This window comes from Ensifer sp. Root954 (assembly GCF_001429005.1).
GTDB lineage: Bacteria > Pseudomonadota > Alphaproteobacteria > Rhizobiales > Rhizobiaceae > Ensifer > Ensifer adhaerens.
This window is the reverse complement of sequence record NZ_LMJM01000022.1, coordinates 120,000-346,266: the sequence shown is the minus strand read 5'-3', so window position 1 is coordinate 346,266 and position 226,267 is coordinate 120,000. Positions and strand designations below refer to the sequence as shown.

General features: G+C 63.3%; 210 protein-coding genes, 2 tRNA genes, 1 pseudogene and 2 riboswitches (1 of these 215 running past the window's edge). Of the genes and pseudogenes, 100 read left to right on the top strand and 113 right to left on the bottom strand.

Annotated features, from left to right (window positions below):
- Nucleotides 1-604: the 3' portion of a fructose-6-phosphate aldolase gene (gene fsa / locus ASE71_RS13690; protein ID WP_034802519.1), read on the top strand. The gene continues 50 nt to the left of window position 1, outside the view; 604 of the gene's 654 nt are visible here — the last part of the coding sequence; its start codon lies beyond the left edge, outside the window; it ends in the stop codon at nt 602-604.
- A 55-nt stretch (nt 605-659) separates the two neighbouring features.
- Here fsa and ASE71_RS13685 read toward each other — a convergent pair whose 3' ends face one another.
- Together ASE71_RS13685 and ASE71_RS13680 are read right to left on the bottom strand one after the other, a co-directional pair.
- Nucleotides 660-1,793, bottom strand: a complete 1,134-nt coding sequence (locus tag ASE71_RS13685; RefSeq protein WP_060521388.1) for an AAA family ATPase — start codon at nt 1,791-1,793, stop codon at nt 660-662.
- 68 nt (nt 1,794-1,861) lie between these two features.
- Nucleotides 1,862-2,785, bottom strand: a complete 924-nt coding sequence (locus ASE71_RS13680) for a GNAT family N-acetyltransferase (protein ID WP_060521389.1) — start codon at nt 2,783-2,785, stop codon at nt 1,862-1,864.
- A gap of 135 nt (nt 2,786-2,920) precedes the next feature.
- Here ASE71_RS13680 and ASE71_RS13675 point away from each other — a divergent pair, with 135 nt between their 5' ends.
- Together ASE71_RS13675 and ASE71_RS13670 are read left to right on the top strand one after the other, a co-directional pair.
- Nucleotides 2,921-3,856, top strand: a complete 936-nt coding sequence (locus ASE71_RS13675) for a tyrosine recombinase XerC (RefSeq protein ID WP_034802532.1) — start codon at nt 2,921-2,923, stop codon at nt 3,854-3,856.
- 99 nt (nt 3,857-3,955) lie between these two features.
- Complete coding sequence (locus tag ASE71_RS13670; protein ID WP_060521390.1) at nt 3,956-5,041, top strand: TraB/GumN family protein; 1,086 nt, start codon at nt 3,956-3,958, stop codon at nt 5,039-5,041.
- Between the two features lie 44 nt (nt 5,042-5,085).
- On the opposite strand, the gene ASE71_RS13665 is transcribed toward ASE71_RS13670, so the two are convergent.
- Nucleotides 5,086-6,324 carry an MFS transporter gene (locus tag ASE71_RS13665; RefSeq protein ID WP_060521391.1) on the bottom strand — a complete coding sequence of 413 codons (1,239 nt, stop codon included), beginning with the start codon at nt 6,322-6,324 and terminating at the stop codon, nt 5,086-5,088.
- Nucleotides 6,325-6,448: 124 nt separating this feature from the next.
- On the opposite strand from ASE71_RS13665, the gene ASE71_RS13660 reads away from it, so the two are divergent.
- Nucleotides 6,449-7,045 (top strand): TetR/AcrR family transcriptional regulator, encoded by a 597-nt coding sequence (locus ASE71_RS13660; protein WP_060521392.1) that lies wholly within the window; start codon nt 6,449-6,451, stop codon nt 7,043-7,045.
- Here the strand turns inward: ASE71_RS13660 and ASE71_RS13655 are convergent.
- A complete protein-coding gene (locus ASE71_RS13655) occupies nt 7,042-7,518 on the bottom strand; it encodes a DUF2867 domain-containing protein (protein ID WP_060521393.1) in 477 nt (158 codons plus the stop codon). The genes ASE71_RS13660 and ASE71_RS13655 overlap by 4 nt on opposite strands.
- Nucleotides 7,519-7,717: 199 nt before the next feature.
- Between ASE71_RS13655 and ASE71_RS13650 the strand changes: the two genes are divergently transcribed.
- On the top strand, nt 7,718-8,212 hold the full coding sequence (locus ASE71_RS13650; RefSeq protein ID WP_060521394.1) for an acyl-CoA thioesterase: 495 nt from the start codon (nt 7,718-7,720) through the stop codon (nt 8,210-8,212).
- A gap of 146 nt (nt 8,213-8,358) precedes the next feature.
- On the opposite strand, the gene lpdA is transcribed toward ASE71_RS13650, so the two are convergent.
- From lpdA to sdhC, 17 genes are all read right to left on the bottom strand, one after another.
- Nucleotides 8,359-9,765, bottom strand: coding sequence for a dihydrolipoyl dehydrogenase (gene lpdA, locus ASE71_RS13645; RefSeq protein WP_060521395.1), 1,407 nt, complete (start codon nt 9,763-9,765; stop codon nt 8,359-8,361).
- A gap of 24 nt (nt 9,766-9,789) precedes the next feature.
- A complete protein-coding gene (locus ASE71_RS13640) occupies nt 9,790-10,542 on the bottom strand; it encodes an SDR family oxidoreductase (protein WP_034803090.1) in 753 nt (250 codons plus the stop codon).
- Nucleotides 10,539-11,039 (bottom strand): hypothetical protein, encoded by a 501-nt coding sequence (locus ASE71_RS13635; RefSeq protein WP_060521396.1) that lies wholly within the window; start codon nt 11,037-11,039, stop codon nt 10,539-10,541. The genes ASE71_RS13640 and ASE71_RS13635 overlap by 4 nt, the downstream gene beginning before the upstream one ends.
- A 2-nt stretch (nt 11,040-11,041) precedes the next feature.
- Complete coding sequence (locus ASE71_RS13630) at nt 11,042-11,683, bottom strand: LysE family translocator (protein WP_060521397.1); 642 nt, start codon at nt 11,681-11,683, stop codon at nt 11,042-11,044.
- Nucleotides 11,680-12,105: a VOC family protein gene (locus ASE71_RS13625; RefSeq protein ID WP_060521398.1), complete on the bottom strand. Its 426-nt coding sequence runs from the start codon at nt 12,103-12,105 to the stop codon at nt 11,680-11,682. Before ASE71_RS13625 ends, ASE71_RS13630 begins: the two co-directional genes overlap by 4 nt.
- Before the next feature lie 31 nt (nt 12,106-12,136).
- Nucleotides 12,137-12,550, bottom strand: a complete 414-nt coding sequence (locus tag ASE71_RS13620) for an MAPEG family protein (RefSeq protein WP_060521399.1) — start codon at nt 12,548-12,550, stop codon at nt 12,137-12,139.
- A gap of 152 nt (nt 12,551-12,702) precedes the next feature.
- On the bottom strand, nt 12,703-13,944 hold the full coding sequence (gene odhB, locus ASE71_RS13615) for a 2-oxoglutarate dehydrogenase complex dihydrolipoyllysine-residue succinyltransferase (protein ID WP_034802554.1): 1,242 nt from the start codon (nt 13,942-13,944) through the stop codon (nt 12,703-12,705).
- Nucleotides 13,945-14,000: 56 nt separating this feature from the next.
- Nucleotides 14,001-16,997 carry a 2-oxoglutarate dehydrogenase E1 component gene (locus tag ASE71_RS13610; RefSeq protein WP_060521400.1) on the bottom strand — a complete coding sequence of 999 codons (2,997 nt, stop codon included), beginning with the start codon at nt 16,995-16,997 and terminating at the stop codon, nt 14,001-14,003.
- 244 nt (nt 16,998-17,241) lie between these two features.
- The gene (gene sucD / locus ASE71_RS13605; RefSeq protein WP_058321727.1) at nt 17,242-18,144 is read right to left on the bottom strand and encodes a succinate--CoA ligase subunit alpha; all 903 of its coding nucleotides are present in this window, start codon (nt 18,142-18,144) and stop codon (nt 17,242-17,244) included.
- A gap of 15 nt (nt 18,145-18,159) precedes the next feature.
- On the bottom strand, nt 18,160-19,353 hold the full coding sequence (sucC, locus tag ASE71_RS13600) for an ADP-forming succinate--CoA ligase subunit beta (RefSeq protein WP_060521401.1): 1,194 nt from the start codon (nt 19,351-19,353) through the stop codon (nt 18,160-18,162).
- A gap of 108 nt (nt 19,354-19,461) precedes the next feature.
- Nucleotides 19,462-20,427, bottom strand: coding sequence for a malate dehydrogenase (gene mdh / locus ASE71_RS13595; RefSeq protein ID WP_034802565.1), 966 nt, complete (start codon nt 20,425-20,427; stop codon nt 19,462-19,464).
- Between the two features lie 183 nt (nt 20,428-20,610).
- Complete coding sequence (gene zapE, locus ASE71_RS13590) at nt 20,611-21,765, bottom strand: cell division protein ZapE (protein ID WP_060521402.1); 1,155 nt, start codon at nt 21,763-21,765, stop codon at nt 20,611-20,613.
- Between the two features lie 59 nt (nt 21,766-21,824).
- On the bottom strand, nt 21,825-22,373 hold the full coding sequence (locus ASE71_RS13585; RefSeq protein ID WP_034802570.1) for a protease inhibitor Inh/omp19 family protein: 549 nt from the start codon (nt 22,371-22,373) through the stop codon (nt 21,825-21,827).
- A 299-nt stretch (nt 22,374-22,672) separates the two neighbouring features.
- Nucleotides 22,673-23,452 carry a succinate dehydrogenase iron-sulfur subunit gene (locus ASE71_RS13580; RefSeq protein ID WP_034802573.1) on the bottom strand — a complete coding sequence of 260 codons (780 nt, stop codon included), beginning with the start codon at nt 23,450-23,452 and terminating at the stop codon, nt 22,673-22,675.
- Between the two features lie 18 nt (nt 23,453-23,470).
- Complete coding sequence (gene sdhA / locus ASE71_RS13575) at nt 23,471-25,312, bottom strand: succinate dehydrogenase flavoprotein subunit (protein ID WP_060521403.1); 1,842 nt, start codon at nt 25,310-25,312, stop codon at nt 23,471-23,473.
- A gap of 7 nt (nt 25,313-25,319) precedes the next feature.
- Nucleotides 25,320-25,700: a succinate dehydrogenase, hydrophobic membrane anchor protein gene (gene sdhD, locus ASE71_RS13570; RefSeq protein WP_034802578.1), complete on the bottom strand. Its 381-nt coding sequence runs from the start codon at nt 25,698-25,700 to the stop codon at nt 25,320-25,322.
- Nucleotides 25,701-25,716: 16 nt separating this feature from the next.
- A complete protein-coding gene (sdhC, locus tag ASE71_RS13565; protein ID WP_034802580.1) occupies nt 25,717-26,109 on the bottom strand; it encodes a succinate dehydrogenase, cytochrome b556 subunit in 393 nt (130 codons plus the stop codon).
- A gap of 305 nt (nt 26,110-26,414) precedes the next feature.
- Here sdhC and ASE71_RS13560 point away from each other — a divergent pair, with 305 nt between their 5' ends.
- On the top strand, nt 26,415-27,236 hold the full coding sequence (locus ASE71_RS13560; protein ID WP_060521404.1) for a hypothetical protein: 822 nt from the start codon (nt 26,415-26,417) through the stop codon (nt 27,234-27,236).
- Between the two features lie 76 nt (nt 27,237-27,312).
- Here ASE71_RS13560 and ASE71_RS13555 read toward each other — a convergent pair whose 3' ends face one another.
- The 5 genes from ASE71_RS13555 to tsaD are packed head-to-tail and all read right to left on the bottom strand — an operon-like array spanning nt 27,313 to nt 30,932.
- On the bottom strand, nt 27,313-27,972 hold the full coding sequence (locus tag ASE71_RS13555; protein WP_034802582.1) for a class I SAM-dependent methyltransferase: 660 nt from the start codon (nt 27,970-27,972) through the stop codon (nt 27,313-27,315).
- A 48-nt stretch (nt 27,973-28,020) separates the two neighbouring features.
- Nucleotides 28,021-28,452, bottom strand: a complete 432-nt coding sequence (locus ASE71_RS13550; protein WP_060521405.1) for an EVE domain-containing protein — start codon at nt 28,450-28,452, stop codon at nt 28,021-28,023.
- 7 nt (nt 28,453-28,459) lie between these two features.
- The gene (locus ASE71_RS13545) at nt 28,460-28,753 is read right to left on the bottom strand and encodes a YciI-like protein (RefSeq protein ID WP_034802587.1); all 294 of its coding nucleotides are present in this window, start codon (nt 28,751-28,753) and stop codon (nt 28,460-28,462) included.
- Between the two features lie 56 nt (nt 28,754-28,809).
- Complete coding sequence (locus ASE71_RS13540) at nt 28,810-29,811, bottom strand: NAD(P)H-dependent glycerol-3-phosphate dehydrogenase (protein WP_060521406.1); 1,002 nt, start codon at nt 29,809-29,811, stop codon at nt 28,810-28,812.
- 26 nt (nt 29,812-29,837) lie between these two features.
- The gene (gene tsaD / locus ASE71_RS13535; RefSeq protein WP_060521407.1) at nt 29,838-30,932 is read right to left on the bottom strand and encodes a tRNA (adenosine(37)-N6)-threonylcarbamoyltransferase complex transferase subunit TsaD; all 1,095 of its coding nucleotides are present in this window, start codon (nt 30,930-30,932) and stop codon (nt 29,838-29,840) included.
- Between the two features lie 74 nt (nt 30,933-31,006).
- Here tsaD and hemC point away from each other — a divergent pair, with 74 nt between their 5' ends.
- The 6 genes from hemC to ASE71_RS13505 all read left to right on the top strand — a co-directional run bounded on the left by hemC (nt 31,007) and on the right by ASE71_RS13505 (nt 36,946).
- On the top strand, nt 31,007-31,936 hold the full coding sequence (gene hemC / locus ASE71_RS13530; RefSeq protein ID WP_060521408.1) for a hydroxymethylbilane synthase: 930 nt from the start codon (nt 31,007-31,009) through the stop codon (nt 31,934-31,936).
- A gap of 4 nt (nt 31,937-31,940) precedes the next feature.
- A complete protein-coding gene (locus tag ASE71_RS13525) occupies nt 31,941-32,654 on the top strand; it encodes a uroporphyrinogen-III synthase (RefSeq protein WP_060521409.1) in 714 nt (237 codons plus the stop codon).
- 102 nt (nt 32,655-32,756) lie between these two features.
- Complete coding sequence (locus ASE71_RS13520; RefSeq protein WP_060521410.1) at nt 32,757-34,037, top strand: COG4223 family protein; 1,281 nt, start codon at nt 32,757-32,759, stop codon at nt 34,035-34,037.
- An 11-nt stretch (nt 34,038-34,048) separates the two neighbouring features.
- Nucleotides 34,049-35,695 carry a heme biosynthesis protein HemY gene (locus ASE71_RS13515; RefSeq protein ID WP_060521411.1) on the top strand — a complete coding sequence of 549 codons (1,647 nt, stop codon included), beginning with the start codon at nt 34,049-34,051 and terminating at the stop codon, nt 35,693-35,695.
- A 26-nt stretch (nt 35,696-35,721) separates the two neighbouring features.
- Nucleotides 35,722-36,204 (top strand): TerB family tellurite resistance protein, encoded by a 483-nt coding sequence (locus ASE71_RS13510; RefSeq protein ID WP_060521412.1) that lies wholly within the window; start codon nt 35,722-35,724, stop codon nt 36,202-36,204.
- Nucleotide 36,205: 1 nt separating this feature from the next.
- Entirely contained in the window at nt 36,206-36,946 is a 741-nt protein-coding gene (locus ASE71_RS13505; RefSeq protein ID WP_370689573.1) for a glutamine amidotransferase, read from the top strand.
- A gap of 21 nt (nt 36,947-36,967) precedes the next feature.
- On the opposite strand, the gene ASE71_RS13500 is transcribed toward ASE71_RS13505, so the two are convergent.
- Complete coding sequence (locus ASE71_RS13500; protein WP_060521413.1) at nt 36,968-38,209, bottom strand: MFS transporter; 1,242 nt, start codon at nt 38,207-38,209, stop codon at nt 36,968-36,970.
- Nucleotides 38,210-38,446: 237 nt separating this feature from the next.
- Here ASE71_RS13500 and ASE71_RS13495 point away from each other — a divergent pair, with 237 nt between their 5' ends.
- Together ASE71_RS13495 and ASE71_RS13490 are read left to right on the top strand one after the other, a co-directional pair.
- Nucleotides 38,447-38,740, top strand: coding sequence for a YggT family protein (locus ASE71_RS13495; protein WP_089044330.1), 294 nt, complete (start codon nt 38,447-38,449; stop codon nt 38,738-38,740).
- A 21-nt stretch (nt 38,741-38,761) separates the two neighbouring features.
- Entirely contained in the window at nt 38,762-39,076 is a 315-nt protein-coding gene (locus ASE71_RS13490; RefSeq protein ID WP_060521414.1) for a DUF167 domain-containing protein, read from the top strand.
- Nucleotides 39,077-39,079: 3 nt separating this feature from the next.
- Here ASE71_RS13490 and ppa read toward each other — a convergent pair whose 3' ends face one another.
- Nucleotides 39,080-39,613: an inorganic diphosphatase gene (ppa, locus tag ASE71_RS13485; protein WP_034802613.1), complete on the bottom strand. Its 534-nt coding sequence runs from the start codon at nt 39,611-39,613 to the stop codon at nt 39,080-39,082.
- Between the two features lie 160 nt (nt 39,614-39,773).
- Here ppa and ASE71_RS13480 point away from each other — a divergent pair, with 160 nt between their 5' ends.
- Nucleotides 39,774-40,373: a hypothetical protein gene (locus tag ASE71_RS13480; RefSeq protein ID WP_060521415.1), complete on the top strand. Its 600-nt coding sequence runs from the start codon at nt 39,774-39,776 to the stop codon at nt 40,371-40,373.
- Between the two features lie 33 nt (nt 40,374-40,406).
- Here the strand turns inward: ASE71_RS13480 and ASE71_RS13475 are convergent, their stop codons facing one another.
- The 3 genes from ASE71_RS13475 to ASE71_RS13465 form a co-directional block, all read right to left on the bottom strand.
- Nucleotides 40,407-40,913, bottom strand: a complete 507-nt coding sequence (locus ASE71_RS13475) for a GNAT family N-acetyltransferase (RefSeq protein WP_034802619.1) — start codon at nt 40,911-40,913, stop codon at nt 40,407-40,409.
- 208 nt (nt 40,914-41,121) lie between these two features.
- On the bottom strand, nt 41,122-42,948 hold the full coding sequence (gene typA / locus ASE71_RS13470) for a translational GTPase TypA (RefSeq protein WP_034802622.1): 1,827 nt from the start codon (nt 42,946-42,948) through the stop codon (nt 41,122-41,124).
- A 201-nt stretch (nt 42,949-43,149) separates the two neighbouring features.
- Complete coding sequence (locus tag ASE71_RS13465; protein ID WP_060521416.1) at nt 43,150-44,715, bottom strand: alkaline phosphatase D family protein; 1,566 nt, start codon at nt 44,713-44,715, stop codon at nt 43,150-43,152.
- Nucleotides 44,716-44,978: 263 nt separating this feature from the next.
- Between ASE71_RS13465 and ASE71_RS13460 the strand changes: the two genes are divergently transcribed.
- Nucleotides 44,979-46,289, top strand: coding sequence for an amidase (locus ASE71_RS13460; protein ID WP_060521567.1), 1,311 nt, complete (start codon nt 44,979-44,981; stop codon nt 46,287-46,289).
- Between the two features lie 488 nt (nt 46,290-46,777).
- Here ASE71_RS13460 and ASE71_RS36415 read toward each other — a convergent pair whose 3' ends face one another.
- A complete protein-coding gene (locus tag ASE71_RS36415) occupies nt 46,778-46,939 on the bottom strand; it encodes a hypothetical protein (protein WP_164475063.1) in 162 nt (53 codons plus the stop codon).
- A gap of 241 nt (nt 46,940-47,180) precedes the next feature.
- On the opposite strand from ASE71_RS36415, the gene ASE71_RS13450 reads away from it, so the two are divergent.
- The 6 genes from ASE71_RS13450 (at nt 47,181) to ASE71_RS13425 (ending at nt 53,450) form a co-directional block, all read left to right on the top strand.
- A complete protein-coding gene (locus ASE71_RS13450) occupies nt 47,181-47,684 on the top strand; it encodes a hypothetical protein (protein WP_060521568.1) in 504 nt (167 codons plus the stop codon).
- 160 nt (nt 47,685-47,844) lie between these two features.
- Nucleotides 47,845-48,978, top strand: coding sequence for a PspA/IM30 family protein (locus ASE71_RS13445; RefSeq protein ID WP_082566524.1), 1,134 nt, complete (start codon nt 47,845-47,847; stop codon nt 48,976-48,978).
- A gap of 5 nt (nt 48,979-48,983) precedes the next feature.
- A complete protein-coding gene (locus ASE71_RS13440; RefSeq protein WP_060521419.1) occupies nt 48,984-49,613 on the top strand; it encodes an OB-fold-containig protein in 630 nt (209 codons plus the stop codon).
- A 33-nt stretch (nt 49,614-49,646) separates the two neighbouring features.
- The gene (locus tag ASE71_RS13435) at nt 49,647-51,323 is read left to right on the top strand and encodes a flotillin family protein (protein WP_060521420.1); all 1,677 of its coding nucleotides are present in this window, start codon (nt 49,647-49,649) and stop codon (nt 51,321-51,323) included.
- A 430-nt stretch (nt 51,324-51,753) separates the two neighbouring features.
- Nucleotides 51,754-52,860 carry a DUF937 domain-containing protein gene (locus tag ASE71_RS13430; RefSeq protein WP_060521421.1) on the top strand — a complete coding sequence of 369 codons (1,107 nt, stop codon included), beginning with the start codon at nt 51,754-51,756 and terminating at the stop codon, nt 52,858-52,860.
- A gap of 92 nt (nt 52,861-52,952) precedes the next feature.
- A complete protein-coding gene (locus ASE71_RS13425) occupies nt 52,953-53,450 on the top strand; it encodes a hypothetical protein (protein ID WP_034802641.1) in 498 nt (165 codons plus the stop codon).
- A gap of 430 nt (nt 53,451-53,880) precedes the next feature.
- On the opposite strand, the gene ASE71_RS13420 is transcribed toward ASE71_RS13425, so the two are convergent.
- A tRNA-Ser gene (locus tag ASE71_RS13420) sits at nt 53,881-53,970 on the bottom strand.
- Nucleotides 53,971-54,265: 295 nt separating this feature from the next.
- Here ASE71_RS13420 and rplU point away from each other — a divergent pair.
- The 4 genes from rplU to ASE71_RS13400 all read left to right on the top strand — a co-directional run bounded on the left by rplU (nt 54,266) and on the right by ASE71_RS13400 (nt 56,283).
- Complete coding sequence (gene rplU / locus ASE71_RS13415; RefSeq protein WP_034802644.1) at nt 54,266-54,640, top strand: 50S ribosomal protein L21; 375 nt, start codon at nt 54,266-54,268, stop codon at nt 54,638-54,640.
- Between the two features lie 33 nt (nt 54,641-54,673).
- Entirely contained in the window at nt 54,674-54,943 is a 270-nt protein-coding gene (rpmA, locus tag ASE71_RS13410) for a 50S ribosomal protein L27 (RefSeq protein ID WP_034802646.1), read from the top strand.
- Between the two features lie 126 nt (nt 54,944-55,069).
- Nucleotides 55,070-55,702, top strand: coding sequence for a GNAT family N-acetyltransferase (locus ASE71_RS13405; protein WP_060521422.1), 633 nt, complete (start codon nt 55,070-55,072; stop codon nt 55,700-55,702).
- On the top strand, nt 55,699-56,283 hold the full coding sequence (locus tag ASE71_RS13400; RefSeq protein WP_060521423.1) for a GNAT family N-acetyltransferase: 585 nt from the start codon (nt 55,699-55,701) through the stop codon (nt 56,281-56,283). The genes ASE71_RS13405 and ASE71_RS13400 overlap by 4 nt, the downstream gene beginning before the upstream one ends.
- Before the next feature lie 42 nt (nt 56,284-56,325).
- Here the strand turns inward: ASE71_RS13400 and ASE71_RS13395 are convergent, their stop codons facing one another.
- Nucleotides 56,326-57,186 carry an endonuclease/exonuclease/phosphatase family protein gene (locus tag ASE71_RS13395; protein ID WP_060521424.1) on the bottom strand — a complete coding sequence of 287 codons (861 nt, stop codon included), beginning with the start codon at nt 57,184-57,186 and terminating at the stop codon, nt 56,326-56,328.
- A 135-nt stretch (nt 57,187-57,321) separates the two neighbouring features.
- Between ASE71_RS13395 and obgE the strand changes: the two genes are divergently transcribed.
- From obgE to ASE71_RS13345, 10 genes are all read left to right on the top strand, one after another.
- On the top strand, nt 57,322-58,344 hold the full coding sequence (gene obgE / locus ASE71_RS13390) for a GTPase ObgE (protein ID WP_060521425.1): 1,023 nt from the start codon (nt 57,322-57,324) through the stop codon (nt 58,342-58,344).
- A gap of 1 nt (nt 58,345) precedes the next feature.
- Nucleotides 58,346-59,515 (top strand): glutamate 5-kinase, encoded by a 1,170-nt coding sequence (proB, locus tag ASE71_RS13385; protein WP_060521426.1) that lies wholly within the window; start codon nt 58,346-58,348, stop codon nt 59,513-59,515.
- Nucleotides 59,508-60,791 carry a glutamate-5-semialdehyde dehydrogenase gene (locus tag ASE71_RS13380; protein ID WP_060521427.1) on the top strand — a complete coding sequence of 428 codons (1,284 nt, stop codon included), beginning with the start codon at nt 59,508-59,510 and terminating at the stop codon, nt 60,789-60,791. Before proB ends, ASE71_RS13380 begins: the two co-directional genes overlap by 8 nt.
- A gap of 16 nt (nt 60,792-60,807) precedes the next feature.
- Nucleotides 60,808-61,416, top strand: a complete 609-nt coding sequence (locus ASE71_RS13375; protein WP_113135856.1) for a nicotinate-nucleotide adenylyltransferase — start codon at nt 60,808-60,810, stop codon at nt 61,414-61,416.
- 102 nt (nt 61,417-61,518) lie between these two features.
- A complete protein-coding gene (gene rsfS / locus ASE71_RS13370; protein WP_034802667.1) occupies nt 61,519-61,950 on the top strand; it encodes a ribosome silencing factor in 432 nt (143 codons plus the stop codon).
- Nucleotides 61,951-62,213: 263 nt separating this feature from the next.
- Nucleotides 62,214-62,696 (top strand): 23S rRNA (pseudouridine(1915)-N(3))-methyltransferase RlmH, encoded by a 483-nt coding sequence (gene rlmH / locus ASE71_RS13365; RefSeq protein WP_060521428.1) that lies wholly within the window; start codon nt 62,214-62,216, stop codon nt 62,694-62,696.
- A 159-nt stretch (nt 62,697-62,855) separates the two neighbouring features.
- The gene (locus ASE71_RS13360) at nt 62,856-64,250 is read left to right on the top strand and encodes a murein hydrolase activator EnvC family protein (RefSeq protein WP_060521429.1); all 1,395 of its coding nucleotides are present in this window, start codon (nt 62,856-62,858) and stop codon (nt 64,248-64,250) included.
- On the top strand, nt 64,240-65,562 hold the full coding sequence (locus ASE71_RS13355; protein ID WP_034802677.1) for a S41 family peptidase: 1,323 nt from the start codon (nt 64,240-64,242) through the stop codon (nt 65,560-65,562). The genes ASE71_RS13360 and ASE71_RS13355 overlap by 11 nt, the downstream gene beginning before the upstream one ends.
- Nucleotides 65,563-65,807: 245 nt before the next feature.
- Nucleotides 65,808-67,022 (top strand): divergent polysaccharide deacetylase family protein, encoded by a 1,215-nt coding sequence (locus ASE71_RS13350; RefSeq protein ID WP_060521430.1) that lies wholly within the window; start codon nt 65,808-65,810, stop codon nt 67,020-67,022.
- A gap of 52 nt (nt 67,023-67,074) precedes the next feature.
- Nucleotides 67,075-67,596 (top strand): RNA pyrophosphohydrolase, encoded by a 522-nt coding sequence (locus tag ASE71_RS13345; protein WP_034802695.1) that lies wholly within the window; start codon nt 67,075-67,077, stop codon nt 67,594-67,596.
- A 76-nt stretch (nt 67,597-67,672) separates the two neighbouring features.
- On the opposite strand, the gene bfr is transcribed toward ASE71_RS13345, so the two are convergent.
- The 5 genes from bfr to ASE71_RS36230 form a co-directional block, all read right to left on the bottom strand.
- Nucleotides 67,673-68,164, bottom strand: a complete 492-nt coding sequence (bfr, locus tag ASE71_RS13340; RefSeq protein WP_034802698.1) for a bacterioferritin — start codon at nt 68,162-68,164, stop codon at nt 67,673-67,675.
- The gene (locus ASE71_RS13335) at nt 68,130-68,441 is read right to left on the bottom strand and encodes a (2Fe-2S)-binding protein (protein ID WP_034803108.1); all 312 of its coding nucleotides are present in this window, start codon (nt 68,439-68,441) and stop codon (nt 68,130-68,132) included. Before ASE71_RS13335 ends, bfr begins: the two co-directional genes overlap by 35 nt.
- Before the next feature lie 360 nt (nt 68,442-68,801).
- Entirely contained in the window at nt 68,802-72,170 is a 3,369-nt protein-coding gene (locus ASE71_RS13330) for an error-prone DNA polymerase (protein WP_060521431.1), read from the bottom strand.
- Nucleotides 72,167-73,720, bottom strand: coding sequence for a DNA polymerase Y family protein (locus tag ASE71_RS13325; protein ID WP_244497367.1), 1,554 nt, complete (start codon nt 73,718-73,720; stop codon nt 72,167-72,169). The genes ASE71_RS13330 and ASE71_RS13325 overlap by 4 nt, the downstream gene beginning before the upstream one ends.
- The gene (locus ASE71_RS36230) at nt 73,635-74,588 is read right to left on the bottom strand and encodes an ImuA family protein (RefSeq protein WP_060521433.1); all 954 of its coding nucleotides are present in this window, start codon (nt 74,586-74,588) and stop codon (nt 73,635-73,637) included. Before ASE71_RS36230 ends, ASE71_RS13325 begins: the two co-directional genes overlap by 86 nt.
- Before the next feature lie 169 nt (nt 74,589-74,757).
- Between ASE71_RS36230 and ASE71_RS13315 the strand changes: the two genes are divergently transcribed.
- Entirely contained in the window at nt 74,758-75,192 is a 435-nt protein-coding gene (locus tag ASE71_RS13315) for a metallopeptidase family protein (RefSeq protein ID WP_034802708.1), read from the top strand.
- A 281-nt stretch (nt 75,193-75,473) separates the two neighbouring features.
- On the opposite strand, the gene ASE71_RS13310 is transcribed toward ASE71_RS13315, so the two are convergent.
- Both ASE71_RS13310 and ASE71_RS13305 read right to left on the bottom strand, forming a co-directional pair.
- On the bottom strand, nt 75,474-75,680 hold the full coding sequence (locus ASE71_RS13310; protein ID WP_034802710.1) for a DUF1737 domain-containing protein: 207 nt from the start codon (nt 75,678-75,680) through the stop codon (nt 75,474-75,476).
- Nucleotides 75,677-76,582 (bottom strand): HpcH/HpaI aldolase/citrate lyase family protein, encoded by a 906-nt coding sequence (locus tag ASE71_RS13305; RefSeq protein ID WP_060521434.1) that lies wholly within the window; start codon nt 76,580-76,582, stop codon nt 75,677-75,679. Before ASE71_RS13305 ends, ASE71_RS13310 begins: the two co-directional genes overlap by 4 nt.
- A gap of 125 nt (nt 76,583-76,707) precedes the next feature.
- Here ASE71_RS13305 and ASE71_RS13300 point away from each other — a divergent pair, with 125 nt between their 5' ends.
- From ASE71_RS13300 to ASE71_RS13260, 9 genes are all read left to right on the top strand, one after another.
- The gene (locus ASE71_RS13300; protein ID WP_060521435.1) at nt 76,708-76,962 is read left to right on the top strand and encodes a hypothetical protein; all 255 of its coding nucleotides are present in this window, start codon (nt 76,708-76,710) and stop codon (nt 76,960-76,962) included.
- 224 nt (nt 76,963-77,186) lie between these two features.
- A complete protein-coding gene (locus tag ASE71_RS13295) occupies nt 77,187-77,603 on the top strand; it encodes a VOC family protein (RefSeq protein ID WP_060521436.1) in 417 nt (138 codons plus the stop codon).
- A 155-nt stretch (nt 77,604-77,758) separates the two neighbouring features.
- A complete protein-coding gene (leuD, locus tag ASE71_RS13290) occupies nt 77,759-78,364 on the top strand; it encodes a 3-isopropylmalate dehydratase small subunit (protein ID WP_034802725.1) in 606 nt (201 codons plus the stop codon).
- Between the two features lie 9 nt (nt 78,365-78,373).
- Complete coding sequence (locus ASE71_RS13285) at nt 78,374-78,754, top strand: RidA family protein (protein WP_034802728.1); 381 nt, start codon at nt 78,374-78,376, stop codon at nt 78,752-78,754.
- A gap of 103 nt (nt 78,755-78,857) precedes the next feature.
- The gene (locus ASE71_RS13280) at nt 78,858-79,697 is read left to right on the top strand and encodes an AAA family ATPase (protein WP_060521437.1); all 840 of its coding nucleotides are present in this window, start codon (nt 78,858-78,860) and stop codon (nt 79,695-79,697) included.
- Entirely contained in the window at nt 79,694-80,137 is a 444-nt protein-coding gene (locus tag ASE71_RS13275; RefSeq protein WP_060521438.1) for an NUDIX hydrolase, read from the top strand. Before ASE71_RS13280 ends, ASE71_RS13275 begins: the two co-directional genes overlap by 4 nt.
- Nucleotides 80,138-80,378: 241 nt before the next feature.
- Nucleotides 80,379-80,456: riboswitch (SAM riboswitch) on the top strand.
- Nucleotides 80,457-80,517: 61 nt separating this feature from the next.
- A complete protein-coding gene (gene metA / locus ASE71_RS13270) occupies nt 80,518-81,444 on the top strand; it encodes a homoserine O-acetyltransferase MetA (protein WP_060521439.1) in 927 nt (308 codons plus the stop codon).
- Between the two features lie 6 nt (nt 81,445-81,450).
- Nucleotides 81,451-82,635, top strand: a complete 1,185-nt coding sequence (locus ASE71_RS13265; protein WP_060521440.1) for a vWA domain-containing protein — start codon at nt 81,451-81,453, stop codon at nt 82,633-82,635.
- A gap of 263 nt (nt 82,636-82,898) precedes the next feature.
- The gene (locus tag ASE71_RS13260) at nt 82,899-83,915 is read left to right on the top strand and encodes an aldose epimerase family protein (protein ID WP_060521441.1); all 1,017 of its coding nucleotides are present in this window, start codon (nt 82,899-82,901) and stop codon (nt 83,913-83,915) included.
- A 166-nt stretch (nt 83,916-84,081) separates the two neighbouring features.
- On the opposite strand, the gene ASE71_RS13255 is transcribed toward ASE71_RS13260, so the two are convergent.
- A tRNA-Gly gene (locus tag ASE71_RS13255) sits at nt 84,082-84,156 on the bottom strand.
- Between the two features lie 251 nt (nt 84,157-84,407).
- On the opposite strand from ASE71_RS13255, the gene ASE71_RS13250 reads away from it, so the two are divergent.
- From ASE71_RS13250 to ASE71_RS13235, 4 genes are all read left to right on the top strand, one after another.
- Nucleotides 84,408-84,917, top strand: a complete 510-nt coding sequence (locus ASE71_RS13250; RefSeq protein ID WP_082566535.1) for a prolyl-tRNA synthetase associated domain-containing protein — start codon at nt 84,408-84,410, stop codon at nt 84,915-84,917.
- 58 nt (nt 84,918-84,975) lie between these two features.
- Nucleotides 84,976-85,950 carry a thioredoxin gene (trxA, locus tag ASE71_RS13245; protein WP_060521443.1) on the top strand — a complete coding sequence of 325 codons (975 nt, stop codon included), beginning with the start codon at nt 84,976-84,978 and terminating at the stop codon, nt 85,948-85,950.
- 192 nt (nt 85,951-86,142) lie between these two features.
- Nucleotides 86,143-86,823 (top strand): LON peptidase substrate-binding domain-containing protein, encoded by a 681-nt coding sequence (locus tag ASE71_RS13240; RefSeq protein ID WP_034802753.1) that lies wholly within the window; start codon nt 86,143-86,145, stop codon nt 86,821-86,823.
- 11 nt (nt 86,824-86,834) lie between these two features.
- The gene (locus ASE71_RS13235) at nt 86,835-87,023 is read left to right on the top strand and encodes a Trm112 family protein (protein WP_060521444.1); all 189 of its coding nucleotides are present in this window, start codon (nt 86,835-86,837) and stop codon (nt 87,021-87,023) included.
- Nucleotides 87,024-87,188: 165 nt separating this feature from the next.
- On the opposite strand, the gene ASE71_RS13230 is transcribed toward ASE71_RS13235, so the two are convergent.
- Nucleotides 87,189-88,403, bottom strand: coding sequence for a ubiquinone biosynthesis hydroxylase (locus ASE71_RS13230; RefSeq protein ID WP_060521445.1), 1,215 nt, complete (start codon nt 88,401-88,403; stop codon nt 87,189-87,191).
- Nucleotides 88,404-88,487: 84 nt separating this feature from the next.
- Here ASE71_RS13230 and tesB point away from each other — a divergent pair, with 84 nt between their 5' ends.
- From tesB to ASE71_RS13195, 7 genes are all read left to right on the top strand, one after another.
- Nucleotides 88,488-89,372, top strand: coding sequence for an acyl-CoA thioesterase II (gene tesB / locus ASE71_RS13225; protein ID WP_060521446.1), 885 nt, complete (start codon nt 88,488-88,490; stop codon nt 89,370-89,372).
- Between the two features lie 234 nt (nt 89,373-89,606).
- Nucleotides 89,607-89,945, top strand: coding sequence for a P-II family nitrogen regulator (locus tag ASE71_RS13220; RefSeq protein ID WP_034802765.1), 339 nt, complete (start codon nt 89,607-89,609; stop codon nt 89,943-89,945).
- A 28-nt stretch (nt 89,946-89,973) separates the two neighbouring features.
- Nucleotides 89,974-91,329 (top strand): ammonium transporter, encoded by a 1,356-nt coding sequence (locus tag ASE71_RS13215; RefSeq protein WP_034802768.1) that lies wholly within the window; start codon nt 89,974-89,976, stop codon nt 91,327-91,329.
- A gap of 236 nt (nt 91,330-91,565) precedes the next feature.
- Complete coding sequence (locus tag ASE71_RS13210) at nt 91,566-94,223, top strand: FtsK/SpoIIIE family DNA translocase (protein WP_034802771.1); 2,658 nt, start codon at nt 91,566-91,568, stop codon at nt 94,221-94,223.
- A gap of 206 nt (nt 94,224-94,429) precedes the next feature.
- Nucleotides 94,430-95,092 carry an outer membrane lipoprotein carrier protein LolA gene (locus tag ASE71_RS13205; RefSeq protein ID WP_034803111.1) on the top strand — a complete coding sequence of 221 codons (663 nt, stop codon included), beginning with the start codon at nt 94,430-94,432 and terminating at the stop codon, nt 95,090-95,092.
- Nucleotides 95,093-95,272: 180 nt separating this feature from the next.
- A complete protein-coding gene (locus ASE71_RS13200) occupies nt 95,273-96,079 on the top strand; it encodes an exodeoxyribonuclease III (protein ID WP_034802774.1) in 807 nt (268 codons plus the stop codon).
- A gap of 234 nt (nt 96,080-96,313) precedes the next feature.
- The gene (locus ASE71_RS13195) at nt 96,314-98,497 is read left to right on the top strand and encodes a TonB-dependent siderophore receptor (RefSeq protein ID WP_060521447.1); all 2,184 of its coding nucleotides are present in this window, start codon (nt 96,314-96,316) and stop codon (nt 98,495-98,497) included.
- Nucleotides 98,498-98,516: 19 nt separating this feature from the next.
- On the opposite strand, the gene ASE71_RS13190 is transcribed toward ASE71_RS13195, so the two are convergent.
- Nucleotides 98,517-98,972, bottom strand: coding sequence for a cyclic nucleotide-binding domain-containing protein (locus ASE71_RS13190; protein ID WP_034802780.1), 456 nt, complete (start codon nt 98,970-98,972; stop codon nt 98,517-98,519).
- Between the two features lie 123 nt (nt 98,973-99,095).
- Nucleotides 99,096-99,779: a response regulator transcription factor gene (locus tag ASE71_RS13185; RefSeq protein ID WP_034802783.1), complete on the bottom strand. Its 684-nt coding sequence runs from the start codon at nt 99,777-99,779 to the stop codon at nt 99,096-99,098.
- Between the two features lie 143 nt (nt 99,780-99,922).
- On the opposite strand from ASE71_RS13185, the gene ASE71_RS13180 reads away from it, so the two are divergent.
- Nucleotides 99,923-100,471 (top strand): L,D-transpeptidase family protein, encoded by a 549-nt coding sequence (locus ASE71_RS13180; RefSeq protein WP_060521570.1) that lies wholly within the window; start codon nt 99,923-99,925, stop codon nt 100,469-100,471.
- 18 nt (nt 100,472-100,489) lie between these two features.
- On the opposite strand, the gene ASE71_RS13175 is transcribed toward ASE71_RS13180, so the two are convergent.
- From ASE71_RS13175 to rplS, 5 genes are all read right to left on the bottom strand, one after another.
- The gene (locus ASE71_RS13175) at nt 100,490-101,026 is read right to left on the bottom strand and encodes a SixA phosphatase family protein (protein WP_060521448.1); all 537 of its coding nucleotides are present in this window, start codon (nt 101,024-101,026) and stop codon (nt 100,490-100,492) included.
- A gap of 131 nt (nt 101,027-101,157) precedes the next feature.
- Nucleotides 101,158-102,567, bottom strand: coding sequence for a 3-isopropylmalate dehydratase large subunit (leuC, locus tag ASE71_RS13170; RefSeq protein WP_060521449.1), 1,410 nt, complete (start codon nt 102,565-102,567; stop codon nt 101,158-101,160).
- 243 nt (nt 102,568-102,810) lie between these two features.
- The gene (locus tag ASE71_RS13165; protein WP_060521450.1) at nt 102,811-103,632 is read right to left on the bottom strand and encodes an amino acid ABC transporter permease; all 822 of its coding nucleotides are present in this window, start codon (nt 103,630-103,632) and stop codon (nt 102,811-102,813) included.
- Between the two features lie 9 nt (nt 103,633-103,641).
- Nucleotides 103,642-104,451, bottom strand: coding sequence for a transporter substrate-binding domain-containing protein (locus ASE71_RS13160; protein WP_060521451.1), 810 nt, complete (start codon nt 104,449-104,451; stop codon nt 103,642-103,644).
- A gap of 126 nt (nt 104,452-104,577) precedes the next feature.
- The gene (rplS, locus tag ASE71_RS13155) at nt 104,578-105,096 is read right to left on the bottom strand and encodes a 50S ribosomal protein L19 (protein ID WP_043625625.1); all 519 of its coding nucleotides are present in this window, start codon (nt 105,094-105,096) and stop codon (nt 104,578-104,580) included.
- Between the two features lie 327 nt (nt 105,097-105,423).
- Here rplS and ASE71_RS13150 point away from each other — a divergent pair, with 327 nt between their 5' ends.
- Nucleotides 105,424-106,170: a sulfite exporter TauE/SafE family protein gene (locus tag ASE71_RS13150; RefSeq protein WP_060521571.1), complete on the top strand. Its 747-nt coding sequence runs from the start codon at nt 105,424-105,426 to the stop codon at nt 106,168-106,170.
- Here the strand turns inward: ASE71_RS13150 and trmD are convergent.
- The 6 genes from trmD to ASE71_RS13120 all read right to left on the bottom strand — a co-directional run bounded on the left by trmD (nt 106,152) and on the right by ASE71_RS13120 (nt 110,618).
- Nucleotides 106,152-106,844: a tRNA (guanosine(37)-N1)-methyltransferase TrmD gene (gene trmD, locus ASE71_RS13145; RefSeq protein WP_060521572.1), complete on the bottom strand. Its 693-nt coding sequence runs from the start codon at nt 106,842-106,844 to the stop codon at nt 106,152-106,154. The two genes, ASE71_RS13150 and trmD, sit on opposite strands and share 19 nt — an antisense overlap.
- A gap of 11 nt (nt 106,845-106,855) precedes the next feature.
- Nucleotides 106,856-107,419, bottom strand: coding sequence for a ribosome maturation factor RimM (gene rimM / locus ASE71_RS13140; protein ID WP_034803120.1), 564 nt, complete (start codon nt 107,417-107,419; stop codon nt 106,856-106,858).
- 145 nt (nt 107,420-107,564) lie between these two features.
- Entirely contained in the window at nt 107,565-107,927 is a 363-nt protein-coding gene (gene rpsP / locus ASE71_RS13135; RefSeq protein WP_060521452.1) for a 30S ribosomal protein S16, read from the bottom strand.
- Between the two features lie 37 nt (nt 107,928-107,964).
- Nucleotides 107,965-108,300, bottom strand: coding sequence for a chorismate mutase (locus ASE71_RS13130; protein ID WP_034802805.1), 336 nt, complete (start codon nt 108,298-108,300; stop codon nt 107,965-107,967).
- A 14-nt stretch (nt 108,301-108,314) separates the two neighbouring features.
- A complete protein-coding gene (gene ffh, locus ASE71_RS13125; protein WP_060521453.1) occupies nt 108,315-109,880 on the bottom strand; it encodes a signal recognition particle protein in 1,566 nt (521 codons plus the stop codon).
- 255 nt (nt 109,881-110,135) lie between these two features.
- Nucleotides 110,136-110,618, bottom strand: coding sequence for a MarR family winged helix-turn-helix transcriptional regulator (locus tag ASE71_RS13120; RefSeq protein ID WP_060521454.1), 483 nt, complete (start codon nt 110,616-110,618; stop codon nt 110,136-110,138).
- Nucleotides 110,619-110,696: 78 nt separating this feature from the next.
- Here ASE71_RS13120 and ASE71_RS13115 point away from each other — a divergent pair, with 78 nt between their 5' ends.
- The 6 genes from ASE71_RS13115 to ASE71_RS13090 all read left to right on the top strand — a co-directional run bounded on the left by ASE71_RS13115 (nt 110,697) and on the right by ASE71_RS13090 (nt 117,150).
- Nucleotides 110,697-111,710 carry an MBL fold metallo-hydrolase gene (locus ASE71_RS13115; RefSeq protein ID WP_034802812.1) on the top strand — a complete coding sequence of 338 codons (1,014 nt, stop codon included), beginning with the start codon at nt 110,697-110,699 and terminating at the stop codon, nt 111,708-111,710.
- A gap of 93 nt (nt 111,711-111,803) precedes the next feature.
- Nucleotides 111,804-112,715 carry a diaminopimelate epimerase gene (dapF, locus tag ASE71_RS13110; protein WP_060521573.1) on the top strand — a complete coding sequence of 304 codons (912 nt, stop codon included), beginning with the start codon at nt 111,804-111,806 and terminating at the stop codon, nt 112,713-112,715.
- Complete coding sequence (gene mtaB, locus ASE71_RS13105; RefSeq protein WP_060521455.1) at nt 112,712-113,986, top strand: tRNA (N(6)-L-threonylcarbamoyladenosine(37)-C(2))-methylthiotransferase MtaB; 1,275 nt, start codon at nt 112,712-112,714, stop codon at nt 113,984-113,986. The genes dapF and mtaB overlap by 4 nt, the downstream gene beginning before the upstream one ends.
- A gap of 18 nt (nt 113,987-114,004) precedes the next feature.
- Nucleotides 114,005-115,819, top strand: coding sequence for a signal recognition particle-docking protein FtsY (gene ftsY / locus ASE71_RS13100; RefSeq protein ID WP_060521456.1), 1,815 nt, complete (start codon nt 114,005-114,007; stop codon nt 115,817-115,819).
- Nucleotides 115,820-115,927: 108 nt separating this feature from the next.
- Nucleotides 115,928-116,560, top strand: coding sequence for a septation protein A (locus tag ASE71_RS13095; protein ID WP_113293123.1), 633 nt, complete (start codon nt 115,928-115,930; stop codon nt 116,558-116,560).
- A 5-nt stretch (nt 116,561-116,565) separates the two neighbouring features.
- On the top strand, nt 116,566-117,150 hold the full coding sequence (locus tag ASE71_RS13090; RefSeq protein ID WP_060521574.1) for a DUF2585 domain-containing protein: 585 nt from the start codon (nt 116,566-116,568) through the stop codon (nt 117,148-117,150).
- A gap of 259 nt (nt 117,151-117,409) precedes the next feature.
- Here the strand turns inward: ASE71_RS13090 and ASE71_RS13085 are convergent, their stop codons facing one another.
- From ASE71_RS13085 to ccmA, 5 genes are all read right to left on the bottom strand, one after another.
- Nucleotides 117,410-118,018, bottom strand: coding sequence for a DsbE family thiol:disulfide interchange protein (locus ASE71_RS13085; RefSeq protein WP_060521458.1), 609 nt, complete (start codon nt 118,016-118,018; stop codon nt 117,410-117,412).
- Nucleotides 118,015-118,191, bottom strand: coding sequence for a heme exporter protein CcmD (gene ccmD, locus ASE71_RS13080; protein WP_082566526.1), 177 nt, complete (start codon nt 118,189-118,191; stop codon nt 118,015-118,017). The genes ASE71_RS13085 and ccmD overlap by 4 nt, the downstream gene beginning before the upstream one ends.
- Nucleotides 118,188-118,958: a heme ABC transporter permease gene (locus ASE71_RS13075; protein ID WP_034802828.1), complete on the bottom strand. Its 771-nt coding sequence runs from the start codon at nt 118,956-118,958 to the stop codon at nt 118,188-118,190. The genes ccmD and ASE71_RS13075 overlap by 4 nt, the downstream gene beginning before the upstream one ends.
- Nucleotides 118,959-119,122: 164 nt before the next feature.
- The gene (gene ccmB / locus ASE71_RS13070; protein ID WP_034802831.1) at nt 119,123-119,782 is read right to left on the bottom strand and encodes a heme exporter protein CcmB; all 660 of its coding nucleotides are present in this window, start codon (nt 119,780-119,782) and stop codon (nt 119,123-119,125) included.
- A gap of 63 nt (nt 119,783-119,845) precedes the next feature.
- Nucleotides 119,846-120,496 carry a heme ABC exporter ATP-binding protein CcmA gene (ccmA, locus tag ASE71_RS13065; protein ID WP_034802834.1) on the bottom strand — a complete coding sequence of 217 codons (651 nt, stop codon included), beginning with the start codon at nt 120,494-120,496 and terminating at the stop codon, nt 119,846-119,848.
- Nucleotides 120,497-120,767: 271 nt separating this feature from the next.
- Between ccmA and acnA the strand changes: the two genes are divergently transcribed.
- The 3 genes from acnA to ASE71_RS13050 all read left to right on the top strand — a co-directional run bounded on the left by acnA (nt 120,768) and on the right by ASE71_RS13050 (nt 125,156).
- A complete protein-coding gene (gene acnA / locus ASE71_RS13060; protein ID WP_060521459.1) occupies nt 120,768-123,458 on the top strand; it encodes an aconitate hydratase AcnA in 2,691 nt (896 codons plus the stop codon).
- Nucleotides 123,459-123,663: 205 nt separating this feature from the next.
- On the top strand, nt 123,664-124,437 hold the full coding sequence (locus tag ASE71_RS13055) for a DUF1223 domain-containing protein (protein ID WP_060521460.1): 774 nt from the start codon (nt 123,664-123,666) through the stop codon (nt 124,435-124,437).
- Between the two features lie 314 nt (nt 124,438-124,751).
- Nucleotides 124,752-125,156: a DUF2794 domain-containing protein gene (locus tag ASE71_RS13050; protein ID WP_034802844.1), complete on the top strand. Its 405-nt coding sequence runs from the start codon at nt 124,752-124,754 to the stop codon at nt 125,154-125,156.
- A 119-nt stretch (nt 125,157-125,275) separates the two neighbouring features.
- Here the strand turns inward: ASE71_RS13050 and ASE71_RS13045 are convergent, their stop codons facing one another.
- From ASE71_RS13045 to ASE71_RS13030, 4 genes are all read right to left on the bottom strand, one after another.
- Nucleotides 125,276-125,830, bottom strand: coding sequence for a GNAT family N-acetyltransferase (locus tag ASE71_RS13045; protein ID WP_034802847.1), 555 nt, complete (start codon nt 125,828-125,830; stop codon nt 125,276-125,278).
- Between the two features lie 123 nt (nt 125,831-125,953).
- On the bottom strand, nt 125,954-126,700 hold the full coding sequence (locus tag ASE71_RS13040) for a Bax inhibitor-1/YccA family protein (protein ID WP_034802850.1): 747 nt from the start codon (nt 126,698-126,700) through the stop codon (nt 125,954-125,956).
- Nucleotides 126,701-126,921: 221 nt separating this feature from the next.
- Nucleotides 126,922-129,474, bottom strand: a complete 2,553-nt coding sequence (locus tag ASE71_RS13035; protein ID WP_060521461.1) for an ABC transporter permease — start codon at nt 129,472-129,474, stop codon at nt 126,922-126,924.
- Complete coding sequence (locus tag ASE71_RS13030) at nt 129,471-130,196, bottom strand: ABC transporter ATP-binding protein (RefSeq protein WP_060521576.1); 726 nt, start codon at nt 130,194-130,196, stop codon at nt 129,471-129,473. The genes ASE71_RS13035 and ASE71_RS13030 overlap by 4 nt, the downstream gene beginning before the upstream one ends.
- A gap of 66 nt (nt 130,197-130,262) precedes the next feature.
- On the opposite strand from ASE71_RS13030, the gene ASE71_RS13025 reads away from it, so the two are divergent.
- Both ASE71_RS13025 and thpR read left to right on the top strand, forming a co-directional pair.
- Nucleotides 130,263-130,904 (top strand): arylesterase, encoded by a 642-nt coding sequence (locus ASE71_RS13025; protein ID WP_060521462.1) that lies wholly within the window; start codon nt 130,263-130,265, stop codon nt 130,902-130,904.
- A 114-nt stretch (nt 130,905-131,018) separates the two neighbouring features.
- Nucleotides 131,019-131,609, top strand: a complete 591-nt coding sequence (thpR, locus tag ASE71_RS13020) for an RNA 2',3'-cyclic phosphodiesterase (RefSeq protein ID WP_060521463.1) — start codon at nt 131,019-131,021, stop codon at nt 131,607-131,609.
- On the opposite strand, the gene ASE71_RS13015 is transcribed toward thpR, so the two are convergent.
- A complete protein-coding gene (locus ASE71_RS13015) occupies nt 131,546-132,022 on the bottom strand; it encodes a low molecular weight protein-tyrosine-phosphatase (RefSeq protein ID WP_060521464.1) in 477 nt (158 codons plus the stop codon). The two genes, thpR and ASE71_RS13015, sit on opposite strands and share 64 nt — an antisense overlap.
- Nucleotides 132,023-132,107: 85 nt before the next feature.
- Between ASE71_RS13015 and ASE71_RS13010 the strand changes: the two genes are divergently transcribed.
- From ASE71_RS13010 to ASE71_RS12980, 7 genes are all read left to right on the top strand, one after another.
- Nucleotides 132,108-132,425, top strand: coding sequence for a 4a-hydroxytetrahydrobiopterin dehydratase (locus ASE71_RS13010; RefSeq protein ID WP_034802855.1), 318 nt, complete (start codon nt 132,108-132,110; stop codon nt 132,423-132,425).
- 86 nt (nt 132,426-132,511) lie between these two features.
- Nucleotides 132,512-132,889, top strand: a complete 378-nt coding sequence (locus ASE71_RS13005) for a YkvA family protein (RefSeq protein WP_060521465.1) — start codon at nt 132,512-132,514, stop codon at nt 132,887-132,889.
- 397 nt (nt 132,890-133,286) lie between these two features.
- A complete protein-coding gene (locus ASE71_RS13000) occupies nt 133,287-133,790 on the top strand; it encodes an invasion associated locus B family protein (protein WP_034803141.1) in 504 nt (167 codons plus the stop codon).
- Nucleotides 133,791-134,022: 232 nt separating this feature from the next.
- Nucleotides 134,023-135,258 (top strand): 23S rRNA (adenine(2503)-C(2))-methyltransferase RlmN, encoded by a 1,236-nt coding sequence (rlmN, locus tag ASE71_RS12995; RefSeq protein ID WP_034803143.1) that lies wholly within the window; start codon nt 134,023-134,025, stop codon nt 135,256-135,258.
- Nucleotides 135,259-135,397: 139 nt separating this feature from the next.
- On the top strand, nt 135,398-136,351 hold the full coding sequence (locus ASE71_RS12990) for an ABC transporter substrate-binding protein (protein ID WP_060521466.1): 954 nt from the start codon (nt 135,398-135,400) through the stop codon (nt 136,349-136,351).
- Nucleotides 136,352-136,560: 209 nt separating this feature from the next.
- Entirely contained in the window at nt 136,561-137,439 is an 879-nt protein-coding gene (locus tag ASE71_RS12985; protein ID WP_043622284.1) for an ABC transporter permease, read from the top strand.
- Nucleotides 137,436-138,230, top strand: coding sequence for an ABC transporter ATP-binding protein (locus ASE71_RS12980; RefSeq protein WP_034802864.1), 795 nt, complete (start codon nt 137,436-137,438; stop codon nt 138,228-138,230). The genes ASE71_RS12985 and ASE71_RS12980 overlap by 4 nt, the downstream gene beginning before the upstream one ends.
- 63 nt (nt 138,231-138,293) lie before the next feature.
- On the opposite strand, the gene ASE71_RS12975 is transcribed toward ASE71_RS12980, so the two are convergent.
- Nucleotides 138,294-138,935: a LysE family translocator gene (locus ASE71_RS12975; protein WP_060521467.1), complete on the bottom strand. Its 642-nt coding sequence runs from the start codon at nt 138,933-138,935 to the stop codon at nt 138,294-138,296.
- A 171-nt stretch (nt 138,936-139,106) separates the two neighbouring features.
- Between ASE71_RS12975 and ASE71_RS12970 the strand changes: the two genes are divergently transcribed.
- Nucleotides 139,107-140,324 carry an argininosuccinate synthase gene (locus tag ASE71_RS12970; RefSeq protein ID WP_034802869.1) on the top strand — a complete coding sequence of 406 codons (1,218 nt, stop codon included), beginning with the start codon at nt 139,107-139,109 and terminating at the stop codon, nt 140,322-140,324.
- 99 nt (nt 140,325-140,423) lie between these two features.
- Here the strand turns inward: ASE71_RS12970 and ASE71_RS12965 are convergent, their stop codons facing one another.
- The 5 genes from ASE71_RS12965 to ASE71_RS12945 form a co-directional block, all read right to left on the bottom strand.
- Nucleotides 140,424-141,656 (bottom strand): multidrug effflux MFS transporter, encoded by a 1,233-nt coding sequence (locus ASE71_RS12965; RefSeq protein WP_060521468.1) that lies wholly within the window; start codon nt 141,654-141,656, stop codon nt 140,424-140,426.
- Nucleotides 141,653-142,156 (bottom strand): MarR family winged helix-turn-helix transcriptional regulator, encoded by a 504-nt coding sequence (locus tag ASE71_RS12960; RefSeq protein WP_034803154.1) that lies wholly within the window; start codon nt 142,154-142,156, stop codon nt 141,653-141,655. Before ASE71_RS12960 ends, ASE71_RS12965 begins: the two co-directional genes overlap by 4 nt.
- Before the next feature lie 159 nt (nt 142,157-142,315).
- On the bottom strand, nt 142,316-144,142 hold the full coding sequence (locus ASE71_RS12955) for an ABC-F family ATP-binding cassette domain-containing protein (RefSeq protein WP_060521469.1): 1,827 nt from the start codon (nt 144,140-144,142) through the stop codon (nt 142,316-142,318).
- A 3-nt stretch (nt 144,143-144,145) separates the two neighbouring features.
- The gene (locus ASE71_RS12950; protein WP_060521577.1) at nt 144,146-144,796 is read right to left on the bottom strand and encodes a thiamine diphosphokinase; all 651 of its coding nucleotides are present in this window, start codon (nt 144,794-144,796) and stop codon (nt 144,146-144,148) included.
- Nucleotides 144,797-144,880: 84 nt separating this feature from the next.
- On the bottom strand, nt 144,881-145,366 hold the full coding sequence (locus tag ASE71_RS12945; RefSeq protein WP_060521470.1) for a GNAT family N-acetyltransferase: 486 nt from the start codon (nt 145,364-145,366) through the stop codon (nt 144,881-144,883).
- A gap of 135 nt (nt 145,367-145,501) precedes the next feature.
- Nucleotides 145,502-145,620, top strand: a riboswitch (TPP riboswitch).
- A gap of 51 nt (nt 145,621-145,671) precedes the next feature.
- On the opposite strand from ASE71_RS12945, the gene thiB reads away from it, so the two are divergent.
- The 4 genes from thiB (at nt 145,672) to ASE71_RS12925 (ending at nt 150,862) form a co-directional block, all read left to right on the top strand.
- Nucleotides 145,672-146,700, top strand: coding sequence for a thiamine ABC transporter substrate binding subunit (thiB, locus tag ASE71_RS12940; protein WP_060521471.1), 1,029 nt, complete (start codon nt 145,672-145,674; stop codon nt 146,698-146,700).
- Nucleotides 146,701-146,707: 7 nt separating this feature from the next.
- Nucleotides 146,708-148,333, top strand: coding sequence for a thiamine/thiamine pyrophosphate ABC transporter permease ThiP (gene thiP / locus ASE71_RS12935; RefSeq protein WP_274533451.1), 1,626 nt, complete (start codon nt 146,708-146,710; stop codon nt 148,331-148,333).
- Entirely contained in the window at nt 148,330-149,049 is a 720-nt protein-coding gene (gene thiQ, locus ASE71_RS12930; RefSeq protein ID WP_060521472.1) for a thiamine ABC transporter ATP-binding protein, read from the top strand. Before thiP ends, thiQ begins: the two co-directional genes overlap by 4 nt.
- A gap of 301 nt (nt 149,050-149,350) precedes the next feature.
- Complete coding sequence (locus tag ASE71_RS12925; RefSeq protein ID WP_034802887.1) at nt 149,351-150,862, top strand: M48 family metalloprotease; 1,512 nt, start codon at nt 149,351-149,353, stop codon at nt 150,860-150,862.
- A 218-nt stretch (nt 150,863-151,080) separates the two neighbouring features.
- On the opposite strand, the gene ASE71_RS12920 is transcribed toward ASE71_RS12925, so the two are convergent.
- From ASE71_RS12920 to ASE71_RS12885, 8 genes are all read right to left on the bottom strand, one after another.
- Nucleotides 151,081-151,947, bottom strand: coding sequence for an RNA polymerase factor sigma-32 (locus ASE71_RS12920; RefSeq protein WP_034802890.1), 867 nt, complete (start codon nt 151,945-151,947; stop codon nt 151,081-151,083).
- 310 nt (nt 151,948-152,257) lie between these two features.
- Nucleotides 152,258-152,827, bottom strand: coding sequence for a CarD family transcriptional regulator (locus tag ASE71_RS12915; protein WP_034802893.1), 570 nt, complete (start codon nt 152,825-152,827; stop codon nt 152,258-152,260).
- Nucleotides 152,828-153,238: 411 nt separating this feature from the next.
- The gene (gene fdxA, locus ASE71_RS12910) at nt 153,239-153,577 is read right to left on the bottom strand and encodes a ferredoxin FdxA (protein ID WP_060521473.1); all 339 of its coding nucleotides are present in this window, start codon (nt 153,575-153,577) and stop codon (nt 153,239-153,241) included.
- A 270-nt stretch (nt 153,578-153,847) separates the two neighbouring features.
- Complete coding sequence (locus tag ASE71_RS12905) at nt 153,848-154,261, bottom strand: RNA-binding S4 domain-containing protein (RefSeq protein ID WP_060521474.1); 414 nt, start codon at nt 154,259-154,261, stop codon at nt 153,848-153,850.
- An 8-nt stretch (nt 154,262-154,269) separates the two neighbouring features.
- On the bottom strand, nt 154,270-157,335 hold the full coding sequence (locus ASE71_RS12900) for a helicase-related protein (RefSeq protein WP_060521579.1): 3,066 nt from the start codon (nt 157,333-157,335) through the stop codon (nt 154,270-154,272).
- 653 nt (nt 157,336-157,988) lie between these two features.
- A complete protein-coding gene (locus ASE71_RS12895) occupies nt 157,989-158,714 on the bottom strand; it encodes a beta-ketoacyl-ACP reductase (RefSeq protein WP_060521475.1) in 726 nt (241 codons plus the stop codon).
- Nucleotides 158,715-158,731: 17 nt separating this feature from the next.
- On the bottom strand, nt 158,732-158,983 hold the full coding sequence (locus ASE71_RS12890; protein WP_156400763.1) for a hypothetical protein: 252 nt from the start codon (nt 158,981-158,983) through the stop codon (nt 158,732-158,734).
- 121 nt (nt 158,984-159,104) lie between these two features.
- Complete coding sequence (locus ASE71_RS12885; RefSeq protein WP_060521477.1) at nt 159,105-160,286, bottom strand: acetyl-CoA C-acetyltransferase; 1,182 nt, start codon at nt 160,284-160,286, stop codon at nt 159,105-159,107.
- A gap of 223 nt (nt 160,287-160,509) precedes the next feature.
- On the opposite strand from ASE71_RS12885, the gene phaR reads away from it, so the two are divergent.
- A complete protein-coding gene (phaR, locus tag ASE71_RS12880) occupies nt 160,510-161,088 on the top strand; it encodes a polyhydroxyalkanoate synthesis repressor PhaR (protein ID WP_034802922.1) in 579 nt (192 codons plus the stop codon).
- Nucleotides 161,089-161,182: 94 nt separating this feature from the next.
- On the opposite strand, the gene ASE71_RS12875 is transcribed toward phaR, so the two are convergent.
- From ASE71_RS12875 to mtgA, 5 genes are all read right to left on the bottom strand, one after another.
- A complete protein-coding gene (locus tag ASE71_RS12875) occupies nt 161,183-161,584 on the bottom strand; it encodes a hypothetical protein (protein WP_060521478.1) in 402 nt (133 codons plus the stop codon).
- Nucleotides 161,585-161,741: 157 nt separating this feature from the next.
- Nucleotides 161,742-161,927, bottom strand: coding sequence for a 50S ribosomal protein L32 (gene rpmF / locus ASE71_RS12870; protein ID WP_034802928.1), 186 nt, complete (start codon nt 161,925-161,927; stop codon nt 161,742-161,744).
- Nucleotides 161,928-162,072: 145 nt separating this feature from the next.
- Nucleotides 162,073-162,720, bottom strand: a complete 648-nt coding sequence (locus ASE71_RS12865) for a glutathione S-transferase family protein (protein ID WP_034802931.1) — start codon at nt 162,718-162,720, stop codon at nt 162,073-162,075.
- Nucleotides 162,717-163,451, bottom strand: coding sequence for a DUF1868 domain-containing protein (locus ASE71_RS12860; RefSeq protein ID WP_060521479.1), 735 nt, complete (start codon nt 163,449-163,451; stop codon nt 162,717-162,719). Before ASE71_RS12860 ends, ASE71_RS12865 begins: the two co-directional genes overlap by 4 nt.
- Before the next feature lie 102 nt (nt 163,452-163,553).
- Nucleotides 163,554-164,327: a monofunctional biosynthetic peptidoglycan transglycosylase gene (gene mtgA / locus ASE71_RS12855; protein WP_060521480.1), complete on the bottom strand. Its 774-nt coding sequence runs from the start codon at nt 164,325-164,327 to the stop codon at nt 163,554-163,556.
- Nucleotides 164,328-164,472: 145 nt separating this feature from the next.
- Here mtgA and ASE71_RS12850 point away from each other — a divergent pair, with 145 nt between their 5' ends.
- The 3 genes from ASE71_RS12850 (at nt 164,473) to ASE71_RS12840 (ending at nt 167,171) form a co-directional block, all read left to right on the top strand.
- A complete protein-coding gene (locus ASE71_RS12850; protein WP_060521481.1) occupies nt 164,473-165,387 on the top strand; it encodes a polyprenyl synthetase family protein in 915 nt (304 codons plus the stop codon).
- A gap of 4 nt (nt 165,388-165,391) precedes the next feature.
- Nucleotides 165,392-166,447: a histidinol-phosphate transaminase gene (gene hisC / locus ASE71_RS12845; protein ID WP_060521482.1), complete on the top strand. Its 1,056-nt coding sequence runs from the start codon at nt 165,392-165,394 to the stop codon at nt 166,445-166,447.
- Nucleotides 166,448-166,529: 82 nt separating this feature from the next.
- Nucleotides 166,530-167,171, top strand: a complete 642-nt coding sequence (locus ASE71_RS12840; protein ID WP_034802945.1) for a LysE family translocator — start codon at nt 166,530-166,532, stop codon at nt 167,169-167,171.
- A 28-nt stretch (nt 167,172-167,199) separates the two neighbouring features.
- Here ASE71_RS12840 and ispG read toward each other — a convergent pair whose 3' ends face one another.
- The 4 genes from ispG to ASE71_RS12820 all read right to left on the bottom strand — a co-directional run bounded on the left by ispG (nt 167,200) and on the right by ASE71_RS12820 (nt 170,996).
- Nucleotides 167,200-168,453 (bottom strand): flavodoxin-dependent (E)-4-hydroxy-3-methylbut-2-enyl-diphosphate synthase, encoded by a 1,254-nt coding sequence (gene ispG, locus ASE71_RS12835; protein WP_060521580.1) that lies wholly within the window; start codon nt 168,451-168,453, stop codon nt 167,200-167,202.
- Between the two features lie 163 nt (nt 168,454-168,616).
- Nucleotides 168,617-169,801, bottom strand: a complete 1,185-nt coding sequence (locus ASE71_RS12830) for an MFS transporter (protein WP_060521483.1) — start codon at nt 169,799-169,801, stop codon at nt 168,617-168,619.
- 29 nt (nt 169,802-169,830) lie between these two features.
- A complete protein-coding gene (locus tag ASE71_RS12825) occupies nt 169,831-170,217 on the bottom strand; it encodes a glyoxalase/bleomycin resistance/extradiol dioxygenase family protein (RefSeq protein WP_034802951.1) in 387 nt (128 codons plus the stop codon).
- A complete protein-coding gene (locus ASE71_RS12820; protein WP_113544721.1) occupies nt 170,214-170,996 on the bottom strand; it encodes a DeoR/GlpR family DNA-binding transcription regulator in 783 nt (260 codons plus the stop codon). Before ASE71_RS12820 ends, ASE71_RS12825 begins: the two co-directional genes overlap by 4 nt.
- Nucleotides 170,997-171,051: 55 nt before the next feature.
- Between ASE71_RS12820 and ASE71_RS35750 the strand changes: the two genes are divergently transcribed.
- From ASE71_RS35750 to ASE71_RS12805, 4 genes are all read left to right on the top strand, one after another.
- Complete coding sequence (locus ASE71_RS35750; protein WP_134885887.1) at nt 171,052-171,273, top strand: hypothetical protein; 222 nt, start codon at nt 171,052-171,054, stop codon at nt 171,271-171,273.
- Nucleotides 171,270-172,043, top strand: a complete 774-nt coding sequence (locus tag ASE71_RS12815; protein ID WP_060521485.1) for an amino acid ABC transporter substrate-binding protein — start codon at nt 171,270-171,272, stop codon at nt 172,041-172,043. Before ASE71_RS35750 ends, ASE71_RS12815 begins: the two co-directional genes overlap by 4 nt.
- Before the next feature lie 107 nt (nt 172,044-172,150).
- A complete protein-coding gene (locus ASE71_RS12810) occupies nt 172,151-172,831 on the top strand; it encodes an amino acid ABC transporter permease (RefSeq protein ID WP_089044284.1) in 681 nt (226 codons plus the stop codon).
- Nucleotides 172,828-173,589, top strand: coding sequence for an amino acid ABC transporter ATP-binding protein (locus tag ASE71_RS12805; RefSeq protein ID WP_060521486.1), 762 nt, complete (start codon nt 172,828-172,830; stop codon nt 173,587-173,589). The genes ASE71_RS12810 and ASE71_RS12805 overlap by 4 nt, the downstream gene beginning before the upstream one ends.
- Before the next feature lie 121 nt (nt 173,590-173,710).
- On the opposite strand, the gene pyc is transcribed toward ASE71_RS12805, so the two are convergent.
- Together pyc and ASE71_RS12795 are read right to left on the bottom strand one after the other, a co-directional pair.
- On the bottom strand, nt 173,711-177,169 hold the full coding sequence (gene pyc / locus ASE71_RS12800) for a pyruvate carboxylase (RefSeq protein ID WP_060521487.1): 3,459 nt from the start codon (nt 177,167-177,169) through the stop codon (nt 173,711-173,713).
- A 119-nt stretch (nt 177,170-177,288) separates the two neighbouring features.
- The gene (locus ASE71_RS12795; RefSeq protein ID WP_034802969.1) at nt 177,289-178,029 is read right to left on the bottom strand and encodes a helix-turn-helix transcriptional regulator; all 741 of its coding nucleotides are present in this window, start codon (nt 178,027-178,029) and stop codon (nt 177,289-177,291) included.
- A 388-nt stretch (nt 178,030-178,417) separates the two neighbouring features.
- Here ASE71_RS12795 and ASE71_RS12790 point away from each other — a divergent pair, with 388 nt between their 5' ends.
- Nucleotides 178,418-180,175 (top strand): glucan ABC transporter ATP-binding protein/ permease, encoded by a 1,758-nt coding sequence (locus ASE71_RS12790; protein ID WP_034802972.1) that lies wholly within the window; start codon nt 178,418-178,420, stop codon nt 180,173-180,175.
- Between the two features lie 154 nt (nt 180,176-180,329).
- A pseudogene (locus ASE71_RS12785) lies at nt 180,330-180,948 on the top strand (LysE family translocator).
- Between the two features lie 29 nt (nt 180,949-180,977).
- Here ASE71_RS12785 and ASE71_RS12780 read toward each other — a convergent pair.
- From ASE71_RS12780 to ASE71_RS12770, 3 genes are all read right to left on the bottom strand, one after another.
- Nucleotides 180,978-182,132 (bottom strand): OpgC family protein, encoded by a 1,155-nt coding sequence (locus ASE71_RS12780; protein WP_060521488.1) that lies wholly within the window; start codon nt 182,130-182,132, stop codon nt 180,978-180,980.
- Nucleotides 182,133-182,447: 315 nt separating this feature from the next.
- Entirely contained in the window at nt 182,448-191,075 is an 8,628-nt protein-coding gene (gene ndvB, locus ASE71_RS12775) for a cyclic beta-(1,2)-glucan synthase (protein WP_060521489.1), read from the bottom strand.
- Nucleotides 191,076-191,436: 361 nt separating this feature from the next.
- Nucleotides 191,437-192,330: a LysR family transcriptional regulator gene (locus ASE71_RS12770; RefSeq protein ID WP_034802979.1), complete on the bottom strand. Its 894-nt coding sequence runs from the start codon at nt 192,328-192,330 to the stop codon at nt 191,437-191,439.
- 113 nt (nt 192,331-192,443) lie between these two features.
- On the opposite strand from ASE71_RS12770, the gene ASE71_RS12765 reads away from it, so the two are divergent.
- The 4 genes from ASE71_RS12765 to ASE71_RS12750 all read left to right on the top strand — a co-directional run bounded on the left by ASE71_RS12765 (nt 192,444) and on the right by ASE71_RS12750 (nt 198,157).
- On the top strand, nt 192,444-193,844 hold the full coding sequence (locus tag ASE71_RS12765) for a VOC family protein (RefSeq protein WP_082566527.1): 1,401 nt from the start codon (nt 192,444-192,446) through the stop codon (nt 193,842-193,844).
- A gap of 10 nt (nt 193,845-193,854) precedes the next feature.
- Nucleotides 193,855-195,276 carry an FAD-binding oxidoreductase gene (locus ASE71_RS12760; RefSeq protein WP_060521491.1) on the top strand — a complete coding sequence of 474 codons (1,422 nt, stop codon included), beginning with the start codon at nt 193,855-193,857 and terminating at the stop codon, nt 195,274-195,276.
- An 89-nt stretch (nt 195,277-195,365) separates the two neighbouring features.
- Nucleotides 195,366-196,898 (top strand): aldehyde dehydrogenase family protein, encoded by a 1,533-nt coding sequence (locus ASE71_RS12755; protein WP_034802987.1) that lies wholly within the window; start codon nt 195,366-195,368, stop codon nt 196,896-196,898.
- Nucleotides 196,899-196,924: 26 nt separating this feature from the next.
- Entirely contained in the window at nt 196,925-198,157 is a 1,233-nt protein-coding gene (locus ASE71_RS12750; RefSeq protein WP_060521492.1) for a pyridoxal phosphate-dependent aminotransferase, read from the top strand.
- Between the two features lie 34 nt (nt 198,158-198,191).
- Here ASE71_RS12750 and ASE71_RS12745 read toward each other — a convergent pair whose 3' ends face one another.
- Entirely contained in the window at nt 198,192-198,740 is a 549-nt protein-coding gene (locus tag ASE71_RS12745) for a cupin domain-containing protein (RefSeq protein ID WP_060521493.1), read from the bottom strand.
- A gap of 149 nt (nt 198,741-198,889) precedes the next feature.
- On the opposite strand from ASE71_RS12745, the gene ASE71_RS12740 reads away from it, so the two are divergent.
- On the top strand, nt 198,890-200,227 hold the full coding sequence (locus ASE71_RS12740) for an aspartate aminotransferase family protein (RefSeq protein ID WP_034802996.1): 1,338 nt from the start codon (nt 198,890-198,892) through the stop codon (nt 200,225-200,227).
- Nucleotides 200,228-200,338: 111 nt separating this feature from the next.
- Here ASE71_RS12740 and ASE71_RS12735 read toward each other — a convergent pair whose 3' ends face one another.
- The 9 genes from ASE71_RS12735 to ASE71_RS12695 all read right to left on the bottom strand — a co-directional run bounded on the left by ASE71_RS12735 (nt 200,339) and on the right by ASE71_RS12695 (nt 210,267).
- A complete protein-coding gene (locus ASE71_RS12735; protein WP_034802999.1) occupies nt 200,339-201,604 on the bottom strand; it encodes a glycerate kinase in 1,266 nt (421 codons plus the stop codon).
- 8 nt (nt 201,605-201,612) lie between these two features.
- A complete protein-coding gene (locus tag ASE71_RS12730; protein WP_034803002.1) occupies nt 201,613-201,930 on the bottom strand; it encodes a Dabb family protein in 318 nt (105 codons plus the stop codon).
- A gap of 7 nt (nt 201,931-201,937) precedes the next feature.
- Nucleotides 201,938-203,593, bottom strand: a complete 1,656-nt coding sequence (locus tag ASE71_RS12725; RefSeq protein ID WP_060521494.1) for a GMC family oxidoreductase — start codon at nt 203,591-203,593, stop codon at nt 201,938-201,940.
- 104 nt (nt 203,594-203,697) lie between these two features.
- Nucleotides 203,698-204,477, bottom strand: a complete 780-nt coding sequence (locus tag ASE71_RS12720; RefSeq protein ID WP_060521495.1) for a 3-ketoacyl-ACP reductase — start codon at nt 204,475-204,477, stop codon at nt 203,698-203,700.
- Nucleotides 204,474-205,973: an FAD-dependent oxidoreductase gene (locus ASE71_RS12715; RefSeq protein ID WP_060521496.1), complete on the bottom strand. Its 1,500-nt coding sequence runs from the start codon at nt 205,971-205,973 to the stop codon at nt 204,474-204,476. The genes ASE71_RS12720 and ASE71_RS12715 overlap by 4 nt, the downstream gene beginning before the upstream one ends.
- 6 nt (nt 205,974-205,979) lie before the next feature.
- Nucleotides 205,980-207,095, bottom strand: coding sequence for an ABC transporter ATP-binding protein (locus tag ASE71_RS12710; RefSeq protein WP_034803014.1), 1,116 nt, complete (start codon nt 207,093-207,095; stop codon nt 205,980-205,982).
- A gap of 4 nt (nt 207,096-207,099) precedes the next feature.
- On the bottom strand, nt 207,100-207,981 hold the full coding sequence (locus ASE71_RS12705) for a carbohydrate ABC transporter permease (RefSeq protein ID WP_034803016.1): 882 nt from the start codon (nt 207,979-207,981) through the stop codon (nt 207,100-207,102).
- Entirely contained in the window at nt 207,981-208,859 is an 879-nt protein-coding gene (locus tag ASE71_RS12700) for a carbohydrate ABC transporter permease (RefSeq protein WP_060521497.1), read from the bottom strand. The genes ASE71_RS12705 and ASE71_RS12700 overlap by 1 nt, the downstream gene beginning before the upstream one ends.
- 175 nt (nt 208,860-209,034) lie before the next feature.
- Complete coding sequence (locus tag ASE71_RS12695) at nt 209,035-210,267, bottom strand: ABC transporter substrate-binding protein (protein ID WP_370689582.1); 1,233 nt, start codon at nt 210,265-210,267, stop codon at nt 209,035-209,037.
- Nucleotides 210,268-210,581: 314 nt separating this feature from the next.
- Between ASE71_RS12695 and ASE71_RS12690 the strand changes: the two genes are divergently transcribed.
- Entirely contained in the window at nt 210,582-211,646 is a 1,065-nt protein-coding gene (locus ASE71_RS12690) for a LacI family transcriptional regulator (RefSeq protein WP_034803036.1), read from the top strand.
- A 99-nt stretch (nt 211,647-211,745) separates the two neighbouring features.
- Here the strand turns inward: ASE71_RS12690 and ASE71_RS12685 are convergent, their stop codons facing one another.
- The 5 genes from ASE71_RS12685 to ASE71_RS12665 are packed head-to-tail and all read right to left on the bottom strand — an operon-like array spanning nt 211,746 to nt 217,688.
- Nucleotides 211,746-213,254: an aldehyde dehydrogenase family protein gene (locus ASE71_RS12685; protein WP_060521498.1), complete on the bottom strand. Its 1,509-nt coding sequence runs from the start codon at nt 213,252-213,254 to the stop codon at nt 211,746-211,748.
- Nucleotides 213,254-214,033 (bottom strand): enoyl-CoA hydratase/isomerase family protein, encoded by a 780-nt coding sequence (locus ASE71_RS12680; protein WP_082566528.1) that lies wholly within the window; start codon nt 214,031-214,033, stop codon nt 213,254-213,256. Before ASE71_RS12680 ends, ASE71_RS12685 begins: the two co-directional genes overlap by 1 nt.
- Nucleotides 214,026-215,645: an acyl CoA:acetate/3-ketoacid CoA transferase gene (locus ASE71_RS12675; RefSeq protein WP_113544723.1), complete on the bottom strand. Its 1,620-nt coding sequence runs from the start codon at nt 215,643-215,645 to the stop codon at nt 214,026-214,028. Before ASE71_RS12675 ends, ASE71_RS12680 begins: the two co-directional genes overlap by 8 nt.
- A 4-nt stretch (nt 215,646-215,649) precedes the next feature.
- A complete protein-coding gene (locus ASE71_RS12670; RefSeq protein ID WP_060521499.1) occupies nt 215,650-216,651 on the bottom strand; it encodes a Gfo/Idh/MocA family protein in 1,002 nt (333 codons plus the stop codon).
- A complete protein-coding gene (locus tag ASE71_RS12665) occupies nt 216,648-217,688 on the bottom strand; it encodes a LacI family DNA-binding transcriptional regulator (protein ID WP_060521500.1) in 1,041 nt (346 codons plus the stop codon). Before ASE71_RS12665 ends, ASE71_RS12670 begins: the two co-directional genes overlap by 4 nt.
- Nucleotides 217,689-217,985: 297 nt before the next feature.
- Here ASE71_RS12665 and ASE71_RS12660 point away from each other — a divergent pair, with 297 nt between their 5' ends.
- On the top strand, nt 217,986-219,158 hold the full coding sequence (locus ASE71_RS12660; protein ID WP_060521501.1) for a dihydrodipicolinate synthase family protein: 1,173 nt from the start codon (nt 217,986-217,988) through the stop codon (nt 219,156-219,158).
- Nucleotides 219,159-219,246: 88 nt separating this feature from the next.
- On the opposite strand, the gene ASE71_RS12655 is transcribed toward ASE71_RS12660, so the two are convergent.
- On the bottom strand, nt 219,247-221,406 hold the full coding sequence (locus tag ASE71_RS12655; protein WP_244496950.1) for a TonB-dependent receptor domain-containing protein: 2,160 nt from the start codon (nt 221,404-221,406) through the stop codon (nt 219,247-219,249).
- A gap of 153 nt (nt 221,407-221,559) precedes the next feature.
- Here ASE71_RS12655 and ASE71_RS12650 point away from each other — a divergent pair, with 153 nt between their 5' ends.
- On the top strand, nt 221,560-223,035 hold the full coding sequence (locus ASE71_RS12650; RefSeq protein WP_082566529.1) for a glycosyl transferase family protein: 1,476 nt from the start codon (nt 221,560-221,562) through the stop codon (nt 223,033-223,035).
- A gap of 17 nt (nt 223,036-223,052) precedes the next feature.
- Here ASE71_RS12650 and ASE71_RS12645 read toward each other — a convergent pair whose 3' ends face one another.
- The 3 genes from ASE71_RS12645 to ASE71_RS36615 form a co-directional block, all read right to left on the bottom strand.
- Entirely contained in the window at nt 223,053-225,116 is a 2,064-nt protein-coding gene (locus ASE71_RS12645; RefSeq protein ID WP_060521502.1) for a M3 family metallopeptidase, read from the bottom strand.
- A 106-nt stretch (nt 225,117-225,222) separates the two neighbouring features.
- On the bottom strand, nt 225,223-225,864 hold the full coding sequence (locus tag ASE71_RS12640; RefSeq protein ID WP_034803056.1) for a LysE family translocator: 642 nt from the start codon (nt 225,862-225,864) through the stop codon (nt 225,223-225,225).
- Nucleotides 225,865-225,911: 47 nt separating this feature from the next.
- Nucleotides 225,912-226,267: hypothetical protein (locus ASE71_RS36615; RefSeq protein ID WP_210178860.1), on the bottom strand; the 356-nt coding region annotated here is incomplete at its 5' end.

The window sequence follows — 226,267 nt, the reverse complement described above, 5'->3', positions numbered from 1 at the left end:
CGATCTCGGCCTTCTCGATGGCGTCACCACCAACCCGTCGCTGATCCTGAAGTCGGGCCGTGACATCACGGAAGTCACCAAGGAAATCTGCGGCATCGTCGAAGGCCCGGTTTCGGCTGAAGTGACCGCAACCGAATACGCCGAGATGATGAAGGAAGCCGCCGTTCTCTCGAAGATCGCCGACAATATCTGCATCAAGCTGCCGCTGACGCTCGACGGCCTCAAGGCCTGCAAGGCGCTGACGTCTGACGGTCACCAGACCAACGTGACGCTGTGCTTCTCGGCCAACCAGGCGCTGCTCGCCGCCAAGGCCGGCGCGACCTTCGTCTCGCCTTTCGTCGGCCGCCTCGACGACATCGCGTTTGACGGCATGGACCTGATCCGCGAGATCCGCCACATCTACGACAACTACGGCTACGAGACCGAGATCCTTGCAGCTTCGATCCGCACCGTGAACCACGTCAAGGAAGCCGCCCTCATCGGCGCGGACGTCGTCACCGCACCGCCGGCAACGCTGAAGGCGCTGGTCAAGCACCCGCTGACCGACAAGGGCCTCGAAACCTTCCTGGCCGACTGGGCCAAGACCGGCCAGAAGATCGCCTGATACTTTCAGGAAAGTTCAGAAAGAGCCCGGCCACCACGCCGGGCTTTTTTGTTGCCTACTCGTCATCGTCCATCAGCCCTGTCAGCCGCATGCCGTCGATCCAGGTGGCGCTATCCTTGCGGATCACTCGCCGAGGACGAATGCCCGAGCGTTGACGCACTTCCTGCGCCAGCCGCTCCGAATGGGTGACGATCCAGATCTGGCTTTCGCGCGACGCGCTGGCGATCATGTCGGCAAGCGCCGGCAGCATGTCCGGGTGCAGGCTCGTCTCCGGCTCGTTGAGCGCGATGAAGCGCGGTCGGCGATAGGAAAGCAGTGCGGCCGCCAGCGCCAGAAAACGCATCTGCCCGTCGGAAAGCTCGCGCGGCGAAAACGGCCGGCTGGGAAAATCCGGAAAGACCAGCGAAAACTCGGCGAACTGGCCGGGTTCGGGAACATCGAGGTAAGCGCCGCCGAACGCGTCGGCGATGGCCCGGTCGAGGTCGACCGTGTCCTCGCGCGTGTGGCGCAGCGTTGCAAAAACGGCCGCCATATTGACGCCGGTCTCGTCGAGCATCGGCGCGGTCACCGCAAGGCAGGGCAGCCGCAACGGCGAATCGCGATCGGTGCGGAAGCCGTGGAAGAAGCGCCACTGCTCGACCGCACGGCGGAAGGTGCCGACCTCCGGATAATGGCCGGCATCGCCGAGCAGCGAGATCGCCGTTTCGGACGTCAGCGCCTGCTCCGGATAATCCTCCATCCGCCCGCGTTCGCCGCGCACGAAGATGCCGGGGCCCACGCGTTTCATCATCGTCACCGGGCGGCGGCCGGTTTCGACCGTCAGTTCCTCTTCCTTGACCTGTGGCTCATAGGCAAAGCCGGCCGCAGCCTTCGGCGGACGCAGCCCGGCCTCGATGCGGTAGCGGAAGGTGATGGCCCGCTCCTCGTCCAGAAGCTCGGTTTCGAGCCTTATGCGCGCCGGCTTGTCGGCACGCCGGCGGCCGCTCCAGAGCGCCGACGACATGCCGCCCTCTTCGGCAATCTCGCGCGCCAAAGTGCCCCGCGTGGCGGCTTGCACGAGTTGAAGCGCCCGGTAGAGATTGGACTTGCCGACGCCGTTTTCGCCGATGAACAGGTTGACCCCGGTCAGATCCATGCGGATCGACTTCAGTGAACGGTAGTTTTCGGCAAACATGGATTGAAGCTGCATGGCTCAGACCTAGCCGATCCGCCGCGCGGGGTGAAGCCCGCCAGCGTTTCCGTAAGCCACGACAGTCGCTAGCGCGCGGCCGCCGTTTGCAGCCGGGGCTTGAAGGCCGCGTCGGCATCCAGCGCCAGATCGAAGACCGTGTGTCGTTCGAGCGCCTTCGTCACCTCGCCCGTTTCACCTTCCAGCGCCTCCGGCGGGATGAGGTTGCCGATGCGAAAGTCGAAAAGATCGCCCTTCTTGTTCAGCAATTCGTGGAACACGGTCATGTCGCGCAGCTCGGTCGACCATTTGGCGAACCAGTAGAACAGGCCGGAATTGCGGGCGCTCATATGCACCGGCAGGATCGGCAGGTCGTATTTGCGCGCAAAGCCCACGGCCGATGTCTTCCATGGCCGCTCGTTGAGACATCCTTCGGCCCAGTAGGCGATGCGTCCCGAGGGGAAGAGCACCGTCGCCTTACCCTCGCCGATCGCCCGGTTGGTCACCTGCAGCGTCTCACGCGCCTTCAGCTTGCTCTTGTGTTCCTCGCGCCATTCGACCGGGATGACCATTTCGACGAAACGCGGATTGACGCGGATGGCGTCTCGATTGGCGAAGAACATCATGTCCGGCCGCCGGCTCTTCAAGAGGTCGAAAACGGCGATCCCATCGGCAATGCCGGTCGGGTGGTTGCTGACGAGCAGGAAGCCGCCCTTGGCGGGAATGCGCTCGGCCCGGTCGACCCGCACCTCCAGCGAAAGCAGCGAGCTCAGGTGCTCGAAGGCCTGGAATCCCGGCATGTTGGCGACGGCATCGGCGAACTCATGCGCCTTGCGATAGTTCAGCAACGTGTAGAGAAAAGGCCGCATCAGCGGCCATAGCGGGCTCTTGACGATCCGCTGGCCACGCTCCGCGATCAGCGTGTCGACGATGTGGCCAGGCTGCCCCTGGGAGACCAGGGTGATTACTTCTGCAAAATGCGCGAATCCGTTCACCGAATCCCGTCCCGCCATAGTCCGATCCGTTTGTTTGCGGCTGACCATCGCAATTCTATATGATCGAAGGATGACAGATTCCAAGGGTGCATTAGCAAAAACCTAAGATGCGTCAGGGCATTGTCGCGGACCGACAAACTCAGGAAAACGACAATGAACGAGTTCCTCGTCATCGGCCATCCCGAGCTACTTGCCGAGCGTCAGCGCTGGCTGGACGGCCTCATGCGGGAGCGCCGCCTCTCCGACAATACCGTCGAGGCCTATGAGCGCGACACCCGGCAATTCCTGACATTTCTCACCGGCCATCTCGCCGGGCCGCCACGGCTTTCCGATATCCGCACGCTGAGGCCGGCTGACCTTCGCGGCTTCCTCGCCCAGCGTCGCAAGGGCGGCGCCGGCGCCCGCACGCTCGGCCGTGGGCTGGCCGGGCTTCGCTCCTTCCTGCGCTATCTCGAACGCAACGGCCTTGCCAACGCGGCCGGTGCGGCTGCGGTGCGTTCGCCCAAACAGCCCAAATCCCTGCCGAAGCCGCTCACCGATCGCGAAGCGCTGAATGTCGTGACGTCCGAGGCGCAGCTTGCCGAGGAACCCTGGATCGCGGCGCGCAACGCAGCGGTGCTGACCCTGCTCTACGGCTGCGGCTTGCGCATTTCCGAGGCACTCGGCCTCACGCCGTCAGCATTTGCCGGCGCGCCCTCGTCGCTGCGCATCGTCGGCAAGGGCGACAAGACCCGCATCGTGCCGCTGATCGAAGCGGCGCGCGAGGCCGTCGCCACCTACTTGAAGCTCTGCCCCTATCCGATCGCGGCCGATGCGCCGCTGTTCCTGGGCGCGCGCGGCGCCAAGCTGCAGCCGGCGATCATCCAGCGCGAAATGCAGAAGCTGCGCGGGGCGCTCGGCCTGCCCGAGACGGCAACGCCGCATGCGCTGCGCCACTCCTTCGCCACCCATCTGCTGGCCGGCGGCGGCGATCTCAGGACCATTCAGGAACTGCTCGGCCATGCCAGCCTGTCGACCACCCAGGTCTATACCGGCGTCGATTCGGCTCGGCTTCTGGAAATCTACGACCGCGCCCACCCGCGCGCCTGATTTTCGGCGAAAGGGCGGATTAACCATGCCCGTTAAGGAAGCCGTGACCGGCCCGGGCCTAGGGTCGACTATCCACCATGCGACTGTCAGGGAAGAACGATGACCGCCTTTGCGAGACCTCAGCAAAACCTGCCGCGGCACCTGCTTGCGCGGCTCGCCGATGGCGCACTTTGGCTGGCCGCCCTGCTCCATGTCATGCTCGCCGCCTGCCTCCTTGTCGCTCTCGTCTTCGTCGCTGAGGCTGATGCCACGGAGGTCGAATGTGGCGGCGCGAATGTTCTGACCGCGCTTGCAAAATCCGACCCGACGAAACTGGCCGCACTCGAAGCGGAAGCTGCCGCCATCCCGAACAGCAAGGGCATCTTCTGGAAGATCGAGAAGGACGGTGTCGCGCCGTCCTGGCTGCTTGGCACGATGCATGTCACCGATCCGCGCGTGCTGGCCCTGCCGACTGAGGCGCCCGCCGCCTTTGAGGCAGCCTCGACCGTCATCGTCGAATCGGACGAGATCATCGACGAGAAGAAGTCGGCCGCCGCGATCCTGATGCGGCCCGATCTCACCATGCTTCCGGACAACAAGACGATCGCCGACTTCCTGAAGCCCGACGACCGCGAACAGCTCGAAACAGGCCTCAAGGCACGCGGCATTCCGCTGACCCTGGTTTCCCGCATGAAGCCCTGGATGATCGCGAGCTTCGTCGCGCTGCCCGCCTGCGAAATGAGCCGCAAGGCTGCAGGCGCCTCCTTCCTCGACAAGAAGATCGCCGAGGATGCCGTCAGTCAGGGCAAGACGCTGAAGGGGCTGGAAACGCTGGTCGAGCAGCTCGCCGCCATGGACTCGCTGCCGACCGAACTGCATCTGCGCGCCCTCATCGAGACGCTCGCGCTCGGCAAGACCATCGACGACGTCTTCGCGACGATGACCGATCTCTATCTCGCAGGCGACACCGGCATGATCATGCCGATGATGAGAGCCGTGTCGGACAAGAGCGCCGAGGATTTCGGCTATGCCGATTTCGAGCAGCGCATCATCGTCGACCGCAACAAAACCATGGCGACGCGCGCCGAACCGATCCTCAAGGACGGCGGCGCCTTCATGGCGGTCGGCGCACTGCACCTGCCGGGCAAGGAGGGTCTGGTCGAATTGCTGCGCGCTCAGGGTTTTACGGTCACGCGCGCCAACTGAAGGGCCGGCCGTCAGCGAGCGCCCGCCGGCACGACGCTCCCTTCTCAACCTTGCGCACCGGCACGGGAAACGACCTCGGACGCGCTTGCAGTGGCAGCGTCACTCTCGATCCACGACAGACGGCGATAGCCCCAGAACGCTGCGGCAAGGATCAAGGCCCCGGCGGCGAGCGCAATGGTGAAGCCGGCCTGAACGCCGAAGCGCGCGACCACGCCGCCTGACACCGCCGCACCCGCCGCAACACCGATGCCGAGACCGGTGGTCAACCAGGTCAGCCCTTCCGTCAACTTCGACGGCGGCACGGCGGTTTCGCCGATGCTCAAGGCGACGATCATCGTCGGCGCAAAGAACAGGCCCGAAATGAACATCATCGTCGCAAGGCTGCCGATCCCGTCGGCAAAGAGCAGCGGCAATGTGCTGGCGGCGGTCATGCCCGCGCCGATCAGGAACAGCTTCGCCAAAGACAGGCCGATCCGGACCGCACCGAACGCCAGACCGGCGATGCAGGAACCGAGGGCATAGAGGGAGAGCACGAGGCTCGCCGCCGCTGGTCGCCCTTCGGCCTCGGCAAAGGCGACGCTGACCACGTCGATCGTGCCGACAATGATGCCCATGCCGGCGAGCGCGACAATCAGCACGCGCAGCGCCGGGTAACGAAGGACCGAACCGGGCGCCATCGTCTCGGCCGGCTTGACCGGTGGCTCGGTGCCTTTCTGCAGCACGAAGGCGGTGACGCCGATGGCCAGGCATGCCGCAGCCGCCAGCGGTCCGGCCTCGGGAAACAGGCCGACGCTTAAGCCCACGGCGATCGGCGGCCCGACGATGAAGCAGATCTCGTCGAAGACCGATTCGAGCGAAAAGGCGGTCTTCAGCTCCGGACGGCCGCGATAGAGCTCGGTCCACCGCGCCCGGGTCATCGCCGACATGCTGGGCGTGCACCCGGCAAGAATGGCAAAGATGAAGAGCGTCCAGTCCGGCGCCCGCCAATGGGTCAAGACGAGGAGAGTCGAGCTGCCGAGAAGGCTGAGTGCCGCGGCGACCGGCAGGACGCGGCTCTGGCCGAAGCGATCGACGAGCCGGGAAACCTGCGGCGCCAGCAGTGCCGAGGCCAGCGTGAAGGCGGCGGCCACACCGCCAGCCAAACCGTAGCTGCCGCGGGACTGGGCCAGCATGGTGATGATGCCGATGCCCATCATCGACAACGGCAACCGTGACACCAATCCCGCCAAGGTGAAGCCGACCGTGCCTTTGGCAGCAAAGATCTGTGCATAGGGATTGGCCATGAAAACTCCTGCGATACATGTCTGAGCGTCGCGTCATTAACATACGCCGCGTATGGTAGTGATATTGACATACGCTTCGCATGTCAATTAACATACGAACCGTATGCAAAAGGAGGAGCTGCAAATGACAAGGCGTGCGCGCAGCGACATGATCGCGGAAACGAAGGCAAAGCTGATCGCCGCCGCCCGGGAAGCGTTCAGGCAACGCGGATATGCGGAGACTTCGATGGACGATTTCACCGCCTTGGCCGGGCTCACGCGTGGGGCGCTCTATCATCATTTCGGCGACAAGAAGGGCCTGCTGCGTGCGGTCGTGGAGACTCTGGACGGCGAGATGGACGCACGGCTCGACGCAGCCTCCGCGACCCCGGAGCCGTGGGACGGTTTCGTGCGCCGCTGCAGGCTCTATCTGGAAATGGCGCTCGAACCGGAAATCCGACAGATCGTGTTGAAGGATGCGCCGGCGGTACTCGGAGCAAGCGTGCTGGAACCGAGCCGGCGCCAATGCCTCGCGTCGCTTGCCACCAGGCTTTCGGCGATGATCGCCGCGGGCGTCGTACGTCCGGGAAATGCCGAGACATTGGCGCGGCTGATCAATGGCGCGCTCTCCGATGCGGCGCTCTGGATTGCCGAGGCGGAAGATCCGGCCATGCGCCTCACCAGCGCACGCGACAATCTCGACCTGCTTTTGTCCGGACTGAAAATTGAACCGCGGACTTAACCGCCGGGACCTGCCACCCGCGCCAGAAGTGTCGGCACGATAGCCTTGTGAAACGGCGTGACGGCCATGAGGTAAACCCGCCCGAGCGTGTTGTGCCTGCGCACAAGCGTGGTGACGCCGACGATCTGATTGACCGCCGACCCCGCCCGGACGTCGACGACGATGCGGAAATCGAGATGCTTGTCATCGAAGCCGAGCACCACTTCGTCATCACTCTTCGAAACGACAGGAAACGCCCCGATCAGTCCCAGACGGCTGGACGGCGCCGCCGACTTCAGGCCGATGATCGAGACGATGCGGTTGCGCAGGCGCAGCAACACGCGGACCCATCGCGGCGACCGGCCAAGCGAACGTTCGGCGGCTTCCGCCGCGGTCACGCCCTTGCCATCAAGGGCAAGCTCGAAGCGGTCGGCCCAATCGGCATTCGGTAGATGCCGGCTCGGCAACGATATGGCCACTGGTCTCGGTTTCATCTTTCCTCCTGACGCGCGCGTCGTCTGTCCTTGCAGACATGATCGCGCCCTCCCCCGTGCCTGGACAGAAGACCGCTTGTCGCAGCCCTCGGGCCAATCGTCACATCCCCTCTTCCAGATCCTCCGCCCTCCACCCCTTCCCTTCGCTCCGGCAAGCTGCATAACTCAGGCGGGACGCTGCAAAATCTGGAGATGGACAATGGAAACCAGCTACGACACACGCGAACTCGAGATGGTCGTACTGATGACGCCGGATATGGCGAACTTCAGCGGCAAGGTCCATGGCGGTGCGCTGCTCAATCTCCTCGATCGCGTGGCGTTTTCCTGTGCCTCGCGCTATTCGCAGCAATATGCCGTGACGCTCTCGGTCGACCAGGTCACCTTCCGCCAGCCGATCCATGTCGGCGAGCTCGTCACCTTCCGTGCAGCCGTCAACAATTCCGGCCGCACCTCGATGGAAATCGGCATCCGGGTCGAGGCCGAGAACATCAGGAGCGGCGAGCGCCGCCACACCAATTCCTGCTATTTCACCATGGTCGCGGTCGATGCCGACGGCAGCCCGACCCCGGTTCCGACCCTTGTCACCGACACGGCCGACCGCAAGCGCCGGCAGCGCGCTGCCGAGGCACGGCGCAGCCTGAGGCGCGAGTTCGAGGAGCGTTTCCACGCCCTCAGGTCTGCTTCAGAAGAATGATACGGTCGCTTGGCGACCGGAAACGCCGATAGCGGCAATGCGGGCGCTGACGCCGATAAGGTGAGCAATGGCCACAAGGGCCAGCCGGCACGCAGAAACGCGGCCGGAAACAGGGGGCCGCGTGATCGCAGCCCCCTGCATGATCCTTACATGTGGATCGGCTTGAAGAAGGTCGAAAGTGCCGCTTCCTTGACCGCTTCCGACATGGTCGGGTGCGCGTGGCAGGTGCGGCCGAGGTCTTCCGACGAACCGCCGAATTCCATCAGAACCGCGATCTCGTGGATCATCTCGCCGGCGCCGAAGCCAACGATATGGCCGCCGAGCACCTTGTCGTTTTCCTTGTCAGCAAGGATCTTCACGAAGCCGTCGGTGGCGAGCATTGCGCGCGCACGGCCGTTGGCCGTGAATGGGAACTTGCCGACCTTGTAGGCGACACCAGCCGCCTTCAGCTCTTCCTCGGTCTTGCCGACGGAGGCGACTTCCGGCTGGGTATAGACGACACCAGGGATGACGTCATAGTTCACGTGACCGGCCTGGCCAGCGAGGATCTCGGCAACCGCCACACCTTCGTCTTCCGCCTTGTGGGCGAGCATCGGGCCGCGCACGACGTCGCCGATCGCGTAGACGCCGGCGACGCTCGTCTGGAAATGATTGTCGATCTCGACGCGGCCGCGCTGGTCCATGACGACGCCCGCTTCCGCAAGGCCAAGACCGTCGGTATAGGGCTTGCGGCCGGTGGCGATCAGCACGACGTCGGCATCGAGCGTCTGGGCGTCGCCGCCCTTGACCGGCTCGAACGTCACCTTGGCGCCCTTGCCGTCCTTGACGACGCCGGTCACCTTGGCGCCGAGCTTGAAGTCAATGCCCTGCTTGGCCAGCATGCGCTGGAACTGCTTGGCAACCTCGCCATCCATGCCGCCGAGAAGCGTGTCGAGATACTCGACAACGGTGACCTTGGCGCCGAGGCGGGCCCAGACCGAGCCGAGTTCGAGGCCGATGACGCCGCCACCGACGACGATCATGTTGGCCGGAACCTTCTCGAGCGCGATGCCGCCCGTCGACGAGATGATCACCTTCTCGTCGATATCGACCTTGACGCCCGGGATGCCAGCGACGTCGGAGCCGGTGGCGATCACGATGTTCTTGGTTTCGAGGATCTGTTCCTCGCCCTTGTCGTTGGTGACGGAGACCTTGCCCTGGCCGAGCACCTTGCCGGTGCCCTGGATGCCGTCGATCTTGTTCTTCTTGAACAGGAACGAGACGCCGTCGACATTGGCCTTAACGGTCGCGTCCTTGTGGGCCATCATCTTTTCGAGGTTCAGCTTCGGTGCCGCGACTTCGACGCCGAGCGCGTCAACACCGTGGGCAACCTGATGGAACATCTCGGAAGCATGCAGCAACGCCTTCGACGGGATGCAGCCGATGTTGAGGCAGGTGCCGCCGTAGGTGGCGCGCTTTTCGACGACGCCGACCTTCAGGCCGAGCTGGGCCGCCTTGATCGCGCAGACATAGCCGCCGGGGCCGCTGCCGATAACGATGAGATCATAAGCCATTAGAATATCCTTCCTTCAGGACGGTTACCGTCCGCCGCTGACATTGAGAATTGCCCCCGTCACATAAGTCGCCTTATCCGACAGGAGGTAGAGAACCGCGTCAGCGACTTCCTCGGCCGTGCCGGGTCGCTGAACGGGAATGGTGAAGGCGAGATCACGCGCCCGGTCCGGCAGGCCGCCGGAGGCGTGGATCTCGGTATCGATGATGCCGGGCCGTATCGCGTTGACGCGAATGCCTTCGGTCGCGACCTCGCGCGAAAGCCCTGTCGTGAAGGTGTCGATCGCACCCTTCGAGGCGGCGTAATCGACATACTGCGCCGGCGAGCCAAGCGTGGCGGCAACCGAGGAGATGTTGACGATGACACCGCCCTGGTGCCCGTATCGTGTCGACATGCGCCGGACGGCTTCCGCTGCACAGCGGATGGAGCCGGTGACGTTGATGCGGAACATGCGCTCAAGCCGCTCGGGCGACATCTCGTCGACACGTGCCGTCTGTCCGACGATGCCGGCATTGTTGACGAGCCCGTCCAGCCGGCCGAAAGCCGAATCGACGGCAGCAAAGATCGCTTGGACATCCGCCTCGGAGCCGACATCGCCCTGAACTGCGATCGCCGTGCCGCCGGCCCGCTCGATCGCGCCGACAACCGCATCGGCCGCATCGCGGTTCGACGCATAGTTGACAGCGACCCGCCAGCCGGCTTTTGCAGCGCCAAGGCAGATTGCAGCACCGATGCCGCGACTGCCGCCGGTCACGAGAAGAACAGGGCTCGCACTCATGCGGCGCATCCCTTGAACGTGAAGGCATCCCAACTGTCGGCCTCGGCCTTGCCCTTGCCCCAAGCGGTCGAAGCGCGAAGCGACGGACCGAAGTCGGGAAGCAGCAGTTGCTCGGCCGCCGTCTCGGTCTCTTGCGGGATCTCGCTGATCGCGCCGGCCTTGTCGAGCGCGTAGACGACACCCTGCCACACAGTACAGGCGCGCAGTTCCTCGCCGGTCGCATCCCCCTCGGGGCAATTGTGCATGATCAGCCCGGTCGCCCGTTCCGGCTCGCCCGCCGGCATGACGACGCCATCGAGCAGCAGGCCGGGCTTGAGAACCGCCACCTTGAAGTGGTTGCTGGTCGCGGCGCTTGCCGAGCCGACCGGTTCGAAACGCAGCTCGTAGGCTCCGTCGCGGTCGCCGTAGATCGCGTGCGACTGCTTGCAGTCGGCGGCGATCGCCGGCGCGGCAAAGGCAAGACCGAACAGGGCTGAAAGGAGTCGACCGGAGCACATGATCAGGCTGCCTTCTCCGTCGCGAGCTTGAGGCCGAGCGCGATGAAGACCACGCCGCTGGCGCGGTCGATCCACTTGCTGGCGCGCGTAAACGCAGCACGCATGCGCGGCGTCGTCATGAACAGGCTGACGCCGACGAACCACGCGATCAGGCAGGTCGCCATGACAAGGCCGTAGCCGAACTTGATCATCATCGGCGTATGGGCGTGAACGACCGTCGAGAAGATCGACAGGAAGAAGAACACCGGCTTGGGGTTGAGCGCGTTGGCGGCAAAGCCGAGGCCGAAGGCCTTGGCCGCCGACTGGCCCTTGACCGGCCCGCTGCCTTCCGTGTGGTCGACCTGGATCTCCGTCTGGCCGGCGCGAAGCGCCTTGATGCCGATATAGATCAGGTAAGCGACGCCGCACCATTTGACGATGTTGAACAGATAGATCGACTGCGAAATGATCAGCCCGAGGCCGAGGATCGTGTAGGTCACATGGAACATCAGCGACGTGCCGATGCCGAAGGACGTGATGATCGCCGGACGGCGGCCATGCACGATCGACTGGCGCATGACCATCGCGAGGTCTGCGCCGGGCGAGACGATGGCGAAGGCGAAGATCGCCATCAGCGATGCGAGTTCGAAGAAATACTGGCTCATGGGTTTGCGACCGGTGCGTTGAAGGCCCAGACGTGGCCGAAGGGATCCTGGATGCGCGCGTAGCGTGCGTGCCAGAAGGTATCCTGCGGCTCCAGAACTGTCGATGCCCCGGCGGCCACCGCCTTGTCGTAGGCTGCGTCGACATCGGCAGGCTTCGCCAGGTTGATGCTGATCGCAACGCCGGTACCGCCGATCGTGTTCGGCGAAAGCACGCTGCCGCCGAATTCTGGGAATTCGTCGTGCAGCATCACCTCGCCGCCGTAGATCGCCAGATTGGCGTGCATGACGCGTTTGCCGTCCTCGGCCATCGCGTGGAATGTATTCGCCGCACCGAGCGCCTTGGCGTAAAAGGCGATGGCGGCAAACCCGTCCTTGACGCAGATATGCGCCTGGATCGGCGGAACGTCGGGTCCGAATGCCATGCCAGTCTCCTCTCGCCTTGTCGCCGGGATGCTATGCCATGAGCCGGACGACCATCAGCAACAGCGCAATGATCGACACGAACCAGACGAGGGTGCGCAGCACGGGAACGCCGGCCGCGTAGAGAACGGTGTAAGCCAGCCGTGCCAGAAGCCAGGTCACTGCGCCGATGGCGCCGAGACCGCCGGTCTTTCCGGTCACCGCCAGGGCGAGCGCAAGCCCAACGAAGGCCGGATAGGTTTCCAGCATGTTGCGAAGCGACCGCAGCAAACGTCCTGCCACGATGCTCTTCGAAACGCGCTGTTCGTCGCGGGGGCCGAGCAGATACTTGAAACCGAGATCGCCGGCGAGATCGAGCGACAGCGCCTGCACCAGGATGTGCACGATCAGGAACACCACGCTCCAGCCAAGCACCCAGATTTCAGTCGACGCTGCGGCGGCTTCCATCATCCCTCGCAATCGCAGGAGCGGTTCGGATCGACATCATCGGCCCTGAGGGCCAGTCTCTCCGGCCAGGCCGCAGAGACGGTTTTCGCCGCGCGTGATCGCGGACGGCGAACGGCGGGGGCATGAAGGACGCCCCCGCTGTTTCCGGATAATCAGAGATCGAGAACCAGGCGTTCCGGATCTTCCAGGCTTTCCTTGACGCGCACGAGGAAGGTCACGGCTTCCTTGCCGTCGACGATGCGGTGATCGTAGGAGAGCGCGAGGTACATCATCGGGCGGATGACGACCTGGCCGCCGATGGCGACCGGACGCTCCTGGATCTTGTGCATGCCGAGGATGCCCGACTGCGGCGCGTTGAGGATCGGCGAAGACATCAGCGAACCGTAGACGCCACCGTTGGAGATGGTGAAGGTGCCGCCCTGCATGTCGGCCATCGACAGCGCGCCGTCACGGGCAGCCTTGCCGAGGCGACCGATGTCCTTTTCGATCTCGGCGATCGACATCTGGTCGGCATCGCGAACGATCGGAACCACAAGACCTTTGTCCGTGCCGACGGCGACGCCGATGTGGCAGTAGTTCTTGTAGATGATGTCGGTGCCGTCGATCTCGGCGTTGACGGCCGGGATTTCCTTCAGCGCGTGGGTGACGGCCTTGGTGAAGAAGCCCATGAAGCCGAGCTTCACGCCGTGCTTCTTCTCGAAGATGTCCTTGTACTTGTTGCGCAGCGACATGACGGCGCTCATGTCCACCTCGTTGTAGGTGGTGAGCATGGCGGCAGTGTTCTGCGCATCCTTGAGGCGACGGGCAATCGTCTGGCGCAGGCGGGTCATCTTGACGCGCTCTTCGCGAACGACGTCTTCAGCCGTCGACGGCGCGCGGGCCTGGACCTTGGCTGGCTCGGAAGCGGCCGGCGTCGAGATGCCCTTGGCGACGGCTGCAAGGACGTCGCCCTTCAGCACCTGGCCACGCTTGCCAGAGCCGTCGACCTGATCGGCCGAGAGGTTGTTTTCGGCAAGCAGCTTGCCAGCCGACGGTGCCGGCGGCATCGACGAGGCAGCCGGTGCTGCAGCAGCGGCCGGGGCAGCCGGAGCGGCAGCAGCCGGCTCGGCCTTCTTTTCGGCGGCAGCAGCCGGAGCGGCCGCTGCGGCGCCAGCGGCACCTGCAGCGATCTGGCCGAGCAGCGCGCCGAGACCGACGGTCTCGCCGGCCTGGGCGACGATTTCAGAGAGCGTGCCTGCGGCCGGAGCCGGAACTTCGATCGTCACCTTGTCGGTTTCGAGTTCGAGCAGGGGTTCATCGGCCTTGATGGCGTCGCCGACCTTCTTGAACCAGGTGCCGACGGTCGCTTCGCTGACGGATTCGCCAAGGGTGGGAACGCGGATTTCTGTTGCCATGATTTTTGTTCCGTTGATCAGATATCTGTTTCTATTGGCTCAGAGCGTGGGGAGCATCAGCCCCCCAGCGCGTCCTCGAGGAAGGCGGCAAGCTGCGCCAGGTGCTTCGACATCAGGCCCGTCGCCGGCGATGCGGCAGCCGGACGGCCGGTGTAGCGCACGCGCTGATACTTGGCGTCGATATGGGCGAGAACCCATTCGAGGTACGGGTCGATGAACGACCAAGCGCCCATGTTCTTCGGCTCTTCCTGGCACCAGACCATCTCCGCGTTGCGGAAGCGGCTGAGCTCGTTGATGAGCGCCTTGGCCGGGAACGGATAGAGCTGTTCGACGCGCAGCAGGTAGATGTCGTCGATGCCGCGCTTTTCGCGTTCTTCGAGCAGGTCGTAGTAGACCTTGCCCGAGCAGAGCACGACGCGACGGATCTTCGAGTCCTTCTGCAGCTTGATCGGGCCGTCCTTGATCACCTCGGCATCGTCCCACAGCAGGCGGTGGAACGAGCTCTCGCCGGCCATTTCCGACAGGCTGGAGATCGCACGCTTGTGACGCAGCAGCGACTTCGGCGTCATCAGGATCAGCGGCTTGCGGAAGTCGCGCTTCACCTGGCGGCGCAGGATGTGGAAGTAGTTCGCCGGCGTCGTGACGTTGGCGACCTGCATGTTGTCTTCCGCGCAAAGCTGCAGGAAGCGTTCCAGGCGAGCAGACGAGTGCTCCGGACCCTGGCCTTCATAGCCGTGCGGCAGCAGGCAGACGAGACCCGACATGCGCAGCCACTTGCGTTCGCCCGACGAGATGAACTGGTCGAAGACGACCTGCGCACCGTTGGCGAAGTCGCCGAACTGGGCTTCCCAGAGGGTGAGCGCGTTCGGACGGGCGAGCGAGTAGCCGTACTCGAAGCCGAGAACCGCCTCTTCCGAAAGCATCGAGTTGATGACTTCGTAGCGCGCCTGGGTCGGCGACAGGTTTGCGAGCGGGATGTAGCGCTCTTCCGACTGCTGATCGTAGAGCACCGAGTGGCGCTGCGAGAAGGTGCCGCGTTCGCAGTCCTGGCCCGACAGGCGGATCTTGGTGCCTTCCGTGACCAGCGTGCCGAAAGCGAGCGCTTCAGCCATGGCCCAGTCGACACCCTCGCCGGTCTGGATCATGTTGGCGCGGTTTTCCATGAAGCGCTGGATCGTGCGGTGCGCGCTGAACCCAGCCGGGATCTCGGAGATTTTGCGGCCGACTTCCTTCAACTGCTTCATCGGCACCGAGGTCTTGCCGCGGCGCTGTTCGTCCTGGTTGTCGGCAGAGCGCAGGCCCGACCAGACACCGTCAAGCCAGTCGGCCTTGTTCGGCTTGTAGGACTGGCCGGCCTCGAACTCCTGTTCGAGATGCGCACGCCAGTCGGCCTTCATCTTCTCGACTTCGCCTTCGGAAATCAGGCCTTCGGCGATCAGGCGGTCGGAGTAGACCTGGACGACGGTCCTGTGGGCGCGGATGACCTTGTACATCTTCGGCTGCGTGAACGCCGGCTCGTCGCCTTCGTTGTGGCCGAAGCGGCGATAGCAGAACATGTCGATGACGACAGGCTTGTGGAACTTCATCCGGAATTCGGTGGCGATCTTGGCCGCGTAGACAACCGCTTCCGGATCGTCGCCGTTAACGTGGAAGATCGGCGCTTCGATCATCTTGGCGACGTCGGACGGATAGGGCGACGAGCGCGAGAAGGCCGGATTGGTGGTGAAGCCGATCTGGTTGTTGATGATGAAGTGCACCGTGCCGGCAACGCGGTGACCGCGCAGGCCGGAAAGCCCGAGGATTTCGGCAATCACGCCCTGGCCGGCAAAAGCGGCGTCACCATGCAGCAGCAGCGGCATGACCTTGGAGCGTTCGCGCAGCGGAATGATGTCGCCTTCAAAGACGGTTGCCATCTGGTCCTGCTTGGCGCGTGCCTTGCCCATGACCACGGGGTTGACGATTTCCAGGTGCGACGGGTTTGCCGTCAGCGACAGGTGAACCTTGTTGCCGTCGAATTCGCGGTCGGAAGACGCACCGAGGTGGTACTTCACGTCGCCCGAACCTTCGACGTCGTCAGGCGCGTAGGAGCCGCCCTTGAACTCGTGGAAGATGGCGCGGTGCGGCTTTGCCATGACCTGGGAAAGCACGTTCAGACGGCCGCGGTGGGCCATGCCGAGCACGATTTCCTTGAGGCCTTCCTGGCCGCCGCGCTTGATGATCTGCTCGAGCGCCGGGATGAGCGACTCACCGCCGTCGAGACCGAAGCGCTTGGTGCCCTTGTACTTGACGTCGATGAACTGCTCGAAGCCTTCGGCCTCGATCAGCTTCTGCAGGATCGCCTTCTTGCCTTCAGGCGTGAAGTCGACGCCCTTGTCCGGACCTTCGATGCGCTCCTGGATCCAGCCCTTCTCTTCCGGGTTGGACATGTGCATGAACTCGACGCCGATCGTCGAGCAGTAGGTGCGCTCGAGGATTTCGACCATCTCGCGGAGGGTCGCGTATTCGAGGCCGAGCACGTTGTCGATGAAGATCTTGCGGTCGAGATCCTTGTCCTCGAAACCGTAGTTCGAGGGCGAAAGCTCGTTGTAGTCTTCAACCGGGGCAGCCAGGCCGAGCGGGTCGAGCTTGGCATGCAGGTGGCCGCGGGCGCGATAGGCGCGGATCATCATGATGGCGCGGACGGAATCGCGCGTCGCCTGGTGGATGTCGGCAGCGCTGGCGACGGTGCCGGTGGCGGCCGCCGTTTCCTCGGCCTTCGCCTTGACCTTCTTCTCGATGACCTTCTCGACCGTGCCCCAGTCGCCATCGAGCGCCGAGACCAGTTCGCCATTGGCCGGGATCGGCCAGTTGTTCTTTTTCCAGGAGGCGCCCTTGGCTGCCTTCACCACATCTTCCGGCCGGTCGGCGAGCGCCTTGAAGAAGGCCTGCCATTCAGCCGACACGGACGCCGGGTCCGCCTCGTAGCGTGCATGGAGCTGCTCGATATAGGCGGCGTTGGCGCCGTCCAGAAACGAAGTGAGCTGGAATTGCTCGTTGGCCTCTTGCCTTGTCATGGTCTCACGCGGACTGATCTGTCCGCCTCCTGACTGAAGTTGGGTTGCCGGGTATCCCGGTCGTTCATGTTCGTTCGGCGCGTCCGGGCGCCGGGCCTTTTTCCTACGGCGCCGCGCATCGTCAGGACGCGCCGGGCCACCGTGGCAGTCATTGCCGCATGTCCTGATCTTCAATCAGCCAAGGAAACAGGCGGCAGGCACGTTGTCCGGGCCGGATCGACCGGCCCGGACAAATGGTTTGAGATCAGCCCTTGAGGACTTCGACCAGCGTCTTGCCGAGACGAGCCGGCGAAGGCGATACGCGGATGCCTGCCTGCTCCATCGCAGCGATCTTGGATTCCGCATCGCCCTTGCCGCCGGAAACGACAGCGCCGGCGTGGCCCATGGTACGGCCCTTCGGAGCGGTACGGCCCGCGATGAAACCGGCCATCGGCTTCTTGCGGCCCTTCTTGGCTTCGTCGATGAGGAACTGTGCAGCATCCTCTTCGGCCGAGCCGCCGATTTCGCCGATCATGATGATCGAGGTCGTGGCTTCGTCCGCCAGGAACATCTCGAGCACGTCGATGAACTCGGTGCCCTTGACCGGGTCGCCGCCGATGCCGACGGCCGTCGTCTGGCCGAGGCCCTCGTTGGAGGTCTGGAACACGGCTTCATAGGTCAGCGTGCCGGAGCGCGAGACGATGCCGACCGAACCCTTGCGGAAGATCGAGCCCGGCATGATGCCGATCTTGCATTCTTCCGGCGTCAGGATACCGGGGCAGTTCGGGCCGAGCAGACGCGACTTGGAGCGGTCGAGGCGAGCCTTGACGCGTACCATGTCGGCAACCGGGATGCCTTCGGTGATGCAGGTGATGAACGGGATTTCCGCATCGATCGCCTCGATGATCGCGTCCGCGGCACCTGCCGGCGGAACGTAGATCACGGATGCGTCCGCACCGGTCTTTTCACGGCCTTCGGCAACCGAGGCGAAGATCGGCAGGGTTTCGCCCTTGGAGCCGGTCCAGGTTTCGCCGCCCTTCTTCGGGTGAATACCGCCGACCATCTGCGTGCCGTAATAGGCAAGCGCCTGTTCGGTATGGAAGGTGCCGGTCTTGCCGGTCAGGCCCTGAACGAGGACCTTGGTGTTCTTGTTGACGAGAATCGACATGAGGTGGTCCTTCAGTTAGCCGTTGATCGCGGCGACGATCTTCTTGGCAGCATCGTCCAGATCGTCGGCGGCGGTGATCGCCAGGCCGGATTCATTCAGGATCTTCTTGCCAAGCTCGACATTCGTGCCTTCGAGACGAACGACCAGCGGAACCTTGAGGCCGACTTCCTGCACGGCCGCAACGACGCCTTCAGCGATGACATCGCACTTCATGATGCCGCCGAAGATGTTGACGAGGATGCCCTCGACCTTCGGGTCGGCCGTAATGATCTTGAAGGCTGCCGCAACCTTCTCCTTGCCGGCGCCGCCGCCGACGTCGCAGAAGTTCGCCGGCTCCTTGCCGTAGAGCTTGATGATGTCCATCGTCGCCATGGCAAGGCCGGCGCCGTTGACCATGCAGCCGATGTTTCCGTCGAGCGCGACATAGGCGAGATCCCACTTCGAGGCCTCGATTTCCTTGGCGTCTTCTTCGGTCTCGTCGCGCAGAGCCTTGATGTCGTCGTGGCGGAAGAGCGCGTTGCCGTCGAACGAGACCTTGGCGTCGAGAACGCGCATGCGGCCGTTCTTCATGACGATCAGCGGGTTGATCTCGAGCAGGCTCATGTCCTTCTCGACAAAGGCCTTGTAGAGGATCGGGAAGAGCTTTTCAGCGTCAGCCTTGGCTTCGCCTTCAAGCTTCAGGGCCGCGGTGAGCTTGGCAAGATCAGCGGCGGTGACGCCGGCTTCCGGGTTGATCGCTACGTTGACGATCTTTTCCGGCGTGTCGTGCGCAACAGCCTCGATGTCCATGCCGCCTTCCGTCGAAACGACGAAGGCAACCTGGCCGACCGAGCGGTCGACGAGCAGCGACAGATAGAGTTCGCGCTCGATGTCGGCGCCGTCCTCGATGTAGAGGCGGTTCACCTGCTTGCCGGCCGGGCCGGTCTGCGCGGTAACGAGCGTGTTGCCGAGCATTTCCTTGGCATGGGCCTTGGCTTCATCGATCGAGAAGGCAAGACGAACGCCGCCCTTGGCGTCGGCGGACAGTTCCTTGAACTTGCCCTTGCCGCGGCCGCCCGCATGGATCTGGCTCTTGACCACGTAGAGCGGGCCCGGGAGTGACTTGGCAGCAGCTTCAGCTTCGTCAGCCGAGAAGATCGCGACACCTTCCGCGACCGGTGCGCCATAGCTCTTCAGGAGAGCCTTGGCCTGATATTCATGAATGTTCATGGTGTTTTTCCTGTCTGAGCATTGTGCGGGCAGGTGGGGCACCTACCCGCACCAATGCGGCAAAAACAATGAGGTCGAGCGGATCAGCGTCCGCCCGACGGGAGGCGATTACTGCTTGAGGCTCGGCGCAATGCCGATGCAGGCTTCGCAAAGACCGGCGACCGAAGCGACGGACTTGTCGAACGCTTCCTTCTCGGCCTTGTTGAGATCGATCTCGATGATGCGCTCGACGCCGCCGGCGCCGATAACGGTCGGAACGCCGACATACATGTCCTTGACGCCGTACTGGCCGGTCAGGTGTGCCGCGCAGGGCAGAACGCGCTTCTTGTCCTTGAGATAGGCTTCAGCCATTTCGATCGCCGAGGCGGCCGGTGCGTAGTAGGCCGAGCCGGTCTTGAGCAGGCCGACGATTTCGGCGCCGCCGTCACGGGTGCGCTGGATGATTTCTTCGAGGCGTTCCTTGGTGACCCAGCCCATCTGCACGAGGTCGGTCAGCGGGATGCCGGCAACGGTCGAGTAACGGGCAAGCGGCACCATGGTGTCGCCGTGGCCGCCGAGAACGAAGGCGGTGACGTCCTGGACCGAGACGTTGAATTCCTGGGACAGGAACAGGCGGAAGCGCGAACTATCGAGAACGCCGGCCATGCCGACGACCTTGTTCTTCGGCAGGCCCGAGAACTTCTGCAGCGCCCACACCATGGCGTCGAGCGGGTTGGTGATGCAGATGACGAAGGCGTTCGGGGCATACTTCTTGATGCCGGCGCCGACCTGTTCCATGACCTTGAGGTTGATGCCGAGCAGGTCGTCGCGGCTCATGCCCGGCTTGCGAGCGACGCCGGCGGTGACGATGCAGACATCAGCGCCTTCGATGGCGGAATAATCGCTCGCACCCGTCAGGTTCACGTCGAAGCCTTCGACCGGGGAGGACTGGCCGATGTCGAGACCCTTGCCCTGCGGAATGCCGTCGGCGATGTCGAAGAGGACGATGTCGCCCAGTTCCTTCAGGCCGGCGAGATGCGCCAGCGTGCCACCAATCATCCCTGAACCGATAAGTGCGATCTTGTTGCGAGCCATGAAAGTGCTTCCTTTGTGATCCCAATATGATCAAGGCCTGAAACGCGGCAAACGCCAAACCTTCGCCGGAAGCCATTAAACGGCAATCGTTAAAATATCAATCGATACTTTTTGGTGGAACAATTTCAATCGGTTAGATCATAAAATACTTACGTAAACGTAAGAGTTTTCGCCACATCTGCGTCACGAAACAGCAACATTTGGTGGATGCGCAGCGGCATATTCCTCGCTTTGCATCTCGATCAGACGTGAAACCGTGCGGTCGAACTCGAAGCCTTCCGTGCCCTTCTTCTGGGTCAAGAGATCCTGCGGCTCTGCCGCCGCAGAGGCAAAGAGCCGGGCGCCGTTGTCGTAGAGCGTATCGACCAAAAGGATGAAGCGCTTGGTCTCGTTGCGCATATGCGGACCGAGATGCGGTACGTGGTCGACGAAGATCGTCGAATAGCGCTCGAGGATGGCGAGATAGTCGGCAGCCCCAAGCGGTTGCTGGCAGAGGTCGCCGAAATTGAAGCGAGCACTCTTTCCGGACGCGGCCGGTACGGGGATCTTGCGCCCCTTGCGCGGCACGTCCGCCGGAGCGGCCGGCACATTGCCGGTCTCATGAGCCCAGGCGCGCGCCATCGCCGCATCCGCCTCAGGCCCGAGCGGCGAGAGCCACACCGGGCTGCCATCGGTCTTTGTCAGCCGGTAGTCGGTGTCCGTGTCCAGCGAGATAACCTCGGCATTTGCCTTAAGGAGTTCGATGAACGGCAAAAACAGGCCGCGGTTGAGGCCATCGCGATAGAGATCGTCGGGCGCCACGTTCGAGGTGGCAACCAGCACGCAGCCCTTGGCGAAGAGTTCGCCGAACAGGCGGCCGAGGATCATCGCATCGGCGATGTCGGTCACGGAGAATTCGTCGAAGCAGAGCAGCCGCGCTTCACCGAAGAGCTCGGAGGCGACGGGCGGGATCGGATCGGCCTGCTTGGTCTCGCCGTTCTTCAGCTTCTGCCGGTGCTTGTAGATGCGCTCGTGCACATCGGCCATGAACTCGTGGAAATGCGCCCGGCGCTTGCGCTGGATCGGCACCGCCTCGAAGAACATGTCCATCAGCATGGTCTTGCCGCGCCCCACGCCGCCGTGGATGTAGAGGCCCTTGACCGGCGGGTGGTCCTTCTTGCGCGAGGCAAACAGCCAGCCGAGCGCATTGGTCTTGCGCGACGGGCGGCTGGCGAGCAGCTCGGCCGAGAGATGATCGAACCGCCGCGCGATCGTAAACTGCGCCGGGTCACGCTTGCGCTCGCCGTTCGCGACGAGCGCTTCGAGCTTGCGGTAAATGCTGTCGTCAGGATTGAGCACGTCTCACCCGAGATGGGACGGAAAACAAAAGCCCGGCACGAGACCGGGCTGGAGAAGCGTCAGCGGCTGAGGCTGACTGGCTGGCCGCCATTGGTCGAGCCGTCGAAACGCGCGTCGGCCGTCTTGTAGAGGCGGGCGATGGCATTGCCGCTGCGGTCCTTGAGGACCACCTGCTTGCCGGCCACTTCCCAGGAGCCCATGGTCGTCAGCTCGCCGGCGCAACCGCGGGTGCCGCCGCGCGAACCGGAGCCAAGATTGGTGAGCGTCAGGAACATGTCGCAGGAGCTGCCGGCGCTGGAGACGCGCCAGTTGCCGACCATCGCTTCCTTGGTGACGTCGAGCCCGCCACCTGCAGCCGCGGCGACCTGCGTGCCGGGCTGCTGGACAGCGCCGCCGGCAACCGCCGTGCCGCTCGCCGGTGCAGCCGGGAATTGCGACGTGTTTCCGGTCGGTGCCGGAAGCTGGTTCGACGAAACCGAAGGGACCGGTGCGGCCTGGATGGGAGCGGGCGAGGCGTCCTGGGAGCTGAAACCGCCCATCGACGTCCGTTGGCATCCGGCCAGCGCAAGCACAACCGCCAGCCCCGCCGCCGCATGAATTACCCGCATATCCCTACTCCTGTTCGTGTCCGCGAACCATGATGCAACGCGATAATATAGGCCGAAATACAGCAAATCCACCTGACAAATCAAGGGACGACGATTCCTGGCGACCTGTTGCAGGATTGAAACGTCCGCAGGGCCGGATCGCGCGCCACGTCCTCGCTGCGTATCATCGCCTCCTGCCGTCGGCCCGCCTCTCCCGCATCGGCACAATCACGAATTGTCCGCCGCCCTGGAGAGGCGCAAAACAGAAAACGGCGAGCCAGGGCCCGCCGTTTCCAAAACTTCATGTCCGGTCCGGCCGATTACACACGGCGCTCGACCAGCATCTTCTTGATCTCGCCGATCGCCTTGGCCGGGTTCAGGCCCTTCGGACAGGCCTGGGCGCAGTTCATGATCGTGTGGCAACGATAGAGGCGGAAGGGATCCTCGAGGTTGTCGAGGCGCTCGCCGGTCGCTTCGTCGCGGCTATCGATCAGCCAGCGGTAGGCCTGCAGCAGAACCGCCGGACCGAGGTAACGGTCGCCGTTCCACCAATAGCTCGGACAGGAGGTCGAGCAGCAGGCGCACAGGATGCACTCGTAGAGGCCGTCGAGCTTGAGGCGGTCCTCGTGGCTCTGCTTCCATTCCTTGGCCGGCGTCGGCGATACCGTCTTCAGCCAGGGCTCGATCGAGCGGTGCTGGGCGTAGAAGTTGGTGAGGTCAGGAACCAGGTCCTTCACGACCGGCATGTGCGGCAGCGGATAGACCTTTACCGCGCCCTTCACCTCGTCCATGCCCTTGGTGCAGGCAAGCGTGTTGGTGCCGTCGATGTTCATGGCGCATGAGCCGCAGATGCCTTCGCGGCAGGAGCGGCGCAGCGTCAGCGTCGGGTCGATCTTGTTCTTGATGTAGAGCAGACCGTCGAGCACCATCGGGCCGCAATCGTCGACATCGATGTAGAAGGTATCGATGCGCGGATTGGCACCGTCATCCGGGTTCCAGCGATAGATGCGGTATTCGCGAACGTTGGTCGCGCCGGCAGGCTTCGGCCAGACCTTGCCTTCCGTCATCTGGGAGTTCTTGGGGAGAGCGAGTTCAACCATGTGGCTTGTTCCTCAAGATCAATAGACGCGGGCCTTCGGCTCGATCTTCTTGGGATCGATGCCGTCGGCGATCAGGTCGGTATGGACGGGGCGGTAGTCGAGCTTGACGTCGCCGGCCTCGTTGACCCAGGCGAGCGTGTGCTTGCGCCAGTTGACGTCGTCGCGGCCGCCGAGCGGACCCTCGGTGTAGTCCTCGCGGGCGTGCGAACCACGGCTCTCCTTGCGCGCTTCGGCACCGTAGATCGTCGTGATGGCGTTGGCCATGAGGTTTTCGAGTTCCAGCGTCTCGACGAGGTCCGAGTTCCAGATCATCGAGCGGTCGGTGACCTTGATGTCGGGCATCTCCTTCCAGATCGCCGAAATGCGCTTGCAGCCCGATTCCAGCGATTCCTGGGTGCGGAACACGGCCGCGTCTTCCTGCATGGCGCGCTGCATCTTTTCGCGCAGCACGGCGGTCGGCGTGGAGCCATTGGCGTTACGCAGGCGGTCGAAGCGGTCCATGATCCGGTCGCAGGCGGCCTTGTTGAGTTCCGGCACGGGCTCGTTGCGGTCGATGACCTGGCCGGCGCGGATGGCGGCGGCACGACCGAAGACCACGAGGTCGATCAGCGAGTTGGAGCCGAGGCGGTTGGCGCCGTGCACCGAGGCGCAGCCGGCTTCGCCGACGGCCATCAGGCCGGGCGCAATGCGCTCCGGGTTCTGGCTGTCGGCATTCAGGACTTCGCCCCAGTAGTTGGTCGGCACGCCGCCCATGTTGTAGTGCACCGTCGGCAGAACCGGGATCGGCTCGCGGGTCACGTCGACACCGGCAAAGATCTTCGCCGATTCCGAGATGCCCGGCAGGCGCTCGTGCAGGACGGCCGGATCGAGGTGATCCAGGTGCAGGAAGATGTGGTCCTTGTTCTTGCCGACGCCGCGGCCCTCGCGGATTTCCATCGTCATGCAGCGCGAGACGACGTCACGCGAGGCAAGGTCCTTGGCGGACGGCGCATAGCGCTCCATGAAGCGCTCGCCTTCGGAGTTGACGAGGTAGCCGCCTTCGCCGCGTGCGCCTTCGGTGATCAGGCAGCCCGCACCGTAGATGCCGGTCGGATGGAACTGGACGAATTCCATGTCCTGCAGCGGCAGGCCGGCGCGTGCAATCATGCCGCCGCCGTCGCCCGTGCAGGTGTGCGCCGAGGTCGCCGAGAAGTAGGCGCGGCCGTAACCGCCGGTCGCCAGTACCACCATCTTGGCGGAGAAGCGATGGATCGTGCCGTCGTCGAGGTTCCAGGCGACGACGCCGGTGCAGCGGCCGTCATCCGACATGATCAGGTCGAGCGCGAAATACTCGATGAAGAACTCGGCGTTGTTGCGCAGAGACTGACCATAGAGCGTGTGCAGGATCGCGTGGCCGGTTCGGTCGGCAGCAGCACAGGTGCGCTGGACCGGCGGGCCTTCGCCGTAGTTCTGCATGTGGCCGCCGAACGGTCGCTGATAGATCTTGCCTTCGGCGTTACGCGAGAAAGGCACGCCATAGTGCTCGAGCTCATAGACCGCCTTCGGCGCTTCCATGGCGAGATACTGCATGGCGTCGACGTCGCCGAGCCAGTCGGAACCCTTGACGGTGTCGTAGAGGTGCCACTGCCAGCTGTCCGGCGTCATGTTCTGCAGCGAGGCGGCAATGCCGCCCTGGGCGGCAACCGTGTGCGAGCGGGTCGGGAAGACCTTGGTGATGCAGGCGGTCTTCAGACCCTGCTCGGCCATGCCGAGCGTCGCGCGCAAGCCCGCACCGCCGGCGCCGACGACGACGACGTCGAAGGCGTGATCGACATATTGATAGGCCTTGCCGTTTGCAGCGGGTGAACTGTTCGATGCCATGGCGAAATTACCCTGCAAAAGCGATCTTCAGGATGGCGAAGAGACAGAGCCCGCCAACCGCGATCGTGAAAAATGTATTGAGCATGAGAAGCACGATCTTCATGCCTTCGCCATGCACGTAGTCTTCGATGATCACCTGCATGCCGAGCCGCATGTGAACGAGGCCCGAGAGCACGACGAGCGCCATGACGACGGCGACGAAGGGGTTCGCCAGCGCGGCGACGACATCCGCATAGGGCGCGCCTGCGTAGCGAACGAGAAAGATGACGAAGAAGATCAACAGCGGAACGTTGGCGACGGCCGTCAGGCGCTGGCGCCAGAAATGATCCGTGCCTTCCTTGGCCGAGCCAAGACCGCGAACCTTGCCGAGAGGAGTGCGCATATCCATGAGTATTCTCCCTCAGTCAGCGAACGAGATAGCCGACCACCCAGATCAGCAGCGTCAGCGCCACCGAACCGATGATCGTTGCCTTGGCCATCTTGGTGGCGAAGTGCTTCTCGTAGCCGTAGCCGAGATCCCAGGCAAAGTGGCGCAAGCCGCCGAGCATGTGGTGCACCAGGGCCCAGGTATAGCCGAACAGCACCAGCTTGCCGATCAGCGTACCGAACAGCCAGCTGACCCAGTCGTAATAGGCAGCACCCGACGCAGCGGCGATCAGCCACCAGGCGACGAGGATGGTCCCGAAGTAGAGCGCACCACCGGTGATGCGGTGCACAATGGACATGACCATCGTCGGGATAGGTTTATAGATTTGAAGATGCGGCGAGAGTGGCCGGCTTCTTGTGACATTCGTCATCGGAACCTCACGGAATGCCCGGATTTCCGCCCAAAAAACTGGACGATTTTAGTCCGGTATCGCACCTGATTGTGCGCAATTCAGTCATTCGGACCTTTAATCACCATAAAGCTTAACGACAAGTGTGTTTGCGGTGCAAAATCAATTTAATCGATTAGACGAATTGCGCCATTTTCCTGCCAGCCGGAGACATGGGCCGGCGTTAACGATAGCGACAAAAAGCCAAGCAATTCCGTGACTTTCCCGACGATCTGGCCCAGAGTGCCCTTAACGATTTGTTAAGCGTCACCCGGAGGGCGGGCAGAATGATTCTGTTCAGGGCAATCCATGCGACCAAAGTGCTAGCGCTTGCCGGCCTGGTCATCGCCACCAGCTACATTCCGATGGAAGCTCGAGACCGGGGCGGACTGCCGGAGGCGCAGACGCGAACACGCCATGTCAGGATGAATGCCGATCGTTTCTATCCTCGTCACGATTTCGATCGCATGGGTTATCGCAACGACTGGGACCGCCATCGCGGACCGCGCCGCGACTGGGCGTCCAACGGTGGCCCGCCGGAAGTGAACACGCGCACGCGGCACGTTCGCCTGCCGCGCTACCGCCCCTACCCCGGCGCTTATGCCGGACGGTCGGAGCAGCGTGGCGGATGGGTGCGCGACGGAGCCGGTCGCGACTACTGGACATCCGACGCCCGCAGGCACGACGGTCGCCCAGGCATCTATGACGTGCCGCCGCAGGTCTCGACCCGCACCCGCCATGTCCGCCTGCCGCAATATCGGGCCTATCCCGAGCGGTGGGGCAATGGCGGCGGATGGGGGCGCGATCAGGCCGGGCGCGAGATCTGGACATCGAGCAACCAAGGCCGAGACTATCGCCCGAGCTATTATGGCGGTGATGAATATCCGGACATCATTCCTGGTATCGGCACCTATGTCGGCGGCATTTCGGCCTATGTCGACGTCGGCAATGGCATCTATTTCAGCCAGGAAGGCGACTACGGCTATGCGGATGAGGCAGATACTGCGCCGCCGCCCGAGGCGAAACGCGGCAAGATCATCAACGTCACGCCACAGACCATGAACGGTTCCTGCGCCTACGAACACGGCGTCTGCGTCATCCGCCGGTAATCGCGGCTACAGCGATATCAGCCCGTCAGGCCAACGGCTTCGATGATCGGGCGCATCGTCGGAAGTGCAGGCATCGTCAATTGCAGGAGGTGGTGCCGAAGCGCCAGACGGTGGTGCGCTTGACCTCGCTGTCCTCCAGCGCCCGGGTGACGGGAACCTCGTAGGTGGCAAGCGCCGTCATCATCTCGCGCGGGCAATAGGAACGTCCGGGATCGCCGACGATCACCGAGGCGCCGTTCGCGGCAAGTCCCGAAAACCACGGTTTCAACCGGTCGGCAAAAGCCTTGTCGTAGAAGACGTCGCCGGCGAGATAGACCTCGGCTTCAAGATCGCGGCCAGTGATGTCCTCGCCGGTATAGGAAAGCGTGACCCCGTTGAGTGCGGCATTGAGCCGGACGGCCGTTTCCGCCCAGGGGTCGATATCGGCGGCCAGCACCGATACTGCACCCGCCTTCATCGCCGCGATCGCCACCAGACCCGAACCGGAGGCAAAGTCGACGACACGGCGACCGCGCACCGCTTCGGGGTGATCGAGGATGTAGCGGGCGAGCCCCTGCCCGCCGGCCCAGGCGAAGGCCCAGAACGGCGGCGGCAGGCCGATCTCCTGCAACTCTTCCTCGGTCTTCAGCCAGAGCTCATGCGCTTCGGTCGCCAGATGCAGCCGGATCTCCGGCACATGCGGCGGCGTGAGCACATCGGTGTTTTCGAGGATGAAGCTTTCCGGATCGGTCTTCACAAAACTCTCCGCGCCTGCCCGAGCGTCCCGGACAGGCGGAAAACAAGACTAGCGCGGCGGATTGTCGAGCCCGCCCATGCGGCAGACCTCGAGCCATTCGTCCTCGGTCACCGGCTGCACCGACAGGCGCATGGAGGTGACGAGCGACATCTTGGCGAGCTTCGGATTGTCCTTGATCTCCTTCAGCGTCACCGGCCGCGGCATGTCGACAACCGCGCGGATATCGACGCAGTCCCAGCGGGCGTCACCCTCGGCGGTCGAATCCGGATGCGACAGCGCGCAGACCTCGGCGATGCCGACGATCTCAAGTCCTTCGTTCGAGTGGTAGAAGAAGCCCTTGTCGCCGATCTGCATCGCCCGCATGTTGTTGCGCGCCTGATAGTTGCGCACGCCGGTCCATTCGGTGCCCTTGGCGCCGGCATCCTTCTGCATCTGCCAGGACCATTTGAACGGTTCGGATTTGTAGAGCCAATACGCCATGTTGGTCTCAAGCCTCCGGATTGTTGAAGACCCAGTTGAAGGCCTTGATCTCGACATTGGAAAAGAGCCCGGCCTTGGCATAGGGATCGGCTTCGGCGATCGCACGCGCCTCGTCGATCGTCTCCGCCTTGACGAGCACCAGGCTACCGGTCGGCTTGCCGTCGTCGCCGAGGAACGGACCGGCCATCTTCAAAATGCCCTTGGCGTTAAGATCGTTGAGATAGGCGACGTGATCAGGGCGGGTATCGAGCCGAAGCTGCAGCGCGCCTGGCTTGTCGGTACAATGAAGTGCGAAGAGCATGCTTCCTCCTAGAGTTTTCGTTGGCGCGGGATGCGGGCGGAAGATCGCCGCTCCCTTCATTCCTGGGTGATCGGGCGGGTCATCAACTGTTCGAGCGCGGTGCGGACATCGAGCTTGCCGTCGATGATCGCCGCCACCGCTTCGGTGATCGGCATTTCGACGCCGAGATCATGGGCGACGCGGGCAGCAACCGATGCGGCGAACGCGCCTTCGACCAGTTCTCCCTTGCGTCCGCTGGCGCGACCATCCTTGCCGAGCGCGATGCCGAAACGCAGGTTGCGCGACTGGTGGCTGGTCGCCGTCAACACCAGATCGCCAAGGCCGGAGAGACCGCGCACAGTATCGGCCTCGCCGCCCTCGGCAGCAATGAAGCGCGACATCTCCGCAAGGCCACGCGAGATCAGCGCGGCACGGGCGCTGTCGCCAAGGCCTGCGCCCTCGACGATGCCACAGGCGATCGCCAGCACATTCTTCAGCGCGCCGCCGAGCTGCACGCCGATGCGATCCTGCGAGGGATAGAGCCGGAAGGTCGGACCCGAGAGCACCTCGGCCAGCATCGTCGCCGTCTGACCATCGGCCGCGGCGACCACCATAGCCGTCGGTAGGCCCTTGGCGATATCGGCGGCGAAACCCGGACCGGAGAGCACGCCGACCGCATGGCCGGGCAGCTCCTCCGCCAGAACGTCGGTCAGCAACCGTCCCGTCGCCTGCTCCATACCCTTGGCGCAGGTGACGATCGTGGCAGCCGCATTGATATGAGGACCATACTGTCTCGCCGCATCCCTATGCGCCTGCGACGGCATCACAAAGAGCACGACCTCGGCATCGGCAAGAACCGAGACATCGGCCGTATGTTTCAGCGCCGGCGGCAGGTCGATGCCCGGCAGGGCGTCCTCATTGCGGCCGGTGTCGCGGCAGGCTTCGGCAATCTCCGCACGACGGGCAAGCAGCGTCACGTCGCTACCCTCGACCGAGGCGGCAACCGCGGCGAGCGCAGTGCCAAAGGCGCCTGCGCCGACCACGACGATCTTCGGCCCGTTCTTGGAAATGTCGTTCATGCTCTATCCGTATGCTTTAGATCTTGTCACGCCTTGGCGCCGCGTTTGCCCGAACCGAGCAGCGCCTGCGCCTGGGCGTCGAGCGGCCAGCGCGAGCGCGGCGCGACATCAAGGCCGTCGGCCGCCATGCCTGCCGCCAGCCGCTCGGCACCGGCCCAGGCGATCATTGCCGCGTTGTCCGTGCAGAGCGAAAGCGGCGGCGCGATGAAGTCAAAACCCGACTGCGCGCACAAGGCCTGCAGCGTCGAGCGCAGCACCTGGTTGGCGGCGACACCACCGGCAACCACCAGCGCCGGGCGCGCCACACTGCCATGCTCCGCCTTGAAGCGCTTCAGGCCGCGCCCGACCCGATCCTTGAGCGTGCGGGAAATCGCCCGCTGGAACGAGGCGCAGATATCGGCGATGTCCTGCTCCGTTACCGGCTCCAGCGATTGCGCCGCCTGGCGCACCGCCGTCTTCAATCCCGAAAAGGAAAAATCGAGCCTGGCGTCACCGACGAGCGGTCGCGGAAAATCGAAACGCTGCGGATCGCCGGCAAGTGCTGCCCGCTCGACCGCCGGACCACCCGGATAGGGGAGGCCGAGCAGCTTGGCCGTTTTATCGAAGGCTTCGCCGAGCGCATCGTCGATCGTCGTGCCCCAGCGTTCGTATTCGCCGACGCCCTTGACGAGGATCAGTTGCGTGTGACCGCCGGAAACGAGCAGCATCAGATAGGGAAAGGAGAGCCCATCGGTCAGCCGCGCGGTCAGCGCGTGGCCTTCGAGGTGATTGACGGCATAGAGTGGCTTGCCGGTTGCGCGCGCGATCGCCTTGCCGGTCATCAGCCCGACGATCAGGCCGCCGATCAGACCGGGACCACTTGTCGCAGCAATGGCGTCGATGTCGGAAAGCGTGACGCCGGCCCTGAGCAGCGCTTCCTCGATCAGCGTGTCGAGCGCCTCCACATGGGCGCGCGCCGCGATCTCTGGAACCACACCGCCATAGGCGCTGTGCTCTTCCAGCTGGCTTAAGACCACGTCGCCGAGGATATGGCCCTTACCGCCGGAATCGCGCAAAATGACGGAAGCGGCGGTTTCGTCGCAGCTTGTTTCTATGCCGAGGATGCGCAGGGGCGGAGACATCGGGAACTACTCAAAGATTGCGGTCGCACCGAAAGGTGGGTACACGGAACTCCGGTAACAATGGATAGCCTTTGATGCAAACAAAACCTTTCCGGATCGGCACGCGCGGCAGCCCGCTGGCGCTCGCTCAAGCCCATGAAACGCGCGATCGCCTCGCAGCGGCGCATGGTCTGGCGCCGGAAATGTTCGAGGTCGTCATCCTCTCGACCAAGGGCGACCGGATCACCGACCGCTCGCTCGCCGAGATCGGCGGCAAGGGCCTGTTCACCGAAGAGATCGAGCAACAATTGCTGTCGGGCGAACTCGATTTCGCTGTGCATTCGTCCAAGGACATGCCGACGAAACTGCCTGACGGCCTCTGTCTTTCCGCCTTCCTGCCGCGTGAGGACATTCGAGATGCCTTCATCGGTCGGACGGCAAAAAAACTGCTGGAACTGCCGCAGGGCGTGACGGTCGGCTCGTCGTCGCTGCGCCGCCAGGCGCTGATCCGCCGGCTGCGTCCGGATATCAATGTCATCACCTATCGCGGCCAGGTGGAAACACGGCTGAGAAAGCTCGCCGAGGGCCAGGTCGATGCGACACTGCTTGCCTATGCAGGCCTCAAGCGTCTCGGCATGACCGACGTTCCGACCGAACTGCTCGACCCCCAGGAATTCCCGCCGGCGCCGGCCCAAGGCGCGATCTGCATCGAGAGCCGCATCGGCGACAGCCGCATCAACGACCTGCTCGCAGCCATCGACGATCCCCGCACCCATGAGGCAGTCGCCTGCGAGCGTGGCTTCCTCGCGACGCTCGACGGCTCGTGCCGCACGCCGATCGCCGGTCTCGCCACCTCGGACGGCACCCATCTCAGCTTTTCCGGCATGATCCTCACGCCCGACGGCCAGACCCATCACCGGGTTACGATCGAGGGCAAGGCCACCGACGCCGAAGCGCTTGGGCAAAAGGCCGGCGAAGAGATCCGCGCCAAGGCCGGCCCCGGCTTCTTTGCAAGCTGGACTTAAAGCCATGCGCGTGCTCGTCACCCGGCCGCTTCCCGCCGCCGAGGCGACGGTACGCCGGCTGGAAGCCGCCGGCCACCGGCCGATCCTGCTGCCGCTGATGCAGGCGACACATCTTGCTGCCGTCTCTGTTGCCGCGCTTGAAGTGCCGCATGCGGCGATCGTGCTCACCAGCGCCGAAGCCATTCGGGTGCTCGTATCGTCAGATGCAGACCTGTCACAGCATCTGGCGACCCCGTGCTTCTGCGTGGGCGCCGCCACGGCGCAAGCAGCAGCCGGGCTCGGTTTCTCCGATCTGCGCATAGCGGAGGGTACCGGCCAGTCCCTGGCGGAACTGATCGGTGCGACCATCGACACGCTGCCGCCACTTCCCCTGCTCTATCTGGCAGGAACGCCGCGCTCCGAAGGGCTGGAAAAGGGACTGAGACACCGCGGCATCGAACACCGGACGGTCGAGTGCTACCGCATGGAGCCGATCGCCCATTCGCGCGCCGCGATCGAAGATCTGCGGCGAAGCAGCCGTCCCGACGCCGTGCTTTTATACTCGCGAGAGACCGCGCGACAGTTCGTTCGCCTGCTTTCCGAAGCCGGTGTCGATGCTGCTTCCTTTGCGCCGCGCTACCTCTGCCTCAGCCCCGTGGTGGCCGAGGCACTGCCGGGTAACGTCGTGGCGGAGACCGCCGCAAGCACCGATGAAGACAGCCTTTTCAGTCTTCTCTAACATCGAATTCATCCAAAAACGGAACGGAGGGGCTTTCCCTCACCGTTCCGGCTGACTAGGTTTGAAGGAAGAGCCGACAGGCACCAACGGTAAGAGGTCACCATGGTATCGGAAAACCCGCCGCGCCGCTCGAAGTCCGAGAAGGAACCGCTGACGATCGACCTCGAAGCGGAGAAAACTGTTGCGGAACCGGCCGGCCCGGAAGCAACCGGCGAGACGCTGGCAGACGCTGCGGCCGAGAACACAGCGCACAAAGCCGAGACGGATGAGCCGATAAGGGACACCAGCGACGACAGCGCCGCCGGATCCCGCCTGGACGAAGAAATCGAGGAGCAGCGCGCCGATGCCGCGGCCGACGCGGCCGCGGCCGTCTTCGCCGAAGAGCCGCCGCATGTGGCCCGCGAGCCCGAACCGGCACCGCCGCAGAAGCCGGTATCGAACTCCGGTGCGCTCGCGGCCGGCATCGTCGGCGGTCTCGTGACGCTGCTCGGCTTCGGCGGCCTGCAATATGCCGGCATCGTGCCTGGACTTGGGCCGACCCGCGGCGTCGAGCAGAACATTTCCGGCGAACTGCAGGCCCTGCGCGACCAGATCGCGGCGCTGCCCACCCCCGCAGCCGTCGTCGACAACACCGCACTCGAAGGTCGTATCGCCGCGCTCGAACAGTCCGCCTCCCAACCGGCCGCAAACGGCGCACCGAGCGCCGAGGTCGAGACGCTGAAGGCGGAAGTCGACAATCTCACCAAGGAGCTTGCAGGTCTGAAGACAGCGCTCGCCGATGCGCAGCAGGCGGCAACCGCCGAGAAGGCGGAACTGACGAGCCGCATCGAGACCGCCGAGCAGAAGCTCAACGAGCCGGTCAACGATATCCAGATGGCGAAAGCCGTTGCGGTCACTGCACTGAAGTCGGCGATCGATCGCGGCGGGCCTTTTCTCGCCGAACTCGACGCGCTGCGCAGCATTGCGCCGGACGAACAAGCCGTCGCCGCGCTCGCCCAGGATGCCCAGGTCGGCGTGCCGACCCGGACCGACCTGCGCCGCGAGTTCCCGAAAACCGCCGACGCCATGCTCGACGCTCTCAACCAGCCCGACCCGAACGAAGGCATCTTCGATCGGTTGGTGTCCAGCGCCATGTCCGGCATTCGCGTGCGTCCCGTCGGCAGCGTCGAGGGTGAAACGCCGGAAGCCGTCATCGCCCGGATCGAGGACAAGCTGAACAATGGCGACCTCAAGGGCGCCGCTCTGGAATGGAATGGTTTGCCCGACACCGCCAAGCCGGCGGGCGAGGCTTTCAAGGCCAAGCTCGACCAGCGTTTGCGGGTCGAAGCCGCGATCGATGCCGCCGTCGCTGCGACGATGGCAAAACCAGGCACGGAAGGCTGAGGGAACCAGATATGATCCGCATTCTGATTTTCATCCTGATCGTGCTTGGTCTCGGCCTCGGCTTCGCCTGGCTCGCCGACCGGCCGGGCGAACTCTCGGTCGTCTGGCAGGGCCAGTTGATCGAGATGAGCCTGATGCGCGCGGCATCGCTGCTGATCTCGCTGATTGCCGCGGTGCTGATCGTCGTCTGGCTGATGCGCACCATCTGGCTTTCGCCGCACACGGTCACCCGCTATTTCCGCGCCCGCAAGCGCGACCGCGGCTACCAGGCGCTGTCGACCGGCCTGATCGCCGCCGGCGCCGGTGACGCCAATCTTGCCCGCAAGATGACCGCCCGCACCCGCGGCCTGATCAGCGCCGACCAGGAACCGCTGATCCACCTGCTCGAAGCCCAGACCGCACTGATCGAAGGCAAGTACGACGACGCCCGCCGCAAGTTCGAGCTGATGGCCGACGATCCGGAGACGCGCGAACTCGGGCTCCGCGGCCTTTATCTCGAGGCCAAGCGGCTCGGCGCCCACGAGGCCGCGCGGCAATATGCCGAGCGCGCCGCCGAAAAGTCGCCGCACCTGCCCTGGGCAGCGCTTGCAACCCTCGACAGCCAGAGCCAGGCCGGTCAATGGGACGATGCCCTACGTCTGCTCGACCAGAGCCGCATCGCCCACGTGGTCGATCGCAAGGAAGCCGATCGCAAGAAGGCAGTGCTGCTGACGGCGCGCGCAATGACGAAGCTCGAGGGCGACGTGAAAGGTGCGCGGGACGATGCGCTTGCCGCGCTGAAGCTCGACGAACATCTCGTGCCGGCGGCGCTGACGGCCGCCAAGGCGCTGTTTCGCGAGGACAACCTGCGCAAGGGCACCTCGATCCTGGAGAAGAACTGGAAGCACGAGCCGCATCCGGACGTGGCCCGGCTCTACGTGCGCGCCCGCGGCGGCGACACTGCGGTCGACCGGTTGAAACGGGCGCGCAAGCTCGAAGCCTTGAAGCCCAACAATGCCGTGGCGATGGCTGCCGTCGCCGAAGCCGCGCTCGAAGCGCGCGAACTGCTGCTGGCGCGCACCAAGGCGGAAGCCGCCGCCCGGCTCGACCCGACCGAGAGCATCTTCCTGCTGCTTGCCGACATCGAAGAGGCCGACACCGGCGACGAGGGCCGCATCCGTCACTGGATGGCGCAGGCGCTGAAGAGCCCGCGCGATCCGGCCTGGACCGCCGACGGCGTGACCTCGCCGACCTGGCTGCCGGTCTCGCCGGTCAGCGGCCGGCTCGATGCCTTCGAATGGAAAGCCCCGCCGCATACGCTTTCGGCCACCGTCGACCACGACCAGTCGAACGCCGACGAGGCGATCCGCAGCCTGCCCGCCGTGGTGGAGGCGCATGTGCACCAGCCCGCACCCGCGGCCCGGCGCAGCGAGACGCCCGTGATCCTCGAGGCCGAGCGCGAGGAGCCGCGTCCGGCACCGCAGCCGATCAAGGTCGCCGAGCGCAAGGCGCCGGAACCGGTTGCCGACAAGCCTCCGGTCAAGGCGGAGAAGGAGGAGGGCGCGAATGGCGAGCACAGGCCCGATCCCTTCTTCGGCCGCCCGCCGGATGACCCCGGCGTGCGCGATCCGGCCGCTGGCGAGAAGGCGCCGGAAAAGACGACTTTCCGATTGTTCTGAGTTCTCAAGGGGCTGTGGCAAAATACATGTTTGAACGCTTACGGACGTTTCTCGATGGTCTGACCGGCCCGGCGAAGCGCATAGAGCATGGCGATCCGCGCGTGGCGGTCATCGCTCTCTGTTTCCAGGTGATGGAGGCCGACGGCCGGATCCTCGCGTCCGAGCGGCGCAAGATGCGCAAGGTCATCAAGGAGCATTACAAGCTCGACGATGCCTCGCTCTCCGCTTTGATCGAAGCCGGCGAGACTGCCGAGAGCGAGGCGATCGACTTCTACCAATTCACTGCCGAGCTCAAGCGTCACCTCTCCGAGGAGCAACGCGTCGAACTCGTCGGCATGCTCTGGGACGTTGTCTATGCCGATGGCGAGCGCAGTGAGATGGAAGATCACGTGATCTGGCGTATTGCCGATCTGCTCGGTGTTTCCGGTCGCGACCGGGTGTTGCAGCGCCAGGAGGCGGCGGCCAGAAGCGACTCGGTCGAGAAAGCCGAGTCACAACAGGATAACTGAAATGCCGATGCCCGACGACAGCGCCCGAAAACCCGTCCTGATCATCCTGCATCAGGAGCGATCGAGCGCCGGCCGCGTCGGCCAGATACTCGAGCAGAAGGGTTTTGGGCTCGACATCCGTCGTCCGGCGCTCGGCGACGATCTGCCGGAAACGCTGGAACGGCACAGCGGCACGATCGTGTTCGGCGGCCCGATGAGCGCCAATGACGAGGAAGAGTTCGTCCGCCGCGAGATCGACTGGCTTTCCGTGCCGCTCAAGGAAAACAAGCCCTATCTCGGCATCTGCCTCGGCGCGCAGATGCTCGCGCGCAACCTCGGCGGCTCGGTGGCACCCCATCACGAGGGCATGACCGAAATCGGCTGGTATCCGCTGGTTGCGACCGAGGCCGGCAAGGCGCTGATGGACTGGCCGGCCATGGTCTACCATTTCCACCGCGAGGGCTTCGACCTGCCTTCCGGTGCCGAGTTGCTCGCAACCGGCGACACCTATCCCAACCAGGCCTTCCGCTACGGTGACAATGCCTGGGGCATCCAGTTCCACGGCGAACTCACCCGCGCCATGATGCATCGCTGGGTGGTGCACGGCGCCCATCGCTTCGAGATGCCCGGTGCCCAGGTGGGCAAGGCCCATCTCGACGGCCGCATGCAGCACGACGGGCCGCTGCGCACCTGGATGGAGAACTTCCTTGAGTTGATCTTCCTGCGCGATGAACGGCCGGGAGAAAAGGCGGAAAGCGCGTAACGTGCTGTCCGCTCGCACCGTTTACTTGTGGTGATCGGGCACGTCGAGCGTATCGATCTTGCGCAATTGCGGAAAGCCAAGCGCCCAAAGCCCTGAGACGAGCAGCGTGCCCATGCCACCGAAGACGACGGCAAAGACCCCGCCGAAGCCGGACGCCATCATGCCGGCGCGGAATTCGCCAAGTTCGTTCGACGCGCCGATGAAGACCATGTTGACGGCGTTGACCCGGCCGCGCAGTTCGTCCGGCGTCCAGAGCGTGATCAGCGTCTCGCGCACATAGACCGATACCATGTCGGCAGCACCCATGACGACGAGGGCCGCGATCGAGACCCAGGGGGTCGCTGAAAGGCCGAAGATAACGGTGCCGAGACCGAAGAGCGCCACGCCGATGAACATGTAGAAACCGGCGCGATGGCGGATCGGGTGCGCCGCCAGCCAGACCGCCATGGCAACGGCGCCGACACCCGGGGCCGCGCGCAACAGGCCGAGCCCCCAGGGGCCGAGGTCGAGGATATCGCGGGCAAAGACCGGCATCAGCGCCACGGCGCCGCCGAGCAGCACTGCAAAAAGGTCGAGCGATATGGCGCCGAGCACCACCTTCTCCGCCTTGATGTAGCGGAAGCCGGCGGTGATCGTCTGCCAGCTTTGCGCCGAGGCCTGGGTGCGCGTCGCCGGCTTCGGAATGGCAAAGACCATGAATGCGGAGGCGAGGAAGAAGCAGAAGCCGATGGCATAAGGAAAGACCGCGCCGAGCGCGTAGATGAGACCACCCGCGACCGGGCCGACGATCATCGCGGTCTGCCAGGAGGTGGAGTTCCAGGCGATCGCGTTGGGCAGATCTTCCGGCGGCACGAGGTTAGGCGCCAGCGATTGCGACGCGGGTGCAAGGAATGCACGCTCGATGCCGAAGACCACGAGAACCGCATAAACCGGCCACGGCGAAAACAGCCCGGTGACTGTCAGCGCGAGCAGCGCCGCTGCGCAAAGCGTGCTGACCACCATGCAGACGCCCATGATCATGCGCCGGTTGTAGCGGTCGGCCACGGATCCTGTGACGAGGATCAGCACCAGCGATGGCAGGAACTGGAAAAGGCCGATCAAGCCGAGATCGAAGGGATCGCGCGTCAGATCGTAGATCTGCCAGCCGACCGCGACAGAGATGATCTGGATCGCGAAATAGGCGAGGAAGCGCGAGAAGAAGTAGCGACGATAGCCGACATGCCGAAACGCGGCAAAACGATGCGAGGCATGGACGGCGGACATGAGGAAGTCGCTCCTGAAGCGGGTTGCGCAAAACTGGGTCGCGGTTTTGCGATAACGACAAGTGAAACGTCAATATTCAAAAGGCAGGCAGCGCATCTGAAGGATCGCGACACGCTTTCGTCGGCACCGACTGTCGAGCGGCCACACGTTAAACATGATCGCGCCCGATAAACCGGCGTACTTGCTCGTTTAGGTCTCAATGTCTACATGTCTGTCAATAACGATTTGGAGACCGGCATGCTTGCTGTTATCGGCACCTTGAACTTCATCATCAACATCGCGTGGTTTCTGGTCATCGCGTCGGCCATCTTTTCCTGGCTCTACGCGTTCAATGTCATCAACGTGAACAACCAGGCGATCAACATGATCGGCCGCTCGCTTTACCAGTTAACCGAGCCGCTCTACCGCCCGATCCGCCGCATCCTGCCCGACATGGGCGGCGTCGACCTTTCGCCGCTGGTCGTTCTGGTAATCCTCTATTTCATCCAGCTTTTCCTGAACACGACGATCGCGCCGGCCTTGCTGGGCTGACGACGGCCGGCCAGGTGCAGGGTGAGTAGCACGGCCTTCACCGCGCATGGCGACCATGTTCGCCTGACGGTGCGCCTGACGCCGAACGGCGGCCGTGATGCCATCGACGGGCTGGAAGCGGCGGATGGCGAAGAATATCTGAAAGTGCGCGTCCGCGCGGTCCCGGAGAAAGGCAAGGCCAATCAGGCACTGCTTGCCTTTCTTGCCAAGACGCTCGGGCTTGCCAAGAGCAAGCTCTCCCTCATCTCAGGCGAAACGCAGCGCAAAAAAATCCTCCGGATCGAGAGCGACCCGGAGGATCTGATGAAACGCCTTGCCGAACTGGCCGGCAGATAAAGCTTACTTGGCGCCCTTGGCGCGCTCGACGGCTTCCTTGATCAGCTGGCGGGCGGTGGAAGCATCCTTCCAGCCGTAGATCTTCACCCACTTGCCGGGCTCCAGATCCTTGTAGTGCTCGAAGAAGTGCTCGATCTGCTTCAGCGTGATTTCCGGCAGGTCGGTGTATTCGTGAACCTTGTCGTAGCGCTGCGTCAGGTGACCCGACGGAACGGCGATGATCTTCTCGTCCTGACCGGAATTGTCTTCCATCATCATCACGCCGATCGGGCGCACATTGATGACGCAGCCCGGAACCAGCGGACGGGTGTTGCAGATCAAAACGTCGATCGGATCGCCATCGTCCGAGAGCGTATGCGGCACGAAGCCGTAGTTGCCCGGATAGGTCATCGGCGTATAGAGGAAGCGGTCGACGACCAGCGTGCCGGCTTCCTTGTCCATCTCGTACTTGATCGGATGGCCGCCGACGGGAACCTCAACGATCACGTTGACATCTTCTGGTGGATTCTTTCCGATGGAAATCGCGTCGATGCGCATGGATCTACTCCAGGGTCGGTTTGAGAAGTTTGCCCGTCGGATAAAGGGAAACATGCCGCGATGCAACATAACTTTCGTCCGTAGCGCAGATTCAACCGGTCGTTTTGCGCCTGCCCATCGACCTCTACAGGTCTGCCAATCGCGTTTGAGGGAGTTTCGTATGAACGGAAGGGTTGCATGCCTGGCGCTGGTGCTTTTGTCCGCCGGCCCCGTCTTGGCCAATGAGAGCGTCTATACCGACATCGGCCGCGACAAGTGTAAGACGATCGCCGAAGAAGAGGGCATGTACGCGTTGATGACCTGCCCCGGCCATGCAGACTATCCCGTTCGCTTCAAGGAAGCCGACATCCGCCAGAGTGTTTCGTTCGGCCACCTGAACCAGCGCTATGCCGACGACGCTTTCGAGAGTTTCATTCCATTCAACCACGCCGGCACGACCGTGGAGTGGCGGGTTGCCAAGGATGGCAAGGCCGTAGCGACGATCCTGCGCTGGTTCATCGAGAACACGGACGCGTCCGGCGCTTCGGTTCCTGCACTTCAGGGGCAGGTGCTCGTCATTTCCAAGGTGGCCGAGAAGGATGACGGCAAGGGTTGCGTCGCCGGCTATGTCGATGCGCTTGCCAATCCCGATCCGAATGCGCTTGCTCGCAAGATCGCCGACGAGGTGGCACCGACCTTCCGCTGCGGCGTCGACAAGCCCACCTATCACGGCACGCGGGGCGACAAGGCGGCCGATCCCAACAACGAACTGCCTGAGTAAGTCTTTGATTTCAGTGTCGCGGAGGCATCGGGCCTAGTTCCAGGCGAAGCCGACCTTCTTCAGGTGCTTGTCGCCGAAATCTTCCATGCCTTCGGCGATATCGGTGCCGCCGGCACCCTGGAAGAACTGGTAGGCATGCTCGCTGTCTTCGAGGCACCAGACGACGAGGCCACGGCAGCCGAGCGAACGCAGCAGGCTCTTGGCCTCGCCGAAGAGAATTCGCCCGAGGCCGATGCCCTGGTATTCCGGCCTCAGGTAGATCTCGTAGATCTCGCCTTCCTGCGGCAGGGCCTTGGCGCGGCTGAGGCCGAGCGTTGCATAGCCGGCGATGGTTCCGGCGACGTCGACGACGAGCAGCGTGGCAGGGCCGCGGGTCGCCTTGCGCCACCAGGTCTCGTCACGGCGATTGACCATCTGAACGAGCGGACGATGGGGAATGAGACCGCCATAGGTCTGCAGCCACGAAACGCGGTGCACATCGGCAATTGCCGACGCTTCCTGCGGCTCTCCGGGCCGAATCTCTATCGAAACAGTCTTCATGACTCGCGACTCTAAACACACACAAGGCGAACAGGAATCCCGCCCGGTTGCCAGCCTGCGTTAACCCACAGGCAACTTTAACGGCACCCAATGGAAGGTTAACGCCTTTTTAACTTTATCCGCAAGTCGCCCATCGGTGGCACACACAGCAAAAAACCCCGGATCGCTCCGGGGTTTTTCTGAAAGTCGTAGGATCGATCAGGATCGATCAAGCAGCGCCAGCCGTGCGGGCCTTTTCGAAGCGCTTGCGATCGTTCGGGTCGAGGTGCAGCTTGCGAAGACGGATCGACTTCGGCGTCACTTCGACCAGCTCGTCGTCCTGGATCCAGGAGAGCGCGCGCTCGAGCGTCATGCGGATCGGCGGCGTCAGGCGAACGGCTTCGTCCTTGCCGGCGGCGCGCATGTTGGTGAGTTTCTTGCCCTTGAGCACGTTCACTTCGAGATCGTTGTCGCGGGTGTGGATGCCGATGATCATGCCGGCATAGACCTTCTCGCCGGCGTCGATGATCATCGGGCCGCGGTCTTCCAGGTTGAACATCGCGTAGGCAACCGATTCACCGGCGTCGTTCGAAAGCAGAACGCCGTTGACGCGACCACCGATCTCGCCCTTGTAGGGCTGGTAGGCGTGGAACAGGCGGTTCATGATCGCCGTGCCGCGGGTATCGGTCAAAAGTTCCGACTGGTAGCCGATGAGGCCGCGGGTCGGAGCGAAGAACACCAGACGGACGCGATTGCCGCCAGACGGACGCAGTTCGACCATCTCGGCCTTGCGCTCGGACATCTTCTGCACGACGACGCCCGAATGCTCTTCGTCGACGTCGATCACGACTTCTTCGATCGGCTCGAGCATCTGGCCGTTGTCATCCTTGTGCATGACAACGCGCGGACGCGAAACGGCAAGCTCGAAGCCTTCACGACGCATGGTTTCGATGAGAACCGCAAGCTGCAGTTCGCCGCGGCCCGATACGAAGAAGGAGTCCTTTTCCGAGGATTCTTCGATCTTCAGCGCAACGTTGCCTTCGGCTTCCTTGAACAGGCGGTCGCGGATGACGCGGCTCGTGACCTTGTCGCCTTCGGTGCCGGCAAGCGGGCTGTCGTTGACGATGAAGGACATGGTGACGGTCGGCGGGTCGATCGGCTGCGCGGTCAGCGCTTCGGCGACCGACGGATCGCAGAAGGTGTCGGCGACGGTGCCCTTGGTAAGGCCGGCGATCGCAACGATGTCGCCTGCCTGTGCTTCTTCGATCGGCTGACGCTCGATGCCGCGGAAGGCGAGGATCTTCGAGATACGGCCGGTTTCAAGCAGCTTGCCATCCTGGCCGAGAACCTTGACGGCCTGGTTCGGCTTGACGGTGCCCGAGTGAACGCGACCGGTGATGATGCGGCCGAGGAAGGGGTTGGCTTCGAGGATCGTGCCGATCATGCGGAACGGGCCTTCGGCAACCGTCGGCTCCGGCACGTGCTGCAGCACCAGGTCGAGCAGCGGCGCCATGCCCTGGTCCTTCGGACCTTCCGGGTTGACGTTCATCCAGCCATCGCGGCCCGAACCGTAGAGGATCGGGAAGTCGAGCTGCTCGTCAGAGGCGTCGAGGTTGGCGAAGAGGTCGAAGACTTCGTTGATGACTTCTTCGTGGCGGCCGTCCGGGCGGTCGATCTTGTTGATCGCGACGATCGGCTTCAGGCCGACCTTCAGCGCCTTGCCGACGACGAACTTCGTCTGCGGCATCGGGCCCTCGGAAGCGTCGACGAGAACGATAGCGCCGTCCACCATCGACAGGATGCGCTCGACTTCACCGCCGAAGTCGGCGTGGCCGGGGGTGTCGACGATGTTGATGCGCACGCCCTTCCATTCGACCGAAGTCGCCTTGGCGAGGATGGTGATGCCGCGTTCTTTTTCGATGTCGTTGGAGTCCATGACGCGTTCGGCAACGCGCTGGTTTTCGCGGAACGAGCCCGACTGCTTCAGGAGCTCGTCAACAAGGGTCGTTTTCCCATGGTCGACGTGCGCGATAATCGCGATGTTACGAATGCTCATTTTTCGTCTCGGAAGGTTCAGGGCAAGCCCCGATGGGCCACGCCGCTTTTTCAATGGTCGCGCTCATACAGGTTTTTTTGCGATTGCGAAAGGGGGGCGCGCGCATGAGCGTCGTGTTCAAATGCCGGTAGGCCATGGGTTTGCACTCGTCAGGGGTCTCACGAACGCCGTTTGCAAAGCTGTTGGCCGCGACCGAATTCCTCATGCAATTGCGGCCGGATCGAGCGTCACGCGCCAGAGTTCCTGGTCCTGCCGGTCCATCAGCCGCACCGTCATCTGCTGCGTCTGGCCGTTGATATCGACGATGCCGAAAAACTGCAGACCAGCCGATGGCGGCAGGTTCTGGTCGATGCCGCCGCCGGATGCCTTGATGAAGCGAACCTCCGGCCCGAAGGTCATGTCGAGCTCCTTCGGCCCATAGGTGCCGGAATGCAGTGGACCGGACACGAACTCCCAGAACGGCGTGAAATCCTTGAATGCGCCGCGCCCCGGATCGTAGTGATGCGCGGCGGTGTAGTGCACGTCCGCCGTCAGCCAGACGAGGTTGTCGATGCCGTTGTCGCGGACGAAGCGCAGGAGATCGGCAAATTCGCGTTCGCGCCCCGCGGGCGGACCGTTGTCGCCATTGGCGATCGCGTCCGAACCGCGCCGGTTGGTGTAATCGTCCCAGACGACGAGACCGATCGGCATGTCGCAGGCGATCACCTTCCAGGTGGCCCGCGAGGCAGCAAGTTCGCGCTTAAGCCAGTCGACCTGCCGCCAGCCGAACAGGGCGCCGCCGCCGTCTTCTCCCTGGTTGGCGCCGCGATAGGATCTGAGGTCAACGAAGAACACGTCGAGCAACGGACCATAGCCGATCTTGCGGAAGATGCGGCCGGGCTGCGTTGCCGGCATGCGGATCGGCGTCATCTCGTTGAACGCCCGCGCCGCCCGCTCCGCATAGACGGCAACATCCTTTTCCGGATAGCGCGCGTCGTCGCGCAGGTCGGTCGAGGCCGACCAGTTGTTCAGCACCTCGTGGTCGTCCCATTGATAGAAAGTGGGGCACACGGCGTTGAGTTGCCGCACATGCTCGTCGAGCAGATTGTATTTCCATTGCCCGCGATATTCTTCCAGCGTCCGCGCCACGTCGCGCTTCTCATGCGTCACCACGCGGTTCTTCCAGACACCGCCATCACGTAGCGCTATCTCGTCAGGGATCGGGTTATCGGCATAGATCGTGTCACCGGAATGAATGAAGAAGTCCGGCTCGTGCTGGCGCATGGTCGAATAGGTCTTCATGCCGACATCATCAATGCCCCAGCCCTGCCCGGCCGTGTCGCCGGACCAGACGAAGCGGATCGAGCGCTTGCGCAAGGGGGCGGTGCGAAACCGGCCGGTGACCGGCGCGGAGACGCGGTTGACGTCGTAGAGATCCGTGGCGGTGAAGCGGTAGAAGATATCCTGGTCCGGCAGCAGCCCGTCGAGCGAACATTTGATCGCGCAATCCGTCTGCGGCGTCGCCGTCAGATCGGAAAGGCGAAGGGGGTTGGAGAAGCTCTCGGTGGTCGAGTATTCGACCGACACCTTCGACGGGCGATCCACCCGTGTCCAGATCATGCCGGAGGACGTATCGACATCGCCCGATTGCACGCCGTGAATGAATTCCGGCCGGCCGTAGCCGCGTGCATAAAAGGGTGTCGCAAGACCGGATGAGGCCACGAAGCCCGCGGCACCGGCGGAAAGCAGGAAAGAACGCCTCGAAAGCGTCTTGAGGATATCGGCCAAACAGACCTCCGATTCGGCAGCGCCACCGCGCGTGCCGGACCTTTGGTCATCTGGGTGTCAGCGACGTAACAGGCGCATGAAACTATTTGAACGGTTTGGCGACAGTTCGGTGAAGGCCGGAGCTGGCCGCGGCGACAATGGGACGATGGCAAACGCTGCCAATGCTGTTATCAAAGGCGATCAGCGTTGGCCTTGGTGAATCCGGGCAACGAACCCGCCTCCTGCCCCCGTTCGGTGGCCACAGAAATCGACAGGTGATCATCGTGTCCCATGCCGCCAACGTCTCCGTCCGCGACCGCCTGGAACAGATCCTGAGCCGGCTCAACAATCGTCGGCACGAGCAAAAGGCTTTTGTCCGGCTCTACGAAGAGCGCGCGCGGAGCGAGGCAGACGCGGCCGACCGCCGCCGGCAGGCGGGGGACGGCCTTGGGCCGCTCGACGGCAAGATCGTTTCAATCAAGGACCTGTTGGATATCGCCGGCGAACCGACGCTTGCCGGCTCCATCATCCGCCGCGACGCGCCGCCGGCCCAAAAAGACGCGCTCGTTGTCCAGCGGCTGCGGGCTGCCGGTGCAGTCATTATCGGCAAGACGCATATGACCGAATTCGCGTTTACGGCCATCGGCCTCAATCCGCACTACCCGGTACCCGGCAACGCCACCGACGAAAGCCTGATCCCCGGCGGTTCATCCTCGGGCGCTGGCGTGTCGACAGCAGAAGGCACCTGTGACATTGCCATCGGTTCAGATACCGGTGGCTCGATCCGCATCCCCGCGGCGCTGAACGGCATCGTCGGCTTCAAGCCGACGGCGAACCGCATCCCGCTCGATGGCGCCTTTCCGCTCTCGCCGGTTCTGGATTCGCTCGGACCGCTCGCCCGGACCGTGGCCGATTGTGCAGCGACCGATGCTGTGATGGCCGGCGAGCAGCCAAGGCCGCTTGTCGCCCGTCCTGTCGCAGATCTTCGTATCGGCATCCCACGTGGCAGGCTGTTTGAAGACCTCTCCCCCGAAGTCGCCGACGCCTTTGCGGCAAGCCTCGACCGACTGGCCAAAGCGGGTGCCAAGATCGTCGACTGCACCATCGATGACTTGATCGAGAAGCTCGGCGAAGCGACGCGGATCGGCTCGGTTGCGGGCCTGGAGGCAAGCCGTATCCACGCCGGATGGCTGGGTGATGCGGCCGCCCCAGTCGACGAAAGGGTCAAGTTCTCGCTTCGCCGCCGCCTTTTGGTGCCCGACGCGGCGATCTCGGCCCTGCTGCAAACCCGGCATGCGCTCGCCGCCGCCATGGACGAGCGGCTCTCGCCCTACGATCTCATCGCACTGCCGACGACGCCGATTGCGGCCGTGTCCATCGCAAGCGTCGACATCGACGCGGCGGAATACGACCGCGTCGAGAGCCTGCTGCTGCGCAACTGCCAGGTCGCCAACCAGTTCGATCTCACCGCTATCACCCTGCCGATGCCGGGCCTTGTGCGGCCGGCCGGACTGATGCTGGTTGGGAGAAACGGAACCGATGCGACCGTACTGGCGTCAGCCCTTTCAGCCCAGGCGCTGCTTCAGGAAGCTTGAACGGCGCGCCCGATGGTCATCGAATGAAACACCAGCCTGCAAGCAGGCCGGTTCGGCAGTCGTCGTCGAAGGACATCAAGCGGGCATGGATCCCGTTGAAATCGGAACTCCGCAACGCCTTGTTCTCTACGGCCAATCGCTCGCGCCTTGATGCGCCAAACATGCCGAGCGATGTGCGCGCCGATTTTGCGACAGCGATATGCGATGAAGCAGACTTGATCTGCGACGCGCTTTAGCGTGAGCGCTTCGAGGCCCGAAGGATCAGCCAGACCGGTACGCCGATAATCAGCAGCGCTATGACCGTATGCCAGATAGAAAATGTCATGCTTGTGCGTCTCCCCTAGCGCAAGCGATACGTGGCCGCGAATTCTCCCGACATCCGCCGCATCGCCGATTGGAACCCGGTCAGAACAGGACATCCCTGATTCGATTCGCAACCGATGGTGGATTACGTTCGAAAAATAGTTCGTGGAGGAGACGCGCTCCGCTCAATGCATCGTTTCGCCGGAGATCTCGTCACGGAGGATGCGGAAGGCATCTTCAAGCGCGGCGACCAAGACATCGGTCAGTTCGTCGCCGTCATTGTTCGCGAGATAGAGGGCAACCATCCTGTCGGATGGGTCGCGGTAATGCTCGATATCGTTTGACATATCATTGTCCTTCATTCGCCGTGTCACATCCCGGCCATTGAGGTGACTATAGGCGAAGGGACTTGCGTAAAGCTGGATGCATGACATCAGGCGAAGGGCACAGCACGCAGCGTCGCGTTATTCTCCATGCGCTCCCTAACGGGGTCGACGGACAAAGGATAGAGGATAGCGACCTATTTCGCTCGCGCCGGGCGCACGAGCACGCTAGAGCATGTCGCCGACGAACGACGCGGGAATGAGCATGTCGAAGAAAACCAAGAGCGACGAAACCGCGGACGTGCAGCGCCTGAAACTCGATTTTCCCGACATCCACGCGGATCTGATCGCCGGGCGCATCCCGTCACTGCGCAAGGCGCTTATCGCGGCAGGGCTTAAGGACGAGCGCACGCGCCTCGACAAGCTCAAGAATTCCTGGACCAAGGCAAGCCCCACCGAGCGTGAAACGTTCCTCAAGTGGCTGAGCAGCAATGGCGGCCCGGACGGGCTTGCCCCACACGCTCATATCGATCCGCCGCTCGCAGCGCCCCCCGCGATTGCCAGCGGTCGCTACCTGCTCTCCGAAACGATCGCCGAAATCCGCACGATCATGAATCGCCGCCGGATGCGGGCGAACGACATCATGGCCGAGATGGGATTTGCCGGCGACGACCTGTCCCTCACCCGCGCCCTGTCCAAGGGCGCAAGCCTGCGGCTCTCGGTGATTGCCGCGCTGGAAACCTGGTTGCGCAACAACGCGGCGGAGTGAACCCGCCGGACAATCGTCCGCTTTCAACGCGCCCCTCTTCCGCCCGCTGCAACCCGCATTGCCGGCGCGCGACCGTTGAGTGCGTTCAGCAGAAGAATATTGCAACTTAAACCTGAGCCAATCCTTGAAAGCACGAAAGTGGTACTTTATGTTATTGCTCATGGCTCAGAGCAACCACACGTCGATCTTGTACTACGATCTCGCGCCGGACGCGGAGGCCAGACGCGCGCTGGAAGAAACCTTCGTTGCCTACGCCGACATGCTGGCGATGCTCGATGAACTCGCCGGCGAAAAGGCGGGCGCCAATCTCGTAACGTTGCATGAACTTGCCTACGAAACGGTCCGGGAGCGCACCGGGCTTCCGGCGCGCATGGTCACGCTTGGACTGCGTGACTTCGCGGCAAACCGCGGACAGCAGGCCAATGCCGAAAGGCTGCCGCTGGACGACAAGCTTTTCGCAATCAAGGGACCGTCGGATCTGACCGTCGCCACCGTGCGTGGTCGCGTCGCGATCCCATACGACGTCGCCGGCTATTCGCCGGGCACTCTGAATATCTTCGCCGCCCAGCTCGTTGCACAGAAAGGCGGCTATCAGATCCACATTGGCGTCACCACGCATTCCGACCGAACGGAGAAGAAAATGATGACGAATGAAGGCATCCTATCCCGTATGGGCCGCTTGATCGCCGGTCTCGCCAATGCCGCCGTCGACAAGGCGGAAGGCAGCAACAAGATCGTGATCGTCGAACAGGCACTCCGCGAAATCGACGCAGCGGCTGAAGAGGCCCGGAGCGATATCGGCCAGGCACGCGCCGAGGAGTATCGCATCCTCAGCCGCCGCGACGAAATCGGCGCCGATCTCGAAAAGCTCGACGAAAAGATCAGCACCGCCATCTCTGCCGCCCGGGAAGACCTTGCCAAGGCCGGTGTCGCCCGCCAGATCGACCTGGAATCGCAGCTGGCCGCGCTGGACAAGGCGCTGGCCGGCGCCCGCACCGATCTCGAAGAGGGCCAGCAGGCGCTGCAGGCGGTGCTTGCCACCCGCCGCGAGGCCGAGGCGCGGCTCGCCGATCTCAAGCGCAGCATCGCCCAGTTCCCCGAGAGCAAGGTTTCGGGCCTGGCAAAGCCCAGCCCGGTGGACGGTGCCGCCCGCGCCGCTGCCGCTGTCTCCCGCGCCACGGGCGTACCGGGCGGAGAACACGGCAGCAGCGCCGAGCTGGACGAACTCGACCGCCTGCATCGCGATCGGGCGATCGAGGCGAGACTGGCCGCACTCAAGGCAAAGCAGCACTGACGCCGATGCTGTTCTTCCTCGCCCCGGAATCCCTACCCTTCGCGGTTGCGGCGGTGATGTTGGCCGCCTTCACCGGCATCGAGCTCCTCTGCCTGCTGCTCGGCTTCTCGCTGGGTGAGGCGATCGACAAGGCCTGGCTGGACGACCACAACGCATTGGGCGGGCTGATGTCCTGGTTCAATGTCGGCGGCGTACCGCTGCTCGTGCTGCTGATGCTTTTCCTCGGCCTCTTCGCGATGATCGGTTTTGTCATCCAGGCGGTGGCCGGGGCCCTGTGGGCGCCGCTGCCTGCCCTTGTTGCGGCGCTACCGGCACTCGCCGTCTCGCTGCCCGCAGTTCGGATGTCAAGCCGATGGGTGGCAAAGATCGTGCCGCGTGACGAAAGCTATGCCGTTGATCTCGGCGATTTCGTCGGCCGCAGCGGCGAAGTCACCGTCGGCCCACTGGACCAGGGCCTGCCGGGACGCATCCGCCTCAAGGATCGCCACGGCAACTGGCATGTGCTGCGCGCGCGCGCCGCCCGCAACGAGCAACCGATCGCCATCGGCACGCAGGTGCTCGTCGTCGACCGCGTTTCCAACATTTTCATTGCGATATCGGCGCCGGCAGACCTGCTGACGCCGCCCAATCCTTAATATTCCCACGTTTTAAAGTCTCACGGAGCAACCATGTTTTATGAACTCTTGGTGCCGGCCGGCATCGGCATCGTCCTGATCCTCGGCATCGGCTTTGTTCTTGCATCGCTCTATACCCGCTCGAGCCGCGACGAAGCATATGTGCGCACGGGCCTTGGCGGCCAGAAGGTGGTCCTCGACGGCGGCTCCATCGTGCTGCCGATCTTCCACTCGATCGCCCGCGTCAACCTGAAGACGCTGCGCCTTGAAGTTCGCCGCGGCGAAGGCGACGCGCTGATCACCAAGGACCGCATGCGCGTCGATATAGGCGCGGAATTCTATGTCCGCGTGAAGCCCGATGCCTCCTCGATCGCGCTTGCAGCCCAGACACTCGGCGACCGTACCAACGATGCCGAACAGCTGCGCGTGCTGATCGAGGCCAAGTTCGTCGACGGTCTGCGCTCGGTCGCCGCCACCATGAGCCTCGACGCGCTGCAGGAACAGCGCATGGATTTCGTCAAGGCGGTGCAGGAAGCGGTCGGCGCCGACCTGCAGTCGAACGGTCTCGAACTCGAATCCGTTTCGCTGACCCGTCTCGACCAGACGGATATCAAGCACTTCAACGCCAACAACTTCTTCGACGCGCATGGTCTTGCGGCGCTGACCCGCATTACCGAGGGCCGCAAGAAGGAGCGCAACGAGATCGTGCGCGATACCGAAGTCGCGATCGCCCAGAAGGATCTGGAAGCCCGCCAGCAATCGCTGACGATCGAGCGCACCAAGCGCGAGGCGGAGCTGAACCAGGAACGCGACATCGCCAACAAGTCGGCCGCCACCCGCGCCGAAACCGCGCAGCAGGAACAGGCGGCCAAGCGCGCCGAGGAAGAAGCTCGCATCGCCGCCGAGCAGGCGATCGCCGAACGCGAAGCACTTGCCAAGCAGGCGCGTGAAAGCGCCAACATCGACGCCACCCGCGCCGTGCAGCAGCGCGACACGGAAGCCCGCCGCGACCTGCAGATCGTTTCGCAGGAAAGCGCCATCGCGGTTGCCAACAAGAGCCGGGAAGAGTCCGAGGCGAAGGCCCAGGCTGAAACCGCCCGTGCGCTCGCCATTGCCGCGGAAGAAAAGGTGGAAACCGCAAAGGCCGTGGAAATCGCTGAACGCGAACGCCAGATCGCCGTCATCGACGCCCGCAAGAACGCCGAAACCGAAGCGACCGCCGTGACCGTCGGCGCCGAAGCCGAAAAGCAGGCGGCCCTCGACCAGGCCGATGCGATCAAGACGCTGGCCACCGCCGAGGCCGACGCCGCGATCATCAAGGCGAAGGGCGTGCTCGAAACCGGCAAGGCCGCAGCCGAGAGCGAGGCGCTGCTCAACGAAGCCCGCAACAAGCTGAGCTCCGCCATCATTGAATTCGAGATCCTGCGCGAACGCATCCGCATCATTCCCGAAGCGCTGGCAGAAGCGGTCAAGCCGATCGAGAAGATCTCCGACATCCGCATCTTCGACACCGGCGGCATGCTCGGCCGCAACGGCGGCGGCGACGGTGCTGCAAACGGCATCGGCCTTGGCGACGGGTTGGCGGGCCAGCTCCTGTCCTACCAGGCCAACAAGCCGATCGTCGACCAACTGCTGAAGGAAGCCGGCTTCAACGGTGAAAATGCCATCTCGTCGCTTCTCGGCAACCTGCAGGCGGCACCGCCGCCGGCGGAGCAATCGCCGAAGAAGTAAAGCGAAACCGACGGGATCCCTGGCCTCGCGGCCGGGGATCAGACTATGGGTGCGGGCATCAGGTCAGGCCGGCCCGCGCGTGACCGCAAGCATCCTGCGGCGCTGTCGTCGCGACCCTTAAACCGGCCCTGCGGCCGACGGTCCGCCTTCTTCCCTCCTGCCTCGGCTGCCGGGTCACGGGCCGCTCAACATGCTGGCGCACTAGCGCGCGTGTTCAATGCACCGCGTTCTGCCGTTTCCGCAAGTTGCCGAGAACTGGCCATTTACATCCACAAGTGCTAATATTTTTGGGCCGAAGGTTCCAGAGGAACCCGCCTCGCGGCCGACAATCAGATAAACGCGAATTGCTTGCAGCCAATTGCCGCGCCGTCGGACGACCGCTCCATGAGCGCCGTCGATGCCCGACGACATCAACGTGGAGGAAAAGCCAATGGCCAGCAATCTTGTTTCGTACATCGCGCAGATGCTTACCCCTGACATGATCGCACGCATCGCTTCGGCGCTCGGGCTCGACAGCAGCAAGGTGCAGGGCGCCGTCAGCGCCGCCATTCCCGCGGTGCTGGCGGGACTGACGGGTGTCGCCGCGCAACCGGGCGGGGCGCAGAAGATCGCCGATACCGCCAGTCAACAAGGCGGATCGCTCGACAGTCTCATCGGGATGCTTCAGGGAGGCGATCAGGCGACGCTTAGCCAGAACGGGTCACAGATCATTTCGTCAATCTTCGGGGCAAAGGACGGCAGTGCGCTTGCGAACGCCATCGGCGGGATCTCCGGCATGGACCCGCGGGCGAGCGGTTCGTTGCTGGCGACGCTTGCTCCCCTCGTGCTGGGTGGCCTTGCCCGGCAGAGCGGCGGCGATCTCAGCGCCAATGGCATCGCCGGACTGCTCGCGAGCCAGAAGGACAACATCGCGGCCGCCCTGCCCTCCGGCGCAAGAGAACTGCTTGGCGGAACAGGCTTGCTCGGCGGGCTCGGCGTTTCGGCACAGTCTGCCGCGGCCTCGGCGAGCCAGGTCGCCCGCAGCGCCGCGACAGCGGCTTCGTCCGTCGGTGGAGCCGGTCAGCGCGCAGCCGAGGCGGCGACGCCGTCCGGGTCGCGCAACTGGCTCTACTGGGTGATTGCCGTACTCGCGCTTGCAGCCGTGCTCTTCTATCTGTTCGGCAGACCGAGCGGAGAGGTCGCGCCACAGGCTGGCACGGCGGGGCAAAGCTTGACGGTCGGCGGGGTCGACATCGGCCGGCAGGTCCAGGACAGCATGGCGAGCCTGCAGACAACGCTGACCGGTGTCACGGACGCCGCCTCGGCCACGGCCGCCCTGCCGAAACTGGAGGAGATTTCAGCCGGGCTCGACAAAGTCACGGGCGCCACCGGGCAACTGTCTGCCGAACAGAAGGCAGCCCTTTCCGCGCTCGTCGGGCCAATGATGCCAACGCTCAACGGGCTTTTCGACAAGGTGCTGGCGATACCCGGCGCTTCCGACATCGTGAAACCCGCAATCGATGCATTGAAGACCAAGCTCGCCTCACTGGCGACCTGAAGAACCAGCCCAAGCATGAGCTGCCGGCCCTGCATTCCGCACGGACCGTTGGCGATTGTCATCGACGAAACCGGATAGGAAGGAAGACGGCCATGGCCGACAAATCGACATTCACCCCGGAAGAATGGACGCTGCTCCTGGAGAGCGTGATGATGGCCGGCATTGCCGTGACGGCCGCGGAGCCGAGCGGCCTCTGGGGGATGATGAAGGAAGGCATCGCCAACAGCAGCGCACTTCTGCAGGCAAAAGCCGATGCCGCAGCAAGCCCGCTCGTCAAGGCGCTGGTCGCCGACTTCGAAACCTCGGAGGGCCGGACCGCCGCTCGCGATGGGCTGCAGACGAAACTCAAGGGTGCCAAGCCGGAGGACATGAAGGCCAGATGCATTGAAACGCTGAATCAGGCCCGGACACTCGTCGAGACCAAGGCGCAGGGTGATGTCGCAGCCTTCAGCACATGGCTATACCAGATCAGCCAGAAGGTGGCGGAAGCCGCCAAGGAAGGCGGCTTCCTGGGCTTCGGCGGCGTCGCTGTCAGCGATGCTGAGAAGGCCACCTTGTCGGAGATTTCCGCGGCGCTGAAAGTCGCCTAGGCAGCTGCGTTTCGCCGCGGAAGCACGAACGTGCCGTCAGCCCGGCCGCCGACGCCCTTGCCCGGTTCGCAAGGGCATCGATGGCTATAGTTCGGCAAACCGCAATCGCTGGCGACAACGCCGCGACATCGTTGTCAGATGGGTCACCCTTTGACGCGGCGCACGACCCGCGATCGCCATATCAGGGTGGGCTATCGGAAGCGCCGGATGACCGCTGGCAAGGAGAACGATCGATCGCCCCGCCTCCGACACAACAGGAACGTGCCCGCCCCCATCCTGAAACAGATATCGAGCCTGCTGGCGATTTTGTTTCCTGGACGCCGAAGTCGAGTTGATAGAGACGCGCGTTTAAACAACGAACCCCGGAAGCTTCCGTGAACCGCCCTGAAGTCGGGCTGCTTCGCATAGCACATGGTGGTGAGATAGATTATGGCGGAGAGGGTGGGATTCGAACCCACGGTACGGTTGCCCGTACGCCGCATTTCGAGTGCGGTGCTTTCGACCACTCAGCCACCTCTCCGCTTTGCTGGTCGGCGCTTGTTCGGCGCGGTCGGGTTCATAGCGGCAGATTCGGGTGCTGGCAAGGGCCTTGTTTGAAGAATATGTAACGGCCTCGTTGCTTTCGCCTTGACACGCCTGTGCAAATCCTTGTAATCCGCGCAATGAAGTGGTGTGGCCTAGCTTCACCGCAGCGGGTGCGATTTGCGCCCATTCACCGGTGGATATCCGAAAAGGAGATCCACTCAACTGTCGACTGAGAAAAAGACGGCCTTGTCTTCGGGCAGAGAGCCGGATCGAACATGAAAGGATAAAAAATGTTCGCAGTCATCAAGACCGGCGGTAAGCAGTACCGCGTGGCCGCCAACGACGTCCTCACCATCGAAAAGCTGGAAGGCGTTGCAGGCGACAAGATCGAATTCACCGAGATCCTGATGGTCGGCGTTGGCGCCGATGCAACCATCGGTGCTCCGTTTGTCGAAGGCGCCGTTGTCAGCGCGGAAGTTGTTGAGCAGGGTCGCGCCAAGAAGGTCATCGCCTTCAAGAAGCGTCGCCGCCAGAACTCCAAGCGCTCGCGCGGTCACCGCCAGCACCAGACGACCGTCCGCATCCTGGACATCGCTGCTGCCGGTGGCAAGGCAAAGAAGGCTTCGAAGAAGTCTGAAGCTGCCGCTGAAGCCGCTGCAAACTGAGTTCAGGGATCTAAGGTTTAAAGGAGAACACCAATGGCACACAAAAAAGCTGGCGGTTCGTCGCGTAACGGTCGCGATTCTGAGTCCAAGCGCCTTGGCGTGAAGAAGTTCGGCGGCGAGAACGTCATTGCAGGCAACATTATCGTGCGCCAGCGCGGTACGAAGTGGCATCCGGGCGCCAATGTCGGCCTCGGTAAGGACCACACGATTTTTGCACTTACGGCCGGCAACGTGGACTTCCGTACGAAGGCCAATGGCCGCGTGTACGTGTCTGTAATGCCGAAAGCCGAAGCAGCGGAATAAGCCGGTAGCGCTCTAAAACAGCCGGCGTCTCATCGACCCGGCTGACGCACCTGATGGTTCCAAGCCAGACTTCAAAGGGGAGATGGGGCAATACCCAACTCCCCTTTTTCGTTTCTGGAGGAAACCATGCAAACCGAGTTGTTGAGGGAAGACCAATCCCGGTCTCCCGAGCAGAGGCTGAGGCCCCAACGGTCAAGGACCGATTGCCCGATATTGTTGTCACCCCGGCTCGTTCTGCGCGCGCCCCATGAAGACGATATCGACGCCCTTGCCCATCTTGCCAACAATGCCAATGTCGCGACCATGGTTTCGCGCATGCCGCACCCGTATACGACGGCCGATGCCGCCGACTTCGTGCGACGCGCGAAAGCCGGCACGATTGGCAAGTGCGTCTACGCGATTACCAAAGCGGACAATGGCGCATTTCTCGGTTGTTGCGGTATCGAGCCGCATCCCGATGGCAAGACGGCGGAGCTCGGCTATTGGCTGGGCGAGCCCTATTGGAACCAGGGCTATGCCACCGAGGCCACCCAGGTCCTGACCGACATGGCCTTCCGCACCCGCGACATCGACCAGATCGATGCGCGCTGCCGGGTCATGAACTTGGCATCGCGCCGGGTCATCCAGAAGTGCGGTTTCCAGTTCCAGGGCAGCGGCATGGTCGGCAGCCTGGCGCTCGGCGGCTCGATCGCCGTCGAATGGTACCGGCTCGACCGTAAGACCTGGGTCTCCTTGAGAAGCTGGGGAGGCATGCGATGAACGCGCTCGCTTCCGAACGCCAGCGGATCGTTTCCCGCCCCGGTCCCGGCCCCTGCCCGGTCATCGAGACCAAGCGCCTGGTCCTGCGCCCGCATCGGCGAAACGACGCCGAGGCGATCGCCCAGTCGCTCGGCGATTTCCAGGTGGCGCGCATGCTGGCGCGCGTTCCCGCGCCCTACGATCAGCAGGACGCGCTCGACTGGCTGACGGCGCAGACTTCAGGTTTGACGCCAGACTGGACCTTCGCCGTCACCACCGGTGACGACGTGCACATCGGCTGCGTCGGCATCGAGCTCCGCCACGGCCAATGGCATGTCGGCTACTGGCTGAACCGCTTCTACTGGGGCAAGGGCTTTGCCTCGGAGGCGACCTATGCGGCGGTCGAGCGCTTCTTCCGCCGCATGCCCGAAACGACCCTGCATTCCGGCGTCTTTGCCGACAATCCGGGATCGCTGAAGGTGCAGGAGAAGATCGGCTTCCAGATCACCGGCTGCGCCCAGGTCTATGCGCTCGCGCGCAACGCCATGGTCGCCCATATCGAGACGCGGCTGACCGCCGCCGATCTGCGCCGACCGCACTAGAGAACATCCCCGCGAAGCTCGGGCTTCGCGGGGACTTTTTTGTCATGCGAGCGTGAAACCGACAGGCAGGTGGTCGGAACCCTTGGCCTCATAGTCGGTCCAGGCATCGATGAGACGAGACGCAAGGCCGGCGCTCAAGAAACAATAGTCGAGATGCATGCGTTTTTCGGGGTTTTCGGGATGGATCCAGCTATAGCTTTCAGGCGTCAGGCGGCCGAGATGGGCAAGCGCATCGACCGGATTCTCAAGCCGCAGCGAACGGCCGTAGAAGGCGTCGCGCGAGCCCGTCATCGCGCAGTATTCCGGCGTCTCCGGCTCCATGTTGAAATCGCCCATGACGACGAAGTCCTCCGGATGCGGCGGCTCGGCCATGCCGAAATCGGCCGCCCCGGTGATCGCGCCGCCTTCGAGCGGATAACCGAGCAGCCGCTCCTTGAGATAACGGATCTGGGCAATACGCTCGGCCGGCAGCACATGATCGAGATGCACGGAATAGACCCGGAGCGGACCGTCGGGCGTTGCGATCAGCGCTTCCGTCGCCCCGCGCTGCAGGTTCATCGGGCTGATCGTGCGGGTGCGCGGCAAGGGGATGAGCCGGGTTGCAAGGATCGGCCAGCGCGACAGGATCATGTTGCCGAACTGGAAGCGCCGGCTGACGGCGCGTCCATCCTCGATCGCCGAACCGATGTCGATGTCGCAAGGCGCGTGGAAGGCCGCGAAATGGCCAGGAAACAGCTTTTCGAAGCGGGTGACGAGATCGACATGGCCGTTGCGGTGGAAGCCGCGCGTCACTTCCTGAAGCGCGATGATGTCGGTGTCCCCGATCGAGGCGGCGATACGCTCGGGATCGAAGCGGCCGTCGAGGCCGATGCCGTATTGGATGTTGTAGCTAACGAACCGCACGATATTCTTTGACCTCCGAATAAACCGCCTATATCGATGGCGGCAAATTACAGCGCCGCGCATCCTTTAGGACCTGCAAAGGTCGCTGTAACACTTTCTAAGACCGCGCACTTACACCGAACAGATGGCAGCCCAATGAAATTTCTCGACGAAACGAAAGTCTATATCCGCTCCGGCGACGGTGGCGCAGGCGCTGTCTCGTTCCGGCGCGAGAAGTTCATCGAGTTCGGCGGACCGGACGGCGGCGACGGCGGCCGTGGCGGAGACGTCTGGGTTGAGGCCGTCAACGGCCTGAACACGCTCATCGACTTCCGTTACCAACAGCACTTCAAGGCCAAGACCGGCCAGCACGGCATGGGCCGCAACCGCACCGGCGCCGGCGGCGACGACGTGACGCTGAAGGTCCCGGTCGGCACCCAGATCTTCGAGGAAGACAACGAGACGCTGATCGTCGACATGGTCGCCGAGGGCCAGCGCTATCGGCTGGCCGCCGGCGGCAATGGCGGCTTCGGCAACGCCCGCTTCAAGTCCGCGACCAACCAGGCGCCGAACTGGGCCAACCCCGGTCTCGAGGGCGACGAGAAGACGCTCTGGCTGCGGCTGAAGCTGATCGCCGATGCCGGTCTCGTCGGTCTGCCGAACGCCGGCAAGTCGACCTTCCTTGCCGCCTGCACGCGCGCTCGCCCGAAGATCGCCAACTATCCGTTCACGACGCTGCATCCCAATCTCGGCGTCGCCACCATCGACGGCAACGAGTTCATTATCGCCGACATTCCCGGCCTGATCGAAGGTGCGCATGAAGGTGTGGGCATCGGCGACCGCTTCCTCGGCCATGTCGAGCGCACGCGCGTGCTGCTGCACCTCGTCTCCGCCCAGGAGGAAGATGTCGCCAAGGCCTATAAGACGGTCAGGCACGAGCTCGAAGCCTATGGCGGCGGGCTGGAAGACAAGCCGCAGATCGTCGCACTGTCGCAGATCGACGTGCTCGACGAGGACGAGCTGAAGGTGAAAGCCAAGGCGCTGGCCAAGGCCTGCGGCGAGCAGCCCCTGCTGCTCTCTGCCGCCGTCGGCAAGGGCATGACCGAAGCGCTGCGAGCGTTGCGCAGCGTCATCGTCGCCGCCAAGGCCGGTGAAGGCTATGGCGAGGAGAACCTCTGAGATGACCAAGACCCGCAAGCCGCTTTTGAAGTATCGCCGGGTCGTCATCAAGATCGGGTCGGCATTGCTGGTCGACCGCGCCACCGGGCTGAAGAAGGCCTGGCTTGACGCCATGTGCGCCGACATCGCCGGCCTGAAGGCCAAGGGCGTCGAAGTGCTGGTCGTCTCCTCGGGCGCGATCGCGCTCGGCCGTACCGTGCTCAACCTGCCGGCAGGTGCCCTGAAGCTCGAAGAGAGCCAGGCGGCCGCCGCCGTCGGCCAGATTGCGCTCGCGCGCGCCTGGTCGGAGAGCCTTTCGACCGATGCCATCGTCGCCGGACAGGTGCTGCTGACACTCGGCGACACGGAAGAGCGCCGCCGCTACCTCAACGCCCGCGCCACCATCAACCAGCTGCTGAAGCTCGGCGCCGTGCCGATCATCAACGAGAACGATACGGTCGCGACCACAGAAATCCGCTATGGCGACAACGATCGCCTCGCCGCCCGCGTCGCCACCATGGTCGGCGCCGATTTGCTGGTGCTGCTCTCCGATATCGATGGGCTCTACACGGCCCCGCCGCATCTCGACCCGAACGCCCGCTTCCTCGAAACGATCGCCGAGATCACCCCTGAGATCGAGGCCATGGCCGGGGGTGCGGCATCCGAGCTTTCGCGCGGCGGCATGCGCACCAAGATCGATGCCGGCAAGATCGCCACGACCGCCGGCTGCGCCATGATCATCGCCTCAGGCAAGCCGAACCATCCGCTGGCAGCGATCGAGGACGGCGCCCGTTCGTCCTGGTTCGCACCATCAGGCTCGCCGGTGACCGCGCGCAAGACCTGGATTGCCGGTCAATTGCTACCAGCCGGAACGCTTGCCGTCGATGCCGGTGCCGAAGAGGCGCTGCGCTCGGGCAAGAGCCTGCTGCCGGCCGGCGTCCGTGACGTGACGGGCAGCTTCAGCCGCGGTGACACCATCGCCATTCTCGGCACCTCCGGCCGGGAGATCGCCCGTGGTCTTGCCGGCTACGATGCCGACGAAGCCCGCCAGATCGCCGGCAAGAAATCGGCCGAGATCGCCGCGATCCTCGGCTATGCCGGCCGCGCCGCCATGGTGCACCGCGACGATATGGTGATGACCGGAAAACGCGCTGAGGCCGAGGGCAGCCGGAAGGATGAAGTCCATGCTTGACGAGGTGAAAAACAAGGGCGACGTCGAGACCGTCATGCTGGAGATCGGCCGCAACGCCAAGGCCGCCAGCCGACCGCTTGCCATCGCCAGCGCCGAACGCAAGCACGCCGCCCTGATCGCCATGGCCGATGCGATCGTCGCCCGCACGGACGAGATCCTCTCGGCGAATGCGATCGACCTTGAAAACGCCCGCGAAGGCGGCGTCGCCGCCTCTTTCATCGACCGCCTGACGCTGAGCGAAGGCCGCATCCGCGACATGGCAAACGGCATTCGCGCGATTGCCGAGTTCAAGGATCCGGTCGGTGACATCATTGCCGAATGGGACCGGCCGAACGGCCTGCACATCGAGCGCGTGCGCACGCCGCTCGGCGTCATTGGCGTCATTTATGAAAGCCGGCCGAACGTGACGGCTGATGCCGGCGCGCTGTGCCTCAAGGCCGGCAACGCCGTGATCCTGCGCGGCGGCTCCGACAGCTTCCATTCCTCCGGCGCGATCCATGCCTGCCTCGTCGAAGGGCTGAAGGCCGCCGGCCTGCCGGAACATGCGATCCAGATGGTGCCGGTCTCTGACCGCGCGGCCGTCGGCGCCATGCTCTCGGGTCTTGGCGGCACGATTGATGTGATTGTACCGCGCGGGGGCAAGAGCCTCGTTGCCCGGGTGCAGAACGAAGCGCGCGTGCCGGTCTTTGCCCATCTCGAAGGCCTCTGCCACATCTATGTCGATGCCTCTGCCGATCTCGCCATGGCGGAAAAGATCGTCGTCAACGCCAAGATGCGCCGCACTGGTATCTGTGGTGCTGCCGAAACACTGCTGATCGACCGCAACGACGCCGACCGACTGGTCAAGCCGCTGCTGAACGCCCTGCTGTCAGCGGGCTGCGAAGTACGCGTCTCCGACGAGCTCTCAGGCGCGGTCGACGGCCTGAAGGAAGCGATCGACGAGGATTGGGCAACGGAATATCTCGACGCCATCATCTCGGTGAAGCTGGTCGACGGGATCGCCGGTGCGATCGAGCACATCGGGACCTGGTCGTCGGCCCACACGGAGGCCGTCATCGCCGAGGATCCCGGGGTCGTCGAGCGCTTCTTCTCGGAGATCGATTCCGCGATCTTGCTGCATAACGCCTCGACCCAGTTTGCCGATGGCGGCGAATTCGGCATGGGCGGTGAAATCGGCATCGCCACGGGCAAGATGCATGCGCGCGGACCGGTCGGCGTCGAACAGCTGACCTCTTTCAAGTATCGGGTGCGTGGTGCTGGACAGGTCAGGCCCTGAGGTGACGGCAGGCAGGGTGAACGCCCGCTACCTGCGCATGCCCCATGTCGAAGCCGGCATGGTGGTGGGCCTCTTCGGCGGGTCCTTCAACCCGCCGCATGAAGGCCATGTGCTCGTTGCCGACACGGCGATCCAACGGCTCGGGCTCGACCAGCTCTGGTGGATGGTGACCCCCGGAAATCCGCTGAAGGACCACAACAATCTGGCGCCGCTTGCCGACCGCATCGCCATGAGCGAAGCGATCGCGCACAACCCGCGCATCAAGGTGACGGCGTTCGAGAGGGCTCTGGGGCAGAGCTATACCGCCCGCACGCTCGAAATCGTGCAGGCGCGAAACCGCGACATTCGCTTCGTCTGGATCATGGGCGCCGACAACCTGAAGAGCTTCCATCGCTGGCAGAACTGGCAGAAGATCGCCCGCACTTTCCCGATCGCCGTCATCGATCGGCCGGGCTCGACGCTCGCCTATCTCTCCTCACGCATGGCGAAAACCTTCGACTATGCTCGCATCGACGAGGACGACGCGCGGCGCCTCCCCTTCCACCGCGCGCCAGCCTGGACCTTCATCCATGGACCTCGCTCATCGATGAGTTCGACGGCGCTTCGCGCCGCCGGTGGAGTATGATTTCCTGGGATTCAGTTCTGCTGTCTTGAAACAGCTACGGTTTGATGCCTACATTCATGGACGGTTCGATCTTTGTTCGAATCGGAAGTGCCTGTTCTGTTCATGTGGAAAGGAAAGACCCTGACAACAGCACACGCCAAGGGATATGCGGTTACCGCATTCCCGCGCAGCACGGGATCTAGCGACGAAGCCGCTGTCCGTGCGCTTCAACTGGTCCTCGAGAGCCTAGAGGACTCGAAGGCAGAAGACATCGTCAGCATCAACATTGCCGGAAAGTCGGCGCTGGGAGACTTCATGGTCGTTGTCTCCGGGCGATCGAACAGGCATGTGATGGCCATTGCAGATCACCTGACGACCGACCTGAAAGACGGGGGCTTTGGCAATGCCCGTGTCGAAGGTCTGGAAGGCGGTGACTGGGTGCTGATCGACACCGGTGATGTGATCGTTCACATCTTCCGACCGGAAATCCGGGAGTTCTACAACATCGAGAAGATGTGGGCGGCTCCCGAGATCGAGGACGGCACCTTGCATTGAGACCGACCGGGTCGCCGCGCAGCTGAATGCCGGACGAGCCGAGTTGCGGTCATGCATGAATGTGAAGGGCTGGCGCCGCCTTGTGCGGCGTTGTCAGCCGGATATTTGTTGCGACTGATCGTAACCTGCAGGCCCGTCAACCGGACAAGGCGCGCAACGACGCTGGAAGGCTCCAGGAACGCGGTATAAGATTCTCCTTGAATCGACCCGATTTCAGGAACTATGCAGTGCGCGTTGCAGCGCAAGCGAGGACGGACAAGGTCATGCGTATCGGACTTTTCGCAGTCGGCCGCCTCAAGGCGGGGCCGGAAAAGGATCTTGCGGCCCGTTATCTCGATCGCTTCTCCAAGGCCGGTCCGGCGATCGGGCTTGAGCTTTCCCGCGTCGTCGAAGTCAACGAAAGCCGTGCTTCGAACGCCGAGACGCGCAAGCGCGAGGAAGCCGCACAGCTCGAAAAGGCACTGGCCGAAGGCAGTCTGCTCGTGCTCTTGGACGAACGCGGCAAGGCGCTGGATTCGGAAGGCTTCTCATCGCTTCTCGGCACGTTCCGCGACAGCGGCAAGCGTGACCTGATGATCGCGATCGGTGGCGCCGATGGTCTCGATCCGAGCCTTCATGCCCGCGCCGATGCGGTGCTGAACCTTGGAAAGATGACCTGGCCGCACCAGCTCGTGCGCATCCTGATCGCCGAACAGCTCTATCGGGCCGTCACCATTCTCTCCGGCCACCCCTATCATCGGGTCTGAAGCGGCGGGGCTGCTTTTCGGGCAACCTCTCCCGGTACACGCGGCGATAACGAGAATATGCTTGGTCGTGCGCGCCAAATCAGATTAGGTTTTTTCCTCATATTTTCGGATGGACGCACGCAACGGATGACGCCCCGAGGCAGGACCAGCGTTTTCGGCATGGGAAGAGACGACGCAGGACGGCTTGCCCGTACTGCGGCGGCCTTTGCGCTTGCGCTTGCGATCGGCCTGCCGGCGAGCGCCCAGGAGGCCACGCCGCCCGCCGCCGCGACCGGTCAGGAGCAGGGCCCGCCCGACCCCGCCGCCGACCTCACGCTTCGCCGCAACAGTACGCGCAGCGAACTGGATGCGCTCTCCAAGACGATCACGCTTTCCCAGGAGCGCGCCAATGCGCTGACGGAAACCATTGCCGAAATCGACAAGACCAACGAGACGCTGCGCGCCGCAATCGTCGAGTCCGCAAAGAAACGCCAGGATCTCGAACAGCAGATCGTCGATGGCGAGAAGAAGCTGAGCGACCTTAGAACCAAGGAAGACACGGTCCGTCGCTCGCTGCGCTCACGCCGGGGCGTGCTTGCCGAGGTGCTCGCCGCCCTGCAGCGGATGGGACGCAACCCGCCGCCGGCGATCCTGGTGACCCCTGAGGATGCGCTCGGCTCCGTGCGCAGCGCCATTCTGCTTGGCGCCGTCGTGCCCGGCCTGCGCAAGGAAACCGAAAACCTGGTGGCCGACCTCAAGGCGCTCGCCGACATCCGCACCGGCATCGACCGGCAGCGCGAGGACCTGACTGCGGCAATGACCGCCAATGTCGAGGAAGAGCGCCGCATGTCGATGCTGGTTGCCGAAAAGGAAAAGCTGCGCCAGACGAGCGCCAGCGAACTTGCGGCCGAGCAGCGCAAGGCGCAGGAACTGGCCTCGCAGGCGACCAATCTCCAGGGCCTGATCGGCTCGCTCGAGGACCAGATCTCCTCCGTTCGCGAGGCTGCCGAAGCGGCGCGCGCGCAGGAGGAAGAACGCCGTCGTATGAGCGAGGCAGAGCGCGAGGCGGCGCGGGAACTCGCCCGCAATGCGGTGCCTGACAAAAACCGCATTGCGCCCGCATATGTGTTTTCGGAGCTGAGGAACAAGCTTGCCTATCCGGCCGCGGGATCGCTGTTGCGCAAATTCGGCGATGCAGACGGCACGGGGCATTCCCTGCAAGGGATCATGTTGGAAACCAATCCCGGCGCGCTGGTGACTGCGCCGTCAGATGGCTGGATCGTCTATGCAGGCAATTTCCGCAGTTATGGGCAGATGATCATTCTCAACCCGGGCGACGGCTACCACGTCGTGCTTTCGGGGATGGAGAAGGTGAGCGTTCAGACTGGGCAGTTCGTCGTCGCCGGAGAACCGCTGGCGACGATGGGCGCAAAAAGAGTGGCGAGCGCTGCGGCCTTGGCGCTGGAAACGGACCGGCCGACGCTTTACATTGAATTCCGAAAAGACGGAAAACCGGTTGATTCCCGACCATGGTGGACCGCAGCAGAGGTTGGAAAGGCGCGAAATGATACGTAGGGCTTCACTTGTTCTGGTCGGGGCGCTGATGGGCGCGACCGCGATGGGCGTGGTTTATTCGGCTGTCGTTCCGGCCGTCGCTGCCAACACCTCGACCTATCGCGAACTGGCAATCTTCGGCGACGTGTTCGAACGCGTGCGGGCGCAATACGTGACGCCGCCGCAGGACGACAAGCTGATCGAGAACGCGATCAACGGCATGCTTTCCTCGCTCGACCCGCATTCGAGCTACATGAACTCGACCGATGCCGAGGACATGCGCACCCAGACGCGCGGTGAATTCGGCGGCCTCGGCATCGAAGTGACGATGGAAGACGACCTCGTCAAGGTCACGAGCCCGATCGACGACACACCTGCGGCCCGCGCCGGCGTGCTTGCCGGCGACTTCATTTCCAAGATCGACGGTGCGGATGTTCGCGGACTGAAGCTCGAAGACGCCGTCGAAAAGATGCGCGGCGCCATCGGCACCCCGATCAAGCTGACGATCCTGCGCAAGGGCGCGGACAAGCCGATCGAACTGACGATCGTCCGCGACGTCATCGCCGTTCGTGCGGTCAAGTTCCGCACCGAAGGCGACGTCGGCTACCTGCGCGTCATATCCTTCACTGAAAAGACCTATGACGACCTGAAGAAGGGCATCGAGAAGATCAAGGCGGAAGTGCCGGCCGACAAGCTGAAGGGCTACGTGCTCGACCTGCGCCTCAACCCGGGCGGTCTGCTCGACCAGGCGATCAACGTCTCCGACGCCTTCCTGGAACGTGGCGAAGTCGTTTCGACCCGCGGCCGCAACCCGGACGAGACCCGTCGCTTCAACGCCACGCCGGGCGATCTGACCGATGGCAAGCCGGTAGTCGTGCTGGTCAACGGCGGCTCGGCCTCCGCTTCGGAAATCGTCGCCGGTGCCCTGCAGGACCTGAAGCGCGCGACCGTGCTCGGCACGCGCTCCTTCGGCAAGGGTTCGGTCCAGACGATCATCCCGCTCGGCGAAGCCGGTGCGCTGCGTCTGACGACCGCGCTCTACTACACGCCGTCGGGCAAATCGATCCAGGGCACGGGCATCACGCCTGACATCAAGGTCGAACAGCCTCTGCCGCCGGAACTGCTCGGCAAGGTCGAGGCTCAGGGCGAGTCCGATCTGCGCGGCCACATCCAGGGCCAGAGCGAGACCGACGAAGGCTCCGGCTCGGTCGCCTATGTGCCGCCGGAAGCCAAGGACGACCTGCAGCTGAACTACGCGCTCGACCTTCTGCGCGGCAAGAAGACGGACCCGTCTTTCCCGGCGAGCCCCGAGCAGGCTCAGCTGAAGAAGTAAGCCTCACAGACACGAAACGAAGCGCCGCATGTTCACCCGAACATGCGGCGCTTCGCATTTGGCCCCATGACTGGGCCGGCCGATGCACTGGTCAAGCCTTCGCCACTAAATTATAGGGTTAGCAAGCGCTGCCGCGGCCACTGATTCTTCGAAGGCATACGGCGTGCGACGGGAGAGGATCGGCACGCGTCCTGGCGCCGGCCTCGCTCTAGCGGCAACATCCCACAGCTCGACCGAGGCTTCGTTTGGGAACTGATCTCAATGCTCCGCTCGGCCAGAATCGGCGGGCCAAGCCAGTGTCGAAGCGCAATCCCCAGCGAACGCTCGGGTTTTCTCTTGCCGGCCTTTGCATCGCCGCGGTGATTGGCCTTTCCGCCTGGAACACGCTTTCGCCGGACGGTTTGCGGCGTGATTCCGCATCGCCGGTCGTAACGGCCGAGAAAGCGAAGAGCCCAGGCGACAAGGCATCCAACCCGGCCAGCGGCCAGACGGGCGTCGGCTCCGGAACGATGGCACCGGGAACAGCCTATTCCGGCGCCGATGTCGAGCGCACGCTTACCGACGACGGCTCCACCGTCACGACGTTCTCGCCGCGCAGCCGCGACGGCAAGGGACCGGCGCTCATCAATGTCGGTCCGATCCGCGGCCAGGATCCGCGCATGGCGGCGATGCCCAATGACGACCTGCTGGAAGAAAGCCCCGCCGGACGCCTGCCGATCATCGGCCCCGACGGGCTGCGGCCGCTCGATCAATATGCGCGCCCCTGGTCGGGCGCGCGCGGCACACGCATCGCACTTGTCGTCGGCGGGCTCGGCCTCAGTCAGACGGGAACCCAGAAGGCGATCCGCGACCTGCCGGGCGAGGTGACGCTCGGCTTTGCCACGGCTGGAAACAGCCTGCAGCGCTGGATGCAGGAAGCGCGCCGCAGCGGCCACGAGATCCTGTTGCAGCTTCCGATGGAGCCGTTCGACTATCCGGCCAACGATCCAGGCCCCAATGCGCTGCGCGTCGGCCTCAGCGAAAAGAAGAACCTCGCGGAACTGCACCGCAACCTCGCCGAGATCACCAATTATACCGGCGTCATGAATTATCTTGGCGGCCGCTTCCTGTCCGATGCCGATGCGCTGGAGCCGGTCATGCGCGATCTCGGCAAGCGCGGCCTGCTGTTCCTCGACGATGGCACCTCGGCGCAGTCGCTGTCCGGCAAGCTTGCCGGCGCCTTCGACGTGCCGCACGGCTTTGCCGACTTGACGCTCGACAGCGAACTCAGCCGCAACGCGATCCTGAAGAAGCTTGATGAACTCGAACGCATCGCGCGCCGCAACGGTACCGCCATTGGCGTCGCTTCTGCCTTCGACGAGAGCGTCGGCGCGATTGCCTCCTGGATCGGTGAAGCGCAGGGGCGCGGCATCGAGATCGTCGGCGTTTCCGCGCTCGTCAAGGATCCGCAACAGAACTAGCTTAAAGCCGTCCCCACGGGGCCAATGAACGTTTGCACAGAAGAGGCAGCCGATGAGCAAGGACAAGAAACTGAAGGCGGATGACCTTCCCTATCGCCCCTGTGTCGGGGTTATGGTGCTGAACCGGGCGGGCCTCGTCTGGGCCGGTCATCGTATCGCCGTCGGCAATTCCGAATATGACGGCTCGCCGCAGCAATGGCAGATGCCGCAGGGCGGCATTGACAAAGGAGAGGATCCGCTGAAGGCCGCCTATCGCGAGCTTTACGAAGAGACCGGCATGAGCACCGTCTCGCTGCTGGCCGAAGCGCCCGGCTGGATCAACTACGACCTGCCTGAACATCTGATCGGTATCGGCCTCAAGGGCAAGTATCGCGGCCAGACGCAGCGCTGGTATGCCTTCCGCTTTGAAGGCGAGGAAAACGAGATCGCCATCAACCCGCCGCCGGGCGGACACGAGCCGGAGTTCGACGCCTGGGAATGGAAGCCGATGCGCGACCTGCCGGAGCTGATCGTGCCGTTCAAGCGCAAGGTCTACGAGGAAGTGGTTGCGGCTTTCGCGCATCTGGCGCCGTGAACCGGACCTGCCCGTTCCTGAAACGACAAAGGCCGGCGATATCGCCGGCCTTTATGTTTGCAAGCTTTTACCAGGCTCAGTCGGCTTCGGCCTCGTTGGCCGGAGCGGCATTGAGCTGGCCGTATTTCTCTTCGCCGATCTTGTCGAGCAGCTCGAGCTGGGTTTCGAGGAAGTCGATATGGCCTTCCTCGTCGGCGAGCAGCTCTTCGAAGAGCTTCATGGAGACGTAGTCTCCGGCGGCATGACAGATGTCGCGGGATTTCTTGTAGGCGGTGCGGGCGTCGTATTCGCCGGCGAGATCTGCCTTCAGCACTTCCTTGACGTTCTGGCCGATGCGCAGCGGCGCGACCGTCTGCAGGTTGGGATGGCCTTCAAGGAAGATGATGCGCGCGACGAGCTTGTCGGCATGTTGCATCTCCTCGATGGATTCGGCCCGCTCCTTCTTGGCGAGAAGCGTATAGCCCCAGTCTTCGAGGAGGCGGTAGTGCAGCCAATACTGGTTGACGGCACCTAGTTCGAGATAGAGCGCTTCGTTAAGCTGCTCGATGACTTTTTTGTCGCCTTTCAAGATCCGCCCTCCGGTTGTCGTCGTGGAATTGTCTGAGGCGGGTCATGAAATCAAATATCTCTGCGTCCGTCGAGTCGCGGTGCGCGTGATATTGCTCGGTGGTGCGGATGATGATGTCGACGACATTGGGGAAACAGCCGCAGCAACGGCCGCGTTTTTCCATCGCGTGGTAGACTTTCGCCGGCACGATCAGCTGCCAACAGTCCTCGTCGAGGAGACCAATGATCGTGTCCTCGATCTCTTTTTCCGTGATGAAATTGCAGCTGCAAACCAGCATGTCGTCTCGCCTGTCGTACGCAACGCCCTGTATCAGCGCATAAAGCAAAACAGGACATTTAGTGTCAACTAAAAACTCCGCGAGCGGAAGTTGCGGGTGGATTAGAACGACTCTAAACTTGACAGAAAACTTCGCCTTTTCAGAATTTTAGAGATCCCTGAGCGACGGGCCTTGCAAACCCTGAATGGGTCATGAGGCGCACAGCCTGCGACATTTTTACACACCGCCGGTCGCGACGGCGGGAAACCCTGCCCATAACCTGCGCCGGAAGCATTCTATGGAATCCCTCCGACGTATCTGGCAGTCCCTTCCCCAAAACCGCCCCACACAATCGGGAGACAGCAAAGCCGGGTCGGGCTTTCAATGGAAATTGCGCCCCTTCGGCATCACGTCGGCCACCTCGGCTGTCGCTCGATCCGGGTTGCTGGAACTGCTGCAGGAATGGCGGGGGATCGGTAGGCGCTGGTCGCCTTGCGCCCGCTTCATGCGCGCGTCGCCGGTCGGTCTCAGTGCCTCATCGGCACGCTCGCTTGCGCCGAACCGCCGCGCTTCCTTGCGCAACAACCCGAGCATCGGCGTGATATCCTCGATGTGCTCGGCGACCACATGGATGACGCTGCTTTCGCGCTGCAGCCGGCCGCGGATCTTCACGAGACGCGCACCCATGACCACCGGCCGATAGGTCGCAAACACCTTCGGCCAGACGATCGCATTGGCAACACCGGTCTCGTCCTCGATCGTCATGAAGATGACGCCCTTGGCCGAACCCGGACGCTGGCGGACGAGCACCAGCCCGGCAACGGTCACCCGCCGCCCGACCGGAGCGGTCGCAAGCATGCGGCTCTGGACGATCCCTTGCGCGGCAAGCGTGTCTCGGAGGAAGGAGACCGGATGCGCCTTCAGCGAGAAGGAGAGATAACGATAGTCGTTGATCACCTGCTCGCCTGCCAGCATCTCCGGCAGGATCATCGCGGGCTCCGGCCGCAACTCCTCTCTCGCAGCCCCCTCGAAAAGCGGCAGCCGCTCGGCCGCACTTTTTTCGTCGAGCGCCTTCACCGCCCAGAGCGCCTTGCGCCGATCGAACCCGATCGAGCGGAAGGCATCCGCATCCGCAAGCCTTTCGAGCGCGGAACGGGAGAGGCCGGAGCGCAGCCAGAGATCACGAACCGACCCGTAACCTGCGCCCCGGTTGGCGACGAGCTTATCTTCGAGTTCCCTTTGGTTCAGCCCCTTGATCGAATTGAAGCCGAGGCGCATCGCCTTCGTCGTCCTGATGACGTCCTCCATCTCGCGGTGGCGCGGCTCGATGGCGTTGCGATCCAGACCCCCGTCTTCGAGATCGGCATCCCAGACCGAGTGGTTGATATCGACAGGCAGCACCCGGACCCCATGCTCGCGCGCATCGCGCACCAATTGCCCGGGCGCATAAAAGCCCATCGGCTGCGAATTCAGGAGCGCCGCGCAGAAGACATCCGGATAATAGGTCTTGAGCCAGGAGGAGACATAGACGAGCAGCGCGAAGGACGCGGCATGGCTCTCGGGAAAGCCATACTCGCCGAAACCTTCGATCTGCTTGAAGCAACGCTCGGCAAAATCGCGCGGATAGTCGTTCCTGACCATGCCTTCGATCATCTTTTCGTGGAAGGTATGGATGGTGCCGGTGCGCTTGAAGGTCGCCATGGCCCGGCGCAACTGGTCAGCCTCGCCGGGCGAGAAGCCTGCGGCAGTAATCGCGATCTGCATCGCCTGCTCCTGGAACAACGGCACGCCCAGCGTTCGCTTCAGCACGGCCTCCAGTTCAGGACTTGGATATTCGATGGGAATTTTTTTATCCCGCTGCTCCCGCCGCTTCAGATAGGGATGCACCATGTTGCCCTGGATCGGCCCGGGCCGGACGATCGCCACCTCGATGACGAGATCGTAGAAGATGCGCGGCTTCAGCCTTGGCAGCATGCTCATCTGCGCCCGGCTCTCGATCTGGAAGACGCCGATCGTATCGGCGCGACAGATCATGTCGTAGACGTCTTTCTGGTCATCCTTGAAGAGCTGATGCAGCGTTTTCTGCTCGTTGTAATGCCGGTCGAGAAGCTTGAAGGCACGGGCGATGCAGGTCAGCATGCCGAGCGCCAGTACATCGATCTTCAGGATCTTCAGCGTGTCGAGGTCGTCCTTGTCCCACTCGATCATGTAGCGGTCGGGCATTGCCGTATTCATGATCGGCACCACCTCGTCGAGCCGGTCGCGGGTCATCACGAAGCCGCCGACATGCTGGGAAAGATGGCGCGGGAAACTCATCAGCTCGGTGGCGTAATCGAGCACCTTCACCGTCGTCGGATCCTTCGTATCGAGCCCGGCCGCCTGCGCCTCGCGCTCCGAGAGATCGGCGACCGACCAGCCCCAGACGGAACCGGCAAGCGCCGATTGCACGTCTTCTGAGAACCCGAAGGCCTTGGCGGTCTCTCGGCCGGCCGAGCGCGCCCGGTAGCTGATGACGGCGGCCGTCAGTCCCGCATGCTCCTTGCCGTAGGTGCGGTAGATATGCTGGATCACCTCTTCCCGCTTCTCATGCTCGAAATCGACGTCGATATCCGGCGGCTCGTCCCGTTCGGTCGAAAGGAAGCGATCGAAGAGCAGGGTGGTCTTAAGTGGATTTACCTCGGTGATGCCAAGGCAATAGCAGACGGTGGAATTCGCCGCCGACCCGCGGCCCTGGCACAGGATGTCGGCGCCGCGCGCGAACTGCATGATGTTGCGCACTGTCAGGAAGTAGGGCTCGTAGCGTTTCTCTGCGATCAGGCCGAGTTCGTATTCGATCTGCCTGGAAACCTGTTCGGAAATTCCTTCGGGATAACGCTCGCGCGCGCCCTCCATCGTCAGCCGCCGCAGCGTCTGCGTCGGTGTTTCGCCCGGAATGCTCTCATCCGGATATTGATATTCGAGATCCGACAGCGAGAACTTCAGACGCCCAAAGAAATGCCCGGTATTGGCGATCGCTTCCGGATAGTCGCGGAAGATGCGGACCATTTCGGCGGGCGTCTTCAGATGCCGCTCGGCATTGGCATGGAGCCGATAGCCTGCGGTCGCGATCGTCACATGCTCGCGGATGGCGGTGACGACATCGGCAAGCGGCCGGCGGCCGGCGGCATGAAACAGCGGACTGTTGGTGGCGACGAGCCTGACCGACGCATGGCGGGCAATGGTTGCAAGCCCGGCAAAGGCGAACTGATCGAAGCCATCGTAACGCGGCACCAGCGCCAGGTAGAGCCGATCGGCGAAATGCGGTTTCAGTCGCTTGAGAAAATCGGCAAGCAGGGTTGCCTCCGGCGCGCCGATGACAGGACCCGGCAGCACCGCGAGAAGCAAATCCTCGCCCCATTCCATGAGATCGGTCTCGTAGAGCGTGCAGGTGCCCTTCTTGGCGCGCAGGTTTCCGGCGCTCAGCATTCGACAGAGATTGCCCCAGCCGCGGCGGTTTAAGGGATAGGCGAGCACGTCGGGCAGGTCTTCGGCAAAGGTGAGCCGCGCACCGGGCTGGAAGGCCGACTTCTCCACCTTGGCCTGCGCATGGGCGCGCACCACGCCGGCGACCGTGTTGCGATCGGCAATGCCGAGGCCGCCAATACCGAGGCGGCTCGCCGCAACGACCATCTCACCCGGATGGGAAGCGCCTTCTAGGAAGGAGAAATTCGACCAGGCACCGATCTCGAAATAGGGGGTAGCGTCGCTCATGCGAAGACTCCATGCATGAACCAGCGCGGCGGGGCGCTCGCGCCATAATGACCCTCGCGAAACAGCCAGAACCGCCGGCCGCTATCGTCCTCCACCCGGAAATAATCACGCTCCAGCGCCGGCTCGCCATCAAGCCACCATTCGCCGGCGATCCGCTCCGGCCCCTCAGCGCGCGCGATACGGTGCAATGTGCGCCGCCAGCGAAAGCTTCTCGGCGGCCCCTCCGGCACTTCGGCCACCGCCTCCACCGGCTCGGGACTTGGAAAGAGCCGCTGCGGCCGGGCGGCGGCAGCAAGCAGGGGCGCCGGGATGTTGTTACCCGGTTCCTCAGCCTTGCCGATCAGCGCCAGGTCCGTGAGCGGCCGGAAGCTTGCCGCCCGCTCCGGCACATGGCTTTCCGAGAGCGCCGGCACCATGAGGCTTTCTGCGCCGAAGCGCGCCATGACCCGGTCGGCAAAGGCGGCAAGCGGACGCTCGCGATCCGGCGTGCCGGAGAAATCCTCCTGCATCACCTCGTATTTTTCGCTCTTCGGCACCGAAAGCCTGAGAATTTCGAAGCCGAAGCCGGCATCGAGATCTTCGTGCACCGCCTGCAGGCGTTCGCGGAAGAGACCGGCGACGCGACGCGGCTCGTTGAGCGGCGAGGACGTGCCGGCGGCGATGCGAAAGACCGCACCGTCGACGCGGAAAAGCAGCAGTTCGAACAGGCGCCCGCCCTCGCCGCGCTTCTCCAGTTCCGGTTTCAGCCGCAACGCCAGTTCTTCCGTCAGGCCCAAAATATCGTCTTCACCCTGGACCGGCTCGCCGAGACGGCGTTCGACCGAAAGGGCAGCGACGGGCAACCGTGGCGACAGCGGCTCGTCCTCGCGCCCGAGCGCCTGGTCGAGACGCAGAAGCAGGGTTGCGCCGAACCGGCGGGCGAGCGGTGCGCGCGGCGCCTCGATCAGGTCGCCGATCTGCTTGAGCCCGACCCGGCCGAGTGTTTCGATCGTTTCCTGCGGCAGCCGCAGCGCCGCCATCGGCAAGGGTGCCAGCGCCCGCGCCGCCTCGTCCTCGGCAAGGATAGCGTCGGAGCCGAAACGCGCCACCGCCCAGGAGAGCCCGGCGGACGAAGAGATCGCCGCCCGGGCCTCGACCCCCAGATGGAAAAGGCGAGCGAGCAGATCGTCGAGCAGCGCTTTTTCCCCGCCGAGAAGATGGGCGCAGCCGGTAATGTCGAGAAAGAGGCCGCTGTCGCCATCGAGCGCGACGAGCGGCGTGTAGCGGCAACACCAGTCCGCCAGCCCTGCAAGCAGCGCCCGGTCGGCGGCGGGATCGGCCGGCAGCACGTCGATCTCGGGACACATGGCCCGCGCCTCGGCGACACCCTGGCCGATATGAAACCCACGCCTTTCAGCGAAACCATCGAGCGCAACGAGACGCATTGCGCTCTTCACCTTGTCGGCGAAGACGACGGGCGGATGCTCAGGACGCCCGCGGGAAAGCCACGAGTTCCCCCAGCGCTTGCGCGCGACCCGATCGGCCGGAAGATGCGGAAAGGCGAGCGACAGAATGCGCTGGTTCTGGATCTGCCGCAGCAGCGGCTGGTAGGGGCTCGACGGGGTAAAGGCGGCGGTCATGGGGGTTCCACTCCAGGAAGAAGCCGAGCGGCGCAGGAGCCCTGCTCTTCTCGGCAATGACGTGAAAGACGGGATGGCCGATGCTGCCGCGAAGCATCGATCCATCCGGTAGCGGTCGCTCGCGCGCCGGCGCTGGCTCGACGAGGAAGCGGAAGAAGGCGCTGCTCGCCTCCTCGTGTCCGGATTGGCGCAGAAGCAGAAGGGGGACATGGCCAGCGCGCGAGCGCACATGCAGGCGTCGGCTCTCGCTGAGTGCCAGGGCAGCCGGGTTGCCGCGAATTTCAAGGATGACGGCACAGAAGCTCGGCACGGAAAGCGCGGCCTCGGCGATCCAGAGCGCATCCTTTATCGTGCGTGGCAGGCTGAAGACGAGGCCGCGGACATCGAGACCAAAGGCCTTCAGGCCCAGCCCATAGGGCATGCCCGCCTCGGTGGAAGCCATCGACTGGCTGATCCAGAGAACGGGGGCGGCCGGCTCGCCCTTTTCAAGCCGCGCCCGTTGACAGAGCACGCTGAGTGCTGCGGCAAAACCGGCGGCTGCACCGGCATCGCGCGTCTCGGCATTGCGGATTTCCGTCATGCCTTCGAGCGGCAGGCCGCCTTCGAGAAGGTCGTCCAGATCGGGAACGCCGAGCGCCAGCGCCTTGCGGCCAGGCTCGTCTTCTTCCCGTTGACGGAAGCCGCCGGGATCGGCCGCCTTGGCGGCGCGCACGACGCCCGGAAGCCGACGGTTTTCGATCCTGGCTATGGTTTCTCGGAGCGAAAGTACCGTCTCCCGCTGCACGGCTGTGTCGGCCATGACGGTCAACTCCCATCAGAATGTTCATGTTATGTTCTATTAGATTCCAGAGCTTCCTAAATGAGTCAACAGCCAATTCTAAGAATTTATTCCTGTCCCTGTGGTCAAGGAATTCAACACTCGAAAAACAAAGGCAAAATCGCTATATGGAGGGCAACAAGGAGTGCCTATGGCCCGCATTGACCAGACCGATGATTGGCGGGAACGCCACGCACCGACGCTTACCACTTTCGAGCAGCTTGCGCTGGAGGCCTATGGCCACCTGCCGCAGGAATTCCGCCAGCTGACGACCGACCTTATCATCGAAGTTGCCGACTTCCCGAGCGACGACGTTTTCGAGGACATGGCGCTGGAAACGCCTTTCGACCTGCTCGGCCTCTTCGAAGGCCGCGGCATCAGCGAACGCTTCACCATGGAAACCGGCCAGTTTCCGAACCGCATCACCCTCTACCGCCGCCCGATCATCGACTATTGGGCCGAGAACGAGGAGACGCTGGGCGACATCATCACCCACGTGCTGATCCACGAGATCGGCCACCATTTCGGCCTCTCCGACGACGACATGGAACGGATCGAGGCCAGCGTCGAGCACGTCGGCGGCTGACACTTCATTTGCCTATCATCGCGCGGTGAGGACCGCCCCTCATCCGCGCGGTGAGGAAGCCCCTCATCCGCCTGCCAGCACCTTCTCCCCGCAGGCGGGGCGAAGGAAACTCGCGATACCGTTTGCATCCCAATCGGAGCACGACCGATTCCAGAAAGCAGGCCTCACACGCCGATTGTGAGCATCAACCGCGTCCCCTCGCCCCGCCTGCAGGGAGAGGGTTAGTCCTCGGGCTAAACCCGAGGAGAGGGGCAAACCTGCGCGACGGCAAACAGCCTCGACTACTGCTCCGACAGCTTGATATCCGGGGTGTATTCCTTGCCTTCGACCTCCTTCACCACCGCCTGGCCGCACTGCATGTGCTGCGTGTCGGCATTGAAAGCATAGGTGGGCGAGCCATGCAGGCTCCAGCCCTGGTTTAGCGCCGCCGTCACCTTGTGGCAGAAGGAAGCGTCGTCAGGGCCGGTCAGGAAGCGGAAGAGTTTCAAGATCTTGTCTTTCGTTTTTCGATGAGGTCCGCCTTGGCGGCAAGCGTGACGGCCTGGTCGAGGTGCAGCCGCTCGACCATCCGCCCGCTGAGGTTGATGACGCCCTTGCCGACGTTTTCGGGCAGCGCGAAGGCGGCGATGATCGCGCGCGCCTCGTCGACGGCGATCTGATCGACGCCGAAGCGCTCGTTCGCCGGGCCGATCTGCGCTGGATGGATCAGCATTTTGCCGTCATAACCCATGTCGCGGCCCTGCCGGCATTCCTCGTCGAAACCGGCACCATCGCGGAAATCGTTGAACACGGCGTCGATGACATCGAGCCCGCCGCCGCGCGCGGCAAGCAGGATCTGCATCAGCCAGGGGATGAGATAGGGCCGGCCCGGACGATCCGGAACGCCGGTCTCCTTGCGCAGGTCGTTGAGGCCGACGACGAAACAATCGAGCCTGCCACTGAAGGTACGGCCGGCCTCGGCGATTGCCGGCGCGTTGATCACCCCGCGTGGCGTCTCGATCATTGCCCATAGGCGCAGCGTCTCCGGCGCATCGTTCTCGTCGAGCCAGTCGGCCGCCGCCTGGATATCCGCCGGGCTTTCGACCTTCGGCAACAGGATGGCGTCGGGATTGGCCGCAAGCGCTGCAGCAAGATCGCCCTGACCATAGTCGGAGCCGATCGCATTGATGCGAATGACAATCTCGCAATCCGGCCGGCTTTCCGTCAGATACTGCACCAGCGCCGCACGCGCTTCCACCTTGAGCTCGGGCGCTACCGCATCCTCGAGATCGAAGATCGCGGCATCCGTCGCGAGTTCCGCGACCTTGGCAAGCGCGCGGGCATTGTCGGCCGGCACGCAAAGCACCGAGCGGCGCAGGCGTACGGGGTGATGTTCGCTCGATTTGTTCATGCTTCAGTTGTGCCCGCCTTTGCCGCGTTCCGCAAGACGAGGCGAACCGCCGCACCCCTTTCGAAAGCCCACCTCTTGCAAGTCCGAAGGCGCGCCCCCACATCGCCATCAGAAAGGTGACGATTATGCAAAGCATTCGCTCTGTTCTCTTTACGGCCGCAGCCCTGACCATCACGTTCGCGGCCTTTGTGCTTACCGCCTCGCTGGCGCTGGCACTGGCCGGCATCGCCGCCGTCGTCGTGGTCGGCAGCGCCATTGCCACCCGGCTGAATTTCAGGCCTGCCCGCGCCACCGCGCGCCCGGCTGCCGCAGGTGCGGCCCAGGGCCAGCGCGAGATGCGCATCTGGAACGACGGCCGCGGCACGATCATCGACCTCTGATCCCCCTGAGTGTCGAAATCGATCCCTGGGCGTCGGAATCGATCCCCGGCGATCATTGCAATCGGGCCGATCCGTGATCGGCTCGAACCCTGTTGGTGGCCTTCAAAAACCGTCATGCAGCCGGCCGCGATTTTTTTTCGACTCCATGTCGGATCAGAGATTCCATGTCCGTCCTTGAGGCAGGCCAGCACGGTACTGGCTCTTCGAACAGGATGGAGAACGATATGGATACCCAGACGCAGCAGCCGGCACCGGTCCTCAACGGCCTTCTGCCCTATCTTCAGGTCGATGGCGCCGCCAAGGCGTCCGAATTCTACCAGCGCGCCTTCGGGGCCAAGGAAGTGGGCCGGCACCCGCTCGACGAGCAGGGCCGCACGATGCACATCCACCTCTATGTCAACGGCAGCTCGCTGATGCTCGCCGATGCCTATCCGGAATACGGCCATCCGCTGGAAAAGCCGCAGGCCTTCACCCTGACGCTCACCGTCGACGACATCGATGCCTGGTGGGACCGTGCGGTTGCCGCCGGCGCCGAGGTCGTGATGCCGATCGAGGTGATGTTCTGGGGCGACCGCTACGGCCAGCTCCGCGATCCCTTCGGCGTTCTCTGGGCCATGAACAGCCCGGTGAAGGCAAGCTAAGTCCCTGCAGACAATCGAGATCCGGACGAAGCTCTCGCCGGGCGGGCATTTTCACCCGCCCGGCGAAGCGTATTTGAACAGATTTTCCTTCATTTCGGCGCAAAACTCATCTAAACGCTAGCGCAACATTCTTCTGAAATCGAAGGCCTGAAGTTATGGAAAAATTCGTCAAGCTCACCGGTGTCGCCGCCCCCCTCCCCGTCGTCAACATCGACACGGACATGATCATTCCGAAGGACTACCTGAAGACGATCAAGCGCACCGGCCTTGGCAAGGGCCTCTTCGCCGAAGCCCGCTACAATGAAGACGGCTCGGTCAACCCGGACTTCGTGCTCAACAAGCCGGCCTACCAGAACGCCAGCATTCTCGTTGCCGGCGATAACTTCGGCTGCGGCTCCTCGCGCGAGCATGCTCCGTGGGCGCTGCTCGACTTCGGCATCCGCTGCGTGATCTCCACGTCCTTTGCCGACATCTTCTACAACAACTGTTTCAAGAACGGCATCCTGCCGATCGTCGTCAGCCAGGCTGACCTCGACAAGCTGATGGACGACGCCTCGCGCGGCTCCAACGCCATCCTCTCGGTCGACCTGGAATCCCAGGAAATCACCGGTCCGGACGGCGGTTCGGTCAAGTTCGAGGTCGACGCCTTCAAGCGTCACTGCCTCTTGAACGGCCTCGACGACATCGGCCTGACGCTGGAAAAGGCAACCGCCATCGACAGCTTCGAAAAGACGGTCGGCGCCGCGCGCCCCTGGGCTTAAAACGAAGATATGGCGCGCAAGCTCATCTCCTCGGGCTCGCCCTTCGAAAAGACGGCAGGCTATTCGCGTGCCGTCGCGATGGGTGACTGGTGCTTCGTCTCCGGCACGACCGGCTATGACTACGCCACCATGACCATGCCCGAGACGGTGGAAGAGCAGGCGCGCAATTGCCTGAAGACGATCGAGGGCGCGCTGAAGGAAGCGGGCTTCTCGATGAAGGACGTGGTGCGCAACCACTATTACGTCACCGATGCCAGCTTCGCCGACCGGGTGTTCCCGATTTTCGGCGAAGTCTTCGGCGAGATCCGCCCGGCCGCAACCATGATCGTCTGCGACCTGATCCGCCCGGAAATGCTGATCGAGATCGAGGTCACCGCGCTTCGCGGCTGACCCCCTGATTGCGCCCACCCTCAAAACGATTCCGATTTAAGCCATTATGCGATAGTCCATAGGGCATGACTTCGCCTGACTTACGCTGAACCGGAAGACGCCCATGCAATTTCAAGGCACCGCCGACTATATCGCCGACAAGGACCTGATGATCGCCGTCAACGCCGCGATCCGGCTGGAGCGCCCACTGCTGGTCAAGGGCGAGCCCGGCACCGGCAAGACCGAGCTTGCCCGCCAGATCGCTGCCGCACTTGGCCTCGAACTCATCGAATGGAGCGTCAAGTCGACGACCAAGGCACAGCAAGGCCTCTATGAATATGACGCCGTGTCGCGGCTGCGCGACAGCCAGCTCGGCGACGAGCGTGTCAACGAGGTCCGGAACTATATCCGCAAGGGCAAGCTCTGGCAGGCCTTCGAGGCCGATCGCCGCGTGGTGCTTCTGATCGACGAGATAGACAAGGCCGACATCGAGTTTCCGAACGACCTGTTGCAGGAGCTCGACCGCATGGAATTCCATGTCTACGAGACCGGCGAGATGATCGGCGCGCGTCACCGGCCGATCGTCATCATCACCTCCAACAACGAGAAGGAGCTGCCGGACGCGTTTCTGCGCCGCTGCTTCTTCCACTATATCCGCTTCCCCGATGCAGACACGCTCGCCCGCATCGTCGAGGTGCATTATCCCGGCATCCGCAAGACGCTGCTTTCGGCGGCGCTCGCCGCCTTCTACGACATCCGCCAGGCGCCGGGCCTGAAGAAGAAGCCCTCCACGTCAGAGGCGCTCGACTGGATCCGCCTGCTCGTCGCCGACGAGGTCGATCCGGCCGACCTCAGGGCCGATGCCAAGACCATGTTGCCGAAGCTGCATGGTGCGCTCCTGAAGAACGAACAAGACGTGCACCTCTTCGAGCGCCTCGCCTTCATGGCCCGCCGCGACGGATGAGGCCGGACGCGCACAAGGTCCTGATCTACGCCACCTGGCAGGACCGCCTGCTGGTCTTCGACGAGCCGGATTTCCCAGACATCGAGCTGCAGGTACCCGGCGGTACGATGGAACCAGGCGAAAGCCCGGAGACATCGGCTCAGCGGGAATTCATCGAGGAAACCGGGCTGACGCCGCCGGAAGCACTCACCCATCTCGTCACGCAGGACTACCACTACCCGAAGGACGGCAGGACGATCTGTCATCGGCGGCACTACTTCCACATCGCCCTTGCCGGCGAGCAACGGCAGACCTGGATACATCAGGAAATGACGCCCTTTGGCGGCGGTGACCCGATCCGCTTTCGTTTCTTTTGGCTCGGTATCGATCAGGCTGACCGCCGGCTGGGTTATGGCATGCGGGATGCTCTAAGCCTGCTGCAGACCAGCCCCTCTCCCTGACCCTCTCCCCGCAGGCGGGGAGAGGGGACGAGGACGACGGCTGCCCCCAAGCCGAGACGTGCCGACAGCGAACCCGGCTACCAAGATGGGCCGAACGGCCGCTGAGCTTAACTCGTGGAACGATCGGGTGCGGCAAGGCCACTTCTCCCCGCCAGCGGGGAGAAGTCGCAGCAGCGGGATGAGGGGCAGCCGCCCCCAACGCGAATCGTTTTTCTTGACCCCCGCGGCCCACTCGCGCTATCAAATTCTCCGTGGTGATTTGGCCGGCCGGCTTGCAGCCACGTTAAACAAGTCGCTAAAGGGCCGAGGAAAGTTGGATTTCCGAGGACCGGTCGCGATCAATCGCCGCCGGTTTTTTTGTATTGATCGAGTGGAAGCCCATGCCCATCAAGATTCCCGATACGCTGCCCGCCTTCGAAACCCTCGCGCATGAGGGCGTGCGGGTGATGACCGAGACCGTGGCGATCCGTCAGGATATCCGCCCGCTCCAGATCGGGCTCCTGAACCTCATGCCGAACAAGATCAAGACAGAGATCCAGATGGCGCGCCTGATCGGCGCTTCGCCGCTGCAGGTGGAACTGTCGCTGGTGCGCATCGGCGCTCACCGCGCCAAGAACACCTCGGAAGATCACCTGCTCTCCTTCTACGAGACCTGGGAAGAAGTGCAGGGCCGCAAGTTCGACGGTTTCATCATCACCGGCGCCCCGGTCGAGACGCTCGAATACGAAGACGTCACCTATTGGGACGAGCTGAAGCGCATCCTCGACTGGACCGAGACCAACGTGCATTCGACGCTCAACGTCTGCTGGGGCGCGATGGCGGCGATCTATCACTTCCACAACGTGCCGAAGTATCCGCTGAAGGAAAAAGCCTTCGGCGTCTATCGTCACCAGAACCTCAACCGCTCCTCCGTCTACCTCAACGGCTTCTCCGACGATTTCGCCGTCCCCGTTTCTCGCTGGACCGAAGTGCGACGCGCCGACATCGACAAGGTGCCGAGCCTCGAAATTCTGATGGAATCGAAGGAGATGGGCGTCTGCCTCGTGCACGAGAAAAAGGGCAACCGGCTCTACATGTTCAACCACGTGGAGTATGATTCGACCTCGCTGTCAGACGAATACTTCCGCGACGTGGATGCGGGCGTGCCGATCAAGATGCCGCACGACTACTTCCCGCACAACGATTCGACCCTGCCGCCGCAGAACCGCTGGCGCAGCCATGCACATCTCTTCTTCGGTAACTGGATCAACGAGATGTACCAGACGACGCCCTACGATCTCGCGGAGATCGGCACCGGGAAAAGCTGAGGTCAGATGTTCATTCCCTTCTTCCTCGAACTCAAGGCAGCGAAGGTCCCGGTCACGCTCCGGGAATTCCTGTCCTTGATCGAGGGGATGGAGGCGGGCATCGCCACCTTCGACGTCGAAGCCTTCTACTATCTGGCGCGCACGGCACTGGTGAAGGACGAACGCCATATCGACCGCTTCGACCGGGTGTTCCAGCACTGCTTTTCGGGTCTCGAAGCAGTCAACCCGATGGAAGCGAGCGAAGAGGCCGTCATCCCCGAGGATTGGCTGCGCAAGCTCGCAGAGAAGCATCTGAGCGAGGAAGAAAAACGCCTGATCGAGGCACTCGGCGGCTTCGACAAGCTGATGGAGACCTTGCGCCAGCGGCTGCAGGAGCAAAAGGGCCGCCATCAGGGCGGCTCAAAATGGATCGGTACCGCCGGCACCTCGCCCTTCGGCGCCTATGGCTACAATCCCGAGGGTGTGCGGATCGGCCAGGACCAGTCGCGCCACCGCCGCGCCGTCAAGGTTTGGGACCGGCGCGAGTTCAAGGATTATGACGACACGATCGAGCTCGGCACGCGCAACATCAAAGTGGCCCTGAAGCGGCTCCGGCGCTGGGTGCGCCAGGGTGCCGCCGACGAACTCGACCTCTCCGGCACGATTCGCGCCACCGCCGAACACGGCTATCTCGACGTGGTGACGAGGCCGGAACGCCGCAATGCGGTGAAGCTTCTGATGTTCTTCGATATCGGCGGATCGATGGACGATCATATCCGCATCGTCGAGGAGTTGTTTTCAGCGGCTCGCAGCGAGTTCCGCCATATGGAGCATTTCTACTTCCACAATTGCGTCTACGAGGGCCTGTGGAAGGACAATCGCCGCCGCCGTGTCGACATTACCCGTACGACGGAAGTGCTGCGCACCTACGGCGGGGACTATCGCGCCATCTTCGTCGGCGACGCTTCGATGAGCCCCTATGAAGTCAGCCACCCCGGCGGCTCGGTCGAGCACTGGAACGACGAGGCGGGCGCCCTCTGGCTCTCTCGTCTGACGGCACATTTTCCGCGCTCCATCTGGCTCAATCCCGTGCCCGAACAGCACTGGGGCTATACCCAGTCGATCACGATGGTGAAGGGCCTGTTCGAGGGACGAATGTTCCCCTTGACGCTCGCCGGCCTGCAGGAGGCCACCAAGCAGCTGTCGCGCTGACATGTCTGCCGAGAGGTCGCTATAGCACCTTGAATAGCTGGATGTTTTTGCTCTCAGGCCGGAGACGGCGCCAGGCCGCATTTAGTATGATTTTCTGGTTGCCGTGCCTTTGGAAATGACGCAGGTTGCTGCGATCGCACCGTTGCATGTTTCCCTGGATCCTAACCGAGCCAAGGACAAAACATGCAGCAATTCAAAAGTGTACGGCGACCTTTGTGCGTCTGGGGAGACGCGCAGCGCTGTAGTGGGAGCCAGCGGTGAATATGCATCAGAACACGGAAATCTTCGGCCACCTGCCATCCGGCGAGCCGGTCCATCGTGTGGTGCTCTCCGGTGGCGGCCTCACCGCCCATGTCTTGACCTGGGGCTCGGTGATCCAGGACCTGCGCCTGGAAGGCCATGAGCCGCCGCTTGTGCTCGGTTTCACCGATCTCGAAAGCTACCTCGCCCACTCGCCCTATCTCGGCGCCACGCCTGGACGCTGCGCCAATCGCATCGGCAACGGCCGCTTCACGCTCGATGGCGAGGCCTACCAGCTCGAACTGAACGAGAAGGGCGTCACGCACCTGCACGGCGGCAGCGACAATATCGGCAAGCGCAACTGGACGATCGTAAAGCAGACGCCCGACAGCATCACGCTCGCCATCACCGACCCGGATGGCCGCGCCGGTTATCCCGGCAATTGCAAGGTCACCTGCACCTACCAGCTGAAGCCCGGCGGCGTCTTGAGCGTCGTCTACGAGAGCGAGACCGACCGAGCGACGCTCGCCAATGTCTGCCAGCACAGCTATTTCAATCTCGACGGCAGCGCCGACGCCCTCGGCCACGACATCATGATCGCCGCCGACCACTATCTGCCCACCAGCGAACGCCAGGTGCCGACGGGCGAGATCCGCCCGGTCGAGGGCACTGCCTTCGATCTGCGGGAAATGACGCGGCTCAGCCGCCAGACCGAAGGCGAGCGCATCGCCTACGACCATAATTTCTGCCTTTCGAACGAACGCATGGCGAAACATTCGGTGGCGCTTGCTCGCAGCATCGATTCGGGTGTCACGATGGAAGTGCTGACGACCGAGCCCGGCGTGCAGCTCTATACCGGCGCAAAGCTGAACATCCCCGTCCCCGGCCTCGAGGGCCGCCGCTACGGCGCCTTTGCCGGCTTCTGTCTCGAAACCCAGATCTGGCCGGATGCGGCCAACCACGCCAGCTTCCCGAACGCGGTACTTCGCCCCGGCGAGATCCGCCGGCAGGAGACAGACTATGTGTTCATGAAGAGCTGAGCGCGGAAACGGCGACCGGCTTTACCAACAAAGGCAAAATGCAAAAGGAGCCGTCTCGGCGGTCCGAACCACATGGTGCGGACGGCACTATCGGCGCATGGAATGCCTGACGGCAAATGCCGTTTCATTTCAGAAATGACTGTGAAATGAAGTGGTTGGGAGAAATTGGAGCGGGTGAGGCGATTCGAACGCCCGACCCCAACCTTGGCAAGGTTGTGCTCTACCCCTGAGCTACACCCGCTCATCATCCAAGGTCCGGGGGTAGTCGGTGGACCGTGGCGTCGGCGCTGTCTTGCGGCGACGGGCGGTATATGGCCTAAGCGATTTTGGAATGCAACAGGGAAATGACGAGAAATCGAATATTTTTTTGGACACCCTTCGCAAAGCCCGGAAATGCCGCGTTTTCGGCCGGCTTCGCCGCCTGTGAGATTGCGTCCTGACGGCCTTCTCCCCTAAAGCAGAGACGAAACGAACGCCCTGGGGATGAGAATCATGCGTGAATCACAGCCGAAAACCGCCGAAGACCTCTTCAATTTTCTCGATGGACTTGGAATCGAGCATAAGACGAAGAACCACGCTCCGGTTTTCACCGTGGCCGAATCGGTGGCGCTTCGTGACGAGATGCCCGGTGGCCACACGAAAAACCTCTTCGTGAAGGACAAGAAGGACAACTATTTCCTGCTCACCGTCGAGGAGCACGCGACGGTGGACCTGAAGACCGTGCACCAGGTGATCGGCGCGGCAAGCAAGGTATCCTTCGGCAAGCCGGAGAAGCTGATGGAGTATCTCGGCGTCATTCCGGGGGCCGTAACCGCCTTCGGCGCGATCAACGACACCGGAGGCAACGTCAAGGTCATCCTCGACGAGGCGCTGATGACGTTCGATATCGTCAACTGCCACCCGCTTTCCAACGACGCAACGACCTCGATCGCTTCGAAGGATCTGTTGCGCTTCATGGAAGCGACCGGACACGAACCGCTTGTCTTGAAAGTCACGGCCTGACATACGATCTTTGGCGCGAATGCAGTAAGCTGGCGGACGAGCCGGCGAGGAGAGAAGAATGACGGGCAGCGACAATCCCTATGCAGGGTCTTTCGGCACTCAGATGACGGCTTCGGCCTCCTTCGGCCAGCCGGCGCCGGCGGCCGCGTCGGGCGGTGACCTGATCAAGGAAACCACCACTGCCAACTTCACCAAGGACGTGCTCGAAGCCTCCAGGCAGCAGCCCGTTCTCGTCGATTTCTGGGCGCCCTGGTGCGGTCCCTGCAAGCAGCTGACCCCTGTCATCGAAAAGGTGGTCACGGAAGCCGCAGGCCGCGTCAAGCTCGTCAAGATGAACATCGACGATCATCCCTCGATCGCCGGCCAGCTCGGCATCCAGTCGATCCCGGCCGTCATCGCCTTCGTCGGCGGACGCCCGGTCGACGGCTTCATGGGCGCAGTTCCGGAAAGCCAGATCAAGCAGTTCATCGAAAAGATCGCCGGTCCCGCCGTTGACGACAGCAAGGCCGAGATCGAGGCGGTTCTCGCCGACGCCAAGGCGCTCATCGATGCCGGCGATGCCGAGAACGCCGCCGGCCTCTATGGCGCCGTGCTGCAGGCCGACCCGGAAAATGTCTTGGCGATCGCCGGCATGGTCGATTGCATGATCGCGCTCGGCCAGCTTACCGAGGCCCGCGAGGCGCTGTCCAGCCTGCCGGAAGATCTTGCCAAGGATGCCGGCATTGCCGCCATCGGCAAAAAGCTCGACCAGATCGAGGAAGCCCGCAAGCTCGGCGATCCCAACGAGTTCGAACGGCGCCTCGCCGCAAACCCCGATGATCACGAGGCGCGCGTGCTGCTCGCCAAGATCCGCAACGTCGAGGGCGACCGGATGGCTGCGGCCGACCATCTGCTCACGATCATGAAGCGCGACCGGGCTTACGACGACGACGGCGCGCGGCGCGAGCTGCTTTCGTTCTTCGAGGTTTGGGGCCCGAAGGATCCGGCAACCATCGCGGCCCGACGCAAGCTCTCGTCGATCCTGTTCTCCTGAGCCGTCAGACATGTTTTTGAAAGGGGCGCTATCTGCGCCCCTTTTCGTAAGCGGATCCGATCACGATCCATCTTCACCTGTGAAGATCGACGCGCTCGTCCCTTGAGATTTTCAAGCAGCGCACCATCTTTTGATCTGGTTGACCACGCTTCCTTGGCGGGGCAAAGCGAATACCGGCAGGGTCTATCGGAAATGCACGTCGGAAATGCACGCTATCTCGGTCCGAAGGACTTGCCGGAGATCATTCCGGTGTTTCCGCTGACCGGTGCATTGCTGCTTCCCGGCGCCCAGCTTCCCCTCAACATCTTCGAGCCGCGCTACCTCGCCATGCTCGATGACGCCCTTTCCGGCAACCGCCTGATCGGCATCGTACAGCCGTCCTTCTGCGAGGGTCGCAACGACACCGCCACCGGACCGATGCAGGCGCTCTGTGAGGTCGGCTGCATTGGTCGCATCACCTCCTTTGCCGAGACCGGCGACGGCCGCTACATCACCTCGCTCACAGGCGTCTGCCGCTACCGGCTGTTTTCGGAAGTCGGCGGTACGCGTGGCTACCGTCGCTTCCGCATCGGCCCCTTTGCGGCAGATCTCGAAAACCGCGACGACGAGACCCTCGTCGACCGGGCAGCGCTTCTGGCCGCCTTCAAGGCCTATCTCGAAGCCAACAAGCTGAAAGCCGACTGGGAAAGCGTCGAGCGGGCGAGCAACCGCACGCTCGTGAACTCCATGGCGATGATGTCGCCCTATGGCCCGGCGGAGAAACAGGCGCTGCTCGAGGCCCCCGATCTCAAGACCCGCGCCGAAACCCTGATCGCCATCACCGAAATCGTTCTTGCGCGCGACTTCGGCGATATGGACAGCATTTTGCAGTGAGCAACGGATAGATGGATATCAACGCCAGCAAGGTCGATCCGAAACTGCTCGAACTGCTCGTCTGCCCGCTGACCAAGGGACGCCTCAACTATCACGCCGAAGCCAATGAACTGATCTCGGAAAAGGCGCGCCTCGCCTATCCCATCCGCGACGGCGTACCGATCATGCTGATCTCGGAAGCACGCAAGATCGAGGATTGAACCGGCGTCGGCCCGTTACCCGTACAGTTCTCGACTGACCCTCATCCGGCCTGCCGGCCACCTTCTCCCCGCAAACGCAGCGAGGCGTCCCCTCTCCCATCCTGCGAGGAGAGGGCTAGTCCTCGGGTTTAACCCGAGGAGAGGGGCAACCCCAGCCGTAAAGCCTCAGATCGGCTGACCCGACAACAACCGCGGATCGGTCTCCCCGGCAATACCGGCCGCCTGGCGGATAAAGAAGCTCTTGAGAGACGGCAGCCGGTCGACGAGGCCCAGGCCGAAATCCCGGGCGATCCGGACCGGGGTGATGTCGTTGGAAAACAGCCTGTTGAGCACGTCGGTCGTAACACCCATGCGGAACGTGTCGAAACGCCGCCAGCTCTGGTAGCGCTCAAGCACCGCGAGCGAACCGATGTCGAGCCCGAGACGATCCGCCTCGACGATGGTTTCGGCAAGCGCTGCCACATCCTTGAAGCCGAGATTGAGCCCTTGCCCCGAGATCGGGTGAATGCCATGGGCGGCGTCACCGGCAAGCGCGAAGCGTGGTTTCACGAAATCGCGGGCAAGCGTCAGGCCGAGCGGAAAGGCCCGCCGTCCACCGACCACCTTCAGATGACCAAGCTTGTGGCCGAAGCGGCGCTCCAGTTCTTCCTCGAACAGGAAATCGTCGCCCTTGACCAGGCGTTCGGCGTCCTCGGTGCGCTCGGTCCAGACCAGCGACGAGCGATTGTTCTTGAGCGGCAGGGTGGCGAAAGGCCCGGCCGGCAGGAAATGCTCCTCCGCCGTGCCCTCGTGCGGCCGCTCGTGCTCGACGGTGGTGACGATGCCGGACTGGCCATAGTCGAATTCGACTGTCTTGATGCCGGCGGCATCGCGCAGCTTGGAGCGCACGCCGTCACAGGCAACCAGCAACCGTGCTTCGAGTTCCTCGCCACCGGCGAGCGTCACGGCGACCGCGTGGTCGCCGCTCTTGAAGCTCTCGACCATGGTCGACTGTCGATTGACGACGCCGAGCGCCGCGCAGGCACCGCGCAGTGCGCCGACCATCGCCGTGTTCGGCACCATATGGGCAAACGGACGCCCCTCGCCGCCGTCACCGTCGAAGGTCAGGAACACAGGCCGCACCGGATCGGCCGCCTTCGAATCGGTAATCACCATGCGGCGGATCGGCTCGGCCTCCGGCGCGATCTCATCCCAGACGCCAAGCACGTCGAGCATGCGCTCGGCCGCGGACGCAACGGCGGAAGCGCGCTGGTCCTTCTTCCAGGCCCCTTCCGGCGCGCCGTCGATCACCATCACGTCGAGATGAGGCGCCGCCTTCTTCAGCGAAACCGCGAGCGAAAGGCCGACATAGCCGCCACCGGCAATCAAGACATCGAGCATCGGCTTTCTCCGTCGCACTTGAGCATCGTTTTATGTCTATATAGATCAATGCCATCGACGTTCCTACCATCGGAGAAAGCCGAAATGTCGCGCCCCACCGAGACCTCCACGCCCATGGATGCGCTGTTGGCCATTCTCGATCTCGAAAAGCTCGAGGAAAACCTGTTCCGCGGCCGTAGCCCGCAGGTCGGCTGGCAGCGCGTCTTCGGCGGCCAGGTGATCGGCCAAGCGCTGGTCGCCGCGCAGCGAACCGTTGATGAGGGGCGTTACGTGCATTCGCTGCACGCCTATTTCATGCGGCCGGGCGATCCTTCCGTACCTATCATCTATGAAGTCGACCGCATCCGCGACGGTTCGAGCTTCGCCACCAGGCGGGTGGTCGCCATCCAGCACGGCAAGGCGATCTTCTCGATGTCCGCCTCTTTCCAGTATGACGAGGACGGTTTCGACCACCAGATCGACATGCCTGATCTCGCCATGCCCGAGACGCTTCCGGGCGAACAGGAACTCAAAGAGAAGTTTCTCGTCCACGCGCCCGAAGCAATCCGGCGCTATTGGGAAAGGCCGCGGCCGATCGAGATCCGGCCGGCGTCGCTGCAGCACTATTTTACCCGCAACGACGGCAAGCCGATCCAGGATGTCTGGGTCAAGGCCGTCGGCACGGTTCCGGACGAGCGCCATATCCAGGCAGCGATCCTTGCCTATCTCTCCGACATGACCCTGCTCGACACCTCGCTCTATGCGCACGGCACTTCGGTCTTCGACCGGAACCTGCAGGTGGCGAGCCTGGATCACGCCATGTGGTTCCACCGCCCCTGCAAGATGGACGACTGGCTGCTCTATACCCAGGATAGCCCGAGTGCGCATGGTGCCCGCGGGATGACCAGAGGCAGCCTTTTTACGCGTTCCGGTGTGCTGATCGCCTCCGTCGCCCAGGAAGGGTTGATCCGGAAAAAGGCATCTGAATAGGAAATAAGCAGAATCTTCGATCTGCCTATTTTTTAATCTTCTAAAGTGACGATTTTTTGATGCGCCGCAGCAATCGTGCTGCGGCTTTCTTTTTTTCTATTTGTTTTCATTACCTTAAGTCGAGCGTCAGAATCTGGCACGCCCCTTGAATGTCATGGTTCGGTTGCACGGCGCTCTGGCGCTCCGCAGCAAGGAGAGACGGCCTCCGCCGGAGGCGAACAAGGATGAAACCAGATGAAAATTGTGATGGCCATTATCAAGCCGTTCAAGCTCGATGAGGTTCGCGAAGCCCTCACTGCTGTCGGCATCCAGGGCCTGACCGTGACCGAAGTCAAAGGCTACGGCCGCCAGAAGGGACATACCGAAATCTACCGCGGTACCGAATATGCCGTGAGCTTCCTGCCGAAACTGAAGGTCGAGATCGCCGTTCCTTCAGAACTCGTCGACAAGGCCGTCGAAGCGATCGCCGCAGCCGCCAAGACCGGCCAGATCGGCGACGGAAAGATCTTCGTCTACGCCATTGACCATGCGGTGCGCATCCGCACCGGCGAAACCGATTCAGAAGCGTTGTAAACCACGCCGTTCAGGGAGCACTACCTCGATGTCATCACTTAAGCTTTCCACCTCTCTTGGACGCCTGGGCGCAATGACCGCCGCCCTGCTTGCGCCGGCCGTGGCCTTCGCGCAGGAAGCGGCACCGGCGGCGGCCGCAGCTGTACCGGTGCCGGACAAGGCCGATACCGCCTTCATGTTCATCTCGACGCTTCTCGTCTTCTTCATGCTGATCCCGGGCCTCGCGCTGTTCTACGGCGGCCTGGTGCGCGCCAAGAACATGCTCTCGGTGCTCATGCAGTGCACCGTGATCGGCGCGACGATGATGATCGTCTGGGTCGTCTACGGTTACTCCTTCGCCTTCGGCGGCTCGACCAGCCCTTATTTCGGCGGCTTCGCCAAGATGTTCCTCGCCGGCGTCACCACTGAGAGCACGTCGGCCACCTTCTCGGAAGGCGTCGTCATTCCGGAATACATCTTCATGCTGTTCCAGATGACCTTCGCGGCACTGACCCCGGCGCTGATCGTCGGCGCCTTTGCCGAGCGCATCAAGTTCTCCGCAGCCGTGCTCTTCTCGGTGCTCTGGGCGACCTTCGTCTACTTCCCGATCGCCCACATGGTCTGGGACGGCAACGGCCTGCTCTTCGGCATGGGCGCGCTTGACTTCGCCGGCGGCACCGTCGTTCACATCAATGCCGGCGTTGCTGGCCTGATCGGCGCGATCATGGTCGGCAAGCGCACCGGCTACGGCCGCGACATGATGGCACCGCACTCGATGACGCTGACGCTGGTTGGTGCTGCCATGCTCTGGTTCGGCTGGTTCGGCTTCAACGCCGGCTCAAACCTCGAAGCCTCGGGCGGCGCCATGCTCGCGACCGTCAACACCTTCCTTGCAACCGCAGCCGCCATTCTCTCCTGGTCGGCCGTCGAAACCTTCACCCGCGGCAAGGCCTCGATGCTGGGCGCCGCCTCGGGCATGATCGCCGGTCTCGTCGCCATCACGCCCGCCGCCGGCATTGCCGGCCCGATGGGCGCGATCGTCATGGGCGTGCTCGTCTCGCCGCTCTGCTACTTCTTCGTCTCTGTCGTGAAGAACAAGTTCCACTATGACGACACGGCAGACGTCTTCGGCGTCCACGGCGTCGGCGGCTTCTTCGGTGCGCTTGCCACCGGCATCTTCGCCTCCTCGTCGCTCGGCGGCATCGGTTATGCCGACGGCGTCACCATGGGCGGCCAGTTCATGACCCAGCTGACCGCGGTTGCCATCACCATCGTCTGGTGCGGCGTCGTCTCCGTCATCCTCTACAAGCTGGTGGACTCGATCGTCGGCCTGCGCGTCTCCGTCGAAGCCGAACGCGAGGGCCTCGACCTCTCGTCGCACGGTGAAGCCGCCTACCACAGCTAAGCGGATCGCGGCGCCGGCAATTCGGCGCCGCCTACAGTCCCGTCGCGATCCGCCCCACGCGGATCGCCCTTGGCCCGGATCGGAAGCTCCGGGCCTTTTTTCGTGCCGATCGGTCCGGCTGCGACTGCTATTTTAGCGCCAACTACGCATGGTTAATGTCGCATTAACCGTACACCGCTTAGGTTGATTCCATGGCGCGCAATGCGCCGTGAAGATCGAGACGGGCAGCAGGCAACATGAGCAGAAGCAATCCGGCAGCGCTTGACAGCCGTTCCAACCGGTTCGTGCTAACCACCTTCGTTTGGCGACAGATCGCGTCGCTGGCGGGCTTTGCGCTGTTCGGCGCATTGGCGCTGGCCGTCGCAGCGCTCTCGACGTGGAACGTCGCCGATCCCAGCTTCTCCTACGCCACGTCACAAGCGCCGACCAACGTGCTCGGTTACACGGGTGCTGCCTTTGCCGACATCTTCATGCAGTTCTTCGGGCTAGCCAGCGTCGTCGCCCTCCTGCCGGCCGTAGCCTGGGCCCTGGTGCTGATCGGCGGCAAACGTTTCGACAAGGTCTTCAAGCGCCTCGGCCTCTGGTTCGTCGGTTCCGTCCTAGCCGGCGCAGCACTCAGCTGTGTTCCCGCCCCCATCACCTGGCCGCTGCCCAACGGCCTTGGAGGCGTCTTCGGCGACATGATCCTGCGCTTCCCCGCGCTCTTTACCGGCGCCTTCCCGACCGGCACGCTTGCGACCATTCTTGCCTGCATCTTCGCCGTCCCCGCCGCCTGGTGCCTGGTCTATAGCGCCGGCCTGATCGGCGTCAGCGACGAGGAGGAGGAAGAGGAAATTGCCGAGCCGACGCCGAGCAAGGCGCGCACCGTGCGCGACGAACTGGACGAGGACGACAGCGAAGGTCCCTTCACCCTGCTGATGGGCTCTTTTGCCCATATGCGCTACACCATGCACGCGCGCATGCGCCGCATTTTCGGCATGAGCGGCACCCGCGCCACGCCCAAGCGCCAGTACGACGAACCCTATGATTTCAACAACGACGAGTTCGGCACGCTGAACGAGCCCGCCCGGCCGAAGCCGATGGCCGCCGGCGACCGCATCGAGCCCTCGCTCGACCGCTCCGAGCGCCGCATCCTCACCCCGCCGCCGATCATGGCCGACGACGAGGATGACGACCTGCCCTTCGACATCGACGAGCGCCGCCCCGCCGGCATTCTGCCTGACGACGAAGACTACGATGCAGCCGCCGACTGGGCGCCGAAGGCGGCACCGCCGAAGCAGGGCCTGCCCAAGGGCGGCTCGCGCGTTTCGACGCCTGCTCCTCGCCCGAAGACGGGCCAGCGCGTCGAGCGCGAAGCCCAGCGCTCCTTCGTCGACGACAACGATGGCGACTTCACGCTGCCGCCGATGCATTTCCTTGCCGAGCCGAAAAACGTCGGCCGCGACGCCTCGCTCTCGCCCGATGCGCTGGAGCAGAACGCCCGCATGCTCGAAGGCGTGCTTGAAGATTTCGGTGTCAAGGGCGAGATCATCCATGTTCGCCCCGGCCCGGTCGTTACCCTCTACGAACTGGAACCGGCACCGGGCATCAAGTCCTCTCGCGTCATCGGCCTTGCCGACGATATCGCCCGCTCGATGAGCGCGATCGCGGCTCGCGTCGCCGTCGTTCCCGGCCGCAACGCCATCGGCATCGAACTGCCGAACCAGCGGCGCGAAACCGTCTATCTGCGCGAACTCATCGGCTCGCGCGATTTCGAGACCTCCAAGGCCCGCCTTGCCATGGCGCTCGGCAAGACGATCGGCGGCGAGCCCGTCGTCGCCGATCTCGCCAAGATGCCGCATCTGCTCGTCGCCGGCACCACCGGTTCGGGCAAATCGGTCGCGATCAATACCATGATCCTGTCGCTGCTCTATCGGCTGAGCCCCGATCAGTGCCGCCTGATCATGATCGACCCGAAGATGCTCGAACTTTCCGTCTATGACGGCATCCCACACCTGCTTTCGCCGGTTGTGACCGACCCCAAGAAGGCGGTCGTCGCACTGAAGTGGACGGTGCGCGAGATGGAAGAGCGCTACAAGAAGATGTCGAAGATCGGCGTGCGCAACATCGACGGCTTCAACAGCCGCGTCGAGCAGGCGCTTGCCAAGGGCGAACAGATCACCCGCACGGTGCAGACCGGCTTCGACCGCCAGACCGGCGAAGCCATGTACGAGACGGAAGAATTCGATCTGGCGCCGATGCCCTACATCGTCGTCATCATCGACGAAATGGCCGACCTGATGATGGTCGCCGGCAAGGACATCGAGGGCGCCGTGCAGCGGCTCGCCCAGATGGCCCGCGCCGCCGGCATCCATGTCATCATGGCGACGCAGCGCCCCTCGGTCGACGTCATCACCGGCACGATCAAGGCCAACTTCCCGACCCGCATCTCGTTCCAGGTGACCTCGAAGATCGACAGCCGCACCATCCTTGGCGAACAGGGCGCCGAACAGCTGCTCGGCATGGGCGACATGCTCTACATGGCCGGCGGCGGCCGCATCCAGCGCGTCCACGGCCCCTTCGTCTCCGACACCGAGGTCGAAGAGGTCGTCGCCTACCTGAAGACGCAAGGCGTACCGCAATATCTCGATGCCATCACCGAGGATGACGACGAGGATGGCGAGGGCGGCGGCCCGGCCGGCACCTCCAATCTCGCCGATTCCGACGATCCTTACGACCAGGCGGTTGCGGTCGTCCTGCGCGACGGCAAGGCCTCGACTTCCTACGTGCAGCGTCGCCTCGGGATCGGTTACAATCGTGCCGCATCGCTGATCGAGCGCATGGAGCAGGAAGGCATCATCGGCCCGGCGAACCACGCCGGCAAACGCGAGATCCTCGTTCCGACCGAAGAGTAAGTCACCGGACGACAGGGCAATTCCCGCAGATTCGCGTGAGGCGAATGCATTGATAGAAAAGACGCCCGGCGGATGCGGGCAGAGGCCCTGCATAAAGGGTCAAACCGGTAACAGTCATGTGAGAGCGCGAGCGAAAAAGCTCGAAAATGGCGCCTTGAAGGCGCCGCACTTGCGCTCCAGATGATTCGTAAATGAAGGAGACCGAGATGACAGAGACTAAGACTGGCGAGCGCAACCACCCGGTGATGTCGCGCCGCCTCTTCGTGTGCGGGCTTGCGGCACTTGGCGGCATCGGCGGCACCGGTCTCGACCTCGGCCAGGCCTTTGCCCAGGCCCCGAGCGCTGCCCAGAAGATCGCCGACCATTTCTCCTCGGTGAAGACCATGGCCGGCGAATTCGTCCAGTTCGGCCCGCGCGGCGAGCAGACCGGCGGCAAATTCTATATCCGCCGCCCCGGCCGCATCCGCTTCAACTACGAGGCCCCCTCGCCGATGCGCGTCATCGCCGACGGCAAGTCCGTCGTCATCGGCAACATGAAGCTCAAGACCTGGGACATCTATCCGCTGTCGAAGACTCCGCTCAACCTGCTGCTCAGCGAGAGGATCGACCTGACCGGCAAGATGGTGCGCGACGTCAAGGAAGAGTCCGACCTCATCACCATCGTGCTTGGCGACCGTTCGATCTTCGGCGATTCGACCATCACCATGATGTTCGACCCGAAGACCTACGATCTGCGCCAGTGGACCATCACCGACGCGCAGAAGAAGGACACCTCGGTCATGATCTTCAATGTCAAGACCGGTATGGCGCTGGACGACAAGGTCTTCCAGATCCCCTATGACGAGGTCCGCAACAAGCGCGGCGGCTGAGCGACATCACGCGCCAAGCCGGCCTTCGCGCGTCCATAGGACGCGCGGTTTTTAGTGCGGCCTCGTTCAGGCATTCCTTGTCCCGGCGCACCGGACCTGCTTAAAGCTCGGGTCAAACATCCATCCCGAGCCGGCCTTCCCTTCGCGAGCGTCCGGCCCCAGCCGATCAGGGAATGACGCATGGCCCTTTCCGTCGCCACTTGGAACATCAACTCCGTTCGCCTGCGCATGCCGCTGGTCGAACATCTGCTGCAGACCTGGCAGCCTGACATCCTCTGCCTGCAGGAAACCAAGTGCCCGAACGACCAGTTTCCGTCCAAGCCCCTGAAGGCGCTCGGCTACAATCATATCGAGATGCACGGCCAGAAGGGCTATCACGGCGTGGCGACGATCTCGCGCCTGCCGCTGCATGAGCTTAGCGATCGCCGCGACTATTGCGGCATCGGCGACGCCCGCCATCTCTCGGTCGTTTTCGAGGCCGGCGGCAAGAAGATCCGGCTGCATAATTTCTACGTGCCTGCCGGCGGCGACGAGCCGGACCGCACCATCAATCCGAAATTCGGCCACAAGCTCGATTTCGTCGAGGAGATGAAGCTGCTGCACGCCGAAGCCGAGGCCGGCATTTCCTCGATCCTCGTCGGCGACCTCAATATCGCGCCGCTGGAAGACGACGTCTGGTCGCACAAACAGCTCCTGAAGATCGTCAGCCATACGCCGATCGAAACCGAGGGGCTGACCACGGTCATGAACGGCGGCGGCTGGGTCGACCTGATGCGCCAGCACACGCCATCCCCGACCAAGCTCTACACCTGGTGGAGCTACCGGGCGAAGGACTGGGAAGCTGCCGACCGTGGCCGCCGACTCGACCATATCTGGTCGTCCGCCGACCTCGCGCCGGCGCTCAAGAACGTCGATATCCTGCGCGAAGCCCGCGGCTGGGAGCGCCCCTCAGACCACGTGCCCGTCATCGCGCACTTCGACATCTAGGACGTCATTTTCTGGGCGGCGGCACGCGCCTTCGGCGCCCGCTGTTCCATCAAGAAAAACATGACTAAAAGAATCATATTTTTCTTGATGCGCATTTCCAAACGGATTATCCCTCTTGTCGGGCGGCGGGGACACCGCCTCCGATGGCCGCTCAGCCGTCGTTTTCACTGATATTCGGGTGCTTTGCTCTGGCTTTGGCCGGAGGGTTTTCGTGCGCCCGCAAGAGGGCCAGAGATGCCAAAGACCTTGCCGACCACCTTCCTGCGCGCCTCGCGCCGCGCGCTGTCCGCAACCACCGTGCTCGCCGCAAGCGCTGTCGCCGTGATCCTTTCGCCGACAGCGACCCATGCGCAATCGGCCGAAAGCCAGAAGACCACCCGTCTGGAAAAGATCGAAGCGACGGCCGGCAAGGCAGCTGCGACGATCGCCGAGGATAACGACACGATCGTGCCGACACGCAACGTCTCGGCGCTGAAGACCGACACGCCGCTGATCGAAACGCCCCGCTCGGTCTCGGTGGTCACGCGCAAGGAGCTCGAAGAACGCGGCGTGCAGGACATGATCCAGGCAACGCGTTATGCCGCCGGCGTCACGACCGGCGCCTTCGGCTTCGATCCGCGTTTCGACCAGATCTATATCCGCGGCTTCGAGACGACGACGACCGGCGATTTCCGTGACGGCCTGCGCCAGCCCTACATGAACTACGGCACCTTCCCGACGGAGGTCTACGGCCTCGAGCGGATCGAGATCCTGAAAGGTCCGGTCTCGGTCATGTACGGTGCTGCCGGCGCCGGCGGCATCGTCAACCGCATCTCGAAGATGCCCGAGGAGGAGCCCCACCGCGAGGTCGAGCTGCAATATGGCACGATCGGTCGCGCCCAGGCCGCCTTCGATGTCGGCGGGCCGGTAACGGCTGACGGCGACGTCCTCTATCGCATCGTCGGGCTTCTGCGAAACGGCGAGACCAACTACGACGTTGCCGACGATCGTTACCTGCTGCAGCCCTCCTTCACCTGGAAGCCGGACGAAGGCACGTCGCTGACGGTCTACGGCTTGGGGCAGAAGGGCGAAAGCGACGCCAGCCCGCGGGTGCTCGAGCATGACGGCCGGTTGCTGCGCTACAGCGACCCGGACTATGACTACCAGAAGGTCGGGCAGGTCCAGGCCGGTTACAAGTTCGACCACGAGTTCGACAACGGCCTGACCTTCCGCCAGCACGGCCGCGTCAGCGATCTGGACCTCAAGGCCCGTTACCTGCAGTTCGGAACCGAGGTCGCGCCCGGCGTCTTTGACCGCTCACCCGTCGCCATCAAGGACGACCAGCGCGCCTACCAGATCGACAATCAGCTCCAGGCGACCTTTGACACCGGGGCGGTCTCGCACACGCTGCTGACCGGCCTCGACTACACCTGGATCACCTCGGACTTCGGCCTCGGTTTCGGCGCCGTCGATCCGGCATATCGCTTCGATCTCAACAACCCGACCTTCGGCGTCGGCGGTCCGACGCCAGCGCTTACCAGCTTCAGCGGGCGGGACCTGCGGCAGACGGGCATCTATGTCCAGGATCAGCTGGAGGTAGGCAACTGGCGCGCCGTTGGTGGCCTTCGCTACGACTGGGTCGACCAGACCAGCACCAACAAAAACACCGGCGTCGTCGATCGCAAGGACGATGGCGAGCTCACCGGACAGGCCGGCCTGCTCCACCTCTTCGACAACGGCATCGCGCCCTATGCCAGCTACAGCACCTCCTTCGTGCCGCGCACAGAGCTTTCGGCTGATGGCCGCGTGCTCGATCCGACGACCGGCGAGCAGGTCGAACTGGGCGTGAAGTACCATCCGGAAGGCGAAGCCTATTCACTGAGCGCGGCCTATTACCGGATCGTCGAAAGCGGCGCGCCGCAATACGTGTCCGACCCGTCCCTTCCCGTCGGCTACTACTACAAGTCGGCCGGCGAGGTGACGACCAATGGTTTCGAGGTGGAAGGACGCCGGGAGTTCGACAACGGCCTGAGCTTCATCGCCGCCTACAACTACAACGACGCTGAAATCACCGGAAACGTCGATCCGTCGCTGATCGGTAACGTGCCGTCGACGAAGCCGCGCCATGTCGCATCGCTGTGGGTGAACTATCTTTTGCCCGAAGACACGCAGCTTGCGGGCCTCAGCCTCGGCGGCGGCGTACGGCTGGCGTCAAGCTCCTACACGTCCGATGCCAACACCGCCAAGAACGGCGGCGCCGTCTACTTCGACGCCTCGATCGCCTACGACTTCGGCGTCAAGAACCCCGAACTCGACGGACTGTCGCTCGCCGTCAGCGCTACCAATCTCGGCGACCGCCGCGAAGAGGTCTGCACCGATGGCTACTGCTATTTCGGCCAGGGCCGCACCGTGCTCGGTTCGCTGAAATATCGGTGGTAGCGAGAAACCGTAGCGCGGTTCAAGCAAAACGGCCGGCGAGCGCGCCGGCCCGGCGGATCATCGCCTGCAGGTTTTCGCGGATGCGCGCTTCGACGAGCTCGGCCACTTCAGGATATTCCTCCAGCATGCGGCGGAAGAGCGGCCGATTGATGCGAATGACTTCGCTGTCTTCCTCGGCCGTTGCCGTGAACTTACGCTCGACCATCGAGATCAGCGCCAGTTCCGACAGAAGCGCTCCGCGACTGACGGTCGAGACCGTCGTCTCAGAACCGTCGAAACCGGCCTTCGACAGGGACAAGCTGCCGCTGGCGATCGCATAGGCGCAATCGGCCGGCGCCCCCTCGCGAAACAGCTCCTGTCCCTTGAAGATGCGGCGCCGCTCCGCGCCGAAGGCGATCAGCCTCAGCTTGTCCTCGCTGATATCGGCAAACAGCGGCACGTTGGACAGAAGCACGATATCGTCGTTGAGCGCCAAGCGGCTAACCTCCCACGGTCACGCCAGTGCCGGTCCCGATGGACCGGATCGCGCACGCGACCCATGCAAACAACAGTCTACGGAGAACGCGCGAGAAGTGGTTTGCCACCCTGCGCACCCCGGCTACGGAACGATCTTGTAGCCGCCGTTCTCTGTCACCAAAATCTCGGCATTGGAAGGGTCCCGCTCGATTTTCTGGCGCAGACGATAGACGTGGGTTTCGAGCGTGTGGGTGGTCACGCCGGAATTGTAGCCCCAGACTTCTTCCAAGAGCACGTCGCGCGTCACCACCTTCTGGTCGGCGCGGTAGAGATAGCGGATGATCGCCGCTTCCTTTTCGGTAAGCCGGATCTTCTGGCCGTTTTCGAGCGTCAGCAGCTTCTGGCTCGGCTTGAACGTGTAGGGCCCGACGCTGAAGGTTGCGTCCTCGCTCTGCTCGTGCTGGCGCAGCTGCGCGCGGATGCGGGCGAGCAGTACGGCGAAACGGAACGGCTTCGTCACATAGTCGTTGGCGCCGGCCTCAAGGCCGAGAATCGTATCGGAGTCGGTGTCGTGGCCGGTCAGCATGATGATCGGCGCCTTGAAGCCGCCCTTGCGCAGCAGCTTCACCGCTTCGCGACCGTCCATGTCCGGCAGGCCGACATCCATGATCAACAGGTCCACCTGCTGGGCACGCGCCGTCTGGATGCCCTTGCCGGCAGTCGCTTCCTGGATGAGGTCGAATTCCTCGTAGAGCGAGAGCTGCTCGACCAGGGTCTCGCGCAGGTCATTGTCGTCATCGACAAGAAGAATGGTACGGGTCGCCATGGGACAATTCCTGTTTGCTTCCGTTTTCAAACTAGCTCAAATGCCTGTGTTGGCAAGCGAACCAGCGTTGCTACCTCTTTATATCCGTAACCGTGCTTATGGTGCCCCCCAAATCACGGGCAAAGCAAAAATCCGTGAGAATGATGCTCAAGAAAACGTCGGGAAGAAGACCAGCCAAATCTGTCATCACCGTGCGCGCCGCACCGCGCGATCGCAAGCGAGCGCTTGTCTCGTTCGACGGCCGCGTCGAGCACGCCGCCATCGGGCGAAGTGGCATTACCAGCCTGAAGCGCGAGGGCGATGGCGCCACGCCACGCGCCGCGATGAAGCTGATCGGCGGCTATGTCAGGCGCGACCGCCTCCTCCTGCCGCCGACGCCGCTGCCGACCCGGACGACGCGCACGGGCATGCTGTGGTGCGACGCGACACGCCACGCGCTCTACAATCGCCCGGTCAAGGCACCCTTCCAGCCGAGCCATGAGAAGTTGATGCGTGACGACGGGCTCTACGACATCTGCCTGGTGATGGACTGGAACCTGCTCGCGCGCCGGCGAAATGCCGGTTCGGCGATCTTCTTTCACCTGATCCGGCCGGGCTACGAGCCGACGCAGGGCTGCGTCGCCGTCAGCCTGCCGGCGATGCGTCGGCTGATCCCGCATATGCGCCGCGGCACCGTCGTGAAGGTAATCTGACCTCGACGTCCGATCGGCTCAATCGAGCGAACGCGGCGTCACGAAGCGCGCGAGCCTGGCCCCGCCGGACAGAAGCTCACGCCAGCCAGTCGCTTCGAATTCAAGGACGGCAAGCGCCGCCGTCGGAAACTTGTCCGCCATGCGCATACGCAGATCCGCATCGCCGGAGCCGACGAGTTCATGCGCCAGGTCCTCCATGCCGGGATTGTGGCCGACGATCAGCAGCGTCCTGATGGCCGGGTCGGTTGCACGAAGCACGCTGAGGATCTGGGCGGCCTCCACCTCATAGATCGCCCGGGTGTTTTCGACCGTGATGCCGGGCGGCAAGGCAGCGGCTACCAGTGTCCAGGTCTCCTGCGCCCGTTTCGCGGTCGAGACGAGGGCGAGATCCGGCACGAGCGCATGCCGAGCCATATAGCCCCCCATCAGTGGCGCCGCCTTGCGGCCTCGTTCGCCGAGCGGTCGGTTGATGTCGGCGATGCCGTCCGGCCAGGCGGACTTGGCATGGCGCAACAGCAGCAGACGGTAGCGTTGCACAGGCAGATCGTCGCTCATCCCATCATTCTCCCCAAGGTGCCTCGGCCCGCACAGCTTAACCCATTTCAGGCGCGCGGGCGGGGAGAGCGCCAAATAAAAAAGGCCGCCCCGAAGGGCGGCCATTGACGCCGGAAAAGCTCAGACCCGGCCTATTTCCATTCGCGGATATCGACGAAATGACCCGCGACCGCAGCGGCTGCCGCCATCGCCGGCGAGACCAGATGCGTGCGGCCCTTGAAGCCCTGACGGCCCTCGAAGTTGCGGTTCGATGTGGAGGCGCAACGCTCGCCGGGCTTCAGCCGGTCGTCGTTCATCGCCAGACACATGGAGCAGCCCGGCTCGCGCCAGTCGAAGCCCGCTTCGCGGAAGATCTTGTCGAGGCCTTCGGCCTCGGCCTGTTCCTTCACGAGGCCGGATCCCGGAACGATCATCGCCGAAACGGTCGAGGCGACCTTGCGGCCTTCGACCACCTCGGCCACGGCCCGGAGGTCCTCGATGCGGCCGTTGGTGCACGACCCGATGAAGACGCGGTCGACGGCGATGTCGGTGATCTTCGTGCCCGGCTTCAGGCCCATATAGTCGAGCGCGCGCCACTTGGAGGCCCGCTTGTTCTCTTCCTGGATCTCATCCGGATTGGGAACGATGCCCTGAACCGAGATGACGTCTTCCGGCGACGAGCCCCAGGAGACGATCGGCGGCAGGTTGGCGGCGTCGAGCACGACGACGCGATCGTAATGCGCGCCCTCGTCCGTGTGCAGCGTCTTCCAGTAGTCGAGCGCCATGTCCCAGGCCTTGCCCTTCGGTGCGCGCGGCTTGTCCTTGATATAGGCGAACGTCGTTTCGTCAGGCGCGATCAGGCCGGCGCGGGCGCCGCCTTCGATCGTCATGTTGCAGATGGTCATGCGGCCTTCCATCGACAGCGAGCGGATCGCTTCGCCGGCAAACTCGATGACGTGGCCGGTGCCGCCGGCAGTGCCGATCTCGCCGATGATGGCCAGGATGATGTCCTTGGCGGTGACGCCCGGCGGCAGCTGGCCGTCGACGCGCACCAGCATGTTCTTCGCCTTCTTCTGGATCAGCGTCTGGGTCGCGAGCACGTGCTCGACTTCCGACGTGCCGATACCGTGGGCCAGCGAACCGAAGGCGCCATGTGTCGAGGTGTGGCTGTCACCGCACACGATGGTCATGCCCGGCAGGGTGAAGCCCTGCTCGGGGCCGACGATGTGCACGATGCCCTGGCGCTTGTCGTTTTCCGAGTAGTATTCGACGCCGAAGTCGGCGGCGTTCTTGGCCAGCGCCTCGACCTGGATGCGGCTTTCCTCGTTCTTGATGCCGAGGTGACGGTCGGCCGAAGTCGGAACATTGTGGTCGACGACAGCGAGCGTCTTTTCAGGCGCACGGACCTTGCGGCCGGCCATGCGCAGACCTTCGAAGGCCTGCGGACTCGTCACTTCGTGAACGAGGTGACGGTCGATGTAGAGAAGACAGGTGCCGTCGTCCTGTGCATTGACCAGGTGATCATCCCAGATCTTGTCATAGAGGGTACGCGGTGCGCTCATGGCGGTATATCCATCGAGTTTTCAAAAAAAGTAGGAAAGCCGGCGGCAAGGCGGCCGGAAGCACTGATCAGGAGATCAGGATAGGCGGCTTGTAAGCGCCCCGTGGACGCGCGCAAAGAAGCGTGCCGGCAGGCGCTTGTGGTCCTGCAGCACGACGATTTTCTGCTCGCTACATCCGAATTTGGATTCCATGGCCGTGTTCATATCAATTTTCTGACAGGTCGGCAATTGCTGGAAACGGACTCAGCGCTGCTCCGCGCGCCTGAGCCGCCGCTCCAGCCCCCGCAATCCCAGCGACAGACCGATGGTCAGCACGAGATAGACATAGGCAACGATCGAATAGGTCTCGAAGAAGCGAAAGGAGCCGGAGGCATATACCTTGCCCATCTGCGTGATGTCGGCGACGCCGAGCACCGAGACGAGCGAACTGTCCTTGACCATGGCGATAAAGTCGTTGCCGAGCGGCGGCAGGATCACGCGGATCGCCTGCGGAAAGATGACGAGACGAAAGCGCTGGTAGCGTGAAAGCCCGAGCGCCTTGGCGGCTTCGACCTGCCCCTTGTCTACCGAGAGGATGCCCGCCCGGAACACTTCGGCGATGAACGCAGAATAGCCGATCATCAGCGCCAGGATCGCCCGCCACATCAATGAGATGTCGCGCACGACAACCGGCTCCATCCAGCCGGCGCTGATCAGCGGTGCTGAGATGAAATTGGCCGCGACGACGAGCCCCGGCGCGCCGACGAAGGCAATGTAGAACAGAAGCACCAGGATCGGCACGCCGCGGATGACTTCCGTATAGAAGCGGGCGATCTGCCGAAGGGACGAGTGCTCGGAGAGCGCCATCAGCGCGATGCCGAGGCCGAGCGTCGTCGCCAGCACGAAGCCCATGAGGGTCACGAAGACGGTCACGCCAAGGCCCTTGAAGACGACGGTGAAGACTTCCGAGAAGATGTCATTGCTGATGATCACGGCGGCGAGCGCCACAGCGATCACAACAAGGGCGACCAACCACCAGGGATAGTCGCCCTTGCCGGACATGTCTGAAGATTGTGGAGCGGCCATAGCCTGCTATCAGCCGCCCATCTTGTATTCGAGGAACCACTTCTTATCGAGGGCGTCGAAGGTACCGTCTTCCTTCAGCGCCTTGATCGCGGCGTTGACCGGAGCCACGAGATCCGAGCCCTTCGGGAAGATGAAGCCGAAATCCTCGGTGCCGAGCGGCCCACCGACGACCTTGAGCTTGCCTTCGGAGGAATCGACATAGCCCTTGGCGGCGACGCTATCGGTCAGGACCACATCGACGTCGCCGGCCTTCAGCGCCTGAACGGTCGCGCCGAAGGTCTCAAACAGCTTGATGCGCGGGTTCTGCTCGTTGCCGTCGAGCATTTCGTAGACGGCGGTGTAGAACGGGGAGGTACCCGGCTGCGCGCCGACGAGACCGTCGGCAAAGGCGCCGAAGCTCTTGCCATCGTTGAAGCGGGCCTCGTCGCTGCGCACCAGCATGAACTGCTGCGAGCGCATGTAGGGATCCGAGAAGTCGACCTTTTCCTTACGGTCGTCCTTGATGGTGATGCCCGTCATGCCGATCTGGTACTGATCGTCATGCACCGCTTGGATCATCGCGTCCCAGCTGGTGTTCTGGTATTCGACCTTGAAATTCAACCGCTTGGCGATCTCGTTCATCGCGTCGTATTCCCAGCCCTTGGCTTCGCCGGACTTCGGATCGACAAACTGCAGCGGCGGGTAGGCGTTCTCCGTGACGACGACGACCGTCTTGCCGCCGAGGTCAGGCAGGTCGGCGGCCAGCGCCGGTGCAGAAAACGCAAAAGGTGCTGCAAGTGCGGCTGCGATGCCCGCAAGCACGTGGCGACGGATTGTCATTGGAGGAGCTCCCGAAAAGTGTGGCAGCGGAAAATGTCACAAATTCCGTCGAAAAGACAAGCGGATAGTACCAAAAAAGAAAGGCGGCCGAGGCCGCCTTTCCAACAATCCCTAGGGATTGAAATGTTATTCTGCTGCGGCTTCGGCTGCTGCCTTTGCTTCGGCGGCTTCGGCTGCTGCCTTCTCGGCGGCGAGCGCCTGAGCTGCTGCAACCTTTTCAGCCTCGATGCGTGCCTTTTCCTCGGCAATCGCCTGACGCTCGGCTTCGTTCAGCTTGCGGGCGCGCGTGCCGGTGTTCTCTACGATACGAGCCGACTTACCGCGACGGTCGCGCAGGTAGTAGAGCTTGGCGCGACGGACCTTACCGCGGCGAACCACTTCGACGCTCTCGACGAGCGGAGAGTAAACCGGGAATACGCGCTCGACGCCTTCGCCGTAGGAGATTTTGCGAACGGTGAAGCTTTCGTTGATGCCGCCGCCCGAACGAGCGATGCAAACGCCTTCATAGGCCTGGACGCGGGTACGGTTGCCTTCGACAACGCGGACGTTGACGCGGAGCGTGTCGCCTGCGGAGAATTCCGGGAGCGTGCGCTTGGCGGCGATCTTGGCGGCCTGTTCGGCTTCCAACTGCTGGATGATGTTCATCGGTCTAACCTTTCAAGTTCTTCTGAAACAGCCAGAGCGCTCTCGATGAACCTGTCGGGCCAGCCTTCAGGTCTTGCCGGATACCGGCAGGAGCGGATTCGCCATTCTTTGTTTTGGTCGGCGGGCATGGAACCCGAACCGGGCCGGCACTTACACCAATCGCACTGCCTTGTCATCCCCGAAGGCCATAATTTCTAAGGCATCCGCGCCAGGAAAGCCGAATTTATCAGAAAATACGCAAACACGCGCGTGATGATTGCCCGATGCAACGGACTTGCGGCCGGCACAACCACCGGCTATCCCGAGCATGAGGGGTCGGGGGAGACCATGAACATCTTCGAAATACTCATGCTGTTTGCGGCCGGCTTCCTGTCCGGCGTCGTCAATGCCATTGCCGGCGGCGGAACGTTCCTGACCTTCGGGGCGATGACGCTTGGCGGTCTCTCGCCAATCGTCGCCAACGCGACCTCGTCGATCATCCAGTTTCCAGGCTACATCACCTCGGCGCTCGCCTATGCCAAGGAGATCCGCGCCGACAAGCGCTATGCGATCCTGCTCGGCGTCATCTCCGCACTTGGCGGTCTGGCCGGCGCGCTGCTGCTCATCTCGCTCTCCAATGCCTCCTTCCGCGCGCTTGTGCCCTGGCTGCTGCTGGCGGCAACGGCGATCTTCGCTGCCGGGCCGCTCCTGAAGCCTAAGGCCCGCGTCGACGAGCATGCGATCAATCCGGTCGGCATCGGCGCCCAGTTCGTCACCTCCATTTACGGCGGCTTCTTCGGCGCCGGCATGGGCATCATGATGCTGGCAGTGCTGGGGCTTGCGACCGGCGGCGGCTATCACCGGCTGAACGCGCTCAAGAACTTCATCTCGATCGTTATTGCCGCGATCGCCATCGTCGTCTTTGCCGCCGGCGGGGTCGTGTCCTGGCTGCACGCGGCAATCATGGTGCCAGGGGCCGCCCTTGGCGGCTACAGCGGCGTCTGGGCAGCAAGACGCGTGCCGCAGGCGGTCATCCGCGCGCTGGTCGTCGCCGTCGGCCTGCTGCTTGCCGCCTATTACTTCTTCACGGGCTGATTAAGAAGATCGGGCCGGCGCTCGGCGGTCAGCCGCCGCGCCTCCGCCTCGCGCCATTTGGCAATGGCGCCGTGATTGCCCGAGGTCAGCACTGCCGGGATTTCGCGGCCTTCGAAGACCTGTGGGCGGGTGTAGTGCGGATGCTCGAGCAGCCCGCCTTCGAAGCTCTCATGCACACCCGAAAGCTCGTTGCCCATGACACCCGGCAGAATGCGCACCACGGCATCGAGCAGCGTGAGGGCCGCCGGCTCGCCGCCCGAAAGAATATAGTCGCCGATCGAAACCTCTTCGAGGCCGCGGGCGTCGATCACCCGCTGATCGACACCTTCGAAGCGTCCGCAAACGATGACGACGCCGGGGCCGGCGGCGAGTTCACGCACCCGCTCCTGTGTCAGCGGTCGGCCACGCGGGCTCATCAGCAATCGCGGCCGATCGTCGTTCTCCGAGACACGATCGATCGCGCGCGCGAGCACATCCGGCTTCAGCACCATGCCGGCGCCGCCGCCAGCCGGCGTGTCGTCGACAGTGCGATGCTTGTCCTCGGCGAAATCACGGATCTGCACCGGCTCGATCGACCACTGGCCACGCTCGAGCGCCTTGCCGGAAAGCGAGGCGCCGAGATGGCCCGGAAACATTTCGGGATAGAGCGTCAGGATGGTCGCGCGAAACGTCATGGCCGCAATGCTCACTTGCGCTTCGCGGAAAACGGACTACCCGGATCCTGGTCCTTGTCGTCGGTAAGGCCGGCCGCAACCGGATCGACCAGCAGCCGCCCCGCTTCCAGATCGATCTCCAGCACCGACCATTCGGTAAACGGGATCAGCACCGGACGTCGGCCTGGCCCCTTCAGCTCAAGGAGATCGCCGGCGCCGAAATCGAAGACACCGCTGACCTTGCCGTAGCTCGTGCCATTGCCGTCGATCGCTTCCAGGCCCTCGAGATCGGCATAGAAGAACTCGTCCTCGTCGAGATCGTCGTCGGGCAGGTTGTCGCGCTCGATGAACAGGTCGAGACCGTTGAGCGCCTCGGCGGCATTGCGGTCATTGACGCCGCGAAAGCGAACGATGACCACGTTTTTCGCCTCGCGAATCTCCAGCACCTCGAACACACGGCCGTCTGCGCTGTGCAGATTGCCATACTCGCCGAGCGCCGTCGGATCATCGGTAAAGGACTTGACCCTGACCTCGCCGCGCAGGCCCTGCGCCGCGCCGATCGTCGCCATCAGAACCGGGTTTTCGAGTTTGCTCATCGTCCGCGTCCGTTTCGGTATATCTCGGTGCACATAACGGAAAACGGGCGGCATGGAAATGCCACCCGTTTCCTTAAGTCACGGCCAGCCGGAGAGCTGCGTCGGCAGATGACCGCCGATCACTCTGCGGACCGTTCGCCGGCTGTTATTCAGCAGCAGCAGCAGCGGCGTCTTCAGCCTTCTGCTTGGCTTCAGCAGCGCGCTCCTGAGCCTTCTTGCCCGGGGCACCCTTGGTCGGGTTGTTGCGAGCCGGGCGCTTTGCGAGACCGGCCTGGTCGAGGAAGCGCAGAACGCGGTCGGTCGGCTGGGCGCCCTGGGCGATCCAGTGGTTGACGCGCTCGGCGTCGAGCTCGACGCGCTTTTCGTCGTCCTTGCCGAGCATCGGGTTCCACGAGCCGATCTTCTCGAGGAAGCGGCCGTCACGCGGGCTGCGGGCGTCGGCAACGACGATCTGGTAGTAAGGACGCTTCTTGGAACCGCCACGGGCGAGACGAATTTTCAGTGCCATTTGAGTAACTCCTTGCAGGCTTTCTTGACCGCTTGGTTCAAGCGGAATGGTTTGTGCCGGCGTTGCCCGCGGAATGCGAGCGATCGGCGGCGATGGCTTCATGATGCCGGATGACTTCCTTGATGATGAAGTTCAGGAACTTCTCGGCGAAATCCGGATCCAGATTGGCATCCTTGGCCAGGCGGCGCAGGCGTTCGATCTGGTATTCTTCGCGCGCCGGGTCGGCCGGCGGCAGTTCGTGCTTGGCTTTCAGAACGCCGACTGCCTGGGTGCAGCGGAAGCGTTCAGCCAGCATGTGGACGAGCGCGGCATCGATATTGTCGATCGACTGCCGGTAGCCCGCCAATTCCTTTTTGATTTCGGGATCAATCATCTTTTAAGCGATCCTCACTTCTTCTTCGGCAGGCCGGGAAGGCCGGGGAAGCCGCCACCAAGACCCGGAAGCTTGGCGCCGCCCAGACCTGGCAGGCCACCGCCGCCAAGGCCCGGCATACCGCCCGGCTTCAGACCGGCGGCTTCCGCCTGCTTCTGCAGGGCTTCGAGCTGCTTCGGGTCGAGCTTCGAGAGATCAGGCATGCCGCCGCCACCGAGGCCGCCAAGGCCCATCTTGTTGGCAAGGCCGCCCATCATCTGCTTCATCATGCCGCCTTTGCCCTTACCGCCCATCATCTTCATCATGTCCGCCATCTGGCGGTGCATCTTCAGAAGCTTGTTGATGTCGGCGGCATCGGTGCCGGAACCGGCGGCGATGCGCTTCTTGCGCGAGTGCTTGAGCAGATCCGGGTTGGCGCGCTCGGCCTTGGTCATCGACGAAATGATGGCGAGCTGGCGCTTGAACAGGCTGTCGTCGAGGCCGGCCGCGGCCATCTTGTCCTTCATGCCGGCCATGCCGGGCATCAGGCCCATGATGCCGCCCATGCCGCCCATCTTCTGCATCTGGCCGAGCTGGTCTGCGAGGTCGTTCAGGTCGAACTTGCCCTTGGCCATCTTGGCGGCCATGGCAGCCGCCTTCTCGGCGTCGATGTTCTCGGCAGCCTTCTCGACGAGCGAGACGATGTCGCCCATGCCGAGGATACGGTCGGCGACGCGGCGGGGGTGGAACTCTTCGAGTTCGCCCATCTTTTCGCCGACGCCGATGAGCTTGATCGGCTTGCCGGTGACCGCACGCATCGACAGCGCTGCACCGCCACGGCCGTCGCCGTCCATACGGGTGAGCACCAGGCCGGTGATGCCGACGCGTTCGTCGAAGTTGCGGGCGAGGTTGACGGCGTCCTGACCGGTCAGCGCATCTGCCACGAGCAGGATTTCATGCGGATTGGACTTCCGCTTGATCTCCGCCATCTCGATCATCAGCGGCTCGTCGATATGGGTACGGCCCGCCGTGTCGAGAATGACGACGTCGTGGCCGCCGAGCTTGGCAGCCTGAACGGCGCGCGCAGCGATATCGGTCGGCGACTGGCCGGCAATAACAGGCAACGTGTCGACGCCGGTCTGCACGCCGAGCTGACGAAGCTGCTCCTGGGCTGCCGGACGACGCGTGTCGAGCGATGCCATCAGGACCTTCTTCTTGTCCCTGGTCTTCATCCGGCTGGCGATCTTGCCGCTGGTCGTCGTCTTACCGGAGCCCTGCAGACCGACCATCATGATGACGACCGGCGCCGGCGCATTGAGGTCGATCGTGACGCCCTCGGAGCCGAGCATCTCGACGAGCTGGTCATGGACGATCTTGACGACCATCTGGCCGGGCTTGATCGACTTCAGGATCTCGGCGCCGACGGCCTTTTCACGAACCTTTTCGGTGAAGGAGCGCACGACGTCGAGCGCGACGTCGGCTTCGAGCAGCGCACGGCGAACCTCGCGGAGCGCAGCGGAAACATCGGCTTCCGACAATGCGCCGCGGCCGGTCAGTCCATTCAATATGGAACCAAGGCGGTCCTGGAGGCTCTCGAACATTCTCACTTCCTTCTGGTTTCCGGTGGCGATCAACTCGCCGGAAACGTGGGTTCCTTCGCGCAGAAAACAAGGCGCAAAGCCAAAAACCACCCGAGGGCGCCACGCGCTGTCGGGTGTTGACCTCCGGGTTCTCTTTATACCTCTACGGGACCCGGTCGGTGGCTTCGAAGACTTGAGCTTGCGAAGGAATTGGCGCGGATAAACAGGAAAGCGCGGCAAAAGTCAAGGACGGCAGGCAAATGAGGCGCTTTCGGCTCAGAGCGCCTCGTCCATGCCGGCGTCGTCGAGTTCGCCGGCCAGCTGCTCGAAGGCGGTCGACACCCGCGTCATCACCCGAAGTGCGGCCACCACTTCGGTCTGGTTGATATCGCCGAGCAAGGCATGCAGCAACTCCACCTCGCGGCGATGGATTTCCGCGAACAGATCACGCCCGGCCGCCGTCGGCGCACAAAGATAGGCGCTGCGGTGTTCCGGGTTCGGCCGTCTTTCCAGCAACGTCTTGTCCATCAGCCCGTTGACGACCCTGAGCACGAACTGCCGTTTCATCGACAGGCGCCGTCCGGCTTCCGGCACCGTCAGCGGCGTTTCGCAAAAAAGTTCGAGAACCGCCCGCTCCGCCACTGATATGCCGGCACCATCGAGCATATGTTCTGCCGAGCGCTGCATATTGAGATGGATGGAGCGGACCAGCTTCAGGGTCTTGTAGAGACGTTCTTGCGGGTCGAATCGAACGAGCATGAAACCACGATAGCAATCCAGTTGCTGTCTTCAAGAATTTATTAAACCTTGACCTTTCAACCAAGGCGAACCGCCCGGATGAAGACACGCAATCCCTATTACCAAGGTCCCGTCACCGATCATTTCGACGGCACCAGGTTCTTCAATCCCGACGGCAAACCGCCCAAGGGCGCGGCAGATCTCCTGCGCTGGCAGTTCGGCAGCGGCAAGGTGCGCTGGCCCGCGCACAATCCAAGCCCGTTCGCGCCGGTGAAGCCTGAACTCAGCGTCGAAGGCGATCGCCTGCGCGTGACGATGGTCGGACACGCGACGCTGCTCATCCAGGTGCATGGGCTCAACATTCTCACCGACCCCGTCTGGTCGCATCGCGCCAGCCCGTTTGCCTTTGCCGGCCCGCAGCGCCGCAACGCACCCGGCATCGAACTCGACGACCTGCCGCCGATCGACATCGTGCTCGTCACCCACAATCACTACGACCACCTCGATGTCGAGACGCTGGCAGCCCTTCACGAGGAACATGCTCCCCGCATCGTCACGCCGCTCGGCAACGACACGATCATCCGCCGCGCCGTTCCCGACGTCGAGATCGACGTGGTCGACTGGGGCGACCAGCTCGATTGCGGCGATGACGTCATTCTTCACGCCGAGCCCTGCCACCACTGGTCGGCGCGCGGCTCGCGCGACCGGCGCATGGCGCTCTGGGCCGCCTTCGTCGTGGAGACGCCGGCCGGCAAGATCTACCACGTCGGCGATACCGGCTTTCACGACGGCATCAACTATCGCGCCGCCCGCGAAAAACACGGCGCCTTCCGCCTCGCCAACCTGCCCTTCGGGGCCTACGAGCCGCGCTGGTTCATGCAGGACCAGCACCAGAACCCGGAGGAAGCCGTGCGCGGCATGGTCGATTGCGCCGCCGCCCATGTCGCCGGCCACCATTGGGGTACGTTTCGCCTGACCGACGAGGGCGTCGAAGAGCCGCGACAGGCGCTGGAACGGGCGCTCGATGCGGCGGGCATCGCCCGCAGCCGCTTCCGGCCGCTTCGCCCCGGCGAAATCTTCGATGTACCGACCGGCGGCGAGGGAGCCGAATAAAGGCGGCACTGGTATTTTCCGGGCTTTTCCGCCATATACAGCCCGAATGAAGGATGGCCCGCCCGGAGCGGGCCCCGTTTGGACAATCGCGACATGACCGACAACGTGCAATTTGCCAGGATGAACGGGCTTGGAAACAAGATCCTCGTCGTTGACATGCGCGGTCGGAAGGATCGGGTGACGCCGGCCGCTGCGATCGCGCTCAATGCCGATCCGGCAACCGCCTTCGACCAGATCATGGCGATCCACGACCCCAAGGCTCAGGGCACCGACGCCTGGATCGATATCGTCAATTGCGACGGCTCCATGGCCCAGGCCTGCGGCAACGGCACGCGCTGCGTCGTCCAGGCACTGGCCGCCGAAACCGGCAAGAAGGCCTTCACCTTCCAGACCATTGCAGGCATCCTCAACGCCACCGAGCATGAGGACGGCACGATCTCGGTCGACATGGGCAAGCCGGTCTTTGCCTGGGACAAGATCCCGCTTGCCGAGGAATTTGCCGATACGAGCCGCATCGAACTGCAGATCGGACCGATCGACAATCCCGTCCTGCACTCGCCCTCGGCCATGTCGATGGGCAATCCGCACGCCGTCTTCTGGGTCGACAAGGACCCGATGTCCTTCGATCTCGATCGTTTCGGCCCGCTGCTCGAAAACCATCCGATGTTTCCCGAGCGCGCCAACATCACGCTGGCGCAGGTGCTTTCGCCCTCGTCGCTGCGCACCCGCACCTGGGAACGCGGCGCCGGGTTGACGCTTGCCTGCGGCTCGGCAGCTTGCGCGGCTGCGGTCAGCGCCGCGCGCACCGGCCGCACCGGCCGCAAGGTGGTGATCGACGTCGCATCCGCCCCTGCCCCGGCAAAGCTCACGATCGAATGGCGTGAGCACGACGATCATGTCGTCATGACGGGACCTGCCGAATGGGAATGGTCCGGCACGCTGAACCCGACGACGGGAACCTGGCAGCGCGACGAGGCCGAAGCGGGCGGAGCCCGGGCGCTTTGAGCGGCGTCGAGGTCATAACCTTCGGCTGCCGTCTCAATACCTACGAATCCGAAGTGATGCGGGCGGAAGCCGAAAAGGCGGGGCTGAACAACGCCATCCTCGTCAACACCTGCGCCGTCACCGGCGAGGCCGTGCGCCAGGCGCGCCAGGCGATCCGCCGTGCCCGGCGCGACAATCCGCATGCCCGCATCATCGTCACCGGCTGCGCCGCCCAGACCGAAAAAGAGACCTTCGCCGAAATGGCCGAGGTCGACGCCGTGCTCGGCAACGAGGAGAAGCTGAAGAGCGCCTCCTATCGTTCACTGCCGGATTTCGGCGTCTCGGCTGAAGAAAAGCTGCGGGTCAACGACATCATGAGCGTGCGCGCCACCGCGCCGCAGATGGTCAAGCACATCGATGGCCACGTGCGCGCCTTCATCCAGGTGCAGAACGGCTGCGACCACCGCTGCACCTTCTGCATCATCCCCTATGGCCGCGGCAATTCCCGCTCCGTGCCGATGGGCGCCGTCGTCGACCAGGCGCGCAGGCTGGTTGAGAGTAGCTATTGCGAGATCGTCCTGACCGGCGTCGATGCCACCAGCTACGGCGCCGACCTGCCGGGCACGCCGACCCTCGGGCTGCTGGCGAAGACGCTTCTGAAACAGGTTCCGGAAATCCGCCGCCTGCGGCTTTCCTCGATCGACGGCATCGAGGCCGACAAACACCTCTTCGACCTGATCGCCGACGAGGCGCGCTTCATGCCGCACCTGCACCTGTCGCTGCAGCATGGCGACGACCTGATCCTGAAGCGCATGAAGCGCCGCCATTCGAGCGCCGACGCCCGCGCCTTTGCCGATCAGGTCCGGCGCTTGCGCCCCGATATCAGCCTCGGTGCCGATATGATCGCCGGCTTTCCGACCGAGACCGAAGAGATGTTCGAAAATGCCGCGAGCCTCGCCGAGGACTGCGGCATCGCGCATCTGCACGTCTTTCCCTACAGCCCGCGTCCCGGCACGCCGGCGGCACGCATGCCGCAGCTCGACCGGGCGCTCGTCAAGGATCGTGCTGCGCGGCTTCGCGCCGTCGGCGCGACGCTCTACGCCCGCCACCTCGAAGGTATGGTCGGCAGCGAGCAGACGATCCTGGTCGAGAACAACGGGCTTGCCCACACACAAAACTTCACGCTCGTCGACGCGGCTGACCTGACGCCCCGTGCGCTTGTCCCGGTCTCAATCACCGGCCACAATGGCAAGCATCTGACGATGCAGGTAAAACAGATGGCTGCGGCCTGATTTATGCGGAATTCCTGAATGGCAATGGGTTTCATCAAGAGGATCTTCACCTTCGGCAAGGGCGCGGTGGAGGAAACGAAGCCGCCGGAAGGTGTACCGGAGGAGACGATCGTCTCTGCGCCCGAAGTCGAGGCGCAGCCGGAGCCGAGCGCCGAGGCGGTCGAACCGCCTGCCGCCGTTGCCGAGGCAGAGATCGTCGAAGAGAGCCCGGAAACCGCCTTCGAACCACCTGTCGACATCGAGACCCTGCCGTTGTCCGACGACGATCCGGTGCTTGAGGCCGAGATCGAGACGGCCGGTGGCCCGGCCTCCGACGACGCCGAAGAGCTGGCGCGCGACGAAGCCGCCCCGGTCGAAGCTGTGGTAACGCCGGCCGAGACTGAAGCCGCGATACCCCCCTCTGTCCCTTCGGGACATCTCCCCCTCAAGGGGAGAGAGCAGACGGAGACCGAGGCCACAGCTGAGGAAGTAACAGCTGCCACCGAGACTGCGGCGCCTGTTGCGCACAAGGCGCCTGCTCCCTCCGATGAGATCATCGTAGCCTCCCGCGAGGCCGAAATCGTCGAGAGAATCGAGGAAGCTGCTGACGATGCCGAACCCACGGCAAGCGACGTCACGACTGCCGAAGCAGACGAGGTCACGCCAACCGAAACGCTTGCTTCCGAACTCGAGAGCGAGCCCAGCGTGATCTCCGCCCCTGTGGGGGAGATGCCCGGCAGGGCAGACGGGGGTGAAGCCGGAGCCCTCCGCGAAAGCATCGAGACCGCAGAAGCCAACGCAGCAGAAGCCGCCACCGACGTCGCGCCGACCGAGACAGCCGAGGCCGAGCCCACTGCTACGCCCGCTTTGCCCAAGGGCTTCTCCGCCACAGAGCGCAAGCCCAAGGAAGAACTCGTCGCCGCGCCGAAGGAAAAGCTCAGCTGGTACCAGCGCCTGCGCCGCGGCCTCGCGCGCACCTCGTCGCAACTGACCGGCCAGATCGCCAGCCTGTTTACCAAGCGCAAGCTCGACGAAGCGACGCTGCAGGATCTCGAAGACCTTTTGATCCAGGCCGACCTCGGCGTCGAAACGGCGATGCGCATCACCGACACGCTCGCCTCGGAACGCTACGGCAAGGATGTCTCGGGCGAGGACGTGTCGCGCATCATGGCCGGCGAGATCACCAAGGTGCTTTCGCCCGTCGCCAAGCCGCTGGAACTCGATCTCAGCCACAAGCCGCACGTGATCCTGGTGGTCGGCGTCAACGGCACCGGCAAGACCACGACGATCGGCAAGCTCGCCGCCAAGCTTTCCGGCGCGGGCCTGAAAGTCATGCTCGCCGCCGGTGACACCTTCCGGGCCGCGGCGATCGAGCAGCTGAAGATCTGGGCCGAGCGCACCAACTCCGAAATCGTCTCGTCCAAACTCGGCGCCGATGCCGCTGGCCTTGCCTATGAGGCTTTCCAGCAGGCGCGCGAGAAGAAGTCCGACGTCCTGATCATCGACACCGCCGGCCGCCTGCAGAACAAGGCGGAACTGATGGCCGAACTCGAAAAGATCGTGCGCGTGCTCGGCAAGCTCGATCCGGATGCGCCGCACACCGTGCTGCAGACGCTCGACGCCACGACCGGCCAGAACGCGCTGCAGCAGGTGGAGATCTTCCGCAACGTCGCCGGCGTCAGCGGGTTGATCATGACCAAGCTCGACGGCACGGCGCGCGGCGGCATCCTCGTCGCCATCTCCGCCAAGCACAAGTTGCCGGTCTATTTCATCGGCGTCGGCGAAGGGATCGACGATCTCGAGCCGTTCGAAGCCAAGGATTTTGCCGAGGCGATCGCCGGCGTTGCCGCCTGACGGGGCGATCGGGCCTGCGCGTAGTTACGCCGGCCCGTTGCCTTGATATGGTTTTGCCGCAAAGCTGGTGTTATGAGCAGCAGGTACATGCAGAAACAGGACCCCCAGATGTCGTCGATCGAGGCTGCCAAGCCGCAGAAGGAAGTCAGCCCCTTGCTCAAGTTGGTGCTGGAGCTTGGGCCGCTGATGGTCTTCTTCTTTGCCAATTCGCGTGGCGAATGGTTGGCCGGGCATTTTCCGGCGCTCGCCGAACTCGGCGGTCCGATCTTCATCGCCACCGGCCTGTTTATGGCCGCGACCGCAATCGCGCTTGCCGTCTCCTGGCTGCTGACCCGCACCCTGCCGATGATGCCGCTGATTTCGGGCATCGTCGTCTTCGTCTTCGGCGCGCTGACGCTCTGGCTGCAGAACGACACCTTCATCAAGATGAAGCCGACGATCGTCAACACGCTGTTCGGCACGATCCTGCTCGGCGGCCTGCTGTTCGGCAAGTCGCTGCTCGGCTACGTCTTCCACTCCGCCTTCAAGCTGGATGAGGCCGGCTGGCGCAAGCTGACGCTGCGCTGGGGCCTGTTCTTCCTGGTTCTCGCCGTGCTCAACGAAGTGGTCTGGCGCTCGTTCACGACCGATTTCTGGGTCGCCTTCAAGGTCTGGGGCACGATGCCGATCACCATTCTCTTTACGCTCGCCCAGATGCCGCTGATCATGAAGCACTCGCTTGACCAGGAGAACGCCGAGTGAGCACGATGCTCGAGGAGAATGACAGCCGCAACCGGCACGCACTCCTCTGGCTCGCCGCCTTTTTTGCTGTTCTCATCATCCAGATCGTCACCCAGCATCTGATGGGTCGCCTCTGGATCTGCGAATGCGGCTACGTCAAACTGTTCGAGCCCGTGGTCAAATCCAGCGGCAACTCGCAGCATATCGCCGACTGGTACACACCGTCGCACATCATCCACGGCTTCCTGTTCTACGGCCTCGGCCATCTGCTCCTGCGCGGCAAGCCGCTGACGGCAAAGCTCTTCCTTGGGACCGTGATCGAATCCGCCTGGGAGATCGCCGAAAACACGCCGATGGTGATCAACCGCTACCGCTCCGCAACGATTTCGCTCGACTATTTCGGCGACAGCATCCTGAATTCGACGATGGATACACTGGCCATGGCCGCCGGCTTCCTGTTTGCCGCCCGCATGCCCGTCTGGTTGACCATAACGGTCGCCATCGTCTTCGAGCTCTTCACCGGCTGGCTGATCCGCGACAATCTCACGCTCAACGTACTGATGCTCGTCTGGCCGCTGGATGCGGTCAGGGACTGGCAGGCGGGGATTTAAGCGGGCTTCGGTCGCCGTCGCAGCCCCTCATCCCGCATCCGCGACCTTCTCCGGCAGATGGGGCGAAGGGACTTGAGGCACTCACTTCATTCCACGACTGCCCGGCAGGGAAAGCACGGTTTTATGCCGTCGATGCGATGCGAGAGTTTAGGGCAACCGAGCGCTACGTGTCTTCTTCGCCCCGCTTGCGGGCAGAACGCCGGCAGGCGGATGAGGAGCAAATCCCTCCCATCTGAATGAGAGCTAATGCCGGGAGCGGTTACGAACCCGCAGTCGCCTTTTCGATCGCCGGCAGCAGACCCGTCTTCACGCTGTTTTCGTCGAACGGGCCGACGCGCTTGTAGAGGATCGTGCCGTCAGCGCCGACGAGATAGGATTCCGGAATACCGTAGACGCCCCAGTCGATCGCCGCCTTGCCGCGCGGGTCGACGCCGATGGCGGAGAAGGGATTGCCGAGTTCGCCGAGGAACCTGAGCGCGTTTTCGTTCTGGTCCTTGTAGTTGATACCGACGACGGTCAGCCGCGGATCCTTCGACAGTTCCAGGATGAAGGGATGCTCCTGCCGGCAAGGCACGCACCAGGAGGCCCAGACGTTGACGAGCGTCAGCTTGCCCTTGATCGCCGCATCGGTCAAAGCCGGCATCGGCTGGCCGTCGCGCGTCGCACCTTCGAGCGCCGGCATGTCGAGTTTCGGCGCCTTGGTGCCGATCAGCGCGGAGGGGATTTCGCTCACGTCCTTGCCGGAATTGAGCTGGCTCCAGAAGATCGCCGCAAGCCCGGCGAAGATGACGAGCGGCAGCGCCGCCAGCACGAAACGCATGGGGCCGGGTTTGCGCTCCTCGTTACCCGGAGCGGGTGCGTTGCTCATCGTGTTTCTCCGGAAGCCGGTTCGGCCGAGCGCCGGCGGATGCCTGCGGCTTCGAGTTCGGTGAGTTCACGCCGGCGGGCACGACCGTCGAGCACGACCCAGGCAATCAGACCGAGGACCGTCAGCGTGGCTATTCCATAGCTCGTGAAAACGTAGGCGGCGTGGCTCATCATTGTGCGCGGGCTCCCCGTCCGGCAGCACGGGCCGCAAGGCGCCTGAGCGCCGTGACGCGCCGGCGCAGGATTTCGTTGCGCATGGCGGCGATGTGCAGCGTGAAGAACAACAGCGTGAAGGCGATCGCCATCACGATCAGCGGCCACAGGAACTCCGGATCGATCGTCGGTCCGTCGAGCCGCATGACGCTCGCCGGCTGATGCAGCGTGTTCCACCACTCGACCGAGAACTTGATGATCGGGATGTTGACGAAGCCGACGAGAACCAGAATGGCCGAAACCTTGGAGGACCGCGCCGGATCGTCGATCGCGCGGTTGAGCGCCATCAGCCCCAGATACATAAGGAACAGCACGAAGACCGAGGTCAGCCGCGCATCCCAGACCCACCAGGTGCCCCACATCGGCTTGCCCCAGAGCGAGCCGGTGACGAGCGCCAGGAAGGTGAAACAGGCGCCGATCGGGGCTGCCGCGCGCGAGGAGACGTCGGCAAGCGGATGGCGCCAGACGAGCGTACCGAGAGCTGCCAAGGCCATCACCGAATAGCACATCATCGACAGCCAGGCCGCGGGCACGTGCACATACATGATGCGCACCGTTTCGCCCTGCTGGTAATCACCTTCCGTCGTGAAGGAAAGCCAGACGCCGGCAACGAAGAACAGCGCCGTCAGCCCGGAAAGCCAGGGCAACAAACGGTCGGCCAGCGCCAGGAACCGCGTCGGGTTGGCGAGATCGCTGAATTTGCGGATGGCCAGGCTGTTTTCGCTCATGGTCGCTCTTTAGCGCTTAAGGCGCCCGCCTGCAATTGATCCGCGTCAATCGCCCGATCACGATCGATTTGGAACGCGGATCATAAATGTTATCGATCTGAACAGCTTAGCGACAAATCCATGGGAATGCCGCAAACACTTTCGCCCGTTCTGGCCCGATTGCGTCAATCGGACGCGTGCCGAAGTGCTGCGGCGGCGGCAACCGGGCCGATGACGGCGAAGAACAGGGTGATTGCCGCAAGGATCATCAAAGGTGGCAGGAACGGCGCCGGATCCTCGATCGCCGCATAGACAGCGCTGACACCGAAGATCAGCACCGGGATCGCCAACGGCAGAACAAGGATCGAAACCAGCAGCCCGCCACGCGGCAGCGACACGGCAACGGCCGCCCCCACTGCACCGATGAAGGTGATCGCCGGCGTGCCGATCAGAAGCGTCAGCATGGTGGCGCCGATGGCGATCTCGCTCATGTTCATGAAGAGGCCGAGCAAGGGCGAGGCAATCACCAGCGGCAGGCCGGTCGCCGCCCAATGCGCCGCACATTTGACGAAGACGGTGAAAAGCAGCGGCGTTTCCTGCATCAGCATCAGGTCGAGCGAGCCGTCGTCGCGCTCCGCCTGGAACAGCCGGTCGAGGCCGAGCAGCGAGGCAAGCAGCGCGCCGATCCACAGGATCGCCGGACCGATGCGCGAAAGCAGGTTCAGGTCGGGACCGACACCGAAGGGAATGACTGCCACCACAGTCATGAAGAAGAGCACGCCGATCATCGCCCCGCCGCCGGCGCGGATCGACAGTTTGAGATCGCGGAAAAAGAGCGCGATCATAGCGGCAACCTCCGGATCGGCACGCGCGCGTTTTCCGACAATGGGCTTCCAGGCATTGCGACCCTATGCATCATGCCAGTGATCTCCTGCCAGATGCTCGAACCCCGTCATGTGCAGCTCCTTCGTGCGGTCGAGGCCGAGTGGCTGGTGGGTCGCCGCAATGACGATGCCGCCTTTGCCAAGATGCGCCTTCACCAGATCGGCAAACAGCCGGTCGGCGCCGGCGTCAAGCGCTGCGGTCGGCTCGTCGAGGATCCAGATCGGGCGATAGGCAATGACCAGCTTGGCCATCGCCATGCGCCGCTGCTGGCCAGCCGAAAGATAACCGAAGGGCAGATGGGCGATATCGGGCAGGCCGACCGCTTCAACCGCCTCGGTGAGCGTGGCGCCGCGCCCCCCGGGCGAATCACCCATGAAGTCTCGCCAGAAGGAAAGATTTTCCGCGACGGTCAGTTCGCGCTTCATCGCGTTGCGGTGTCCGAGATAGTGGCTGAGCTCGGATGGATGGGCGATTTCCGGGGGGCCATTCTCAAGTTTCAGGTGCCCGCTTTCGGGCCTCAACAACCCCGCCAGAACCCGCAGCAAAGTGGACTTGCCGGAGCCGTTCGGACCCGTCACGACAAGGGCTTCCGAGGCGTCGAGAATAAAGGAAATATCGTTAAAAATCAGGTCCTCACCGCGCTTCGCGCTCAACCCTTCAGCCATGAGGCGCATGAATTTTCAGCTTCCCTTCACTCTCTTTGTCGCAGGGCAAAAAAAAGTCCCGTTTCGACCTTCGTTGCTCTGGCACGTTTTGGAGAAATTATCTATAAGGCGGCCAACACGCCAGCGGTCGGCGTGAATTTCATCCTAGCGCCGAACATGGAATGAATTTCCACGTACGGACAGCGGAAATGGCCGCACCCGCATCCCAATTCGCGCTTCACAGGCGCTCGGGCGTTCGTACGTCAGTTTTTGGCGATCAGACGGAACGGGGTATTATCCAGTGTCCAAATCCCTAGACAGCTTCAATTGTCGCTCCACGCTCACAGTCAACGGTGTCGACTACGTCTATTACAGCCTGCCCAAGGCTGAGGCGAACGGTCTCGCCGGCGTTTCCAAGCTGCCCTATTCGATGAAGGTTCTGCTCGAGAACCTGCTGCGCAACGAAGATGGCCGCTCCGTCACCAAGAAGGACATCGAGAACGTTGCCGCCTGGCTCAACGACAAGGGCACGGCTGAAAACGAAATCGCCTACCGTCCGGCCCGCGTTCTGATGCAGGACTTCACCGGCGTGCCTGCTGTCGTCGACCTCGCGGCGATGCGCGACGCCATGGTCTCGCTCGGTGGCGACCCGGAAAAGATCAACCCGCTCGTTCCCGTCGACCTCGTCATCGACCACTCCGTCATCGTCGACGAATTCGGCACCCCGAACGCCTTTGCCCGCAACGTCGAGCTCGAGTACGAGCGCAACGGCGAGCGCTACCGCTTCCTGAAGTGGGGCCAGCAGGCGTTCAAGAACTTCCGCGTCGTTCCGCCCGGCACCGGCATCTGTCACCAGGTCAATCTGGAGTATCTGGGCCAGACCGTCTGGACCCGTGAAGAAGATGGCGTCGTCACCGCCTACCCGGACACCTGCGTCGGCACCGACAGCCACACCACCATGATCAACGGTCTCGGCGTTCTCGGCTGGGGCGTGGGCGGCATCGAAGCGGAAGCTGCCATGCTCGGCCAGCCGGTCTCCATGCTCCTGCCTGAGGTCATCGGCTTCAAGCTCACCGGCAAGCTCAAGGAAGGCGTCACCGCGACCGACCTCGTGCTTATGGTCGTGCAGATGCTGCGCAAGAAGGGCGTTGTCTCGAAGTTCGTCGAATTCTTCGGCCCGGGCCTCGACAACATGACGCTCGCCGACCGCGCCACCATCGGCAACATGGGTCCGGAATACGGCGCCACCTGCGGCTTCTTCCCGGTCGACAGCGAAACCATCAACTACCTCACCATGTCCGGCCGTGAAGAGCAGCGCATCGCGCTGGTCGAAGCCTATTCCAAGGCTCAGGGCATGTGGCGTGACGGTGACGGTTCCGAGCTCGTCTTCACCGACACGCTCGAACTCGACCTCGGCGACGTCGTTCCGGCCATGGCTGGCCCGAAGCGTCCGGAAGGCCGCATCCCGCTCGAAAGCATCGCATCGGGCTTCGCAACCTCGCTTGAAGGCGACTACAAGAAGCCGGGCCAGCTTTCGAACCGCTATGCCGTCGAAGGTACCGATTTCGATCTCGGCCATGGCGACGTTGCCATCGCTGCGATCACGTCCTGCACCAACACCTCCAACCCGTCGGTCCTGATCGCTGCCGGCCTGCTCGCCCGCAACGCGGTCGCCAAGGGCCTGAAGTCCAAGCCGTGGGTCAAGACCTCGCTCGCACCGGGATCGCAGGTCGTCGGCGAATATCTCGCCAAGTCCGGCCTGCAGAAGGACCTCGACGCGCTCGGCTTCAACCTCGTCGGCTTCGGCTGCACGACCTGCATCGGCAACTCCGGCCCGCTGCCGGCGCCGATCTCGAAGACGATCAACGACAAGGGCCTGATCGCCGCCGGCGTTCTCTCGGGCAACCGTAACTTCGAAGGCCGCATTTCGCCGGACGTCCAGGCGAACTACCTCGCTTCGCCGCCGCTCGTCGTCGCCTACGCGCTTGCAGGTTCCGTCCAGAAGGACCTGACCAACGAGCCGCTCGGCGAAGACCAGGACGGCAAGCCGGTCTTCCTCAAGGACATCTGGCCGACCTCCAAGGAAATCCAGGAGTTCATCTTCAAGTACGTCACCCGCGAACTTTACGCGACCAAGTACGCCGACGTGTTCAAGGGCGACGAAAACTGGCAGGCCGTTCAGGTTCCTCCGGGCCAGACCTATGCCTGGGACGACGGTTCGACCTACGTGCAGAACCCGCCCTACTTCGTCGGCATGGGCAAGTCCGGTTCGGGCATCTCCGACATCAAGGGCGCCCGCGTGCTTGGTCTCTTCGGCGACAAGATCACCACCGACCACATCTCGCCGGCCGGTTCGATCAAGGCGGCCTCGCCGGCCGGTGCCTACCTCATCGGTCACGGCGTCGGCGTTGCCGACTTCAACCAGTACGGCACGCGTCGTGGCAACCATGAGGTGATGATGCGCGGCACGTTTGCCAACATCCGCATCCGCAACCACATGCTCGGCCCGAACGGCAAGGAAGGTGGCTACACCATCCACTATCCGTCCAAGGAAGAGATGTCGATTTACGACGCCGCCATGCAGTACAAGGAAGAGGGCGTTCCGCTCGTCATCTTCGCCGGCGTCGAATACGGCAACGGTTCGTCGCGCGACTGGGCTGCCAAGGGCACCAACCTGCTCGGCGTCAAGGCCGTCATCGCGCAGTCCTTCGAGCGTATCCACCGCTCGAACCTCGTCGGCATGGGTGTCATTCCCTTCGTCTTCGAGGAAGGCACGACCTGGGAATCGCTTGGCCTCAAGGGCGATGAGATCGTCACGATCGAAAACCTCGCCAATGTCCAGCCGCGCGAAAAGCGCGTTGCCAAGGTAACCTACGGCGACGGCAGCGTGAAAGATGTGACGCTCGTCTGCCGTATCGATACGCTGGATGAAGTGACCTACGTCAACAACGGTGGCATCCTGCAGACGGTTCTGCGCGACCTCGCCGCTTAATCGCGCGAGCGCATACAAGGCTCTGGAGCCGGGACGCCGAAAGGCGCCCCGGCTCTTTCTTTGAGGTGCACCTGCCGACGATCCGGTGCCGGGTCGCGCTCACTTGCCACCTCACTCCAACGTGACTTCCCGTTGATGCAGGGGCGTCGTATGTAGTGAACTCCCCCACAAGGAGTAGGCCGCCGGCCGGTAACGAAGTGACGCCATGACATCCGCAGACCGTTCTTTCATTCGCCCTGTTGCACTGGCTTTCGGGCTGCTCGCAGCCGCCGGTGCCCCTGCCGGGGCGCAGGAGAAACAGGCGGTCAAGGGCGTTGTCGAACTGTTTACCAGCCAGGGCTGTTCGTCCTGTCCGCCGGCGGATGCGGCGCTGAAGTCGCTGGTCGACGAGGGCGATGTGGTGGCGCTCGCCTATCACGTCGACTACTGGAACTATCTCGGCTGGGCCGACACGCTGGCATCGAAGGAAAACACCGAGCGGCAATATGCCTATGCGCGCATGCTCGGGCGCAACGGCGTCTACACGCCCCAGGCAATCCTGAACGGCCGCGACCACTTGAACGGCGGCAACCTGCAGGCAATCAAGACGCGGCTGGAAACGATGAAGGCGGAAGGCAAAGGGCTTGCCGTTCCCGTCGACGCCAAGATCCTCGGCGAAGAAATCCAGATCACAATCGGTAGCGGCATCGGCAAGGCCAATGTCGTCGTCGTCTATTTCGACCGCGCCAAGATCGTGAAGATGGAGAAGGGGGAGAACAGCGGCAAGGAAGTCCCCTATTGGCATGCGGTGCGTGACATACAGACGATCGGCATGTGGGACGGCCAGCCCGCGTCCTTTACGCTGCCGGCGACGGTGCTGACCGAGCGCCCGGGAAACAGCGGCTGCGCGATCCTGCTGCAATCGATGAAGGACAAGGAAACGCCGGGTGCCATCATCGGCGCTGCGGCCGTGCTCGCCGGCCCTCAGGGCAAATTGTAGGGACGGCGAAGCGCAAGGGGTTGGTTCGGCCCGGCAGCATCGAGGGGCTGGGGCTGAGGGTTCGAAGTTACCGGACCGAACCGGCCATAACTGCGTTCGGTGAACTCCCGCAGCATGACGATCTGACCGGACATACGGTGGCAACGACTCTGTCCGTCAGCGCCCGCGAGTTTTGCGATGAATTGGGGCGCCGGTTTGACTGAAATGGGGCAGAGGCAAGAAATGACCTCATCGTCCCATGGCTTCCAGCTTGCTTTTCGGCTCGTGTCAGGCACACTGTAATCGTTCTGTCACAACAGAAGGCCGGATTGCCGATGACCGATGAGCCGGATTTGCCGCAAGGCGAGGCGCGCCATCAGCGCGAGACCACTTCCGAAGTGGTCGTCGATCTTCACGAATACAAGAACGCCAAGAACGCTCCCCCCATCACTTTCCATCGTCGCGAATTGGATCAGATCCTGTGGGTCTACGGCCGTATGGTCGGCGAAGGCGAGTGGCGGGACTACGCGATCGACCACCTGAGGGACCGCGCGGTCTTCTCAGTGTTCAAGCGTTCGGGCGAAATGCCGCTCTACCGGATCGAGAAGAACCCGAAACTGGCCGCGAAACAGGGCGCCTATAGCGTGCTGAACATTCACGGCACGATCCTGAAGCGCGGTCACGAGCTCGCCCAGGTGCTCAAGGTATTCGACAAGGTGCTGAGGCTGGTGGAAACCTGACCACCCGGGAAAGGGTGCCATCAGGAGACGCACGCCGACGTCACGGGCAGCAACGGCACGACCTGCCTACGGCGCGCTGCGAGGCGCTTCGCCGACTGACATTCTTCAGCAAGCGATGGTCACTGGTAGAGGGTGTCCGGATAGACGTCTTCCGGCGGGTCGGTCGCCTGGCCCTCGCCGAGCGCGAGCTGCATGATCGTCGTGTCGAGCCAGCGGCCATGCTTGAAGCCGGTCGCTTTCATCGTGCCCTGGAGTTCGAAGCCGAGCGACCGGTGCACGGCGATCGAGGCCGGATGGGCACCGCCGATCACCGCGACCATCTGGCGGAAGCCGAGTTCAGTGCAACGCCGGACGAGCTCGACCAGCAGCGCCTTGCCGGCACCCTTGCCGCGCGCTTCCGGCGCCAGGTAGATGGAATCCTCGACCAGGAAACGATAGGCCGTGCGCGTGCGGAAGCCGGATGCGTAGGCATAACCGATGATCGTCCCGCCCGCGTCTACCGCAACCATGTACGGGTAGCCGCTGCCGATGATCGTTTCGAACCGGGCCCGCATCTCCTTTTCGGATGGCGGGTTGATCTCGTAGGTCGCAACGCCGTGCAACACGGATTCGCGATAGATCTCGGTGATAACGGGAAGATCGGCCAGGGTGGCGTCGCGCAGGGTCAGGGACATGGCTAAAGACTTTGATCCCAAGGTTTCGTCGTCCTTTCACTCCCACGGAGTCCGGACGCTTTCAAGCTGCTTCAGCAAACAAAAAAGGCGGCCGAAGCCGCCTTTTCCGTGTGCTGTTCAGACTTAGTTGTTCCGGTTGCCCATGAACTGGAGCAGGAACATGAACAGGTTGATGAAGTCGAGGTAGAGCGTCAGCGCGCCCATGATCGCCTTGCGGCCGGCAACGGTGCTGTCATCGGCTTCGTAGTACATTTCCTTGATCTTCTGCGTGTCGTAGGCGGTGAGGCCTGCGAAGATCAGCACGCCGATCACGCTGATCGCGAAGGCGAGCGCCGAAGAGGCGAGGAAGATGTTGACGATCGACGCGATGATGACGCCGAACAGACCCATGATCAGGAACGAGCCCATACCGGACAGGTCCTTCTTCGTGGTGTAGCCGTAAAGCGACAGGGCGCCGAACGAGGCGGCCGTCACGAAGAACGTCTGAACGATGCTCTGGCCGGTGTAGATCAGGAAGATCGACGACAGCGACAGGCCCATCAGGGCCGCATAGATCCAGAACGTCGTCTGCGCGGCAGAAACGCTCATGCTATTGATGCGGAAGCTCATGAAGAACACGAGCGCCAGCGGCGCCAGCATCACCACCCACTTCAGCGGGCTCGTATAGATCGCAGCACCGAAGGCAGTCAGCTGGCCATCCGAAAACGCCATTTGGAAGGCCAGGTAGGCCGCGACGCCAGTGATCGCCAGACCAAGCGCCATCAGGTTGTAGACCTTCAGCATGTATGCGCGAAGGCCTTCGTCAATCACGGCACCCGCCTGAGCGCCGGCGGGCGACATTCGGGTTTGGTAATTTCTCAGATCAGCCATTGTTTCCTCATTCAAGCTCCGGTGGAAGTTACGGTGTCGGGCGGCGAATATCGCCCTGGAAGATGAGCTTCCACGCCCAGGCGCCGCTGCGGAGCTCCAGCATGCCTGTGGACAAATATGATGCCGAAACCCGCTGCACACAAGACCCGGCACTCCCGGATTCCGTTGCACCGGACCGATTCAGACCGGCGCAATAGGGATTTACGGTTAACTCGGCCCGGTCAAAGTTCGCGCAGGACCGGCGCCGCCTTCTGCCCGAGAATGCGCCATGTACCGGCAAGTCCGATGCCGACCGTCATCACCAGCGCTGCCACAACCGTCACGATCGCCACGTCGGGCAGGAAGCTCGACGGCAGCGTCATGATGCGGTTGACGACGAACCAGGCGGCGATACCGCCGGCAAACAGCGCAAAAACTGCGGTTGCAAGACCGAGGATCGCGTATTCGTAGCTGAACGCCTTGATCAGCGTCACCCGCGTTGCCCCCAGCGTCTTCAGGACCACCGCATCATGGACGCGCGCCCGGTTGCCGGCCGCAAGCGCGCCGGCCAGCACCAGCACGGAGGCGACGAGCGCCACGGCCGCGGCCGCCCGGATAGCCGTTGCCAGCTGACCGAGTAGCCCATTCACAATGTCGAGAGCGTCCTTCACCCGTACGCTGGTGATCGTCGGATAGGCATTGGTGACGGCCTTCAGGACCGCCGCCTCCTCTTCCGGCGTCGCCGACGGATCGATCACAGTCGCCAGCCAGGCATGCGGCGCGCCGGCAAAGGTGTTCGGCGAGAACACCATGACGAAGTTGATCGACAGCGATTCCCACTCGACATTGCGGAAGTTGGCAATCTTGGCGGTGATGTTGCGGCCGAGCACATTGACGGTGACCGTATCGCCGATCTTCAGGCCGAGTTCGCCGGCCTCCTCGGACGAGAAGGAAACCAGGGGTTCGCCGCTGTAGTCGGCCGGCCACCAGGCGCCTTCGGACAGCGTCGAATTCTCCGGCTTGTTTTTGGCGTAGGTGATACCGCGGTCGCCGCGCAGCACCCATTGGCCCGCAGGCGGCACGTTGCGGCTGTTCACGTCCTCACCGTTGAAGGCGGTGATGCGGCCGCGCAGCATCGGCACCTCGATGACCTTGCCCTTCGGGATCGCCTGGTTCAGCACCGAGCGGAAACCTTCAATCTCGCTGCCCTGGATATCGACGAAGAAGAAATTCGGCGCTCGCTCCGCCATGCTTCCGGTGAGTTCGCGGCGCAGATTGCCGTCGATCAGCGCCAGCGTCACCAGAAGCGCCAGACCGAGCCCAAGCGACAGCACCACCGAGGAGGTCAGCGCACCCGGACGATGAATGTTGCCGATCGCCAGTCTGAGAGCCGGCGAATTGACCCGCGGGCTGCGGCGCGCGAGCCAGGCGATCGCGAGCGCAACGGCCCTGAGCACGATGAAGGCGAAGGCAATCGCGCCGAGGAAGACGAGCGAAATATAGCGGTCGTAAGCCGTAAAGATCGCCAAGCCGGCGAGCGCGGCAAGACACGCGACGGCGCCGAGCAGATAGGGCCAGGCCGGAAAACCCGAGGGGTCGAAACCCTGCTGGCGGAAGAGTGCGGTCGCAGGAATGGCGCGCGCCCGTCCGAGCGGCAGGATGGCGAAGGTCAGCGCCGTCAGCACGCCGAACAGGGCGGCAAGCCCGAGCGCGCCCGGATAGAGATGGAATGCGGTCGAAATCGGCAGCAGGTCGGCCAGGAACTGCGCCGCGACAAAGGGGATCAGAGCCCCGAGCACGAGCCCGATGACGATGCCGATCAAGGCGATCATCAGGATCTGTGCGAGATAGATCATCGCCACCAACGCAGCGGGCGCGCCCAGGCATTTGAAGGTCGCGATCACGCTGCGCTTGGCATCGAGATAGGCGCGCACCGCATTGGCGACGCCGACGCCGCCGACGATCAGTGCCGTCAGGCCGACAAGCGTCAGGAACTGCGAGAAACGCGTGATGTTGGCCGTCAGCGCCGGTGCTGCGTTGCCGCTGGTGCGGATCGACCAGCCGGCAGCCGGCTGGCTTTTCTCCGCCTCGGTGCGAACGGCCGCGACCCCTGCCGGATCGGCGAGCTTCACCTTGTATGTGTGCTCGACGAGGCTTCCGGTCTGCACCAGTCCCGTCGCCGCCAGGGCTTCGTCCGAGACCATCAGGCGGGGCGCGAAGCCGAAGCCGTCGGAAAGCGCATCCGGCTCGCGCGTGATCGTGCCGGCGATCCGGACACGGGCGTTGCCGAGAAGGATTTCGTCTCCGACCTTAACGTCCAGGCGGTCGAGCAGCAGAGGCGCCACGACCGCACCGAAGACATCGCCGTCGCGTGCGATGAGGTCGTGCAGCGGCCTGTCGGGTTGGCTTTCCAGCGCGCCATAGAGCGGATAGGCCGCATCGACGGCCTTCAGTTCCACCAGGGCTTGATTGGAACCGTCGGGCAGCCGCGCCATAGATCTCAGGCCAGCGGAAACCGCAACGGTCCCAAGACCATCGAGATAGGCGCGCTCTTCGGTCGTTGCGACACGATTGTTAAGCTCGAAGCGAATATCGCCGGCGAGCAGTTCCTGACCCTGCGATGCGATCGTCGCTGTGATCGACTGCGACAGCGAGTTGACGCCGGCAATCGCCGCCGTACCCAGCGCAATGCAGGCGAGGAAGATGTAGAAGCCCTTGAGCCCGCCGCGCATTTCACGCAGCGCCAGCCGCAGGGCAAGCAGCGGCCGCAGCCGTACCGAAGGCGCGCCGATCATGCCGAGGCCGCCTGCTGGACCGACGCCACGGCCACGGGGTCCGCGGCGCCGCCGGCAACGATCTCGCCCGAGCGCACCCGCACCTGCCGCGCGCAGCGGTCGGCAAGGGCGGCGTCATGGGTCACGAGCACGAGTGTCATGCCGCGGTCACGCTGTTCGGCGAAAAGCAGATCGGCGATCTGCCGTCCGGTTTCAGCGTCGAGGTTGCCGGTTGGTTCGTCGGCGATCAGAAGCTTCGGCGAGGGCGCAAGCGCCCGGGCGATCGCAACGCGCTGCTGCTCACCGCCCGAGAGCTGGCCGGGATAATGGCTGAGCCGCTCGCCGAGGCCGACGGCGACAAGCTCCTTGCGCGCGATCTCGAAGGCGCCCGACACATTGGCCAGTTCGAGCGGCACGGCGACGTTTTCGAGTGCCGTCATGTTGGGAATGAGGTGGAAGGACTGGAAGACGATGCCGATGTTGCGCCCGCGAAAGTCCGCCACCCGGTCCTCGTCGAGCCGGTGCAGCGGCGTGCCGTCGATGACGATCTCGCCGCGATCCAGCCGCTCGAGCCCGGCAAGCACCATCAGCAAAGTCGACTTGCCTGAACCGGACGGGCCGACGATGCCGACCGATTCTCCGGCATTGATCGTCAGGCTCATGCCTTTCAGCACATGCACCGAGGCGGCCGCCTCGCCCAGCGTCAGATCCGCGTTTTTAAGTTCGATGATGGTGCTGGCCAAGCGAAACAACCCTATATGAAACGAAGTGGGGAACAGAAACGGCATTCGGGATTTAGGAAAAGGCCCATGGCATTAAAAGGATTTCAACGGGTTTTCTTGGCACTGATGATGACATTTGCGTTATCATGGACGGCACGCGCCGAGACGATCAGCCTCATCGGGTTCGGCGACAGCCTGATGGCGGGTTATCAGCTCCCGCCGGAGGACGCCTTCCCGGCCCGGCTCGAAAAGGCGCTGAAGGAAAAGGGCTTCGACGTGACGATCGCGAACGCCGGCGTTTCCGGCGACACGAGTTCCGGCGGTCTTGCCCGCATCGACTGGTCGGTGCCGGATGGTACCAAGGGCGTGATCCTCGAGCTTGGCGCCAACGACGCGTTGCGCGGCATCGCGCCTGAAGAGACCCGCAAGAACATCGAGGCGATGATCACCCGGCTGAAGGACCGCGGCATCGCCGTGCTGCTCGCCGGCATGATGGCGCCGCCGAACATGGGCGCCGACTACGCCGCCCGCTTCAACCCGATCTATCCGGAACTCGCCAAAAAATATGGGCTGGAACTCTATCCGTTCTTTCTCGACGGCGTGGTGACGGAGGCCAAGCTCAAGCTCGAAGACGGCATGCATCCCAATGGCGACGGCGTCGGCGTCATGGTCGAGAAGGCCCTGCCCGTCGTCGAGCGGTTTCTGGCAACGCTGAACAAGACGGAGTGATGACATCGTCCACAGTTAAGGCAACGTTAATATTCTGAAGCGTCAAATACCAGTTGCGTGCAGATGCGATGCGTGATTCGCTAAGACATCTGCAAGAGATTCGGGGAGCTCGCCATGCCGAGACTATTCACCGCCCTCGAAATTCCGCGCAATGCTGCAATGAGTCTTTCATTGCTGCGCGGAGGTCTTCCCGGAGCTCGCTGGATCGATGTGGAGAACTACCACATCACCCTGCGCTTCATCGGTGACGTCGACTGGCGCACCGCCGACGAGATTATCGACAAGCTCGATCGCATCGAACGTCCTGAATTCCAACTGCAACTGAACGGCACCGGCGCCTTCGGCTCGAAGAAGCCCCACTCGGTCTGGGCCGGCGTTACCAACCATCCGGAAATGTATGCGCTGCAGGCCGAAATCGAGCGCATCTGCCAAAGGCTCGGACTGGGGCCGGACCCGCGCAAGTTCACCCCGCACGTGACGCTGGCGCGGCTGCGCTCCAGCCGTGTCGAAGACGTGGTCGAGTACCTCTCGGGGCGCGGCAACTTCATGACCTCGCTGTTCACGGTCTCCCGCTTCGTGCTGCTCTCGTCGCGCGATTCAGTCGGCGGCGGACCGTACCTGACGGAAGAGGTTTTCCCGCTTCACGAGGTGCGTTCGCCGAGCCTTTCGAGCAACGACGAACATCCGGCCTCCAGCATTTGGTAAAGCGCCTCGAAGGCTTCCCGCCCTTCGTAATAGGGATCCGGCACGTCCCGCAGGTCGCCTGACGCATAATCGAGAAAGAGATGCACCTTCTGCGCCGTGCCATCCGGCGCGAGCCTTTTCAGCGTGCGGACATTGTTCTCGTCCATGCCGAGGATGAGGTCGAAATCACTGAAATCTGCCGCCGCCACCTGGCGTCCGCACAGTGTAGAAATATCGATGCCGTGCCGCCGCGCCGTCTCTATCGATCGCCGGTCTGGCGGATCGCCGATATGCCAGGCGCCGGTTCCGGCCGAATCGATCTCCAGCGCTACAGCCAATCCCTTTTGCTTCGCCAATGCGCGCAACACGCCCTCGGCAAGCGGCGACCGGCAGATGTTGCCGAGACAAACGAAAAGAACTCTGACCGGTTTCATGCTATTCAGATTCGAAGGCTGGAGACAGTTGACGCTTATACGCGACAGCTCGGGCTTCGAACAGGCGCATGGGAGGACACAAGCGATGGCAGCGGAGAGACTGGACGAAGCGACGATTGCCGACAACCTTCACAAGATGGAAGGTTGGGTGCGGGCCGAAGACGGCAACTCGATCTGGAAGGCGTTCCGCTTCAAGAACTTCGTCGAGGCCTTCGGCTTCATGACCGAATGCGCGATCGTCGCCGAGAAGCTCAACCATCACCCGGAATGGTTCAACGTCTACAATCGCGTCGACGTGACGCTGACGACCCATGACGCCGGCGGATTGAGCGAACTCGACTTCAAGCTGGCGGCGCGCATGGACAAGGCTGCGGCAGGCCGCATGCCCGATCATTTGAAATAGGACGCGGAATTCCCATATTGAAAGCGCCGGAGCGCCGCGCGTTCACGAGAACGCCTGGCGCCCGAGAATATAGCGGAAGCGGGACGATGGACGACATCAAGATTGGTGAAATTCTCTTGCCTGGCGAAGAATCCGAGCAGGAGCGGCGGGAAAAGCGCGTGAAGCGCCGCTTCTGGCCGACCTTTCGCCGAGCTGCCCGCCAGATCCCATTCAGCCGCGACCTGGTTGCCGCCTATTACTGCGCCATCGATCCGAAGACCCCGACACGCACCCGCGGCATCCTGCTTGCAGCCCTCGCCTATTTCGTGCTGCCGATCGATATCATCCCCGACGTGCTGGCCGTCGTCGGCTTCTCCGATGACGTTGCCGTCTTGACCGCGGCCTTTGCTGCCATCAGCGGGCAGATCAAGGAAACGCACTATACCAAGGCCGACGATACGCTGGCCGATACGCCGGAGAGCTGACGCCGGACGCCGCCTGTCCGGTTGTGGCGCCGCATTCCCGCCCGAAAGTCAAACTCTTGCCTAATTCTTTGTGGCATAGATCTGCAAGTGACGCTGGTCGCGCGCTTTGGTGCGGCTGACGCCATGCAATGGCTTGGGGCAGGAAACCTTCTGGAACGGGCATTCCGAGGCAACGCGCATCCTCGATCGAGCCCGGTTCGGCGAAGGCGCGAATCGGCGGTCGAAAGGCACTGTGCGATGGGGCTAACCGCTCCATTTCGGGGCTAAAGCCGCGGTTTTCGGCCACCGTTGACGGTTTGGTAACCTGAATTAAGTCAAAACAAATCAAATCATGACTACGCGTCGCCCGTCTGACCTGTTTCGGGTGATCGAAAAGCAAGAAAAGCGGCAGGACCTCATGTTTGTAAGAAAGATCGCAACCGCAATCGCACTCGTTCTGGCCACCGCCAGCATGGCTGCCGCCCAGTCTCCGACGCGCATCCAGCAGTTCAACGCATGGGGCGCCTATTCCTACAATGCCGGCGGCGGCAAGGTCTGCTACGTCCTTTCGGTTCCGAAGGAAAAGAGCCCGGCCGGCGTCGACCATGGCGACATCTTCTTCCTCGTTTCCCAGCGCCCCGGCCAGAACATCAGCTACGAGCCTCAGGCAATGATGGGCTATGCTCTGCAGGAAAACTCCAAGGTCAACGTCGTCATCGACGGCCGCACCTTCGTGATGTTCACCAAGGGCAATTCGGCCTGGGTCGAAAATGCTGCCGAAGAGCCGGCACTGGTTGCCGCCATGAAGAACGGCAAGGCCATGTCGGTCAACGCCAAGTCGCGCAAGGGTACCGCGACCTCCTACTCCTACTCGCTCTCGGGCATCTCCGCTGCGCTGAAGCAGATCGAAGCCTGCAAGTAATCGCGAGACCGAAAGTCACGCGTAGGGGCCGGCTGCAAAGCCGGCCTTTTGCGTTCAAGGGGCCCGCCTCGTGACTCCCGGCCAAAACAATGCTAAAGGGCGGCCAACTTGAGAGCCTCCGCGCCCCGATAGGCCGCTTTCGATGGCTCGACCGATTTCAATTCGCGCATCAGGACGATTTCCGGACCCGCTCTCCGGACGGCCTCTCGCCGCATGACAGGACATCATGAGCATGGCAGCCACTGAAATTCTGAACCGGGTGGAAATCGCCAAGGCGCCGCAGGTGCGCGCAGCCGTAGAGGCGGAAAAGCCGTCGCTGATCGGACTTCTGCGCGAGGACATGGCCAAGGCACTGGTCGAAAAGGGCGTGCCGGAACGCCAGGTCAAGATGCGCGTCAGCCAGCTCTGGCACTGGCTCTACGTGCGCGGCGTCTCCGACTTCGATCACATGACGAACGTGTCCAAGGACATGCGCGAGATGCTGAAGCAGCATTTCACCATTGCGCGCCCGGAGATCGTCGAGGAACAGATTTCCGGCGACGGCACCCGCAAGTGGCTGTTGCGCTTCCCGGCGCGCGGCGCCGGACGACCGGTCGAGATCGAGACCGTCTACATTCCCGAGGAAGGCCGCGGCACGCTCTGCATTTCGAGCCAGGTCGGCTGCACGCTCACCTGCTCCTTCTGTCACACCGGCACCCAGAAGCTGGTGCGCAACCTGACGGCCGAGGAAATCCTCGCGCAGCTGCTGCTTGCCCGCGACCGGCTCGGCGACTTCCCGGAGCGCGACACCCCGCAGGGCGCGATCGTGCCGGCCGAAGGCCGCAAGATCACCAACATCGTGATGATGGGCATGGGCGAGCCGCTCTATAATTTCGAGCAGGTCAAGACCGCCCTTCTGATCGCCTCTGACGGCGAAGGCCTGTCGCTGTCCAAGCGCCGCATCACGCTGTCGACCTCAGGCATCGTGCCGGAAATCTATCGCACCGGCGAAGAGATCGGCGTCATGCTGGCGATCTCGCTGCATGCCGTGCGCGACGACCTGCGCGACATGCTGGTGCCGATCAACAAGAAGTACCCGCTGAAGGAACTGATGGACGCCTGCCGCGCCTATCCCGGCCTTTCCAACGCCCGCCGCATCACCTTCGAATACGTGATGCTGAAGGACGTCAACGACAGCCTCGAAGACGCCAAGCAGTTGGTGAAGCTCCTGAAGGGTGTGCCCGCGAAGATCAACCTCATCCCCTTCAACCCCTGGCCGGGCACCAACTACCAGTGTTCCGACTGGGAGCACATCGAGAAGTTTGCCGACTTCATCAACCAGGCCGGCTACGCCTCGCCGATCCGCACACCACGCGGCCGCGACATCCTTGCCGCCTGCGGCCAGCTGAAGTCGGAATCCGAGCGCATGCGCAAGGTCGACCGCCTCGCCTTCGAAGCGATGATGATCGCCAATCACGGCGAAGATTGAGACGAAGCGCCTCCTCGGGTCCTTCGTTCCTCGCCCCTCACCCATCGATGAAGAACTTTGATGGGTGATGCAGTTCCTATCGATTGATTTCATGTCATCGGTTTCCTAAGAAAGCGGGACATCAATTGGAGGACAACCCATGCGCTCACTTCTCATCGCCCTTGCCGCCACGGTGGCATTCACCCTGCCCGCCCGTGCCGATGAGGTGACCGTCGCCGTAACCGCGATCGTCGAGCATCCGGCACTCGACGCGGCACGCGACGGCGTGAAGGACGCGCTGACCGCCGCCGGCTACAAGGAAGGCGAGAACCTCAAATTCATCTACGAGTCAGCCCAGGGCAACCCGGCGACCGCCGCGCAGATCGCCCGCCAGTTCGCAGGCGAAGCGCCGAACGTGATCGTTCCGATCTCGACGCCGTCGGCCCAGGCGGTCGTCTCCTCGACCCGCGATATCCCGGTCGTCTTCACCGCCGTTTCCGACCCGATCGGCGCCCAGCTGGTCAAGGACATGGACAAGCCCGGCGGTAACGTCACCGGCCTCTCCGACATGTCGCCGGTTGCCGAACACGTCGCCCTGATCAAGGAAATCCTGCCGAACGCCAAGTCGATCGGCTACCTCTACAATTCCGGCGAAGCCAACTCCGTTTCGCTGCTCGCGGTGCTGAAGACCGAGGCCGAAAAGGCCGGCCTGACCGTCGTCGAGTCCGCCGCGACCAAATCGGCTGAAGTCCAGGGTGCTGCCCGTGCCCTCGTCGGCCGCGCCGATGCGATTTACGTGCCCACCGACAATACGATCATCTCCGCGCTTGAAGGTGCCGTCGCCGTCGCCGAAGAAGCCAAGCTGCCGCTCTTCACCGCCGACACGGACTCGGTTGCCCGCGGCTCGCTCGCAGCCCTCGGCTTCAACTACTACGACGTCGGCAAGCAGACTGGCGAAATCGTCGTTCGCATCCTCAAGGGCGAAAACCCGGGTGATATCGGCGTCAAGGTTGCCGCCGGTTCCGACCTGGTGATCAACAAGAAGGCCGCCGAGAAAATGGGCGTCACCCTTCCGGAAAGTGTCGTAAAGCGCGCAACCCGCGTCGTTGAATAAGGCTTTCGGCCTTTTCAGGTTCAAGTTTGTTGCGTTTTGCCCGCCTCCGTTCCATACGGGGGCGGTTCGCTATGAGGGGCCCGGAATACCGGAGGCCGCTCCAAGTTTCTAAGCCGCACATGCGCCCGGCCGTGCGCCCCATGTGCCAAGCGGGAGCGTCGCGCTCATAAGCACAATCAGGCGCGACAGGTAGAAAAGAGGGTCTGGGGTTGAGTCTAATTGCTTTCTGGGGAGCCGTGGAGCTGGGGCTGGTCTATGCCTTCGTTGCCCTCGGCGTCTTTCTCGCATTCCGGGTTCTCGATTTTCCCGACCTCACGGTCGACGGATCGTTTCCGCTGGGCGCCGCCGTCACCGCAGTGCTGATCATCGCCGGCGTCAATCCGTGGCTTGCCGCCTGCGTGGCGATGGTCGCGGGTGCCGCAGCCGGCATCGTCACGGCGATGCTCAACGTGCGCTTCAAGATCCTCAACCTGCTCGCCTCGATCCTGACGATGATCGCGCTGTTCTCGGTCAACCTGCGCGTCATGGGCAAGCCGAACGTCGCGCTGATCAACGCCGACACGATGCTGTCACCCTTCTACGGCCTCGGCTTGCGCGATTTCTACGTCCGGCCGCTGTTTATCGGAGTGCTCGTGGTCGTCGCCGTCATCATCGTCTGGCGCTTCCTTGAGAGCGATGCCGGCCTTGCGATGCGCGCCACTGGCGCCAATGCCCGCATGGCCCGCGCACAGGGCGTCGACACCAACCGTCAGATCTATCTCGGCATGGCGATCTCCAACGCGCTCGTCGCCTTCGGTGGCGCTCTGTTCGCCCAGACCAACGGCTTTGCCGACGTCACCTCGGGTGTCGGCACCATCGTCGTCGGGCTCGCGGCGGTCATCATCGGCGAGACGCTGCTCGGTGCCCGCGGCATCCTGATTGCGCTGATCGGCTGCGTGCTCGGCTCGATCCTCTACCGCATAGCGATCCAGCTGGCGCTGTCGACCGACATGCTCGGGCTGCAGGCCTCCGACCTCAACTTCGTGACCGCGGCACTCGTCACCTTCGCCCTCGTCCTTCCCCGTCTGCGTCGTGGAGGTGCGGCATGATCAGCGTCAACAACATCGAGGTCATCTTCGGCAAGGGCACGCCGCTGCAGAAGCAGGCGCTGAACGGCGTCAGCCTGACGATCGAGCAAGGCTCCTTCGTCACCGTCATCGGCTCCAACGGCGCCGGCAAGTCGACGTTGCTCGGCGTGCTCGCCGGCGACGTGCTGCCGAGTGCCGGCCAGGTGACGATCGGCAAGACAGACGTCAGCCGCAAGGGTACCGCTGCGCGCGCGGGCCTCGTCGCTCGCGTCTTCCAGGATCCGCTGACCGGCAGCTGCGGCGCGCTCTCGATCGAGGAAAACCTGGCACTCGCCGCCAAGCGTGGCGAAGCCCGCGGCCTCACCGCAGCCCTCGGCCCGAAGCGCCGCGAACATTTCCGCGAACGCATCGCCGAGCTCAACCTCGGCCTTGAAAACCGCATGGGCGACCGCATGGACCTTCTGTCCGGTGGCCAACGCCAGGCGGTCTCGCTGGTCATGGCGACGCTCGCAGGCTCCGAAGTGCTGCTGCTCGACGAGCATACGGCAGCCCTCGACCCTGGCATGGCCGAGTTCGTGATGAACCTGACGCAGAAGATCGTCTCCGAGCGCAAGCTGACGACGATGATGGTCACCCATTCGATGCGCCAGGCACTCGACTACGGCCACCGCACCATCATGCTCCACGGCGGCGAGATCGTTCTCGACGTCGCCGGCGACAGCCGCAAGGAACTGCAGGTCGAGGACCTGATCGCCATGTTCCGCCGCATCCGCGGCCAGACGCTCGACGACGATGCGCTGCTGATCGGCTGAGTACAGAAGACTAATTCACAACAAGGCCCGGGCATCCAAGATGTCCGGGCTTTTTGTTTTTGTTTACCGAGCCGTCGTCATGAAGATCTTCACCGCAAACACCGAGAAGACGCCGGCGAAGCTGAAATCAAGTGCCCGCATCACGCCCTTGTTGCGCTGCAGCCAGGAGGCAAGCCAGTCGGCGGTGAAGACGACCAGCATGTTCACCGGCATGCCGATGGTGATGAAGAACAGGCCGAGGAACAGAAGCTTGCCGGTGACCGAGGGATCACCGGCGCTGACGAACTGCGGCAGGAAAGTCATGAAGAAGATGATGACCTTGGGGTTCAACAGGTTCACCCAGAAGCCGGCCGAGATGTTGGCAAGCGCCTTGCCTTCCGTCGGCTCGACCTTCTGCACCGAAATGCTGGAGCCGAAGCGCATCGCCTGCACCGCAAGCCAGAGCAGGTAGGCGGCACCGCCGGTCTTGAGGATGGTGAATGCGGTTGGCGAGGCGGTGATCAGCGCCGAGATGCCGAACGCGACGAGCAGCGTATGCACGACGATGCCGAAGCTGGTGCCGAGCACGACGAAGAGCGCGGCCTTCTTGCCCTGGGCGAGCGCCCGGCTGATCGAAAGCGTCATGTCGGGACCGGGTGTGGCCGCCAGAAGCAGCGTCGCAGCCGCAAAGGTCAGGAGGGTCGGCAGGCTGGGGATGAAGTCCATGGTCGTTTCCTCGGCACGGGGGTCGCCTCGAGTAATCCTGCGCCTGCGCTTTTGCCAGCGGATTCGCATCGTCAAGCGTTCTAGCGCTTGTATCGCCGCAGGTTCTGGCTAAAGTGCCGCAGATTTGCACGCGGCATCGCCGCCCTCCCCAAGACCAGACGGACGGAAACCATGGCATCGCATAAAGACGTGAAAAAGGTCGTTCTCGCCTATTCGGGCGGTCTCGACACCTCGATCATCCTGAAGTGGCTGCAGACCGAACTCGGCGCGGAAGTCGTCACCTTCACCGCCGACCTCGGCCAGGGCGAAGAGCTCGAGCCGGCCCGCAAGAAGGCCGAAATGCTCGGCATCAAGGAGATCTACATCGAGGACGTCCGCGAGGAATTCGTCAAGGATTTCGTCTTCCCGATGTTCCGCGCCAACGCCGTCTATGAAGGCGTCTACCTGCTCGGCACCTCGATCGCCCGCCCGCTGATCTCCAAGCACCTGATCGATATCGCCAAGAAGACCGGCGCCGACGCGATCGCCCATGGCGCGACCGGCAAGGGCAACGACCAGGTTCGCTTCGAGCTTTCCGCCTATGCGCTGAACCCGGACATCAAGATCATCGCGCCGTGGCGCGACTGGTCGTTCAAGAGCCGCACCGACCTGCTCGAATTCGCCGAGAAGCACCAGATCCCGGTTGCCAAGGACAAGAAGGGCGAAGCGCCGTTCTCCGTCGATGCCAACCTGCTGCACTCCTCCTCCGAGGGCAAGGTTCTCGAAGACCCGGCACTGGAAGCCCCTGAGTACGTGCACATGCGCACGATCTCGCCGGAAGCCGCTCCCGACCAGGCCACCGTCATCAAGATCGGCTTCGAGCGCGGTGACGCCGTCTCGATCAACGGCGTACGCCTGTCGCCGGCAACCCTGCTTGCCAAGCTCAACGAGTACGGCCGCGACAACGGCATCGGCCGTCTCGACCTCGTCGAGAACCGCTTCGTCGGCATGAAGTCGCGCGGCGTCTACGAGACCCCCGGCGGCACCATCCTGCTCTCCGCGCACCGCGCAATCGAGAGCATCACGCTCGACCGCGGCGCCGCCCACCTCAAGGACGAGCTGATGCCGCGCTACGCCGAGCTGATCTATTACGGCTTCTGGTTCTCACCGGAGCGCGAGATGCTGCAGGCCGCAATCGACAAGAGCCAGGAGCATGTCGAAGGCGAAGTGACGTTGAAGCTCTACAAGGGCAACGTCATGGTCATCGGCCGTGAGAGCGACAAGTCGCTCTACTCCGACAAGCTCGTCACCTTCGAGGACGACCAGGGCGCCTACGACCAGAAGGATGCCGCCGGCTTCATCAAGCTCAACGCGCTGCGCCTGCGCACGCTGGCCGCGCGCAACCGCTAAGACGACGCGTTCTGAAAAAAGAAGCCTCCGCGACCCGTTCGCGGAGGCTTTTTCATATGCAGGCCGAAGCGGTATCGATGCCGATGCCGCACCAGATTTCTACTCCGCCGCTTCCGAAAGCGGATCCTTGACCGGCACGGCGAGCGGCTGCGAGCGAACATTGCGGCTATACCAGACATAGCTCAGGATGCAGACGAGGCCGAAGCATGGAATGATCGTGCCGAGCGCCAGCACCGGAGCGCCGACCGCAGCGGCGATCGCGCCACCAAGCAGCCCCGAGCCCATCTGTACGAAACCCATCACTGCCGACGCCGTGCCAGCGATGTCCGGAAACGGCGCCATCGCCGCCGTCATCATATAGGGCATGACGAAGGCGATGCCGAAGGCATAAATCCCGATCGGCAGCATGACCGAGAGGAAGCTCGGCTGCAGAATGTGCATGGTGTAGGCAAGCGCGAGGCTGGCCGCACCGATGAAGACGAGGCCGGCCGGCACCAGCGCCTGCGGCGTGAAACGCCGCATCAGCAGCCGCACCACCACGGTTCCCGAAAAGAAAAGGCCCGACTGCATCAGCATGCCGACGCCGAACTCGGTCGGTGTCAGCCCCACCGCATTGATCAGTACGAAGGGCAGCATGGTCGCCCAGGCATAAAGTGCGCCGACCGCTCCGCCGATCACAAGTGTCGAGGAAACGAAGCGGCTGTCGCTCACCAACCGCCGATAGGCCGCAAGGATGGGCTTCAGGTGGCCCTTGGCCGGATCCGGGGTCGCGGTCTCGGCCATGAAAAACTGCACGGTGAGACAGGCCATGGCGGCAAAGCCGACCATCAGGAAGAAGATCGACTGCCACCCGAAGAGACCGAGCGCCAGGCCGCCAAGCGTCGGGGACACGGCGGGTCCGAGGGCCAGCATCATGCCGATCATGTTCATGATGCGTGCGGCCTCAGTCCCGGTGAACTGGTCGCGCACGATCGCCCGCGCCACGGTCATCCCGACGGAGGCGCCGATGCCCTGCACCAGGCGGCCGGCCAAAAGCACCGCGACGGAAGGCGCAAAGGCCGCCATCAGGCTACCGACGAGGTAGATCGCCATGAAGATCAGCGTCGCGCGGCGGCGACCGATGACATCGGAGAGCGTGCCAGACACCAACTGGGCAAAGGCGAAGCCGGCGAAATAGAGCGACAGCGTCATCTTGATCGCCGCTTCGCTGGAGGAGAAGGCGCGCACCAGTTCAGGCATCGCCGGCGTATACAGCGCCATGGAAACGGGGCCGAGCGCCACCAGGAAGGCACCGATGATGCTTGTGCGCCGCTCGCTCATGCGACGCGTCATTGCGCGGCTCCGACCCGGACTTCGGCCTTCTCCGCTGTCTCCTTACCGGCAAGGCACGGATCGAGTTGACGCAAATTGTCACGCAGGATGCGCAGATTGGAACAGAGAAGCGCGCGCGCTTCCGAGTCCAGCCCTTCCGTATAGGCATCCATCATTTCGCGAAGACCGGTCATCAGCTCGTTGAACAACGGACCGGCCTTTTCGGTGATGACGACATTCTTGGCGCGGCGATCCGCCGGATCGGGAACGCGGGCGACGAGCCCGTTCGCCTCCAGCCTGTCGAGATAGGCCGACAGCGTCATCGGCTCAATGCCCATGCGTGTGGCGATTTCGGCCTGTTTGATGCCCTCGGTGAGCGCCACCTGGATCAGCGTGCGCGCCTCGCCAGGCGTGATGCCCAGATCCATGGCATTGACCTTGCGGTCGAAGGCCCCGCGCAAGAGGCGCGAGACATCGGTCAGAAGCATTCCAATGGTTTCGGATTCTAGCTTGAAGGGCATCATGATCGTTCACAGGTGATATAATAAGTTTTACTTATCATACCCTGTGAAAACGTTCAACGCGGAAGGCCATCTTTCCCTTGCCAGTTTAACGGTAAAACTCGCAAGGATTCAACGTATTACCTTCGCAATCCCGCGCGGGACCGTCTTTGTTGTGTCTCAGCCCTCAAGCTCCTCGCGCAGCATTTCGAGCTCCAGCCATTCCTCTTCCATGCGAGCGAGGTCGGCACGCAGCTTTTCCAGCTCCTGCGCCAGCTTCGCAAAAGCATTTGGATCTTTTGTGAAAAGATTGGGGTCCGCCATCTTTTCTTCGCGCTTGGCAGCCTCGGCTTCCGCCTTGGCAATCTCTTTAGGCAGGTTTTCGAGCGCGAATTTCTGCTTGTAGGAAAGCTTACCCTTTGCAGCCTTCGGCGCTTCGGCGACAGGGGCCGCCGCCTCGGCCTTGGCCTTTTCCGCCTTCTCGGCCTTGCGCTTCTCCTCGATCGCGCCCTTGCGCTGCGCCATCATGTCGGAATAGCCGCCGGCATACTCGATCCAGCGTCCATCCGGCGCCTCCGGATTGGCCGGCGCAATCGTCGAGGTGACGGTGCGGTCGAGGAAGTCGCGGTCGTGGCTGACGAGGATGACAGTTCCGGCAAAACCGGCGACGATCTCCTGCAGGAGGTCGAGCGTCTCGATGTCGAGATCGTTGGTCGGCTCGTCGAGGATCAGAAGATTGGTTGCGCGCGCGAGGATGCGCGCCAGCATCAGCCTTGCGCGCTCGCCGCCCGAAAGCTCGCGGATCGGGGTGCGCGCCTGCTCCGGCTGGAACAGGAAGTCCTTCATGTAGCCGGTGACGTGGCGCTGCTCGCCATTGACCAGCAGGTTGTCGCCGCGCCCGTCCGTCAGGTAGTGCGCCAGCGTGTCGTCGAGATTGAGGTCTTCGCGCTTCTGGTCAAGCGTCGCGATTTCGAGATTGGTGCCGAGCTTGACCGTGCCCGTATCCGGTTCGATCTGCCCGGTCAGGATCTTCAGGAGCGTCGTCTTGCCGGCGCCGTTCGGGCCGACCAGACCGATGCGGTCGCCGCGATGCACGCGGATCGAGAACGGCGCGACGATGGTACGCTCGCCATAGGCCTTGGTGACCTTCTCCGCCTCGATCACCAGCTTGCCCGATTCCTTGGCGTCGGCGGCCGTCGCCTGTACCGTTCCCTGCGGCCCCTTGTGGCCGCGATAGGTCGCCCGCATGGTCTGCAGCTCACCGAGGCGGCGCATGTTGCGCTTGCGCCGTGCGGTCACGCCGTAGCGCAGCCAATGTTCCTCGCGCTCGATCGCCTTGCCGAGCTTGTGCTGCTCCAGCTCCTCGGCCTCCAGCACCTCGTCGCGCCAAGCCTCGAAATGGGCAAAGCCGCGGTCGAGCCGCCGCGACTGGCCACGGTCGAGCCAGACGGTCGCGGTCGAGACCTTTTCCAGGAAGCGCCGGTCGTGCGAGATCAGAACGAGCGCCGAACGGCTGCGGATCAGTTCGTCTTCCAGCCATTCGATCGTCGGCAGGTCGAGATGGTTGGTCGGCTCGTCGAGCAGCAGGATATCCGGCTCCGGCGCCATGACGCGGGCAAGCGCCGCGCGACGCGCTTCGCCGCCCGAAAGGCGCTTCGGGTCTTCCTCGCCGGTCAACCCCAGGTGCTGCAGCAGATAGGCGACGCGATAGGGATCGTCACTCGGGCCGAGTCCTGCCTCGGCATAGGCCTGCACGGTGTCGTAGCCGTCGAAATCCGGCGCCTGGTGCAGATAGCGGATGGTCGCGGAGGGATGGCGGAAGATTTCGCCCGACTGCGCCTCGGCCAGACCCGCGGCAATCTTCATCAGCGTCGACTTGCCCGAGCCGTTGCGGCCGACCAGACAGATGCGGTCACCCGGTTCGACTTGAAAATTGGCGCCGGCTAGCAGCGGCGCGCCGCCGAAGGTGAGGAAGATGTCGTCGAGTTTCAGAATGGGAGGCGCCAAGGCTCAGGCTCCGGAAAGATCATAGGGGCGGGCGAGCACAATGGCGCGACCGCTCTGGAGAGTGAAGCGAAGGGGACCCTCCGCAACGTTGGAAACGGTTCGGGACGAGCCGAACGGCAAGGTGAAATCGTCGAGCGGATAGCGCGCATTGACGATCGAAAGACCGGTAAGCTCGGTCAACCCGAGCACCGAGAAGAGGCAGCCCTTGGGTAGGTCGAGGTCGAGCGAGCCGGCCAGCAGCGGATAGGCCTCTTCCTCGCCCGAGGTCATCAACACGGAAAGGCCACGCTCGGCAAGGGCGACGGCATGCAGCAGGTGCATGAAGGCGTGATCGCTGCGGGTACCGCCGAGGGCGCCGGCGAAAATCAGGCGATCGGCTCCACGCGACAACGCCGCCTCGACCGCGATCTCCCCGTCCGTCGCGGCCTTTGCCGCCGGATAGGGCTCGCGCGGGACGGAGGTGTAGTCCGCAAGAAGGGCTTCCTCGGTCGAGTCGAAATCACCGACCCAGACATCCGGCACGATGCCGAGCAATCGGGCATGGCGCATGCCGCCGTCAGCCGCAATGAAGCGACTTGCGGTCAGCTGGTGAGCCAGCCGGTCGGTCAGCGAAAGGGCGCCGCCAAGCAGAATGGTGAAGGTCGATCGAGCCATGGCAAAGCCCATAGCGCAAAGGACCGCCGAAGGAAAACGAAGAAAACCGTCGAACGAGCGGTTCTCGATATTTTGGTCAGACCATCAATGCCCCTCGGGCACCGGATCGGGGAAAAGCATGCCGGCATAAATGCCGGGGGTCGAATCCGGAATTTCGACGGCGCCGGCCACCCGCTCGTAGAACTTCGCCGGCCCGACGCCGCCGATAATCGCGTAGCCATAGCCGGCCTCGCGCATCGCCGTGAGGCTTGCAAGCAACAGTGCCTCACCGATCCCCTGCCCGCGCATGCTTTCGTCGACGCCGGTCGGACCGAAGAAGCCGAGTGCCGTTACGTCGTGGCAGGAAAAGCCGACGATCTTTTCGTCATGGACAGCGACGTGCATGCGCGTCGGGGTGGAGGAAAAGGCGGCTTCCGCCTCGCCCGCCCATCCGGCACCGAAAGTCCTTTCGATCCAGGAAACAACCAGGCGGCGCTCCGGCGCCATGGCGCGGCGAATGCTGACGCCAAGGCCAAGCTTCGACTGAGGTTCAGCCGGCAGGGCATAAAGTCGAACAAGCATATCGGGCATGACATTTCCTCCTCGCTGCCGTTGTGTAGCGCAGTTGGCGGCATACGCAAACACGCGCCATTGTGCTGGCCAGGCGTCCCCTAGCTTCGCCGTAAACATCGCTTGCCATGGGACCGAGGCAGCGGTAAATCTCTTGCCGCTCTAACGGGGTGCCTCCCGACCGCATTGCGGCCGGAGGCTGAGAGGCGTCAAAACGCCAACCCGCGGAACCTGATCCGGCTCATACCGGCGGAGGGATTAGACGCGATCGGATCGATACGCCCTTTTCCCATGCAACAACGAACTTTGGGAGAGAGGTCCTCGCCATGTGCAATTCATCGCAACTTAAATTCTTTAGCCGGCTAGCCCTTGCGACGGCCGCGAGCCTTGTTTTCTCCGGCGCCGCGACCGCCGCCGACAAGACGCTGACGGTGTACACCTATGAGAGCTTCATCACCGAATGGGGCCCGGGCGCCAAGGTCGCAGAAGCCTTCGAGAAGACCTGCGAATGCAAGGTCAACTATGTCGGCGTGGCCGACGGCGTCGAGCTGCTCACCCGCCTGAAGCTCGAAGGCGAGGCCTCCAAGGCCGACATCGTGCTTGGTCTCGACACCAACCTCGTTGCGGAAGCCAAGGCAACGGGCTTCTTCGCGCCGCACGGCGTCGAGGCAACCGGCGTCACCGTTCCCGGCAACTTCTCCGACGACACGTTCCTGCCCTATGACTACGGCCACTTCGCCGTCGTCTACGACACCGAGACGCTGAAGACGCCGCCGAAGAGCCTGAAGGAGCTGGTAGAAGGCGACCCGTCGCAGAAGATCGTCATCGAGGATCCGCGTACATCGACGCCGGGCCTCGGCCTCCTGCTCTGGGTCAAGGCCGTCTATGGCGATGAGGCGGGTGCCGCCTGGACGAAGCTGAAGGACCGCGTTCTGACCGTCACCCCCGGCTGGTCGGAAGCCTATGGCCTCTTCACAAAGGGCGAGGCGCCGATGGTGCTGTCCTACACCACGTCGCCGGCCTACCACATGGTCGCGGAAAACACCGAGCGCTACCAGGCCGCTGCCTTCTCCGAAGGGCACTACATCCAGATCGAAGTCGCCGGCATGACCAAGAACGCCAAGGAGCCGGAACTGGCAAAGCAGTTCCTCGCCTTCATGACCGGTCCGGACTTCCAGTCGATCATCCCGACGACGAACTGGATGATGCCGGTCGCAGCGACCAAGGAGCCGCTGCCGGACGCCTTCGACAAGCTGGTCAAGCCGGAAAACACCTTCCTCCTGCCCTCGGAGGAAGTCGCCAAGAACCGCAAGGCCTGGATCGATGAATGGCTTGCCGCCATGAGCAAGAACTGAGGCCGGATTGTTCGCACTGCGCGAAAATCGCATGACAGTGGTCGCCGGGGCAGCCTGCCTCGGCGTCTTCGTACTTTTCGTCGGTCTTGCGATCGTCGCCTTGCTGAGCCAGACGGGCGGCGCGAGCGACGATGCGCTGTTCGACGCCTACATCTGGCGCGTCACCCGCTTCACGCTGCTGCAGGCGACCCTCTCGACGTTGCTGTCGGTGCTCTTTGCCATCCCCGTCGCCCGGGCGCTGGCGCGACGGCCGCAGTTCCCCGGCCGCATCTGGCTGCTGCGCTTGATGGCGCTGCCACTCGGACTGCCGGTTCTGGTTGGCGCACTCGGGCTGATCGAGATCTGGGGGCGGCAGGGTTTCCTCAATTCCGGCCTGCGCTGGCTCGGCCTCGCGCAGCCCGTCAGCATTTACGGCCTGTTCGGCATCCTGCTTGCCCACGTCTTCTTCAACATGCCGCTTGCGGCGCGCCTGTTCCTGGCCGGGCTCGAGCGCATCCCCGCCGAATACTGGCGCAGCGCCGCCAATCTCGGCATGCCGTCACGGGCACTCTTTCGCTTCATCGAATGGCCCGTCCTGCGCGGCCTCCTGCCGGGTGCCGCCGGCCTCGTCTTCATGCTCTGCGCCACCAGCTTCACCCTCGTGCTGACGCTCGGCGGCGGGCCTGCGGCCAGCACAATCGAAGTGGCGATCTACCAGGCGCTGCGTTTCGATTTCGATCCGCCGCGCGCGATCGCGCTGTCAGCCCTGCAGATCGCCATGACCGGCCTGCTGCTGCTCCTGCTTCGTCATCTGGCGACCGAGCCGGAAGAGGGCATGACCGGTGGCCGCACCGTGCGCCGTTTCGATGGCGCGTCAAGGATCGCGCGCCTGAGTGATGGCACCTGGATCACGCTTGCCTTTCTGTTTCTCGGCGCGCCGCTGGTCGCGGTTCTCATCTCCGGACTCGAAGCCGATCTGCTGAAGCTCGCCCGCGATCCGGCGGTGCACCGGGCGCTGCTGACGAGTGCGGCAATCGCGCTCGCCTCGGCACTCGCCTCCGTCACCATCGCAGCCGTGATGATCCGGGCGGCGGCAACCGCCACCGCGCCGCGTCACGCGACGTCGCTCTCCCACGGCTTTGCCGGTGCCGTCGGTGCCAGCACCTCGCTGATCCTCTTGGTACCGCCGGTGGTGCTCGGCGCCGGATGGTTCCTGCTTTTGCGTCCCTTCGGTGACGTCGCGCGCTTTGCACCTGCCATCGTCGTTGCGATCAACGCGCTGATGGCGCTGCCCTTCGTCCACCGCATCCTCGCGCCGGCAATGGCGACCCATGCGGCACGGTCCGAACGGCTGACGGCAAGCCTTGGCATTCGTGGTTTCGATCGTCTGCGATGGATCGACTTTCCGGCGCTGCGCAAGCCGCTATTGATGGCCCTTTCCTTCGCCATGGCGCTGTCGCTCGGCGACCTCGGCGCCGTCGCTCTCTTCGGCAGCCAAGACATGGTGACGCTGCCGTGGCTGCTCTATAGCCGTATGGGGAGCTACCGCACCGCCGACGCCGCCGGTCTCGCCCTTTTCCTCGGGCTTCTCTGCCTGATATTCACCATCCTCGGCACGGCCAATGACAGCCGGCCGGAAGGACGCAAAGCATGATCGATCCCGTTCCCGCGATAGAGTTGCGCGATGTCGAGGTCCGTTTTGAAACGGCCAAGCTCACCTTCGATTGCACCATCGCCAAGGGGGGCATCGTCGCCGTCGCCGGTGCCTCGGGTTCCGGCAAATCGACGCTGCTCCACCTCATTGCCGGGTTCGAGGATCCCGATCGCGGCGAGGTGCGCATTCTCGGCGAGAACGTTGCCGATCGGGCGCCGTCGGAACGGCCGGTCTCGATGATCTTCCAGGACAACAACCTTTTCGCCCATCTCGACGTCGCGACCAACATCGGCCTCGGCATCGACCCGGCGCTTCGGCTGAGCGCAACCGACCGCGAGAAGATTGAAGACGCGCTCCGCCGCGTCGGGCTCGAAGGCTTCGGGAAAAGGCTGCCGCCGACGCTTTCAGGCGGCGAGCGCCAGCGCGTCGCCCTCGCCCGCGCGCTTGTGCGAAAGCGCCCCGTGCTGCTGCTCGACGAGCCCTTCGCAGCGCTTGATCCCGGCATGCGCGCCGGCATGCGCACGCTCCTGCGGGAACTGCACGAGGAGGAAGGCAACACGATCCTGGTGATCACACACCATCCCGAAGACGTGAAGGCCCTGGCCGACGGCGTGCTTTTTCTCGACCAGGGGCGTATCATCGCAAACGACACCCTCGACCGCTTCCTGGCGCGGCGGGACAATGCGGCGATCGACCGCTTTCTCGGCAATACTTGAAGGACGGATCGGATTCTCCACGCCCTTGGCCGATTGCCACAATTTGACCGCGGCGCCATGCGACGCGCGAAATATCCGGCAAGGGCGCGAATATTCCCGCATCCGTTGCCGTGATACCACGGGGCAACTATTTCTACCGAGACAAACTAGGCAGGTGGCGCTGAAATCAGATACAGCAAGACCAGGACTGAGAGGTCGCGGCAGAGCAACGCTGCCGGGCTGAAAAAGTAGGACTTTCAACGCTGTCGTTCCACTTGTCCGCAGGATGCGGGCGGAGCGATGGATGGGAACGGGCTGAGGCATGGAGAGGCATACAGTCACACACGACCGGTTCCCGCCGAAGGGCGGACGGCTGCGTGGACGCGCCGTGGTTGCATTGCTTGCGACCACGCTCCTTTCCGCATGCCAATCCGTGATCGAGCAGACCTACCAGCCGACCGTTTCGCCCTCCTCCAATCCGCAGATCGTCGAGGAAGTTCAGAAGAACGATCCGCGGGCGCAGCTGGGCGCGCGCGAACATCCGCGCATCGTCGCAAGCTACGGCGGCGAGTACAAGGACGCCAAGACTGAGCGCCTGGTCGCGCGCATCACCGGCGCGCTGACGGCGGTCTCCGAGAATCCGCAGCAGTCCTACCGCATCACCATCCTGAACTCGCCGGCGATCAACGCCTTCGCGCTGCCCGGTGGTTATCTCTATGTCACCCGCGGCCTGCTGGCGCTTGCCAACGATGCCTCCGAGGTCGCAGCCGTGCTGTCGCACGAGATGGCGCACGTCACCGCCAACCACGGCATCGAGCGTCAGCAGCGCGAGGAAGCCGAAGTGATCGCCAGCCGCGTGGTCTCCGAAGTCCTCTCCTCCGATATCGCCGGCAAGCAGGCGCTCGCGCGCGGCAAGCTCCGGCTCGCGGCCTTCTCGCGCAACCAGGAACTTCAGGCCGACGTGATCGGCGTGCGCATGCTCGGCGAAGCCGGCTACGACCCCTATGCAGCGGCGCGCTTCCTCGATTCGATGGCCGCCTATAGCCGCTTCACGGCGGTCGATCCGGAATCCGACCAGAGCCTCGACTTCCTGTCGAGCCACCCGAACGCGCCGCAGCGTGTCGATCTCGCGCGTCGGCACGCCCGCGCCTTCGGTCCGGAAGGCACCAGCGGCGACCGCGGTCGCGACTATTATCTCGCCGGCATCGACGGCCTGCTCTATGGCGACAGCCCGCAGGAGGGCTACGTGCGCGGCCAGACCTTCCTGCACGGCCAACTCGGCATCCGCTTCGACGTGCCCGCCGGGTTCCAGATCGACAACAAGGCCGAAGCGGTTCTGGCGACCGGCGCCGGCGACATCGCCGTGCGCTTCGATGGCGTCGCCGACACGGGCGGCCGAAGCCTGACGGACTATATCGCCAGCGGCTGGGTCACCGGCCTGAAGCCCGACACGATCCGGCAGATCAGCGTCAACGGCCTGGAAGCGGCAACCGCGCGCGCCTCCGCCGACCGCTGGGATTTCGACGTGACGGTCATCCGCATCGACACGCGGATCTACCGCTTCCTGACCGCCGTGCCCAAGGGGTCGAGCGCACTCGAGCCGACCGCAAACCAGTTGCGCAGCACGTTCCGCCGCATGACGGCCGCTGAGACGCAGTCGCTGAAGCCGCTGCGGATCCGGGTGGTGACGGTCCGGCCCGGCGACACGATCACCACGTTGTCGGCCCGCATGATGGGAACCGATCGTAAGCTCGACCTCTTCCGGGTGATCAATGCGATGCAGGTCAGCTCGACGGTGAAGCCGGGCGACAGGGTGAAGATCGTTTCCGAATAGGATTGAGACAGGCGCAGCTGAAGCACGTTCGGTTGCGAGCGTGAATTGCCTGCCATCTGCTAGGCAAGCACGTCGCGAGGCGCCTGAACGGTCACGAACGAAAGCACGCTGCGCCAATCGTCATCGCCAAATTGACAGCGGACAGTGCCGCTTCCCGGCGCAATGCGGGGTTCCGGCGAATAGTACGGGCATGGCGGCAGACGGTCGACGTCAGGCGGTCAATGAATGCCTGCGGTCAGCGCCGGCGCTCGCGTCGCCAAGGCCGCCCGGAGCTTCTCCAGCGCCCGAGTTTCGATCTGCCGCACACGTTCCTTGGATATGCCGAGATCGATGCCGAGCTCTTCGAGCGTCGCTCCTTCTTCCGTCAGCCGCCGGGCGCGGATGATGCGCATTTCGCGCTCCGTCAGCGCGCACAGCGCGTCGCGCAGCCACACACGAGCCCGTTCGCCGTCGATCATCTCGCTCACCTGCTCGTCCGGCAGCGGCGCGTCGCTGGCGAGGAAATCCAGCCGTTCACCGCCATCGGAATCACTGCCGCCGACCGGCGCCTGCAGCGAGGTGTCGCTGCCAGAGAGACGTGCATCCATCGTCTGCACGTCGGCGATGCTGACGCCGAGGGCAGCCGCAATCTCCTCATGCATAGCCTGCGATGTAAGCTGCCTGTCGCCCTGGGCAAGCCGGGCGCGAAGACGCCGAAGGTTGAAGAACAGGGCCTTCTGCGCCGAACTGGTGCCACCGCGGACGATCGACCAGTTGCGCAGGACATAGTCCTGCATCGACGCCCGGATCCACCAGGTGGCATAGGTGGAGAAGCGGACCTCGCGGCTCGGCTCGAAACGGGCCGCCGCCTCCAGGAGACCGATATGGCCCTCCTGGACGAGATCGCCCATGGGCAGGCCGAAATTGCGAAACTTCGCGGCCATCGAGATCACCAGACGCATATGCGACATGGCGATCTTGTTGCGGGCTTCCTGATCGTTGTCGTTTCGCCAGGCTTGCGCCAGCTTGTGCTCCTCGTCGCGCTCGAGATATGGCGCCTCCATTGCGATCTTGATCATCCGCCGGTCTGCAGTGAGAGTCTTCATCGATCACTCCGTGACTGGCGCCGGGCGCCATTGCGTGTGAAGTCCAAAAGGCCGGACGGATGCAGTGTCCGGCAGCAGGGGGCGTCTCGCGCCGCGATGTCGAAACTTGAAGAAACGACGCGGCGCCCTAACTTCGAAGTCACGAACCTGAACGGTGACGGGATCACAGAAGCAAGATCGCCCGGCGCGAAAGCGGCGCGCTTCTGCCGGCCTTTATAAATGCGCCCGGACGGCAAAAGTTCCATGCGATCAAAGAAAAAGCCCGGCGCGATGGCCGGGCTTTTTGGAAGTCTCAGTGCAGTCGGACAGCTTATGCAGCTTCGTCCTGAGCGTCGTCTTCGTCGATCGCCTTGCCGCGCTTCGGACCCTTGCTGAGGTTGGCCTCGACGAGGCGAACAGCTTCGGTTTCCGACATCTTGTTGACGGCAGCGATTTCGCGCGCCATGCGGTCGAGGGCAGCTTCGTAGAGCTGGCGTTCGGAATAGGACTGTTCCGGCTGGTTTTCGGCGCGGTAGAGATCGCGCACGACTTCCGCGATGGAAATCAGGTCGCCGGAATTGATCTTGGCATCGTATTCCTGGGCGCGGCGCGACCACATGGTGCGCTTCACGCGAGCCTTGCCCTGCACAACCTTCAACGCGCGGTCGACGAAATCGGTTTCGGAGAGCTTGCGCATGCCGATGCTGACGGCCTTGGCCACTGGCACTTTCAGGCGCATCTTGTCCTTCTCGAAATCGATGACAAAAAGCTCAAGCTTCATGCCGGCGACTTCCTGCTCTTCGATCGCCACGATCTGGCCAACGCCGTGGGCCGGATAGACGATCGATTCACCGGTCTTGAAGCCCTGGCGTGTCGAAGATTTTTTCTGCTGGGTCGTCATTCGTTTCAAAAACTCCCTGTTTCGCGCCGGCCATTCTGGCCGGGGCCGGGTCAGTGAGGCCCGGGATAGACGGGGATACCGCCGGGTGGGTACATCCTGGTCCGTCCAAGGAATGCAAACAGCCTCATAAAATGCGGTCACAACAGAGCAACGCCATGTTGCGTACTAGGGAGAAACCGCGTTTTGGAGATCGTTTGCTTTCGTGATGGTTTTCGGGCGCGCAAAAACACCCTCTGTGGATCAGTAGAAGGAACCTATCACAAAAAAGTGCCGAAATCAATAATTTGCTGCATGGCAGCCATCAAGCCACCATTCTCGCAACTGCGAGCGCGGCTCGTGTTTTCCCCAGCTTTGCGCCCCGGGGGCAGCTTTGCTTCGTCAGCCTCGACGAACGGCGGCGACCGCTTCGTCTCAGTCGCCCTGGCCCGGCTCGGTCGAGAAGAACTTCTCGTACTTGGCTTCGACGCCGTCCATCTCCTTCGCTTCCGGCATCGGGTCGCGCTTGACGGTGATGTTCGGCCACTTCGAAGCGAAATCCGCGTTCAGTTTCAGCCACATATCAAGACCCGGCTCGGTATCCGGCTTGATCGCCTCGGCAGGACATTCCGGCTCGCAAACGCCACAATCGATGCACTCGTCGGGATGAATGACGAGGAAATTCTCACCCTCGTAGAAGCAGTCCACGGGGCAGACTTCGACACAGTCCGTATACTTGCAGCGAATGCAATTGTCGGTCACGACATACGTCATGAGGTACTCCAGCCAATGCTCACGTTTGATGGCAGACGGCAATCAATGGTGATGCTCGTCGTCCGCGCATGCTAGGAATGTCCGGCGCACATAGCTGCCGAAGCAAACCCGATGCACCCAACGTGGGTCTGTCAGGTAAAGGCTTTATGGACCCTTTGCAAGAATATTCAATGCGCGAAACGCCACGGCAAAGGCAGAGTTTTCTAAAGGCTGTCGCGCAAAAGCGCGTCGTGTTTTACAGCCAGCGGCGGGCAGGGTTCGCGGCGCCCATCAGTCCTCGCGCGGATCGAAATCGGGCTTTAGCCGATCGGTTTCCCGCCGCTCCTTCTTCGTCGGCCGGCCCGCTCCGCGCTCGCGCGTGGCAAGCTCGTAGGCCGACAATTTCTCCTTCGGCTGCTCTGGCGTCAGATCGTCGTAAAGCAGACGCGCTTCCTCATAGGGACCGCGCCGCTCACCCGGGCCCAGGACCCGGACGATCAGACTGCGCCGGTCGAGCGCAAGTTCGAGCATATCGCCCGTCTTCAATTGAAACGACGACTGCGTCACGCGCTCGTCATTGACGGCGACACGGCCATCCTCGATCGCCTTTTGCGCAAGCGATCGGGATTTGATCAGCCGCGTGAAAAACAGCCACTTGTCGAGACGCTGGCGCGATGCCGGGTTGGACGCAGGCTGTTTTTCCATGGTCTACCTTACTTCTTCATCTGCTCCTTGAGAGCAGCAAGCTTGGCGAAGGGCGAATCCGGATCCAACGGCTTTTCGCGACGCGGCGGACGCGCCTCGAATTTGCCCTGACCCGGCTTGCCGCCGCGGTCGTGACGATCATGACGCTCGCCGCGATCCTGACGCGGGCCGCCTTCCGGCTTGCCACCGTCATGGCGCTTACCACGCGCCTGCTGACCACCCTTGCGCCCGCCTTCACGTCCTTCGCCCTGGCCCTGGCCCTGGCCACGCCCGTGGCGCTGACCGCCGCGACGCTGGTCGCCCTCGTGGCGGCCACCGCCCTGGCGCTGGTTGTCCTGACGGGTGCCGGGACGCCAGAGCAGAACGGGTTTGGCTTCGACCGGCTCGCCGGTCTCCGTCACTTGGGTCTCGGTCACCTGAGCCTCAGCAGGCTGGGCCCCGTCGGCAGCGACGGCAACGTCAGCTTCGGCCTTTTCGGCCTCGGCAGCAGGTGCCTCGACGACTGCAGTCTCGGCTTCTGCCGCACTGTCGCCGGCATCGGCGTCATCAACCGCAGCGACCGGTTCGGAAGCGGCGGCAGCAGCCGCAGCACCACCATCCTGGCCCATGAGGAAGGCCTGGGCCTCCTCGGCCTTGACGCTGTCTGCGCGGTAGCCGAGGCCCTTCAGGATCTCTTCCATGTCGTCGGGCGTTGCACCGAGGATCGAGAGCATGGAGGTGGTCGCTGTAAAGCGGCGGCCGTCATAGGCGCCTTCCGGACGCGGCTGCGTGCCCGGTTTCCACTGAAGGAGCGGTCGGATGAGGTCAGCGAGGCGCTCGAGGATATCGATGCGCACCGCACGCTTTCCGAGGAAGCGGAAACCGGCGAGCTTGTAGAAGGTCCGCTCGAAAGACGGATCGGTAACGACAGACGTACGGCCGGCGGCGAGCATCGGGATGAGGTCGCCATAGCCGGGCTTGTCGAGGCCGTCGTTCTTCAGCGCCCAGAGGAGCGTGATGAGTTCGGCCGGAGCCGGCTTCAGGAGCGCCGGCAGGAAGATGTGGTAGGCGCCGAAGCGAACGCCGTACTTGCGGATCGAAGCGCGACCGTCCTGGTCGAGCGACTTGACGTCGTCTGCGACATCGCGGCGGAACAGCACGCCGAGGTTTTCGACGAGCTGGAAGGCGAGGCCCTTGGCGAGACCTTCGAGATCTTCAGCGCGTGAAATATCGTCGAGCGGCTTCAAGACCGTTCCGATGTGATGGTTCACGAAACGCTCGATGCGCGCCAGAACGTGCTCGCGGGCGTTCGCCTGCAGCTGATCATCGGCCAGCAGGATGACGCGCGGGCGCATGACGTGGTCGCTTGCCGTCAGACGGGCGACGGGATCGCCGAGCCAGCGCACAAGACCATCCGACGAAAGCGCCAGGTCGTTGTTGCCGGAAGCATGCAGCCGCGCGGCGCGTGCCTCAAACTCGAGCGCCAGCGCCTTCTGGGCAGCACCCTGCACAGCCTTGGCATCCGGGCCATCGCCGCCGGTCGCCAGCGTAAACCGGAAACCGGTTAGTTGTCCTACGTGATGACCTTCAACGAAGACATCACCATTCACACTGATTTCAGCTTCCAGCATAGCATTCTCTCTCAGGCGCTTCATGAGCACAGATGTCCTGCGATCAACAAAGCGTTTCGTCAACCGTTCATGTAGTGCGTCGGATAATCGATCTTCAATTTCCCGCGTCTTTTCTTGCCAGTGTGTCGGATCGGCCAGCCATCCTGGCCGGTTCGACACATAAGTCCATGTCCTGATCTGCGCGATTCGCGCCGAAAGTGTGTCGATCTCACCGTCCGTATGATCGGCCCGCCTGACCTGCTCGGCCATGAAATCTTCGTTTACGGTACCGCGGCGGACAAGATCCGCGTAGATCGTCGAGATCAAGTCGGCATGTTGAGCCGGTGTAATGCGCCGATAGTCCGGCAGCGCGCAGGCTTCCCACAGTTTTTCCACCCGCTCGGCATTGGTCGTGATGTCGACGACCTCAGGGTAGCGGGCCAAATGCTCGAACGCCTGCTGGTCTACCGCAGGTAGCGCCCGGGCAAGGCCGGGAACCGTCGGCGCGGCCTCAAGACTCTTCTTCAGAGCGGCAATCGACGCGTAGTCGAACGCCTTCGAGCGCCACTGTAGCACCTTCACCGGATCGAACTCATGCGCCTCGATACGGTGGACCAGCTCGTTGTCGAAGGGATCGACGCGGCCGGTCACACCGAACGTACCGTCACGCAAGTGCCGGCCGGCGCGGCCGGCGATCTGCGCGAGTTCGGCCGGGTTGAGATTGCGGAACTGATAGCCGTCGAACTTGCGGTCCTGCGCGAAGGCGACATGGTCGACGTCGAGATTGAGGCCCATGCCGATCGCGTCGGTCGCGACCAGGTATTCGACGTCACCTTCCTGGTAGAGCGCCACCTGCGCATTGCGCGTGCGCGGCGACAGCGCGCCGAGCACGACGGCGGCACCGCCACGCTGGCGGCGGATCAGCTCGGCGATCGCATAGACCTCGTCGGCAGAGAAGGCGACGATCGCCGTGCGGTGCGGCAGACGGGTTATCTTCTTCGAACCGGCATAGAGCAGTTGCGACATGCGCGGTCGCTCGACGACGGTGATGCCGGGCAGCAACTGCTCGAGGATCGGCCGCATCGTTCCGGCACCAAGCAGCAGCGTCTCGCCGCGACCGCGCAGGTGCAGGATCCGGTCCGTGAAGATATGGCCGCGCTCGAGATCTCCGGCAAGCTGCACTTCATCGATCGCGACGAAGGACGCCGTCGTCTCGCGCGGCATGGCCTCGACGGTGCAGACCGAATAGCGCGCGCGATGCGGGGTGATCTTTTCCTCGCCGGTGATCAGCGCGACATTGTGGTGGCCGACCCTTTCGACCAGGCGCGTATAGACCTCGCGCGCGAGAAGCCGCAGCGGCAGGCCTATGACGCCGCTGTCGTGCGCAATCATGCGCTCGATCGCGTAGTGCGTCTTGCCGGTATTGGTAGGCCCGAGCACCGCGGTGACACCGCGGCCGCTCAGGATCATGGGGTGAACGGACACGTCATCGATCCCGGGCATTCAGAAATTACGGCAGCGTCTTTTCACGCTGGCGGCAAACACATGCCCACGCACCGAGCCAAACGCAAGGGGCGCCGACAACTAAAACCATCGCTTGGCATCTCTCAGCCCATTGCACCACCTGTTGTGGTCGGCGCAATCGACAATTGGAACAGCCGCGGAACGAATCGGCGACGAATCGACGACTCGTTGTGATTCACTGTATGTTCACGACTACATATAGATTTCAACACCGAACGTTGCACCACATGCTGAATCTGGCACTGATTCCGCACGTCAGGGCCCGCGACTCGCCTGAATCCTGGCTGTGCCACCGCCAGACAGATCAAAGGATTCCGAATCCAAGACTCTGGAAAGCCTGGAAAATTTTTCACGAAATTCGTCAGGGATTCACCCAAGGGAGAGAATGAGAATCGCAGTTTAGAGTCGCGACCAGTGCGGGAACATTCGGCAGCGACTCGCAGACCGCGCGTCATTCCACCTTTGTTCTCCACAAGATATAGTGTCTACGCCCCACTCCGGCAACGGAACTGCCAGCGCAACTTCAGGATTTCGAGCGGGATTCTCAGCGCTGCCGCCGCATGGAAACGGCGCCTCGAAAGGCGCCGTCCGGTAATGTTCGGCTTGTCTGATGCTCAGACGAAAAACTGTCCGCCGTTCGCCGAAATCGTCGAGCCGGTGATGAAGCCGGCATCGTCGGAGGCGAGGAACACCACGCAGCGGGCGATTTCTTCCGGTTCGCCGAGGCGGCCGACCGGGATCTGCGGGATGATGCGCTCGTTGAGCACCTTCTCCGGCACCGCCCGCACCATCTCCGTGCCGATATAGCCGGGGCAGATCGCGTTCACGGTAATGCCCTTGGCAGCCCCTTCCTGGGCGAGCGACTTGGTGAAGCCGAGATCGCCGGCCTTGGCCGCCGAATAGTTGGCCTGCCCCATCTGGCCCTTCTGGCCGTTGATCGACGAGATGTTGATGACGCGACCGAAGCCACGGTCGCGCATGGCCGACCAAAGCGGATGCGTCATGTTGAAGAGACCGGTGAGATTGGTTCCGATCACCTCACCCCATTGCTCCGGCGTCATCTTGTGAAACATGGCATCGCGGGTGATGCCGGCATTGTTGACGAGCACATCGACCGGACCGAGATCGGCCTCGACCTTGGCGATGCCCTCGGCACAGGCCTGATAGTTGGAAACGTCCCATTTGTAGACCGGGATGCCGGTTTCCTGCTTGAAGGCCTGAGCCTTCTCGTCATTGCCGGCATAGTTGGCAGCCACCTTGTAGCCGGCATTCTTGAGTGCGATGGAAATTGCCGCACCAATGCCGCGCGACCCACCCGTGACCAATGCTACCCTGCTCATATGCGCCTCCCACTTGATCAGTTCAGTTTTTCGAATGCCTTCTGCATCAGCTTTTCGCCGACCTGTTGCCCGTAGAGCCCGGCGGCCGCTTGAAACTGCGGCGTAGCCAGCGCGGACAGAGCCACCTCGCACTTCTCCAGCGCGAGGCCCATCATCACCGCGGAGAGCTGCTCCAGCGACACCTTCAATGCGCCGCTGTCATCTCTCAAGGCCGCGACCATCACGTCCTTGAAAACGCTCTCCTCGTCGGAAGTCGTATGTTCCAGCATGCACTCTACCAGCCGCGCCTCATCGAGAGGCGCGGGATTGGCATGTGCAGAAACGATCGGCGAACCGGCCAGAAGCAGGGAAAATGGAACCCACCTGGCGCTGTTCATGCCGCCAGACCGATCAGAGCCGCTCGACGCACATGGCGACGCCCATGCCGCCGCCGATGCAGAGGGTTGCAAGCCCCTTGGAAACGCCGCGGCGCTTCATTTCGAAAAGCAGCGTGTTGAGCACGCGGGCGCCGGAAGCGCCGATCGGGTGACCGATGGCGATCGCGCCGCCATTGACGTTGACGATCGACGGATCCCAGCCGAGGTCTTTGTTGACCGCGCAGGCCTGGGCAGCGAAGGCTTCGTTGGCCTCCACCAGCTCGACATCGCCGATCGCCCAGCCGGCCCTTGCCAACGCCTTGCGCGACGCCGGGATCGGGCCGGTGCCCATGACCTGCGGATCGACGCCGGCGGTTGCCCAGGAAACGATACGGGCAAGCGGCTGGATGCCGCGCTTGGAGGCCTGCGCCTCGGTCATCAGCAGGGTGGCTGCGGCGCCGTCATTGAGGCCGGAAGCGTTGCCGGCGGTGACCGTGCCTTCCTTGTCGAAGGCGGGGCGCAGCTTCGTCATCTGATCGAGCGTTGCGCCGTGGCGGATATATTCGTCCTGGTCGACGGTGACGTCGCCCTTGCGACCCTTGACGATGAAGGGAATGATCTCGTCGGCAAAGCGCCCGGCCTTCTGGGCGGCTTCGGCCTTGTTCTGCGAGGCGAGCGCGAACGCATCCTGCTCCTCGCGGCTGAGCTGCCACTGGCGAGCGACGTTCTCGGCGGTGATGCCCATGTGATAACCGTAGAAGGCGTCGGTCAGGCCGTCCTTGATCATCGTGTCGATCATCTTGAAGTCGCCCATCTTCACGCCGCCGCGAAGATGCGAGCAATGCGGCGCCATCGACATGGACTCCATGCCGCCGGCGACGATGATCTCAGCATCACCGGTTGCAATCTGCTGCATGCCGAGCGCGACGGCGCGCAGGCCCGAGCCGCAAAGCTGGTTCATGCCCCAGGCGGTCTTTTCCTGAGGAACGCCCGCCTTCATCGCCGCCTGGCGCGCCGGGTTCTGGCCTTCGCCGGCCTGCAGCACCTGGCCGAGGATCACCTCGTCGACCTCGGCAGCCTCGACGCCTGCGCGCTCGAGCACGCCCTTGATGACGGCAGCGCCAAGTTCATGCGCCGGCGTATTGCCAAAGGCACCGTTGAAGGAACCGACCGCGGTGCGGCCGGCGCTGGCGATCACGATGGAGGGATTGCTCATGGGACGTTTCCTCAGATCTTCTTGCCTAATGCAGGCAGACTGGCAAAGCGCGCGACGCAAGTCAAACGCCTTGATGCAGTGCCACAAAAGCGTCACCTAAAACGCAACCGCAAGATTTTGCACTTGCGTCGCCGCAACGCACAAAGACATTGTCAGCGGCGCGCTTTTGCGGATACTCTGAAAAACGCAATAAAGACGGGATGATGGGGGAGAGGAGACCCTGATGGCGAAGCACGAAGGCCAGATCGTTATCAAAAAATATGCAAACCGGCGGCTCTACAACACCGGGACCAGCACCTATGTCACGCTCGACGACCTGGCTGTGATGGTGAAGAAGGGTGAGGACTTCATCGTTCAGGATGCAAAATCCGGCGAGGACATCACCCATTCCGTGCTGACGCAGATCATCTTCGAGCAGGAGTCCAAGACCGGCAACACGCTGCTGCCGATCTCCTTCCTGCGCCAGCTGATCTCGTTCTACGGCGACCAGATGCAGATGGTGGTGCCGAGCTATCTCGAACACTCGATGCAGGCTTTCACCGAGCAGCAGTCGCAGATGCGCGAGCAGATCAACAAGGCCTTCGGCGACACGCCGCTCGGCAAAAACCTGCAGGTTCCGCTGCAACTTGTCGAAGAGCAGGTGCGTCGCAACACCGAGATGTTCCATCAGGCCATGCAGATGTTTTCGCCCTTCATCACCGCGCCGCCCGTGAAGGAAACAAAGAAGGCCGAAGCCAAGGATATCGACGAGCTGAAGGAGCAGCTTCGCGCGCTCCAGACCAAGCTCGACAATCTCGGCTAAGCAGGACCACCAGGCAGGAATACGGTTCCTGCCTTCACCTCACCTGAACAGAGATCGCGGAAATCGGGGCGGCGTCGCCCCGAACCATCTGGACCTAGAGGCCGATCGACACGTCCCGGCCGGCCGAGCGCATCGACACGGCAAAGCCGGCGATAACATCGATGAAGCTGATGGTCGTCAGGATGAAGAAGAGCTGCGTTGCCGCCGGTGCGAGCAGCAGAAATTCGATCAAAAAGACGATGAACAGGATCATCGAGAGCAGATGATCCATCAGTGCGCGGCTGCTCGTGCGCGTCGCTTTCAGCAATTCGACGAAGAGCAGCAGCAGGGCGCCGACGATCAGAAGGTCGCCGAAGCGCATCGTCCAGGTCGCGCCTGATAGCATGGAGAGCGACACCATGTCGGCGTTCAGGCCGGCGAGGCCGCCGAACATTCCGATCATCGCGAGATTGTAGATTGCAAAAGGTAGGATCAGCAGCGGTATGGCAGCAAGCATCAGAACTCCTTGACCGCGTTTATGGTGGACCATGTATATGCGGCGTCGTCACGCAAGGCGCCAGCGATACCACGGCGTCCAAGCAAGATCATGTCAGATGCAAAACAAAAGGGCCGGCAGAGCCAGCCCTTTGAACCTAACCCGCGAACGGAAACGCTTATGCGCTTTCCTTCGGGGTCAGAACCTGACGGCCACGGTACATGCCGGTCTTCAGGTCGATGTGGTGCGGGCGACGCAGTTCGCCGGAGTTCTTGTCTTCGACGTAGGTCGGGGTCTTCAGAGCGTCAGCCGAACGGCGCATGCCACGCTTGGACGGGCTCGTTTTTCTTTTAGGTACAGCCATTTCATTCTCCACTTATCGGGCAAACACTGTTCAGCAGCCGAAATGGCCGTGTAAAACAGATGTTAATCACGGAAATTTGGCGCGCTTATACATGGACAACTGCCGTTTGACCAGTCCCCACGGGCAATTTTTCGACTCGACCTTTTCAGACCTCGTCTTCGGCGACGACCCACGGCTCTGCGCGGGCGGCCTCCTCCCATTTCAGGAACGCCGGATGTGCCTTCACGCGGTTCATGTAGCCGAGCGTTTCTCGATCCGCAACGAGATCGTAGACGTCGAAGCGGTTAACCACAGGCGCGTACATCGCATCGGCCGCGCTGAAGGACCCGAAGAGGAACGGGCCACCGGAACGCGCAAGCGCCTCCGTCCAGATCTGCTCGATACGTGCCACGTCCGCGCGGACGTCCGCGCCAACGTCCAGCGCCTGCTTTGGCCGACGGATGTTCATCGGGCAGGCACCACGCAGAGCGCGAAAACCGGACAGCATCTCCATCGAATAGCTGCGCGCCCGGGCGCGCGCCTGAGGGTCGGCCGGCCACAGCCCGGCGTCGGGAAAGAGTTCGGCGACATATTCGATGATCGCCAGCGATTCCCAGATAAGCAGGTCCCCGTGGCGCAGCAGCGGCACCTTTCCGGTCGGCGAGATCGCCCGGATCTCCGGATTGCCGGCGGCGAAATCGAACGGAATGACCACGTCCGAGAAATCGATGCCGACTGCCGTCATCGCGATCCATGGCCGCATCGACCAGGACGAATAGTTCTTGTTGCCGACATAGAGTGTAAGTCCGGTCATTTCTGTTCCTTGATTGCTGGTCTCTCCGAGAAAACGATCAGTTCCTCGAAATGGTTCATGTCCTCGAACGAGCAGAAGGCCGGCGGATCGAGCGCGATCACCGGCGCCTGCTCGCGCAGAAAAGCGAGCTGCTCGTCCAGCATCGCCTGCCAGCGCGGCAGCGCCGCATCGTCGAGCCAGTCGACGGGGTAAGCATAGGTGATGTGGAATTGGTAGTCGTCATGATCCGGATGGCGATAGCCGAAGGCTTCCGCGAAAGCGTCGCGCCAGGCCTTGAGACAGGCGCGGTCGGCGGCACCGTCGCCTTCGAGCGCAAGGCCCGTCGGCGTGATCTCGGTCACGCGGGCGCGGAACTGCTCCAGCGGCGCAAAATGCGCAAGCCGTTCGCAATAGTGCGCCGTCATCACCTCGATCGGCGTATCGAGCGGCATGTCGGCCGGCCAGTAAGGGAGCTTCCGGCGGTGTTCGATGATGCCCTGGAAGATCGTCATGTGCAGGCTGGACGGGTGGGTAAAGGCGAACTGCCCCGCCTCGGGCATCGCCATCACCCGGTCGCGCACCGCAAGCACGGCGGCCTCGGACGGCGATCCGGCGGCAACGTGAGACACAACCGTGTTGCCCGGTTCCGAAAGGAACTGGCCTTCGGTGTTGTAGCGCGTTCCGAGATGTCTCGGCGGGGCATCGTTGGCGCTGCGGCCAAGGGCGAGAAGCGAGGGGGAAATCAAGGTCATGGAGCAATCGGGCCTTTCGAAGGGAGAGAGGCCCAGATGGCAGAACTCTACAACGCGAGCATGACATCGCCCGACGAGCCCATCCAATGAAAAGGTCTGATCCTAATTATAAAGGCAGGTGATGTAACCGCCGGAGCGGCTGGCGCGGCGCTCGATCAGGTTCGCCAGACGCTTGAGACCGCGGCCTGGTTTTCCGGCGTTGCGCTCCTTCGGATTGGGCAGCGACACCGCAAGCAGCGCCGCCTGCCGGCGCGAGAGCTTCGACGCCGAAACCCCGAAATGATGGCGGGCGGCCGCCTCGATACCATAGATCCCGTCGCCCCATTCGGCGATGTTCAGATAGATCTCCATCATCCGCCGCTTGCTCCACACGAAGTCGGCGGCGACCGCCAGCGGCAGTTCCATGCCCTTGCGCAGGAAGGAGCGACCGTTCCAGAGATAGAGGTTCTTGACCGTCTGCATCGGAATGGTGCTCGCGCCGCGGGTCGATTCCCCTTCGAGCGCATCCTCGACCACGCCCCGCATCTGGCCCCAGTCGACGCCGTCATGCGCGCAAAACTGCCCGTCCTCCGACATCATCACCGACTGCACCAGAACCGGGGCGATATCATCGAACTCGACCCATTGCCGATCGTAGCCGCGCAGCAGCACGAGATCGCGCAGCATGAGCGTCGAGACGGGATGGATGAACTCCACCAGGTAGAGAACGATCAGCGCGTAAGGAAGGACGAGAAAGCCCAGAACAGCCAGGAGGATCTGGCGGCGACGCGTGCGCAACGTCCGGCGAAGCGAAGACCAGCGACTGGAAGGCAATTCGCCCTCCTCGCGCGCTTCCGGAACGACGTTCGCGGCCTGACTGTTCACCTCGCTGTCCATCCGCTTCTCTTAGTGCATGCGCAGGCAGAGTTGAACGGGCTTTCTGGCAAAAGGCAAGGCGCGGAGAAGGCTGTCCCAGGGAAAGCGCGCGGCTGCGACACGAATCCCCGTTGAAAGCCCTCTTCGCCCATGTCAAAGAGCGCGCATGAGCCAGGACACATCGCCTTTTACCCGTCGCCTCGCCACCAATGCCCGCACCGTCGAGGGTCTGCTGGAACGTCTGCTCGGCCAGACGACGGAAGCCGACGAAATCGCCCGGCCGGCAAACCTGCTCGCGGCCATGCGCCACGGCGTGCTGAACGGCGGCAAGCGTCTGCGCCCCTTCCTGGTGATCGAATGCGCCGATCTGCTCGGCGGCAATCGCGATGCGGCCTTGCGCGTCGGCGCGGCACTCGAATGCGTGCATTGCTATTCGCTGGTCCATGACGACCTGCCGGCGATGGACGACGACGACATGCGCCGCGGCCAGCCGACCGTGCACAGGGCCTTCGACGAGGCGACGGCGATTCTTGCCGGCGACAGCCTGCTGACCTTTGCCTTCGACATCATCGCAGCACCCGAAACAGCGCTTTCGGATGCGCAGAAGGTGGAGCTGGTCCTGGCGCTCGGACGCGCCGCCGGCCACGGCGGCATGGCCGGCGGACAGGCGCTCGACCTGGCCGCGGAAAAGTCGCCACCGGACGAGGCCGGGATCGTCACGCTGCAGGCGATGAAGACAGGTGCCCTGATCCGATTTGCCTGCGAGGCTGGCGCCATCGTCGCCGGCGCCGCGAAGGAGGACCGCGCGCGGCTTCGCGCCTTCGGCGAAAAGATCGGCCTTGCCTTCCAGCTTGCCGACGACCTGCTCGACCTTACCGCGGATGCGGAGACCATGGGCAAGGCAACCGGCAAGGACGCCGCCCGTGGCAAGGGCACGCTGGTCGCGCTCAACGGCCAGACCTGGGCGGAAGACCGGCTGGAGCAACTGGTCGTCGAAGCCGAAGCGCTGCTTGCGCCCTATGGAGCGCGCTCGGCCATTCTCGTCGAAGCCGCCCGTTTCATCGCCAATCGCAGGAGCTAGATCCATGAGCAAATACTGGTCGCCGATCGTCTCCAAGCTGAAGCCCTACGTGCCTGGCGAACAGCCGCGCATCGCCAACCTGGTGAAGCTCAACACCAACGAATGCCCCTACGGTCCGTCTGAGAAGGTGCTCGACGCGATCGCCGCGGCAGCGAGCAGCGATCTTCGCCTTTATCCGGACCCGCTGGCGCTGAAGCTGCGCCAGGCCATCGCCGTACGCTATGGCGTGACCGCCGAAGAAGTCTTCGTCGGCAACGGCTCGGACGAGGTGCTGGCGCACATCTTCGCCGGCTTGCTGAAGCACGACGCGCCGCTGCTCTATCCGGATATCTCCTACAGCTTCTATTCGACCTATGCGCGGCTCTTCGAGATCGACACGGTCGAGATCCCGCTCAGCGATCGCTTCGAGATCGATCTCGCCGACTACGACCGACCCTGCGGCGCGATCATCCTGCCGAACCCGAATGCCCCGACCGGCATCGCTTTGCCGCTCGCCGACATCAAGCGGCTGGTCGCAAGCCATCCGGACCAGCCCGTCGTCATCGACGAGGCCTATGTCGATTTCGGCGGCCAGTCGGCCGCAGAACTGGTTTCGAAATACGAGAACCTCTTGGTGGTCCAGACCTTCTCCAAGTCGCGCGCACTTGCGGGCTTGCGCGTCGGCTTCGCCATTGGCCAGCGCCCGCTGATCGAGGCGCTGGAGCGGGTGAAGGACAGCTTCAACTCCTATCCGCTCGGCCGCCCGGCCCAGGCCGGCGCCATCGCCGCGATCGAGGATGAAGCCTGGTTCGAGGACACTCGCGCCAAGATCATCGCGTCGCGCGACCGGCTCACGGCCGAACTGACAGCGCGCGGCTTCGAGGTGCTGCCTTCGTCGGCAAACTTCGTTTTCGCACGGCATCCCGGCCATCGCGGAGAAACGCTGATGAAGGCGCTCCGCGAGCGCGCCGTGCTGGTGCGCCATTTCGCCAAGCCGCGCATCTCCGATTTCCTGCGCATCACCATCGGCACCGATGCCGAATGCGCGCGCCTGATCGAGGCGCTAGACGAGATCCTCTAAGTTGTCTCGGTGACATTTTCGCCGTTTCAAACAAGCGATGGACTGATCTAGCCTCCGGCGACCGAGCCGGAGCTTGTCTTACATGTTCGACCTGACGCCCTATCTGCCGCAGCTTCTCATTGCCTGGACCGCCTATCTGATCGCGACCGCATCGCCGGGGCCGGCGATCCTGGCGATCATCACCACCTCGGTCAGCCAGGGACGAAAGGCGGGCCTGGCGCTTGCCCTTGGCGTTCTGACGGGAAGTTACACCTGGGCAATGCTGACGGCCTCCGGTCTCTCGGCGCTGATCCGCGCCTATGGCCACGCGATCATCGTGCTCAAGATCGCCGGCGCCTGCTATCTCTTCTGGCTCGCCTATAACGCGCTACGCGCCGCCATGCGCAGCGACAAGAGCGCGATCGTACCGACGGCAAAGGTGCAGACCTCGCTGAAGCGGCTCTATCTCAAGGGGCTCGGCATCCACCTGACGAACCCCAAGGCGATCTTCTCCTGGATCATGCTGGTGTCACTCGGCATGCCCGCGGGCGCGCCGGTCGGCGTTACCGCCACTTTTATCGGCGGCTGCATGGTCTTGGGTCTGATGACCTTCTGCGGCTTTGCGATCGTCTTCTCGCTCACGCCGGTACACCGCGCTTATCTCAAGTCCAGGCGGTTGATCGAGAGCCTGATGGCCGGCTTCTTCGCCTTTGCCGGCTTCAAGCTGCTGACATCACGGCTCTGAGGCCACAGCGTGGACAAAGCGCGGCTGCTTACTCAGCGGCCGCCTGGCCGCGGCCGTAGCGCTTCTCGATATAGTCGGAAACCAGCGTCTCGAAGTCGCCGGCAATGTTGGGGCCGCGCAGTGTCATTGCCTTCTCGCCGTCGATGAAGACGGGGGCGGCCGGCATTTCGCCGGTGCCGGGCAAAGAGATGCCGATATCGGCATGTTTGCTTTCGCCCGGGCCGTTGACGATGCAGCCCATGACCGCGACCTTCAGGCCCTCGACGCCGGGATACTTCTCGCGCCAGACCGGCATGTTGCGGCGGATGTCGTCCTGGATCTTCTGGGCGAGTTCCTGGAACACCGTGGACGTGGTGCGTCCGCAGCCGGGACAGGCGGCAACAACAGGGATGAACTGACGGAAACCCATGACCTGCAGCAATTCCTGCGCCACCTGCACCTCGCGGGTGCGGTCGCCGCCGGGCTCAGGCGTCAGCGAAATGCGGATCGTATCGCCGATGCCCTGCTGCATGAGGATGCCGAGCGAAGCGGACGAGGCGACGATGCCCTTCGTGCCCATGCCGGCCTCGGTGAGGCCGAGATGCAGTGCGTGGTCCGAGCGGGCCGACAACATGGCATAGACGGCGATCAGGTCCTGAACGCCGGAAACCTTGGCCGAAAGGATGATGCGGTTGCGCGGCAGACCGATCTCTTCGGCGAGTTCCGCCGAGAGCAGCGCCGACTGCACGATCGTCTCGCGCGTCACCTCTTGCGCCGTCAGCGGAAAACCGTTCGCCTTGTTCTCGTCCATCAGCCGCGTCAGCAGTTCCTGGTCGAGCGAACCCCAGTTGACGCCGATGCGCACCGGCTTGTCGTAGCGGATCGCCATCTCGACGATCTCGGCGAACTGCTTGTCCTTCTTGTCCTTGAACCCGACATTGCCCGGATTGATGCGATACTTCGCCAGCGCCTCGGCGCAGGCCGGATGATCGGCAAGCAGCTTGTGGCCGATATAGTGGAAGTCGCCGACGAGCGGCACGTCGAGACCAAGGCGCTCGAGCCGCTCGCGGATCTTCGGCACCGCCGCCGCACTCTCGTCGCGGTCGACGGTGATGCGCACCAGTTCCGAACCGGCCCTGTGCAGCGCGGCCACCTGGGCCACGGTCCCATCGATATCGGCCGTATCGGTGTTGGTCATCGACTGGACCACGACCGGTGCGCCGCCCCCGACGATGACGCCGCCGACATCGACGGCGACGGAGGCGCGGCGGGGCTGCGGATCGAAATCGAAGGCGGAAGACATGAAGGCCTCTTCGTGGGTCACTGAGCCGGGCGAGGATGCGGGCAGAACCCACATGGACTTTCCTCAACTCGCCCTGGCCATTTGCCCATCAGGTGGATGAGGAAAGCCTGATTGTCAACGGCGACATCATGCCCTGACGGCGATTTGATGGCGCTGTTCCGTCTCAGTGCCCCTTAGCGTGATCCGCATGGACCGCATGGTGCGACAAGAGAAGCACGACGATGAAGAGCAGCGGCACCGAGGCGAAGATGATGGCAAAGCCCGTATGCTCGGCAACGAAGCCGATCAGCGACGGCGCGAACAGCATGCCGGAATAGCCCATGAAGGTCGCGACCGAGAGCCCGATGCCCGGCTGCAGGCCCGGCATGTTGCCGGCGGCCGAAAACGCGATCGGCACCATGTTGGAGATGCCGATGCCGGCGATCGCAAAGCCGAGGATGGCGATATAGGCATTGGGCGCCGTGCCCGCGACGATCATGCCGCCGAGTGCCGTGACGGTGCAGATGCGGAGCGTCCGTTTGGCGCCGAAGCGATCCCGCACGAAATCGCCGGCAAAACGCATGGTCGCCATGGTGGCGGAGAAGGCGGCAAAGCCGAAGCCGGAAAGCTCAACGGAGGCGCCAAGCTCGTTGCGCAGATAAAGCGCACCCCAGTCGAGCACTGTGCCCTCAGGCACCATCGAGAACAGCGCCATGATGCCGATCAGCCAGGGGAGCGGCGTCATCGGCAGGCGCAGCTTTTCCTTGGCTGCGCCCGGATGCGGCTTGTCGGCCAGGATCATCGGCCAAGCGGCGACGATCAGCACCAGGCAGATCGCAGTGACGACGAGGACATGCGGCAGCACACCGAAGCGGGCCATGAGGAAGCCGCCGATACCGGCACCGATAAGGCCGCCGAGGCTCCAATAGGCATGGCAGGACGACATGATCGCCCGGCGCATGGATTTCTCGACCTCGACCGCATTGGCGTTCATCGCGACGTCCATCGCGCCGGCAAAACCGCCAAGCAGGAACATGGCGACAGCCGCCGTCCAGACATCGGGGACAAGCGTCAGAAGCAGAAGCAACGGCGACAGGATGATGGCGGTGACCTTGACCACCTTCTGCGACCCCACACGGGCGATATAGCCGCCGGCAATCGGCATGAGCACCAGCGAGCCAATACCGAACATCAGGATCAACAGGCCGAGCACGCTTTCGCTGATGCCGAGCCGGTCCTTGAATTCCGGGATCTTCGGCGCCCAACTGCCGATGACGAAGCCGTTCAATAGGAAGAGCAGCGAAACCGCCAGCCGGTTGCGGGTCATGTAGCCCTGGCGGACGGTCGCGGAAGGAGAACGTTGGTCCATGGTCTTGCCTCTGTGCCGGGTCGCCCGGCTCAAATTGTGATTTCGATCAGATTTCCATCGGGGTCGCGAACAACAGCCTCATAGAAGCCATCGCCGGTCCATCGCGGTTTTGCGACCAGAATGCCCTTAGCCTCGGCGCGCGCGGCCATCGCCTCGACCGCCTGCTCGCTGCCGAGCGACAGCGCCACATGGGCAAGGCCGGTACGTTCTTCAGCCGGATCGGCCGGCCCAACCCAGGGGCCTTCCATGATCTCGAATGCCGGCCCGTCGCCAAGCGTCAGGAACCGCGAGCGAAAGCCCGGCCGCCGTCGGCTTTCATAGATCTCGCCGACTTCGGCGCCGAAGAAGGACGACCAGAAGCTGGCAATCGCCTCGAGGTCCCGCGTCCAGAGCGCCACATGCGTGATCGTCGTCATTCCGTCTCTCCCGCTATCAGGATCTCTGCCCCCGCCGCCTCGAAGGCCGCCCGATGCTCCGCCGACGCATCCGCCTCGAGCAGCAGCGTCACCTTGTCATTGATATCGACGACCCCGTGCGCCGCGGCCGTACCGAGCTTGTCGCTGGTGACGGCGACAACCAGGCGCCGGCTTCGCAACGCAATGAGCCGCTTGAATTCCGCATCCTCGAAATAGATCGCCGTCAGGCCCGCAGCGGCATCGGCGCCGCACGTACCGAGAAAGCAGAGATCGGGCCGGAGCCGTTCCACATCGCGCTGAGCCCGCGCACTGATCGCCGCACCGACGGCACGGTTGAGCGGGCCGCCGAGCAGGATCAGATCGACGCCAGGCTTCTCCATGAGCGCAACGGCAATCAGCGGTGTGTTGGTGACGACGGTGACCGGCAGTTCCGGCTCGATCAGTTGCGCGATCGCAAGATTGGTCGAGCCGGCATCGAGGAACACGGTCATATCAGGCTTGATCAGGCCGACCGCCGTACGCGCCAGAGCCGCCTTGCGTTCCGGCGCCATCGCCACCCGTTCTCGCAATGTGCTATGGGCCGCCGGCGCGACCGGAAGTGCGCCACCATAGACGCGCTCGCACAGTCCTGCCGCCGCCATTTCCCGGAGATCACGGCGGATCGTGTCTTCGGAAACGCTAAGCTCAGCCGCAAGATCAGCAGCCAGCACCCGGCCATTGGCCTTCAACCGCTCCTGGATCAGCGTCTTTCGCTCACGAAGAAGGAGTTCGCCTGACATTTTCACTAACCGTGTATAAACGTGCATGAATCGCGATAAATGTGCATAGCAACTTTTGAAACCGTTTTCAAGCCGGCGCAGCGCCCAAATCGGAGCGGCGCGCGAATTTCGACAAACCGTGGCTTTTGCGCGCAATCGGGGTCAATTCGAGGAAAATTCTTCATCAAAACGCTCAGGAATTGGTGTTTTATACGCTCAGATCGCCGATTTTTTATGCGATTGTCCGCTCAATCCGGACGACGGGCCGGGCAAGAAAGAAGATGGAAAATCACGATGAAACTCCTCCCCACGCTGTTTGCCGCCGCTCTGATGCAGGTTGCCGCACTTGGCTCCGCTGAAGCCGGCGAGAACCTCGATGCGATCAAATCTGCCGGTGTCCTGAAGATCGGCACCGAGGGCACCTATGCCCCGTTCACCTATCACGACGCCTCCGGCGCGCTCGTCGGCTTCGACGTGGAGATCGGCCACGCCGTCGCCGAGAAGCTCGGCGTCAAGGCTGAATTCCTCGAAGGCAAGTGGGACGGCCTGATCGCCGGCCTCGACGCCAACCGCTACGACACGGTCATCAACCAGGTCGGCATCACCGAGGAGCGCAAGAAGAAGTACGACTTCTCCGAACCCTATATCGCCTCCAAGGCCGTGCTGATCGTCAAGAGCGACAACGAGGAGATCAAGGGCTTTGCCGATCTCAAGGGCAAGAAGTCGGCCCAGTCGCTGACCAGCAACTTCGGCAAGCTCGCAACCGCGTCCGGCGCCGAACTCGTCGGCACCGACGGCTTCGACCAGTCGATCCAACTCGTCTTGACCGGCCGTACCGACGCGACGATCAACGACAGCCTCTCCTTCCTCGACTTCAAGAAGAAGAAGCCTGACGCCCCGGTCAGGATCGCCGCTGAGCAGGCCGATGCCGACTTCTCCGGCATCATCATCCGCAAGGGCGAGCCGGAGCTTCTCGAGGCGATCAACAAGGCGCTCGTCGACATCAAGGCCGACGGCACCTACGACAAGATCTCGCAGAAGTACTTCGGCGCCGACGTCTCGAAGTAACCCGATCACTGGGCCCTCGGCCGGTTTCTCAGCCGGCCATTCTCGGCTATGAAAAAGCGATCCGTTCCGGACCCCGGGGCGGATCGCGCTTTTTGAAAGGCTCGCCCTTGACCACCTGGCTCCCACTGATGCTGGAATCCTTGCCGTCCCTGCTCTGGGCCGGCCTGACCTTTACCATCCCCCTGACGCTGCTTTCCTTCATCTTCGGCCTGATCCTGGGGCTCGTCACCGCCGTCGCCCGGCTCTTCGGGCCGGCACCGGTCGCCTGGATCGCGCGCTTTTACGTCTGGGTGATCCGCGGCACGCCGTTGCTGGTCCAACTGTTCGTGATCTTTTACGGCCTGCCGAGCGCCGGCATCCTGCTCGACGCCTTCACCGCAGCGCTCATCGGCTTCTCGCTGAATGTCGGCGCCTACACCTCCGAGATCATTCGCGCGGTGATTTCGTCGGTCCCGCGCGGACAATGGGAGGCAGCCTATTCGATCGGCATGAGCTGGAGCCAGGCGATGCGCCGCACGATCCTGCCGCAGGCAGCCCGCGTCGCCGTGCCGCCATTGTCGAACACATTCATCTCGCTGGTGAAGGATACGTCGCTTGCCGCCGCCATTACCGTGCCCGAGATGTTCCAGACAGCGCAGCGCATCGTCGCCACCACCTACGAGCCGCTGATCCTCTACATCGAGGCGGCGCTGATCTATCTTGCCATGAGCTCCGTTCTTTCCGCCCTGCAGGTCAGGCTGGAGCGACGCTTCGCCCGCTATGGCGGCTTCCTGGAGGCACGCACATGATCGAGCTCTCCCACATCGAAAAGCGCTTCGGCGACAATCTCGTGCTGAAGGATATTTCCGTGACGCTCGCCGAGGGCACTGTGACCGCGCTGGTCGGCCCGTCCGGCGGCGGCAAGAGCACGCTGTTGCGCTGCATCAACCTTCTGGAGATCCCGACCTCCGGATCGATCAGGCTTGGCGACGAGAAGCTTGAATTCGCCCCTGGCCGCAAGATCGGCTGGACGGCGATCCAGCGTCTGCGCCGGCAGACCGGCATGGTGTTCCAGAACTTCCAGCTCTTCCCGCACCAGACCGCACTCGGCAATGTCATGGAAGGCCTCGTCACCGTGCTGAAATGGCCGGCGGACAGGGCAAAGACCCGGGCAATGGAACTGCTCGAAAAGGTCGGCATGGCGCACAAGGCCGACGCCTGGCCGGCAACACTTTCCGGCGGCCAGCAGCAGCGCGTGGCGATCGCCCGTGCCCTTGCCCCTTCGCCGCGCGTGCTTCTCTGCGACGAGCCGACCTCGGCGCTCGACCCTGAACTGGCGGAAGAAGTGGTCGAAGTCCTGAGCCGGCTTGCCCGCGAAGGCACCACCATGGTCATGGCCACCCACGACCTCCGGCTCGCCTCGCGCGTTGCCGACAAGGTGATCTTCCTCGACGGCGGCCTCATCGTCGAAAGCGGCGCGCCAAAGACGATCTTCTCGGCGCCCGAGCGCGAGCGAACGAAGAAGTTCATTGCCTCGCTCAGCGCTCCGCACGACTACGAGATCTGAAGGGAAGCATTGGGACCGGTTCCATTGGCCTAGGCGCTAAGCAGCCGTCGTCTCATCCATCGCAAAACAAAAACGGCCGTATTCGCATCCGGCCGTTTTTGTCTGTCCGTGTGGCAAACGCTTACGCGTCGAAGACGATCAGCAGGTCCTTGGCGTCGATCTGGTCGCCGGCGCGCACCAGAACTTCGGCGACCGTGCCGTCCTTCTCGGCATGCAGCGCCGTTTCCATCTTCATCGCCTCGATCGAGAGTAGCACGTCACCGGCCTTAACCGCCTGGCCCGGATGAACCGCGACGGTCGAGATGACGCCCGGCATCGGCGCGCCGAGCTGGGCGGCGTTGCCGCCCTCGGCCTTGCGGCGCACGGCGCTCGTCGCACTGCGGTTGCGGTCCGGAACCTTGATCAGGCGCGGCTGGCCGTTGAGTTCGAAGAACACCTTGACCATGCCCTTCTCGTCCGGCTCGCTCTTGGCCTGGTGCAGGATAACCAGCGACTTGCCGCGCTCGATCTCCGGCTGCAGCTCCTCGCCCGGTCCAAGCCCATAGAAATAGGCCGGCGTCGGCAGCACGCTGACCGGACCATAGGTGTCGGCCGCGACCGCGTAATCGGTGAAGACCTTCGGGTACATCAGGTAGGAGGCGAACTCGAAGTCGTCGACCTTGCGCTCGAGCTTGTCCTCGATCGCCTTGCGCTCCGCGTCGAGATCGGCCGGCGGCAGCAGCGAGCCGGGAACGGCGGTGTAAGCCTTCTCGCCCTTCAGCGCCTTCTTCTGCAGCGCTTCCGGCCAGCCGCCCGGCGGCTGACCGAGATCGCCCTTCAGCATCGAGACGACCGAATCCGGGAAGGCGATATCCTTGGCCGGGTTCTCGACGTCGGCAACCGTCAGGTCTTGCGAGACCATCATCAGCGCCATGTCGCCGACCACCTTGGAGGACGGCGTCACCTTGACGATGTCGCCGAACATCTGGTTGGCATCGGCATAGGCCTGGGCAACGCGGTGCCACTTGGTTTCCAGCCCGAGCGAACGGGCCTGCTCCTTGAGGTTGGTGAACTGACCGCCCGGCATTTCGTGCAAGTAGACTTCCGACGCCGGTCCCTTGAGGTCGCTTTCGAAGGCGGCGTACTGGTAACGCACTGCTTCCCAATAGAAGGAGATGCGGCGGATCCATTCGGGATCGAGGCCCGGATCACGCTCCGAGCCGCGCAGCGCCTCAACGATCGAGCCGAGGCAGGGCTGGGAGGTGTTGCCGGAGAGTGCGTCCATCGCCGCATCGACCACATCGACGCCGCTGTCGACGGCGGCAAGCACGGTCGCAGCCGCAATGCCCGAGGTGTCGTGGGTGTGGAAGTGGATCGGCAGGTCCGTCGCTTCGCGCAGCGCCTTGAACAGCACGCGCGCGGCGGCCGGCTTCAACAGGCCCGCCATGTCCTTGACGGCGATCATGTGCGCGCCGGCCTTTTCGAGCTCGGCCGCCAATGCCGTGTAGTACTTGAGATCGTACTTCGGGCGGGCCGAGTTCAGGATGTCGCCGGTGTAGCAGATTGCCGCCTCGCAGATGCGGTTCTCTTCAGCAACGGCCTCCATCGACACGCGCATGTTGTCGACCCAGTTGAGGCAGTCGAAGACGCGGAAGACGTCAATACCGCCCTTCGCCGCCTGGCGCACGAAGTACTTCACGACGTTGTCGGGGTAGTTCTTGTAGCCGACGCCGTTGGCGCCGCGCAAAAGCATCTGCAGCAGCAGGTTCGGCGCGTCCTCGCGAATGCGGGCGAGACGATCCCACGGGTCCTCGGTGAGGAAGCGCATGGAAACGTCGAAGGTCGCACCACCCCAGCATTCGAGCGAGAACAACTGCGGCAGGGCACGAGCATAGGTGCCGGCGACGCGGGCGATGTCATGCGTACGCATGCGGGTCGCAAGCAGCGACTGATGGCCGTCGCGCATCGTCGTATCGGTCAGGAAAACCTGCTTTTCACCGCGCACCCACTCGGCGAATTTCTTCGGGCCGAGCGCGTCGAGCTTCTGCTTGGTACCGGCGGGGATTTCGCCCTGGATGAACGGCACGACGGGCTTGGCCGCATCCGCCGGCGGCTTCGGACGGCCCTTGGCCTCCGGATGACCGTTGACGGTGACGTCGGCGAGATAGGTCAAGAGTTTCGTCGCACGGTCCTGGCGCCGGACCTGCTGGAAGAGTTCCGGCGTCGTATCGATGAAGCGGGTGGTGTAGGTGTTGTTGCGGAACTGCTCGTGGCCGATGATCGCCTCGAGGAAGGTGAGGTTGGTCGCCACACCGCGGATACGGAATTCGCGCAGCGCCCGGTCCATGCGGCTGATCGCTTCCTGAGGCGTGCTGCCCGAGGCCGTGACCTTCACCAGCAGCGGATCGTAGTAGCGGGTGATGTAGGCGCCGGTATAGGCCGTGCCGCCGTCGAGACGGATGCCGAAACCGGCCGCCGAACGATAGCCGGTGATGCGGCCGTAGTCGGGAATGAAGTTCTGTTCCGGATCTTCCGTGGTGATGCGGCACTGCAGCGCGTGGCCGTTGAGGCGGATGTCAGCCTGGTCAGGCACACCCGATTGCGGCGTGCCGATCGCCTCGCCGTCGAGAATGTGGATCTGCGCCTTGACGATGTCGATGCCGGTCACCACTTCGGTGACGGTGTGTTCGACCTGGATGCGCGGGTTCACTTCGATGAAGTAGAACTTGCCGGTGTTCACATCCATCAGATACTCGACGGTGCCGGCGCCGATGTAGTTGGTCGCCTTGGCGATCTTCAGCGAGTAGTTGGCCAGTTCCTGCCGCTGCGCATCGGAGAGGTAGGGCGCCGGCGCGCGCTCGACGACCTTCTGGTTACGGCGCTGGATGGAGCAGTCGCGCTCGAAAAGATGCACGACATTGCCGTGGGTGTCGCCGAGGATCTGGCTTTCGACGTGGCGGGCGCGTTCGACCAGCTTTTCGAGATAGACCTCGTCCTTGCCGAAGGCGGCCTTGGCCTCGCGCTTGGCTTCCGTCACCTCGCGGATCAGATCCTTCGGATCGCGAATGGCGCGCATGCCGCGTCCGCCGCCGCCCCAGGAGGCCTTGAGCATGACCGGGTAGCCGATCTCGGCGGCCAGGCGATGGATTTCCTTTTCGTCGTCCGGCAGCGGATCGGTGGCCGGCACGACCGGAACGCCGACGGAAATGGCGAGGTTGCGGGCTGCGACCTTGTTGCCGAGCTGGCGCATCGTCGCCGGGCGCGGACCAATGAAAATGATGCCGGCGGCGTCACAGGCATCGACGAATTCCGGGCTTTCCGACAGCAGGCCGTAGCCCGGATGAATGGCGTCGGCACCCGAGAGTTTGGCGACGCGGATCACTTCCTCGATCGACAGGTAGCTTTCGATCGGGCCGAGGTCGCGCGCAAGATGCGGGCCGCGGCCGATCTGGTAGCTTTCATCCGCTTTAAAGCGGTGCAGCGCGAGTTTGTCCTCTTCCGCCCATATCGCGACCGTTTTCAGACCGAGTTCGTTTGCAGCGCGAAAGACGCGGATGGCAATTTCAGAACGGTTGGCAACAAGGATCTTCGAGATAGGCAAGTCGGTCTCCTCAATGACTTGATATTGCGGGAAATGCTGCACCCGCGAAATAAAGTATTAGCGGGTCACCGGGCAGAGCGCAATTTCAGATGCGACAGGAAACCGAATGCCTTTCGACTTTAGGAAATCAGGCCGAGGCGGAAGGCGATCGCCACGACGTGGTGGCGGTTCTTGGCCTTCAGCTTTTCCTGGATTCCGTTCATGTACCAATCGACCGTGTGGCTCGAAATATCCAGCACCTTGCCGATGTCGTTGGAGGTCAGTCCGTCGGCGAGATAATTGAGGGCTTCCATTTCGCGCCGCGTCATTTGCACTTCGACGCGCGAACCGAGTTCGGCCGAAACCTCGGGGTCGGTCAGGTCCAAGAGCTTCCAGAACAGCCGCTTGGCGATCGAGTCGAACAGGCTGATCTCGACAGGGCTCAGGTCGACGACGCGGCCGCCGACCGTCAGGTTGCCGAGCAGACCGCGCCGGCCGTGCACCGGGAAGATGTAGCCGTCGTAGAGACCGTGGTTGCGGGCCTCGATCATCATGCTTTCCATGCGCTTGCGATGCGGATCGGAGCGGAAAGCAAACAGCGTATCGCGCCAGCGGAAACCACGCTGGGCATGGCCGAGATAGCGGATGGTCGGGTCGATCACCACGAACTTCTTGCGGATATAGATCTGTGGCCAGCCCTCGGGCCAGCGACCGGCAAGCAGCAGCCTCAGCGGGTTATCATGCGGCTTGGGCTGGCGCACGACGCCGTAGAAGTCGAAGCCGCAGCGATCGAGCAGGCGCTCGAATTCCGGGATGATTTCTTCGCGTGTCTTCATCTCCTCCAGAAGCGCGAGAAACTGTACGAGCAGCGTAATGTTCATGGATCACCTTCCAGGTCGATGCATATGGTCGCATTTCCGAATCCGGACATAAAGGCACCGTTCAGCGACCATTCATGTTGCACCCGCGATAATCCGTCATACCACGCCCGGTCTTATGCGAAATATGCAAGAAATCGGAGTTGGCACGACAGATAGCAGACTATGAATATTCTCGCCAAGCTCACAGACGAGCGAAACGGGAAAACGAGTGGCTGTCCTGCGTCCGGCTACGGCTTCCCATTGCCGCAAAAGACCGTCTCAGCGCGGCCCCGAGTGCTCTAACGGTGCGAGGCTTCAATGCTCGCCATGAGGAACCTCGAGGACGCGGGTGCATCCGCCGCAGAAGGTCTGCGGCGCGTCAAATCCGGTACCCGGAAGGGGTGAGACAGTGTCATTGTTCCAGGTGTATGCAAGAGCGCTCCAGTATCTTGCGGTTCACAAGTTTCGCGTCTCAGCGATCGTGCTTGCCAACGTCGTTCTGGCAGCGATCACAATTGCCGAACCGATCCTGTTCGGTCGTATCATCGACGCCATCTCGTCGAAGGGCGAAGTCACGCCGATGCTGCTCATGTGGGCAGGTCTCGGCGTCTTCAACACCGTCGCCTTCGTGCTCGTCGCCCGCGAGGCCGACCGGCTGGCCCATGGCCGCCGCGCCACGCTCCTGACGGAAGCCTTCGGCCGCATCGTTTCCATGCCGCTTGCCTGGCATAGCCAGCGCGGCACGTCCAACGCCCTGCACACGCTGCTTCGCGCCTGCGAAACCCTCTTCGGTCTCTGGCTCGAATTCATGCGCCAGCATCTGGCGACCGCCGTCGCCCTCGTTCTGCTCGTTCCGACCGCCTTTGCCATGGACGTGCGCCTGTCGCTCGTGCTCGTCGTACTCGGCGCGCTCTATGTGGTGATCAGCAAGGTGGTCATGAGCCGCACCAAGGAGGGCCAGGCTTCGGTCGAGAACCACTACCACACGGTTTTCTCGCACGTTTCCGACGCGATCAGCAACGTTTCGGTTGTGCACAGCTACAACCGCATCGAGGCTGAAACCCGCGAGCTGAAGAAGTTCACCGAGCGGCTGATCTCGGCCCAGTTCCCGGTACTCGACTGGTGGGCACTCGCAAGCGGGCTGAACCGCGTCGCCTCGACCATCTCGATGATGGCGATCCTCGTGATCGGTACCGTGCTGGTGCAGCGCGGCGAACTCGGCGTCGGCGAAGTCATCGCCTTCATCGGCTTTGCCAACCTGCTGATCGGCCGCCTCGACCAGATGAAAGCCTTCGTCACGCAGATCTTCGAAGCTCGTGCCAAGCTCGAGGACTTCTTCACCCTCGAAGACGCCGTGCGCGAACGCGACGAGCCGGCCGGTGCGACCGAGCTGCCTCCGGTTGTCGGCGAGGTCGAGTTCCGCAACGTCTCCTTCGACTTTGCCAACACGAACCAGGGCGTGCACAACGTCTCGTTCACCGCCAAGGCCGGCCAGACGATCGCCATCGTCGGCCCGACGGGTGCCGGCAAGACGACGCTCGTCAACCTCTTGCAACGCGTCCACGATCCGCGCGACGGCCAGATCCTGATCGACGGCAACGACATCTCGAAGGTGACGCGCAAGTCGCTGCGCCGTTCGATCGCCACCGTCTTCCAGGATGCGGGCCTGATGAACCGCTCGATCTCGGAAAACATCCGGCTTGGCCGTGACGACGCGACGATCGAGGAAGTCATGGCTGCCGCCGAAGCGGCTGCTGCCTGCGACTTCATCGAGGGCCGCACGACCGGTTACGATACGGTCGTCGGCGAGCGCGGCAACCGTCTGTCGGGTGGCGAGCGCCAGCGTGTGGCCATCGCTCGCGCCATCCTCAAGAACGCGCCGATCCTGGTGCTCGACGAGGCGACCAGCGCGCTCGACGTCGAGACCGAGAACCGCGTCAAGGATGCGATCGATGCGCTGCGCAAGAACCGCACGACCTTCATCATCGCCCACCGCCTGTCGACGGTGCGCGAGGCCGACCTGGTGGTCTTCATGGACCAGGGCCGAATCGTCGAGATGGGCGGTTTCAACGAGCTCAGCCAGAGCAACGGCCGCTTTGCAGCCCTGCTCCGCGCCAGCGGCATCCTGACGGACGACGACGTCCGTATGAGCCACACGGCAGCGTAACGCTCGCCCGACGTCAGGCAAATCGTACATCAAGCCACCCGCGGTCAGCCGCGGGTGGCTTTTCTTTTTGGACAAGCGCCGCATCGGGAAGTCTTGTCATTCGCCAAATTGTTGGTAGACGGGAATTCCGGCTTCAATTCCAAGGGAATCACCAATGCCGGATATCTCCACCATCGCTCTGTTTGCCGCCGCAAGCCTCGTGCTGACCGCAAATGCTGCTGATTGCGTCTCGCAGCCTCAGCCAGGGCCGTGCCGTCGGGTTTCTCACCTATGCCGGCATCGCGCTTGGCACCTACTGCCATGCGCTCGCGGCGGCGCTCGGCCTCTCGCAGCTCTTCCTCACCGTACCGGTTGCCTATGAGATCGTGCGCTGGGCGGGCTGCGCCTATCTGCTTTATCTCGCCTGGAAGACGGTGCGTTCGCATTCCTCGGGCGCGTCCCCGACGTCGACGCTCAAGCGGCTCTCACGCCGGCGGGTCTTCGGCGAGGGACTGATGACCAACCTGCTCAATCCGAAGATGGCGCTGTTCGTGCTGGCCCTGTTTCCCCAGTTCGTGCACCCGAATGGCGGGTCGATGGTCCTGCAGATGCTTCTGCTTGCGACCATCCTGAACGGGATCGGCTTGCTGGTGAACGGCACTGTCATCCTTGTCGGCAGCCATCTGCGCGCAAGACTTTCCGGCTTCCGGCGTTTCCCGAAACTGCCGCAGTACCTTCTCGCCGGCGTGTTCACGGGGCTTGCCTGCCGCCTGGCACTGGGTTCAAGAACCTGACGCTGACGCACGGTCAAGGGCGGCGTTTGCTACGCCGCCCTTAGCGGTTTGGCAGACGCGATGCCGCGCAGCCATTCGAGATAATAGGCATAGGCAAAGTGCAGGCCGATGCCGGCGAGCACGAAGAGGCTGCCGAAGACCGGGTTCTTCCCCGTCACGAACAGCAGCACCTGGCCGGACATCGCCAGGATCGTGCCGAAGATGAAGATCGGTAGCGAATGCCGGCCGACCACCGCCAGCGGATGGTCGCGGTCGAGTTTGGCGAGGTTGCTGATCCGAGGCGTCACCGCGATGACGTAGCCGAGCGCCAGCACATGCAGCAATCGCGGCGTGGACAGGAAGGTCTTATCGAAGCCTGTCAGAACGGCCGGAAGACCGAAGGAGAGGTCGATGCTCCAGAACGAGAACAAGACCCAGACGGCGGAAACGGCAAGATAGGCACAGGACAGCATGATCAGCCAGGGCCAGCGCGGCAGCGATCCGCCGTTGCGCACATAGGTCATCATCACCACGCCGATGACGAACAGGAACTGCCAGGACCAGGGATTGAGAAACCAGTAGCCCTCGTCGAGGAAGTTCGACGGCACGAACTTGAAGATGCCCGCGGCGAACCACAGCGCGGCCGAGAGCAGAAGCAGCAGTTTCTTGCTGACGCCGTTCAGCCAGAGGATGCCCGGCAGCAGCAGGAACAGCGCCGCATACATCGACAGGATGTTGTTGTAGCCGAGCTGATGTCCCAAGAGCACCATGGCAACGATGCCCTGCTCCGTCTGCTCCACCATCGGGCGGATGTTGATCTCGCCGATCAGGTCCTGCCTTCCGAAGTAGATCGCGCCGCCGGCAAAGATCGCCAGCGTTACGATGCTCGTCATGATGTGGGCGACGTAAAGCGCCAGGGCCCGGCGCCAGATTTTGAGCGTCATGGCCAGCCGACCGCCGGAGACGAACTTGCCGCCATAGGCGATCCCGACCGAGAGGCCCGAGATTAGGACGAAAGCTTCAGCGGAATCGGAAAAGCCGAAGTTCTTGTGGGTCAGGTATTCGAGATATTGCCCGGGAACGTGATTGACGAAAATCGTCAGGAGACACAGCGCCCTGAACACATCAAGGCGTGTGTCACGCTCCTTCGGAACCAATCGGGCGGACATCGGGTCGACGCCACCCTGAAAAGTCTTTTGCAGCATGCGGTCCGTTTTCCAGGATTTGGCGCCCCTGCCCCATCCCTGTTGAAACGGGTACCGACGTCCCGCCTTTCGCGCGATGCCCGGCACCATGAAGGAGAGTGGGAGGCCATCTGCAGGCGGTTTCCCGCCCGGCACCCCGCTCACGAAATCTACAGCGCCGCGCGTCTTATCAGACGCGCAAAGGTCGCTGTAGGACTTTGAATTCCTGCACGACGCTCAGCCGTCGAGGTCGCGCTGCCGGCAAATCCGCAAAGAAAAACCGGCCTTGCCCTTGCGGGAACAAAGCCGGTTTCATCCTGTCTTCAATGCCGGCCGTTACAGCAAAATGCCTTCATGCGCGTTTTTTGTGACACTATTGTTGACGCTGACGATCGGCTCGCCACTTTTCTTGTCGCGTTCGACCGAAATCTTGTGCCGCGCGCCATTGAGCGTCACTTCGGCCGAGTAGCCGTTCCAGGCTGCCGGCAGCACTGGACGGATGACCAGCCTGTCGCCCTGCCGGCGAATGCCGAGGATGCCCTCGACGCCGACACGGTAGAGCCAGCCGGCAGATCCCGTATACCAGGTCCAGCCGCCACGCCCCGCCAGATCGCCTTCGCCGTAGATATCGGCGGCAACGACATAGGGCTCGACGCGATAGTGTTCCGCCGCTTCGCGGTTTTCGGCATGCGAGATCGGATTCAGCATCTGGAAGACCCGCCAGGCCTCTTCCGCCCTGCCCTGTTCGGCGAAGGCCAGGGCGACCCAGGTGGCGGCATGAGTATATTGCCCGCCATTCTCGCGCACGCCGGGCGGATAGGCCTTGATGTAGCCCGGATCCTGCGACGTCCGCTCGAGCGGCGGTGTGAACAGCCGCACGATGCGCTGGTCGGGGTCGACCAGTTCAGCCATGACCGCGTCCATCGCCTTCAGCGAACGCTGCTCGTCGCCTTCGCCCGAAAGCACGCTCCAGGACTGAGCGATCGAATCGATCCGGCACTCCAGAGCCTCACTGGTGCCAAGCGGCGTGCCATCGTCGTAATAGCCGCGACGGTAGTAGTCGCCATCCCAGCCGGCGGTCGCGAGCGCCTTCTTGAGCGCTTCGAGATGCGCCTCCCAGCGCGTGATGCGCGCCTCGTCCTTGCGCTCGCGCGCGAAGGGCAGGAAGCCACGCAGCGTGCCGGCGAGGAACCAGCCGAGCCAGGTGCTCGTGCCTTGCCCCTTCTCGCCGACCCGGTTCATGCCATCGTTCCAGTCGCCGGCAAGGAACAGTGGCAGGCCGTTCTCACCGGTCCGCTTGATCGCAAGATCGAGTGCACGGGCGCAATGCTCGTAGACGTCGCCGACCTCTTCGGAAATCTCCGGCTTGTAGAAGGCGTCGTGCTGCCCCGCTTCGAGCGCCGGGCCAGTGATGAAGGCAAGCTTCTCGGCAAGGAGATCGGACGTGCCGGTCACCGTGCAATAGCGGGTCACGGCATGGGCGAGCCAGACGACGTCGTCGGAGATCATCGTGCGCACGCCGGCGCCGGTTCCCGGCAGCCACCAATGCTGCACGTCGCCTTCGGTAAACTGGCGGGAGGCAGCGTTGAGGATCTGTGCCCGGGCGAGTTCCGGACGATGGATCAGGAACGCCAGCGTATCCTGCAACTGGTCGCGGAAACCGAAGGCACCGCTTGCCTGATAGAAGGCCGAGCGCGCCATGATGCGGCAACCGAGGCTCTGATAGGGCAGCCAGTTGTTGATCATGGCGTTGAAGGCCGGATCCGGCGTTTCCACCTTCACGATGTCGGTGAATTCGCGCCAGAACGTCTTGTTCGCCTCAAGCACCGTGTCGAACGCGGTCTCACGCAGTTCGCCGATGATGGCTCGAACCTGATCGTCCGTATCGGTATCGCCGAGGATGAACGTGACCTGCCGTTCGGCACCGGGCTCGATGGAAATGTCCGTTGCGACCACCGCGCAAGGATCGCCGTCGACATCGACGGAGCCCGAAAGATCGGCACCCGAAGTGACCGCCTGCGGCGCCAGAATGCCGCCGATCGCGCCCAGGAACTCCCGGCGGCTGGCGGTGTAGCCGGCCGCATCGCCGCCATCGACGGCGAAGAAGGCGGATCGGCCGGCAAAATCGATGCTGTAAGGGTTGGTCGCCACCAGCGCCTCGGCCGTCTCGTCCCATTTCGAAAGGACGAAGGGCGCCGAACGGGCACGGTTGTTGCCAAGTACCCACTCGTTGTAGCCGTAGAGCCTCAACTGCCGCGCAGACGCCGCACGGTTGCGGACAGACACGCGGACGAGCTTGGCCGGCAGGTTGCGATGCACCGTCTGGACGACCTCGATCTCAAGGTCGTCCTGGGTGCTGCGGAAGATCGAATAGCCGAGCCCGTGCGCCGTCTCGAAGACGACGGAACGGCGGCGCGAGAGCGCCGCATAGGGCGTGGCGACCGTGCCGCTTGCCATGTCGCGGATGAAGATGGCTTCGCCCGGCCGGTTGACGACCGTATCATTGGTCCACGGCGTCAGCTGGTAGTCGCGCGAGTTGCGGCTCCAGGAATAGGCCGCACCCTCGGCCGAGATGTGGAAGCCGAAAGCATCATTGGAGATGACATTGATCCACGGCTGCGGCGTCGCTTCGCCGCCGCGCAGGCGCACGACGTATTCGCGACCGCCATCGGCGAAACCGCCGAAGCCGTTCCAGAAGGAAAGGCCATCGCCCTTGATTTCCGCCGGAGCGGCATCCGCGTCCTCCTGCGGCGCTGCCAGCAGCGGGCCTGAGAACTCGGCGCTCTTTTCGGAGCCTTTCACCGGTGCCGGCGAATAGAGCGAGTTGGCGCGGGCGATCTGGTCGGAGATCGTGCCGTTGCGGGCATGGAAGACCGCGCGCGAGGCCGACAGCAAGGTCGACCACGTCTCCGCCTCCATCAGGTCGCGGCGCACCGAGAAGATGTGCTGGCGCGGACCGTCCGAGAGACCGCGAAGCCTCAGGTTCTCGCACATGGAGTCGAGCGCGTGCTGCATGTCCTGGGCATAGGACGAGGCGCGCTCGTTGATGATGACGAGATCGGCGGTGATGCCGCGGGCGCGCAGGTATTCCTGGGCGCGCAGCGCCTCACGGGCGATGCCGAGATCGCCGTCGTCATTGATGCGCAGGCAGAAGATCGGGTAGTCGCCCGAAATCGCCAGCGGCCAGAGCTTCGACTGAGAATCCAGGCCGGCCTGAACCGTCGCCGAATCGGCGCGCAGATGCATGTCCGGATAGACGAGGTAGCGGCCGAGCATCTGGAAGCTTGCCGCTTCCTGCGAGGTCACGCCGACATGGCGCATCTGCACCTGGCTGCGGGTCCAGGCGTGGATGAGCTCCTGGTTGAAGGTCTCCGGATGGCGGTAGCGATCGATCGCGCGATCGACCTCTTCGCGGCTCGGGGCGGCGATCGTCCAGAAGACGACGCTGACCTTCTTGCCGGCGGGTACGCGCACGACCCGGCGCAGCGACATGATCGGATCGAGCGTGAAGCCGTCCGTGCCGGAAAGCACCGCATCCGTATCGAAGGCAGCGGCTTCGGCAAGCGTGCGGCCCGGGCCGATGAAGCGGCGACGGTCGGTCTCGGCTTCCGTATGGCGGTCGCTGCCGGCATTGTCAGTGACGAGATGCGCCACTTCCATGTCCGGATCGCCGGAACTGCGCTTGTTGCGGCTGACGCGGATGACATCGCCGCGGCGGCTGATTTCCGTGCGCAGGAACATCTTCGAAAACGCCGGGTGTGCGCTGTCGGCCTCGTCTGTCGAAAGCACAGGCTCGGCATAGGAGGTCACTTCGATGAAGCGGTCCTGGGTGCCGGTGTTGAGCAGCATGACCCGGCGCCCTTCGGCATCGTGTTCGGTGGCGACGATGCATTCCACCTCGCTGGTGAGATCACCGACGGTCTTGACGAATTCCGCCTTGTCGTCGCCGAAGCGCGTAAGCATCTTCTCACCGGCCGCGCGTCGCGGCTCCGACGTCGCCGACCACCAGTCGCCGGTCGTCGTATCGCGCAGGAAGATGAAGGTACCGGTACGGTCCTCGACCGGATCCGGCTTCCAGCGGGTAACCGACTGGCCGTTCCAGCGGGCGTAACCGGCGCCGTTGGCCGTCAGCATCACCGAGTAGTGGCCGTTGGAGAGGAACACGGTCTCGCGGTCCTGCGAAAGCGGGTTCTCGATGATGCGGACCTCAGGGCGCAGGAGATCGTCCTGGCCCTTGCCGACCGATTCCGGCTCGCGCTTGGCATTCATGATCGGAATGTCGCGCGGCGCCTTTTCCTGCAACAGCAGTTCGGCGGCTTCGATCACCGGATCGGCGTGGAACCACTCGCGCAGGCGGCCGTTGAAGACGACGTTGGCGACAGCCGCGATCGACATGCCATGGTGGTGGGCATAGTAGTTGCGAACCACCGCGCACTTCTGGCCCTCAGGCACGCGCGTCGGCGTGAAGTCGACGGCGTCGTGGTAGCCGTATGCGCCGAGCGCGCCGACCTCGCGGAGACGCCCGAGGTTGGCGAGCGCCGACTTCGGATCGTACATGCAGGCGAGGATCGAGGCGTAGGGCGCGATGACCGCGTTCTGGCCGAGACCACGCTTGAGGCCGAGCGTCGGCACACCGAAGTTGGTGTATTGGTAGGTGAGCTCGTGGTCACGCGCGTTGAAGGCGGCTTCCGAGATGCCCCACGGCGTGCCGAGGCGACGGCCGTGATTGATCTGTTCCTTCACGACCAGATTGTTGGTCTGGTTGAGGATACCACCCTGACGCTCCTGCATGACCAGCGGCGGCATCAGGTATTCGAACATCGAGCCGGACCAGGAGATCAGCGCACCGCGTGCGCCGATCGGCACGATCGGCCGGCCGAGCTTGTACCAGTGCTCCGTCGGAAGATCGCCCTTGGCGATGGCAAACAGGCTGGTGAGACGGGCTTCCGACGCAAGAAGGTCGTAGCAGGCCTCGTCGAGCTCGTTGGCGTTGACGCGGAAGCCGATCGACAGCAGGCGCCGCTCCGGACGGAACAGGAAACCGAAATCCATCGAGAAGGCGATGTCGCGTGCCCGGTCCTTCATGACCAGCAGGCGCTGGCGCAGCGATTCGATTGCGCCGAGATCGAAGACGCCATCGGCGATATGGGCTTCGCAGGTGGTGACGAGCGAGTTGGCCCACTTCGTCACTTCGCTGCTTTGCGGCGTGCGCACCTCATGGTCGAGATTGACGGTGAGCTTGTGCATGTCGCGCGCCAGAACGGCTAGGTTGATCACCCGGATCGAAGCGAACTCGTGTTCGCGCATGATCGCGGCGAGCGCGTTCTGGAAGCCGACGATGCGCTCCTCGATCAGGCGACGCAACGGACGCACCGTCTTGCGGTCGTCGGGCAGGTCGCGCAGCACTTCCTGAAGGATCGCAGCGACGTCGCCGATACCGGTGAGACTGCCCTGGACATGCGCCGACGGCGCTTCGGCCCAGTCGCGACACATCGACGACACGGCGATCAGATGACCGGCCAGATTGCCGCTGTCGACCGACGAAATGTAGCGCGGCTCCATGGTTTCGAGCGTATTCGTCCGGTACCAGTTGAACAGGTGGCCGCGATATTTCGGCATCCGGTCGATGGTGGCGATCGTCTGCTCCAGCCGGTTGATCGTCTCCTCGAAGCCGATCCAGCCGAAATCGCGCGCCGACATGACGGAGAGCAGATAGACGCCGATATTCGTCGGCGACGTCCGCTCGGCGAGAACCGGTTGCGGCGTTTCCTGGAAGTTGTCCGGCGGCAGGAAGTGCTGCTCGGCGGTGACGAAGGTCTCGAAGTATCGCCAGGTGCGGCGCGCGATCAGGCGCATCTCGTCGATCGCCTCATCGGAAACGACAAGCTGGTCTTCGGTTTCGGCCGACTGGCTGACGAACCAGGCAACGGCTGGAGACAGGGCCCACAGCAGCGCAAAGGGAATGCCGATGAAGGGCAGGCCGGTGTCGGAAATCGCCGCAAGGGCCAGCGAGATCGCCGACAGCGCCGGCGCAACCCACATGGCGCGGTAATAGTCGCCAATGGTGCCGTGGCCGGCGCTCTGCACCTGCGCGGCCGTGCGCCATTCCAGCATCAGTTTGCCGCTGACGAACGTGCGGTAGAGCGAACGCACGATGGCGTCGCCCATCATCGCCGCATTGTGGGCGATGAAGACGATGCGCAGCGCGACCTGCGCGTTGGCGGCACGGACTTCGTTCAACACCGCATGCAGGTGCGCTCGGGCAACGATGTCGTTGCGGCGCGGCAGGAGGCCGTTGATCAGCGACAGCGTCGGCGCCACGAACAGGCTGAAGATCAGCACGATTTGCCAGATCAGCGCTTCGGTCGGCTCCATGTAGTACCAGCCCATGACCGAGGCGACGAGCCAGGCAAGCGGGATCAGCGAGCGGCGCAGGTTGTCGTACATCTTCCAGCGTCCGAGCATCGACAGCCCGTTCGACAGATTGAAGATATAGGGCAGCAGCTGCCAGTCGCCGCGCGCCCAGCGATGCTGGCGCGACATTTCCACCTCGTAGCGGGTCGGGAAGTCCTCGACGAGTTCCACGTCGGTCACCAGCGCGCAACGCACGTAGGAGCCTTCGAGCAGGTCGTGGCTGAGAACGGCGTTTTCCTGGATGCGCCCCTTCAGCGCCGCCTCGAAGGCGTCGACATGATAGAGGCCCTTGCCGGTGAAGCTGCCTTCGCCGGCAATGTCCTGATAGACGTCCGAAACGGTGAAGACGTAAGGGTCGATGCCGCGGTTGGAGGAGAAGATGCGCTGGAAGGCGGAGGCTTCGCTGCCCGTCGTCAGCGACGGCGTGACGCGCGGCTGCAGCAGGCTGTAGCCGGCGATCACGTTCTGCGTCTTCGGATCGACAACCGGACGGTTGATCGGATGGTACATCTTGCCGACGAGCTTCGTCACCGCATCGCGCATCAGGCGCGTGTCGGAATCGAGCGTCATCACGTACTGAACGTTGTCCGGCACCGTGTTGGCGCCCTGCAGGAACGAGGTATCGCGGTCACCGCGCAAGAGCATGTTCAGCTCGTGCAGCTTGCCGCGCTTGCGCTCCCAGCCCATCCACACGCCTTCCTGCTCGTTATACAGGCGGCGGCGATGCAGCAGGTAGAATCGGGTCTTGCCGTCATAGGCATAACGCGCCGAGAGCTGAGCGATCTCGCGCTTGGCATAATCGAGCACATCGGCGTCGGTGCTCGATTCCTCGTCCTTGCTGTCAGCCCAGTCGCTGACCAGTGCAAAGTAGATCTCGCCGCGCGGGTTGGCGAGATAGTGAACCTCGAGATTGCGCACCAGTTCGTCGACGTGATCGCGCTTGGAAATCAGGCACGGCACCGCAACGAGCGTGCGGGCGTCCTCGGGGATCCCGTCGAGGAACTCGTAGCCGACCAGCCGCGACGGTTTGACGAACAGCGTCACCAGCGTGTTGAACAGGCCCATCGCGCCTTCCGAGGCCGGCAGCGCGAAGAGCAGCAGCATGATCAGCTTCGCGCCACTCGGGATCGCCATCGGGCTGACGAAGGAGTAGACGGCGATCATCGCCAGGATGGTCAGAAGGATGTTCGGCCCGGCGATCGCAAACCAATCGAGCCTGCGGCTGAGGCGAATGATGGTCTGCAGCACCGACGGCCGGTAGCTGATCTTCTTTTCCAGAAGCTTGCGTTGCTTGCCGACGAGGAAGGATCCGACATTCGGCTGCTGCAGCGGCGCTTCCGTCTCGGCCGCGACTTCCGCCTCGCGCACCATCTGGATGGCGATTTGCGTCACTTCGAATTCGCTGTGCCCCGAACGGCGCGCCAGCTTTTCGATCGTGTCGCGGTACTTGTTGCGCGACCCGAAATCGAGCGCCGCATAATCGGAGCCTTCACGCAGCGCCGCATCGATCTTGCTGACGCTTTCGAACCAGACGGCCCAGTCGGTGTCGTCGATCTCACGCAGGCTGCGGATGATGTTGCTCATCGTCGCATTGCCGGACGACAGGCGGTTCTGCTCGGCGACCAGCGCGCTTTCGACGTCGCTGCCGCGCTTCTCGAGCTGATCCTCGATCCAGCCGATCACGGCGCCTGAGGTCTGCGACCCGTCACGCATGCGGTAGAGCAGCTGCGCGACGAAGGTGTTGTCGGCCGCCAGCGCTTCCGATTCCGCAAGCAGCGTGCGCGACTTTTCCGGATCGCTGAGGCGAATGATCTGGTCGGCGACGTCGTTTGCCTTGCGCCGCATGCCGCGCGAGCGTTCGACGCGGATGGCAATCCGCCGCAAATTTTCGATCAGCACGAAGCGCAGGATCGACGGCAAGGCCCAGAGTTCGCCGATCTTGAAGGTCTCGTGCTTCTGGAAGCCCTCGACCATCGCCGTGATGCTTTCGCGCGTCACCGTGCTGTGGGTGTGGGCAGCGTAGAGCCAGGCGAGCGCCATGGTGCGCGGGATCACCGTGCCCGAAACCGAAATCGTCGGGAGCTGGCGATAGAACCGGCGCGGGAAATCGCGCCGCACTTCCTGGATCGCCTCTTCGACGACGTGATGGTTGTCGAGCAGCCATTCGGCGGCCGGCGTGATCGTTGCCCCGGCCTCGACGTCCGCGGCCGTCGCCCGGTAGACGCGCAGGATCTCGTTCTCGTTCTCGCGATGCCGCGGACGGAACTCGAACGGGAAGAAGCCCGGCAGCGAGGAGACACCCTTGGCCGCGAGATCCTCGCCGCATTGCCGGAGGTCCTCCATCGAAAAGAAGGTGGAGCGGATCGAATCGTTGTAATCGATCTGCTTCGCTTCCGGTTCGCGCGGTGAGGTGGGCGGCGTAGTTTGGAGCTGCATGGGTACGGGTTCTGAATCCAACCGGGGTTGATCGGCCCGGCCCTCGTCGGGGTGCCGGGTTGGCTGCGGTCCTGAGAAATCAGGCTGAGCCGGCGCGTTGCTAGACACGGTCATGTGTCCTCCCATCCACCGTCATTTCCCGGGAAACCGGGATCTGGCGGTAACAGGCACCGCCCTCGACTGGGCATCGGAGATCGCAAAGCCGGCGGCGCATTGGTTTTCAAGGCCGCGGTGATGCATGAAAATGGCATTTTTTAGCCGTGGTGCCAACAGCTTGCAAGGATTGCTCATACAAGATCGGACGTTTTGCGCACAGCCGAATCAAGCCGGAACCGGCCGCTGTGCGCGCCCCCAGTGGCACTTCGATACAACTCTTTCAAATGCACTCTTTCAAGCTTCATCGCGGGTGGCAGACGAGGCGAAACGTGATGGGGCGAGGAAGGTTCCCACGAATTTTCGACAAAAGCACCGCAGGTCAGCCCACCTGCTCGGTGATCCACTCGCGAAACGCCAGGCTGATCGGGTTTTCGAGCTTGCCCTCGGGCACGGCGAGGTAATAGCTGTTTTCCGTCTGCATCGGCCGGTCGAGCACGATCTGCAGCGTGCCGGCGGCAATTTCCTGCTCGATCAGGTAGCGTGGCAAAAGAGCAAAGCCGAGCCCGGCGGTCGCCGCCTCGATCACCATGGAAAACTGATCGAAACGGTTGCCGCGATAAGCGCCGCGCCCGTCCATGTCGTTGGCCTCGAACCATTGCGCCCAGAGTTTTGGCCTTGTGGCGAGATGGAGCATCGGCCCCGTGACGATATCTTCAGGGGAGGCAACCGGATGGGTTGCCAGCATGGCGGGACTTGCGGCGGGCACGATGATCTCACTGCAGAGATAGCTGCAGGTGGCGCGCGCCCAGACCGGCTGCCCGTAATGGATAGCCAGATCGAAATTCTGCTCCTCGAAATCGAACGGCGCAGAGCGCGAGGCGATGTTGATCACCGTGTCCGGATGGCGCTTGAGGAAATCGGGGAGACGCGGCACCAGCCAGCGGCTGCCGAAAGTCGGCAATGACGCGATCGAGAGCGTTGAATCCGCCCGGGCAGACGCCATCGCCCGCACCATCAGTTCCTCGGTTTGGTTGAGCAGGCGGCGCACCTCCGGCAGAAACTTCTGCCCGGCATCCGACAGGATCACACGCTGGCGCACACGCTCGAACAGGAGCACCCCGAGCTGGTTTTCGAGATCCTTGATCTGGCGACTGACGGCGCTCTGCGTGAGGTTCAGTTCGGCTGCGGCCTGCGTGAAGCTGCCGTGTCGCGCGGCGCATTCGAACGCCTGCAGCGTCGTCACGTCGGGAACCAGTCTTCGGCTCAACTTCATTCCGCCCTCGCATCAACATAGTCAGAAGCAACGCGATCAATGGCCAGTTCGATCGGATATGATCCGAAATGAGAATGACCTTGTCCTTCACCCATAGCGCGAGGCGAGCCCCAGTGAAAGAGAATAGTTTCGTATCCGCCGACGACATCCGCTCGGCCTTTTCCGCAGCCATGTCGGTCATGTACCGCGAAGAGGTGCCGGCCTACGGCACGCTGATGGAGCTGGTCGCCAAGGTCAACGACGATACGCTCGCCGCCGACCCCAAACTGAAGGAGCGCCTCGACGCGACGGATTCGCTCGACCGCATCTCCGAGGAGCGCCACGGCGCGATTCGGCTCGGCACCCCCGCCGAACTCGCTATGATGCGCCGCGTCTTTGCCGTCATGGGCATGTACCCGGTCGGCTACTACGATCTCTCGACCGCTGGCGTTCCCGTGCATTCAACCGCCTTCCGCCCGGTCGGCGACGCCGCGTTGAAGCGTAATCCGTTCCGCGTCTTCACCTCGCTGCTCCGTCTCGACCTCATCGCCGATGAAGCGCTGCGTGCCGAAGCCGAAGTTATTCTGGCCGCGCGCCAGATCTTCACCGCCGGCGCCGTCGAACTCACGGAAAAGGCCGAGCGCGACGGCGGTCTCGACAAGGTGGATGCAGAGCGATTCGTCTCGGAAGTGCTCGAAACATTTCGTTGGCACGACAAGGCCAATGTCAGCCCCGACATGTACAAGCGCCTGCATGACGCCCATCGCCTGATCGCCGACGTCGTCTCCTTCAAAGGCCCCCACATCAACCACCTGACGCCGCGCACGCTCGACATCGACAAGGTACAGGCGCTGATGCCGGAATACGCGATTGCCCCGAAGGCTGTCGTCGAAGGCCCGCCGACCCGCAAGTGCCCGATCCTGTTGCGCCAGACCTCGTTCAAGGCGCTCGAAGAGCCGGTTTCCTTCAAGGATGCCGACGGCACCTGGAAGGAGGGTTCGCACACCGCCCGCTTCGGCGAGATCGAACAGCGCGGCATCGCGCTGACACCCAAGGGCCGCGCACTTTACGACGAACTGCTCGACGCCTCGCGCAAGATCGTCCGCCCGGCGGCCGACGGTTCCAACGCGCGCGAATACGAAGCGGCACTTGCCGGGGCTTTCGAGCCTTTCCCGGACACCTGGGCAGGCATCCGCGAAGCCGGGCTCGGCTACTTCAGCTATTCGCTGACGGAAAAAGGCCGCAAGGCCGGCGTCTCCGGCAAGCACGACATCGAAGCGTTGATCGCCGCCGGCCTCGTCCAGTTCGACGCGATCGTCTATGAAGACTTCCTGCCGGTCAGCGCCGCGGGCATCTTCCAGTCGAACCTCGGCGACGGGGCGCAGCAGGATTTCGTCGCCAGCCCGAACCAGAAGCGCTTCGAGGCCGATCTCGGTGCGACCGTGCTCAACGAGTTCGATCACTATGCCGGTATCGAGCAGGCTTCGATCGAAAGCTGCATTCAGGCCTTGACCGGCGCCATCGCTGCGGAATGATGCTTCCCTGATGATCGAGCAACTGCACATCGACGCGCTCACCGACATCCTTGGAGACAAGGGTGTCGTCACGCGTCCGGAAGACCTGGAAGCCTACGAGACCGGCGCGCGCTATGATCGCGGCCGGACGCCGCTCGTGCTGCGGCCGGCGACGACCGAAGAGGTTTCCGCCGCTGTCGCCTATTGCGTCACCAACGGCATCGCGCTGATCCCGCAGTCCGGCAACACCGGCCTCGTCTCCGGCTCGACGCCGGATCAGTCGGGCGACGAAGCCATCCTCAGCCTCGACCGGCTGGCAAAACGCTTCGAACTCGACCTCGACAACCGCTCGGTTCGGCTCGACGCCGGCTTCCGGCTGTCCGATCTCAACCGGCGGCTGGAAGAGCACGGCCTGTTCTTCCCGATCGATCTCGGCGCCGACCCGCGCATCGGCGGCATGATCGCCACCAATACCGGCGGCTCACGCTTCCTGAAATACGGCGACGTGCGCCGAAACACGCTCGGCCTCAAGGTGGTGCTGGCCGACGCGGACGGCACCGTGCTCGACCTGCAATGCGACTTGCGCAAGAACAACACCGGCGTTGACTGGAAGCAGATCTTCGTCGGCACCTCGGGCGCCTTCGGCATCGTCACCGAATGCGTGCTCAACCTCGAGCGCCTGCCGCAGCAGACGGCAACGGCACTGCTGGTTCCGGCGAGCGGCGCCCATGTGATGCCGCTGCTGCGCGCCATGGAAGAACGCCTCGGCGCCTACCTTTCGGCCTTCGAGGGCATGTCGAGCAATGCCGTCAAGGCAGCCTTTGCCCACGTGCCGTCGCTGAAAAACCCGTTCCAGGCTGGCCAAGTCCCTGACTACGTCATCCTCGCCGAGATCAGCCGCACCTGGGCACCGCGCGAAGGCGAACAGTCGCTCGACGCCGTGCTGGAAACGGCGCTGGCCGAAATCTGGGAGATGGACGAGGCACCGCTCGCCGACGCCTTCGTCGGTCCGCCGCACGAAATCTGGGCCCTACGCCACGCGCTGTCTGAGGGCGTCAAGCACCTGGGCAAGCTGATCGCCTTCGATGTCTCCTTCCGCCGGGGTGACATCATGGCCTTCTGCGACCATATGAAGGCCGAAATGCCCTCGAAATTCCCCGACGTGACCGTCTGCGATTTCGGCCATATCGGCGACGGTGGCGTGCACTTCAACCTCGTCGTGCCGAAGAACAGCGACCTTCTCAAGGACGAGACTTTCGAACCCCGGCTACGCGAATGGGTTTTCGCCGTCGCCGTCGAGGAATATCACGGCAGCTTCAGCGCGGAACATGCGATCGGCCGCCGCAATCAGGCCTATTACGACTTTTATACACCAGACAAACTCAAGGACATGGCCGCGGGCCTGAAGACGCTGACCTCGCCGGGAAAGCTCGGCAGTGTGCGTTTCGGATAGGCCAGAGCGGAATGAGGAAAGTGTGTGCGGTCTTCCGCCGACATTTCGCTCCAACGAATGATCTAAACCAATAAAACGGGAGTCAGACCATGAACATCGCAACCAAGAAAGTCGACGTGACCAAGGAAGCCGCCGCGCTTCTCGAAAAGATGGGCGTCGCCAAGGAACTCTACACCGGCGGCGACATGCCTTCCTATAGCCCGGTCACCGGCGAGAAGATCGCGGCCCTCAAGACGGTTTCGGCCGCTGAAGCCGCCGCCAAGATCGACCAGGCGCATGAAGCCTTCAAGGCCTGGCGCCTGGTTCCCGCCCCGAAGCGCGGCGAACTGATCCGCCTGCTCGGCGAAGAACTGCGCGCCTTCAAGGCCGACCTCGGCCGCCTGGTTTCGATCGAAGCCGGCAAGATCACCTCCGAAGGCCTCGGCGAAGTGCAGGAAATGATCGACATCTGCGATTTCGCAGTCGGCCTTTCCCGCCAGCTCTACGGTCTGACGATCGCCACCGAGCGTCCCGGCCACCGCATGATGGAAACCTGGCACCCGCTCGGCGTCGTCGGCGTTATCTCCGCCTTCAACTTCCCGGTCGCCGTCTGGTCGTGGAACACCGCACTGGCGCTCGTCTGCGGCAACTCCGTCGTCTGGAAGCCGTCTGAAAAGACCCCGCTCACGGCGCTTGCCTCGCAGGCGATCTTCGAGCGCGCGCTCGCCCGCTTCGGCGATGCGCCGGAAGGCCTGTCGCAGGTCCTGATCGGTGACCGCACCGTCGGTGAAGTTCTCGTCGACAACCCCAAGGTTCCGCTCGTATCGGCCACCGGCTCGACGCGCATGGGCCGCGACGTCGGTCCGCGCCTCGCCAAGCGCTTTGCCCGCGCCATCCTCGAGCTCGGCGGCAACAATGCCGGCATCGTCTGCCCGTCGGCCGATCTCGACATGGCGCTGCGCGCCATCGCCTTCGGCGCCATGGGCACCGCCGGCCAGCGTTGCACCACCATGCGCCGCCTGTTCGTGCATGAAAGCGTCTACGACCAGCTCGTTCCGCGCCTGAAGAAGGCCTACGGTTCGGTCTCCGTCGGTAACCCGCTCGAAACCACCGCCCTCGTCGGCCCGCTTGTCGACAAGGCTGCCTTCGACGGCATGCAGAAGGCAATCGCTGAAGCCAAGTCGCATGGCGGCACCGTCACTGGCGGCGAGCGCGTCGAGCTCGGTTATGACAACGGCTACTACGCCAAGCCCGCTCTCGTCGAAATGCCCAAGCAGGCCGGACCGGTTCTCGAAGAAACCTTCGCGCCGATCCTCTACGTCATGAAGTACAGCGACTTCGACGCCGTCGTTGCCGATCACAATGCAGTCGCAGCCGGCCTGTCGTCCTCGATCTTCACCCGCGACATGCAGGAATCCGAGCGCTTCCTCGCCGTCGATGGCTCGGATTGCGGTATCGCCAACGTCAACATCGGCACCTCGGGCGCCGAAATCGGTGGCGCCTTCGGCGGTGAGAAGGAAACCGGCGGCGGCCGCGAATCCGGTTCGGACTCGTGGAAGGCCTACATGCGTCGCGCCACGAACACGGTGAACTATTCGAAGGCTCTGCCGCTGGCGCAGGGCGTGTCGTTCGACATCGAATAATCGGCGCACCCAGGTAGGTAGAGACCATGACCATCAACGCAACGGTCAAGGAGGCGGGCTTTGAGCCCGCCTCGCGGATCTCCTCGATCGGAGTGTCCGAAATCCTGAAGATCGGCGCCCGCGCGCAGGCCATGAAGCGCGAAGGCAAGCCGGTCATCATCCTCGGTGCGGGCGAGCCGGATTTCGACACACCCGACTTCGTCAAGGACGCCGCCTGCGAGGCGATCAAGCGCGGTGACACCAAGTACACCGCCCTCGACGGCACGCCGGAACTGAAGAAGGCGATCCGCGAAAAGTTCCAGCGTGAAAACGGCCTTGCCTACGAGCAGGACGAGATCACGGTTTCGACCGGCGCCAAGCAGATCCTGTTCAACGCCATGATGGCGTCGATCAATCCGGGCGACGAGGTTGTCATCCCGACGCCCTACTGGACCTCCTATTCGGATATCGTCCAGATCTGCGAAGGCACGCCGGTTCTGATCCCCTGCGACGCCTCCTCCGGCTTCCGGCTGACCGCCGACAAGCTCGAGGCTGCAATCACGCCGAAGACGCGCTGGGTGCTTTTAAACTCGCCTTCGAACCCGTCGGGTGCCGCCTACAGCGCGAGCGACTACCGGCCGCTGCTCGACGTGCTCCTCAAGCATCCGCATGTGTGGCTGCTGGTCGACGACATGTACGAGCACATCGTCTATGACGGCTTCCGCTTCGTCACCCCGGCCCAGCTCGAGCCCCGCCTCAAGGACCGCACGCTCACGGTCAACGGCGTCTCCAAGGCCTATGCCATGACCGGCTGGCGCATCGGCTATGCCGGCGGTCCGCGCGACCTGATCAAGGCGATGGCTGTCGTCCAGAGCCAGGCGACCTCCTGCCCCTCCTCCGTCAGCCAGGCCGCTTCGGTTGCCGCGCTGACTGGTCCGCAGGAGTTCCTGAAGGAACGGACCGCCAGCTTCCAGCGCCGCCGCGATCTCGTCGTTACCGGCCTCAATGCCATCGACGGTCTCGATTGCCGCGTCCCGGAAGGTGCCTTCTACACCTTCTCCGGCTGCGCCGGCATGCTCGGCAAGGTCACGCCCTCGGGCAAGGCAATCGCAACGGATACGGACTTCTGCGCCTACCTGCTCGACGACGCCCATGTCGCCGTTGTTCCGGGCTCGGCCTTCGGTCTCTCGCCGTTCTTCCGCATTTCCTATGCGACCTCGGAAGCGGAACTGAAGGAAGCGCTCAAGCGCATCGCCGACGCCTGCGCTCGGCTTTCTTGACGAACTCCGGACGGCGCCTCGGCGCCGTCCGCTCCTAGAACGTCGGCGGCGTGCAGGCGCTGATCACTTCGCAAGGCACCGGCCCGACGCAGCGGAAACGATGCGGCCGCCGGCTTTCAAAATAATAGGCATCCCCCGGTCCCAGGATCCGCCGCTCATCGTCGACGGTGACCTCGATACGGCCCGACAACACGATGCCCCCTTCCTCGCCGTCATGCACCAGCGGTACCTTCCCTGTGTCGGCGCCCGGCTGATAGACCTCTTTCAGGATCTGCAGGCTGCGGCCGAAGAGGTTTTCGCCGATCTGCCGGTAGGAAATCGGCCCCTTGCCGATCTCGACCAGTTCCTCCGCCGCATAGAACGCCTTGCGCGGTCGTTCCGGTTCGAAGGAGAAGAATTCCGCAAGCCCAATCGGAATGCCGTCGAGAATACGCTTCAGCGCACCGACGGAAGGATTGGAGGCGTTCGACTCGATCAGCGAGATCGTCGAATTGGTGACGCCGGCGCGCTTGGCCAGTTCGCGCTGCGACAGATTGTGCATCAGGCGGAGATGACGAAGCCGGTTTCCGATATCGACGGTCATATGATCCGAACCCTTGGTGTTCAGGTTGTTCGAAATAGCGCAAAAACGCTACAACGGTACAATAAATTTCAATGACTTAACTGACATCAGAAAAGGACTTGTTTGGCAAATCAAATCATGGCGTCAATCGCCGAACTCAGGAGGATGCCATGAACCAGCACACCAAACCCAACGCCCCCGTTCTCGACAGCTATTGGATGCCGTTTACCGCCAACCGGCAGTTCAAGCAGGCTCCGCGCCTGCTCGCGTCCGCCGAAGGGATGCACTACACCAGCACCGATGGCCGCACGATCCTCGACGGTACCGCCGGGCTCTGGTGCGTCAACGCTGGCCATGGCCGCCGTCAGATCGCCTCGGCCGTCGAGCGCCAGCTGTCGACCATGGATTTCGCCCCGTCTTTCCAGATGGGCCATCCCATTGCTTTCGACTTCGCCGAGCGCCTCGCCGAAATCGCGCCGGGTCCGGAAGGCCAGAAGCTCGACCGCGTCTTCTTCACCGGTTCGGGTTCTGAATCGGTCGACACGGCCCTGAAGATGGCGATCGCCTATCAGCGCGCGATCGGCCAGGGCACCCGCACGCGCCTGATCGGCCGAGAACGCGGCTATCACGGTGTCGGCTTCGGCGGCATTTCGGTCGGTGGCATCCTCAACAACCGCCGCGTCTTCCCGCAGCTTCCTGGCTCCGACCACCTGCGCCACACGCATGACCCCGCGAAGAACGCCTTCGTCAAGGGCCAGCCGGAACACGGCGCCGAGCTTGCCGACGATCTCGAGCGGCTGGTGGCGCTGCATGGCGCCGAAACCATCGCCGCCTGCATCGTCGAGCCGGTCGCCGGCTCAACCGGCGTGCTGATCCCGCCGAAGGGATATCTTGAGCGTCTGCGCGCCATCTGCGACAAGCACGGCATCCTGTTGATCTTCGACGAAGTCATCACCGGCTTCGGCCGCCTCGGCGCCGCCTTTGCCACCGACTTCTTCGGTGTAACCCCGGATATGGTGACGGCGGCCAAGGGTCTCACCAACGGTGCGATCCCGATGGGCGCGGTCTTTGCCAGCCGCAAGGTGCATGACGCGCTGATGCATGGGCCCGAAAACGCGATCGAGCTCTTCCACGGCTACACCTATTCCGGCCATCCGGCCGCCTGCGCTGCCGGTATCGCCACGCTCGACATCTACCGCGACGAGGGCCTCATGACCCGCGCCGTCGAGCTGCAGGACGCCTGGCACGACGCCATGCACTCGCTCAAGGGCCTGCCTCATGTAATCGACATCCGCACGATCGGCCTGATCGCCGGCATCGAGTTGCAGTCGCGCGACGGCGCAATTGGCGCCCGCGCCTACGACGTCTTTGTCGATTGCTTCGAGAAGGGCCTGCTGATCCGCGTCACCGGCGACATCATCGCCTTCTCGCCGCCGCTGATCGCCGAAGAGAAACATTTTGGCGAGATCGTCTCGATCCTCGGCGATGCGCTGAAGCGCGCCAAGTAAGCCCAAGCGACGCACGACAAGGCAACGCCGCCGCCGAAGATCTCGGCGGCGGCGTCTGCGTTTCGATTGCACACCTGAATCCGGCTAACGTCTCTACGCGCGAGGCGCGTCCTAACGGATCAACAGCGCCCGGAAATCGTTGACGTTGGTTCCGGTCGGTCCTGGCACGAAGAGATCGCCGCTCACGTCAAAGGCCGACCAGGCGTCGTGCCGGGTAAGATGTAGACGTGGATCGATGCCAGCCGCCCGCATGCGGGCAATGCTCTGCCCATTTGCAAAGGCACCGGCATTGTCTTCGGAGCCGTCGATGCCGTCCGTATCGGCGGCAAGCGCATCGATCCCCGACACGCCGTCGATATCGAGCGCCAGCGACAACAGGAACTCGCTGTTGCGCCCGCCCTTGCCGTAGTCCTTGCCCGAAATCGTCACCGTCGTCTCACCACCGGAAAGCAGTACGACCGGCTTGCCGAACGGCCGGTCTCTCAGCGCCACTTCGCGGGCAAGCGCTGCATGCATGCGACCGATATCGCGCGCTTCACCCTCGATCGCGTCCGAGAGTATATGCGCCTCGATGCCGAGTTCGCGCGCCTTGGCCGCCGCCGCTTCGAGCGAAACGCTTGCCGAAGCAACGACGTGACACTCATGCGCGGCAAACCGCGGATTGTCCGGATCGGGCGCTGCAGCGGCCTCCGAGCGCAGATGCGTCACCACCTGGTCGGGAAGTTCCATGCGATAGCGGGCAACGATCTCCAGCGCCTCGGCCGCCATGCTGCGATCCGGAACGGTCGGCCCCGAAGCGACGAAGGCCGGGTTGTCGCCGGGTACGTCCGAAACGACCAGACTAACGACACGCGCCGGAAAGGCGGCTGCAGCGAGCCGCCCGCCCTTTATCCGCGACACGTGCTTGCGAACGACGTTCATAGCCGAGATCGGCGCGCCGGAGGCAAGCAGCGCCTTGTTGACGGCGATCTCGTCGGCGAGCGTCAAACCCTCAGGCGGCGCCGGGAGCAGGGCCGAGCCGCCACCGGAAATCAGCGCGATGACCAGATCGTCCGCCGTCAAACCGGCCACGGCCTTCAGCAAGGCATCCGAGGCAGCAAGCCCCGCCTCATCCGGCACCGGATGAGCCGACTGCAGCACAGTGATCGTCTCACACTGTTCGATCGGTCCATGACGGGCGACGACCGTTCCGGAGAAGGGATGCTTCCAGAGCTTCTCGAAGGCGGCGGCCATCTGGCTTGCCGCCTTGCCCGCGCCGACGACCACCGTCCGCCCTTTCGGCGGGGCGGGCAGATGCGCCTTGATCGCCTCATAAGGATCGGCGGCTCGAACGGCTTCCTCGAAAAGCCGGGTCAGGAAGAGGCGCGCATCGATCATGGCGTCCCTCAGCCGGCGATTTCGAGATCGTAGACGAAGATGCCGGCAATGCCGCCCTCGGCCGCAGCAACGATCTTGGCGCCGGTCTTGCGGTGCTCCTCGTCTTCCAGATAGGCATCGCGCGCCGCCGCGTCAGTGAAGTCGACGATGAAGCCTTCGGCAAAGCCCTTGTCCATGCCCACTTCCGGGCTGACATTGGCGCCGATATGGGCGGCAAGAAATCCCTGTAGCCGGGCCTTCAGCGCGGCAATCTCCCCGAAGATCACCGCCTTCTCCTCGCTGGAGATTTCGGGGCGGAAGCGAATGAAGACACAATGGCGGATCATGGGGACCTCAACGGATATCGGCGCGGGCGCGCGGGCGGCTGTCGTTGCGTTCGTGGGCGAAGATCGCCGGCGGCAGGGGCTGGCGCTCGCGGATGATGTCGGCGCCCTTCTCCCCCATCATGATCGTCGGCCCGTTGGTGTTGCAAGAGGGAACGCGCGGCATCACCGAGCTGTCGCAGACGCGCAGGCCTTCAAGGCCACGCACCTTGAGATCGAGCCCGACCACCGCCATCGCGTCCGTGCCCATCTTGCAGGTGCCGACGGGGTGATGGTCGGTCTTGGCGTTGGCGCAGCCGTAGTCGAAGAACTGCTCATCGCTGACGACCGAATTGCCCGGCAGGCGCTCCGCCAGCACGAAGGGCTTTAGCGCCGCCTGCTGCATGATCTCGCGGGCGATCTTCAGGCCTTCGATGGACATCCTGCGATCATGCGGATCCTCCCAGTAGTTGGGATCGATCAGCGGCGCTGCCGCCGGATCGGAGGAGGAAAGCCGCACCGTTCCGCGCGAGCGCGGATGCAGATAGGCGGAGTTCAGCGTCACGCCGGCATTCTTCAGCTTTTCGACGCCCGCCTCGATGCCCGAGCCGAGACCGAGATGGAACTGGATATCGGGCGAGCGGGCGTTCGGATCGGCATACCAGAAGCCACCGGTCTCAAACAGCGACGACGCCACCGGGCCCGAGCGGAAGAGTACATATTGCAGGCCGGCCCATAGCGTACGATGGAGTTTTGCGACGCCATCATACGTGTGGTCGCCGGTGCATTCGGAAATGACAAAGAGATCGAGGTGATCCTGCAGGTTGCCGCCGACACCCGGTAGGTCATGTTTTACCGCGACACCCACCGATTTCAGGTGATCGGCAGGCCCAATGCCGGACTGCAACAAGAGCTTGGGCGAACCGATGGCGCCGGAAGTTACCAGCACCTCGCGCTCCGCCCGGATGATCTCGCTGCCCTTGCCGGTGACGACTTCGACGCCGACGGCACGCGTACCCTCAAGCACGATCCGCGCCACGCGCGCGCCGGTGCGAACCGTCAGATTGCGGCGATCCTTGATCGGCGAAAGATAGGCAAGCGATGCGCTCGAGCGGCGGCGATTGCGCTGGGTGAGCTGATAGAAGCCGACGCCCGCCTGCTGGCGACCGTTGAAATCATTATTGTAGGGAATGCCTAGTTCCTGACCGGCGCGGATATAGGCGTCGCAGATCGGCAGCGCCGCCGTGGGCATCGAGACACCGAGCGGGCCGCCATAGGCGTGATAGTCGTCGGCAAAGCGCTGGTTGTCTTCTGAGCGCTTGAAATAGGGAAGCACGCTGCGATAGTCCCAGCCGGTGCAGCCGTCTTCGGACGCCCAGAGGTCGTAGTCGGCGGCGTTGCCGCGGGTATAGAGCTGGGCATTGATCGACGAGCCACCACCGATGACCTTGGCCTGGGTATAGCGTAGCACCCTGCCCTTCATGTGCTTCTGCGGCACGGTCTCCCAGCCCCAGCTGGCAACGCCCTTGGTCATCTTGGCAAAACCGGCCGGCATATGAAACAGCGGATTCCAGTCGCCGCCACCGGCCTCCAGCAAAAGGACACGGACCGATGGATCCTCGGAGAGGCGATTGGCGAGAACGCAGCCGGCCGGGCCGGCGCCGGTGATGATGTAGTCGTAGCTCATTCCCTGTCTTCCCTCCGCCGCCACCAATTTGGAACGTTCCAAATTTTCGACGTGTTCAATTCAAATCCTGCCCGCTTGCGAGCCTCAATAATCCTGCGCGTTTCCTAGAGACGGCCGATCGACAGGCCGCCATCCGCCTGGATGACCGAGCCGGTGGCAAAGCCGAATTTGCCGCCGGCAAGGCCGGCCGCGATATTGCCTATGTCATCGGGCTCGCCCCAGCGCCGCATCGGCACCAACCCGCCGTCGATCAAGCCATCGTATTTCGCCGAGACGCCGGCGGTCATGTCGGAGCGGATGATACCCGGCCGGATCTCGAAAACCGAGATGCCGGTATTGGCAAGCCTGAGCGCCAGCCCCTGGCTGAAGGCGGCAAGGCCGGCCTTGGTCATGCAATAGTCGAGCCGCTCGGGCGACGTCATCGTTGCCGAAACCGAGGTGATGTTGATGATCGACCGCGGTGCTACATCAGCCGGATCCGTCAGCATCGAGACGAGCACGGCCTGGGTGAAGAATACCGTTCCCCGCAGGTTGGTGGCGACGATCGTGTCGAAATTTTCCGGCAGCAGATCGAGGAAATCACCCCGCATCACCGAGGCGATGCCGGCATTGTTGACGAGGCAGCGGATCGGACCGAGCTCCGCGCGAACACGCTCGACAGTCGCCGCATGGCCGCTGATATCGGCAAGGTTCGCTTCGATGTAGATCGCCCGGCCGTGGTCGCCGGAAAGTTCCGACAGCGTCTGGGCGGTCGTCGCGTCCGCCGCACCGAGGCCGGTGAGCGCAATATCGAAGCCCTCGCGGGCGAGCGCACGGGCGACGCCGAGACCGATGCCGCGGCGGCCGCCGGTGACGATGGCGACGGGGCGCGTCGATGACGTCATGATCGAAACTCCCTAGTGGCGATATGGTCGGCGACCCTGAGCGCCTGAGCGGCAACGGTCAGCGCCGGATTGACGGCCGCCGATGTCGGCAGGAAGCTCGCGTCGACGACGAAGAGGTTCGGGTGGTCGAAGGCGCGGCAATAGGTGTCGAGCGGTGCGTCTTTCGGGTCTTTGCCCATCCGCACCGTTCCGCACTGGTGTGACGGCGTACGTTTGTCGAAAGCCTGGGACAGCACGATCGGATAACCGGCCGCCTTGAAATGCGCGCGCATTTTCGTTTCGAGCCCGGACAGCGCTTCCATGTTCGAGCGTCGCCACTGCATGATGATGCCGTTGCCGTCGACCATGATGCGGCTTTCCGGGTTCGGCAGGTCCTCCGTCATCATGTACCAGTCGACCGCATGGCCGGCCATGAAATCGAAGGCAAACCGCGGCGCCCAGAGGGGGGCATTGGCCTTGAGGATGTCGCCGTTGATCTTGCCGAGCAGCTGGACGTTGCCGAGCGGCAGGCCATCCCTGCCGCCGGTGAGGTAATAGTCGTTCAGCATCAGCGTCTTCTGGTAGATGCTGTCGTTGCGCTTGAACGGGTTGATTGCCAGCATGGCGCTGCAATTGTGGTTCATGAAGTTGCGGCCGACCTGGTCGGAGGCGTTGGCGAGCCCCTTGCCGTCGCCGGAGCGCAAGAGGATGGCGGCCGAATTGATCGCGCCCGCCGACAGGATTACCAGCTTCGGCGACAGCTTCTTCTTCTCGCCCCTGTGGGTGTAGTGGATCGCCTCGATCCGGCCGCCGGGTCCCGCCTCCAGCGTGTCGACATGCGCCGAGGTGATCAGCTCGATATTGGGATCCTTCAGTGCGGAAGCGAGCGATGCGGTTTCAGCGTCCATCTTGCCGTTGCCGGTGTTCGGAAACCCGTCCCAGGGCGTGCGCCCGCCGGCAAGCCAGGCGTCGATGTCGACGCCGAGCGGCAGCGTTGCCGGATTGAGCCCCTGCGCCTTCAGCTCTGCACGGGCCCGCGCAATCGCCGGCTCGTCCGGCACCGGGCCGAAAGTGTAAGGCGAGCTGTGGAACGGCTCCGTCGGGTCGTCGCCCAATTCGCCGCGCACCTCGAACAGCTGCTCGGCCTTGCCGTACCAGGGCTCCAGCTCCTCGTAAGGAAAAGGCCACGCCGGCGAAACGCCGCCGAGATGCTGCATCTCGGTGAAATCTTCGGCCCGGTAGCGCAGGAGCACCGCACCGAAGAGCTTGGAATTGCCGCCGACGAAGTAGAAGTTTCCGGGGTTGAACTCGGTGCCGTCGGGTTCGCGCCACATCTCCCTCGGGCGGAAGTGGCCCTTGACGAAGATCGAGCTGTAGCTGCGCGCCTCCGGCGTATCGGGCAGGCGGTCGCCACGCTCGAGGATGGCGATGCGGGCGCCGGAGCCGGCAAGCCCCGCCGCAAGCGTGGAGCCGCCGATCCCCGACCCGATAATGACGATGTCCGGCTGCTCCTGCATCGTTGGTTACGCGATCCGCTGCTGGCTCTGCGGATCGAAGAACACCGCCTTGTCGAGATTGAAGGCAAGGCGCGAGGTCTGCCCGGGCGCGATGCGGGCGTCGGCCCTGAGCCGGGCAACGATTTCCTTGCCGCCGAGACGGGTGACCGCAAAGGTATCGGAGCCGGCCGGCTCGACCACCTCGATCAGGCACTCGCCCTCGGCGACCACCTTGGCATTGCGGTCGGCGCCATCAGGATCGGTCAGCGCTTCCGGACGGATGCCGAAGACGACGTCCTTGCCGGCATAGGCAGACAGTGCGCCGTTGGCCTGAGGCACCGCAAGCTTCAGCGGCTCGGCATTCGGACGCGTCAGCGTGACCGCAATGTCGGAGCCGCTCTTTTCGATCCGCGCCGTCAGCAGGTTCATCGCCGGCGAGCCCATGAAGTCGGCGACGAACATGTTGGCCGGGTTGTTGTAGATCTCGGCCGGCGTCCCGAACTGCTGCAGCACGCCGTCCTTCAGCACCGCGATCTTGGTCGCCAGCGTCATCGCCTCGATCTGGTCGTGGGTCACGTAGACGATCGTCGTCTTCATGCGGTTGTGCAGCCGCTTGATTTCGGTGCGCATGTCGACGCGCAGCTTTGCGTCGAGGTTGGAGAGCGGCTCGTCGAACAGGAAGACCTGCGGGTTGCGCACCAGCGCTCGGCCCATGGCGACGCGCTGGCGCTGGCCGCCCGAGAGCTGGCTCGGCTTGCGATCGAGCAGATGGCCGATCTGCAGCATTTCCGAGACCTGCTTGATCGCCTTTTCGCGCTCCTCCTTCGGCACGCCGCGGATTTCCATGCCGAAGGCGATGTTTCCGGCAACCGTCATGTTCGGGTAGAGCGCGTAGGACTGGAACACCATGGCGATGTCGCGCTTCGAGGGATGCAGATCGGCAACCGAGCGACCGTTGATGGCGATCTCGCCCGATGTGATCGGCTCCAGACCGGCAATGGTGTTGAGAAGTGTGGACTTGCCGCAGCCCGAGGGGCCGACCAGCACCAGGAAGCCGCCTTCTTCGATCTCCAGGTTGATATCCTTCAGGATCTCGAGCGAGCCATAGGATTTGCGCAGGTTGCTGATTTTCAAGAAAGACATGAGCTTATCCTTTCACGGCGCCCGACATCAGCCCGCGAACGAAGTAGCGGCCGGACACGATGTAGACGATGAGCGTTGGCAGGGCGGCGAGGATCGCGCCCGCGAAGTGGACGTTGTATTCCTTGACGCCTGTCGAGGACGAAACGAGGTTGTTCAGCGCGACCGTCATCGGCGTCGAATAGGGGCCTGAGAAGGACGCGCCGAACAGGAAGTCGTTCCAGATGTTGGTGAACTGCCAGATGACCGAGACGACGATGATCGGACCGGAGGACGGCAACAGGATGCGCCAGAAGATCTGGAAGAAGCTGGCGCCGTCGATCTGCGCTGCGCGCACCAGCTCGGTCGGGAAGGCCTCGTAGTAGTTGCGGAAATAGAGCGTCGTGAAGCCGATGCCGTAGATCACATGGACGAAGATCAGGCCCCAGATCGAACCGGCTATCCCAAGGATGCCGAGGATGCGTGCCATCGGGATCAGCACGATCTGGAACGGGATGAAGCACGAGAGCAGCAGCATGCCGAAGAAGATGTTGGCACCGGGAAAGCGCCACTTCGTCAGCACGTAGCCATTGAGTGCGCCGATGATCGTCGAGATTGCTACGGCCGGCACGACCATCAGGATCGAGTTGATGAAGAAGGGTTTCAGGCCGGTCGGCTGCACGCCGATCTGCGCCGTCGACCAGGCCTGAAGCCACGGCTCGACCGTAAAGGTCTGCGGCAGGTTGAGCATGCCGCCCTGGCGGATCTCGTCGAGCGGCTTCACCGAGTTCACCAGCATGACGTAGAGCGGCAACAGCGAATAGAGCGCAAAGAGGATCAGCGCGGTGTAGATCAACGCGCGGGTGAGGCGGTTGTGCGAAATGATGTTGTCTGGGCTCGGAGCGCTCATCAGCGTCGTGCTCCCCGGATTTCGGAATAGAGATAGGGAACGATGATCGAGAAGATCATCACCAGCATGATGATCGCCGAGGACGCGCCGATGCCCATCTGGTTGCGGGTGAAGGTGTAGGAATACATGAAGGTCGCCGGCAGTTCGGTCGCCTGGCCGGGACCGCCGCCCGTGAGCGCGATGATCAGGTCGTAGGCCTTGATCGCCAGATGCGCGAGCACCACGAATGCGGAGAGAAACACCGGCCGCATCAGGGGAATGATGATCCGGCGATAGATCGTCGAGGTCTTGGCGCCGTCGATCTGCGCTGCCTTGATGATCTCGTTGTCGACGCCGCGAAGGCCCGCAAGGAACATCGCCATGATGAAGCCGGTCGACTGCCACACCGCGGCAATGACGACGCAGTAGATCGCGTAGTTGCGGTCCTTGATCCAGTTGAACGAGAAGCTCTCCCAGCCCCAGAGGTGCATGGTGTTCTCAAGGCCGATGCCGGGATCGAGGAACCACTTCCAGGCCGTTCCGGTCACGATGAACGAGAGTGCCATCGGGTAGAGGTAGATCGGCCGCAGGAAGCCTTCGGCCCGGATCTTCTGGTCGAGCAGGATTGCCAGCCCAAGGCCGAGCACGGAGCAGATGGCGATATAGAGCGCGGCGAAGATCGCCAGGTTGCTCACCGCCCGCCACCAGTGCGGCAGCGCCCACAGCTTCGAATAATTGCTTAACCCGACGAAATTGTAGGACGGCAGCATCTTGCTGTCCGTCATCGACAGAAAGCCGGTATAGGCAATAAAGCCATAGACAAAGATCAGGACGATGAGGAAGCTCGGGGCAAGCACCAGCTTCGGTATCAGGTCCTGCAGGCGACTGCGGCTATCCATGAACGTTCACCACTTCTGGCGCGGCCGTCGGGAAATCCCTGATATCGGCATCCGCGCGAGGTTCTGGGTATCAAAGCGCCCCTCCCCGCGTCCTGTTGGCCACGGCGGTTCGACGGCGCCTGCATGTCGGAATGGGGTGTCCGGGGCGCCTAGAGTGCGCCCCGGAGCGAGCCCTTTACTTCGCGGCCTCGACGGCCGAGACCAGTTCCTTGACGGCCTCTTCGGACGTCAGTTCGCCGTTGAACTCGCGCGTCACGACGTCGTAGATCGCGTTCTTGACGGCAGCCGGGTTGGCATGGCCATGGGCCATGGAGCCGAAGAGCTTGCCGTTGGTGTTGGCTTCTGCCAGGTCCTTGATGCCCTTCTTGCCGCAGGCGTCGAAGTCCGTGTCCGGAACGTCGGTGCGGGCCGGGACCGAGCCCTTGACCACGTTGAAGGCCGACTGGAAGGTCGGGCTTTCGATCGCCGAAGCCATGGCGAGCTGGGCCGGAACCTTGTCGTCGGCAACCTTGAACATCGCGAACTGGTCGGAGTTGAAGGTCACGGACCCTTGCGTACCCGGGAAGCGCATGCAGACGAAATCGGTGCCCGGCACCTTCTTGGCCTTCAGGAATTCGCCCTTGGCCCAGTCGCCCATGAACTGCAGGCCGGCCTTGTTCTCGATGACCATGGCGGAGGCGAGGTTCCAGTCACGGCCCGAGAAGTTGTCGTCGACATAGGAGCGCAGTTTCGTCATGCGGTCGAAGGCTTCCTTCATCTTGTCGCCGCCGAGCGCTGCCGGGTCGAGATCGATGAAAGCCTGCTTGTAGAAGTCGGTGCCGAGCGAAAGCACGACGGCGTCGAAGATCGTCGCATCCTGCCAGGGCTGGCCGCCATGGGCGATCGGGGTGATCCCCTGGGCCTTGAAGTTGTCGAGCAGGGCAACCAGTTCGTCCCAGTTGGTCGGCTCCTTGCCGCCAGCCTTGTCGAGGGCGGCCTTGTTGATCCAGACCCAGTTGGTCGAATGCACGTTGACCGGCGCTGCGATCCAGTGGCCGTCATACTTCGAGAATTGCTGCAGGGCGGTCGGGATCACCTTGTCCCAGCCTTCCTTGGAAGCGGTCTCGTCGAGGTTGCCGAGTGCGCCTTCCTTGGCCCAGTCGAGAATGTCGAAGCCGAGCATCTGCACGGCGGTCGGAGCGTTGCCTGCGGTGACGCGAGCGCGCAGAACCGTCATCGCTTCCGTACCGCCACCGCCGGCAACCGGCATGTCGGTCCAGGTGATGCCCTTGCTTTCCAGGTCCTTCTTCAGAACGTCGAGTGCGGCGGCTTCGCCACCGGATGTCCACCAGTGCAGAACTTCCACATTTTCGGCTGCGCGCGCGGCGGTGGCCGCCATCATCAGCGCCACAACGGCCGTCGTCGTCATCAACTTGCGCATCGTTTTCCTCCCGTTTGCAAGTTAACGAGGCGGAACCTCCTCCACCCCGGAATTCGCGCCGCTTCAGCCAGCGGCTGGCCATTTAAAACGTTATAAATTCAGCAAGTCAAGCATTCCGCCATTTTGTATTTTAGCACCTTCGGAACAGTTTGAATTTACTGAATTATATAGCTCACATTAGCTATTGCGGTGCAGCAAGCCATGCCGCGATGCGAGATTTAAAACGTTTTCATGATTCGATTGCCTAAGCCCTCGCACCACGATACAAACACCGCTCCCGCCCGCGTTCAGAAAGACTAGCATTGGCCGATCCCTCCAAGCCCGCCCACGCCGAAGACATTGGTTCTGCCGTCAAGCGCGGCAAGCCGACCCTTCGCACGATCGCGGAAATCACCGGCCTTGCGGTCACCACCGTTTCGCGTGCCCTTTCCGATGCGCCGCAGATCTCGCTCGATACCCGCAAGCGAGTGCGCGAGGTCGCAGACGAGATCGGCTATTCGCCCGACCGCGCCGCCCAGCGCCTGAAGACCGGCCGCACCAATGTCATCGGCGTGCTGCTCGACCCGCACGAGGAAATCCTCGGCTACGGCACCTCGATCATGAGCGGCATCGCCAAGGCACTTCAGGGCACGGCCTACCACCTGATCGTCATGCCGAACTTCCTGAACTCGACCAATGTCGAAGCGGTCAACTACATCACCCGCAACGCGATGGCCGATGGCCTGATCTTCTCGCGCACGGAACCGCTCGATCCCCGGGTCCGATTGCTGTCCGATCTCGGCTTTCCCTTCGTCACCCATGGGCGCACGGAGCTTTCCACCCCACATCCCTATGTCGACTACGACAACTTCACCTTCTCGTACCAGGCGACGAAGCGCCTGATCGCCAAGGGCAGGCGCAAGCCCGCACTGATCAGCGGTCCCGCCGATTTCACCTTTGCCGGCCATCTTCAGCACGGCTTCATGACCGCCGTGCGCGAGGCGGGCTGCGCCTACGAAATCCTCTCGGGCATCGATCTCGACAGCCCGGCAGGCGCCATCCGCGACCGCGTGCGCCAGCGCTATGCCGAGCCCGATCCGCCGGACAGTTTCATGTGCGGCGGCGAAGTCTGCGCGCTCGCAACCATCACCGGCATGAGCGATTGCGGGCTGACGCTCGGACGCGAATACGACATCGTCGCCAAGCAGACCTCGCATCTCCTGAGCGCCATCCAGCCGCAGGTCGAGACGATCTACGAGGACCTGACGGCGACCGGCGAGGACATGGGCCGGGTGCTCCTGCAGAAGATCGGCGGCGAAAGCGACGTCAGCAAGCTGCAGCTGCTGCTCTGTCCGCAGATCCCATCGAGCTTCGGCGCGGCCGGCTAAGCGGGCGAACACGGCACGCAAGGCGGCGTCACGTGACGCTGCCTCCTGCCCCAATGTTCTCCCCATCGTCCGCATGTCCTCTCCTCCCCTGTTTCAGCCTTAGCGCGGCATCCACCAGCCGGTACGCGGCCCCATATGCATGTTGAGCGTCTTGGTCTCGGTGTAATCCTCGACCGAATGCCGGCCGAGTTCGCGGCCCAGGCCGGACTGGCGGTAGCCGCCGAAGGGCAGTTCCGACGCGCCATCCATGAAGGTGTTCATCCAGATGGTGCCGGCGCGCACGCGGCGGCCGATCGTCAGGCAGGTGTCGAAGTCGCGGCTCCACACACCGGCCGAAAGACCATAGTCGATCGCATTGGCGATGCCGATCGCCTCTTCCGTCGTCTCGAAGGTCAGCACCGAGAGAACCGGGCCGAACACTTCTTCGCGCGCCACCGCCATGTCCGGGCGCACGGAAGAAAGGATCGTCGGAGCCATGAACTGGCCCATGCCGAGATCGAGCGCGGTGCCGCCATGGGCAACCGCAGCGCCATCCTTCGAAGCAGCAGAAACATAGCTGGCGATCTTTTCCAGATGCTGCGGCGTGATGATTGCGCCGACCTGGGTTTCCGGATTGAGCGGATCGCCGACCTTCACCTTGGCCGAGAGCTCGGCGATGCGGCGCGTCACCTCGTCGGCGATGTCACGGTGCAGGATCAATCGCGAGCCGGCATTGCAGCATTCGCCGGCATTGAAATAGGCGCCGAAGACGGCGGCATCGATGAATTCGTCGAGATTGGCGTCGGGGAAAACGATCTGCGGGTTCTTGCCGCCGAGTTCCAGCGAGACCTTCTTCAGCGTCTGGGCAGCATTGGCCATGGTCAGGCGGCCGACGCCGGTCGAGCCGGTGAAGGACACCATGTCGACATCCGGATGCGTCGTCATTGGCGCGCCGACCTCCGGCCCCGTGCCGGTGATGATGTTGACCACGCCGGCGGGAACGCCGGCGGCTTCGAGGATTTCACCGAGCAGCAGCGTCGAGGCCGAGGTCAGCTCGGACGGCTTGACGACAGTGGTGCAGCCGGCGGCCAGCGCAAAGGGCAGCTTCTGGCTGACGATCAGGAACGGGAAATTCCAGGGCGTGATGATCGAGACGACACCGATCGCCTCGCGCAGCACGACGCCAAGTGTACCGTCACCGAGCGTGTTGTAGCTTTCGCCATGCAGATCGCGGGCGAGAGCCGCGGCGTAGCGCCAGATATCGGCGGCACCGCCGAGTTCGCCCTTGGCTTGGCTGATCGGCTTGCCGGATTCGATCGCATCGAGATAGGCAAGCTCATCGGCGCGCTCGGCAATGATATCGGCTGCGCGCAAAAGCACCAGCGAACGCTGCGAAGCGGTCATGCGCGGCCAGGTGCCCTCGTCGAAGGCACGGCGTGCGGCAGCAATCGCTTTTTCGGCGTCGGCCTTGGTGCCCGCCTGATAGCGGCTGACGACGACGCCGTGGCCCGGCGCCACGCGCTCGATCGTACGGCCCTCGGCGCTGTCCACCCATTTGCCGTCGATCAGCATCTGGAAGGCGCGAACCTTTTGGCCGTCGATCGGCTTGGGTTTCACGAGCACGGTCATTACCATTCTCCCTTGAATTGGGCTTCACGCTTTTCGGAGAAGGCGGCGACACCTTCCTTGAGGTCGCCGGTCTTGGCGACAAGGATCGAGCCGAGCGCTTCGACTGCGGATCCGTTGTCTTCGCCATTCGCCGAAGCGAGCATCAGTTTCGAAATCTCAAGCGCCGCAGGCCCGCGCTTGGCGACACGCGCCGCGTAATCGCGGGCAGCTGAAAGCACCGTGCCCGTCTCGACGACGGCATCGACCAGACCTTCGCGCAGAGCAGCCTCGGCGGTGAACATCTCGCCGCCAAGCACCATGCGCCTGACGATCTGGGCGCCAAAGCGAGAGACGAGGCGCTGCGTGCCCGACCAGCCGGGAACCATGCCGAGGCTCGTCTCCGGCAGGCCGATCTTGATCTGCGCTTCGGCCAGCCGGATATCGGCGGCTGCCGCCAGTTCCAGCCCGCCGCCAAGCGCATGGCCGTTAAGAGCGGCGATGACGGGCATGCGCAGCGTCGCCAGCCGCTCGAACACGCGGTGGCCGAACCGTACCCAGTCATGCCCGAAGGCAGGCGCATCCATGCCGCCCCAGGCCTTGATGTCACCGCCGGCCGAAAATGCCTTGCCCTCGCCGGTGAGGATGACGACACGCACATTGCGGTCGGCTTCAATCTCGTCGCAAGCCGATGCCAACGCCTTCAGCATGTCGATATCGAAGGCATTGAGCTTGTCCGGACGGGCAACCGTCATGGTCGCGATCGGTCCATCAACCTCGATGCGGATACGGCCTTCAGCCACGGTCGCCTCCCTGAAGCCGGCGCGCCGGCTTCTTCGGCAGTTCAAGACCAAGCAATGCATCCTGGAACAGACCCGCATCCATGGTCTTCAGTCTGTCGGAAACGATCAGTGGGAATTCCGACTGGTCGAGAATATGCGCCTGCAGGTCGACCCCCGGCGCGATCTCGGTCAGCATCACGCCCTCGGGCGTCAGCTTCATCACGCAGCGCTCGGTGACATAGGTGATGTCCTGGCCCTGCTCGATGCCGCGACGGCCTGAGAAGGTGACGTGTTCGACCTCGTTGACCAGCTTCTTCAGCTTGCCTTCCCTCTCGATCACCAGTTTGCCGTCGGCGACCGCGAGCTTGGCGCCGGCATTGAACATGCCGGAGAAGACGATCTTCTTCGCCCGTGCCGTTATGTCGACGAAACCGCCGGCGCCGGCCGTCACATGCGGGCGGAAAGAGAGTTTCGACACGTTGACCGAGCCGTTGCGATCGATCTCAAGGAAGGAGAGCAGCGAGGCATCGAAGCCGGCGCCCTGGAAATAGGTGAACTGGTAGGGCGAGGGCATGAAGGCATCGGCATTGGACGCGCAGCCGAAGGCGAAGTCGAGCAGCGGCACGCCGCCGACAGCGCCCTGCTCGATCACCCAGGTGACCGCACCGTGCAGCCCCTCTTCGAGCAGGATGCGCGGCACATTGGCCGAAATGCCGAAGCCGAGATTGACGGCGCTGCCGGCTTCAAGCTCCTGCGCCACGCGGCGGGCAATGACCTTCTGGATATTGAATTCCGGCACCCGGAAACTGTCGAGCGGCCGGAAGATCTCGCCGGAAATCGCCGGATCGTAAAGCGTCTGGGTCGTCTGTTTCTGGTCGGGATCGACAATGACATAATCCACCAGCACGCCCGGCACGCGCACGTCGTGGGGTTTCAGTGAGCCTTCCTTGGTGATGCGCTTGACCTGGGCAATGACGATGCCGCCATTGTTGCGGGCAGCGAGCGCCTGGTCGAGACCACCGAGATAGGCGCCCTCGTGCTCATAAGTGAGATTGCCGCGCTCGTCCGCCGTCGTCGCGCGGATGATCGCCACTTGCGGCGCGATCGCCTTGAAATAGAGCCAGTCCTCGCCTTCGAACGAGACCTTCTTAACCACGGGCTCAGCCGCGGCCGAAGCATTCATGGCGCAGCCTTCGCGCGACGGATCGACGAAGGTGTCGAGGCCGATCTTGGTCATCACGCCCGGGCGCTTGGCCGCCGCCTCGCGGTGCATGTCGAAGAGGATGCCGGAGGGCACGTTGTAGGCTGCCATTTCGTCAGCGCCGATCATCTGCCAGATCAACGGCGGTTCCGCACTCGACGGACCCGAGGGATAGGAGCCGCCGATGATCTTCTTCAGCAGACCCTTCTTGGCGATATAGTCGACGCCCTTGATGCCGCTCATGTCGCCGGCGGCAATCGGATGCAGCGTCGTCAAGTCGCGTGGGTGGCCGGTCGTCTCGAACCGCTCGCCGATCGCCTTGAGCATCAGATCCGGGCAGCCGAGGCCGCTGGACGAGGAGACCGAAACCACCGCGCCATCCGGGATCAGGGCAGCCGCTTCGGCCGGCGAGATGTGCTTGTTCATCGACATGAGTTCAAAGTCCCGTTTCGATCGCCACGGCCTGGCCAGTGGCCGCCGCCTTGACGACGGCAAGGCCCGTTGCCAGCGACCAGACGCCATCCTCGCCCGTCGCAGATGGACGGCCGTTGCCTTGGGCAGCGGCATGGAAAGCGGAAAGCGCTGTTTCGTAGAGATTGCGGTGGTCGAGCGTCAGCTCGCTCTCGCCATCGGCGTTGCGCAGCGTCACCGTGCCTGTCGGCTTCTGCGTCATCACGTTGCGGCCGATCAGCGATCCTTCGGTGCCATGCACCTCAAGACCGGTCTCTGCGTATTTGGTGGTGAAGGCATCGTGGAACTGTGCGATGACGCCGGAGCGGAAGTGGATGACACCCATGACGCCATCCTCCAGGCCTTCCTTGCCCATGCCGGCACTGTGACTGATGGCAACGGCCTCGATCGGATCGTCGTTGAGGATGAAGCGCAGCGTATCGGCGTCATGCACGGTGATGTCGAGAATGACGCCGCCGCCGGCGTCCGGCCTCTCCAGTCGCCAGCCCTGGAGATGCGGCGGCAGATAGACGGCGTGGAAGACGCGGGCTGCAATCGGCCGGCCGATCCTGCCCTCGGCGATCGCATCGCGCATTGCGCGGTGGCTGGCGGCATTGCGCAGGTGGTGGTTGGTAGCAAGAACGACACCCGCTTCCTGCGCTGCGCTCACCATGTCGCGCGCATCCTCCAGCGTCATCGCCAGCGGCTTCTCGCAGAGCACGTGCTTGCCGGCAGCGATCGCCGCCAGCGTCTGCTCGCGATGCAATTCATTGGTGGTGGAGACATAGACGGCATCGACATCGGGATCGCCGACGAGTTCGGCAACAGTGGTCACCGACTTGGCGATGCCGTTCTCCTCGGCGTAAGCCGCGCCGCGCTCCGCGCTCGTGCTCATGACGGAGACGACCTCGCCTCCGGCGGCGCGGATTGCGCCGATCACCCATTCGCGCGCAATCGTGCTTGCGCCGATCAGACCCCACCGTGTCATGCCAGTGCCTCCCTTTTTCTCTCGACTGCTGCGCCGCAGCTCTGGCGAACGACGAGACGAACCGAACCGACGATGGCCTCCGGCTCCGCCTTACCGGCCTTGATCTGCTTCAACAGCAGTTCGGCCGCCCGTTGGCCCATGCCTTGCGGATCGACGGACACCGTCGTCAGCGCCGGAACTGCTGTCTTCGCCTCGATCACGTCGTCGAAACCGATAACGGCAAAATCGGCACCCGGCTCAAGCCGCCGGGCCCTCAGGCCATCGCAGACGCCGAAAGCGACCGCATCATTGAAGCAGAGTGCGGCCGTCGGCCGGTCGGCGAGCATCATCGCCTGCTCTACCGCCGTCACCCCGCCGGCACGCGACGGCGCCGAACCGATGATCAGCGATTCCGAAACCGGGATGCCGGCCTCGACGAGCGCATCGCGGTAGCCGCGCATGCGCGCCTCGAAGACGGCGGTGTCGGAAAAGCCGCCGAGGAAGGCGATGCGCTGGTGACCACGTTCGATCAGATGACGCACCGCGGCCACGGCACCAGCGTGGTTGTCGGAGATCAGCGAAGAGACATTTGCACCGGCAATGTCGCGGACGACGAGCACGACGGGAATGCCGCTCTCGACCAAAGGCGCAAGATCGGCCGCTTCGGTGCCACGCGCCGGCGAGATGATCAGGCCGGAAACGCCATGCTCGCGCATCGACGCGACCACTTCGCGCTGGCGCTCGATCTTTTCGCCGGTATTGGCAAGAAACTGCACGAAGCCTGCCGATTGCACGACCGCATCGACGCCGACGGCGAGTTCCGCAAAGAAGCTGTTGGTGAGATCGTTGACGACGATGCCGATGATCTTGGACTTCGATTGCCGAAGATTGGCAGCGCCGCGATTATAGACATAGCCGAGATCGCGGATGGCGGCATTCACCTTGGCGCGCGTCGCCTCATTGACGAGCGAGCTGCCCTGAAGAACGAGCGACACGGTCGACTTCGACACGCCGGCAGCGTGCGCAATATCGATGACCGTTACCCTCTCCTTGACCACAGCATCCTCCCGAATTCTTCTGCCTGCTTTCTTCTTTCATAATTGGAACGTTCCAATTTCGTCAAGAGTTGGCTGATCACTTTTTTCACGTCCAGCCGCGCTCGGTCTAGACAAAAGGCACCTTGAGAAGCGTAGAGATCTGCGGTTTGACGGATTACTTAATTGAATTTAAATGATATTATCGGAGATCCGCAATCGTCTGGAGGAGGATCGCCTCGCCTGAAAAACATTGCCGCTTGCCATTTGGAACGATCCAAAGTATTCCAGAACAAACGTCCGCGGAGGAGAGCAACCCCAATGACAAGCCTGACGCTGCCGCGCCAAGACGGCTCGCTTGAACAGTACCGCCTGACCGGAACGCCGATCGAACGGCCCAACACGCCGCCGACCTTCAACCGCATCGCCTATGCAGCCGCCCATGTGGTCTCGGATCCGCTCAAGGATCTCGATCCCTGGGGCAACCCGGTGATCGACTGGGACGCGACGATGGCGTTTCGCCATCACCTCTGGAGCCTGGGTTTCAAAATCGCCGAGGCGATGGACACCGCCCAACGCGGCATGGGCCTTGCCTGGCCGGGCGCGCAGGAGCTGATCCGCCGATCGCTCAGCGATGCGCGGCAGGTAGCGGGCGCCGATCTTGCCTGTGGCGCCGGCACCGACCATCTTGCGCCCACCGATGCACGCTCGCTTGACGATGTGATTGCCGCCTATGAGGAACAGGTCGGCTTCGTCGAAGGCGAGGGGGGCAGGGCGATCATGATGGCAAGCCGGGCGCTCGCCCGCGTCGCGCAATCGGCCGACGACTATCGCTTCGTCTATGGCCGCATCCTCGGCCAGACCAGGCACAAGGTGGTGTTGCATTGGCTCGGCGACATGTTCGATCCGCAACTTCGGGGCTATTGGGGTTCGGAGAATTTCGACCAGGCGCTCGATACGGTGCTCTCGATCATCGAAGCCAACCGCGACAAGGTCGAAGGCATCAAGATTTCGCTGCTCGACAACGCCAAGGAAGTGGCACTGCGCAATCGCCTGCCCGAAGGCGTGCTCTGCTTTACCGGCGACGACTTCAACTATGCCGAACTGATCGAGGGCGACGGCACGAAGTACAGCCACGCGTTGCTCGGCATCTTCGATGCGGTGGCGCCCTCCGCCTCCAAGGCACTCGCGGCGCTGGCGAAGGACGATCTTGCCACCTTCCGCGGCGTGATCGAGCCGACCGTGCCCCTGTCCCGCAAGATCTTCGAGGCGCCGACACAGTATTACAAGGCCGGCGTCGTTCTCCTCGCCTGGCTGAACGGCCACCAGCGCCACTTCACCATGCCCGCCGGCATGCAGTCCGCCCGCGGGGTGCTGCACTACGCCGATATCTTCCGCCTCGCCGACCGCGCCAATGTGCTCGACCGGCCGGAACTGGCGCTTCAGAGAATGAAAAGCCTGCTATCGACCCTCGGCGTGGACCAAAGCGCCTGAGAAAGAGCGGCGCTTGAGAAATGACAGACGGCGCCTTCCGGGCGCCGTCTGTTTTCGATCAGGAGCCGGGCAGGGACCGGCCGGATGATCAGAATGTTGCCGTTAGGCTCATCCAGAAGCGGCGGCCTTCCATAACCGTGTTGAAATCGGTCTGCTCGACTTCCTTGTCGAAGAGATTGTAGACCGCGGCGTTCAGCGTCAGGCCCTCGCCGACATCATATTTCGTGCCGATATCGACCGTCGTATAGGCGTCGTACTTGCGGCCCTGCTGGCCGTTGATCGTCACCGGCTTGCCGTTGGTGCCGATGCGCGGGCCGGCGGCGATCTCTTCGCCGTGATAGTTGACGGAAGCCCAGGCTTCTAGCCCTTCGACCGGCGTGTACCAATCAGCCCTGAGATTGGCCATGTGTTCCGGCGTGCGCGCCAGCGGGAAGCCGGCAAAGGTGCCGGTCTTCTGTTCGGACTGCGTGTAGGTGTAGCTCGCGCGAAGTGTCAGATCCGGCGTCGCATTCCAGGTCGCGGTCAGCTCGACGCCCTGAATGATCGCGTCGTCGATATTGTAGTTGTACCAGAGGCGGTAGTTCGGGTCCTCGCTCCAGCGCACCGGATTGCCGGCCGAATCCAGCACCATCGAGTTGGAGATCTTGTCCCGGAAATCCGTATAGAAATAGGTACCGCCGAGAATGACGTCGCCATTGTCCCAAACCGCGCCGATTTCATAGCTCGTGCTCGATTCGGCCTTCAGGTTCGGGTCGGCGATGATCACGCCGCAGGTGCCGGTCGGACCATAGGAGCAACCGCCACCGCCGGTCGTATAGGCATAACCCGGCGCAATGCTGCGGATATCGGGCGCACGGAAGCCGGTGGAAATGCCGCCCTTTACCGTCAGCATGTCGGTCGCGTTCCAGACGCCGTAGATGCGCGGACTCAAGTGGTAGCCATATTCCTCATGATGATCGAGACGCAGGCCCGTGGTCAGCGCGAAGTCATCGACCATGCGCCATTCGTCTTCGGCAAACAGCGCCCATTGCGTCGCCGAGAAGGTCTCGTTCAAGCCCGTGCGTCGACCCGGGTTCTGGTCGGAAAGCCGCGCCTCGAAATATTGCCCGCCAGTCACCAGCGTGTGGCTGCCGCCGAGATCGAAGGGGGTGGTGAACTTGCCGTCGATAACGGTGTTGCGCACCTCGGGCGCGCGCGGCTGCTTGACGAAGCGACCGTCTGCCTGGCTGTAGTTGTAGGTCCGGCGCTCCGCCCATTCCTGCAGGATGGAGAAGTCAGACGTCGTCGGTCCCCAGCGCCCCGTATGGGAGAACGACCAGTGATCGCGGTCGTTGTCGTTGTAGGTGCTGACCGCGCGCGGTCCGGGCTCGATCGTCTTGCCGACATTGGCATCGCGGCGAAGCCGTGCGGTCCCGCCTTCGAGGAAGAAGTCATGATCCTCGTTCGGCGTATAGGAAAGCCGCGCCGTCAGATCGTATTCCTTCGAACCGGTGATGCCGGAAAGGAACCTGTCCTCACTGCGCTTCAGGCCGCGGCCCCAGATCTGTACGCCGAGCGTGTCTTTCAGGATCGGCCCGCTGGTGTAGAACGACATTTGGCCCGAATTGCCGAACTGCTTGTGCTGCTGCATCGTGCCGTCGGTGGTGAACGAGCCGGTCCAGCTGTCGGCGACCTTGCGGGTGATGATGTTGATGACCCCACCCATGGCATCAGAACCGTAGAGCGACGACATCGGCCCACGGACGATCTCGATACGCTCGATGGCGGCGGCCGGCGGAATGAAGCTCTGCTCGAAACCGGAGTTGCCATTGGTGCGCGCGTCACGCGTGCTCTGGCGCTTTCCGTCGACAAGAATCAGCGTGTAGGAGCCGGGCAGGCCGCGGATGAAGATGTCGCGCTCGTTGGCGACACCGGTCACCGCAACCCCTTGCGCGTCGCAAAGCGCATCGGTGAGATCGCGGAACGACCGCTTTTGCAGGTCTTCGCCCGAGATCACCGTGATGCTCGCCGGCGCATCCTTGACGTTTTGCTCGAACCCGGTCGCCGTCACCACAATCTGCTCGAGTTCGGTCGCCTTCTCCTTTTCCTTGGCCTTCTGTGCCAAGGCTTCCGTCGGCACCGTCAGCGCCGTGCCGGCGAGGCAGGCGCAGACGAAACGACGTGACCATCCGGCCGAGCCGCACCGGTTCCAGCGGGCCCCTTGCCGCTGCCCCTCGGTTTCGGTCTCAGGCCCCATCCGCTTCATCATCTTCGCCCCGCATATATCTTGAGTAATGAACTCCACTTAGTTATTGGCGAGGGAGACGGTCAACGACGCTGTTTTGGAACCGTTCCAAATACGAAACGACGCAAAACAGCGCCCGCGAATATGCCGAATGAGACAGAAAGGCGGGACGGAACCATGGCGAAAGCAACGGCGAGCGTGACAGGAGGCGCGTCGGCCTCCAACGAACGTCAGACGGATCTGAGCAAGCTGCGCCTGCTCCTGGCGCTGGACGCACTGCTACGCGAAAACAGCGTCAGCCGTGCCGCTTCAAGCGTCGGTCTGCAGCCCTCGGCAATGAGCCGCTTGCTCGGTCAATTGCGTGAGGACTATGCCGATCCGCTGTTCCTGCGCACAGGTCATGGCCTGCGCCCGACCCCGCTTGCCGAGTCTCTGCGGCTACGCGTGCGCGCTCTTGCCGCAGAGACCGAAGCCCTGCTTGACGCACGCTCCGCTGGCTCTGCGTCCGCACCCACACAGACAGGTCACGCCGGCTGGGGAGGGCAGGCACTGACCGACGCACCACCGCTGGCGGCCCGGCCAAGCCGCCTGCTTGAGGGGGAGCCGGCACCGGAACAGTTCGCCGCAAAGCTGGCCGAAATCGGGGACGATGCCGCCCCTGAACGACGATTGGCTCGCTGCATCGCGACTGTCGGCACCGGCGCCGGCCGCAGCCGCCCCTTGAGCAAAGAGGAGGCCGAGGACGCGCTGGCGATCATCCTTGCCGGCGAAGCGGACCCGGTGCAGATCGGTGCGCTGATGACGGTGCTGCATTATCGCGGACCGACGGCGGTGGAGGTGGCCGGTTTCGTGAGCGCCATGCGCCGCCATATCGGCGCAATTGAACCGGGAAACGGCATCGCCGACCTCGATTGGCCCTGCTACCTCTCGCCCAAATTGAAGACTGCGCCCTGGTTCCTCCATGCGGCACGGCTTGTCGTCGATGCCGGGCATCGCGTCGTGCTGCATGGAAGCTACGGTGAGGAGGGTACGGATCGGCACAAGCTGGAGGTGGCCGCTTCCGCAGCCGGCATCCCGATCTGCACGTCGATCACGGCCGCCAAGACAGCGCTTCGGTCGGCAGGCATCGCCTATCTGCCGCTCTCGGCCTTTGCGCCGCAGGTCTATCGCTTGCTGGGGCTCTATCGGCTGATGGAGATGCGCATGCCGCTAAACGCCGCCATTCACCTCATCAATCCGATGGGCGGACGGACAAGCCTGCTCGGAGTCGCCAATCCCTCGAGCCGCACGCTCAGCCGCGACATCGCCATGCTGCTCGGCACGAGAGAGTTGACGATCCTCGGCAACACCCGCGACCACGCTGAGTTCACGCCCTACCGCCAGACGCCCCTTTTCCGCCTTGTCGGCGGCGAAGCCTCCGACGTCATCATTCCCGCGAAAATCGCGCCGCTGGCCGAACCGCGCACCGGCTTGAGCAGCCGCGAATACTGGCAGGCGGTTTGGACTGGTGCTGCCCGCGACGAGCGCGCGGAAACCACCATCATTACGACGGCGGCGGCCGCCCTTGTCAGTGTGCGCAATCACGACGACTTCGAGGCTGCTTGCGAGACAGTGCGGGGACTTTGGAACAACCGATCACGCCGGATGGCGTGATCGGCAATTGGCATGGCTCAGGCAGCCAGGCCCTTTTTCGCGAGCATCGCATCCGGGCTCGGCAGTTTGCCGCGAAAGGCCTTGTAGGCATCCTCCGGATCGATCGAGCCGCCGACCGAATAGATGTTGTCCTTGAGGCGGGCGGCCATGGCCGGATCGAAGGCGTTGCCGGTTTCCTCGAAGGCGGCGAAGGCATCGGCGTCGAGCACTTCCGACCACATGTAGGAATAGTAGCCGGCCGAGTAGCCGTCGCCCGAGAAGACGTGCAGGAAGTGCGGGCTGCGATGGCGCATGACAATGGATTTCGGCATGCCGATCTCATCGAGCTTCTTGGCTTCGAGCGCCATCGGTTCCGCCGTCACCGCGGCCGTATGATAGGCCATATCGACCAGTGCGGACGACGTGAACTCGACTGTTGCGAAGCCCGAGTTGAAGGTTCGCGCCGCCAGCACCTTGTCGAGCAGCGCCTGCGGCATCGGCTCGCCGGTCTGGTAGTGCACCGCATAACGCTTCAGGATCTCCGGCACCGTCAGCCAATGTTCGTAAAGCTGCGACGGCAGCTCGACGAAGTCACGCGACACACCCGTGCCGGACACCGAAGGGTAGGTGACGTTGGATAGCATGCCATGCAATGCGTGCCCGAACTCGTGGAAGAGCGTTCGGGCATCATCGAGCGACAGCAGCGCCGGCTTGCCCTCGGCGGGCTTGGCGAAATTGCAGACGTTGTAGATGATCGGCAGCTCGCCTTCGGCGCCATTCTTCAGCTTGAGCTTGTGCTGCGACTGGAACGAACTCATCCACGCACCGGAGCGCTTCGAAGACCGGGCGAAGTAGTCGCCAAGGAACAATGCCACCAGCTTGCCGGATGCATCCTTGACCTCGAAGACGCGCACGTCGGGATGGTAGGCGGCAATGCCCTTCTTCTCCGTCGCGGTAATGCCGAACAGACGCTTGGCGACATCGAAGCAGGCCTCGATGATCTTTTCGAGCTGCAGGTAAGGCTTGAGTTCGCCTTCGGAGAAATTGAACTTCTCGGCGCGGAGCTTCTCGGCGTAATGGCGCCAGTCCCAGGGCATGACGTCGTGATTGCGGCCCTCGTCGGCAACGAGCCGGGCAAGCTCGGCCTCTTCCTCGCGGGCGCGGGCAACCGCCTTTTCCCAGACTTGCATCAGCAGGCCGTTCACGGCAGTGGGCGTCTTCGCCATGGTATCGTCGAGCTTCAGCGACGCGAAGTTATCATAGCCGAGCAGCTTCGCCTTTTCGGCCCGCAGCGCCAGCATCTCGGCGATCAGCCCGCGATTGTCGGTGTCGCCGCCATTTTCACCGCGCGCGATCCAGGCGCGGAAGGCCTGCTCGCGAAGCTCGCGATTGTCGGAGAAGGTCAGGAACGGTTCGATGATCGAGCGCGACAGGGTGACGGCATACTTGCCCTTCTGGCCGCGGTCTTCGGCAACCGCCGCCATGGCGTCGCGCAGGAAGTCCGGCAGGCCGGCGAGCTGTTCCTCGCTCTCCAGGAACAGTACCCAGCTCTTCTCATCGGCGAGCACGTTCTGCCCGAACCTGGCGCCGAGACCGGCGAGTTTCTCGTTGATCGCTGCCAGCCGCTCCTGCTCCGGCTTTGCGAGCTTGGCGCCGGATTTGACGAAACCCTTCCAGTGGCGCTCGAGTACGCGCGTCGCTTCAAGATCGAGGCCAAGCCCTGCGCGCCCTTCCCACAGCGTGTCGATGCGCTTGAACAGCGCCGCATTCATGCCGATTTTCGAATAGTGCCGGGACATCTTCGGCGCGATATCGCGCTCCAGCGCCTGGATCGTCTCGTTGGTGTCGGCGCCGGCCTTGTTCCAGAAGATCGAGGATACGCGCGACAGTCCGTCACCGGCGATCTCCAGCGCAATGATCGTGTTTTCGAAGGTCGGCGCCGCCGGGTTTTCGGCAATCGCGTCGATCTCCGCCTCATGTTCCCTGAAAGCCGCGTCGAACGCCGGAGCAAAATCCTCGTCCTTCACCAGGTCGAAACGCGGCAGGCCTTCGTGGCCGGTCCATGCGGTGAGCGCGGGATTGAGCGGGGTGCTGGTGGTCATCAGAAATCCTTTCGCATGCGGTCCGACGCGGGGCCGGGGAGGGGCGTCGCTGATCTATGACATCAGGACGCGGAGGCAATGGAGGTGGTCGTGAGGGGGCTTGCCGTCAAGGCCTGCGCAAACCGAGAAGCCCGGGGGCAGCGTGCCAGACCGCCTGAACGGCAAAGCCGATGAACAGGAGACCGGAGAGCCGGACGATCGCGAGTTCGTGGCGTCGGTAGAAACGCCGCACGACGGAGGTGCCGATGATGACGATCAGGATCAGATCGGCCACGAGAAATCCGATCAGCGAGACGCCGAGCAGCGCCGGCAGCGCATCGAACTCGAGCGCGTTGGCCGAGCTGGCAAGCAGCGCCGTGAAGGTTGCGAGCGCTACCGGATAGCCCTTGGGATTGGTGAGTCCGAAAATCAGTCCGCGCCTCAAAGGACGCTCGACTGTCACGAGCGCGCGGTTCTCGCCGGCGGGGCGTGCGCGCAATGCCGTCCAGCCGATCCAGCCGAGATAGGCGCCGCAGAAGAGACCGAGGATATCGAAAATCGTCGTGCCGACGGAGCGCGCGCCGACGATTGCGACCAGCGCCAGGGTCGACCAGAGAACGTCACCGGCAAGGTGTCCGCCCATGAACAAGGCGCCTGCCTTGCGCCCCTGGCCGGCGCCAATGCCGAGCAGCGCCAGAAACGCCGGTCCGGGAATAAGGACATAGGAGAGTGCGGCGAGAAAGGCTCCAATCAGCAGCGTCTCGGACATGGCGGGTTCCCAGTTGTGTTACCCGCATTCGATCCGGAGGCACCGTTTCAGTCAAGAGGAAAGCTAAGCCAACTATAGGACGACGCGGGTGAGCGCTTGCCGGAAGGCCGGCCAGTAAAGGTCAGGTTCTTGGTCGTGGCGCGGATATGGGCGGCGACGGCGTGAACGAAATTGCGCATGTTTTTCTCCTCGAGGGATCGACGGCCAGGCAGGTAGACGGCTTCTAGACCATCATCGCAGTGCCCCGGCCGATCAGCTGTTCCGTAGGGAACGTTCCGCTCGCGGCCGCGCACAAATCTTTCGTTTCGCCGATTTCCCTCGATACGAAGTTGCGCTAGAACGCGGCCGAGTTTTCCCCCCGCGAGAAGGACTATCCATGACTGTGCGCAACCTCTTCCTTCTG

Excerpts from the sequence above, each read along its gene's own strand:
- ASE71_RS13680 (WP_060521389.1), bottom strand. The coding sequence starts at position 2,785 with ATGGCGGGACGGGATTCGGTGAACGGATTCGCGCATTTTGCAGAAGTA.
- hisC (WP_060521482.1), top strand. The coding sequence starts at position 165,392 with ATGAGCAAATACTGGTCGCCGATCGTCTCCAAGCTGAAGCCCTACGTG.
- rsfS (WP_034802667.1), top strand. The coding sequence starts at position 61,519 with ATGTGGAAAGGAAAGACCCTGACAACAGCACACGCCAAGGGATATGCG.
- ASE71_RS12795 (WP_034802969.1), bottom strand. The coding sequence starts at position 178,029 with ATGAACATTACGCTGCTCGTACAGTTTCTCGCGCTTCTGGAGGAGATG.
- ASE71_RS13640 (WP_034803090.1), bottom strand. The coding sequence starts at position 10,542 with ATGAGTGCGAGCCCTGTTCTTCTCGTGACCGGCGGCAGTCGCGGCATC.
- ASE71_RS12815 (WP_060521485.1), top strand. The coding sequence starts at position 171,270 with ATGAAACTCCTCCCCACGCTGTTTGCCGCCGCTCTGATGCAGGTTGCC.
- ASE71_RS13660 (WP_060521392.1), top strand. The coding sequence starts at position 6,449 with ATGACAAGGCGTGCGCGCAGCGACATGATCGCGGAAACGAAGGCAAAG.
- ASE71_RS12640 (WP_034803056.1), bottom strand. The coding sequence starts at position 225,864 with ATGTCCGAGACGCTGCTGATTGGAGCCTTTCTCGCCGCACTCTCCTAT.
- ASE71_RS13435 (WP_060521420.1), top strand. The coding sequence starts at position 49,647 with ATGTTTTATGAACTCTTGGTGCCGGCCGGCATCGGCATCGTCCTGATC.
- phaR (WP_034802922.1), top strand. The coding sequence starts at position 160,510 with ATGGCGAAGCACGAAGGCCAGATCGTTATCAAAAAATATGCAAACCGG.
- ASE71_RS36230 (WP_060521433.1), bottom strand. The coding sequence starts at position 74,588 with ATGGCCGACACAGCCGTGCAGCGGGAGACGGTACTTTCGCTCCGAGAA.
- ASE71_RS12645 (WP_060521502.1), bottom strand. The coding sequence starts at position 225,116 with ATGACCACCAGCACCCCGCTCAATCCCGCGCTCACCGCATGGACCGGC.
- thpR (WP_060521463.1), top strand. The coding sequence starts at position 131,019 with ATGCCGAGACTATTCACCGCCCTCGAAATTCCGCGCAATGCTGCAATG.
- ASE71_RS13260 (WP_060521441.1), top strand. The coding sequence starts at position 82,899 with ATGCATCAGAACACGGAAATCTTCGGCCACCTGCCATCCGGCGAGCCG.
- ASE71_RS13075 (WP_034802828.1), bottom strand. The coding sequence starts at position 118,958 with ATGAGCGAAAACAGCCTGGCCATCCGCAAATTCAGCGATCTCGCCAAC.
- ASE71_RS13510 (WP_060521412.1), top strand. The coding sequence starts at position 35,722 with ATGTTTGAACGCTTACGGACGTTTCTCGATGGTCTGACCGGCCCGGCG.
- tsaD (WP_060521407.1), bottom strand. The coding sequence starts at position 30,932 with ATGTCTCCGCCCCTGCGCATCCTCGGCATAGAAACAAGCTGCGACGAA.
- ASE71_RS13035 (WP_060521461.1), bottom strand. The coding sequence starts at position 129,474 with ATGATCGGCGCGCCTTCGGTACGGCTGCGGCCGCTGCTTGCCCTGCGG.
- ASE71_RS13115 (WP_034802812.1), top strand. The coding sequence starts at position 110,697 with ATGAAGACACGCAATCCCTATTACCAAGGTCCCGTCACCGATCATTTC.
- ASE71_RS13250 (WP_082566535.1), top strand. The coding sequence starts at position 84,408 with ATGCGTGAATCACAGCCGAAAACCGCCGAAGACCTCTTCAATTTTCTC.
- ASE71_RS13215 (WP_034802768.1), top strand. The coding sequence starts at position 89,974 with ATGTCATCACTTAAGCTTTCCACCTCTCTTGGACGCCTGGGCGCAATG.
- ASE71_RS12965 (WP_060521468.1), bottom strand. The coding sequence starts at position 141,656 with ATGACGCGTCGCATGAGCGAGCGGCGCACAAGCATCATCGGTGCCTTC.
- ASE71_RS12730 (WP_034803002.1), bottom strand. The coding sequence starts at position 201,930 with ATGATCCGCCATTGTGTCTTCATTCGCTTCCGCCCCGAAATCTCCAGC.
- rplU (WP_034802644.1), top strand. The coding sequence starts at position 54,266 with ATGTTCGCAGTCATCAAGACCGGCGGTAAGCAGTACCGCGTGGCCGCC.
- ASE71_RS12830 (WP_060521483.1), bottom strand. The coding sequence starts at position 169,801 with ATGGACCAACGTTCTCCTTCCGCGACCGTCCGCCAGGGCTACATGACC.
- ASE71_RS13580 (WP_034802573.1), bottom strand. The coding sequence starts at position 23,452 with ATGGTTGAACTCGCTCTCCCCAAGAACTCCCAGATGACGGAAGGCAAG.
- odhB (WP_034802554.1), bottom strand. The coding sequence starts at position 13,944 with ATGGCAACAGAAATCCGCGTTCCCACCCTTGGCGAATCCGTCAGCGAA.
- ASE71_RS12655 (WP_244496950.1), bottom strand. The coding sequence starts at position 221,406 with ATGATGAAGCGGATGGGGCCTGAGACCGAAACCGAGGGGCAGCGGCAA.
- ASE71_RS12915 (WP_034802893.1), bottom strand. The coding sequence starts at position 152,827 with ATGACGACCCAGCAGAAAAAATCTTCGACACGCCAGGGCTTCAAGACC.
- leuC (WP_060521449.1), bottom strand. The coding sequence starts at position 102,567 with ATGAGCGCACCGCGTACCCTCTATGACAAGATCTGGGATGATCACCTG.
- rpmF (WP_034802928.1), bottom strand. The coding sequence starts at position 161,927 with ATGGCTGTACCTAAAAGAAAAACGAGCCCGTCCAAGCGTGGCATGCGC.
- ASE71_RS13650 (WP_060521394.1), top strand. The coding sequence starts at position 7,718 with ATGGAAACCAGCTACGACACACGCGAACTCGAGATGGTCGTACTGATG.
- ASE71_RS12885 (WP_060521477.1), bottom strand. The coding sequence starts at position 160,286 with ATGAGCAATCCCTCCATCGTGATCGCCAGCGCCGGCCGCACCGCGGTC.
- rlmH (WP_060521428.1), top strand. The coding sequence starts at position 62,214 with ATGCGTATCGGACTTTTCGCAGTCGGCCGCCTCAAGGCGGGGCCGGAA.
- ASE71_RS12970 (WP_034802869.1), top strand. The coding sequence starts at position 139,107 with ATGGCATCGCATAAAGACGTGAAAAAGGTCGTTCTCGCCTATTCGGGC.
- ASE71_RS12780 (WP_060521488.1), bottom strand. The coding sequence starts at position 182,132 with ATGCTGCAAAAGACTTTTCAGGGTGGCGTCGACCCGATGTCCGCCCGA.
- sdhC (WP_034802580.1), bottom strand. The coding sequence starts at position 26,109 with ATGACGAATGTCACAAGAAGCCGGCCACTCTCGCCGCATCTTCAAATC.
- rpsP (WP_060521452.1), bottom strand. The coding sequence starts at position 107,927 with ATGGCACTGAAAATTCGTCTCGCCCGTGGCGGTTCCAAGAAGCGTCCT.
- ASE71_RS13095 (WP_113293123.1), top strand. The coding sequence starts at position 115,928 with ATGTCGTCGATCGAGGCTGCCAAGCCGCAGAAGGAAGTCAGCCCCTTG.
- ASE71_RS13630 (WP_060521397.1), bottom strand. The coding sequence starts at position 11,683 with ATGAGCCAGTATTTCTTCGAACTCGCATCGCTGATGGCGATCTTCGCC.
- ASE71_RS12715 (WP_060521496.1), bottom strand. The coding sequence starts at position 205,973 with ATGCAGGAGCAGCCGGACATCGTCATTATCGGGTCGGGGATCGGCGGC.
- ASE71_RS12705 (WP_034803016.1), bottom strand. The coding sequence starts at position 207,981 with ATGAGCGCTCCGAGCCCAGACAACATCATTTCGCACAACCGCCTCACC.
- ASE71_RS12700 (WP_060521497.1), bottom strand. The coding sequence starts at position 208,859 with ATGGATAGCCGCAGTCGCCTGCAGGACCTGATACCGAAGCTGGTGCTT.
- ASE71_RS13585 (WP_034802570.1), bottom strand. The coding sequence starts at position 22,373 with ATGCGGGTAATTCATGCGGCGGCGGGGCTGGCGGTTGTGCTTGCGCTG.
- ASE71_RS13355 (WP_034802677.1), top strand. The coding sequence starts at position 64,240 with ATGATACGTAGGGCTTCACTTGTTCTGGTCGGGGCGCTGATGGGCGCG.
- ASE71_RS13685 (WP_060521388.1), bottom strand. The coding sequence starts at position 1,793 with ATGCAGCTTCAATCCATGTTTGCCGAAAACTACCGTTCACTGAAGTCG.
- ASE71_RS12890 (WP_156400763.1), bottom strand. The coding sequence starts at position 158,983 with ATGCTGGAACATACGACTTCCGACGAGGAGAGCGTTTTCAAGGACGTG.
- ASE71_RS13025 (WP_060521462.1), top strand. The coding sequence starts at position 130,263 with ATGGCATTAAAAGGATTTCAACGGGTTTTCTTGGCACTGATGATGACA.
- ASE71_RS13520 (WP_060521410.1), top strand. The coding sequence starts at position 32,757 with ATGGTATCGGAAAACCCGCCGCGCCGCTCGAAGTCCGAGAAGGAACCG.
- ftsY (WP_060521456.1), top strand. The coding sequence starts at position 114,005 with ATGGCAATGGGTTTCATCAAGAGGATCTTCACCTTCGGCAAGGGCGCG.
- trmD (WP_060521572.1), bottom strand. The coding sequence starts at position 106,844 with ATGACGTTTCGCGCGACCATCCTGACGCTCTATCCCGAAATGTTTCCG.
- ASE71_RS13195 (WP_060521447.1), top strand. The coding sequence starts at position 96,314 with ATGCCAAAGACCTTGCCGACCACCTTCCTGCGCGCCTCGCGCCGCGCG.
- ispG (WP_060521580.1), bottom strand. The coding sequence starts at position 168,453 with ATGTCTTCCGCCTTCGATTTCGATCCGCAGCCCCGCCGCGCCTCCGTC.
- ASE71_RS13055 (WP_060521460.1), top strand. The coding sequence starts at position 123,664 with ATGACATCCGCAGACCGTTCTTTCATTCGCCCTGTTGCACTGGCTTTC.
- ASE71_RS13265 (WP_060521440.1), top strand. The coding sequence starts at position 81,451 with ATGTTCATTCCCTTCTTCCTCGAACTCAAGGCAGCGAAGGTCCCGGTC.
- ASE71_RS12735 (WP_034802999.1), bottom strand. The coding sequence starts at position 201,604 with ATGATCGATGCGCGCCTCTTCCTGACCCGGCTTTTCGAGGAAGCCGTT.
- ASE71_RS12905 (WP_060521474.1), bottom strand. The coding sequence starts at position 154,261 with ATGGAAAAACAGCCTGCGTCCAACCCGGCATCGCGCCAGCGTCTCGAC.
- ASE71_RS13150 (WP_060521571.1), top strand. The coding sequence starts at position 105,424 with ATGAACATCTTCGAAATACTCATGCTGTTTGCGGCCGGCTTCCTGTCC.
- ASE71_RS12875 (WP_060521478.1), bottom strand. The coding sequence starts at position 161,584 with ATGCTTGCTGCCATACCGCTGCTGATCCTACCTTTTGCAATCTACAAT.
- ASE71_RS12760 (WP_060521491.1), top strand. The coding sequence starts at position 193,855 with ATGATCGAGCAACTGCACATCGACGCGCTCACCGACATCCTTGGAGAC.
- ASE71_RS13005 (WP_060521465.1), top strand. The coding sequence starts at position 132,512 with ATGGACGACATCAAGATTGGTGAAATTCTCTTGCCTGGCGAAGAATCC.
- ASE71_RS12950 (WP_060521577.1), bottom strand. The coding sequence starts at position 144,796 with ATGGCTCGATCGACCTTCACCATTCTGCTTGGCGGCGCCCTTTCGCTG.
- ASE71_RS12745 (WP_060521493.1), bottom strand. The coding sequence starts at position 198,740 with ATGACCGTCGATATCGGAAACCGGCTTCGTCATCTCCGCCTGATGCAC.
- lpdA (WP_060521395.1), bottom strand. The coding sequence starts at position 9,765 with ATGGCTTATGATCTCATCGTTATCGGCAGCGGCCCCGGCGGCTATGTC.
- ASE71_RS13495 (WP_089044330.1), top strand. The coding sequence starts at position 38,447 with ATGCTTGCTGTTATCGGCACCTTGAACTTCATCATCAACATCGCGTGG.
- ASE71_RS13380 (WP_060521427.1), top strand. The coding sequence starts at position 59,508 with ATGCTTGACGAGGTGAAAAACAAGGGCGACGTCGAGACCGTCATGCTG.
- ASE71_RS13295 (WP_060521436.1), top strand. The coding sequence starts at position 77,187 with ATGGATACCCAGACGCAGCAGCCGGCACCGGTCCTCAACGGCCTTCTG.
- ASE71_RS13675 (WP_034802532.1), top strand. The coding sequence starts at position 2,921 with ATGAACGAGTTCCTCGTCATCGGCCATCCCGAGCTACTTGCCGAGCGT.
- ASE71_RS12755 (WP_034802987.1), top strand. The coding sequence starts at position 195,366 with ATGAACATCGCAACCAAGAAAGTCGACGTGACCAAGGAAGCCGCCGCG.
- ASE71_RS12820 (WP_113544721.1), bottom strand. The coding sequence starts at position 170,996 with ATGTCAGGCGAACTCCTTCTTCGTGAGCGAAAGACGCTGATCCAGGAG.
- mdh (WP_034802565.1), bottom strand. The coding sequence starts at position 20,427 with ATGGCTCGCAACAAGATCGCACTTATCGGTTCAGGGATGATTGGTGGC.
- ASE71_RS13450 (WP_060521568.1), top strand. The coding sequence starts at position 47,181 with ATGTCGAAGAAAACCAAGAGCGACGAAACCGCGGACGTGCAGCGCCTG.
- ASE71_RS12975 (WP_060521467.1), bottom strand. The coding sequence starts at position 138,935 with ATGGACTTCATCCCCAGCCTGCCGACCCTCCTGACCTTTGCGGCTGCG.
- ASE71_RS12670 (WP_060521499.1), bottom strand. The coding sequence starts at position 216,651 with ATGACACGGTGGGGTCTGATCGGCGCAAGCACGATTGCGCGCGAATGG.
- ASE71_RS12695 (WP_370689582.1), bottom strand. The coding sequence starts at position 210,267 with ATGACGACGACGGCCGTTGTGGCGCTGATGATGGCGGCCACCGCCGCG.
- ndvB (WP_060521489.1), bottom strand. The coding sequence starts at position 191,075 with ATGACCGTGTCTAGCAACGCGCCGGCTCAGCCTGATTTCTCAGGACCG.
- ASE71_RS13000 (WP_034803141.1), top strand. The coding sequence starts at position 133,287 with ATGTTTGTAAGAAAGATCGCAACCGCAATCGCACTCGTTCTGGCCACC.
- ASE71_RS13205 (WP_034803111.1), top strand. The coding sequence starts at position 94,430 with ATGACAGAGACTAAGACTGGCGAGCGCAACCACCCGGTGATGTCGCGC.
- ppa (WP_034802613.1), bottom strand. The coding sequence starts at position 39,613 with ATGCGCATCGACGCGATTTCCATCGGAAAGAATCCACCAGAAGATGTC.
- ASE71_RS12720 (WP_060521495.1), bottom strand. The coding sequence starts at position 204,477 with ATGACGTCATCGACGCGCCCCGTCGCCATCGTCACCGGCGGCCGCCGC.
- ASE71_RS13015 (WP_060521464.1), bottom strand. The coding sequence starts at position 132,022 with ATGAAACCGGTCAGAGTTCTTTTCGTTTGTCTCGGCAACATCTGCCGG.
- ASE71_RS12740 (WP_034802996.1), top strand. The coding sequence starts at position 198,890 with ATGAACCAGCACACCAAACCCAACGCCCCCGTTCTCGACAGCTATTGG.
- ccmD (WP_082566526.1), bottom strand. The coding sequence starts at position 118,191 with ATGATGAGCCACGCCGCCTACGTTTTCACGAGCTATGGAATAGCCACG.
- ASE71_RS13500 (WP_060521413.1), bottom strand. The coding sequence starts at position 38,209 with ATGTCCGCCGTCCATGCCTCGCATCGTTTTGCCGCGTTTCGGCATGTC.
- ASE71_RS13010 (WP_034802855.1), top strand. The coding sequence starts at position 132,108 with ATGGCAGCGGAGAGACTGGACGAAGCGACGATTGCCGACAACCTTCAC.
- ASE71_RS13285 (WP_034802728.1), top strand. The coding sequence starts at position 78,374 with ATGGCGCGCAAGCTCATCTCCTCGGGCTCGCCCTTCGAAAAGACGGCA.
- metA (WP_060521439.1), top strand. The coding sequence starts at position 80,518 with ATGCCCATCAAGATTCCCGATACGCTGCCCGCCTTCGAAACCCTCGCG.
- ASE71_RS13360 (WP_060521429.1), top strand. The coding sequence starts at position 62,856 with ATGGGAAGAGACGACGCAGGACGGCTTGCCCGTACTGCGGCGGCCTTT.
- typA (WP_034802622.1), bottom strand. The coding sequence starts at position 42,948 with ATGAGCATTCGTAACATCGCGATTATCGCGCACGTCGACCATGGGAAA.
- ASE71_RS13440 (WP_060521419.1), top strand. The coding sequence starts at position 48,984 with ATGCTGTTCTTCCTCGCCCCGGAATCCCTACCCTTCGCGGTTGCGGCG.
- ASE71_RS12865 (WP_034802931.1), bottom strand. The coding sequence starts at position 162,720 with ATGACCGGACTTACACTCTATGTCGGCAACAAGAACTATTCGTCCTGG.
- ASE71_RS13230 (WP_060521445.1), bottom strand. The coding sequence starts at position 88,403 with ATGCTCGATGTCTTGATTGCCGGTGGCGGCTATGTCGGCCTTTCGCTC.
- ASE71_RS12945 (WP_060521470.1), bottom strand. The coding sequence starts at position 145,366 with ATGCCCGATATGCTTGTTCGACTTTATGCCCTGCCGGCTGAACCTCAG.
- ASE71_RS13475 (WP_034802619.1), bottom strand. The coding sequence starts at position 40,913 with ATGAAGACTGTTTCGATAGAGATTCGGCCCGGAGAGCCGCAGGAAGCG.
- ASE71_RS12675 (WP_113544723.1), bottom strand. The coding sequence starts at position 215,645 with ATGTCGATGAACAAGCACATCTCGCCGGCCGAAGCGGCTGCCCTGATC.
- ASE71_RS13545 (WP_034802587.1), bottom strand. The coding sequence starts at position 28,753 with ATGCTCTTCGCACTTCATTGTACCGACAAGCCAGGCGCGCTGCAGCTT.
- rplS (WP_043625625.1), bottom strand. The coding sequence starts at position 105,096 with ATGAACATCATCCAGCAGTTGGAAGCCGAACAGGCCGCCAAGATCGCC.
- ASE71_RS13505 (WP_370689573.1), top strand. The coding sequence starts at position 36,206 with ATGCCGATGCCCGACGACAGCGCCCGAAAACCCGTCCTGATCATCCTG.
- ASE71_RS12825 (WP_034802951.1), bottom strand. The coding sequence starts at position 170,217 with ATGACGACGATCACGCATGTGGCGCTCTGGACGCGGGACCTCGAGGCG.
- rpmA (WP_034802646.1), top strand. The coding sequence starts at position 54,674 with ATGGCACACAAAAAAGCTGGCGGTTCGTCGCGTAACGGTCGCGATTCT.
- ASE71_RS12805 (WP_060521486.1), top strand. The coding sequence starts at position 172,828 with ATGATCGAGCTCTCCCACATCGAAAAGCGCTTCGGCGACAATCTCGTG.
- ASE71_RS12920 (WP_034802890.1), bottom strand. The coding sequence starts at position 151,947 with ATGAAGACTCTCACTGCAGACCGGCGGATGATCAAGATCGCAATGGAG.
- fdxA (WP_060521473.1), bottom strand. The coding sequence starts at position 153,577 with ATGACGTATGTCGTGACCGACAATTGCATTCGCTGCAAGTATACGGAC.
- ASE71_RS13300 (WP_060521435.1), top strand. The coding sequence starts at position 76,708 with ATGCAAAGCATTCGCTCTGTTCTCTTTACGGCCGCAGCCCTGACCATC.
- ASE71_RS12770 (WP_034802979.1), bottom strand. The coding sequence starts at position 192,330 with ATGAAGTTGAGCCGAAGACTGGTTCCCGACGTGACGACGCTGCAGGCG.
- ASE71_RS13305 (WP_060521434.1), bottom strand. The coding sequence starts at position 76,582 with ATGAACAAATCGAGCGAACATCACCCCGTACGCCTGCGCCGCTCGGTG.
- ASE71_RS13425 (WP_034802641.1), top strand. The coding sequence starts at position 52,953 with ATGGCCGACAAATCGACATTCACCCCGGAAGAATGGACGCTGCTCCTG.
- ASE71_RS13560 (WP_060521404.1), top strand. The coding sequence starts at position 26,415 with ATGATTCTGTTCAGGGCAATCCATGCGACCAAAGTGCTAGCGCTTGCC.
- ASE71_RS12750 (WP_060521492.1), top strand. The coding sequence starts at position 196,925 with ATGACCATCAACGCAACGGTCAAGGAGGCGGGCTTTGAGCCCGCCTCG.
- ASE71_RS13625 (WP_060521398.1), bottom strand. The coding sequence starts at position 12,105 with ATGGCATTCGGACCCGACGTTCCGCCGATCCAGGCGCATATCTGCGTC.
- ASE71_RS13620 (WP_060521399.1), bottom strand. The coding sequence starts at position 12,550 with ATGGAAGCCGCCGCAGCGTCGACTGAAATCTGGGTGCTTGGCTGGAGC.
- ASE71_RS13050 (WP_034802844.1), top strand. The coding sequence starts at position 124,752 with ATGACCGATGAGCCGGATTTGCCGCAAGGCGAGGCGCGCCATCAGCGC.
- ASE71_RS13185 (WP_034802783.1), bottom strand. The coding sequence starts at position 99,779 with ATGGCGACCCGTACCATTCTTCTTGTCGATGACGACAATGACCTGCGC.
- ASE71_RS12650 (WP_082566529.1), top strand. The coding sequence starts at position 221,560 with ATGGCGAAAGCAACGGCGAGCGTGACAGGAGGCGCGTCGGCCTCCAAC.
- ccmA (WP_034802834.1), bottom strand. The coding sequence starts at position 120,496 with ATGCGCCTCATGGCTGAAGGGTTGAGCGCGAAGCGCGGTGAGGACCTG.
- ASE71_RS12925 (WP_034802887.1), top strand. The coding sequence starts at position 149,351 with ATGGAGAGGCATACAGTCACACACGACCGGTTCCCGCCGAAGGGCGGA.
- ASE71_RS12850 (WP_060521481.1), top strand. The coding sequence starts at position 164,473 with ATGAGCCAGGACACATCGCCTTTTACCCGTCGCCTCGCCACCAATGCC.
- ASE71_RS36415 (WP_164475063.1), bottom strand. The coding sequence starts at position 46,939 with ATGTCAAACGATATCGAGCATTACCGCGACCCATCCGACAGGATGGTT.
- obgE (WP_060521425.1), top strand. The coding sequence starts at position 57,322 with ATGAAATTTCTCGACGAAACGAAAGTCTATATCCGCTCCGGCGACGGT.
- tesB (WP_060521446.1), top strand. The coding sequence starts at position 88,488 with ATGTCGCGCCCCACCGAGACCTCCACGCCCATGGATGCGCTGTTGGCC.
- ASE71_RS13550 (WP_060521405.1), bottom strand. The coding sequence starts at position 28,452 with ATGGCGTATTGGCTCTACAAATCCGAACCGTTCAAATGGTCCTGGCAG.
- ASE71_RS13400 (WP_060521423.1), top strand. The coding sequence starts at position 55,699 with ATGAACGCGCTCGCTTCCGAACGCCAGCGGATCGTTTCCCGCCCCGGT.
- sucC (WP_060521401.1), bottom strand. The coding sequence starts at position 19,353 with ATGAACATTCATGAATATCAGGCCAAGGCTCTCCTGAAGAGCTATGGC.
- ASE71_RS12990 (WP_060521466.1), top strand. The coding sequence starts at position 135,398 with ATGCGCTCACTTCTCATCGCCCTTGCCGCCACGGTGGCATTCACCCTG.
- ffh (WP_060521453.1), bottom strand. The coding sequence starts at position 109,880 with ATGTTCGAGAGCCTCCAGGACCGCCTTGGTTCCATATTGAATGGACTG.
- ASE71_RS13480 (WP_060521415.1), top strand. The coding sequence starts at position 39,774 with ATGAACGGAAGGGTTGCATGCCTGGCGCTGGTGCTTTTGTCCGCCGGC.
- ASE71_RS13045 (WP_034802847.1), bottom strand. The coding sequence starts at position 125,830 with ATGTCCCTGACCCTGCGCGACGCCACCCTGGCCGATCTTCCCGTTATC.
- ASE71_RS12840 (WP_034802945.1), top strand. The coding sequence starts at position 166,530 with ATGTTCGACCTGACGCCCTATCTGCCGCAGCTTCTCATTGCCTGGACC.
- ASE71_RS13315 (WP_034802708.1), top strand. The coding sequence starts at position 74,758 with ATGGCCCGCATTGACCAGACCGATGATTGGCGGGAACGCCACGCACCG.
- thiB (WP_060521471.1), top strand. The coding sequence starts at position 145,672 with ATGTGCAATTCATCGCAACTTAAATTCTTTAGCCGGCTAGCCCTTGCG.
- ASE71_RS13635 (WP_060521396.1), bottom strand. The coding sequence starts at position 11,039 with ATGTGCTCCGGTCGACTCCTTTCAGCCCTGTTCGGTCTTGCCTTTGCC.
- ASE71_RS13405 (WP_060521422.1), top strand. The coding sequence starts at position 55,070 with ATGCAAACCGAGTTGTTGAGGGAAGACCAATCCCGGTCTCCCGAGCAG.
- sdhA (WP_060521403.1), bottom strand. The coding sequence starts at position 25,312 with ATGGCATCGAACAGTTCACCCGCTGCAAACGGCAAGGCCTATCAATAT.
- ASE71_RS13445 (WP_082566524.1), top strand. The coding sequence starts at position 47,845 with ATGGCTCAGAGCAACCACACGTCGATCTTGTACTACGATCTCGCGCCG.
- mtgA (WP_060521480.1), bottom strand. The coding sequence starts at position 164,327 with ATGGACAGCGAGGTGAACAGTCAGGCCGCGAACGTCGTTCCGGAAGCG.
- ASE71_RS13610 (WP_060521400.1), bottom strand. The coding sequence starts at position 16,997 with ATGACAAGGCAAGAGGCCAACGAGCAATTCCAGCTCACTTCGTTTCTG.
- ASE71_RS13085 (WP_060521458.1), bottom strand. The coding sequence starts at position 118,018 with ATGAGCAACGCACCCGCTCCGGGTAACGAGGAGCGCAAACCCGGCCCC.
- hemC (WP_060521408.1), top strand. The coding sequence starts at position 31,007 with ATGCAAACAAAACCTTTCCGGATCGGCACGCGCGGCAGCCCGCTGGCG.
- ASE71_RS13330 (WP_060521431.1), bottom strand. The coding sequence starts at position 72,170 with ATGAGCGACGCTACCCCCTATTTCGAGATCGGTGCCTGGTCGAATTTC.
- ASE71_RS13540 (WP_060521406.1), bottom strand. The coding sequence starts at position 29,811 with ATGAACGACATTTCCAAGAACGGGCCGAAGATCGTCGTGGTCGGCGCA.
- leuD (WP_034802725.1), top strand. The coding sequence starts at position 77,759 with ATGGAAAAATTCGTCAAGCTCACCGGTGTCGCCGCCCCCCTCCCCGTC.
- ASE71_RS13200 (WP_034802774.1), top strand. The coding sequence starts at position 95,273 with ATGGCCCTTTCCGTCGCCACTTGGAACATCAACTCCGTTCGCCTGCGC.
- ASE71_RS12960 (WP_034803154.1), bottom strand. The coding sequence starts at position 142,156 with ATGCCCTTCAAGCTAGAATCCGAAACCATTGGAATGCTTCTGACCGAT.
- ASE71_RS12725 (WP_060521494.1), bottom strand. The coding sequence starts at position 203,593 with ATGAGCTACGACTACATCATCACCGGCGCCGGCCCGGCCGGCTGCGTT.
- thiQ (WP_060521472.1), top strand. The coding sequence starts at position 148,330 with ATGATCGATCCCGTTCCCGCGATAGAGTTGCGCGATGTCGAGGTCCGT.
- ASE71_RS12685 (WP_060521498.1), bottom strand. The coding sequence starts at position 213,254 with ATGACCGTGCTCGTGAAACCCAAGCCGATCGACGGCCAAAAGGTTCGC.
- trxA (WP_060521443.1), top strand. The coding sequence starts at position 84,976 with ATGACGGGCAGCGACAATCCCTATGCAGGGTCTTTCGGCACTCAGATG.
- ASE71_RS13210 (WP_034802771.1), top strand. The coding sequence starts at position 91,566 with ATGAGCAGAAGCAATCCGGCAGCGCTTGACAGCCGTTCCAACCGGTTC.
- ASE71_RS13515 (WP_060521411.1), top strand. The coding sequence starts at position 34,049 with ATGATCCGCATTCTGATTTTCATCCTGATCGTGCTTGGTCTCGGCCTC.
- ASE71_RS13175 (WP_060521448.1), bottom strand. The coding sequence starts at position 101,026 with ATGAGCGACGATCTGCCTGTGCAACGCTACCGTCTGCTGCTGTTGCGC.
- ccmB (WP_034802831.1), bottom strand. The coding sequence starts at position 119,782 with ATGATCGCGCTCTTTTTCCGCGATCTCAAACTGTCGATCCGCGCCGGC.
- ASE71_RS13040 (WP_034802850.1), bottom strand. The coding sequence starts at position 126,700 with ATGGCTGATCTGAGAAATTACCAAACCCGAATGTCGCCCGCCGGCGCT.
- ASE71_RS13090 (WP_060521574.1), top strand. The coding sequence starts at position 116,566 with ATGCTCGAGGAGAATGACAGCCGCAACCGGCACGCACTCCTCTGGCTC.
- ASE71_RS13670 (WP_060521390.1), top strand. The coding sequence starts at position 3,956 with ATGACCGCCTTTGCGAGACCTCAGCAAAACCTGCCGCGGCACCTGCTT.
- ASE71_RS13345 (WP_034802695.1), top strand. The coding sequence starts at position 67,075 with ATGAGCAAGGACAAGAAACTGAAGGCGGATGACCTTCCCTATCGCCCC.
- rlmN (WP_034803143.1), top strand. The coding sequence starts at position 134,023 with ATGGCAGCCACTGAAATTCTGAACCGGGTGGAAATCGCCAAGGCGCCG.
- sucD (WP_058321727.1), bottom strand. The coding sequence starts at position 18,144 with ATGTCGATTCTCGTCAACAAGAACACCAAGGTCCTCGTTCAGGGCCTG.
- ASE71_RS13665 (WP_060521391.1), bottom strand. The coding sequence starts at position 6,324 with ATGGCCAATCCCTATGCACAGATCTTTGCTGCCAAAGGCACGGTCGGC.
- ASE71_RS13160 (WP_060521451.1), bottom strand. The coding sequence starts at position 104,451 with ATGACAATCCGTCGCCACGTGCTTGCGGGCATCGCAGCCGCACTTGCA.
- dapF (WP_060521573.1), top strand. The coding sequence starts at position 111,804 with ATGACCGACAACGTGCAATTTGCCAGGATGAACGGGCTTGGAAACAAG.
- ASE71_RS13165 (WP_060521450.1), bottom strand. The coding sequence starts at position 103,632 with ATGGCCGCTCCACAATCTTCAGACATGTCCGGCAAGGGCGACTATCCC.
- ASE71_RS13335 (WP_034803108.1), bottom strand. The coding sequence starts at position 68,441 with ATGCTGGTTTGCAGCTGCAATTTCATCACGGAAAAAGAGATCGAGGAC.
- ASE71_RS13430 (WP_060521421.1), top strand. The coding sequence starts at position 51,754 with ATGGCCAGCAATCTTGTTTCGTACATCGCGCAGATGCTTACCCCTGAC.
- rimM (WP_034803120.1), bottom strand. The coding sequence starts at position 107,419 with ATGAGCAAACTCGAAAACCCGGTTCTGATGGCGACGATCGGCGCGGCG.
- ASE71_RS12860 (WP_060521479.1), bottom strand. The coding sequence starts at position 163,451 with ATGACCTTGATTTCCCCCTCGCTTCTCGCCCTTGGCCGCAGCGCCAAC.
- ASE71_RS13120 (WP_060521454.1), bottom strand. The coding sequence starts at position 110,618 with ATGCTCGTTCGATTCGACCCGCAAGAACGTCTCTACAAGACCCTGAAG.
- ASE71_RS13130 (WP_034802805.1), bottom strand. The coding sequence starts at position 108,300 with ATGATTGATCCCGAAATCAAAAAGGAATTGGCGGGCTACCGGCAGTCG.
- ASE71_RS12710 (WP_034803014.1), bottom strand. The coding sequence starts at position 207,095 with ATGTCTTTCTTGAAAATCAGCAACCTGCGCAAATCCTATGGCTCGCTC.
- sdhD (WP_034802578.1), bottom strand. The coding sequence starts at position 25,700 with ATGGATATGCGCACTCCTCTCGGCAAGGTTCGCGGTCTTGGCTCGGCC.
- ASE71_RS13240 (WP_034802753.1), top strand. The coding sequence starts at position 86,143 with ATGCACGTCGGAAATGCACGCTATCTCGGTCCGAAGGACTTGCCGGAG.
- ASE71_RS13180 (WP_060521570.1), top strand. The coding sequence starts at position 99,923 with ATGCTCAAGAAAACGTCGGGAAGAAGACCAGCCAAATCTGTCATCACC.
- ASE71_RS13220 (WP_034802765.1), top strand. The coding sequence starts at position 89,607 with ATGAAAATTGTGATGGCCATTATCAAGCCGTTCAAGCTCGATGAGGTT.
- ASE71_RS12895 (WP_060521475.1), bottom strand. The coding sequence starts at position 158,714 with ATGAGCAGGGTAGCATTGGTCACGGGTGGGTCGCGCGGCATTGGTGCG.
- proB (WP_060521426.1), top strand. The coding sequence starts at position 58,346 with ATGACCAAGACCCGCAAGCCGCTTTTGAAGTATCGCCGGGTCGTCATC.
- ASE71_RS13235 (WP_060521444.1), top strand. The coding sequence starts at position 86,835 with ATGGATATCAACGCCAGCAAGGTCGATCCGAAACTGCTCGAACTGCTC.
- ASE71_RS13275 (WP_060521438.1), top strand. The coding sequence starts at position 79,694 with ATGAGGCCGGACGCGCACAAGGTCCTGATCTACGCCACCTGGCAGGAC.
- ASE71_RS12660 (WP_060521501.1), top strand. The coding sequence starts at position 217,986 with ATGACAAGCCTGACGCTGCCGCGCCAAGACGGCTCGCTTGAACAGTAC.
- ASE71_RS13525 (WP_060521409.1), top strand. The coding sequence starts at position 31,941 with ATGCGCGTGCTCGTCACCCGGCCGCTTCCCGCCGCCGAGGCGACGGTA.
- ASE71_RS13280 (WP_060521437.1), top strand. The coding sequence starts at position 78,858 with ATGCAATTTCAAGGCACCGCCGACTATATCGCCGACAAGGACCTGATG.
- ASE71_RS13655 (WP_060521393.1), bottom strand. The coding sequence starts at position 7,518 with ATGAAACCGAGACCAGTGGCCATATCGTTGCCGAGCCGGCATCTACCG.
- ASE71_RS12980 (WP_034802864.1), top strand. The coding sequence starts at position 137,436 with ATGATCAGCGTCAACAACATCGAGGTCATCTTCGGCAAGGGCACGCCG.